Source organism: Allobosea sp. NPDC055332 (assembly GCF_053645455.1).
Genome location: NZ_JBSHMO010000003.1, coordinates 840,857 through 1,063,617, shown reverse-complemented (window position 1 = coordinate 1,063,617; position 222,761 = coordinate 840,857). Strand labels below are relative to the sequence as shown.

Sequence of the window (222,761 nt, the reverse complement as noted above, 5' to 3'; positions counted from 1 at the left end):
GCGGTGCTGTTCGACGAGTCGGCGCTGCGGGCGAGGGCGCTCTCGCTGCTGGTGCTCGATGTCGACCGCTTCAAGGTGGTCAACGACACGTGGGGCCACGATGCCGGCGACGAGGTGCTGCGCGAGTTCGCCGACCGGATCCGTGCCTGCACGCGCGGCATCGACCTGGTGGCGCGCATGGGCGGCGAGGAGATCGTCGTCGTGTTGCCCGATACCGCGCTCGACGCGGCGCGGGCAGTGGCCGAGCGCATCCGGGAACGGGTCGAGAGCGAGCCGTTCCAGATCCAGCGCGGCCAGCGCTCGATCCAGGTGACGGTGTCGATCGGCGTCGCCAGCCGGCGGGCGGGTGATGCCGGGCCGGTCGAGATGATGAAGCGGGCCGACGAGGCGGTGTACCGGGCCAAGGCCGCCGGCCGCAATCGCGTCATCGTCGCCAGCGCTGCCTAAAGGGCAGCGGCGCCCGTCCGGTAAGGTTTCCAAGTAGGGTTAAGTTTCGATGAAGATTGGTGAATCAATCAGATTCGATTGATTCGGAAGGGCTTCCACGTAGGGTGATTTCCAAGAGAACGGCTGCCGAGCAGCCGTCCGGAACGCCCCTCGGCAGCCCAGGTTCCGCCGCATCTCCTGGGTCACCGCTGGGCTCGGCCGGTCGATGACGGGATCCTGGCCTCCTCAGCCCCGCCGTCGGCCGGCCACCTTGTTTTCGGATGCCTTGCAGCCGCCGCGCCCGTCTTCAGCGCAGATGGCGCTCGATCAGTTCCGGCACCCAGTAGCCGAGCAGGCCGAACCCGGCGAGCAGCAGCAGGAGCAGCAGGGCGGCCCGCACGCGATGCGTCCAGCGGCGCGACTCGTCGACCTCGACGATCAGGCGCAAAAAGCCGCGCATCAGCCCGCCGGGGCGCGGATGCGGTTCGGGCGGATTCGGGTTGTTCAACAGGGACTCCGGCAGACGGGACGGCGGGCCAACGCCGCGCGGGCAGGGTAGAAGATCGAAGCATCCGGCGCCAGCGACGACATGCGGAACCGGAAGGCAGCAGCTGCGTTCAAGTCGTCAGGCGCAAATATCACCAATTACTGGTCAAGGATTGAGCGCCGGTGGTGATGTAAGGTCGCATTAACCATCGTCGTCTCATGCTAAACTGACGACGATTCGTATGCCCTGCTATTCGGCTGCGAAGCTGCTGGCCTGACATCCTCGCCAAGGAGCGACCCATGCGTCTCATCGCATCGGCGCTCTGCCTCGCGCTGTTGTCGTGGGGCGGAGGGCCTGTTCACGCGCATAGCTGGTACCCTTACGATTGTTGCAGTGACCGCGACTGCTGGCCTATGGGCCTGGACGCCGATGCGAGAGAGCCTGATCCGCGCATCGTTCCCGGCGGCTATCTCACCCATGACGGGCATTTCGTGGCGGAGCGTGACACCCGTGTCTCCAAGGACGGGCGCTTCCACATCTGCCGCAGCGGCGGGATGCTGACCGGGACCGTGATCGCGCCGTCGCAGCGGCCATTCTGCCTGTTCGTGCCGAAGCCGGCATTCTGAACAGGCCGGGGCCGGGCCTGATGGCGCTGCCTCCACCAGCGGAGACAGCGCCACACGTCTCAATTGCCGGAAGAACCAGTGGTGCCGCCCGAGGAGCCGTCGCCGCCAGCGCCTACACCGGCGCCAACTCCGACCCCGCCGACATTGGCGCCGAGACCCGCGCCCAAGCCGCCGCCGCCAAGGCCCGCACCGACGCCAGCGCCGACGCTCGCCCCACCGACATTCGCGCCCGCACCCAGGCCGGCTCCGATGCCGCCGCTATTGGCGGCCGCGCCGACGCCTGCGCCTGCGCTGACGCCGCCGGCATTCGCTCCCGCGCCAACGCCGGCTCCGACGCCACCGCTGCTCACGCCCGCGCCGGCACCGGCGCCGATACCAGCGCCACCGACGTTGGCGCCTGCGCCGGCTGCTGCTCCGACGCCGCCATTGCTGGTGCCTGCACCCACGCCAGCGCCGACATTGGCGCCGGCGGCATCGGCCGCGGCTCCAGCGCCAGCTCCGATGCCGCCATTGTTGGCACCTGCGGCGACGCCCGCTCCGAGGTTGGCGCCGGCAACATTGGCTCCGACTCCAACGCCGGCGCCGATTCCGTCACTATTGCCCGCTGCGCCGCTACCGCCGCTCTTGGAGTTGCCTCCGATATCTGCGCCCAGCCCGGCGGTCGCGGCGATGCCACCGCGGGTGGCGCTGGCGCCAACTCCAGCGCCCGCTCCGATTCCGCCTGCGCCGGCCCCGGCAGCGACCCCGATGCCGATTCCACCGGCGCTGGTTCCGGGACCAGGAGCGCTGCCACCGCCGACGCCAGGAGAACCTCCGCCGCCAGCCGCACCGCTGCCAATACCGCCACCGGTCGAGCCGTCCCCGGTATTACTACTCGGTCCGCCGCCGATGCCGGCCGCTCCCGACCCGCCACTGACGCTGTTGCCCGAACCCGCACTGATGGCGCTGTATTGCAGCTGCGAGCGGATGCGCGCAGCTATTCTCAAACAATCGGATTGTTCTTTGCCGCGCAGCCCGGCGCATACTTCGTCAGCAAGCGCAGCGGTGGGTGTCGTATTGCAGACTGCCAGCAAGATGCAGCCTGCAAGAGGACCTGTAATCTTGGCCTGCATGGTCAATCTCCCTGCAAACCCAGCCGGATTAGGTACGCCGGGAAGTCAGGGCGGGTTTCAGACCCGTTTTTGTTGCAGCTACGAAATGGCTACCGGGAAGCCTCGCAATTGAGCGATCATCGCTCCTCACGTGGCGTCGGACGAGCTGAGGCACAAACGAAAAGGCCGCCCCGAGGGCGGCCTTTCGTCAACGAAGATCGAAGCTCAGGCCAAAGCCCTCACTTGATCTTGGTCTCCTTGAACTCGACGTGCTTGCGCGCGACCGGGTCGTACTTCTTCTTCGACATCTTCTCGGTCATGGTGCGCGAGTTCTTCTTGGTCACGTAGAAGTACCCGGTGTCCGCGGTCGAGATGAGCTTGATCTTGATGGTCACGGCCTTGGCCATGGCGGAGCCCTCGAACAGATGGGGCCGCCGTCGGCCCGCGCAAAAAACAAAACGGCCGGGCGAGCCCGGCAATCCGATGGGCGGGGAATGCCGTATCGGCGTCGGCAAGTCAAGGAATATCGGGCGGAGTTAAGGATTTTCCGCCGCCCGACCGCGTCAGAGCAGTTCGCGTACGAAGCTGCCGCGCTTCTCCCAGTAGAACGGAACCGGCAGATACTGGGCGAATCCGGCCTTCAGGCGCTCCTCGACCTCGGCGATGATCACCTTGGTGATGGTCGGCAGGTCGAGCTCGCGTGCTTCGTCGAAGGTGACGGAGACGAGGTCGACGAGCTCCGAATCGGGGCCGATCACACCTTCGACCTTGCCAGCGACCGCACGGGCATCGACGGCGAAGAAGCGGGTGTCGAAGCGCTTGGGCCGGCGCGGCGGGGTGATGGCGCGGGCGACGAAGGTGACGGCGCCGAGATCGGGAAAGACGCCTTTGGCAGCGAACTCGGCCCAGACGCCTTCGGGCGGGCTCTCGGGCGCGCCATAGTCGGCGCTGCCGAAGAGCAGGCCGGTCTCCTCGAAGGTCTCGCGGATCGCGGCCAGCGCCAGCGCACGGCCGCGCTGGACACTCGGGCGCACGCAGCGGGCGAGCAGGCGCTGCTCGCAAGGGCCGGCGAGGGCGCCGGTCGCGGCCATGCGGCGGTCGCCGGCCTCGATGCGCCCGCCCGGGAAGACGTATTTGCCCGGCATGAACTTGTGGCCGGCATGGCGCTTGCCCATCAGCACCCTCGGCTTCTTCCCGGAATGATCGAGAATCAGCATGGTCGCGGCGTCGCGTGGGCGCAGGTTGAGGTTGGTGCGCGCCCGCTCGGCCTGGGTCAGGGTGATGGTGTGGTCGCTCATCGACCGCCCACGGCCTTCATCGCGGGCTGGCGCTCCGGCTTGGGCATGGCGCCACCGAAGCCGTGCATGCGCAGCGCCCATTGCAGGCCGATGACCGCGCCCTTGGCCGGCTGCATCAGCGCCAGGCTGAGAAACACCGTCAATGGCAGCCAGACCCAGAGATGCAGGGCGATCGACCAGTTGCTGTACTTCTCAGCCAGCAAGATACCGCCGACCACGACATGGCCGACGATGGTGATGACGATATAGGGCGGCAGATCGTCGGCACGCTGGTGGTGCAGGGTCTCGCCGCAGGCCTCGCAGGAATCGACCGGCTTCAGGAAGGCGCGGAAGAGCCTGCCTTCGCCGCAGTGCGGGCAGCGACCGAAGAGGCCGCGACGCATAGCCTGACGCCAGTCGCGAGCCTGGACCGGCTTGGGTTGGTGACAATGTATGGACATGGGATGTCTTCGTTAATGCGGGGCGTCAGCGCTTGCGGCCCGATCGTTTGGGCGGGGGGCGGCCCTGCTTTCGCCCCATAGGTAAAGCAGGCCGTGACCTTTTGCCAGAGCGGTCGGATGTCGCGGGCCTTCCCTCTGTGAGCAACTCGAATCTGAGCGCTCCTGCGACCGGCGCCGCCTCGACCAGTTTGACGTGAACGCGGTCACCCAGACGCCAGCTTTCGCCAGTGCGATCGCCGACCAAGGCATGGGCGCGCTCGTCATGGCGATAATAGTCGGCGCCCAGTGTCGAGGCCGGGATGAAGCCGTCGGCGCCGGTGCCGTCGAGCTTGACGAACAGGCCGGCGCGGTTGAGGCCGGCGATGCGCCCGTCGAAGCTCGAACCGATCTGGTCGGCGAGGAAATGGGCGATCAGCCGGTCGGTGGTCTCACGCTCGGCCGCCATGGCGCGGCGCTCGGCCGCCGAGATCCGCGTCGCGACCTCACGCAGTTCGGCGAGCGTCGTCGCTTTCGGCAGGCCGTCGTCGCCCAACCTGAGCGCGGAGACCAAGGCGCGATGGACGATCAGGTCGGCATAGCGGCGGATCGGCGAGGTGAAATGGGCGTAGCGGCGCAGATTGAGCCCGAAATGCCCGTAGTTCTCGGCGACATATTCGGCCTGCGCCTGCGTGCGCAGCACGACCTCGTTCATCAGGAGCTCGTTCTCCGAGCCCTTGATCATCGCGAGGATGCGGTTGAACAGCACCGGCCGCAGCGCCGCGTCCTTGGGCAGCTTGATGCCGATCGAGGCCAGCACCTCGCCGAGCGCCCGCATCTTCTCGAGCGAGGGCTCGTCATGGCAGCGGTAGATCAATGGGCTCTTCGCCTTCTCCAGCGTCTCGGCGGCGGCGACGTTGGCGAGGATCATGAACTCCTCGATCAGCCGGTGTGCGGCGAGCCGCTCCGGCACGATCACGCGCGTGACCTTGCCGTCGGCATCGAGGACGAGCTTGCGCTCGGGCAGGTCGAGATCGAGCGGCTGGCGGGCGTCGCGGGCGCGGGCGGCCGAGCCATAGGCGGCCCAGAGCGGCATCAGGATGCTGTCGCGGATCGGGCCGGTGAGATCGTCCGGCTTGCCGTCGATCGCCGCCTGGGCTTGCTGATATGAGAGCTTGGCCGCCGAGCGCATCATGATGCGGTGGAAGCTGTGACTCTTCTTGCTGCCATCGGCCTTGAGGATCAGGCGGACGGCAAGGGCAGGGCGATCCTCTCCGCCACGCAGCGAGCAGAGATCGTTCGAGATCCGCTCCGGCAGCATCGGCACGACGCGGTCGGGGAAATAGACCGAGTTGCCGCGCTCCAGCGCCTCGCGGTCGAGCGCCGAGCCGGGGCGGACGTAAGACGCGACGTCGGCGATGGCGACAGTGACGATATGGCCGCCGGGATTGTCGGGATCGTCGTCCGGCGCGGCATGGACCGCATCGTCATGGTCCTTGGCGTCGGCGGGGTCGATGGTGATCAGCGGCAGAGCGCGCCAATCCTCACGACCGGCGAGCGTCGCTGGTTTGGCAGCTTCCGACTCGGCGATCGTCGCCGGCTGGAATTCGTTCGGGATGCCATGGGCGTGGATCGCGATCAGCGAGACCGCGCGCTCGGACTTCAGCGAGCCGAGCCGTTCGCGCACCCTGGCCTGCGGCGGGCCGAAACGGCTTTCGCGGGCGAAGGAGACCGAAACGAGATCGCCGTCCTCGGCATTGCCGGTTTGTCCCTTCGGAACAATCGCCTCGCGGCCCTGCGCCTTCTTGTCGACGGGGACGAGCCGGCCGGAGCCGTCGGGCAGGGCGCGGAAGATGCCGAGCACCTGCGCCTTGGCCTTGCCCATCACCTTGAGGGTGCGGCCGGACCACTGATAGCCGTCGACGCCGCGCAGCTTCGTCAGCTTGAGCAGGACATGATCGCCGATGCCGGGGGCGGCAGCGGTCGGCGTCTTCGGCTTACGACGGAATTCGCGCTGGCGCTCAAGCAGGATCTTCGGCGCCTCGCCCTGGTCGTCCTCGTTCCACTCGAGCGGGGCGGCGATGAGATCGCCCTCGCGATCACGCGTCTTGATCTCGCAAAGCAGGACGGCGGGCAGAGCGGCATGAGGCTTGACCGGGCCCGAGCCGCCATTCTCCTCCAGCTCGAGATCGCGCAGCAGGCGCTTCAGCCAAATCTTGCCGCCGCCATCGAGCTGGAAGGCCTTGGCGATGTCGCGCCGGCCGGGCTCGCGGCCGGCGGCGCGCTCCTCCTCGATGAAGGCGAGGATGGCGTCACGGGAGAGGTCGGCGTCGGGACGGGACAAAGGCTCGGGCCTCGTCAACGGCGGCTGGGCGCAAAGGACATAGGAAGGTTCTGGCATGGCGCGGCCGGGCGCGCCAGAACGGCCTGTGCAGAACTGCCGCCCGAAACGGAGAAGGGCTGCCCTTGCGGGCAGCCCTTCCATTGCCGAACCGCAGCCCCGGTAACAGGGCTAAGCGTCACGGAAACTCACGCGCAACCGAACCCCTCATGGGACGAGTCCAGGCCATGCGCCCCCCGCGACAGCGGTTGATGACAATGAGACACTGGATCACCTCCTTTCAGTTGTTACCGACAAGGAGGAGGCTAAGGTGATTCCAAGCATTGCGTAAACGGCAAAGATTCAGCTGATCACAGGCCGCGCCGCTGCAATAAAATCAGGCACTAGCTCGGTGTCGAATGCGCTTGCCTAATTTGTGGGCGGTCGATCTGCCCATTGCCTGGTCACTTGCTGCTGCGGCGCATGATCCTTGCGTGAGATCGGCTCCTCCCGGCAGGAAATCGTTCTCGAAACCGCCCTGAACGCGCCTTGTTGCGGTGCCCCGATGGCCTGGAAGCCAGGTTGGCACGTCGTTTGCGAACTTCCCCGCCAGCTGGAACGGCAGCTGGCGCCTGCAAGGGCGCGGTCAACAGGGACCTCAGGGGATATCGCAGTGAAACTCACTCGTCGCACGGTCATCGGCGCCGCCTTTGCAGGCGCCACGGTTCTCTCCTCGCTGCTGCCGGCGGCGGCGCAAGAGACCATCAAGGTCGGCATCCTGCACTCGCTCTCCGGCACGATGGCGATCTCGGAGACGACGCTGAAGGACGTCATGCTCATGCTCATCGAGGAGCAGAACAAGAAGGGCGGCGTGCTCGGCAAGAAGCTCGAGGCGGTGGTGGTCGATCCGGCCTCGAACTGGCCGCTCTTCGCCGAGAAGGCGCGCGAGCTGATCGTCAAGGACAAGGTCGCGGCCGTGTTCGGCTGCTGGACCTCGGTCTCGCGCAAGTCGGTGCTCCCGGTGTTCAAGGAGCTGAACTCGATCCTGTTCTACCCGGTCCAGTACGAGGGCGAGGAGAGCGAGCGCAACGTGTTCTACACCGGCGCCGCGCCGAACCAGCAGGCGATCCCGGCCGTCGACTACCTCGCCAAGGAGGAGAAGGTCGAGCGCTGGGTCCTGGCCGGCACCGACTACGTCTACCCGCGCACGACCAACAAGATCCTGGAGGCCTATCTTCTCGCCAAGGGCGTGAAGAAGGAGGATATCCTGATCAACTACACGCCGTTCGGCCATTCCGACTGGCAGACCATCGTCTCCGACATCAAGAAGTTCGGCACCGCCGGCAAGAAGACCGCCGTGGTCTCGACCATCAACGGCGACGCCAACGTTCCCTTCTACAAGGAGCTCGGCAACCAGGGCATCAAGGCGACCGACATCCCGGTCGTGGCGTTCTCGGTGGGCGAGGAAGAGCTCGCCGGCATCGACACCAAGCCGCTGGTCGGCCATCTCGCCGCCTGGAACTACTTCCAGTCGGTCAAGACGCCGGAGAACGAGGCCTTCATCAAGCAGTGGAAGGCCTACAAGAAGAACGACAAGGCCGTCACCAACGATCCGATGGAAGCCCATGTCGTCGGCTTCAACATGTGGGTGAAGGCGGTCGAGAAGGCCAAGTCCACCGATCCGGACAAGGTGATCGACGCGCTGCCCGGTATCGAGGCGCCGAACCTGACCGGCGGCGTCTCGAAGATGCTGCCGAACCACCACATCACCAAGCCGGTGCTGATCGGCGAGATCAAGGGCGACGGCCAGTTCGACGTGGTCTCGAAGACCGGCCTAGTCGCCGGCGACGCCTGGTCGAAGGAGCTCGACGGCTCCAAGGACCTGGTCGGCGATTGGGTCGAGAAGAAGTGCGGCAACTTCAACGTCAAGACCGGCAAGTGCGGCGGCGCCTGAGTTAAGAGGGGGAAGGGCGGCACGGTCGGAAAGCCCGGCCGCCCTTCGAATTGCCTGGGCATGCCGCCGGATCGGCCGGCGGCATGCTGGACAGCCGACCAGCCAATCGAAGCGAGACATGCGGATTCTTCCCAGCCTCCTGCGCATGCTTGCGCTCGCGATGACGCTCGCCTTCGCGCCGGCCATCGCATTCGCACAGAGCGCCGACGATGCCTTCGCGCGCCTCGGCGCCGACAGCTTCTCGGACACGGTTCGCGCGATCGACATCCTCGTCCAGAGCGCGCATCCGAATGCGGCGGTGATCATCGAGGCGCTGGCCGATGGCCGGCTGCTCGCCGGCGGCGGCGTGGTCGCGGTGAAGACCAAGGACGGCGGTTTCCTCGACGCGAAGACCGGGCAGGCGCTGACAGCCGCGCCGGCGGGGCTCAATCCGGTCAGGCTCAACAACAATGTCAGGCGGGTGATCCAGGGCGCGCTCGGCGGGCTCGGCCTGCTCAATCCCGATCCGGCCAGGCGCGTCGCGGCGGCCGAGGCGGTGTTCCGGGCGCGCGATCTCTCTGTGCTCCCCGTCCTCGAAGCGGCCATCGCCAAGGAAACCAATGACCGGGCGCGCCGGGCCCTGCGCGAGGCGCAGGCGGCGATCCTGATCGTCAAGACCGATGCACCGCCCTTCGACCGGATCGCCGCCGTCGACGTGCTGCGCGAGCGCGGCGACCAGGATGCGCTGGCGACTCTGCGCGCTTTGCCGGGCGACGCCTCGCCGGGCCTGAAGGAAGCGCAGGGGCGCGCCATTTCCGACATCGAGGGCAAGCTCGCTCTGTGGCGGGCCGGACAGAACCTCTGGTACGGGCTTTCGCTCGGCTCGGTGCTGCTGCTCGCTGCGATCGGCCTCGCCATCACCTTCGGCGTGATGGGCGTGATCAACATGGCGCACGGCGAGATGGTCATGCTCGGCGCCTACACCACCTTCATCGTGCAGGAGGTGATCCGGGCGCGTTTCCCGGGGCTGTTCGACTGGTCGCTGGCGATCGCGATCCCGGCCGCCTTCACCGTCGCCGGCGCTGTCGGCATCGCGATCGAGCGCGGCGTCATCCGCTTTCTCTATGGAAGGCCGCTGGAGACGCTGCTGGCGACCTGGGGCATCAGCCTGATCCTGCAGCAGGCGGTGCGCACCGCCTTCGGCCCGACCAACCGCGAGGTCGGCGCTCCCTCCTTCATGTCCGGTGCTTTCGAGCTTGGCGGCTTGGCGATCACCTGGAACCGGCTCTGGATCATCGTCTTCGCCGCGCTCGTCTTCCTGGCGCTGCTGGCGATCCTCAAGCTGACGCCGATGGGCCTGCAGATGCGCGCGGTCACCCAGAACCGGCGCATGGCCTCGGCGATGGGCATCCGCACCGGCCGGATCGACGCGCTGACCTTCGGACTCGGCTCAGGGGTAGCAGGCCTTGCCGGCGTCGCGCTCTCGCAGATCGACAATGTCAGCCCCAATCTCGGCCAGAGCTACATCATCGACAGCTTCATGGTCGTGGTCTTCGGCGGCGTCGGCAATCTCTGGGGCACGCTGATCAGCGCCATGAGCCTCGGCGTCGCCAACAAGCTCCTTGAGCCCTATGCCGGCGCCGTGCTCGGCAAGATCGCGCTGCTCGTCTTCATCATCCTGTTCATCCAGAAGCGCCCGCGCGGCCTGTTCGCGCTCAAGGGCAGGGCGGTGGAAGCATGATCACCCGCTTCCTGCTCTCGAACATGGACAAGCGGGGCTATGCCTTCCTCGCCATCGTCGCGGCGATCGGCCTGCTGGTGCCGCTGGCGAACCTCTTGATGCCGGCCGGCTCGCCCTTGCACGTCTCCACCGCGACCATGTCGCTCTGGGGCAAATATCTCTGCTACGCGCTGCTGGCGATCTCGCTCGATCTGGTCTGGGGCTATTGCGGCATCCTCTCGCTCGGCCACGGTGCCTTCTTTGCGCTCGGCGGCTATGCGATGGGCATGTACCTGATGCGCCAGATCGGCTCGCGCGGCGTCTACGGCAATCCGGTGCTGCCCGACTTCATGGTCTTCCTGAACTGGAGGGAGTTGCCCTGGTACTGGTACGGCTTCTCCTCCTTCCCCTTCGCCATGCTGATGGTGCTGCTGGTCCCCGGCCTGCTCGCCTTCGTCTTCGGCTGGTTCGCCTTCCGCAGCCGCGTCACCGGCGTCTATCTCTCGATCATCACGCAGGCGCTGACCTATGCGCTGCTGCTCGCCTTCTTCCGCAACGATATGGGTTTCGGCGGCAATAACGGCCTGACCGACTTCAAGGACATCCTCGGCTTCAACGTGCAGGCGCAGGGCACGCGCGCGGCGCTGTTCGCGATGACCTGCACGATGCTGATCTCCGGCTTCCTGATCGCGCGCGGCATCGTCACCTCCAAGCTCGGCAAGGTGGTGATCGCGATCCGCGACGCGGAATCGCGCACGCGCTTCCTCGGCTACCGGGTCGATCGCTTCAAGCTCTTCGTCTTCACCGTCTCGGCCTGCATGGCCGGCGTCGCCGGAGCGCTCTACGTGCCGCAGGTCGGCATCATCAATCCCAGCGAATTCGCCCCGGCCAACTCGATCGAGACGGTGATCTGGGTCGCGGTCGGCGGGCGCGGCTCGCTGGTCGGCGCAGCGCTCGGGGCGGTCGTCGTCAACTGGGCCAAGACGATGTTCACCTCCGGCTTCATGGCGCCGTACTGGCTGTTCGCGCTGGGCGCGCTCTTCGTCTTCGTCACGCTGTTCATGCCCAAGGGTATTCTGGGCACCGCGCAGGGCTGGTGGGAGGGCCGCAAGCAGCCCGAGCCCGCGCCAGCAGCCGAACCGGCGCCGGCGGAGTAACTGATATGAACGCTCCCACACCCGGCGCGCTGACTTCCTCGCTGCTCTATCTCGACGGCGTCAGCGTCTCCTTCGACGGCTTCAAGGCGATCCGCGGCCTGTCGCTGACCATCGAACCCGGCGAGATGCGCGCCATTATCGGCCCGAACGGCGCCGGCAAGACGACGATGATGGACATCATCACCGGCAAGACCCGGCCGGACGAGGGCACGGTGATGTTCGGCGGCTCGGTCGACCTCACCAGGCTCGACGAGGCTGCGATCGCCAATCTCGGCATCGGCCGCAAATTTCAGAAGCCGACCGTGTTCGACTTCCACACCATCGAGGACAACATCCTGCTGGCGCTGAAATCGAAGCGCACGGTGCTGAAGACGCTGTTCTGGCAGACGGAAGGGCCGCAGCAGAAGCGGATCGACGAGATCCTCGGCATCATCAAGCTCGCCGACAAGCGCGATCGACTCGCCGGCTCGCTCTCGCATGGCCAGAAGCAGTGGCTCGAGATTGGCATGCTGCTGGCGCAGGATCCCAAGCTCCTCCTCGTCGACGAGCCGGCCGCCGGCATGACCGATGGCGAGACGGCGCAGACGGCGGTGCTACTCAAGGAGATCGCCAGGGATCACTCGGTCATCGTGGTCGAGCACGACATGGGCTTCATCCGCGAGCTCGGCGTGAAGGTGACGGTCCTGCATGAGGGCTCGGTGCTGGCCGAGGGGCCCCTCGATCAGGTTAGCGCCAATGAGCGCGTGGTCGAAGTCTATCTGGGGCGCTAGCATGATCAGGACAGGTAGAAGCCGGTTTTCCGATCAGGCCATGCAGCGGGGCAACTGCTCATGCTGACTGTGGATGCCATCGATCTCCACTACGGTGCCGCTCAGGCACTTCGGCGTGTCTCGGTCAGCGCCGAGATCGGCAAGGTCACCTGCGTCATGGGCCGCAACGGCGTCGGCAAGACCTCGCTGATGCGCGCCATCGTCGGCCACCAGCCGATCTCGGGCGGGCATATCCGCCTCGACGGCGAGGACATCTCGGCGCTGCGCAGCGAGGACAGGGCCCGCGCCGGCATCGCCTATGTGCCGCAGGGCCGCGAGGTCTTCCCGCTGCTGACGGTGAAGGAAAACCTCGAAACCGGTTTTGCGCCCTTGCCCCGCAAGGAGCGCTTCATCCCGAATGAACTGTTCGACCTATTCCCCGTGCTGAAGTCCATGCTGGGCCGGCGCGGCGGAGACCTCTCGGGTGGCCAGCAGCAGCAGCTCGCGATCGCGCGGGCGCTGGTCACCCGACCCAGGCTGCTGGTGCTGGACGAGCCGACCGAGGGCATCCAGCCCTCGATCATCAAGGATATCGGCCGCGCCATCGACTACCTCCGCCAGAAGGGCGGCATGGCGATCGTCCTGGTCGAGCAGTATTTCGACTTCGCCCGCGACCTCGCCGACACGATGTTCGTGATGGATCGCGGCGAGGTCGTGCTCGCTGGGCCGATGGCGGAGCTGGATGGCAACCAGGTGCAGAGGTTGATCCAAGTCTAGCGGCCAAGGCATTGAAGTGGAAACGCCTTCCGTCATGGTCGGGCTTGCCCCGACCATCCACGTCTTCCTTCATCAGATGCGGTGTTCAAGACGTGGATGCTCGCCACAAGGGCGAGCATGACGGAGACCTGACCCGCTGACTAGAGTCAGCGGGTCCGATGCAGCCTCGGTTCAAGCCGCTAGGTCACGCGCGGCGAAGACTTCCTTCGCCGCGAACAATCCGTTGAGCGCCGCCGGGAAGCCGGCATAGACCGCCATCTGGATCAGGATCTCGGTGATCTCCTGGCGCGACAATCCGACGTTCAGCCCGGCCTCGATATGGACCTTGAGCTGCGGCTGGGCGTTGCCCAGCGCGGCCAGCGCCGCGATCGTCGCGATCTCGCGGGAGCGCAGGTCGAGCCCCGGTCGCGAATAGATGTCCCCGAACGAGAATTCGAACACGTAGTCGGCGAAATCGGGTGCGATGTCGGCGAGCGCCGCGATCACCTTGTGGCCGGCCTCGCCGTCGATCTCAGCGAGAGCCCGCCTGCCGCGCTCCAGCCGGCTGGTTTCGGCGTGTGCGTTGATGTGCGTCATGGTCTTCGATCCTCTTCTCGATGTCGGCATAGCCGGCGATCTTGGTGTCGAGGACGAGAAGGCAGGCTTCGAGTTCGGCGACGCGAGCGCGAACCTGCTCGCGGTGCCGTTCCAGCAGCAGACGACGATCGGCTTCCGTACCGGCCCCCGTTTCGCGCAACGCCGCATAACGCAGCATTTCGCGGATCGGCATGCCGGTGGTCTTGAGCCGGCCGAGGAAATCGATCCAAGTCAGGATCGACGCGTCGTAGTCGCGCTGGCGCGACCGGTCCCTGTCGGCATAGGGCAGCAGCCCGATCCGCTCGTAATAGCGGATCGTATGGGCCGACAGTCCCGATCGCCTGGCAAGTTCACCGATCTTCATGGCCGCCTTCTCATCACGACGCCCGGGAAGCTACGAGTTCGAGCGCACTCTAAGTCAATGCGGTCGGTGAAAGTTTTTTCGAGAGGCCGCGCCATCTCAAAATTCCAGCGGTGCGTTGTCGATGACCTCCTTCATCACGAAGAAGGTGCGGGTCTGGCGCACGCCCGGCAGCGCCAGCAGCGTCCTGGCATGCAGCTTGTTGAAGTCGGCGAGGTCGCGCACGCGGATCTTGAGGAAATAGTCGAAATCGCCGGCGACGATGTGGCAGTCGAGCACGACGGGGAGCTGCTTCACCGCCTCCTCGAACAGGCCGAAGCTCTCCGGCGTCGAGCGATCGAGCACGACGCCGACGATGGCGAGCGTGCCTTTCTCGACCTTATGCGGATCGACCTGCGCGCGCACGCCGGTGACATAGCCTTCCGCGAACAGGCGCTGGATGCGGCGATGGCAGGTGGCGGCGCTGGTGTTCACCCGCTTGGCAATCTCGGCATTGCCCATACGCCCATCGGCCTGCAGCAGGCGCAGGATTCTGAGGTCGGTCCGGTCGAGTTCGGCCTCCATGGATGATTCTTCCGTTTTATCCGCCAATGATGTCGCTAGAGGCTAGCAGACTACAGTTTCGGCGAAAGCAAAGAGAAAATCGAAAGCCAAGTTCGGGAGCACCTTTCAGGGCCATTTTGCTAGCGTTTGCGGGTCATTTCAGGAGGGAACCCCGCCATGCTCGCCAAGTTCGAACGCTATCCGCTGACCTTCGGTCCGTCGCCGATCGAGAAGCTCTCGCGCCTCTCCGCCCATCTCGGCGGCGGGGTCGAACTCTATGCCAAGCGCGAGGATTGCAATTCCGGCCTCGCCTTCGGCGGCAACAAATTGCGCAAGCTCGAATACATCGTCCCGGATGCGATCGCGTCCGGTGCCGACACGCTGGTCTCGATCGGCGGTGTGCAGTCCAACCACACCCGCATGGTCGCCGCGACCGCCGCCAAGATCGGCATGAAATGCCGCCTCGTGCAGGAGAGCTGGGTGCCGCATGAGGACGCGGTCTATGACCGGGTCGGCAACATCCTGATGTCGCGGGTGATGGGCGCCCATGTCGAGCTGGTCGACGAGGGCTTCGACATCGGTATCCGGGCCAGCTGGGAAAAGGCGCTGGCGGATGTGAAGGCCAAGGGCGGCAAGCCCTATGCGATCCCGGCCGGTGCCTCCGTGCACAAGTTCGGCGGGCTCGGCTATGTCGGCTTCGCCGAGGAGGTGAGGGCGCAGGAGCAAGAGCTCGGCTTCAAGTTCGACTACATCGTGGTCTGCACCGTCACCGGCTCGACCCATGCCGGGATGGTCGTCGGCTTCGCCAAGGACGGCCGCCAGCGCAACGTCATCGGCATCGACGCCTCGTTCACGCCGGCGCAGACCAGAGCGCAGGTGCTCGATATCGCCCAGAAGACCTCCGAACTCGTCGGCGGCAAGCAGATCACGGCCGACGATATCGTGCTGAACGAGGACTACGCCTACCCGGTCTATGGCGTGCCCTCGCAGGAGACGATCGAAGCGATCCGCCTGTCGGCCCGGCTCGAGGGCATGATGACCGACCCCGTCTATGAGGGGAAATCGATGCAGGGCATGATCGATCTGGTGAAGAAGGGCTTTTTCCCGGCCGGCTCGAAGGTGCTCTATGCCCATCTTGGCGGCGTGCCGGCGATCAACGGCTACAGCTACACCTTCCGCAATGGTTGAGCGTCATGGAGGCACTCGTCCTCTGTGAGATCGCGCCGGGGCGCGAGGATCTGCGCGAGACCCTGCTCGCGCGGGTCGGCCGGCTCGGGCTGAACGGGCGGGCGAAGCTGAGCTTCGTCGCCCGCGACCGGAACGCGCCGGGCAAGACGCTCGTGGCGGTCGGCTTTCCAGACGCGGCCAGCGCCGAGCGCTTCGCTGCCGAGGCCGTTGGCGACGGGCTTGCTCCGGCCGAGGTCAGGCTGCTCGCGGTCGAGCCCACCTGGCAGGCCGAGCCGCTTCCGCTGATGTTCCCCTGACAGAGATCGGTGCCGGGCTATGGCCTGGCGCCGGCTGCGTCCGGCAGGTCGCCGATGACCGTGCCCGCGGCCTTCGGCCTGGTGAGCGGGGCCGGGGTCGGCTGGTTGCCATGGACCAGGTCCTGGCCAGCATAGATGTCGCTCGCGACCTGGAGGTCGAGCCGCTCGGCATCGCGACGGCGGACATCCTCGACGATCTCGGCGGCTTCCTCCTCCGGCACGCCCAGCGCGCGCAGGACTTCGCCGCCGAAGACCATGGCGGATTCGAAGGTCTCGCGGACCTGATAGTCGACGCCGGCGCGGATCAGGTCCATCGAATGGCCGCGGTCGAAGGCGCGCACGAACAGCTTGGCATGCGGAAACTCGGCCTGCGCGACGCGCACGATCGCGTTTGCCGTCTCGCGCTTCTCGACGCAGACCAGGATCGCCTCGGCCTGATGGGCGCCCGAGGCGTGCAGGATGTCGGCTCGGGTGCCGTCGCCATAATAGACCTTGAAGCCGAAGGTCGCGGCCGCCTGGATCATCTCGACGTCGGTCTCGATCAGCGAGATGCTGCAGCCGCGGGCGAGCAAAGCCTGGCTCGCGACCTGGCCGAAGCGGCCGAAGCCGACGACGAGGATGCGCCCTTTGAGGCCCTCGGCGTGTTCGACGCCATCCAGCGATTCAGGTTCAGGCGGCATGAAGCGGTCGATGGCGAGCACGACAAGGGGAGTGATCGCCATCGACAGGATCACGATCGCGCTGGCGATGGCGTTGATGCGTGCATCGAAGATGCCGGCAGCCGCAGCGGCGCTGTAGAGCACGAAGGCGAACTCGCCGCCCTGCGAGAACAGCGCGACGCGGGTGATCGCATTGCGCGTGCGGGTGCGGAACAGCTTGGCGACGATGAAGATGCCGGCTGCCTTGACCAGCATGAAGGCGGCGACGCCGAGCGCGACGGCCCGCCATTCCTGGCCGATCAGCTTGAGATCGAGCGACATGCCGACCGCCAGAAAGAACATGCCGAGCAGCAGGCCGCGGAACGGCTCGATATCGGCCTCGAGCTGGTGGCGGAAAGTGGATTCGGAGAGCAGCACGCCGGCGAGGAAGGCGCCCATCGCCATGGAGAGGCCGCCGAGCTGCATCGCCAGAGCCGAGCCGAGCACGACGAGCAGCGCCGCGCCGGTCATGACCTCGCGGGCCTGGGCATTGGCGAGCAGCCGGAACATCGGATTGAGCAGCCATTTGCCGGCGACGACGAGGCCGATGAGCGAGCCGGCGCCGATCAGCAGCGGCATCAGGCCACTGCTACTGGCTGCCTTCGCCGGCGCCAGAACAGCAACGACGGCGAGCAGCGGCACGATGGCGAGGTCTTCGAGCAGCAGGATCGAGACCGCCTGCTGGCCGTGCGGCGTCGAGGCCTCGCCGCGCTCGTTCAGCATCTGCATCACGACCGCGGTGGATGAGAGCACGAAGCCCATGCCGGCGATGAAGGCTGCGGCGGGGCCGAGGCCGGCCAGGATACCGACGCCGGTCAGCAGCGCGCCGCAGAGCCCGACCTGGGCGACGCCGAGGCCGAAAATCTCGCCGCGCAGGTTCCAGAGCCGCGAGGGCTGCATCTCCAGCCCGATGATGAACAGGAACATGACGACGCCGAACTCGGCGACGTGGAGCACGCTTTCCGGATTGGAGAACAGGCCGATGCCGGAAGGGCCGATGACGAGGCCGCCGGCGAAATAGCCGAGCACCGAGCCGAGCTTGAGCTTGCGGAAGATCGGCACCGCGATGACGCCAGCTCCCAGCAGCCCGACGGCCTGAACCAGATCCTGAGAGAAGCCTTCGGCCGCCATGACGCTCCCTTTGCCTGCCTTCGCTGTGGATATCCGTGCCTTCGAACCAGAAGGCGCCCAGGCGGTTTAGGCAAGCTTTCGCCCGGCCGCCAGAGCGCCCGGACAACACGATGCAGCTGGCGTGCCGGCCGGCCAACGCTTGCCGGCCGGCTTTCATCGGGGCATTTAGCATCGCCAAAGCCGGCTCTCTGCCGGCAGCAGGAGCGTTCGCGATGCAGCTTGGAGTGGTCGGCCTCGGCCGCATGGGAGCCAATATCGTCCGGCGGCTGCACCGCGCCGGGCATAATTGCGTGGTCTATGACCGCGATCCGAAGCCGGGCGAGGCGCTGGCGAAGGACGGTGCCGTCAATGTCGGCGATCTCAAGGAGATGGTGGCGAAGCTGCAGGCGCCGCGCGCGATCTGGATCATGCTGCCGGCCGGCGAGATCACCGAGAAGACGCTTGCCGATCTCGCGGCGATGATGAGCCCCGGCGACACGCTGATCGATGGTGGCAACGCCTTCTGGAAGGACGATGTCCGGCGCGGGCGCGAGCTCGAGGCCAAGGGCCTGCACTATCTCGATATCGGCACCTCCGGCGGCGTGCACGGACTCGATCGCGGCTACTGCCTGATGATTGGTGGCGACAAGGCGACCTTTGACCGGCTCGAGCCGATCTTCCAGGCGCTGGCGCCAGGCAAGGGTGGGATCGAGCCGACCAGGCATCGCGAGGGGCGCAATCCGACGGCCGAGCAGGGCTATCTGCATTGCGGCCCGGCCGGCGCCGGCCATTTCGTCAAGATGATCCATAACGGCATCGAATACGGGATGATGCAGGCCTTCGCCGAGGGCTTCGACCTCTTGCGCAACGCCTCGGCCAAGGACGGGCTGCCGGAGGAGTACGGCTTCGACTTCGACGTCGCCGAGATCGCCGAGGTCTGGCGCCGCGGCTCGGTCGTGACCTCCTGGCTGCTCGACCTGACCGCCGAGGCGCTGGCGGCCGACGAGGAGCTCGGCGCCTATTCCGGCCATGTCTCGGATTCGGGCGAGGGGCGCTGGACGGTGCAGGCGGCGATCGAGACCGCGACGCCGGCGGAGGTGCTGACCTCCTCGCTCTACACCCGCTTCCGCTCGCGCAAGGACCATACCTTCGCCGAGAAGATCCTCTCCGCCATGCGCGCCGGCTTCGGCGGCCATGTCGAGCCGAAAAAGCAGGGCTGACGCGGATGGTTTTCGCGCAAGACGCCGGCGCGCCGGCGGTGATCGTCGTGATGGGCGTGGCGAGCTCGGGCAAGACCTCGCTCGGCGAGCGACTGGCCGAGCGGCTCGGCTGGCCCTTCCGCGACGCCGACTCGTTCCACCCGCCTGCTAATGTCGCGAAGATGTCTTCAGGTATTCCGCTGACCGACGAGGACCGCAAGCCCTGGCTCGCGGCGATCGCGGCCTGGATCGACGAATTGCGGACCACAGGCGGCAACGGCATCGTCACCTGCTCGGCGCTGAAGAAGGCCTATCGCGACGTGATCGTGGGCGACCGGCCCGATGTCGCGCTGGTCTATCTCAGGGGCTCGCGCGAGCTGATCGGCCAGCGCATGGCGGCGCGCCAGCACCATTTCATGCCGCCGGCTCTGCTCGATAGCCAGTTCGCGACGCTGGAGGAGCCGGGCGCGGACGAGAATCCGCTCGTCGTCCAAGTCGAGGCGAGCAAGGAGGCGATCGTCGAGCAGGTGGTGCGCGAGCTGCGGCTGGGCTAGCCGCCCGGCGGCGCGCTGTCCCGCGAGGTCAGCGCCGCGATATCCTGGGCGGAATGGCGCGGCCTGAGCGAGGTGGCAAACAGCGCCAACCTGTGCCGGAGATAGGCCAGGATCAGCGGCAGCAGCGGCGCCTGCGAACGATCGGCTGTGTGCACGGAAGCCTCCGCCCACATCAGACGGGCATATCCCGTCCGACATGCAGCCTGCGCCCGTCCGGCACCGGCTGCAAGCCCGCTCCTAGTTTCAACCGATTGAAAAAAGGCCGCAATCAGAGCATTGCTTAGGGGAGGCGGGGGAGCCGCCGGTCCCAAGGTATCATCATGCTCGACAAAGCCGTTCCGCCGCGCACGCTGAAGCTCAATGCCGCCGACAATGTCGCGGTCGCCGTCGATCCGATCGATGTCGGTGTCAGCGCGGCCGGTGTCACCGCGCTGAAGCGCGTCCCGCGCGGCCACAAGATCGCTCTGACCCGGATCGCCAAGGACGAGCCGATCCGCAAGTTCGGCCAGATCATCGGCTTCGCGACGCTCGACATCCCGCCCGGCGAATGGGTGCATGAGCACAATACCGGCTTCCACGCCTTCGAGCGTGACTATGCCTATGCTGCCGAAGCGAAGACGGAGTTCGTGCTGCCGGTCGAGCAGCAGGCGACCTTCGAGGGCTTTCGCCGCAAGGCCGGCAACGCCGGCACCCGCAACTATGTCGGCATCCTGACTTCGGTGAACTGCTCGGCCTCGGCTGCGCGCTTCATGGCCGAGGAGGTCAAGCGCTCGGGCCTGCTCGCCGACTACCCCAATGTCGACGGCGTCATCGCCCTGACGCACGGTACCGGCTGCGGCATCGACTACAATGGCGAGAGCTTCGAGGTGCTGAAGCGCACGACCTGGGGCTATGCCTGCAACCCGAACATGGCGGCGGTGCTGGTCGTCGGCCTCGGCTGCGAGGGCTTCCAGATCAAGCGGATGAAGGAAGCCTATGGCGTCGAGGAGAGCGATGTCTTCCGGACGCTGACCATCCAGGAAACCGGCGGCACCAGGAAGGCGGTCGCGGCCGGGATCGAGGCGCTGAAGGTGATGCTGCCGATCGCCAACCAGGCCAAGCGCGAGACCGTGCCGGCGTCCGAGCTGATGCTCGCTTTGCAATGCGGCGGCTCGGACGGCTATTCCGGCATCACCGCCAACCCGGCGCTCGGCAAGGCGGTCGACCTCCTGGTCGAGCATGGCGGAACCGCGATCCTCTCCGAGACGCCGGAGATCTATGGCGCCGAACACCTGCTCACCCGTCGCGCTGCGACCCGCGAAGTCGGCGAGAAGCTCGTCGGCATCATCAAATGGTGGGAGGACTATACGGCCCGCGCCCGGATGGACATGAACAACAACCCGTCGCCCGGCAACAAGGCTGGCGGTTTGACGACCATCCTCGAGAAGTCACTCGGTGCCGCCGCCAAGGGCGGCACCAAGACGCTGGCCGCGGTCTACCACTATGCCGAGCCGGTCCGGAGCAAGGGCTTCGTCTACATGGACACGCCCGGCTACGATCCGGTTTCGGCGACGGGGCAGGTCGCCGGCGGCGCCAACATCCTCGCCTTCACCACCGGCCGCGGCTCGGCCTATGGCTGCAAGCCGACGCCCTCGGTCAAGCTCGCGACCAACACGCCGATGTATCTGAAGCAGACCGACGACATGGACCTCAATTGCGGCGACGTCCTCGACGGCGTGACGCTGGAGGAGAAGGGCAAGGAGATCTTCGATTACCTGCTGAAGATCGCCTCGGGCGAGAAGTCGAAGTCCGAAGAGATGGGCTATGGCGACGCCGAGTTCGTGCCCTGGCAGATCGGCGCGACGATGTGAGAGTGATCCTCGGCCGCGACTGAGACTTTCTCGTCATGGTCGGGCTTGTCCCGACCATCCATGTCTTCGGGGGTCGAACGTCGTGTTCAAGACGTGGATGCTCGCCACGAGGGCGAGCATGACGGTTCAGGCTTATTTGCTCACCAGCCTGAGCCGAGTTCCCCACGGGTCGGTGCTCTCGAAGCCGCGTGCCACGGCCGTCGGCGCATAGCCGGCTTTCGCCATGCGCCCGCGCTGCGTCGCCAGCAGAGCGGGATCGGCGACTTCCAGAGAGAACCAGTCGAGGCCGGTCTGGGCCCGGTCGCGCGGCCCGGCGCCGGTGCTGTTCCAGGTGTTGAGCGCGAGATGGTGATGATAGCGGCCGGATGAGAGGAAGCTCGCCGTGTCGCGGCGCGAGGTCGAATCGAGGCCGATCGCGTCGCGATAGAAGCTCTCGGACTGAGCGATGTCGCCGACGCGCAGATGCATATGGCCGATGCGTAATCCGGCCGGCGCCTCGCGATAGTCGCTGCGGCTGGTGTCCGTCAGAGCGAGGATGCCGTCGACATCGAGCCGGTGCGTGCCCATGACGACGCGCTCGCCCTCCCAGCGCCAGAGCCGCGGGTCGCGATCGGCATAGACCTCGATACCATTGCCCTCGGGATCGTCGAGATAGACCGCTTCGCTGACGCTGTGATCGGCGAAGCCGGTGAGCGGTGTCTGGTTGCCTGCGACATGGACGAGCCAGCGGGCAAGATCGTGCCGCGACGGCATCAGGAAAGCGGTATGGAACAGGCCGGCGGCATTGCGCGGCTCGAACTGCGCCTGCGGCCGCGGCTCCAGCCAGACCAGTGGGACGCCACCGGCGCCGAGCACGACACCGTCGGCGCTGGCCGAGATCACGCCGAGGCCGAGCACGGACTGGTAGTAGCGGCTCATCCTGTCGAGATCGCGTACGCGCAGGCCGATCGCTCCGCAGCGGATCGGCGTGCTGCCGGCAAAGCCGGGTCCGGAGCCCGTGCCTGCCGGTGCAGTTCCTTCCGCCCGTGCAGCCGCGGCGGCCGCCATGGCGAGCGAGGTGGTGCCGGCGAGCCGCAGCAGGGTCCGCCTCGTCAATGCGATCGTCATCGTCTCTTATTCCGGTCGCGGCGCATTGCCGCTGCGGCCGTGCAGAGCATTCTTCGCGGTGGCATGCATGTCACAAGCGCGCGAGGGCCCGCTCAAGGCGGTGCTAGGAGAAGCGATCCCAGGCCGCCTGGCGGGAAATCCCGAGCGCTTCTCCGATCGCGGCCCAGGCGATCTTGCGCTTGCGCAGGACATCAACCGTCCTGCCCAGCCCGATGGCGGTGTGCTCGTAGAGCGCAGCCTCGACCTTGAGCCAGTGCAGAAGGCGCTCGGTCGGGAGCGTCTCGAGCTGCTGAATGCTCCGGATCTCCGTATCCGGCCGTGGGGCATCGACCGGCAACGCCATGAACGCGTTACATTTGGCGACGCACTCATTGCAGATGAAGACCGCCGGACCGGCGACGAGCTTCTCGACGTCGTGCTGGTTCTTGCCGCAGAACGAACAGTGCAGGAGTGGTTTCAGCACCTTGCTCAGCCGCTTTTGCCGCTTGCTGGAGCCAGTCTCGCCTGGAGCCTGATCCGAAGTCGTCATTGCTGCCTCCTGTCAAGGTGAGCTTGACAGGAGACTCTCGCAGCCATCGTGTCTTGTCAAGTTCAGCTTGACGTCGCCGAGCCATGCCACGTCGATCCTTGCCCAGGCGCCACGACGGAAGGTCGCGCGGCAAAAGCGCCTCTGCCGGGGCCAAGCGGGCGCAGCTATCCAGCAGCTCCCTTCTGTCTCATCGAGTTCTCCCTTCAATGCGCAATATCCTGATGGTCATTCTCCCGCGCACCGTGCTCGGCCTGCTATTCATCGTCAGTGCGGTGGACGGTTTCTGGTGGCTCGCCACCGGCACTCATCTGATCCACCCGCCGACCTCAGAACGCGGACTCGCCTTCGAAGCGGCTTTGCAGAATTCGGGTTTCTTCTGGCCCTTCCTCAAGGCGGTGAACCTGGCTGGGGGACTGAGCCTGCTGCTCAATGTGGTGCCGGCTTTCGGGCTCGCTCTGATCGCGCCGGTGATGGCGGTGATCGTGCTGTTCCACGTCGCCATCAACCCGGCCGGCATTCCGGTCGCGATCATCCTGATCGTGACGGGCGTGCTCCTGGTCCATGCCTATCGCGAGCGCTATGCGGCGCTGCTGCGCTGAGGTTCCTGAGCCTCAGAGCTCGGAGGCAAAACCCCATTGCGGGACATGGGCGGCGAGCTTGTCGAGCAGCCGCCCGAATTGGGTTCGCTCCTCGCCGGAGAGGCAATCGAGCATCGCCGCCTCCCTGGCCTTGAGGGCCGGGATGTAGCGCTCGTAGAGGGCGCGGCCTTCCGCCGTCAGGAAGAGGAGCTGGCGGCGGCTGTCGGCCTTGTCGGGCTCACGGCGGATCAGCTTCTTCTTCTCGAGCAGGATCACGGCGCGGCTGACGCTGGCCTTGAGGTGGCCGGAGAACTCACAGAACTCGCTGGCGCTGGCGCCGTCGCGCACGGTCAGGAAGATCAGGATGACGATCTCCGGCCGGGTCAGCCCGAACTCCATCTCGATCGCCCGGAAGGACGGCTCGCGATAGAAGTTCAGGATGTAGCCGATCTTGTAGGCGGTCGGGATCGCGGTGCCGTCGAGAATGGCGCGCCGCTGCCCGGCGTCGAGTTCGCCGGCCTCGTCCTGCGGAATTGGTCTCACATTAGACTTTTTTGTTGCGCGCGCCATGAGCCGGTCCTAGCATCCCGGATAAGGAATGGCACGGTTTTGCCGTGCCGGGAGGAGGCGATGGACCAGGCTGGTGCCACAAGGTGGCAGGCGCTTTCGCGCGCGCCGGAGTGCTTCTATTCGGGCACGGACGCCCATCCGATCTATGTCGACCGGCTCGGGACGGCAGGGGCGGGCCGTCTGCCGATCGTTCTCGTCCATGGCGGCGGCCATACCGGCGCCTGCTTTCTCACGACACCTGACGGCCGGCCCGGTTGGGCGCCCTTCTTTGCTGCTTCGGGCCGCGAGGTCTTCGTGCCGGACTGGCCGGGCCATGGCCGCTCGCCGATGCGGCCGGATTTCGCGGCCCTGTCGAGCGTCGAGATCGCGACCAGCCTGCAGCGCCTGCTGGAGGAAATCGGGCCGGCGGTGCTGCTGGTGCATTCGGCGAGCGGGCCGATGGCCTGGTGGATCGCCGAGCAGAGCCCGCAGGCCGTCGCTGCCATCGTCGGCGTCGCGCCGGGCGGGCCGGCCAATCTCCTGCCGGTGCTGCCCGATGATGCCGAGGCAGTCGCGAAGCTCAAGGACGATGAGAGCCTGGGCTGCCCCGTCCGGGTCGAGGAAGACAGGCCGCTCTTCATCCCGCCCGAGTTCATGCGGGCCTACTGGGCCAATTCCGAGCGCTTTCCGAAAGAGGCCTTCGAGGCCTATCGCCGCTCGATCGTGCCCGAGAGCGCGCGCCTGATGAATGAGCGCTTCAACATCGGCGGCAAGGGCCTGCGCATCGCCGATCCGGCGAACTTTTCCAAGCTGCCGATCCTGATCGTCACCGGTGACAGTGATCCGCGCCATCCGCGCGCGGTCGACGAGGCGACGGCGCAATACCTCGGCGCGCAGTTCGTCTGGCTGCCGGAGCGGGGGGTCATCGGCAACGGCCATATGCCGATGTGCGAGGACAACAGCGACGAGATCGCGGCCCTGATCGTCGCCTGGCTGGAGGCAAAGGGTCTTTGAAGCTCGAACCGGCGGCACTGCCGGACGATCAGCTCGGGAGGAATGTTCATGCGGTCGCTTCTCGCAGGCGGCGCCCTGATGGCGCTCGCCAGCCTGCCGGCGCTGGCCCAGGTCAGCGACGATGTCGTCAAGATCGGCGTACTGACCGATATGGCCGGCGTCACCGCCGATATCGGCGGCAAGGGCTCGGTGATCGCTGCCGAGCTGGCGGTGAAGGAGTTCGGCCCGACCGTGCTCGGCAAGCCGATCCAGATCGTCGCCGCCGACCATCAGCACAAGGCCGATCTCGGCACCTCGATCGCCCGGCAATGGTTCGACATCGACAAGGTCGACGCCGTGGTCGACGTGCCGAATTCGGCGGTGGCGCTGGCGCTACAATCGCTCGCCCGCGAGAAGAAGCGGATCGTGATGTATTCCGGCGCCGGCACCACGGCGCTGACCAATGAGCAGTGCTCGCCCTATGGCTTCCACTGGACCTACGACACCTATGGTGTTGCCCGCGGCACCGCCTCGGCCGTGGTCAAGGCCGGCGGCACCTCCTGGTTCATGCTGGCCTCGGACTACGCCTTCGGCCACCAGCTGCAGAAGGACGCGACCGATGTGGTCGAGGCCAATGGCGGCAAGGTCGTCGGTGCCGTGCGCCATCCCCTCAACAATGCCGACTTCTCCTCTTTCCTGCTGCGGGCGCAATCCTCCGGCGCCAAGGTGATCGGCATCGCCAATGCCGGCAACGACACGGTCAACGCGATCAAGCAGGCCGGCGAGTTCGGATTGGCCGAGCAGGGGCAGAATCTGGCGGCGCTGATCTTCTTTCTGCAGGACGTGCACAGCCTCGGCCTCAAGGCGACGCAGGGCACTTATCTGACGACCGCCTCCTATTGGGACCTCGACGAGCCTTCGCGCGCCTGGTCGAAGCAGTTCCTGGAGAAGGCCGGGATGATGCCGTCCATGCTGCATGCCGGCGTCTACGGCTCGGTGCTGCACTATCTCAAGGCGGTCAAGCAGGCCGGCACCGACGATCCCGACAAGGTCGCCGCGGCGATGCGCGCCATGCCGATCAACGACGCCTTCACCAAAGATGCGAAGATCCGCGCCGATGGCAGGGTGCTGCGCGAGATGTATCTCGCCCGCGTCAAGAAGCCGGCGGATTCGAAGGAGCCGTGGGATTATTTCGAGATCGTGCGCAAGATCGCGCCCGAGGAGACGGTCTGGCCGCTGTCGGAGAGCAAATGCCCGGCGGCGAAGGGGTGACGCGTCAGAGCGAGAAACCCTTCAGCCGCTCGCCGAGCGCCGCGATGCGCTCGGCCGCGACATTGGCGATGGCGATGCGCAGATGCTGCTCCTGGCCGGGGCCGAAATAGGGGCCGGGCAGAGCGAGCACGCCGCGCTCCTGCACCAGTCGGCGGACGACCTCCGCGGCGGGCACGCCCTCGAACGGGTGGGCGACATAGGCGAAATAGGCGCCGGCGGCGAGCACGTTCCAGCCGTTCAGCGGCGCGATCGCCTGCCGGAAGAGCGCGGCGCGGGAGTTCATCTCGGCCCGGTTGGCCTGCCGCCAGGCGCGGATGCCGTCGATGCCCCAGGTGACGGCGCTCTGGCCGGCGCGGACCGGGCTGATCTGGACGCAGTCGAGCACCTTGCCGATCTGGGCGAGCGCCGGCTCGCCGGCGGTGATGGCGCCGAGGCGCCAGCCTGGCACCGCATAGGCCTTGGAGAAGCTGTAAAGGCCGATCAGCGAATCCTGCCAGTCGCTTGCGGCAAAGAGCTCATGCGGGCGGCCGGCGCCTTCCGGTAGGAAATCGCGATAGGTCTCGTCGAGCACCAGCCAGATTTTCCGCTTGCGGCAGAGTTCGGCGAAGGCGGCGATGGTGGCAGGCGGGTAGACGGCGCCGGTCGGGTTGTTCGGCGTCACCAGCACGATGGCGCGTGTGCGCTCGTCGATCAGCGCCTCGGCGGTTTCGGCATCCGGCACGAATCCGGCTTGCGGGTCGCAGGGCAGCGGGCGCGGCTCGACGCCGAGCATGTTCAGCGTCATCTCGTGGTTGAAGTACCAGGGCGTCGGCAGCAGCACATTGTCGCCGGCGCGGGCCAGCGCCATCATCACGGTGACGTAGGCCTGGTTACAGCCGGCGGTGATCGCAATCTCCTGCGGCCGGATCGTGCCGCCATAGAAGGCGCTGCTGTCGGCGGCATAAGCCTCGCGCAGGACATCGTCGCCGGCGATCGGGCCGTAGCGGGTGCTCTCGGGGTCCGCTGCCGCCGCCGCCAAGCGTTCGAGTAGGGCGGCCGGCGGCGGTGAGCCCGGCACGGCCTGCGACAGGTCGATCAGCGGGCCATGACCACCGGCATAGCCGCGGGCCCAGGCCTTGGCCTCTGGGATCGGCGGGGTCGCGGTGTCGATGAGATCGGGATTGAGCGGGGCGGGAGAGGGCGCGGGCATGGCTGAGCTTTGCGGCGCGTTTCTCGCGGCGTCAACGGCCTCGCCAGCAGGGCTGGAGCGCAGGGCCGACACATCCCATATTCGAACCGGTTCAATGCGAGGCTGATTGAATGGACGACGAGACACAGGACGCGATCGAGGAATTGCATGCGATGCTCGACCGCGCCCGGGTGATCGTGCCGTTCACCGGGGCGGGGATCTCGACCGAATCGGGTGTGCCGGATTTCCGCTCGCCGGGCTCGCCCTGGATGCGGAACAAGCCGATCCCGTTCGAGGCCTTCCTCGCCAGCCGCGAGGCGCGGATCGAGGCCTGGCGGCGCAAATTCGCGATGGACGATCATTATCGTGACGCCAGGCCCAATCGCGGTCACCGGGCGCTGGCGACATTGGTGGCGGAGAGGCGCTCGCCCGGCGTGATCACCCAGAACATCGACGGCTTGCACCAGGCCTCGGGCATTGCCGAGGATGGTGTAATCGAGCTGCACGGCAACGGCACCTACGCCACCTGCCTGACCTGCGGCTGGCGGCATGAGCTGGCAGCGATCCGCACCGAGTTCGAGGCGAGCGGCGAGCCGGCTTCCTGCATGATGTGCGCCGGCATCGTGAAGACGGCAACGATCTCCTTCGGCCAGCAGATGCCGCAGCAGCCGATGCTGCGGGCGCACGAACTGACGATGTCGGCCGATCTCTATCTCGTCGCTGGGTCCTCGCTGGTCGTCTTCCCGGCCGCGACCTTCCCGGTGATCGCCAAGCGCAACGGCGCCAAGCTCGTCATCCTCAATCGCGAGCCGACCGATCTCGATCCGATCGCCGATCTCGTGGTGCGCAGCGAGATCGGCCCGGCACTGGCGCGGTTGGCGAACTGATCAGTCGCGCGAGGCGAAGGCGAGGCGCAGCGCCAGCCCGCCGAAGACCACGCCGAGGATGCGCTGCGGCCAGAGTGCCAGATGGGGACGGCTGGCGATGGCGCGGCCGAGCCGGCTGGCCGTCATGATGACGATGCCGTTGGCGATCAGCCCCATGATGTTGAGGATCGAGGCCAGCACCACGACCTGGAGCAGGAGCGAGCCGGCCTCCGGCTTCAGGAACTGCGGCAGCAGCGCCAGCATGAACAGCGCCATCTTTGGATTGAGCAGATTGGTCAGCAGGCCCTGCAGGAAGATCTGGCGCAGCGGGAAGCGCGCCGCATCGGCCGTCGGGGCGAAGAGAGTTGCGGGCGAGCGCAGCGTCTTCCAGGCGAGCCAGGCGAGGTAGGCCGCGCCGGCCCAGCGCAGCGCGTCATAGGCAGAGGGCACGAGCAGGAAGAGCTGCGACAGGCCGTAGGCGGCGGCGAGCGCCTGGAGGTAGCTGCCGGTGGCGATGCCGGCATAGGTCATGAAGCCGGCGGCGCGGCCCTGGCTCATGCTGCGCGAGGCGATCAGCAGCATATCGGGCCCAGGCGTCGCGGTCAGCACGGCGCAGGCGGCGGTGAACAGAGCGAGCGTGGCGAAATCGGGCATGGACAGGGTCCTTCAGGACAGCGGCTTGGCGAAGCGGGCAAAGGCGTCCTTCGTCGGCGTCGTGCCAGTGCCAGGCTGTTCCGGTCTACGGAAACAACCATCGGCGACATTGGCCGGTTCCGCGAAGGCGTCCTTGATCCAGGGGATGTATTCGAGGACCGGCGTCGCCGGATGCCAGTAGGACAGGTGGACGTGCACCTGGCTCATCTCGCCGGCATGAGGCGCGACCGGCAGGCGATGGGCCAGTGCCAGCTCCGCCACCTGGATGTATTCGGTGATGCCGCCGAGGCGGGTGACGTCGGGCTGGACATAGTGGATCGCGCCGGCCTGGACGAAGGCGCGGAAGGCGTCGAGCGTATAGAGCTGCTCGCCGAGCGCGACCGGGATCGAAGTCGAGCGGGCGAGCTCGGCATGCGAACCGATGTCGTCGTACCAGAGCGGCTCCTCGAACCAGAAGATGTCGAGCCCCTCGGCGCGGGCGCAGAAGCGCTTGCAGGTCGGCAGGTCCCATTTGCCATTGCCGTCGATCGCCATGGTGACGTGGTCGCCGATGGCGCGGCGCACCGCCTCGAGCCGGCCGATATCGGTCATCGGGTCGGCATGGCCGACCTTGATCTTGATGCGGTGGAAGCCGTCGCGCTCGACCGCCATGCGCGCGCCCTCGACCAGCTCGTCCTTCGGGATCGAGAGCCAGCCGATATCGGTGTTGTAGGCTTCGAGCTTGGCCTTGCTGGCGCCGCCGAGCAGATGCCAGAGCGGCACGCCGGCCTTCTTCGCCTTGAGGTCCCAGAGTGCGACGTCGACAGCAGCGAGCGCCAGCTGGGTGATGCCGGCGCGGCCGACCCATTGCAAAGCGGGATGGCGGGCGAGCTTCAGCCAGAGCCGCGAATGTTCGGACGCGTCTTCGCCCGCCAGCAGCGGTGCGTAGCAGTCGCGGATGCACGAGGTGATCAGCCGGTCGGAGGCGAGATCGGCATGGGTGCCGGTGAAGCCGTAGCCGACGAGCCCGTCCTCGGTGACGATCGTGGTGCCGACCACGCCCCAATGGCTGATCCGGTGGGTCGAATCGGCGATCGAGCCGCCGGTGACCGGGATGTGGAGGATGAAGGGCTCGATACGGGCGATGCGCATGGCTGCTCTCCGACTCTGCAGCCGATCATCAGCCTGATGCGCGGGGGCGACAAGGCGCAGTTTTCATCGGCCTTAACGCGTTTTGTGCATGCTGATGATGTGGATGAGCCGGATGCGGCTGTTTCCCGACTCCACCGGGGTGCTATCGTCACGTCACGAATCACGTTTCGCGGCGGAGATGAGCGGGACATGTCCGACGAATACGGCGACGGAGGCAGGCCAGCGGTCGGCCCGCTGCAATCGCTCAACCGGATCGTGCGGCTGGACGGGCCTGAGGTTGCGGCCGAGCAGGTGGTCGAGATCACCGGCCACGTCAAATGGTTCGATGTGAGCAAGGGCTATGGCTTCGTGGTGCCACAGGATGGCGGCAGCGATGTCCTGGTCCATGTCACCACTCTGAAGCGCGACGGCTTCCATGCCATCGCCGAGGGCGCACGCATCGTGCTCGAGGCGGTTGCCAAGGCCCGCGGCCGCCAGGCCATCCGTGTGCTCTCGATCGACACCTCGGCGGCACGTCACCCGGCTGAAATGCCGATGCCACGCACCAATGCGACGGTGACGCCGACCAGCGGGCTCGAGCGCATGGTGGTGAAGTGGTTCAACCGCCTGCGCGGCTTCGGCTTCGTCTCGGCCGGCGAGGGCGCTCCCGACATCTTCGTCCACATGGAGACGCTGCGCCGCTACGGCATCGTCGAGCTCATCCCGGGACAGACCGTTCTGGTGCGCTACGGTCCGGGACCGAAGGGCTTGATGGCTGCCGAAGTCCGCTTCGAGGAGGGTGGACCTCCCAGCTCGCACTGAGAAGAACGTTCTCCGGAAAGGCGCCTTCGGGCGCCTTTTTTCGGTGTGACCCTGATATTTGCGTGCGGCGGCTGAGGTAATTCACATTGCATGGCGTGAATTTTGGATTTTGCCGTTGAATTGTGCGTAATGCCTATTATAGAGGCGGCCCGAGATAGATGTGGGGCATGTCTCGTTCGGCCGGACGGCCGGCGAGCTGCCCGGAGAGCCGGCCGTGAAGCTGTTCCATCCGATCCTCGCCGGCGCGACGCTGACCGAGCGTGCAGCCGCCTGTGCCGGCGTCTTCGCCGCGATCGCGCTCACCGCGGCGGCCGGATACGTGTTTCCGACGCATTCGCCATTGGTCGTGGCGCCGATCGGCGCTTCGGCGGTGCTGATCTTTGCCGTGCCGGCGAGCCCGTTGGCGCAGCCCTGGCCGGTGGTCGGCGGCAATGTGATCTCGGCCTTTGTCGGGCTTGCCGTCGGCTGGGTCGTGCCGGATCTGACGATCGCCGCGGCGCTGGCCGTCGCGCTTGCCATTGCGATCATGTCGCTGACGCGCTCGCTGCACCCGCCGGGCGGAGCCGTCGCGCTCACGGCGGTGCTCGGTGGCCCGGCGGTGATGAAATGGGGGCTGATGTTCCCGTTCGTGCCGATCGGGTTGTGCTCGCTGTCATTGGTCGCCCTCGGCGTGACGTTTCACGCGCTGACGCGACGCAGCTATCCGCATCGGCCGCCGCCGGCCGGCCAAGTCATTCCGCAGGCTGCGGTGCCGGCGATGTTCAGCGCGCCTGATATCGACGAAGCCTTGGCGCAGATGGGCGATTCCTTCGACATCGCCCGCGAGGATCTCGACCGGCTGCTGCAGTATGCCGAGGCGAGCGCGATGCGCCGGCAGGCGCGGAGTTCGTGACCTTCGCCGTTCTCTGAAGAGAAACGGCGAATTTGAGCGATTCGCTTTTATCTGACCTAAAGGGACCCGCGGCTAGGGTGTTCTCGTTATGAGGACATGCCGATTGCCGTGCTGCTGATCACTGACCGCCCGGAGCAGAGCGTGAAGCTCGAGCGGCTGCTGTCGCTGTGGGGGCCTTGCAATGTCGTCGACCTGCATCGCCCGGCACGGGGCGGGCCGGTGCCGACGCGGCTGCTCGTCAGTGACGTCGATCTGTCCAAACGCGCTTCGGTCGAAGCCGTCCGCGATCGGCTGAGCGAGCGCAGGCGCAAGGGCATGCCCTATCTCTGCCTGCTACGCGATCAATCTCCGCGCCTGAAGATCCAGGCCAACGCGATCGGCGCGAGCGCGATCCTGCCGGCGGATCTTCCAGCCAAAACTCTCCTCGACGAGATCGGCCGCATCCTCAATCCGGAGGGACAAGCTCCGGTGCAGCAGCATTTCGTCGCCGCATCCGCTGCGATGGCCGACCTGCTCTCGGCCGCCACCGAAGGGCAGCCTCTGCCCGTGGCGGCGATCGAAGGCAGTGTCGAAGCGATCAACCGTGCCGCCGACGATCGCGATCTCGGCGCCTGGCTCGACATGGTCTGGAATCACGACGACGCCACCTATCAGCACTGCCTGCTGGTCGCCGGCCTCGCCGCCGCCTTTGCTCGCGCGCTCGGTTTTCCGGAGAAGGCGCGCAAGCTCATCACCAGCGCCGCGGTGCTGCACGACATCGGCAAGGCGCGCGTGCCCCTCGCGATCCTGCACAAGCGCGGCAAGCTGACGGCGGAAGAGTTCGCGATCGTGCGGGAACATCCGCAGATCGGCTATGAGATGCTGCTGCGGCAAGGCGCTTTTGCCCGCGAGGTCGTCGAGGCGACGCGCAGCCATCACGAATATCTCGACGGGTCAGGCTATCCGCGCGGGCTGAAGGCGGACGACATCCCGGACATCGTGCGGATGATCACGATCTGCGACATCTATGCTGCGCTGATCGAGCGACGCTCCTACAAGGCGCCGATGGAACCCGAAGAGGCCTATGCCGTGCTGGTCGGCATGGGCGCCAAGCTCGATGCCGACCTGTTGCGGGCCTTCAGGCCGGTGGTGCTGTCCGATTGACGCCGCTTCAGAGCGCGAAGGACGTCCCGCAGCCACAGGAGCTGGTGGCGTTCGGATTGATGATCCTGAAGGACTGGCCGACGAGATCATCGACGAAGTCGATGGTCGAGCCGTCGAGCAGCTCGAGCGAGGTTTCGTCGATCAGCACCGTGGCGCCGTCGCGCTCCAGGACGAGGTCTCCGGGCGCTTTATCGCGGTCGATGTCGAAGACATACTGAAAACCCGAGCAGCCGCCGCCGGCGACGCTGACACGCAGCATCGAGCCGGGAGCCTCGTTCGCCATCACCGCAACAATTCGGCTCGCCGCCTTGTCGGTCAGCGAGATCGCGTGCGGATTGGCCTCGATCGCCATGGTCATGCGCAGAACATCCTTGCTCCTGCCTCGTTTGCAAAGGTAATGCCCACATGGCGGGCCTTCAAGCCGCGCCTCCCGATGGGGCTGCCATGCCGCACGCACACGATACCGCCCCTGCCATGGGCCGCGAGCCTGGCGATCGCTGGCGCGCTCCCTATGCCTGCCGGACCGCGACGAGCCGCGGCCGGCTGGTCGAGGAGCCCGGCTCGGCGACCCGCAATCCGTTTCAGCGCGATCGCGACCGCATCATCCATTCGACCGCTTTCCGCCGGCTGAAGCACAAGACCCAGGTCTTCGTCTCGCATGAGGGCGACCATTTCCGCACCCGCCTGACCCATACGATCGAGGTGGCGCAGATCGCCCGCGCGCTCGCCCGGGCACTGGGACTCGACGAGGATCTGGCCGAGGCGCTGGCGCTGGCGCATGATCTTGGCCACACGCCCTTCGGCCATACCGGCGAGGATGCGCTCGACGAGTGCATGGCCGGCTTCGGCGGATTCGACCACAACGCCCAGACGCTGCGGATCGTCACAAGGCTGGAGCGGCGCTATGCCGGCTTCGACGGGCTCAACCTGACCTGGGAGACGCTGGAGGGGCTGGTCAAGCACAACGGCCCGCTGCTGGACGCCGATGGGCAGCCGACCGAGCGCTACGCCAGGACCGGCATTCCCGTGGCGATCCTCGAATACCAGGAAAAGCAGGACCTCTGGCTGGACGGCCACGCCTCGGCCGAGGCGCAGGTCGCCGCGCTCGCCGACGACATCGCCTACAACGCCCATGACATCGACGACGGCCTGCGTGCCGGGTTGTTCGAGCTCTCCGAACTGCGGGTGGTGCCGTTCCTGGCCGGGTTGCTCGACGAGATCGACGCCCTGCATCCGGGACTGGAGCGCCCGCGCGCGACCAATGAGCTGGTGCGCCGGGTGATCACGCGCTTCGTCGAGGATGTGATCGCTGAGTCCGAGGCCCGAATCGCGGCACTGGCGCCGATGGATGCCGACGCGATCAGGCGCGCCGGCGCGCCGGTCGTCGCCTTCTCGCCGGCGATCGTCGCAGCCGACAAGGCGATCAAGGGCTTCCTCTATCCGAACATGTACCGCCATCCGCGCATCGGCGTGATCCGCAAGGAGGCGGCCGACATCGTCCGCGACCTGTTCGTGCGCTTCACCGCCCAGCCGCAGGCCATGTCGTCCGAATGGGCGGCCGGCTGCGAGGCGCTCGACGAGGCCCGTCTGGCGCGCCGGGTTTCCGACTACATCGCCGGCATGACCGATTCCTACGCGCTCGATGAGCACCGGCGCCTGTTTGACGCCACTCCCGCGCTGCGATAGGCGCTGGCCCGCTTTCCTTATGCATCTTTGGTCGTCATGAACATTTTCGAGACTTTCTCCGCACGCCTCGCCGCCATCCTGACCGGATTGGCAGAGGCCGGCCGCATCCCGGCCGGGCTGTCGCTGGCGCGCGTCGTGGTCGAGCCGACCAAGGACCCGGCCCATGGCGACCTCGCCATCAACGCTGCCATGGTGCTGGCGAAGGAAGCCAGCATGGCGCCGCGCGCGCTCGCCGAGCTGATCGTCGCCGAGCTGGCCAAGGATAGCGATGTCCTCAAGGCCGAGATCGCTGGGCCGGGCTTCATCAATATCACCTTGCAACCCGCTGTATTCACTCAGGTTCTGAAGGCGGCGGTGCTGGCCGGGACAGAGCATGGCCGTGGTGCCGCCAAGGGTGAGCCCAGGATCAATGTCGAATACGTCTCGGCCAATCCGACCGGGCCGATGCATGTCGGCCATGGCCGCGGCGCGGTGTTCGGCGATGCGCTGGCGAGCCTGCTCGCCTTCGCCGGGCACGACGTCACCCGTGAGTACTACATCAACGATGCCGGTGCGCAGGTCGACGTGCTCGCCCGCTCCGCCTTCCTGCGCTATCGCGAGGCGCTGGGGGAGGATATCGGCGCCATTCCGGAAGGGCTCTATCCCGGCGACTACCTGATCTCGGTCGGGCAGACGCTCGCGAAGGAGTATGGTCCGTCACTGCGCGACAAGCCCGAATGGGACTGGCTCCAGCTCGTGCGCCAGGCGGCGATCGACGGGATGATGGCGATGATCCGCGACGATCTCGCCGCGCTCGGCGTCGTCCACGACCTGTTCTTCTCGGAGCGCTCGCTGCAGGGCAGGGACGGCAATTCCAACGCCGTGCACCAGACGATCGAGGATCTGCGCTCCCGCGACCTGGTCTATGAGGGCCGGCTGCCGCCGCCCAAGGGCCAGAAGGACGAGGACTGGGAGGATCGCGAGCAGACCCTGTTCCGCGCCACCAAGTTCGGCGACGACGTCGACCGGCCGCTGCTGAAGTCGGATGGCAGCTACACCTATTTCGCCAATGACATCGCCTATCACCGCTCGAAGTTCACCCGTGGCTTCGCCGAGATGATCGACGTCTGGGGTGCCGACCATGGCGGCTACGTCAAGCGCATGCAGGCGGCAGTGAAGGCGGTGACGAACGGAGAGGGCGCGCTCGACGTCAAGCTCTGCCAGCTGGTCAGGCTGCTGCGCAACGGCGAGCAGGTCCGGATGTCGAAGCGCTCGGGCGATTTCGTCACACTGCGCGAGGTCATCGACGAGGTCGGCCGCGATGCGGTGCGCTTCATGATGATCTTCCGCAAGAACGATGCGACGCTGGATTTCGACCTTGCCAAGGTGGTGGAGCAGTCGAAGGACAATCCGGTCTTCTATGTCCAGTACGCGCATGCGCGCTGCGCTTCGATCTTCCGCCAGGCGGCCGAAGCCTTCCCGGATCTCGACCTGTCGCCGCAGGCATTGGCGCAGGCGGACCTCGGTCTGCTGACCGACGAAGCGGAGATCGGCATCGTCAAGATGATTGCCGCCTATCCGAGGATGATCGACGCCGCGGCTTCGTCACATGAGCCTCATCGTGTCGCCTTCTTCGTGCACGATCTGGCAAGCGCCTTTCATTCCCTCTGGAACAAGGGCAAAGACTCGCCGCAATTACGGTTCGTTAATCAAACTGATCGAAAGTCGACCTCGGCAAGATTGGCGTTCGTGCATGCGGTACGCAGCGTCCTTGCTTCCGGTCTGGCGGTCGTTGGGGTGACGGCGCCGGAGGAGATGCGCTGACGGGATCCATCCCGGCGCATCGGGTGCTTTGCGGATCAGAACGATCCGGCCAGCGTCCACCGGGTCCGATACGGAAGCGGCGTTGGCCGGGTGCCGAAAGGCAGGCCGGTTGGGCTTTCGTCAGATTGACCGCGCTGCGGCGTCGTCCTTTGATGGATGGTGGCGCGCGCTGGAATGGATCATGTCATGAGCGAGCCAGCTAGAAACCGTTTCGCCCTCGATCTCGACGATCTGGAGCGTCAGCTGCGCGGAGCGGCCCAGCCGCAGAAGCCGGGTGCGGCTTCCGATCCGCTGATGGAGCTGACCCGCCTCGTCGGGCAGGACGATCCGCTGAAGGAGCTCTTCGCCGGTCGCCCCGCCGAGCCGGCGCGCCCGGCTGCGCCGCAGCCCACCTCCTGGTCCGCCAACCGGACCGAGCCGAGCTTCCAGCCGACGCTCGTCACCGCGCCGCCGGTGCAGTCGGCTCCGCCGCCGGCCGATGTGCGCGGCGCACTCGACGAATTCGAGGCGCTGCTGCGCCGCACCGAACCGGTCCGGACGGCTCCGCCGCAGCCAGCTGCCAAGGCGCCCGCAGTTCCGGCCCATGATTACGACGAGCCTGAGCCGCTTCCGACCCCTTCGCCAGCGCAGCCCTATGCGATGCAAAGCGAGGGGGCGCACGCCTATGTCCCGGAACAGCCGCGCGATCTCGACGAGGCGGCGGGTCAGCAGCATGCCCCGGCCTATGAGCATTATTACCATGGCGCGCAGAACTACGATGCGCAGCAGCAGGTTGCCGAGGACGAGGCCCACGACTTCCAGCGGCCGCGTTCGCGCAAGGGGCTGCTGACGGCGGCAGCGCTGGCCGTGGTCGCGATCGGCGGTATCGGCGCGGCGACGATGTTCCGTGATACGCGTCCGGCCGGCGTCAACGGCCAGCCGCCGGTGATCGCAGCCGATACCGGCCCGTCCAAGGTCGCTCCGGTCAATCCGGGCGGCGCCGAGATTCCGAACCAGAACAAGCAGATCTACGAGCGCAGCGGCGATGCCAGCGCCGACAAGACCAAGGTGGTCAGCCGCGAGGAGCAGCCGGTCGACGTGCAGCAGGCAGCGCGCACGATGGCAGCGCAGCGCCCGACGCAGGCTTCGAACGGCGCCATCACGCCGACGGACACCGCCGCCGCCGGGCTGGCCCCGACCGAGCCGGGCCTGATCCCGATCCCGGCCGTGCCGGGTCTCGGCGAGCCCCGCAAGGTCCGGACCGTCGCGATCCGTCCCGACGGCACGCCGGCGCCGAGCAATGGCGCGGCCGCGAATGGAGCGGGCCAGGGCATAGTGACCGGCTCGGCTCCATCGACCCGCCCCGCCGCGACGACAGCGCCGGTCGCGCAGGCCCAGCCCGCGCCGCGTCCGCAGCAGCCGGGGGCAACGCCGGCCACGGCGCCGAAGACGCAGGAGCGCGCCGCCGCGCCTGCCACGCCGCCGGCTTCGCAGACACCGCCCGCGAACACCCGCACCGCCGCACTGGCGCCGCAGCAGGCCCAGCCGGCCGAGTCCTCGGCGGCCGCGCCGCGCACCGATCCGAATGGCGGCTTCGCCGTGCAGCTCGGCGCGCCGGGCAGCGAGGCCGAGGCGCGCGCCACCTTCGCGGCGCTGCAGCGCAAGTATCCGGGCCAGCTCGGTGGCCAGAGCCCGATCGTGCGCAAGACCGAGCTCGCCGGTGGCAAGACGGTCTATCGCCTCCGCGTCGGCCCGTATTCCCGCGAGGATGCGAGTTCGATGTGCACGGCGCTGCAGGCTGCCGGCGGACAGTGCTTCATCGCCAAGAACTGAGTCGGCGCCAGCCTTCTCCCAGGCCTTTCAAGCGCCGGCCGCGATCTTCGCGGCCGGCGCTTTCGTTCGGTGTGCGGGTGGTCGCCGCGGCGATCTCCGGAGCTTGTCCATCAGCGTGGCGGCGGGCAGTTTGAACGGACCTTCCTCCGGCTACCCGGTTTGCTCGACATGTCTCGCGATCCGAACTCCCACGCTCCCGCCACCTTTCTCGGCTCCAACCTCATCGCCTTCGATGCCGTGCCGCGCGGCGCGGTCGCGGTGATCGGCATTCCCGGTGCGACACCCTATCCGTCGGGCAGGCTTCACAGCGCCTCTGCGCCGGCAGCCATCCGCCAGGCGAGCGCGCGACAGGCTGCGCGCCGGGAGCACTATGATTTCGATCTCGGCAGGGCGCAGGCCTGGTCGGAGCAGAATCTGGTGGATTGCGGCGACATCGCCTTCGACTCCACCGACTTCGCCGGCAACCGGGCGCGGATCGAGACCGTCTACACGACCCTGCTGACTCGTGGCGCTGCGCCCTTACTGCTCGGCGGCGACGACAGCGTACAGCTTCCGGCTCTGAAGGCTTTTGCCGCGCATGGCGAGATCACCATCCTGCAGATCGACGCCCATATCGACTGGCGCGAGGAGGTCGAGGGGGAACGCTTCGGCTTGTCGAGCACGATGCGGCGTGCGTCCGAGCTCGCCGGCGTCAAGACGATCGTGCAGGTCGGCGCCCGCGGCATCGGCAGCGCGCGCGAAGTCGATGTGAACGCGGCGCGCGCGGCCGGAGCGCAGCTCGTCGACATGCGCACGCTCAGGGAGAGGGGGATCGGCCACGCGCTCCGATGCGTGCCTGAGGGCAGGCCGGTCGTGGTCTGCTTCGATGTCGACGGCCTCGACCCGTCGGTGGTGCCCGGCGTGCTCGGGCGGGCGCCGGGCGGCCTCGGCTATGGCGACGTCGTCGACCTCCTGAATGGCGTCGCGGCGCGCGCGCCGATCGTCGGCTTCAACATCGTCGAGTTCGTGCCGGAGGAGGATATCGGCGGCCTCGGCCTGCGCACCGTATGCCGCCTCGCAATGCTGGGGGCGGGCCTGCTCGCCAATAGCGCCGGGGCCGGGCGCTAGTCCTCGAACATAGTGGCGTTGCGCCCGCCGACGACGATGTCGAAGCGATAGCCGGCCGCGACCCCGTCATGGCCCGGCGCGTATTGCCGGCCGATGTTCCGCTCGAAGGCGTCGCCCATCAGGATCCGCATCGGGTCGCGGTCATTGTGCGGGTCGCCGGCGAAATACATCTGGGTGATCAGTCTGGCGCCGCCGCCGCGCAGCGAGAGATGGATGTGCCTGGGCCGCCAGCGGCCGATATCTGGCCGGGCCAGATAGGCCCCCGGCTCGATCGTCCAGAAGCGGTAATTGCCGTCGTCGTCGGTGAGCACCCGGCCGAGACCGAGAAAATAGGGATCGAGCTTCAGTCCGGAATGGTCCTCGACATGGGCGTAGCGGCCATGGGTGTTGGCGTTCCAGATCTCCAGCAGGACGCTGCGCAGTGGCCGTCCGTTCTCGTCGGTGACCGTGCCGGCGACCTCGATTGGCGTGCCTTCGGCGCGAGGCATGTCACGGCCGAGCCGCGTCATGTCGAGATCGTGCGGGCGAAGACCGGGCGGCACGCGCAGATAAGGGGCGAAGGATTCGCGGGCCACCTCCGGAATCGGCCGCAGCACCTCGCGCGGCGTGCGCTGATGCGAGGTGTTGTCCGTCGGCCCGATCGCCAGGCGCCTGCCGTCAGCGTCCATGCTGGCTGTCTCCGTTCGAGAGGTCGTCGAAGAAGGGTGTCTCGCGCTCGCCCGCCATGACGATGTCGATCGCATAGACCTCGGAGCCATCGCTGCGGCGCCCGTCATGGCGTGCGATCAGGCGCTCGCGCTGAGGCTGGGGTAGGGCGAGCAGCAGCGGATCCTCGTCATTGCCGGGCTCGTTGGCAAAGAAGATCTGGGTGACGATGCGGGAGATTCCGTCCGAGAACAGGGTCAGGGTGATGTTGGGCGCGCGCCTGATCCCGCCGGCGAGGCTTCGGCCCGGCATCACCGTGCGCAGCTCGAAGCGGCCGTCATTGGCGCGGCAGCGCGCATAGCCGTCGAACCAGGGATCGAGATCGGGATGGCCGGCATTGGCCGGCGTCCGGTAGAGGCCGGCGGCATTGGCCTGCCAGAACTCGACGAGGACGCCGTTAGCGAGATCGCCATAGAGGTCGAGGAAGCGCCCGCGCAGGACGATGGGCCGGCCGGCCGCCCGGTAGACCAGAGCGGGATGGGGCTGGACCAGATCCATGCGATCCTCGTCGCAGAACGGGATCGGGTAATAGGGGCCGCAGGTGTCCTCATTGGTCGCCGGAAGAGGCAGGTTCGGGCGCTCGGACACGATATCATCCTATGAACTAGATGATTGATTGAAGCGCGTCACGGACGGTTCTGCAAGCCCCCATCGAAGCTGGGCTGGATCACCTGCGCGAGCCCGACAAACTGGCCGCCAGCCCTGTCCCCGACGCATGCCGACCCGCCGGCGGCGCGGTTCTACCATCACGAGGGCGCGGATAGCTTCGGGCGATCTCGGCGGCTCTGCCCGCATGCAAGATGCCGAAGGCTCAAAACTTCTCAGAGGAAACACCATGGACCGCCGCAAGCTTCTCAAGACCTCGGCCGTCGGGGCCGCCGCCGCGACCATCGCCGCGCCGGCGATCGCGCAGACCAACCCGAAGATCAACTGGCGCCTGACCTCGAGCTATCCGAAGAGCCTCGACACGCTGTTCGGCATCTCGACCCAGGTCGCCAAGCGCGTCGCCGAGGCGACCGATGGCAATTTCCAGATCCAGACCTTCGCCGCCGGCGAGATCGTGCCGGCGCTGCAGGCGCTCGATGCGGTGCAGAACGGCACGGTCGAATGCAGCCACACGCTGTCGAGCTTCTATATCGGCAAGGACACCGCCTTCGCCTTCGAGACCTCGCTGCCCTTCGGCCTCAACACGCGCCAGCAGAACGCCTGGCTCTATCAGGGCGGCGGGCTCGAGCTCTGCCGCGACCTGATGAAGAAGTTCGGCGTCCACACGATTCCCTCCGGCAATACCGGCGCGCAGATGGGCGGCTGGTTCCGCAAGGAGATCAAGAGCGTCGCGGATCTTCAGGGCCTGAAGTTCCGCATCGCCGGCCTGGGCGGGCAGATCATGTCCAAGCTCGGCGTGGTGCCGCAGACGCTCGGCGGCGGCGACATCTATCCGGCGCTGGAGCGCGGCACGATCGACGCGGCCGAGTTCTCCGGCCCCTATGACGACGAGAAGCTCGGCTTCGTGAAGGTGGCGAAGTACTATTACTACCCCGGCTTCTGGGAAGGCTGCGCCAATGTCAGCTTCATCGCCAACAGCGAGAAGTGGGCCGGGCTGCCGGCGCATTATCGCGCCATCGTCGAGGCGGCCTGTGCCGAGGCGAACGCGCTCTGCATGGCGAAATACGACCATGGCAACCCGGATGCGCTGCTGCGCCTGATCGCTTCCGGCGCGGAGCTGCGCGCCTTCCCGCAGGATGTGATGCAGGCGGCCTTCAAGGAGGCCTTCGCGCTCTATGCCGACCAGGCGGCGAAGAACCCGAACTTCAAGACGCTGTGGGATTCCTTCCTGCCGTATTGGAAGAAGGAGCAGCTCTGGTTCCGCGTCGCCGAGCTGCCGTTCGATGCGTTCAACGCGCAGGCCTCGCAGTCGCTGCGGTGATCGCCGCGTAGCCGGTATCCACTGCCGGACGCTGATCCAGTTCGTCATGCTCGGCCTTGTGCCGAGCATCCACGTCCTGAACACCATGTTCGATCAGCGAAGTGAAGACGTGGATGGTCGGGACAAGCCCGACCATGACGGGGAGGGCGAGCCCGTGATGAACGGTAAGCAATGCCCATCACCCCCGAATCGGCGATAACGACGCCATGACCTCGCGCGCCTTCATCGCCGGCTGCCTCGGCACGAGCCTGACCCCCGACGAGCGGGCCTTCTTCCGCGACGCCCGGCCCTGGGGCTTCATCCTGTTCAAACGGAATACGCAGGATCCAGCGCAAGTGGCTGCATTGACGGCTCAGCTGCGCGATTGCGTCGGCTGGCAGGCGCCGATCCTGATCGACCAGGAGGGCGGACGGGTGCAGCGCATGGGACCGCCGCACTGGCCGCCCTATCCGCCGGCGCTGGCTTTCCTCGCCATCAATGATCCCGTGCAGCAGCGCGAGATCGTCCGGCTCTCGGCGCGATTGATGGCGCATGACCTCAAAAGCGTCGGCATCGATGTCGACTGCCTGCCGGTGCTCGACGTTCCCGCCGCCGGCAGCCATGACGTGATCGGCAACCGCGCCTATGCGCGCGACCCCGCCATGGTGGCGACGCTCGGCCGGGCGGCCGCCGAGGGGCTGCTGGCCGGCGGCGTGCTGCCGGTGATCAAGCACATGCCTGGGCATGGCCGGGCCAAGGCCGACAGCCATCACGACCTGCCGGTGGTCGAGGCGAGCCTGGACGAATTGCGCGCCCATGACTTCCGGCCGTTCCGGCACCTCGCAGACATGCCGCTGGCGATGACGGCTCATGTCGTCTTCACCGCGCTGGACAAGCGCCGGCCGGCGACGATCTCCCGGAAGATCGTCCGCGAGATCATGCGCGGCGAGCTTGGCTATGACGGGCTGATCATGACCGACGACATCTCGATGAAGGCGCTGTCGGGCTCGTTCGAGGACAAGGCGCGGGCGGCGATCCGGGCCGGCGTCGACGTCGTGCTGCATTGCCATGGCATCATGGAGGAAATGATCGCGATCGCCGGTACCGTTCCGGAGATGAGTGGCCAGCGGGCGCGGCGCGCCGCGATGGCGCTGGCGCGGATCAGGCACGAGCCCGAGCCGCTCGATGTGGACAGCACCCGGGCCCAGCTTGCCAGCGCCCTTGCTTTGAGCGGCGGTTAGGCTGATTCTCTCCCCGGGGTTGTGGCTCCGCCGACAGGGCGGGGCAGGACATGGGGAACAGGCCATCGATGGCCGCTGAGCTGCCATTCCAGGAGGACGGCACGCCGGAGCGCGCGACCGGCGAACCTTCGCTCGTGATCGACGTCGACGGCTATGAGGGGCCGCTCGACCTGCTACTCGACCTTGCCCGCCGCCAGAAGGTCGATCTCGCTCGCATCTCGATCCTGGCGCTGGCCGAGCAGTACCTCTCCTTCATCGAGACGGCGCGGGCGCTCAGGCTCGAGCTCGCCGCCGACTATCTCGTGATGGCCGCCTGGCTCGCCTATCTGAAGTCCCGCATGCTGCTGCCGGAGCCGCCCAAGGGCGAGGAGCCGAGCGCGGCTGATCTCGCCACCGCACTGGCGCTGCGCCTCAAGCGGCTGGAGACGATCCGCGCGGCGGCGCAAAGGCTCGCGACCCGCGAGCGGCTCGGCCGCGACGTCTTCGCCCGCGGCGCGCCGGAGGTGATCGCCTTCGAGGGACGGCCGATCTGGGAGGCGGAGCTCTACGACCTGCTGGCGGCCTATGCGCAGCAGCGCCAGAAGCGCATCCGCCAGCCGATGAGCGTCGGCCAGCGCCAGGTTCTCTCGCTGGTCGAGGCGCGCGAGGCGCTGGCGCGGCTGGTCGGCGAGGCCGGCGAGTGGACTGCGATCGACGGCTATCTCACCCGCTATATGAGCAGCCACGGCCTGCCGGTGGCGACGATGGCGGCGACGGTCAGGGCCTCGTCGCTCTCGGCCATGCTGGAGATGGTGCGCGAAGGCCTGCTCGACCTGCGCCAGGACGGCGCCTTCGCGCCGCTCTATGTCCGCCGCCGCTCGGCGCGACCACCGACGCTCGGCCTGTGAGGCGCCATGGCCGTGGCTGAAGCCGAGCGCGAGGACGAAGAGGACTGGGATGCCGACGAGGCGCTGGCGCACGCCTGCCGCATTGCCGAGGCGCTGCTGTTCGCCTCGGTGCAGCCACTTTCGGCCGAAGATCTGGCGAAATCGGTGCCGGCCAATGTGCCGATCGAGCGGGTGATCGCCGAATTGCAGCAGACCTACGCTCTGCGTGGTGTGACGCTGCACCGTGTCGCCGGCGGCTATGCCTTCCGCACCGCGCCGGATCTCGCCTACCTGCTCGCGCCCGAGGCCGAGCCGCCGCGCAAGCTCTCGCGCGCCGCGCTGGAGACGCTCGCCATCATCGCCTACCACCAGCCGGTGACGCGGGCCGAGATCGAGGAGATCCGCGGCGTCGCCACCGCCAAGGGCACGCTCGACATCCTGCTCGAAGCCGGCTGGGTGCGCCTGCGGGGTCGGCGGCGCTCGCCGGGGCGGCCGGTGACCTTCGGCACCACGCCTGCCTTCCTCGACCATTTCGGGCTCGACCGCATCGACGACCTGCCGGGGCTGGAGGAGCTGAAGGGGGCCGGCTTCATCGAAGGGCGCCTCGCCAAGGACCTCACAGTGCCGGTGCCCGACGACGATCCGTCCTTACGCGACGACGAGGACCCGCTCGGCGACCTGTTCACGCCGCTTGACGACGGCGACGCCAGCTAGCACAGCGCAGGCGATCGCGCCCGGCGGGCCGGCAGGAGAACGACTTGGCTCGGACCGAAAGCAAGATGCGCTGGCTGGGGTGGGGACGGCGCGGCACGGCCGGCGCCGCGATCCCGATGGCGCTCGGCTTCGACGGGGTAACCCAGCGATTCGGCGCGGTGACGGCGCTGGACAATGTCTCGCTCAGCGTCGCGCCCGGTGAGATCGTCGCGCTCCTCGGCCATTCCGGCTGCGGCAAGACGACGCTGCTGCGGCTCGCCGCCGGGGTGGAGCGTCCGAGTTCTGGCCGGGTCCTGCTCGAAGGGCGGGATGTGTCTTCGCCCGGCAGCTTCGTCGAGCCGGAGGCGAGGGGGGTCGGCCTGGTCTTCCAGGACTACGCGCTCTTCCCGCATCTCTCGGTGCGCGAGAATGTCCGCTTCGGCCTGCGCGGCTATGGCAATGCCGAGGCCGATGCGACGGCGCTGCGCGCCATAGCCCGTGTCGGTCTCGCCGATCTCGCCGAGGCCTATCCACACATGCTTTCGGGCGGCGAGCAGCAGCGCGTGGCGCTGGCGCGGGCGGTGGCGCCGCGGCCCGGCGTGCTCTTGATGGACGAGCCCTTCTCCAATCTCGACCGGCGCCTGCGCGATGTGGTGCGCGACGAGACCATGGCGCTGCTGCAGGAGATCGGCGCGACCTCGATCATCGTCACCCATGATCCCGAGGATGCGATGCGCGTCGCCGATCGGATCGTGCTGATGCAGCAGGGACGGATTGTCCAGACCGGCACGGCCGAAGAGCTCTATCGCCGGCCCGCCAGCCTCTTTGCCGCCCGATTTTTCTGCGATCTTACCGAAATCGAGGCCGTTGTTCGGAACGGGGCCGTGGATACGCCGCTCGGACGGTTCCCGGCGCCCGGTCTGGCGGATGGAGCGCAGGCCATCGTCGGCGTTCGCCCTCAGGCGATCCGGCTGGTGCCGAAAGGCTTCTGCCTGCCGGGGCGGCTGGTGACGCGGCGCTTCCTCGGCGAGGTCGATCATATCGAGCTGGCCGTCGATGGCCTCGACAAGCCCCTGATGGCACGCCTGCCGCTGCGCGGCTCCGTCGGCGAGGGCGAGGATGTCGGCATCGACATTGCGATGGACGAAGTCCTTGTGTTCCCTGTAGGGGACACCTAGTTTCCGGCACAAGCATCTGGCCCGTCGGGACAAGTCGGGCCGCGCGTTCAAATTCGGAGGAGTACCGCCATGGGTGGCGTCAGCATCTGGCACTGGATCGTCGTCGGCGTCATCGTCATGCTGCTGTTCGGCCGCGGCAAGGTGTCCGAACTGATGGGCGATGTCGCCAAGGGCATCAAGTCGTTCAAGAAGGGCATGGCCGAGGACGAGACCCCGCCGCCGGCCGCGCAGCAGCCGGCCGATCCCAAGGTGATCGATCAGACGGCCCAGACCGCGAGCCCGCAGCCGGCCAAGGCCGAGACCAAGGCCTGATCTCGCAGGAGCGGACTTGCCGATCAGGTGATACCTGATCGGATCCGTCTCCGGTGCCCCTTGGGCGCCGTACAGGATTTCCAGAGGATCGGCCGTCGATGTTCGACATCGCCTGGAGCGAAATGCTGCTGATCGGGGGCGTCGCGCTCGTCGTGATCGGCCCCAAGGAACTGCCCGGTGCGCTGCGCACGGCCGGGCAGGCGATTGGCAAGATCCGGCGCATGGCCGCCGAGTTCCAGGGCCAGTTCAACGACGCGATGCGTGAGGCCGAGCTTCACGACCTGAAGAAGCAGGTCGACGACATCGGCAATTCGATCCAGGCCTCGACCAATTTCGACCCGATCGAGCCGATGAAGGATTTCGGCGCCGCCGACGCCTCGAAGCCGGCGACGGCCGAGGACAAGGCGATGAAGGAGGCCGAGGCGACGCTCGCCGCGCTGCCGGCTCCCGACCTGCCGGCGCCCGTCAGCATCGAGCCGGCGCCCGTTGCCGAGCCCACGCCGGAAGAGAAGCCGAAGCGTCGCCGCAAGACGGTCGCGACCGAGGAGCCGGCCGTGCCGGTCGAGCTCGTGGCTGAAGAGCCGCCGGTCAAGCCTGCCCGCAAGCGCAAAGCCAAGGCCGCCGAGGCCGAGGGCGGAGAGACGGCATGAGCGTCGTCGAGACGAATCCTGAGACGAAGCGCGACGGCGAGGACGAGATCGAGGCCTCGCGCGCGCCGCTGATCGACCATCTGATCGAATTGCGCTCGCGGCTGATCAAGTCGCTGATCGCCTTCCTGATCATGTTCTTCATCTGCTTCGCCTTCTCGACGCAGATCTACAACACGCTCGTCCTGCCCTATGTCTGGGCGGCGGGGTCGAGCGCCAATGCGCAGCTGATCTATACCGGCCCGCTCGAGCTGCTCTTCACCCATATCAAGGTCGCAGCCTTCGGCGCCGGTTTCTTCGCCTTTCCGGTGATCGCGACGCAGATCTACAAATTCGTCGCGCCCGGCCTCTACAAGAACGAGCGTCAGGCTTTCGCGCCCTATCTGGCGGCGACGCCGATCTTCTTCCTGCTCGGCGCAATGCTGGTGTTCTTCTTCGCCATGCCGGTGCTGATGAAGTTCTCGATCGGCATGCAGCAGGCGGCGACCGAGGGGCAGGCCGGTATCGCGCTGCTGCCCAAGGTCAGCGAGTACCTGTCGCTGATCATGACGCTGATCTTCGCCTTCGGCATCTCGTTCCAGCTGCCGGTGATCCTGACGCTGCTCGGCCAGGCGGGAATCATCGATGCGCAGTTCCTGAGGGACAAGCGCCGCTACGCCATCGTCTTCGTCTTCGTCGTGGCGGCGGTGCTGACGCCGCCCGACGTGATCTCGCAGCTCATGCTCGCGATCCCGATGCTGCTGCTCTACGAGCTCTCGGTGTTCTCGGTACGCCGCGTCGAGAAGAAGCGCGATGAGACGAAGGCGGCCGAGGACGCAGACGCCTAGCGCAGCTCGGCTACCCACCCAGCTCATGCGATCACTCGTTCAATAGTGATGCGATCCGTCACAGGCCGTTGAAGCCGCTGGCGGATCGCGACGCTGCATGCGCCAGCCACCGCCGAACCAAAGCTCGCTCGTCACGTTGATGCACAGGGTTGTGATCCCTGGCCGCGGAGCCTTGCTCGCAACACAATGTTAATATGAACGGCAGATGAACGAATGTGCGGCCGCCTCACCGGCCGGACATGGCGATGCGGTGGTGACGTGAGCGGATTCTGGCGCCTGATGCTGTTCGGAAAGGGCCCGCGCGAAGCGGCCTCGCCCGGCCGCGACCTGCGCATCGACGTGATCCGCGGCCTCATCCTGCTGGTCATCTTCGTCAATCACATGCCGGGCAACATCGTCTCGTCGGTGATGCCGCATAATTACGGCTTCTCGGACGCGGCCGACGTCTTCGTGCTGCTGGCCGGCATCTCGGCCGCTTTCGCCTATGGCCGGCTGATCGACCAGCGCGGGCTCCTCGTCGGCTCGCTCAAGGTCGGCGCGCGCATCTGGACGCTCTATATCGCGCATCTGGCGCTGTTCGTGCTGGTCTGCGGCATCGTCGCGACGGCGGTGGTGCGCACGCAGAACGCGCTCTATGTCGAGGCGATCAACATCCAGCCCTTCTTCAGCGACACGCAGGCGGCGATCGTCAATGCGCTCGGTCTCGTCTACCAGCCGTTCTATCTCGACATCCTGCCGCTCTACATCGTGCTGCTGGCGGCTTTTCCGCTGATTTACGTCACGGCGAGAACGAGCCCGCTCGCCGCGCTCGCTGTCTCCTTCGCGATCTGGCAGGGCGTGACCCATGCCGGGTTCAACCTGCCGAACCATCCGGGCGAGGGCGGCTGGTTCTTCAATCCCTTCGCCTGGCAGATGCTGTTCACGCTCGGCGTGGTCATGGGGCGGCTCGGCCTCGTCGGCGCCGGCGTGCCGAAGCTGCGCCTGCTCGATGCCATGGCGGTCCTAGTCCTGCTCTTCGCCGCGGCGGTGAAGCTGTCTTCAGGCAATCCGTTCGGCATCTCGTTCCTGAACGACTGGATCGACAGTCTGCAGATCGGGACCGACAAGACCAATCTCGCCTGGCCGCGCGTCGCGCATCTGGCGGCGTTGACCTGGCTGGTGCTGCGCTTCGTGCGGCCTGATGCGCGCGTCCTGAGCGGGTTCGCCGGCCGGCGGCTTGCTGCGCTGGGGCGGCATTCGCTCGAAGTCTTCTGCACCGGGATCGTGCTGGCGATCGCCGGCCAGATCATCCTTGCGGAGAGCTCCTTCACCCTTTGGGTCCAGTTGCTCGTGACACTGGGCGGGATTACCATCCTGCTCGGGCTAGGAACCTTTCTCTCGTGGTACAAGACGCTCACGGCACGCGCCGCCAGCGCCCCTCGCGAGCAGGCCGCTACGGTCTGAGCGCTGCCCTTCTGATCCTGGCGTCGGCCTTGCCGGCGAGTGCAGGGCCCCGTTCGCTTGCGCCGATGAACGAGGGGCGCTGCCGGGTCAGCGCGGCCCAGCACCCGTTCAAGCCGGCACTGCCCGCAACGAAGCGTGCGCTGAACGAAACCAATCGCCTCACCATTATCGCGCTCGGCTCGTCCAGCACCGCCGGAACCGGCGCGAACGACGCCGATCGCAGCTACCCCGCCGTGCTGGAAGCCGAATTGCGTCGGCGCCTGCCGGGACGCGAGATCAAGGTCACGAATCTCGGCGTCGGGGGTCAGTCGGCGTATGAGATGTATCTGCGGCTCGACACCGAGGTAATCCCGGAGAAGCCTTCGCTGGTGATCTGGCAGACGGCGGTGAACGACGCCATCCGCGATATCGGCGAGGAGAAACTGGGCAAGATCCTGCGCAAGGGCGCCCACAAGCTGCAGGAAGCGGGAATCGACCTCGTGCTGATGGACATGCCCTGGCTGCCGCGCGAGGGGCGCTATCCGAAATATGACGACTACCGGGCGGTGCTGGCGAAGGCGGCGAGCGAGAGCGGCGTCGCGGTCTTCCCGCGCTATGGCATGATGAAGAGCTGGTCGGGCTCGAAGCAGTTCAGCGAGGAGGAGATCGTCGGCATGGACGGGCTCCAGGTGGTCGAGGCGGGCTATCGCTGCCTCGGCATTCGCCTCGCCGACGGCATCGTGGCCGAGCTCGGCGAGGCGCGCGAGCCGGGCAAGCCGACGAACTGAGCGGCGGTTGGCGTCTCAGCGCGCGATCACCTCGATATCGCGATCGCGCCCGGCCTCGACCTTGAAGTCGCGCGAGAAGACCTGGCCCTCCTGCCGGGCGATCAGGACATAGTCGCCCTCGGCCAGGATCACTTGCGGGAAGGCGCCGATCGCCTCGCGGATGACGTCACCGCCGGGGGTGAGCACGCTGAAGGCGGTGCCGGCGAAGGCCTCGCCGCCCGGACCGGCGACGAGCTTCAGCGTCACCTGGGCGGCGCGATGGTGCAGGGTGGCCTGGGTCACCTGTCCGGATTCGACCCTGACATCGGCGCGCTGGATGGCGTTCGAATCGCCATAGGTCGAGACGACATGATAGGTGCCTTCCGGCAGGCGGATCAGTTCGCCGGACTTGGCGTTGGAGACGACGAGGCGTCCCTCGGAATTGCCCTGCAGCGGCACGAACACCGAGAAGTTCAGCTGGGCCGGTGCGATCGGCGTCTCGCCGATCGAGCCGGCGAGCGAGAGCCCGCCGGCGCTGATGCTGAGTCGGTCGCTCAGGCCCTGCGCGCCGAGGGTGACGCGCTTGGTCGCGCTGGCGAAGCCATAGGCGGCGTGAAGCAGATAGACGCCAGGATCGAGCGGAAAGCTCGGCTCGGCCTCGTTCGAGCGGGCGACGATGCGCGGCGGCGAGCCGTCGAAGGATTCGGTCAGCACGCGCCAGACCAGGCCGGAACGGATCGGCTTGCGGTTGCCGGAGAACTGGGCGCCGAGCGTAAGCATGGCCTGGCCGGGGCGGGCAGCCGGTGCTGCAGCCGGCGGCGAGCCGGGCGTGGTGGAAGAGGGCGCCGCGCCGGGTGTCTGGGCGAGGGTTGGCACCACGACCGCCAGCGACAGGAACAGGGCCGCCACCGTTGCAAGCGTTGCCCGCACGGAAGGCATCGCCGACATCTGGAACTCTTCACGTTGAAACATGCGCTGCGCCGTCATCGTCCTTGCACCCGGGAAGGAGCAGGCTCGCTTGTCCTCATCATGGCGAAACCTTAACTGGGGAGCCATCGCCCGCCATTGCCGCGCCATCTTCCGGATCGTTCATGACCGACACGCTCTCCCTGCTCAAGCTCCGCCGCTCGGTACCACCGCAATTTCTCACCGCTCCCGGGCCGGACGATGCCCAGCTCCGCGACATTCTGACGGTGGCGGCGCGTGTGCCGGACCATGGCAAGCTCGCGCCCTGGCGCTTCATCGTCTTTTCCGGCGCCGCCAAGGAGAAGGCCGCGGAGATCGTCGCGGATGTGTTCAGGGAGCGCAATCCGCAGGCCGATGAGGACAAGGTGGCGTTCGAACGCAAGCGCCTGCTCCATGCCCCGGTCGTGATCGCCGTGGTCTCGCGGGCCCGCAAGCACGAGAAGATCCCGGAATGGGAGCAGGAGCTCTCGGCCGGGGCCGTCTGCATGAACATGCTGATCGCTGCCGAGGCGCTTGGCTTCAACGGCTCCTGGCTGACCAACTGGTTCGCCTTCGACCGCAAGGTGCTGGACGCATTCGGGCTCGAGCCCGACGAGCGCATCGCCGGCTTCGTCCATCTCGGCAAGGCGGATGGCCGCCCGGCCGACCGCGAGCGGCCGGACCTTACCGCCATCGTCAGCCGGTTCGGAGCCTGAGCGCCATGTACTACACCAATGAGGGGCGCGATCTCGATTTCAAGCACGATCCGTTCAAGGCGATCGTGGCGCCGCGCCCGATCGGCTGGATCAGCGCGGTCAATGCGAAGGGCGAGGTCAACCTCTCGCCCTACAGCTTCTTCAACGCGATCTCGTCGCGGCCGAACATCGTGATGTTCTCCTCCGAGAACAAGAAGGATGCCGTCGCCTTCATCGAGGAGACAGGCGAGTTCACCTGCAGCCTGGTCACGAAAGTGCTCGACCAGCAGATGAACCTGACGTCGGCGCCATTGCCGCGCGGCGAGAGCGAGTATCGCCATGCCGGGTTGGAGATGGCGCCATCGCGTCTGGTCAAGCCGCCGCGGGTGGCGGCGAGCCCGGCCGCGCTCGAATGCAAGCTGCTATCGATCCAGCAGCTCAGGGACATCGACGGCAATGACGTGCCGCGCTGGATGGTGCTCGGCCAGGTCGTCGCGGCCTATGTCGACGAGGCCTTCGTGAGTGATGGCCGCTTCGACACGGCCAAGGCCAATCCGATCGCGCGCTGCGGCTACGCCGACTATGCCGAGGTCAGCGAATTGTTCTCGATCACCCGCCCGGCCGGAGGCTGAGAGCCATGGTCCGGCGCCAGGACGAGGAGCCGGACGAGCAATGGCGCATGACCGTCAACCTGCTCGCGATCATCGCCGTGCTGGTGATGATCGGGGCCGGCTTCTGGCTGCTGCGCGAGCTCAACGCTGCCAAGAAGGCGCAGGAATGCCTCGCCACCGCGGCTCGGCATCAGTGCCGGCAGATCGGGACGCCGTGATCGGGACGTGAAACCCGAATCAGCCGAATCGCTTGTGCCGGGTCATTGACGCAATCTGTCAGCTCGCGCCTTGAGCCGGCGAGCCCGCATCAGATGCGGCCGATCGAGCATCTCGCCGTCGAGCCCGACCACGCCGAGACTGGGGTTCTCGTCGAAAAGCTTGATGATCGCCTCGGCCCGGGCGAGCGATTCGGGCGAGGGCGAGAAAACCTCGTTGATCACCGGCACCTGCGCCGGATGGATCGCCATCTTGCCGGTGAAGCCGTCGCGGCGTGCGGCGATGCATTCGGCGCGCAGCGCCGCCTCGTCGCGGAAGGCGGTGAAGACGGTGTCGATCGCGTCGACCTGCGCGGCCGAGGCGGCGAACAGCAGGAGCGAGCGGGCGATCCGGTAGGGATCGGTGTAGGTGCCGTTCGCGAGCCGGTTGGTCTCGGCGCCCAGATCGGCCGAAAGATCCTCAGCCCCCCAGGTCAGGCCGGAGAGGCGGTGGCTGGCGCCGGCATAGCTGCCGAGGCCGAAGATGCCCTTTCCGGTCTCGGTGGCGATGGCGATGATCTTGGTCCCGCCGTCGGGCAGATCATATTCGGCCTCGCGCACCGCGATATGGGCAGCCAGATGACTGAGGTCGGGGCCGCCTTCGGATTTCGGCAGCATGACCGCATCAGGGCTGCCCTCCATGACGACGTCGAGATCGGCCTCTGTCATGCCGGTGGTCAGCGCGTTGACCCGCACGATGAGGCGCGGGCGCTTGGCCCGGGCACTGACTTCCTTCAGGAAGTCGCGGGCGAGTTCGCGCGCCGCCGGCTTGGCGTCCAGCGCGACCGAATCCTCGAGGTCGAGAATCAGCGCGTCGGCGCCGCTCTCCAGGCCCTTCTGCAGCTTCTTCTGATTATCGGCGGGAACGAAGAGGAGCGAGCGCATCAGGCTTGTCCTTCGGTCGGGCGCTTCTTCATGAAGGCCTGGCGGCGGCACTGCGCCACCAAGGTGCCGTCCTGCTTGTAGGCGCGATGGTGGAAGTCGACGATGCCGGCGTCCGGCCGCGATTTCGATTCGCGCTTGGCGATGATCTCCGTCACGCAATTCACCGTGTCGCCCTCGAAGAGCGGGGCGGGGAAGGTGACGTCGGTCATGCCGAGATTGCCTATCGTCGTGCCGACGGTGGTGTCGTTGACCGAGATGCCGATCATCAGGCCGAGCGTGAACAGCGAGTTCATCAGCGGCTTGCCCCATTCGGTCTCGGTCGCGCAGAAATGCGCGTCGATGTGCAAGGGCTGCGGATTCAGCGTCATGTTGGAGAACAGCATGTTGTCCATCTGCGTGACCGTGCGGGTCAGCCGATGCTCGATCGAGGCGCCGATCTCGAAATCCTCGAAATAGAGGCCGCCCCGCTTATGCCGCGCCGCTTCCGCCATCATCTTGCTCCTGTGGCACTTTTTCCGTTCTGGGCCGGGTCTGGCAAACGGCCGTTTTAACGGTTCGCTTACCATAATCGGTCCAGTCTCTTTGGGTGCTCCGGTCCGTCTGGAACGGCAGCGGCCCGAGTGACCCAATGTTCCTTTTCAGCACGCCGAGCACCCGCGAGACAACGCCCGCCAACCCGGTCGTCAGCGCCATCAAGGAGGGCGCGGACAAGACCGGTGTCGGCTTCGACTATCTCCTGAAGACGGCGCAACGCGAATCATCGCTCGAACCGGATGCGAAGGCGCGCACCTCGAGCGCGACCGGGCTGTTCCAGTTCATCGAGCAGACCTGGCTCTCGATGATGCGCCAGGAGGGGCCGAAGCAGGGCATGGCCAACTATGCCGGCGCGATCAGCGAGGACGGCAGCGGCCGGCTGACCGTGTCGGATCCGGCGCTGCGTGAGAAGATACTGCAACTGCGCACCGATCCGCATGTGGCGACGGTGATGGCGGGGGCGCTGACGCAGAAGAATGCCGAGCAGCTTGGCCAGGCGCTCGGGCGCCAGCCGCAGGCCGGCGAGCTCTATATGGCGCATGTGCTGGGTGCGCGCGGCGCTTCCGACCTGATCCGCACGGCCGGTAGCGATCCGACCCGCGCCGCCGCTCGCGATTTCCCGGAAGCGGCCGCCGCGAACCGCTCGATCTTCTACGACAAGACCGGCCGGGCCCGCAGCGCCCAGGAGGTCTACGGCCTGCTCGCCGCCAGCCATGCCAACACCCAGGTCGCGGCGACGACCGGCGCCATGCTGGCGCAGGCGCGGCCCACGGGGGCGGCCACGACCGCCACGGCCTATGCCGCCGAGCCGCCGGTCGTGCCGATCGCCGCCGCGCTGGCGCCGGATCGGGCGAAGGGACTGATCGGCCTGTTCTCGACCGAAGGGCCGCGTACACCCGTCTCGAAGGCGGTCGCCAATCTCTGGACGACGCCGCGCAGTGGCGGCGCATCCCGAGCCGTCGACGACGATCCGTCGACCCGCTATTTCCCGCGCGTCGGTTCGGCGGCGAGCGAGGGCAATGCTTCGCCCGCGAGCAAGGCCGCCAAGGCCGAAAGCGCGGGCGGCACGACTGCGACGGCCACTGTCAACACACCACTGCCGCCGTCGCGGCCGCGCGACCTTGCGGTGGCCGATACGCAGACGGCTTCCAGCGAAACGGCTCCGACCCGCAAGCCGCGGCGCGGGCCGCTCGATCTCAGCCAGTTCATGACCCATGGGAGGCGCGGATGATCGTGCGCCGCTTCCTGCTCTGGGCCCGCACCGCTCCGGCCGAGGCGCGGGCGCAAGGCGCCGCCGCGCTGGCGGGAGCCTATCTGCGCTCGGCGATGTCTCCCGAGGACAGGCGCGAGGCCGAGACGGCGCTGATCGCGCTGGTCGACGATCCCTCGCCCATGGTGCGCCGCGCGCTCGCCGAGGAGCTCGCTGCCGCCCCGCAGGCGCCGCGCAATCTGGTGCTCGGCCTGATCGCCGAACAGAGCGACATTGCTGCACTGCTGCTGGCGCAGTCACCCGTGCTGACCGAGGCCGATCTGGTCGATGCCGCGGCGATCGGCGATGACCTCGCCCAGCGCGCGATCGCGCAGCGGCCCTGGCTGGCACCCGGCATCTGCGCCGCTTTGGCCGAGGTCGGCTGCGAGGAGGCGCTGCTCGCGCTGCTCGCCAATCCGACAGCGGAGCTTCGCGATTTCTCGCTGGAGCGCATCTTCGAGCGCGAGGGCACGACCGGCGCGGTGCGCGAGGCCATGCTGGCGCGCGACGATCTTCCGGCGGGTTTGCGCCAGGCTATCGCGGCCGAGGTTTCCGATACGCTCGCCGCCTTCGTCTCCGGCTGCGGCTGGCTCACCGAAGAACGCAGTGCCCGGCTCGCCCGCGAATCGACCGAGCGGGTCGCGGTCGCGCTCGCCGCCGGCGGCGAGGCGAGCGATGCCCCGGCGATCGTCGACTGCCTGCGCGAGAATGGCCGCCTGACGCCGGGCGTGATCCTGCGCTCGCTGCTGAGCGGCGAGCCGGCTCTGGCCGAAGCCGCGTTCGCGGCGCTGTCCGATCTGCCGCTGAAACGTGTGCGCGCGCTGCTCTGGGACCGGCGCGGCGCCGGCCTCAAGGCGCTCTATCGCAAGGCAGCGATGCCGGAAGCGCTGCTGCCGGCCTTTGCGGCTGCCGTCGAGGCGTTGAAGCAAGCCGGCCCTGGGCAGCACGGCGTGGGCGGCATCGACCGCCATCTGCTGGCACAGGTGTTGATCGCCTGCGAGGCGCTGGAGGGGCCAGGGGCCAATGCGCTGATGGCGCTGCTGCGCCGGCTTGATGCGGAAGCCGCCCGGGACGAGGCGCGGCTGCTGGCCGATTCGCTCGCCGACGATGCCGCGCTGGCGCTGTTGGTCGAGGCCGACCCGAGCTTCCTGGTCGAGCTTGAGCTGGACGAGCTGCGCGACGCCGCCTGAACGAGCCGCGCATCAGAGCCGGTCCGCTTGACCGGCCGCTGGCATGCTGATTGCCTGAGCGCCGCCGTATCGCCAGGGCTTCACCATCCCGGATCGACGCCCTGCTGCAGAGCCGGATCCGATCAGGTTGTTCCAACCTGATCGGTGAATCCGTCTCTTCCTTTTAGTTTGGAGACCGTTTGCCGATCGGCTTGCGGTGCAAGCTGATCGGAACGGGCTCCAGGGAGCCTGAAATGCCGACACGTCGCGCTTTCGTCGCAGGCACGGCTGCCGCCATTGCGGTCAGCAAACCCAATATCGGTCGCGGGGCCGACAAGAACGTCATCAAGTTCGTGCCGCAGGGCGACCTCGCCGTGGTCGATCCGATCTGGACGACGGCGACCGTCACCCGCAACCACGCCTTCCTCGCCTATGACACGCTGTTCGGGCAGGACGAGAGCTACAAGGCCCAGCCGCAAATGGCCGAAGGCGCGCTCGCCGAGGCCGATGGCAAGAGCTGGACGATCAAGCTGCGCGAGGGCCTCAAGTTCCACGATGGCACGCCGGTGCTGGCGAAGGACTGCGTCGCCAGCCTGAACCGCTGGGCCAAGCGCGACTCCTTCGGCCAGACGCTGATGGCGCAGACCGACGAGCTCGTCGCTGTCGACGACAAATCCCTGCGCTTCCGTCTGAAGAAGCCGTTCCCGCTGCTGCCCGATGCGCTCGCCAAGATGACGGCCGCGGTGCCGGTGATCATGCCGGAGCGGCTAGCGAAGACCGAGGCGACGACGCAGGTCACCGAGGTGATCGGCAGCGGCCCGTTCCGCTTCATCGCCAGTGAGCGCCAGGCCGGAAACCGGTCGGTCTACGAGAAATTCGCGGGCTATGTCCCGCGTAGTGACGGCAAGCCCGGCCGCACCGCCGGGCCGAAGATCGTCCATGTCGAGCGGATCGAATGGCACACTCTGCCGGATCCGGCGACGGCTGCTGCTGCCTTGCAGAGCGGCGAGATCGACTGGGTCGAGCAGCCCTTGCCCGATATCCTGCCGCTCCTGGCGAAAGATCCGAAGCTCGAGGTCGCGATCAAGGAGACGACCGGGTCGATCGCGATCATGCGGATGAACCATCTGCATCCACCGTTCGACAATCCGGCGATCCGCCGCGCCGTGCTGATGGCGATCGACCAGGCCGAGTTCATGGAGGCGGTCGGCGGCCCCGACAAGACGTTGTGGCGCACCGGCGTCGGCCTGTTCCCGCCGGGCACGCCGATGGCGAACGATGCCGGCATGGAGGTGCTGAACGGCCCCCGTGACATCGCCAAGGTGAAGCAGGCGCTGGCGGCGGCCGGCTACAAGGGCGAGAAGGTCGTCCTGCTCGGTGTGACCGATCTCGCCAATCTCAAGGCCGAATGCGAGGTCGGCGCCGAGATGTTGAAGCGCATCGGCATGAATGTCGACTACCAGGTGATGGACTGGGGTGCGGTGGTGACGCGCCGGGCCAACAAGGAGCCGCCCGGCAATGGCGGCTGGAACTGCTTCTTCACCGGCTGGAACGGCATCGACATCCTCGATCCGGTCGGCCACATCTCGCTGCGCGGCAATGGCATGGCCGCCTGGCCGGGCTGGCCGGTGGCGCCGAAGATCGAGGCGCTGCGCGAGGCCTGGATGGAGGCCGCGGACCTTCCGGCGAAGCAGACAATCGCAGCCGAGCTGCAGAAGCAGGCTTTCGAGGACGTGCCATACGCGCCGCTGGGCCAGTATTTCCAGCCGACGGCATTCAGCCGCAAGCTCACGGGTGTGCTGCCGAGCTTCCCGACCTTCTGGAACGTCAAGCGCGTCTAGCGAGAGCGGCCCTCGCGAGGAGGCCGCCGAGCAGCAGGCAACCTGCCCGCAGCCAGGCCGCAAGCGCCTGTCGGCCGAGTTCCGGTGTGATCTGGGCCGCCGGAGGCGGCAGGCCGAGCGAGCGCAGCAGCTGGTCGGCGAGAAGCGCGAGCATGAGGACCGCAATGAAGCCGGCGAGCACCGTCAGGATGCTGCGCAGCCAATAGATGGCCGGCAGTATGGCTATGGCTGGGGCGGCGGGCGGGCGCATCGTCTTGTCCTCGGCGGGTCTGCCTCGAGGACGGACGAGGAGCGGCGTTGCCGACAGCCCATCGAAAAATTTCTGAAACGCTGCGTCCGCAGGGCTGCTAGGCGCGTTTCAGCATGGACAAAGCCGGCAAATCGGCCAATGTCCCGTTATCGCCACGCTTTCCTGCGAAAAACCTCCCCATCATGACCATTCACGATCCCGCCGTCCCCGCGCTCTCCGTTTGGGTTGCGCTGGAGAGCCCCACCCATCACGTGCCCGGCGTCAACGGCATGATGGACCTCGTGGCGAAGGAGGTCGAAGGCCTGCCGATCGCCGTCGAGCGCATTCCCGGCCGCAACGGCCTCGGCGACAATCTGATCCTGCGCGCCGGTGTCCGGAACGGCGAGAAGGCCGTGGCGCTGATGTCGCATCTCGACACGGTCCATCCGGTTGGCACCAGCGCCAAGGACCTGCCGGTGCGCGTCGAGGGCGACCGGCTCTATGGTCCTGGCGTCTACGACATGAAGGGCGGCGCCTGGCTGGCGCTGCAGGCGTTCAAGGATGCTGCCAGGTCCGGCACCGTGCAGCGGCCGCTGGTCTTCCTGTTCACGCCGGACGAGGAGATCGGCTCGCCGACCTCCCGCGCGCTGATTGAGGATATCGGCCGCGAGGCGATGGCGGTGCTGGTGACCGAGCCGGCGCGCGAGGGCGGCAAGATCGTCACCGCGCGCAAGGGCGTCGGCCGCTTCGAGGTGAAGCTCGAAGGCCGGCCGGCGCATTCCGGCTCGCGTCATGCCGATGGCCGCAACGCCATCCGCGAGGCGGCGCACCAGATCCTCGCGATCGAGGGCATGACCGACTACGGCCGCGGTATCACCACGACGGTGGCGCTGGTCGGCGGCGGCACGGCGGCGAACGTCATTCCGCAGCATGCCTGGTTCAGCGTCGATTGCCGCGTCACCACCGTGGCCGATGGCAAAGTCATGGAAGAGCGCATCCTCGGGCTGAAAACCCATGATCCGGATGTGAAGCTGACGATCACCGGCGGCATGAACCGGCCGCCTTACGAGAAATCGGCGGAGGTCGCGGCGCTCTACGAGCAGGCGCGGGCGGTGGCGGCGAAAGTCGGCTTCGAGCTGCAGGACTGCCCGATGACCGGCGGCGGCTCGGATGGCAACTTCACCGCAGCGCTCGGGATCCCGACGCTGGACGGCCTCGGCATCGACGGCGACGGCGCCCACACCTTGCAGGAATACGCGCTGATCTCCTCGATCGCGCCGCGCCGGGCGCTGATCAAGGGGCTGCTGGAGGCGCTGTGAAAGCGTCCCCCTTCCGTTAGCCGGACAAATCCGCTCTGATCGCCTCCAAGGCCGCGCGACGGCCGGAGCGGAGGAGTGCGGCATGAAGAGCTGGATCGCGGGTGCGCTCGCTGTTGCAGGCATTATGGTGACGGGAATGGCTGACGCGCAGGAGCTTCTGGTCGAGAAGAAGGTCTTTGAGCTGCCGAGCTACACCACGCAAGGCGGGCGCACGCTGAAGAACGTCAAGGTCGGCTGGGAGAGCTATGGCACGCTCAACGCCGACAAATCCAATGCGATCCTGATCTGCCATTTCTTCTCGGCCAATTCGCACGCTGCCGGCAAATATGCGGCCGCCGACGCTGCTCCCGGCTATTGGGACGCGATCATCGGCCCGGGCAAGGCGATCGACACCAACAAATATTTCGTCCTGTCCTCCGACACGCTGGTGAACCTCAACACCGGCGACCCGAAGGTGACGACTACCGGCCCGGCCTCGATCGATCCGGACACAAACAAACCCTATGCACTCGATTTTCCGGTCGTGACCATCGGCGATTTCGTCAATGTCCAGAAGGCCTTGGTCGAGAGCCTTGGCATCAAGAAGCTCATCATGGTCGCCGGCCCCTCGATGGGCGCGCTGCAGACCTATGAATGGGCGGCGAGCTATCCCGACATGATCGGCAAGGCGATGGCGGTGATCGGCGCGGCCGAGGCCGACGCCCAGCTGATCTCCTGGCTCGACGTCTGGGCGGCGCCGATCCTGGTCGATCCGAACTGGAACAAGGGCGACTATTACGGCAAGACGCCGCCCAATGCCGGTCTCGCCAAGGCGCTGACCGTCGTCACCCTGCAGGCCAACCATGGTGACTGGACCAACGGCACCTTCGGCCGCCGCCCGGCCAAGGAAGGCGAGGACCCCGCCAAGGCGCTCGGCAACAAGTTCCAGGTCCAGAGCATTCTCGACAATGCCGGCGAGGCCCGCGCCAAGGTCTCGGACGCCAATCATTTCCTCTATCTGGTCAAGGCCAACCAGCTCTATGCCGCCGGCGGCAAGTCGCTCGCCGATGCGATGAGCCGGATCAAGGCGCCGTTGCTGATCATCAGCCAGCCCAAGGACCTGGTCTTCCCGGACGAGATGATCCAGCGCACCGTCGCCGAGGCGAAGAAGGCCGGGCGCGATGTCAGCCACGCCACCATCCAGGGCACGCGCGGCCATCTCGATGGCGTGATCTCGATGAAGCAGGCCGAGGCGACCGTGAAAGCGTTTCTGGAGAAGTGAGGAGCATCGCTTGACCACGCCGGTCGTCTCGCTGCGGGAGATCACGGCCGAGACCGTACGCACGATCTGCGAGCTCAAGCCGCATGAGGCGCAAAGCGGCTTCGTCGCGCCCAATGCGGTCTCGATCGCGCAGGCTCATTTCAATCCGGCTGCGGTGTTCCGGGCGATCTATGCCGGCGAGGAGCCGGTCGGCTTCATCATGTGGCGGCTAGAGGATGACGGCGCGAGCTGCTTCCTCTGGCGCTTCATGATCGATGGGCGTCACCAGGGCAAAGGCTATGGGCGTGAGGCGATCGGGCTCTGGCTGAAGGGCCTTCCGTCGCAGGGCTATGAGCTCGCAAGGCTGAGCTATGTGCCCGGCGATGGTGGGCCGCATGACTTCTATGTGGCGCAAGGGTTTCGGGACACGGGCGAGACCCGCGCCAATGGCGAACGGGTTATGGAACTGGCGCTGTAGAGGCGCCTAGGCCGGCAGAGGTTGCATCGGCGCGTCGGTGACGGCCTCGACCAAGCGCTCGAAGGGAACTGCGTGTTTCAGCGCGTAGTGCTCGATCATGTCGGCGAGGTAAGAGCGCCGGCTGAGTTGGGAGCGCAGTGCTATATAGGGGCTCGCTGCGTCGATTGAGCGGAGAGCAGGGCGCCCCAGTTTCTCGTCGATGACGGTGATCGCGTCGGCCGCCTTGAGCGAGTCGGCCAGCAGCGAATCCGTAACGATGCCGGTGCGGTGGTCATGGGCGGCGATCGCCTGCTGCGCCTCCGGCGGGATGCGATCGCCGAGCCATTCCACCGCCATCGGGCCGTGGCGGCTCCAGTCGCCCTGAATCGCGAAGAAATCGAGATCGTGGCAGAGGCCGACCACCTCCCAGAGCTCGGCCGGCTCCGAAAGCGCTTCCGCGAGCTTGCGCATGACATGGGCGACGACGCGCGAATGGTTGGCGCGCGGCGCATCGCCGAGATGCCGCGCGACCAGCTCGTCCGCCTCGGTGATGCTCAGCATGCGGCTTCCTGCGCAATTCCAACCTTGTGGACGCGGATCATAGCCTGAACCGGGCGCTATCCGGCAAAGCGCTCGCGATAGGCCTGCGGGCTGGCGCCGAGCCGGCGCAGGAAGGCGCGGCGCAAGGTCTCCTCGGAACCGAAGCCGCAGCGGCGGCCGGCCTGCGCGACCGAGAGACCCTGTTCGAGCAGGCGGCGCGCCGTCTCGATCCTGATCTCCTCGACGGCGCGGGCGGGCGTGCGGCCGGTCGCCTGGCGATAATGCCGGGCGAAGCTGCGCAGGCTCATCCTGGCCTGGCCGGCCAGCCGCTCCAGCGAGAGGTCGCCGCGCAGGTTCTCGACGATCCAGCCATGTAGCCGGTCGAAGCGCTCGTCCTTGTCCTGCAAGGTGAGCGCGGCGCTGAACTGCGATTGCCCGCCAGGGCGCTTGAGGAAGACGACGAGCTGGCGGGCAATGGCGAGCGCCGGCTCGCGGCCGAGATCGACCTCGACCAAAGCGAGGGCAAGATCGATCCCGGCGGTGACGCCGGCCGAAGTCCAGACCTCGCCGTCGCGGACATAGATCGGGTCGGGCTCGAGCCGGACAGAAGGGAACATCGCCCGGAACTCGGCGCAGCGGCCCCAATGCGTCACGGCGCGCCTGCCGTCGAGCAAGCCGGCCGCCGCGAGCAGGAAGGCGCCGCTGCAGACCGAGGCGACGCGCTCGGCAGTCCCGGCACGCTGCCGGACCCAGTCGACGAGTGCCGCATCGCGGCAGGCGGCATTGACACCATAGCCACCGGCGATGACCAGCGTGTGCAGCGGTGTGCCGGGTTCGGGCAGCGTGGCTGCGCCGAGTTCTAGCCTTGCGCTGGTGACGACGCGGCTCTCGGCCGCGACGACGGCGGTCTCATAGGGCAGGGGCCGGCCGGCAAGATGAGCGAGGTCGTTGGCGGTGGCGAAGACCTGCAAGGGCCCGGCGACGTCGAGCAACTGCCCGCCGGGAAAGGTCAGGATTTCGATGCGGCGCATGTTTGGCCTGAAGCGAGGGATGCTTGGCAGTTCGGCCAGAGCTTTGCGCGCTAGGCTTGGATCGTCAATCAGGAGATCGCCCTATGTCCCTCAGCTTCGGCATCCTCGTCTTCCCGCAGGTCCAGCAGCTCGATCTGACCGGTCCCTATGAGGTCTTCGCCTCGACGAAGGGTGCGCAGGTGCATCTGATCTGGAAGGACACGGCGCCGCTGAAAGCCGCGACCGGGCTGACGTTGACCCCGACCACGACCTTCGCCGACTGCCCGCCGCTCGACGTGCTCTGCGTGCCGGGTGGGAGCGGGGTCAATCCGCTGCTGAATGACGACGTCGTTCTGGCGTTCCTGCGCGAGCGGGCCGGGCAAGTGCGCTATCTCACCTCGGTCTGCACGGGATCGCTGGTGCTCGGCATGGCCGGGCTGCTGAAGGGCAAGCGGGCCACCAGCCACTGGAACGCACATGACCTGCTGGCGCGCTTCGGTGCGATCCCGACAGAAGGGCGCGTGGTGCGCGACGGCAATCTGATCACTGCCGGCGGTGTCACCTCCGGCATCGATTTCGGGCTGAGCGTGATCGCCGAACTGCTCGGCGAGGAGGAGGCGCAACTGATCCAGCTCTCGCTGGAATATGCGCCGCAGCCGCCGTTCAGGGCCGGCACGCCGCAGGAGGCGCCGGCCGCGATCCTGGCTGCGGCAAGGCAGCGTCTTGCCGGCTCGCGCGCGGCGCGCGAAAAGCTGCTGGCGGCGCTATAAAGTCGCGCCTGGTACGGAGCGAGCATGGCCGAGGACCGCAGCATTCTCCTGTTTTCCTATGGCACACTGCAGCAGGAGAACGTCCAGCTTTCCTCGTTCGGGCGCCTGCTCGACGGCCATGACGACGCCATGCCGGGCTTTGCCCAGACCATGCTCGAGATCACCGACCCCGAGGTGATCCGCACCAGCGGCAAGCGTTTCCATCCGGTGGTGGCGCCGAGCGACGATCCGGCCGACAGCGTACCCGGCAAGGTCTTCGCCATCACCGCCGAAGAGCTCGCCGCGGCCGATCGTTACGAGGTCGCCGACTACAAGCGCATCAGTGTCCGGCTGGCCTCAGGCAAGGAGGCCTGGGTTTACGTCAAGGCTTAGAGCTGCTGTTGCCACGCCGAGAGGCATTCGCTCTCTCAGGCTCATCGCAGGGAAGATCGTTCACGAAAGATCAGCAAGTTGAGCATGTTCCCGCGACGCGAAAATGGTAGCTGTTGCCGTCGAGCGTGCTCAACGGGATCTCAGACTTGATCGCAAGCAGATGCAGCCGGGCCAGGCCGTGGGTCGCGATCATCGCGGCCTATGTGCTCGTGCTGCAGGGGCTGTTCGGCGCGGCACTCTCCGGGCAGAGCCTCGCCCCGGCGCTGCTCGACCGCGCCGCGCATCTGACGCTGTGCGCGCCCGGTGCCGAGGGCGTGCCCTTGCCGGGCGAAGAGCCCGCGCCGCATCTGCCGGCCTGCTGCCTGCTCGGCTGCGCCTGGATCGGCGCCGCTTACGCGCCGCCCGACCGGCCAGCACTCCCCGAAAGCATCGAACCCGGCGTCACGATCGTCGGTTTCGACGATCTGACCGGGCGGCCGCTGCCGGGACAGGAGCGGCTTGCCGCCCGTCCAAGAGGGCCGCCCATCCGAACCTGACGCCGCGGCGGCCCTGTGGCCGCCTTCCGTCGCAATGACCGAATGCTCCGCCGGGCCAGCGCGCCAGCGGCATTTCGGCAGGTCCATTTCGGGAAATCCAGTCATGACCGCTCACGCGGATATCCGCACGCGCGCCGATACCGGCCGCAGCCTTGTCCTATCGTCCGAATTCAAGGCCTTCATCGCAAGGCTGCACTTCTATGCCGGGCTGTTCGTCGGCCCGTTCATCCTGATCGCGGCGCTGACCGGCACGCTCTATGTGCTGACGCCGCAGATCGAGAGTTTCATCTATCGCGAGCAATTGACTGCGACGACCGCGGGCGAACCCGCTTCGCTCGCCGCCCAGGCCGAAGCAGCGCGCAAGCACATCGGCGAGGGGCCGCGCTTTTTCGCCATCCGCCCCGCGCCAGCGGCAGGCCAGACGACCCGCGTGATGTTCGCGCAGCCCGGCCTCGGTGACTCCGAGAGCCGGGCGATCTTCGTCGACCCGGTCTCGCTGGCGATCAAGGGCGATCTCATCGTCTATGGCACTAGTGGCATCCTGCCGTTCCGGACGCAGCTCGATTATCTGCACCGCAACCTGCTGCTCGGCGAGTTCGGCCGCAATTACAGCGAGCTGGCGGCGTCCTGGCTCTGGGCGGTGGTTCTGGGCGGCGTCCTGATGTGGTTCTGGCGGCGCCATCCCAAGGCCGCCGAGCGGGCGCGAGTAAACCCGGCGCTGCGCGACCGGCGCTGGCATGGGCTGATCGGGCTGACGCTTTCGCTCGGCCTCGTCTTTCTGTCGATCACCGGCCTGACCTGGTCGAACTATGCCGGCGACCGGATCGACGCATTGCGGGCCAATCTCGGCTGGGTGACGCCTTCAGTCTCGCTCAAGCTCGGCGCTGCGCCCGCAGCTGACGAGCACGCCCATCATGGTGACCATGGTCCTGCCGTTGGCACGGCGGCTCCCGGCAGTGTCGGCCAGCTCGATGCCGTGTTCGCCGCCGCCAAGGCCGCCGGCATCGATTCCCCGCATGTCGAGATGCGGCCGCCGCGCGGCGAGGGCCAGGCCTGGCTGGTGCGGGAGTATGATCGGAGCTGGCCGACGCAGGTCGACACTGTTGCGCTTGATCCGCGCGACCTCGCGGTCGTCAGCCGGGCCGACTTCGAGACCTTCCCATTGATTGCCAAGCTGATCCGCTGGGGCATCGACGCCCATATGGGCATCCTGTTCGGCTGGCCGAACCAGTTGCTGATGGCGGGGCTCGGTATCGCCCTGATGCTGACGACGCTGCTCGGCTACCGGATCTGGTGGCGGCAGCGGCCGGCGCCCTGCTCGCTTCCGCGTACGCTGGTCCAGGCCTGGCTGCGGCTCGGCTGGCCGGGCAGGGCGATGGCGATCGCAAGTGCCGTGGGATTGGGCTGGGCGCTGCCGCTGGTCGGCTTCAGCCTCGCGGCGTTCCTGCTCGTCGATCTCGCCCGCTGGCGGCTTGCGCGATCTGCCTGAAGCGAAGCTCGGTCCGGGGCGGCTCAGCCGCTCCGGATCACGGCCCGGATGCCGTCGATGACGAACTGCACCGCCAGCGCAGCGAGGATGACGCCGAGCAGGCGGGTCAGCACGACATTGCCGGTGACGCCGAGCAGGCGCGCGATCGGTACCGCCAGGAAGAAGACGACGAGGCAGGAGAGGATCACCAGCCCGCAGATCACCGCAAGAGAGGACAGCATGGCGATGTCGCCATTGGCCCGGCCGGCGAGCAGCATCATCGCGGTCAAGGCGCCCGGGCCGGCCATCAGCGGGATCGCCAGTGGAAAGGCGGCGACGTTGCGGATGTGATCCTTGGTGATGGCGGTGTCGGCCGTCGCCTGCTTGCGATCGTTGCGGCGCTCGAACACCATCTCGAACGAGATCCAGAACAGCAGGAAGCCGCCGGCGATGCGGAAGGCCGGCAGCGAGACGCCGAGCGCCTTCAGCACGATGTCGCCGGCAAGGCCGAAGAAGGCCATGATGCAGAAGGCGATGATGCAGGCGCGGACCGCGACCTGCCGCCGCTCGCTCGCCGACATGCCGCGCGTCAGAGACAGGAAGATCGGCGCGAGGCCCGGCGGATCGAGCGTGACCAGCAAAGTGACGAGCGCGGAGGAGAGATATTCGGCGAACATGTCTCTCCTCGAGCTTATTGCTCTGCTCTTGCGGGCCTTCGCCATTTCAACGGAGCACCTGATTCCATCGTAGTGCCCAATACTCTTCGATGGAAACCCGGGTTTGCGCTGCTGGTTCGGTTTGTCCAGCCCGATTGCAGCGACGACCACGCCGAGGTTGCCCCTCTTGCGGTCGGTTGCGTTACCCGTCCGGATTGGCGAGCATCCGGCCTGCGCGGCCGTGAGCCGCCGGGGAGCATCGAGATGGACTATGCCTTGTCCCGCCGCCAGCTGGCCGCTGCCTTTGCTGCGGCTCCGCTGATCACCGTTGCCGGCCGGGGGCAGGCGCAGGCCTATCCCGGCAAGCCGATTCGCTTCATCGTGCCCTATGTCGCCGGTGGCACCACAGATCTCGTCGCCCGCCTCGTCGGCGAGAAGGTCGGCGCGCGCCTCGGCCAGCCGGTCGTGATCGAGAGCCGGCCCGGCGCCGGCGGCAATATCGGCATGGATGCGGTCGCGAAGGCGGCGCCGGACGGCTACACCATCGGTTTCGGCGCGATCTCGACCAACGCGCTCAATCCGCACATCTACAAGAGCGTCCCGTTCGACCCACGCAAGGATTTCACCGCGATCAGCCTGCTCGGCACCTCGACGATCGTGCTCGAGGTCGGGCCGAAACTGCCGGTTAAGACCGTCGCCGAATTCATTGCCCGGGCCAGGGCGGAGCCGGGACTGCAATACGGCACTGCCGGCAATGGCACCTCGATGCACCTCGCCGCAGTGCTGTTCGGGCAGATGACCGGCACGCAACTGACCCATGTCGCCTATCGCGGCAGCGCGCCCGGCATCAACGATCTCCTCGGCGGCCATCTCGGCGCGATGTTCGACAATCTTCCGGCCTCGCTGCCGCATATCCAGGCCGGCAAGCTCACCGCTCTGGCGGTCGCGAGCGCGACGCGCTCACCGGCGCTGCCGGACGTGCCGACAATCGCGGAGGCCGGATTGCCGGGCTATGCGGTCGAGCCCTGGTTCGGTGTCTATGGGCCAAGCGGCCTGCCGCCGGCGATCGTCGAGGCGCTCAATGCGGCCTTCGTCGAGGCGCTCGGTGCCCCAGAGGTCAAGGACAAGCTACTGCAGGCCGGCTTCAATCCGAAGGCATCGAGCGCAGCCGAGCTCGCGACGCTGACGGCATCCGAGTACGAGAAATTTGGCAGGATCGCGCGCGAGGCCAAGATCACGATCGAATAGACCGGCGGCTCGGCGGTGCTGCGGCTTGTGAAGCTGGGCGAGACTGCGGAGAGGACTCGGAAGGCGAGGCTGACCAGATGAGCGCCGTCGATGTGCAGGCTGGGAGTGAGGCGCCGAACCGCATCGAGTTTCGCGGCAATGAGAGTCGCTGGGAGGCGCTTTTCCACCTTGGCGTGGGTGGGTCGGCACTTGCCTACTCCATACCCATGGGTGGATTGGAAGCGATCGTTGGAGGATTTTTCGGCGCTCTGTTCCTGCTTTTCGCTTTTGGAAAAGCCTTCGGCGAGCTCGATCGCTCGATCCACCTAGTATTCGATGCGGAGGGTATCACAGCGCCCCATGTATTTGTACGAAAAGTGCCATGGGACGCGGTGCAGAGTTATTCCTTCGACCCCAATTGCGATATCAAGGCGGTCCTGGTTCATCTCCCGGAGCCTTCGCGCTTTGAGCCCAAGGTCACCGATCCCTTAGCGGGATGGCCAGTCACTCGGTATGGCTTTCGCCTCTCGCTCGATGAGGTGGCTTGCAGCTACGAAGAGATCGACGAAGCCTTTCGGCGCTTCGCTCCACAGATCCGGAAGATCTAGTTCGCAGGCCTCGGACGAGGGTTTCACCAATTTCAGCGCGCTGCCGCCAGCCAAACATGGCGAGAATGCGGAAGGGGCGCGAAAGCGAATCAAAAATGCCTCGTAACCTGCTGCAATAAAACGGTTTTATTTTCTCTGAATAGAATCGCGTTTCGCTGGCTTCATGCGCCGGAATCGGCTAGCCAGAACGTTGAAAAACCAGCGGTAAACGGGACTTTTTCCCTTGAGCGAAGACAACGACGACAAGCGCGACGACGGCCCGCAGTTCGGTGGCGACATCAAGCCGATCGCGATCACCGACGAGATGAAGAAGAGCTATCTCGATTACGCCATGAGCGTGATCGTGAGCCGCGCTCTCCCGGATGTCCGCGACGGCCTCAAGCCCGTGCACCGGCGCATCCTGTTCTCGATGCACGAGAACAAGAACCTGCCCGACCGGCCCTATACCAAGTGCGCCCGCATCGTCGGCGACACGATGGGTAAGTACCATCCGCACGGCAATCTGGCGGTCTATGACGCGCTGGTGCGCATGGCGCAGGATTTCTCGCTGCGCCTGCCGCTGATCGACGGCCAGGGCAATTTCGGCTCGATGGACGGCGACAGCCCGGCGGCCGATCGCTATACCGAGGCGCGCCTCGACAAGGCGGCGATGCCGCTGCTCGAGGATCTCGACCTCGACACCGTCAACTTCCAGCCGAACTATGACGGCAAGGAGCACGAGCCGACGGTCCTGCCGGCACGCTATCCAAACCTGCTCGTCAACGGCGCCGGCGGCATCGCCGTCGGCATGGCGACCAATATCCCGCCGCACAATCTCGGCGAGGTGATCGATGCCTGCATCGCCTTGATCGAGAACCCGGAGATCACGATCGACGAGTTGATCGAGATCGTGCCCGGCCCGGACTTCCCGACGGGCGCCCAGATCATGGGTCGCAGCGGCATCCACTCGGCCTATCACACCGGGCGCGGCTCGATCATGATGCGCTCGAAGACGCATATCGAGGAGTTGCGCAAGGAGCGCGAGGCGATCATCGTCACCGAGGTTCCCTACCAGGTGAACAAGGCGACGATGGTCGAGAAGATCGCCGATCTCGTCCGCGAGAAGCGGATCGAGGGCATCTCCGACCTGCGCGACGAATCGAACCGCGAGGGCGTGCGCGTCGTCATCGAGATCAAGCGCGATGCCGTCGCCGACGTGGTGCTGAACCAGCTCTACCGCTTCACGCCGCTGCAGACCTCGTTCGGCGCCAACATGGTGGCGCTGACCGGCGGCCGGCCCGAGATCCTGAATCTCAAGGACTTCATCTCCGCCTTCGTCGAGTTCCGCGAAGAGGTGGTTTCCCGACGCACGCGCTATCTGCTCAACAAGGCGCGCGAGCGGGCCCATGTCCTCTGCGGTCTCGCCACTGCCGTCGCCAATATCGACGAGGTCATCCGGCTGATCCGTACGGCGCCGACGCCGTCGGCCGCGCATGAAGCGCTGATGGCGCGCGACTGGCCGGCCGACGACATCGCGCCGCTGATCGCGCTGGTCGACGATCCGCGCCACCCGATGAATGCCGACGGCACCTACCGTCTGTCGGACGCGCAGGCCAAGGCGATCCTCGAACTGCGCCTGGCACGCCTGACCGCCCTCGGCCGCGACGAGATCGGCGACGAGCTGGAAAAACTCGCCAAGGAGATCGCCAACTATCTTGACATCCTGCGCTCGCGCGCCCGCATCCAGGAGATCATCAAGACCGAGCTCGCCGAGGTGAAGGCCGCCTTCGCCACGCCGCGCCGCACCGTGATCCAGGACTGGGGTTCCGATCTCGACGATGAGGACCTGATCGCCCGCGAGGACATGGTCGTCACGGTCTCGCATGCCGGCTACATCAAGCGCGTGCCGCTCTCGACCTATCGGGCGCAGAAGCGCGGCGGCAAGGGCCGCTCCGGCATGTCGACCCGCGAGGAGGATTTCGTCACCCGCCTCTTCGTCGCCGACACGCATACGCCGATCATCTTCTTCTCCTCGCTGGGCCAGGCCTACAAGGAGAAGGTCTGGCGGCTGCCGCTCTCGGCGCCGAATGCGCGCGGCAAGTTCCTCAACAACATGCTGCCGTTGGACAAGGACGAGCGCATCACCACCGTGATGCCACTGCCGGAGGACGAGGAGAGCTGGGAGCGGCTCGACGTGATGTTCGCGACCAGGACAGGCAATGTCCGGCGCAACAAGCTTTCCGACTTCGTCCAGGTCAATCGCAACGGCAAGATTGCGATGAAGCTCGACGAGGGCGATTCCATCGTCGACGTGCAGATCTGCTCCGAGCATGACGACGTGCTGCTGACCACGGCCGAGGGCCAGAGCATCCGCTTCGCCGTGCCGGAGGTGCGGGTCTTCAAGGGCCGCGACTCGACCGGCGTGCGCGGCATCAACCTCGCCAAGGGCGACGAGGTGATCTCGCTCGCGATCCTGCACCATCTCGATGCGACGCCGGATGAGCGCGCTGCTTATCTGAAGCTCGCCTCGGCGGCGCGCCGCGCCGTGACCGGTGACGGTGACGAGACGGCCGCGCCGGTTGCCGACGCGGAAGAGGCTGCCGGTGACATCGAACTCGGCCAGGACAAGTATGCCGAGATGGGCGCGTCCGAGCAGTTCATTCTGACGGTGTCGGAAAAGGGCTATGGCAAGCGCACCTCGTCGTTCGAGTACCGGGTTACCGGGCGCGGCGGCAAGGGCATCACCGCCATGGTCGTCAATGAACGCAACGGCAAGCTGATCGCCTCGTTCCCGGTGACCGACACCGACCAGATCATGCTGGTCACCGATGGCGGCCAGGTCATCCGGATTCCGGTGGAAGGGCCCAAGCCGATCCGCATCGCCGGGCGCTCGACCCAGGGCGTCACCATCTTCGACACGGCCGCGGGCGAGAAGGTCGTCTCGGTCGAGCGTATCGGCGAGGAGTCCGAGGAAGAGGGCGAGAGCGGCGAGGCCGAGAATGGCGCAGGTGAGGAGCCGACCGGGGAGGCGTGAGCCTTCCTTCGCTTCCTTGTCCAAACGCAAGTCGTCCCGGGCGAGCGCAGATCGACCCGGGACCCATACCTGAAGCTTTGCCGTAAAGGCCCCGGCATGGATCCCGGATCAGCGCCGCTTCGCGGCTTGTCCGGGATGACACGTCGTTTTGAGCGGGTCGCCTGCGCCTGAGATGCTCGGGATCAAAGCCCGAGCATGACGTTCTATCAGCGCAGCAGCGGGGTCGCCGGGCCGATCGACCGCAAGGCGGCATCGATCTCCGGCGTGAAGGCGGCGCCGAAGAACGGGCCGCGGACCTCAAAGGGCACGCGCGTCGAGGTCGTGGTCGAGCTCAGCGCTCCGTTGAGGTCGAGCCAGCGCCGGCCGAGATCGGCGGTGCCGTTGACGACGACATTGTAGCCGGAGCCGGCGAGCTGGGTCTCGGTGAGGTAGAGCACGCCGAGATTGGCGAGGGCGGAGAGCTGCAGGGTCTCGAAGGTGCTCTTGCCCTGGCGCCAGTCACGCGCCGAGGTCGGCGGCTTCTCGGCCTTGCGCAGCAGGTCGGGGAAGGCGATGCCACGGAACTCGCCCTGGCGGATCGTCAGATTGGCCCGGCCGGTCAACGAGTTCACGACCTGGTCCAGGTTGCTGCCGACGCCGTCGAAAGCAAGCTGTCCCGTCGCCGTGCCGCTGAGGCGAGCGAGTTCGGGCAGGTCATCGGCCGCCAGCGCCAGATTCACCTTTTCGAGGCCGAACTGGAGCTTGACGTCGGCGCCGGCCGCTACGGGCGTGGCGAGAATGCGGGCCCGCGTCGTGCCGCCATAGGCTGCGGCACGAAGCAAGGACGCCTCGAAGCGGCCCTTGCGGATCAGCAATTGCGCCGCGAGATCGCCGAAGCGCGTTGCACCGACCGAGGCGGAATCGAGCGAGAGGCGCAGATCGACGTCATTGGTCGTCCAGCCGTCGAATTCGAGCGGTGGGCTGGCGGATTCGTTGCCGGACTGGGCCGGCGGTTCGGCCTGGCGGAGCAGGCGGCCGAGATTGAACTCGGCGCCGGCCAGAGTGCCCGACAGCGCCCAGTTCGGCATCACACCGTCGAGCTTGAGCGCGCCCTCCAGCTGATCGCCGTCGACCTTGGCCACGACGCTGTCGAGCGAGATGCTGCCCTGTCCTAGCTTGGCCTGCGCCGTCAGCTCGACCTGGCGGACCAGGGAGGCGATCCGCGGCCGTGGCCCGATCCAGGCCAGGGCATCGGAGAGCGATTTCGTGCTGAACTCGACCTGGCCGCTGGTCAGGTTCTGGGTGGCGGAGCGCGTGCCGTTGAGGCGCAGGCTCATCAGCCGCGAGCCGAGGGAGAAGGCGGTGCGCGATCGCTCGCCCGCTACCGGCCAGAACAGGTCGATCTTCGTGGGCTCGCCGCGCCAGGTGATCGAACCGGCGAGGGCGATCGGCGCCTGGGCGTCGCGTTCCTCGATCACGACGTTGACGTCGCGCAATGTGGTCAGGACCGTGCTGCCGGAGCGCATCATGATGCTGCCGGAGGTCAGGACGAGCCGGGGCTGACTCTCCAGCCGGGCGAGATAGCCGAGGGCGCGGTCCAGCCAGTCGGCATAGCCACCGGCGGTATCGGCGGCCGCGATGTCGAGCTCCGGCACAACCAGGTCGATGCGGTCGAAGTCGAGCTGGCCACCGATCAGCGACAACAGCCTGGCGCGGGCGCGCAGACGCGCCGCCTTGCCGGAGAGAACGCCTTGCGGATCGACGAAGGTCACATCCGACAGGCTGATCCGGGGCAGGGGCAGGAAGGCGATCTCGGCGCGGCGCAGCGCCGTCACCTTGAGCCCGGTACGGGCCTCGATGCCGGCGACGACCGAGCGCTCGACCTGCGACAACGCCAGATTCCACGGCCGCAGCCCGAGCATGAGCAGCAGCGCGATGGCGGCGAGGCCGAGGATGAGGGTGCGTCGTGACATGGCCTGGCGTGTGGCCTTCATCGGCCCGACGGCGGAGGTCTCGTCGTCAGGCAAGCTGGTATCGCGGCAGAATCGGCCGGGGGTGGCCGATTTATGTCGCGCGGCAAGGGTTTATTCCTCCAACCGGGGAATGTCGAGTTCAGCGCTGGCTCTGGTGCTGCAAAGCCGGGGAAACATTTCAGTTTTCACGCGAAACTGACGGCTGTTCGCCGGCGCGGGCGAGCCTGAGCGCCGGATAGATGCCGATCGCGACGATCAGCAGCGCCGCCAGAGCGCCATCCTCGAAGACGCCGCGGGCGGCATGGCCGTAGACCAGCGTGGCGAGGGTGTCGAAGTTGAGCGGGCGCAGCAGCAGCGTCGCCGGCAGCTCCTTCATGCAGTCGACGAAGACGAGCAGGGCGGCCGCGGCAATGGCCGGGCGCATCAACGGCCAATGCAGCCGGCGCAACAGCTCGCGCCGGTCGGCGCCGAGCGAGCGCGCTGCATCGTCGATGCGCGGCGAGATGCGGGCATAGCCGCTCTCGATGCCGTTCACTGCGATGGTGAGGAAACGCACGAGATAGGCGATGACCAGCGCGGCGCCCGACCCGAGCAACAGCAGGCCCGGACTGGCGCCGAAGAGCGCGCGGCCGGCATCGGCGACGAGGTTGTCGAAGGCTGCGAGCGGCACGAGTAGTCCGAGCGCCAGCACCGTCCCGGGCAGCGCATAGCCGAGCGAGGCGATGCGGGCGAGCAGCGGCAGGGCACGCTCGCGTCCGAGCCGCAGTGCCGCGGCGATGCCAAGGCCGATCGCGACGATCAGCGCGGCCGAGAGCGCCGAGATCGCAACGGTATTGGCGAGCGCCCGCCAGAGCGTCGCATCGGCCTGGGCGATCAGGTCACGACGCCAGAACTCGCCGAGCAGATAGATGAGCGGCAGCACCGCGCCGAACAGCGCCGGCAGGAAACAGGCGATCGTCGCCGCCCAGGCGCGATTACCCGAGAGCTGGATACGACCGACAGGTCGTGGTCGCTTGACCGGCAAGGCGAAGCGCCGCGCTCCGCGCGTGCGCGCCTCGGCCGCCATCAGCCCGACCACGACGAGCAGCATGACGCAGGCGATCTGGGTGGCGCCGGCCAGCGAGCCGCGATTGATCCAGGTCGTATAGACCGAGATCGTTAGCGAGCGGACGCCGAGATATTCGCTGGCGCCGATATCGTTCAGGGTTTCGAGCAGGGCGAGCGTCAAACCGGCGGCGAGGGCGGGGCGGGCCATCGGCAGGCCGATGCGCCAGAACAGCGGCCAGCGCCTGGTGCCGAGCGTCCGGGCGGATTCGATCAGCGCGGCGCTTTGCATCGCGAAGAGCGCGCGCACGCTGAGATAGACGTAAGGGTAGAGCACGAGGCCGAGGATCAGGACAGCGCCCGGCAGGTTGCGGGGATCGGGAAACCAGTAGTCGCGCAGCGAGCGCCAGCCGGTGAGCGCCCGGAGCGCGCTCTGGAACGGCCCCTGGAAGCCGAGGATCTCAACATAGACATAAGCGGTGATGTAGGTCGGCAGCGCCAGCGGGAGCACCAGCAGCCATTCCAGGCTGCGACGGCCGGGGAAGTCGTATTGCGTCACCAGCCAGGCCGCGCCGGTACCGATGGCGCCGCAGAACAGGGCGACTCCGGCGAGCAGCAGCGCCGTGTTCCAGAGTGCGACCGGCAGGACGTTGGCAGCAAGATGCGGCCAGATTGTCAGCGCCTCGCCCGACAAGGCCGTGAAAGCGAGCGCCAGCACCGGCAGCGCGACGAGGCCTGCCGCAGCTGCAGTGACGTAGACCAGACGCGTCGACGGCCGCCAGCGGGATGCTGGCGGCCGTTCTGCATGTGTCGCGGATGCGTTCAGGCTCAATTGTCGAAGCCGACCTTGTCGACGAGCTCGGACGCGGCCTTGCGGTTCTTGGCGACGTCGCCGAGCGGGGTCGTGTCGGGCGTCAGCACGCCGAGCAGCTTGACCGCCTCGGCCTGCTTGACGTCAGCGTTGACCGGGTACTCGAAATTGCCGTCGGCATAGAGGTGCTGCGCCTTCTCGCCGAGCATGTACTCGATCAGCTTGACGGCGTTGTCCTTGTTCGGCGCGTTCTTGGCGATCGCCGCGGCCGAGACGTTCACATGGGTGCCGCCGCCGGTGAAGGTGGTCTTGATCGGCTTGATCGCGTCGTACCAGCCCTTCTGCTCGTTCGTCGCCTTGCTCATCAGCCCGATATAGTAGGTGTTGATGATGGCGATGTCGCACTGACCCGAGAGGATGTCGCGGGCGACGTCGCGGTCGCCGCCGCCGGGCTTGCGGGCAGTGTTGGCCTTGATCGCCTTGAGGAAGGCTTCCGTCTTCTCGGCGCCGTTGCGGGCGAGATAGGCGGCGAAGAAGGCATTGTTGTAGGGGTGCTGGCCGGCGCGGATGCAGAACTTGCCCTTCCACTTCGGGTCGGCGAGCTCGTCATAGCTGATCGTGTCCTGCTTCACCCGGTCCTTGGAGACGACGACGATCCGGGCGCGCTGGGTCAGCGAAACCCAGTTGTTGCCGGCGCCGCGCAGGGCGGCAAGAACGGTCTTGTCGACCAGTGCCGACTGCACCGGCTGGGTGATCCCCGCATCGGCGATGGCCTGGATCTCGCCGACATCGACGACGAGCATCACATCGGCCGGGCTGTTGGCGCCTTCGGCCTGGACGCGCTGCTGCAGCCCGTCCTTCAGGAAGACCGCATTGACCTTGATGCCGGTGTCCTTGGTGAAGGCTTCGATCACCGGATTGAGCAGGGCCGGCTCGCGCGTCGTGTAGAGGTTGACGCTCTGCGCAAAGGCAGGGGCGGCCAGCAGGCAAGAGGCCAGGGCTGTCGCGGCAAGCGCGGTCTTGATGGTCATGTCTCGCTCCTTCGGGCGGGGGCTCTGAAATCGGCCATATGGGACGGAGCGGTAGAGCGGCAGGAAAAGGCGGTCAAGGAATTTTCCCTTTGGTTTCAACGAGTTATATATATTCTAAACTAGATATTGATTACACAAATTCTAAACTGTGAATCTCGGGGAGCATTCCGTGATTGCGGTTACTGTCAGTTCGATGCTTCGAAAGTCGTAAGACTTCAAAGGGTTGGATCAGGCTCATTGCCACTCATGAGATGGGCTGACGTGGGCATTCAGCGTGTATCGGGCAAATCCGCTCATTCGCAATGCTCGGATCGTGTTTCGGCGGTGCCGGGATCGTGAACCGAAGATGCCGTGCTAGCACGCGCCAGGGTTGTGTGATGCAGGGGCATGTTTCGCGCTGCGACGGCTAAAGTTCGTGACATTTCTACAACATGGGCAGCTATTGCAGTGCCGTGCCGGTACGCTGCCGCAATTGCCGCGAAGCCGCCACAAAGCGGCCCCAGCTGCAAACTTCAGTAACTATCTGAGATACGGAAGAATTAAGCCCCTTGAGGCAGGATGCGGAGCATAAAGATGCCTCGCAGCTCGTTCGGGGGTGAATGATTGCACCGGCGGGCGGCGGCGTGGCACATCTGGCGCCCGCCAGGTGGGGTGGCGGGACAGAGTTGGAATGGACGCGCGCGTTTTCGATAAGTCGAAGCTGCCCAGTCGGCATGTGAGCGTCGGGCCGGCCCGTGCGCCGCATCGGTCCTATTATTACGCGATGGGCATGACCGCGAAACAGATCGCGCAGCCCTTCGTCGGCGTCGCCTCCTGCTGGAACGAGGCCGCTCCCTGCAACATCGCCCTGATGCGCCAGGCCCAGGCCGTGAAGAAGGGCGTCGCCTCGGCCAGCGGCACGCCGCGCGAGTTCTGCACGATCACCGTGACCGACGGCATCGCCATGGGCCACCAGGGCATGAAGTCGTCGCTGGCCTCGCGCGAGGTGATCGCGGATTCGGTCGAGCTCACCATGCGCGGCCATTGCTATGATGCGCTGGTCGGCCTCGCCGGCTGCGACAAGTCGCTGCCCGGCATGATGATGGCGATGGTGCGCCTCAACGTGCCGTCGATCTTCATCTATGGCGGCTCGATCCTGCCCGGCAATTTCAAGGGCCGGCCGGTCACCGTCCAGGACGTGTTCGAGGCCGTCGGCAAGCACTCGGTCGGCGCCATGTCGGACGAGGACCTGAAGGAGCTCGAGGAGGTCGCCTGTCCATCCTCCGGCTCCTGCGGCGCCCAGTTCACCGCCAACACCATGGCGACCGTCGCCGAGGCGATCGGCCTGGCGCTGCCCTATAGCTGCGGCGCGCCGGCGCCCTACGATGTGCGCGACACCTTCTGCTACACCGCCGGCGAGATGGTGATGGAGCTGATCGCCCGGAACATCCGCCCGCGCGACATCGTCACCCGCAAGGCGCTGGAGAATGCGGCGATGGTCGTCGCGGCCTCGGGCGGCTCGACCAATGCGGCGCTGCACCTGCCGGCGATCGCGCATGAATGCGGCATCGATTTCGATCTCTTCGCCGTCGCCGAGATCTTCAAGAAGACGCCTTACGTCGCCGACCTGAAGCCGGGTGGAAAATACGTCGCCAAGGACATGTTCGAGGTCGGTGGCATTCCGCTCCTGATGAAGACGCTGCTCGATCACGGCTATCTGCACGGCGACTGCATGACCGTGACCGGCCGCACCATCGCCGAGAACCTCGCTTCGGTGAAATGGAACGACCAGCAGGACGTGGTCTACCCGGCCAACAAGCCGATCACGCAGACCGGTGGCGTCGTCGGCCTCGAGGGCAATCTGGCGCCGGAAGGCGCGATCGTGAAGATCGCCGGCATGCCGGCCGAGAGCCTGGTCTTCACCGGCCCGGCGCGCTGCTTCGACTGCGAAGAGGACGCCTTCAAGGCCGTCTCCAATCGCGATTACCAGGTCGGCGACGTGCTGGTGATCCGCTATGAAGGGCCCAAGGGCGGCCCGGGCATGCGCGAGATGCTGTCGACCACGGCGGCGCTCTATGGCCAGGGCATGGGCGACAAGGTCGCGCTGATCACCGATGGCCGGTTCTCGGGCGCGACCCGCGGTTTCTGCGTCGGCCATGTCGGCCCCGAGGCTGCCGTCGGCGGGCCGATCGGCCTGCTCCGCGACGGCGACATCATCGAGCTCGACGCCATCACAGGAAAGCTCGCAGTCCGCCTTTCTGATGCCGAACTTCAGGAGCGTCGTAAGGCCTGGACGCCGCGCCAGACGGACTACCGGTCGGGCGCGCTTTGGAAATACGCGCAGACGGTCGGATCCGCCAAGGGCGGCGCCGTCACCCACCCGGGAGGCGCAGCCGAGACACAGTGCTATGCGGATATCTGAGGCCATCATTGCCGGAGCATTGCTTGCTCTGGGCTGCCAGTCGGCAGCCTGGGCGCAGGACGCGTCGGCCGAGCGCATGCCGGTGCCGCCGCGCCCGATTCCCGGCATCGCCCTGCCGGAGCCGGAGCTGGATAACCGCACGCCCGTTCCGCTCGCTCCCGGTCGCGCGATCGCGCCGGCGCCGAGCGGGCCTGCCGCCCACACTGCTCTGCCAATCGCCCCGTTCAGCAGCGCCCGCGACGCGCTGAAGGCCTGGATGCGCGATTCCACCGCCGGCGATCAGGCCGGCGCGGTCAAGGCGCTCGAATACGCCGCTGCCCAGGGCCATCTCGCCGCGCAGTTCAAGCTCGGCCGGGTCTATGCCAGCGGCGATGGCGTTCCGACCAACGATCTCAAGGCCTTCGAGTATTTCTCGAAGATCGCGGACGAGAATGCCGACGAGATTCCCGGTACCTCGGACGGGCGCATTGTCGCGGCTGCCTTCGTCGCGCTCGGCGGCTATTTCCTCGACGGGATCAAGGGCACCTATGTGAAGCCCAATCCCGACCGCGCCTTCGACATGTTCCATTACGCCGCTTCCTATTTCGGCGACCCGGATGGCCAGTACAACCTGGCCCGGCTCTATCTCAACGGCACCGGCGTCCCGCGCGATCCACGCCAGGCCGCACGCTGGATGAAGCTCGCGGCCGAGAAGGGGCACGCTCCGGCGCGCGCCGTCTTCGGCGACATGCTGCTGCGCGGCGGCGACGGCGTACCGCGCCACCCGATCATGGGGTTGATGTGGCTGGCGCTGGCGCGCGAGGGCGCCGACGCCACTCGCGAGACCTGGATCGTCGAGCGCTACGACGCCGCCTTCGCCAGCGCGAGCGCGAACGATCGGACGGCCGCATTGGCCCTGGTCGAGCGCCAGCACGGCCGCGCCGAGCGGCGCTGACTGCATCCAAGATCGGCAGGCTGACGTAGCCGAGGTATCGAACCTCGGAGGCCTTGCCATGCGCGATGCCGCATTCTTCAGTTTCATCGCAGCCTGCGCCGCACTCGCCTTTCACGGCGCCGGGGCGCAGGAGCGCTTCGAAGACTGGCCTCCGCTGACGAACCCGTTCCCGAGCACGGGCGGCGGCGGCATCATGATCCACGACTATGATCCGGTCGTCGCCGGCGGCAAATGCACGACACGCTTCCGGGCGGTCGAGCCGAACGGCACGACCTATCACAATCTGATCGAGTTCGAGGCGAGCGAGACGCAAGGCGGCGTGCTCTGCGCCAACGGCAAATGGCGTTCGGCCGATGGCAGCGCCAGCGGCACGACGCCGTTCCGCGTCTTCATCAAGGACGGCGTCAGGCGTGGCTCGCCTGAATAGCCGGGCAGGGCTCCTAGCCCTCGAACGCATCCATCAGCGTGACGATGCAGTCCTGCCGCTGATGCCGGTTGATCAGCGGCACCAGCCGGGTGAAGTGCTCGGTCCGGCAATGCGCGTCGAGTGCCGCGCGATCGGGCCATTGCTCGACGAAGACGAAATGTCCCGGATCCTTCTGATCGACGAAGAGGTCGTAGGACAGGCAGAGCGGCTCGGCCCGCGTCTTCTCGACCAGTTCCCGGTAGAGCGGCTTCACCAGTTCGATGCTCTCGAGCCTGATGAAATCCTGGGCGATGACCTTCAGCATGCTCAGTTCAGCTCGATCAGCACCGGGACATGGTCCGAGGCCTTGTCCCAGCCGCGAACATGCTTGGCGATCGAGACTGCGCCGAGCCTGTCGGCGGCCTGCGGCGATAGCAGCAGATGGTCGATGCGGATGCCGTTGTTCCTTTGCCAGGCGCCGGCCTGATAATCCCAGAAGGTGTAGAGGCCGGGCGCGTCGGTGGTGGCGCGCAGCGCCTCGGTGAAGCCCAGGCTCTGCAGCTTACGGAAGGCGGTGCGGGTCGGCGGCAGGAAGAGCGCATCGCCGGCCCAGGCGGCAGGATCGCGGGCGTCGCGCGGCTCGGGGATGACATTGTAGTCGCCGGCCAGCACCAGCGGCTCCTCATGGGCAAGAAGGCCCTTGGCATGCACCGCGAGCCGCTCCATCCAGGCGAGCTTGTAGGGGTATTTCTCGGTGTTCGGCGGATTGCCGTTGGGCAGGTAGATCGAGGCGAGGCGCACAACGCCTGAGCCCAGCGGCAGCACGCCTTCGAGATAGCGCGCCTGCTCGTCGCTCTCATCGCCCGGCAGACCACGCCGGACATCCTCGAGCTTGCTGCGCGAGATGATGGCGACGCCGTTGAAGCCCTTCTGACCGTGGATCGCAACCTGCCAGCCGGCCTCTTCGATCTCGGCGCGGGGGAAATCGGCGTCGACGCATTTCAGCTCCTGCAGGCAGAGCGCGTCGGGCTCGGCTTCCTTCAGGAAAGCGAGGACGTGGCCGAGCCGCTGGCGGATCGAATTGACGTTCCAGGTGGCGATGCGCACAGGCCGGCTCCGATTCAGACGTGCGGAAACTAAGAGCCGGCCAAGCCGTCAATGCAAGTCAGCAGCGGTCATAAAAAACCTCCCGGCCGAGGCCAGGAGGCTCTGATCGCTCAGTGTGGCGGCTGCGCCTTACGGGCAGGCGCGAACCACGCCGCCGGAGCCGATATAGGTGCCGGTCTGCGGGTCGTAGCTGCGGAAGCGGCGCGAGCAATAGGCGATCGCGTCGGCATCCGGCTCGACGTAGACAGGCCGGGGCGCAGCATAGACCGGCGGCGGCACTGGCTCGGCATAGACCGGGCCGGGGGCGAGCAGGGCGCCGGCAGCGAGAGCGCCGAGCGCTCCGGCGGCGATGCCGGCACCGACAGCCGCGCCGCGGTTGTAGCGATAGCCACGGCCGTAATAGCCGCCGCGATAACCGTAGCGCGGGCCGTAATAGCGGCGGTACTGCACCTGCTCGACGAGGTTGCTCGCGCCGGCGGTCGCGATGGCGGCGGAGGTCGGCGCGAGCGGCGCAGCCATCGCCGGCGTCGCAAGGGCGAAACCGCCAGCTAGGGCGGCGGCGATCATCGTCGTCCTGATCATCTCGAACTCCTTGTCCCTCCCGGATGGGAGGATTCGCGGGCGAGCCTACCGGCCTTGCCCAAACACTGTCACCTTACCGTAGGGAGTAGACGCAAAACGCGGCGAAATTTCAACGACTTCCGGCATTGGCGGGCAGTTTTCGGCTTGCGCGCCGCCGCATCAGGCCCCATCTGGCGGACGTTTCCGCAGCCATCTATCCATTTGGGAGCCCCATGTCGCAGCCCGCCGATCCCGCCGACCTTCCCACCCAAGGCCTGAGGCCGCTGCCGCTGGTGATCTTCGCCTCACGCTGGCTGCAGGTCCCGCTCTATCTCGGGCTGATCGTGGCGCAGTGCGTCTACGTCTTCCTGTTTCTGAAGGAGCTCTGGCACCTCGTCACCCACGCCTTCGATTTCAGCGAGCAGCAGATCATGCTGGTCGTGCTCGGCCTGATCGACGTGGTGATGATCTCGAACCTGCTGATCATGGTGATCGTCGGCGGCTATGAGACCTTCGTCTCGCGCCTGCGGCTGCAGAACCATCCGGACCAGCCGGAATGGCTCAGCCACGTCAACGCCTCGATCCTCAAGATCAAGCTCGCCATGGCGATCATCGGCATCTCGTCGATCCACCTGCTGCGGACCTTCATCGAGGCCGGCAATATCGGCGGACCGACGGCGACGAACTACACCGCGACCGGCGTGCTGCTGCAGACGCTGATCCACAGCATCTTCATCGTCTCGGCGCTCGGTATCGCCTGGGTCGACCGGATGACGCTCGGCGGCAGCGGCAAGGGGCACTGAGGCCTGGAGCCGGATCGTCATGCTCGGCCCTCGCCGAGCATGGCGATGGCCAAATCATTCCTCGCCGGGCTGGTCCATGCCGCCATTGGCCAGGAACTTCTCCAGCCAGTGGATGTTGTAGTCGCCGTTCAGCATGTCCTGATTGCGCACCAGGGTGCGGAACAGCGGCAACGTCGTGTCGACGCCGTCGACGACGAACTCGTCGAGCGAGCGGCGCAGGCGCATCAGGCATTCGGCCCGGTTGCGGCCGTGCACGATCAGCTTGCCGACCAGCGAGTCGTAGTGCGGCGGGATGACATAGCCCTGATAGGCGGCCGAATCGACGCGCACGCCGAGCCCACCCGGCGTGTGGAACGAGGCGATCTTGCCGGGCGATGGCCGGAAATTCGCGGGATGCTCGGCATTGACGCGGCACTCGATGGCATGGCCCTCGATGACGACGTCCTTCTGGCTGATCGAGAGCGGCGCGCCGGCGGCGATCCGGATCTGCTCGTTGACGAGGTCGATCCCGGTGATCATCTCGGTGACCGGATGCTCGACCTGGATGCGGGTGTTCATCTCGATGAAATAGAACTCGCCGTCCTCATAGAGGAACTCGATCGTGCCGGCGCCGAGATAGCCCATATCGGCCATCGCCTTGGCGCAGATCGCGCCGATCCTGTCGCGCTCGCCGGCATTGAGGGCGGGCGAGGGGCCTTCCTCCCAGACCTTCTGGTGGCGGCGCTGCAGCGAGCAGTCGCGCTCGCCGAGATGGATTGCCCGACCCTGGCCGTCGCCGAGCACCTGGATCTCGATATGGCGCGGCTTCTCGAGATATTTCTCGATGTAGACGGCATCGTCGCCAAAATTGGCCTTGGCTTCGCTGCGGGCGGTGGCGAGCATGACGGACACCTCGTCCTCGCTGCGAACCACCTTCATGCCCTTGCCGCCGCCGCCCGAAGCGGCCTTGATGATGACGGGCAGGCCGATCTCTCTGATGATGCGGATCGCCTCCTCGTCATCGGCGACGCCGCCCTCGGAGCCCGGCACGCAGGGAATGCCGAGGCGCTTGGCGGTGCGCTTGGCCTCGATCTTGTCGCCCATGCTGCGGATATGCTCGGCCTTGGGGCCGATGAAGGTGATGTTGTGCCGCTCCAGGATCTCGGCGAAGCGGGCGTTCTCGGAGAGGAAGCCGTAGCCAGGATGGACCGCGTCGGCGCCGGTGATCTCGCAGGCGGCGATCAAAGCGGGGATGTTGAGATAGCTCTCACGCGCCGGCGGCGGGCCGATGCAGACGCTCTCGTCGGCGAGGCGCACATGCATGGCGTTGGCGTCGGCGGTCGAATGCACGGCAACCGTCGCGATGCCGAGTTCCTTGGCGGCCCGCAGCACCCGCAGCGCGATCTCGCCACGATTGGCGATCAGGATCTTGTCGAACATCTTCAGTCCGCTCCCGCCCGGATGAAACCTCACTCGATCACCAGCAGGGGCTCGCCGTATTCGACCGGCTGGCCATCCTCGACCAGGATGGCGACGACCTTGCCGGCGCGGGGCGCGACGATGTCGTTGAAGGTCTTCATGGCTTCGACGAGCAGCACGCGCTCGCCCACCTTCACCTCCTGGCCGACCTCGATGAAGGGCTTGGCCTCCGGCGAGGGCCGGCGATAGGCGGTGCCGACCATCGGCGAATTGACCGTGCCGGGATGGGCGGCCGCGGCCTTGGCGTCGGTCGGAGCGGCAACAGCTGCCGCCACGGGCGGAGCAGCGAGGACTGGCGCGGCCGCGACGGGGGCCATCACGGTGGCGGTGATGGTGCGGGCCACGCGGATGCGCAGATCGCCCTTCTGCACCTCGATCTCGGTCAGATCGGTCTCGTTGATCAGCTGCGCCATCTCGCGCACGAGTTCGGGATCGATGGGGCTCTTGGTCGCCATGGCGGATTTCACCGTCTTCGTGAGCTCGATGGGCGGGACGGCAGGTCCCGAAGGAGGTGCGCATAAGCGAAGGCATGTCGCCAGATCAAGCCGGCGGCTTCGCAAGTGTCGCGCGTCTTTACCCGGAACAGCGGGTCAGGAAAAGGGCGAAGGCGCCCATGGGGCGCCTTGCCTATGCAAATCGCCGCCATTCCGGGAGTTGTTCCACAGGAACGACGTGGCGAAAGCCTGTTGCAGGAGGCCTGGGCAGCTGCCGAGCCATCCGTCGAGACGGCCCGGCTTCCGCTTACCTCAGCCGCTGCAGGTCGCCTTGCCGCATTTGCGGACGGCCTCGATCTTCTGCTTCAGTGCCGCCTGGCCGACCGCGCCGAACACGACCTCGTCGCCGACGATGAAGGCGGGCGTGCCGGTGAGGCCGAGCCGGTCGCCGAGCGCGACCGTCTGCTCGATCACGGCGCGCGTCGCCGGAGCGTCGATTTCCTTCTTAACGCGCTCGATGTCGGCGCCGGCCTCCTTGGCGATCTCCAGAGCCTTGGCGCCGTTGACCCGGCCCTTGGTGGCCATCAGCTTGAGATGGAAATCCCAGTACTTCTGGCCCTGGAGCTGGTTCTTCACGGCGATGGCGACGCGGCTCGCCTCGACGGAGTCAGGGCCGAGGATCGGGAAGTCCTTGATCACGACCTTGAGCTTGGGGTCGTCCTTGGCGAGGGCGCGGACGTCTTCCATCGCCCTTTTGCAGTAGCCGCAATTGTAATCCATGAACTCGACCAGGGTGACGTCGCCCTGCGGATTGCCGGCGATCACCGAGGTCGCGGGATCGGTCAGGTTGGCCTTCTCGGCGGTGAGCGCATTGCGCTGGGCCTCGACCTGCGCGACCTGATTGCGCTTCTCGAGCTCGACCAGCGCCTCCTGGATCAGCTCGGGATTCTTCAGCAGCGTCTCCCTGATCAGCTCGACCACGGCCGCACGTTGCTCGGCCGAAAGCGACTGGGCCTGTGCCGGCACGGTGGCGACGCCGAGCGCGCAGGCGGCGATGCCGGCGAGCGCCAGACGGCGCAGCGAAGAGAAGATCATGACGACGGTCCTTTCCAGAAGCGCGACTCAGGTGCGCTATCGTTGTTTGTCGGGAGGAACATACTCGACGATGTCGCGGGCGCGCAGCGCCGCAGGTGATCCCTGCGGCAATTTGGCCAGAGCCCGGCTCGCCTGCGTGTGGGCGACGGTCCAGTTGCCGGTGGCGAAGGCGTATTGCGCGGCCGAGAGCTCGGCCATCGCGATATTGCCCTTGGCGGCATAGGCGTTCGAGAGGTGCTGGTGCGCATCGGCCGAGTCCGGCTCGCGCGTCGCCGCGTTCGAGAGCTCGCGGATGGCCTCGTCGAGCAGCGCCTTGTCGCCGGTCTGCTGCAGTGCGTGGCCGAGCATCTGCCGGATCAAACCGGCCTGCGGTGCCAGCGACACCGCCTGGCGCAGCACCGGCACGGCCTCGCGCGCTCTGCCTGCCTCGAGCAGGGCCTGGCCCTTGAGCTCGATGAAATAGGCGTTCTTCGGCTGCTCGCCGATCAGTCGGTCGATGGCCGCAAGCGCCTGGGCCATCCGGCCGGAGCGATAGTCGCTGATGGCGCGCGCATAGCGGGCCGCCATCGACTGGTCGGCCATGCCATAGCGGCGGGCGACGCCGCCCTCGCGCTCGATGAAGCCCATCAGCTTGGCGCGCATCAGGTCGTGCCGCGCCTGCAACGCCGGCGGATCGGGCTTGTCGAAATTGGGGCTCTGCTTCGCGAGGGTCTCGAGCTGGGCGATGCGTTCGGCCGGCATCGGATGGCTGATCGTGTAGGGATCGATCGCCTGCGAGAGGAAGGCGCTGTTCTCGGCGAAACGCCGGAAGACGGTGAGCATGCCCTTGGCCGACAGGCCGGCAGCGGCGAGGAAGCGCACCGCCGCGCGGTCGGCAGCCTGCTCCTCCGAGCGCTGATAGGCCAGCAGCGAGCGTCGCACCAGCTCCTGCGGCCCCGCGATCGCCCCCGCTGCGCCGATACCGGCATTGCCGATCGCGGAACTGCCGCTGCGCGCGCCGGCGACCGCGCCGCCGACGCCGACCAGCAGGCCGGCGATCGAGAGGATCTGCGCATTCTGGATCTCCTGCCGCAGCCGCGCCAGATGTCGACCGGCGAGATGGCCGCTCTCATGGGCGAGCACGCCGATCACCTCGTTCGGCGTCGCCGCATCCATCAGCACGCCGATATTGACGAAGATCGACTTGCCATCGGCGACGAAGGCATTGAAGGCGCGGTTGTTGATCAGGACGATCCGCGTCGCGCCGGCATTGATCCCGGCGGCCTTGAAGACCGGCGCCGCATAGTCGCGGAGCAACTGCTCGATCTCGGCGTCGCGGATCAGCGAAACCGAACGCTTCTCCTGCGCCAGGGCCGGTGCCGCGACCGCGACCAGAGCCAGCCCGGCAGCGAGCGATCGCCGCAGGCAGGCAAAAGGCGGGCGTCGGAGGCGAAAGGACTGCATGAGCGGCGATTCTTGTCCTCCGGGAGCGCGGCAGCGTCAATTCACAGCTTTGCCAGCGGAGCGCTCAGGCGTTCCTGCAACAGGATCGTGATCCTGCCATGGCAGGGAGCGAAAAGGCTTGTCTCACCCGCAAGGGGCGGCAACAGATAGCTCTCAACCGCAAGAGGTCGTCATGTCGAAGCTGCTTCTCCCCGTCCTCGCTCTCGGCCTCTGCCTGCCTCTCTTGGCAACTGCCACGCCCGCGGCCGCCCAGAGCTGCGAGGACCTCTGGTATCAGCGCAACGAGATCTACAAGGCGCAGGGCTACTGCTTCCGCACGCAGCGCGGCATCAGCGCCTTCGGCAATGCCGGCTGCCAGTATGACAATGTCGAGGACGTGCCGCTCTCGGCGACGCAGCGCCGTGTCATCACCGACATCCAGCGCGCCGAGCGCACGCGCGCCTGCCCGCGCTGAGCGCCTTTCCATCGAGCGGCGCCCGATCGGCTGGGCGGTCATTGCGAGCGTAGCGAAGCAATCCAGTATCGAGCGCGCTATGGGCGCTGGATTGCTTCGTCGCTTCGCTCCTCGCAATGACGATCTCAGCTCGATCGGGAGCCCTTGAGAGTGGCGCTACCCCGCCGCCTGGAAGCGGACCTCGCCTTCGTTCAGGAAGCAGGCCTTGCTGAACAGCGACAGGTCGAGCGGGTTCGGCAGGCGGACATCGTCGAGATCGGGACAGGGCTTCGTTGCGGGATCGTAGGATCGGTCGATCTGCGAGATGAAGACCAGGATCAGCCCCTTTTCCCGTGCGAACGCCTTGAGATCGCGGATCTGGACCGTCAGCTCGGGATTGCCGCGCTTCTGGTCGAGCAGTTGCAGGTAGTCGACGATCGCGAGCGTGCCCGGCGCGGCATCGGCCAGCGCCTTCATGATGTGGGCGGCGCTGATCGCGTCCGAATCGTCGAAGGAAAACAGCGCCTCGAACTGCCCCGGCTCGACGCCGAGCGCCCGGAAGCGGCCGAGCACGTCCCTGGCCGTGTACTCCAGCGTGAAGAACACGGCCCTGCGGCCGGCTTTCATTGCTTCCAAGGCGAGCTCGAGGCTGAGCAGCGTCTTGCCGTGTCCCGGTCTCGCCCCGATGAGGAGAAGGTCTCCCGGGGCTAGCCGGGCGAGCAGCCCCTCGGCGGACAGGGCGTCCGCTGATCTGGCCGCGAGCAGGCTCCAGGCGCCGAAGCCTTCGCTGATGGCGACGCGATCGAGCGCGAGATGGAGCGGGATGGCTTCCTTGCGTGCCAGGACCCTGGCCTTGCGCTTCAGGCGATAGACAGGTGCGGAAAGTTTCATCGATGGACCTCCTGATGCGAGCCTTGTCCGCAACCCCTCCTTATGCGCAGCGCTCGAACAGTCGGTTCGATGATGAAGATACCCTGCACGGCAGCGTGCTTCCCGGCTGGAGGGAGGAGGCGTGGGTGACGCCTGGAATCAGATCATAGCCGATCCCGCTCGCGCCGTCGCCTTGAGCCCGTTCCAATCGAAACCGCGTAGATGCCCGACGAGGGCACGAAGCTTCGGCGCCATGGCGCGGCGGCTGGGATAATAGAGATAGAAGCCCGCGAAATAGGGACAGAATTCCTCCAGCAGCGGCACGAGTTCGCCACGCGCGATCGCAGGCCGAAAACTCTCCTCCATGCCGAAGGTGATGCCGGCGCCGGCGACCGAGAGCTTGATCATCAGTGCCATGTCGCTCGCCGTGATCTCCGGCGCGACGGCGACGCTGAACTCCTTGCCACTCTCGGCGAACTCCCAGCGATAGGGCGGCAGCCTCGGGGCCGGCCGCCAGCCGATGCAGCGATGCGCTGCCAGCTCGCGCGGATGCGAAGGGATGCCGAAGCGCTCGCGATAGGCCGGTGCACAGACGGCGAGCTGGCGCTCCTCGCCGCCGATCGAGACTGCGATCATGTCCTGCTCGATGACCTCGCCCAGCCTGACGCCGGCATCGTAGCCGGCGGCGACGATGTCAAACTCCTCGTCGGTCACGGTGATGTCGAGCTCGACCTCGGGACTGGCCGCGGCGAAGCTCGCCAGGAACGGCCCTGACAGGAAGCGCTCGGCAATCGACGAGACGGCAAGGCGCAGGCGTCCGCGCGGGCCGGCGCGCAAATCTCGCGTCGCCTCGACGGCGGCGCGCAGATCGGACAGCGCAGGGTCGAGATCGGCGAGGAGGCGTTCGCCCGCCTCGGTCAGGCTGACGCTGCGCGTCGTGCGCTGTACCAGCGCGATGCCGAGCCGCTCCTCCAGCTTGCGGATCGACTGGCTGACAGCCGAACGCGTCACGCCGATGCGATCGGCCGCGGCGCGAAAGCTCTTCTCCTCGGCGACGAGCGCGAACACGGCGAGGGCGTTGAGATCCATCTCCATTGGTTAGAAAAACTCTCCAGACTGGGAAGAAATCGGCGGCTTATCGCGACAATGGCTCGCTCCTAGCTTTCGGGCAACCGCAGCACAGCGGTTTCACGAAGCAAACCAGACGGAGCAGACATGGCCATCGACAAGGTCGTCCTTATCACTGGCGCCTCCAGCGGGATCGGCGCCGGCATCGCCCGCGAACTTGCAGTCGCCGGAGCCAGGCTGATGCTCGGCGCACGCCGCACCGACCGGCTCGACGCACTCGCCGAAGAGCTGACCGCAAAAGGCGGCGACGTCCGCACCCGGCGGCTCGATGTCACCGATCGCGCCGATGTCGCCGCCTTTACCGAGGCGGCGCGCGAGGCCTTCGGCCGCGTCGACGTCATCGTCAACAATGCCGGCGTCATGCCGCTCTCGCCGATGGCCTCGCTCAAGGTCGACGAGTGGGACTGGATGATCGACGTCAACATCAAGGGTGTGCTCTACGGCATCGCCGCCGTGCTACCGCAGATGCTGGCGCGGGGCTCCGGCCAGATCGTCAACATCGCCTCGATCGGCGCCCTCGCGGTGTCGCCGACGGCGGCCGTCTACTGCGCGACCAAGTACGCGGTGCGCGCCATCTCGGACGGCCTGCGCCAGGAGCACTCTGACCTGCGTGTCACCTGCATCCATCCCGGCGTGGTCGAGAGCGAGCTCGCCGGCACCATCACCGATCCGGCCGCGGCCGCGCTGATGAAGAGCTACCGCGCCATCGCGCTCCAGCCCGATGCGATCGGTCGCGCCGTGCGCTTTGCGATCGAGCAGCCCGATGATGTCGACGTCAACGAGATCATCGTGCGGCCCACCGCCACCCGCTGAGGAGAAAGCCATGACCCTATCCATGCCATCCCCGCTTCGCGCCGCCGCAGCTGCCTTCGCCATCGCGGCGATGCCCGCTCCCGCCGTCGCCGAGTCGAACGAGGAGCGCCGCAAGCGCGGCGAGGCCGTCATCCGCAGCCTGAACAAGGGCGAGCCGCAGCAGGCGCTGGAGCGGATGCGGCAGGAGTTCCCCTTCCTCGCCGAGGCGACCGAGGCCTATGCGCTCGGCGACGTCTGGTCGCGGACCGGCCTCGACAGCCGCACGCGCCAGCTCGCTGCGGTCGCTGCCTTCGCGGCCACCGGCCAGACCGCGTTCATGAAGGTCCATGCCGGCTACGCGCTCAACATCGGCGTGCCCGAGGGAGAGCTGAAGGAGATCGTCTACCTGATCACCGTGCCGGCCGGGATCTCGCGGGCGATCGCGGCATCGCAGGCTCTGTCGGAGCTCTTCGCCGAACGCCGCAGGCAGTGAGGGGAACAATCATGAACACCCTGCTCGTGAACGCCTCCCTGTTGCTGACCGCCGGCATCGGCCTCGCCACCACGACGATCAAGACCGGACCGGGAGGATCCACCCAGATGACGATCAGCCAAGTTGCCGCTACCGAAGCCCCGCAGAGCCACCCCTATGTCGGCATGTGGGTCACAGCCGACAACCATGTCCGCCACGAGCTCTTGCCGAATGGCCGCTATGACGAAGCGCGCGGCAATCGCGAAAGCGCCTATCGCGGCCGCTACAAGGTGAGCGGCGGCTATATCGAGTACTGGGACGACACTGGTTTCACCGCCGACGGCACCTTCGTCGACGCCGATACGCTGCATCATGGCGGCATGATTCTGCGGCGGCGCTGACCGGAGGTCTGTCCTGCGCCACGCAAAGCTGTGGAATGCAGGCCAGGCCTTGCCTTGACTGCCGGCGAGCGTGCTAGAAGCGCCGCCTTGCGTTTCCGCCACGGCAAGGAGCGGCCTGGATTCCCGGCATGAAGACTGGCATCGACATGGGGTCGACGCGCGGCGGCGAGCCCGCTGAGCTTAACCTCGCCGAATTGCTGGCGACGCGCCTGCTGGTCCAGGGCAATTCCGGCTCAGGCAAGTCGCATCTGCTGCGCCGCCTGCTGGAACAGAGCGCGCCCCTTGTCCAGCAGGCCATCATCGACCCAGAGGGCGATTTCGTCTCGCTCGCCGACCAGTTCGGCCATGTCGTGGTCGACGGCACGGCAAGTCCGGTCGAATTGCAGAAGATTGCGCTGCGCGTGCGCCAGCATCGCGTCTCGGTGGTGCTGAACCTCGAGGAGCTCGACGCCGACGAGCAATTGCGCGCCACCGCCGCCTTCCTCGGTGGGCTCTTCGATATCGACCGCGCCCATTGGTACCCGATGCTGGTCGTGGTCGACGAAGCCCAGCTCTTCGCTCCCGTCATGGCGGGCGAGGCTTCCGACGAGGCGCGCCGGCTGTCGCTCGGGGCGATGACCAACCTGATGTGCCGCGGCCGCAAGCGCGGCCTTGCCGGCGTGATCGCGACCCAGCGGCTCGCCAAGCTCGCCAAGAACGTCGCGGCGGAAGCCTCCAACTTCCTGATGGGCCGCACTTTCCTCGACATCGACATGCAGCGCGCCGCCGACCTGCTCGGCATGGACCGGCGCCAGGCCGAGATGTTCCGCGATCTCGAGCGCGGCCAGTTCGTCGCGCTCGGGCCTGCCCTTTCCAAGAAGCCGCTGCCGGTCAGGATCGGCCCGGTCGCCTCGGTCGATCGCGGCAGCGCCCCGAGCCTGATGCCGCTGCCCGAGCAGGCGCCGGAGGACGCCAGCAAGCTGATCTTCACCGCCGGCGAGGGCGAGGCCGCGCCCGCTCCCTGGCCGAAGCAGCCGCGGCCGCGGCCGGTGGTGGCGCCTGAGATCATCCGCCGGATCGAGACACACCAGCCGATGCCGCCGCCCGAACCCGAGATCGAGATGGATCCGGAGGAGCGCGCCGCCGCGCTGGTCGAGATCCTGAACGAATTGCTCGACGATCCCGAGGCGCGTGACCGGCCGGTCGCCGTGCTCTACCAGGACTTCACCGTTCGCTGCCGGATGCGCCGCGTCAGCGGCCCGGAGACCGGGCTGGAGGCCTTCCGCAAGCGCCTCGCAGTCGCCCGCGCCGGGGCGAGCGAGGAGGTGCTGTCCTCCGATGCCTGGGAAAAGGCGCTGACAGCGGCCGAGACCCTGCCGGAAGACCTGCACGGGCTCTTCCTGTTCATCGCCCGCAGCGCGATCGAAGGAGCGCCTTGCCCGTCGGACGCCGAACTGGCCGAGGCCTATGGCAGCCACTCGCCGAGCCGGGCGCGGCGCCTTCTCGGCTATATCGAGGAGCGCGGCCTCCTCGTCTGCCATGTCGATTTCCGCGGCCAGCGCACGCTGGCCTTGCCGACGCTCGGCGTCGAGACAGCGCCTGGCCTCGCCTCGCCGCTGGTCAAGGGATTGCCGCCGCGCCGGGCGCGGGGCTAGTCGTCATGCCTGTGCGGGTCGACAGGCGCCATTCGATGCTCGGGCCTCAGCCCGGACGGGAATGACGCTCGCCGTTGACACAGCCTGCCATCACGCGCTCCCATTCTGCCATGAAGGCCCGCTCCACACCCGCACGCGCGCCGGCGATCACGCCGGAGTTGCTGCTGCGCGCCTATGCGGCCGGCGTCTTCCCGATGGCCGAGAGTGCCGACGATCCCAGCCTGTTCTGGGTCGAGCCCGAGATTCGCGGCATCATCCCGCTCGACGCCTTTCATGTGCCGGGCAGGCTGGCGCGGACCGTCCGCTCGGACCGCTTCGAGATCCGGGTCGATCAGGATTTCGCCGCGGTGATCGCAGCCTGTGCCGAAAGCCGGCCGGACCGGGCCGAGACCTGGATCAATGGTCGCATCCGGGGGCTCTATGGCGAGCTCTTCCATCTCGGCTACGTCCACACCGTCGAGTGCTGGCGCGAGGGCAGGCTGGTCGGCGGGCTCTATGGCCTGTCGCTCGGAGGCGCCTTCTTCGGCGAGAGCATGTTCCACCGCGAGACCGATGCCTCGAAGGTGGCGCTGGTGCACCTGATCGCCCGATTGCGGCGCGGCGGCTACCGTCTGCTCGACACGCAGTTCCAGACCAGCCATCTCGCCCAGTTCGGCACGCGCGAAATCCCGCGCGAGGCCTATCGCGTGCTGCTCGACGCCGCGATCGCGGCCGAAGGCGACTGGTGGTCATGGCCGGCCGGAACGCCTGTCAGCGGTCGCGAGGTGCTGGCGGACATGCCTGGCTGAAGGCCGGTCAGGCCTCCGCCCCGCCGCTCGCCATCGGCGCTGGCTCCCAGAGCTCGATCGGATTGCCCTCGGGATCGTGGATGCGGCAGAAGCGGCCGACCTCGGAATCCCATTCCGGCCGGGTCTCGACCGCGATGCTCGCCGCACGGAGCGAGGCCATCATCGCGTCGAGATCGTCGACGCGGAAATTGACCATCCATTGCTGTTCCGGGCGGCCGAAATAGTCGGTGGTCGCGGCGAAGGGGCCGAAAATGGTCGGCCCGGCATCCTGGCTCCAGACTGCCTTGTTCAGGTCGGCGATGCCGAGATGGCGCTCGTACCAGGCGGCCAGGGCCTGCGGGTCGTGGCCGCGAAAGAACAGGCCGCCGATGCCGGTGACCCGCGCCATGGTCAGTTGCTGCCGGCGGGGTCACGCCCCTGTGCCGGATTGGTCGGGAAGAAGCGCTGCGACGGTGTCTGGCGCGGCTGCACCGGCACGCCCTGCGGCGGCGCGACATCGATGCGCTGATTGCCCGGAGGCGGCGTCTGCTGGGCCGGACGGGCCGGGCGGCGCTGGTCCGGGGTAAGCGGCGGCGGTGGGGCCTCCGGCTCCTTCGGATCGACCACCAATTCGGTGCCGCCTTTGCAGTCGGTCAGCCAGACATCGTAGATCGCGTGCTCGACGCCGTGCAGGCCTGGGCTCGACGCATACATCCAGCCGGTGAAGATGCGCCGATACTCGTTGTTGAAGGTGACCTCGTCGACCTCGGTGAAGGAGGTCGTCTGTGGCGCCTCGGTCGGCGGGCGCGTCCAGCAGACGCGCGGGGTGATCTGCAGAGCGCCGAACTGCACGGTCTCGTCGATCGCCACCTCGAAGGAGATGATCCGACCGGTGATCTTGTCGAGACCGGCGAAGACGGCGGTCGGGTTGCGGATGCGGTCGGCCTTGGCGGGAAAGGCCAACATGAGCGCTGCGCCGGAGACGGCGGCGACGGCGAGGGCTCTGCGGAAGGAGGACATGCTGGCTTGGCGAATCTCTTTCAGCGCGGCCGCGCGCGACGGGGCGCAGTAGCACGCCAATCGCAGCGGAAAAAGGGCGGATGACGAGGTTCGAGTCGCGGGCGCCATGACCAGATGCACGGGCCAAGCGTTGCATGGCCGTCATGCCTGCAGCGAACATTTATGCAGTTGCAATCCATTTGCAAATTCATATCCTGCGAATGCCTTGCAAGTGCAGAACCGAGGATCTCCATGGAAGCGCGCGTCGAAGGAAGCTCGGCCGGCTGGCGTACCGACCGGGGCGAGGCCTCGCTGGCGGATGTCCATCGCTCGATCGCGGTGCGCAGTTCCGGCCCTGGCTGGCGCCGCGCCGCCGCTTTCGTCGGGCCGGGCTATCTCGTCGCCGTCGGCTATATGGACCCGGGCAACTGGGCGACCTCGCTCGCCGGGGGCTCCAAGTTCGGCTACACGCTGCTCGTCGTCGCGCTGGTCTCCAACATCATGGCGATCGTGCTGCAGTCGCTCTGCGCGCGGCTCGCGATCGCCTCCGGGCGCGATCTCGCCCAGGCCTGCCGCGACGCTTTCCCCAAGCCCGTCGCCTACACGCTCTGGTTCCTCGCCGAGATCGCGATCATCGCGACCGACATCGCCGAGGTGATCGGCACCGCGATCGGCCTCAACCTGATCTTCGGCATCCCGCTCGAGCTCGGCGTCGTCATCACCGCGCTCGACGTCTTCCTGATCCTCTATCTGCAGCGGCTCGGCTTCCGCTGGGTCGAGGCGCTGATCATCACGCTGCTCGGCGTGATCGCGGTCTGCTTTGCGATCCAGATCGCGCTGGCCGATCCGGATTGGGGGCAGGTGATCCGCGGTTTTGCGCCGACCACCGAGATCGTCACCAATCCGGAGATGCTGTACCTCGCGCTCGGCATTCTCGGTGCGACCGTGATGCCGCATAATCTCTATCTGCATTCGGGCATCGTGCAGACACGCGCCTATGGCGAGACCCTGCCGGAGAAGCGCCAGGCGCTGACCTACGCCACGATCGATTCGACGGTCGCGCTGATGTTCGCGCTGCTGATCAACGCCTCGATCCTGATCCTGGCGGCGGCGACCTTCAACAAGACCGGCCAGACGGGAATCGCCGAGCTCGGCGAGGCCCACAAGCTGCTCGGGCCGTTGCTCGGGCTCGCCATCGCGCCGACGCTGTTCGGCATCGCGCTGCTCTGCTGCGGCATCAACTCGACGGTGACGGCGACACTCGCCGGCCAAATCGTGATGGAGGGCTTCCTCAAGATCAAACTGCCGCCCTGGCTGCGCCGGCTGATCACCCGCGGCATTGCCATCATACCGGCCGCGGCGGTGACGATCTGGTACGGCGATGCCGGCACGGCGCGGCTTCTGATCCTGACCCAGGTCGTGCTCTCGCTGCAGCTCTCCTTCGCCGTCTTCCCGCTGGTGATGTTCACCGCCGACAAGGCCAAGATGGGCGAGCTCGTCGCGCCGCGCTGGCTTTCCGCCTTCGCCTATCTGATCGCGGTCACGATCGCGGCGCTGAACGTCAAGCTGCTGGTCGATTTCATCAGCGGGGCGGGCTGACCTCCCGGAGACGGCATGAACAGCAAAAAGCGCGGCCTTTCCGGGCCGCGCTTTCGTTTGTCTTGATCTGTTCGATCGAAGCTCGTCAGCGACCCGGCGTCCAGGCCTGATAATCGCCGGTCGCTGCCGGGGTCTGCTTGTCGCCGAGGGTCGAGCCGGGCGGGCGATAAGCCAAAGCCGTGCCGGTGTAGTTCGGCTGGTGCGGCTTCTGCCACTCGCGCGGCGTGTATTTTTCCTCGGACGGGGCAACGTCGACGGTGTGGTGCAGCCAGCCATTCCAGCCGGGCGGGATCATCGAGGCCTCGACCGGGCCGTTATAGACGACCCAGCGGCGCTGGATGCCGAGCGCCTTGTCCTTCTTGCCGCCCTTGGTGCGGTAGTAGACGTTGCCGAACTCGTCCTCGCCGACCTTCTCGCCGAAACGCCAGGTGTGGAACCTCGTGCCGATGGTCTGGCCGTTCCACCAGGTGAGGAGCTGGAGCAGGGTCTTGGTCATCGCTTCGCGTCCGCGCAGGCCTTGGGCCGTCGCGCGACTTATGAAGATGCGGGCGCGCGATGTCCAGTGCGGCCGGGCGCTGCGGGCATCGATCGCTACGGCGCCGCGGCCACGATCTTGCGCAGCATCGCGATGAAGTCGCGGGTACGCTGGCCTTTCCCGTCGCTTCCGGATTCCGCGGTCTGGACCAGGACGAGGCGCTTGCCCGGGATGACTGCGACCTGCTGCCCGTCATAGCCGGAGGCGAGCGCCGCGCCCTTGCCGAAGCCGTCCTCAGGCAGGGTCCACCACATGTAGCCATAGCCGCGGCCGGGCCTGTCGCTCGCGGAATGGCGAGCCGTCGATTCGCCGACCCAGTCGGCCGGTACGAGCTGCCGGCCCTCCCAGCTGCCGCCATTGGCGAAGAGCACGCCGAAACGTGCGAGATCGCGCGCGCTCAGCCGGAACGGATAGGCCGGATGGATCGAGACCGGCGATAGCGCATAGCGGCCATCCCTGGCGGAGAAGTCCTCCATGCCGATCGGCGCGGCGATGCGGCTGGCGAAGCTCTCGAAGACGTCCTCGCCGGTGCGCTGGCGGTAGATCGTGCTCAGGGCGTTGAAGTCCCAGTTGTTGTAGAACCAGAACGTGCCCGGCGGATGGCTGCCGCGGAGAGGGCGCTTCTCCTTGATGTCGGGCGTCTCGTGTGCCGCCGGCAGGTAGATGCCGGAGCGGGCGGTCAGCAGGTCGCGGACGGTGGCGCCCTTTTCCTGCTCGGTCAGCCCCGGCGCCTTCTCGTCGATGCCGAGCTCGGCGAGTGTGGCGTCGAGCTTGATCCGGCCATCGGCGACGGCGTTGCCATAGAGCGAGCTCAGCAGGCTCTTGCGCACCGAGGCGACGCCGACCTTGCGCGCCGGCTCGCCGAAGGAGGCGATGACGGCGCCGTTCTGGACCAGCATCAGAGCGGTCGGCCTGCGCAGCTCGGCATAGTCGCGCAGCGGCTGCAGGCCGGCTGCGGCCCAGCCCGCTGTGGCCGGGTCGATGCTCTGCCAGTGCCGGCCGGGTTCGGCAGAAGCCGGCAACGCCCAGAGACAGAGCGCGATGATGGCGAGCAGGCGATTCATCGATCCGGCCTCCGGCACAAGGTCGACATCAGGCCGGGCAATCCCGGCGACTCTGCGGCACGAGGCCGAGGTTCTAGCGCAACAACGAGCGCGCGGTCGGAATGAGGCGGGCGATGTCCGGGGCGCGGCCGGCGCCGATCGGCACCGCGCGCAAGGCCGCTTCGAGCGCCGGTATCGCCTGGACTACCGCGGGCCGGACGAGCGTGACCGCGACGCATTCGCCCTCGCGCACGGGCAGGCGCTCGAATCCGTTCTCGCTGCGGTCGCTGATCAGGCTGGCGATCACTTCGCTGCCGGTGGAGCGTGCGGCATCGGCGATTGCTTTGGCTGCGGATGCGGCAGCAGCATCGACAGCATCCGGCGCGAGATGATGGATGGCGACCAGATAGGGGTGGCCATCTCCGAGATCGGCCGTTCCCGGCGGCAGCCGTTCGAGCCCGGCGGTATCGAAGCCGGAACCGGACGCCGCCGGCTTCAGCATCAGCACGTCGTGCCATTCCAGCATGGTCTCGTTCGCGGCCGGGCCGTGCTCAGCCCAGACCGGGCCGCCATAGAAGGCGGGGAGGGCGCGGGTGCGTGCCGCCTGATCGGGAAAGCCGCGGAACCAGACGAACTGGCCGGGCGCCGCGGGATCGCGGAACTGGCAGACCACGCTCATCCCGACCGCTTCCTGCGTCTCGACGAGATGCGTGTCGAAGACCTCGATCAGGGTGTCGCGCGCACCGGGCTTCAGGGTGTAGCGGCGCAGTTCGAAGACGGTGTCGGTCATGGCGTGCCTCCAGCTGACCGTGCTGCTAGGTGGCGGGACCGACCAATTGCGTCAGTAGCGTCATCTCGGCGCTCGCCACGATTCGGTCATGATTCGAGATGGCTCGAATCCGCTCTCCAAAACGCGCCAGCCGGCCAAGCATCGCGCGGATTCAAGCACTTGTGGCCTGCGCTGCAGAGAGCGCTTCCACTGGTAGGGTTCTCCGGATCCTGTTGACGCCTCGTTAACCAAGGTCCGGCGGATTTTAGTGGTTTCGCACCGGCAAGGATCGTTGCAAGCTCGCAACGGCGTCGCGATTCCGCATGTGATTCCTTGGGCTTAGCGGGTGCCTTGAAACTTATCCCCACGATCCACATCTTCCTACAAGATGTCGTATCCACACCTATCGACGCGCACTAATCCTTGACGCCGCGACCCAATCGGGACTAAATTTTGACGGTCGCGTGACGGCTGGCGGAGACGCCTTTTTCGACCCGCGAAACGAGTTCCCGGACGGGTCAAGGCGATCACCGCGGCGCGCCAGAGATGGCGTCGGCGAACGGCGACGTGCGTGCTCCGGCTGGTCGCATCAGGAAACCGATGGCGGGGTGACACCGTTGCGGGATCCAGGGGCATCAAACCGAGTTGGATTGACATCAGGAGCCGGTGATCAACCGGCCGCGCGGAGCGTCTGATACGCCCGCGGCAAGCATTGGGGACGAAGCTTATGCGCATTGAGCGCCGCCATACCACCGCCGGCCAGTCGCCCTATTCGGCGATCCCGTTCCGCTCGGCGGTAAGCGAGATCCGCAATCCCGATGGCTCGATCGTCTTCCGCCTGGAAGGCATTGAGGTGCCCGATTCCTGGTCTCAGGTCGCGAGCGACGTGCTCGCGCAGAAGTATTTCCGCAAGGCCGGCGTCCCTGCTGTCCTGAAGACCGTCGAGGAGAACGACGTTCCGTCCTTCCTCTGGCGTTCGGTCCCCGACGAGGCCGCGCTGGCCAAGCTGCCGGAAGGCGAGCGTTTCGGCTCCGAGATCTCGTCCAAGCAGGTCTTCGACCGGCTCGCCGGCTGCTGGACCTATTGGGGCTGGAAGGGCGGCTATTTCTCCTCGGAGGAGGATGCCCACGCTTTCCACGACGAATTGCGCTTCATGCTGGCCTCGCAGATGGTCGCGCCGAACTCGCCGCAATGGTTCAACACCGGCCTGCATTGGGCCTATGGCATCGACGGCCCGAGCCAGGGCCATTTCTACGTCGACTTCAAGACTGGCAAGCTGGTGAAGTCGAAGTCGAGCTATGAGCATCCGCAGCCGCATGCCTGCTTCATCCAGGGCGTCCAGGACGACCTCGTCAATGAGGGCGGCATCATGGACCTGTGGGTGCGCGAGGCGCGCCTGTTCAAGTATGGCTCCGGCACCGGCTCGAACTTCTCGATGCTGCGCGGCGAGGGCGAGAAGCTCGCCGGCGGCGGCCGCTCTTCCGGCCTGATGTCCTTCCTCAAGATCGGCGATCGCGCCGCCGGCGCGATCAAGTCGGGCGGCACCACCCGCCGCGCCGCCAAGATGGTCGTGGTCGATGCCGACCACCCGGACATCGAGGCCTATATCGACTGGAAGGTGAAGGAGGAGCAGAAGGTCGCGGCCCTGGTCGCCGGCTCCAAGACCGTCCAGAAGGCGATGAAGGCGGTGATGAAGGCCTGCGTGAACTGCGAGGCCGCCGACGATGCCTGCTTCGATCCCGAGAAGAACCCGGCGCTGAAGCGCGAGATCAAGCTCGCCCGCAAGGCGATGGTGCCTGACAACTACATCAAGCGCGTCATCCAGTTCGCCAAGCAGGGCTACACCGAGATCCAGTTCGACACCTATGACACCGACTGGGATTCGGAGGCCTATCTCACCGTCTCCGGCCAGAACTCGAACAACTCGGTCTCGCTGACCGACGACTTCCTGCGCGCGGTCGAGAATGACGGCGACTGGAACCTCGTCGGCCGCACCACCGGCAAGGTCACCAACACCCTGAAGGCGCGCGACCTCTGGGAGAAGATCGGCTACGCCGCCTGGGCCTCGGCCGATCCCGGCCTGCACTTCAACACCACGATGAACGACTGGCACACCAGCCCGGCCTCGGGACGCATCCGCGCCTCGAATCCGTGCTCGGAGTACATGTTCCTCGACGACACCGCCTGCAACCTGGCCTCGGCCAACCTGCTGCAGTTCTATGATCGCGAGGCCAAGGCCTTCGACGTCGCCGGTTACGAGCATCTCTGCCGGCTCTGGACGATCGTGCTCGAGATCTCGGTCGCGATGGCGCAGTTCCCGAGCCGCGAGATCGCCGAGCTCTCCTATGAGTACCGCACCCTCGGCCTCGGCTACGCCAATATCGGCGGCCTCTTGATGACCATGGGCCTCGGCTACGACTCGGACGAGGGCAGGGCGCTCGCCGGCGGCCTGACCGCGATCATGACCGGCGTCGCCTATGCGACTTCGGCGCAGATGGCGGGCGAGCTCGGCCCGTTCCCGGGCTACAAGAAGAACGCCCAGCACATGCTGCGCGTCATCCGCAACCACCGCGTCGCGGCTCATGGCCAGGCTTCCGGCTATGAAGGCCTGCAGGTCACGCCGGTGCCGCTCGACCATGCCACGCTGGAGCGCCTCGGCGGCTCCTCGCTGACGCTGTCGGAGCGGGCCAAGGCGAGCTGGGACGAGGCGCTGGCGCTCGGCGAGAAGCACGGCTACCGCAACGCCCAGGCGACCGTGATCGCGCCGACCGGCACGATCGGCCTGGTGATGGACTGCGACACCACCGGCATCGAGCCCGATTTTGCGCTGGTGAAGTTCAAGAAGCTCGCCGGCGGCGGCTACTTCAAGATCATCAACCGCGCCGTTCCCGACGCGCTGCGTGCGCTCGGCTATCGCGAGGCCGATATCGCCGAGATCGAGGCCTATGCCGTCGGCCATGGCTCGATGAAGCAGGCGCCGGCCATCAACCCCGGCTCGCTGCGGGCCAAGGGCTTCAGCGACGAGAAGATCGAGGCGGTCGAGAAGGGCCTTAAGAGCGCCTTCGACATCAAGTTCGTCTTCAACAAGTGGACGCTGGGCGAGGACTTCCTCACCGGCACGCTCAAGGTGCCGGCCGAGAAGCTGAACGACATGTCGTTCGAGCTGCTGCCCTTCCTCGGCTTCAGCAAGGCCGAGATCGAGGCCGCCAATGTCCATGTCTGCGGGGCGATGACGCTGGAAGGCGCGCCGCACCTGAAGAAGGAGCACTACAACGTCTTCGACTGCGCCAATCCCTGCGGGCGCATCGGCAAGCGCTATCTCTCGGTCGAGAGCCATATCCGCATGATGGCGGCGGCGCAGCCCTTCATCTCGGGCGCGATCTCCAAGACCATCAACATGCCGAACGACGCCACCGTCGAGGACTGCAAGAGCGCCTATCTGCTCTCCTGGAAGCTGGCGCTGAAGGCGAACGCGCTCTACCGCGACGGCTCGAAGCTGTCGCAGCCGCTGAACTCGGCCCTGATCGCCGACGAGGACGACGACGCCGACGACGCGACCGAGGCGCTCTACCAGCAGCCGCTGGCGGCGCGCGCCACGCAGATCGCCGAGAAGATCGTCGAGCGCGTCGTCGAACGCGTGGAACGTGTCCGTGAGCGTGAGAAGATGCCGGCGCGGCGCACCGGCTACATCCAGAAGGCGGTGGTCGGCGGCCACAAGGTCTATGTCCACACCGGCGAATATGCCGATGGCCGCCTCGGCGAGATCTTCATCGACATGCACAAGGAGGGCGCGGCCTTCCGGGCGATGATGAACAACTTCGCCATCGCGGTCTCGCTCGGTCTGCAATACGGCGTGCCGCTGGAGGAGTATGTCGAGGCCTTCACCTTCACCCGCTTCGAGCCCTCGGGCTTCGTGCAGGGCAACCAGTCGATCAAGAACGCGACTTCGATCCTCGACTATGTCTTCCGCGAGCTGGCGATCTCCTATCTTGGCCGGCACGACCTCGCCCATGTCGATCCCAGCGAGATCGGCCATGACGTGATGGGCAGCGGCGTCGACCAGGGCCGGGCGCCGGATGCAGCCGGGCCGATCACCTCGACCCCGCTGGCCTCCTCGGGCTTCCGCCGCGGCAAGCCGATCAACCTGCTCGCCATCCAGGGCGGGGCGGCCAACGACGCTGTCGCCCGCTCGGCGAGCACCGTCACCGGCCTTGCCACTGCCGGCGCGACCGCGCTGAAGGAGGAGCCGGAGGCCTATGGCGAGGCTGAGATGAGCAAGCTCGGCTTCGCCGCACCGGCCGCCCAGCCGACCGCGTCCGAGCGCCGGGCCGAGGCGATCATGAAGGGCTATGTCGGCGACAGCTGCGGCGAGTGCGGCAACTTCACGCTGGTGCGGAATGGCACCTGCCTGAAGTGCAACACCTGCGGCTCGACGACCGGGTGTTCGTAAGGGCTAGCCGTTCTCGATCTTATGGCGGCCGGGTTCATCCCGGCCGTTGTCGTTTTCGCCGAAAGCGTGTCTCACGAGTCTTGTTAAAGGGTGCGACGGCTCAAGCCAGTTGCGGGCGATGTATTCAACGAACTCGCGGGGCGTCCGTGGGCAGTTGTTTTGGCAAAGCAAGCCGGCCTCTGCATCAAGGAGGCGGATAAGCGCTGTGCTGTCATAGAAATAAAGCGCGCCGCTGTTGATGCAGCAATTTCGCGGGCTGAGTTCAATCGCCGCTATACCACGCTTGCGAGCGTCATCGATCAGCTCTTGAACCGACAGGTTCAAAATACTCCGGATAGTATTCAGGGGTAGATAGCCGATCGGCTTGGATGGACCAACTTGCGTGAGGCTCTCGAGGATGGCGACTCTCATCCTCTCATCAACTGCTCCAAATTTTCGTCGGGTACGCCTAGCGGGGCGAGCTGAGTTCTGTCGGACCACGGGCTCACCGGCCGCGGAATTCGTCGGAAAACAAGCAATGCTCGGCCGTCCAGGCATTCTGGGCGGTGATCGCTTCGCTGTTTTCCGCGAGCCAGCGCCGCGCGTCCTCCTTCGTCATCTGCTTGCGCAGAGCGTTTTCGGTGATCGCCGAGAGGTTGAGCCCGTGTGCGCACGCGACCTCAATCAGGTCGGGGTCGCGCAAGAGAGTGATCGACCGCTTTGGGATACGGTTCATGGCACTCAGTTTAGCGCGATGTACGTTATCGTCATCCGCATAAGGCGAGTAATCCGCGGGGAACCCCTCTCCCGGATGGGAGAGGGGCAGGGGTGAAGGCCCGCCGCTGACTACCGGAACGCAACGGCGGCGCTGCGGCCTTCTGCGGCAAAGGCAGGCCCTCATCCGGTGCTCCGCGCCACCTTCTCCCATCCGGGAGAAGGTTGGGGCGTCGAGGTCGGGGTGATCGCGGCGGTCGAGCGGGAGCGCTGACAAAAAGGCAGCTGGCGCAACATACTTGCTACGCCGCTCCCCTGATCAGGCAGCCAAAGTCGAGCCCGCTTTCTCCTGCGTCGTGACGAAGCGCATGAACGAGCTTCCTGCCGGCACCTGCGGCCCTGCCGGCTCTTGTCCCGCATCGCCATCCAGGTTCGCGATGTAGCGATTGGGGCCTCCCGGACCATGGAAAGGCGGCGTCTGCACAGGTCCGGGGTCGGGGACCTGCGAGGGATCGGGCAGGGGTGGATCGACCGGATCGGGCTGAGGCGTCTGGTCGATGGGCTCCCAGGGGAAGGCGAGGCTGAGGCCGACGCGAATGGCGACCGCCGCACCGAGCAGCACCAGCGGCGGCAGGCCATAGCGCAGCCACGGCTTGTCGACGCTGGAGGGGTTGCGCTCGGCGCCGTTCAAAGGCGCATTGAACATGTCGGTGACGCGGCTGTGCCAGACGATCGGGCCCATGCCGCGATTGGAGCGGTATTCGTCGATGTAGTCCTTCTGGGCGCCGCGGAAGACATACCAGTCGGCCGCGACCTTCAGGAGCTCGATGCTGCCGAGCACCGGCTGTCCGGCAGCAAACGCATTCACCGCGTGGATGCTGTCGGCAACCACGAACGGCACCATGCCATAGGCGTCGCCGGCGGAGGCGTATTGCGGCCAGCGCTGGATCAGCGAGGGCTTGTACATCGGCTTGTATTTCTGCGTCCCGTCCGCTGCGGGCGGTCCATCGGGAACCTGGCCGTCGTGAAGCACGGCCTTTGGATCGCCGGCGCCGGCAAAGAACCGGCGGACCGGGCCGATGATCCTGCCGCGGTCGGTCGAGGCATAGGTCGGGTGAGGCTTCTGCGTCTTGCCACCTGAACCGGCCTGGGCGGCCCCGCTTTGGGCAGGCGTCGCGGGCTGCGCCTGGGCGGATGTCGCCGGGAGATTGCTTGCGCTCGCCGCGTTGAGTTCCTCCGCCGCCTTCTTGGGCGCGTTGAAGTCGGCATCGCCGACGCCGCGCTTCGAAGCCGTGCCGACGACGCCGGGCAGGTTGCCGAACAGGAATGCCGCGCTCGCGGAATTGCTGGCGAGGTCGGCCGCGCCGCCAAAGGTGTCGAGCACGCCAAGATAGCGATAGGCGGCGGGATCGAGGAACGGGTTGGTCACCAGCCGCGTGGTGTTCGCGTTGCTGATGCCGAAGCTGGCATAGCGCGCGAACTCCAGAATGCGCCCGGTCGGCGTATTCGGTGAGATCAGCCGGCCCGGAGCCGTCTCCAGCACCTTCATCGCCTCCGCATCCAGGCGGTTCGCGCGCAGCGTCTCGAAGGCGAGGAGATAGTTCATCCGGTCGGCCCGGCTATGGCCCCAGACGGCGCCATGCCAGCCGGTGGTCCGCCGCACCAGGATGCCGAGATGCGCGTCGGCGATCGTCAGCCACGGGGCCGATTGTGTCGGGTCCGCATGCAGTTCGGCCGCCGCAGTCTCGATCTCGGACTTGTTCCCGACGCGATGAACGAAACCGCGCCTGCCCAGCAGAGGCTTTGTCGCGACATCGACGACCGCCTCGCGCACGACCTTCATCGTGTCGGGTTCAGGCGTGTTGCCCTTGGCGATCGCCTGCTGCGCCGTCTCGATCGCGTCGGCATAGCGTTCGCGATCCGGCTTGGCGATTCCGAGCCGCCGCCCGCGGCCACCGGTGACCTGGCGATTGAGCTGGTCGAGCACGGCCTCGCCGGGCTTGAACTTGTCATGCGCGACATCCGAGACCAAAGCGGCGCTGTCCTGCCGCTTCTGCAGCCGGATCTTGGCGCCCTGCCGGATGCCGGCGATGCTGCCACGGAACAGCCAAGCATAGACCGCCAGCGAGGACAGAAGGTCGCGCGCCCCGATATGGCTGCCGGTGCCGAGCCGCGCGGTCATATAGGCGCCGAAGGCAGCGCCGCCGACATAGCTGACATTGGTCAGGATGATGCGACGCTTGTCCTTGCCTTCGACTGGCCTGTCGGCCTTCACGAAGGTCTCGCCGGGTTTGGGCGCATAGGCGGCGTCACGGTTGACGACGCTGTAGGGATAGACGCTGCCGTCATCGAAGACGCGCAGCCCGCCCTCGACCAGCCTGGGGTCGATCACCCCTGAGGCGATCGCCTCGGTCAGCACATCCTTCGGGCCGACGAGCCGATAGACATAGCCGCCTGGCGCAGCCTGCTTGCGGCCTGTCTTCGCGGCCGTGGCAGGGCGCTGCTGCACCGCCTCGCGCGCGCCTTCGAAGGTCGAATGCAGGCTGAAATCCGACAGGTCGAGCGGCGGGTGGGTTCCTCCTGCGCCGATGATCTGCTGGGGCGGGACCGGGCCCTCGATGTAGCGGATCGCCGTGTAGTCGTGCGAGCCGAACAGATGCGGCACCTGCCGGGTCGCATAGTCCGTTACCTTCTTGTGGAAGGGACGGCTCTTGAGGCCATGGTCGTCCGGCGATTGGGCGATGGCCAGATAGGCGGTCTGCGCCTTCATCTGGTCGTCGGGCTCGGGCAGTTTCTGGTTTGCCTTCTTCTTGCGCCAATACGTGTTCGCGGGGTCGACGAAGGACTTCCTCAAGCCGCTTTCGGCCCCGGCATAGGCTGGCCGTGTCGTGATGTCGGGCGACTGCCGGGCTTCGGCGATCGGGTCGGTCGAGCCCTTGTTGGCGATGGCGCCCTGGCCGACATGCGGCTGGGGCGTGGGAGCGGCCGGTGTCGCCGCGACGACTGCTGACTGGCTCGCAGGTGTTCCCGCCACTGGCCGTAGCGCAATTGCCGGAAAGACATCACCGGTGCGGTAGACGAACTGGGCCCCGGGAAGCCAATCGGCTGGAATCTCGGCCAGCTTGCCGATGCCCGCGATATCCTTCGCACCGGCCTCGACCTTGTAGATGAAGCCGCCGCGCAGGCCACCTTTCGGCGCTGGCAAGTTGGCCACGGCCGCAGCCGCGTCGGCGTAGTTGTCGAAGAACTGGGTGTCGGCTGTGCGCAGGCCAGTGGCGCGCGTGCCGCCCGGCTGTCCATAGACATCGGCTGGCTGCTGCATGGTCAGGGCGAACCTGGTCTGCAGGCCCGGATCAGTGGAAGCCTGCGGAAACAACGCAACTGCTCGAGCGTCGTCCGGGGTCGATTTGAAAGCCTTGCTCGCCCTCAACTGGGCAGGCAGGTTCGGCATCAGCGAGACGCCATGCTGTCCGATCACCGAAACGGCGTCCGGGGAGAGCAATGCGTCCGAGCCCGCCGTCCGCACTGGCATCGCCGGACCGGTCGACGCGACGCTGGTGTTCGGCTGCGCAGCGGCCGGCTTCGGGGCCGCCGGCCGCAGCGATACGGTGAGCGGCCACTCCGCCGCGGGGTTCAGGGCGCGACTGAGAGCAAAGGATTCCGCGCGGCGCACGACGGCTTGCAGGCGCGGATCGAAGGTGCCCTGGCCGGGGTTTTCGATGTGATGGACGAGATGTCCGAGATCGACGATGGCGTGGCGATAGCCCGGGGCGGTCTCGGGCACGCCGGCGAGATAGTCGAGCACCAGGTTCAGTGAGCCGTCGACCTTCTGGTCGGGCGACTGGCCGACAAGCCCGCGGCCCTTGGCGATCAGCTGCTGATTTGGGCTGCCCGATGGTTGGGCTGCGGCGCTCAGATCGCGCGGCTGCGGCCGGTTCGCTTCCTCCTCAAGCCTGGCGCGGATGCGGGCAATGATGTCCTCAGGCGCGGCGCCGGTCCCGTCGGTGAGATGGCGGAGATATCCGGGCCCGGTCGCTGCATCGAGCGCGTGCGAGGAGCTCACCGACCAGAGGTGCGGCCCAAGCGCGTCCGGGGTGTCAGGCTGCGTCGGTGCCGCCCGGGATGATTGAGTGCCGGTGCGATCGGCCTCGCCGCCTGCGTGGAAAGCGTTCGGATCCTGCCGTGCGGCATCCCAGAGCGGCATCGGATCGCGCCGCGAGACCTCGACCGTAAAGCCATGGGTCTCGTACCAGGTCTTGAGCGGCAGCTCGAGGGCACCGGGACGAATCTCGATGATGCCGTCTTGCAGTGCTCCGGTTTTCGGCCTCGCTTGCCCGGTAATGAAATCACGGACGGATGAAGCCTGCTCGGGCGTCAGAATTGACTCGTCCTTGAGACCGGGCAGGGTCGTCTGCCTGAAATCGGCGATCGCCTGCTTCTGACTGGGCGTCGCGCCGGCCTCGAGCCGATCGAGCCACTTGCCGAGCGCTTCATTGCCACCGCGCGGCAGGACGGCGATCCGTCCGGTCTCGGCCTGGGTGCTGATCCGCTTCAGCCAGCGTGGTCCTTCGGTCGCCAGCACCAGGCCGTCCGCCTGGGGAAACTCCCAGCTCGTCGTCCGCTGGGCTGCGACGTCCGGGGCGGTGTCCGGCAGCTTGGTCCGGTAGAACACGCGGCCTTCGATGCTCGCGGACAGCGGCAATTGCAGCCAGCGTACGCCCGGGACACCGACGGGCAGGGCAGGCACCGACCAGGCGAGCGTGCGGTCGACCGTCAGCGCCACATTCTGCTTGTCGCCGAACAGCCCCCAGAAGATCGGCCCGTCGGACGGGACATAGTGGCTGAAGGTCGTTGGCGCCTTTGCCAGCAGAGGACGGTCGGGATTGATCAGCCCACGCGGTCCGAACTGCTCGTTGATGACCACCTCGAGTCGGCTCGAGCCCGGCGACCAGACGCGCCGCTCCTTGCCGGCGAGATCGACGATCGTCTCTTTCAAAGGCAATCCGGGAACCGCGGACTGGCGCAGGCCGCTGCCGGAACCGCGCACATAGGTCAGGCGCTGGTCCTGGTCGATCGCGCCCTTCGCGATCAGTTCCTGCAGCTTTTCGATCGATGGCGCCGCGGCCAGGGCGGCAGCGTCGTCGGAATTGTTGACGACGACTTGCGTGCGCAGCCGCAGCTTGCCCAGGATGGTCTGATTGAGATCGAGGAACTGCTGCGAGACCGTGAAGTCCTGATGGAACATGGCGTCCATCGCCACTTCGTACCGACGCTCGAGCGCGACACGCGGGATGAATTTCGAGACCGAGGTCGGCAGCTCGTTGACCCAGGCGGGGTGCAGGTAGAGCTTGTCCTCCAGCATCACCTTCTTGTACGGCACGCCCTCCTCGAAGCGCACGAAGCCGGCGCTGTTGCTCGCCGGTGCCCCGAAGACGTCGGTCTCTCCGGGCTTCAGGTTGACGGATTGCGAGCGCAGCGAGAGGCCGTAGACGATCTCGACGACGTGGCCCTGCGTGTTGGCGTCCGCCTTTTTGGACGCGGGAATGACGCGCCCGGTCTTCGGCAGCAGGTCGAACGCGGATGGCGATGCGGTGTCGCCATAGATCAGCTGTTCTCCGGCCGCGATCAGGTCGGCTCCCTTGAACTGGAAGGCAGTCTGGTGGGAGACCGGCAGGCCAAGTTGCGCGCCCGTGATGTTGCGATGCTCGTTCGGCCGGATCGAGAGGCCGGCCTCCGACTGCAGCGCATCGCGTACGGCGCCTGGGCCTTCGCCCATGGCGGCGCCGATCGCCCTGAAATTGCTGCGCACGCCGAGACCGGCCATGTATGAGCGCCAGGTCGGCGAGCCGACCGGGGTCGAATCGACCTGGGCACCGAGCATCGCCCTGACCGCATCGCCGGCCGGGCCCGGGTTGATCCGGACGCGGCCGAGCGCCGAGATCCGGATGTCGGGCGCGTTCTCCTGCCATTTCCACGGCTTGACCGTTTGCCAGCCGCTAGGTGGAACGTCGCCGCCGGCAGCTTCCATCTCGGCCCGTCGTTCCGGAGGAAGCGCCAGGCGATCCGGCGACTGCCGCGCCTGTTGCCACAGCGGCATGAATGCCTTGTCGCCGGCGTCTCCTGCCCGCGGACCGGCCCCGGTCCCGTCCTCGGCCGGCCGTCCGGGGCGCGTCTGCTGCTCCTGCGAACCGCTATCCTTGTCGCCGTGCGCCGCGCTGCCGGTGTTGGCCATCTGGCTGGCTGCCACCGCATCGGCGACCGTCGGCAGGGCGGATGCTGCAGCCGACACCACTTCGGGATCGAGAGGCGTCTTTTCGGTGTGCGGGTCAGGCGCTGTCCCGTCTTCCACCGTACGCCCCGGCCGCGCCTGCTGATCGGCAGCCCCATTGCCCGTGTCGCCATGGGCCGTGTTGCCGCTATTGATGATCTGGCTGGCGGTCGTCACCGCATCGACGACGGCCGGCAGGACTTCAGGTGCCGCCTTTGGCGCCGGCGCGCCGTCGCCGCCGGCCACGTGATCGACCTTGTTCGCATTGGGCTCGGCCGAATGATCGGTCGTGCCACCGTTCTTCCGCGATCCGCCGGAGCCCGCAGCCGGCTGCGCGGCTGTCGTGACATTCTGCGGAGCGCCGCCACGCGCTGTACCCGTCCCCCCAAGGCCGCTCGGCAAAGCGGCCGTCCCTGGCGCGTGATGCGTGAATGTCGTCGCGGTCGCTACATGCCTTGGCCTCTGCGTTGTGGTCTGCGGTGCGGCCCGCCCTTGCTCGATATGGGCGTGCAGGCCGGATGCGGTGCCGTAGACGCCAGAGGCGAAGCTCATCAGCTCGATCAACGGGTTCATGCCGGGATCGTCGCCATGAGCCATCATGTTGAAGGCGGAGACGGCAAGAAGCGGGGAACCGGCCGCGATCGAGGCGAGATCGAGCGTGCGGGCGAAGCCGATCGCTCCACCGCTGGCGCTGTGCATGATCGCGCCGGCGTCGCGGTAATAGGGGGTTCGGCTGTAGGTCGCGCCGATCGAGGTGCGCAGCGACGCGAACGTCGTCATGCCGGCATTTCTCAACCCGATCGCCCGCGATAGCGATGCGGTGGCGGGGAAGATCGTCGCTCCGGCCGAGAGCGTCTCCATGATCACGCGCCCGACCGAGACCTCCCGGCCGTAATAGATGTCCTCTCCGAACTCCTGCAGCTGCCTGCCGCCGACATAGGTGCCGGCGGCGATGGCGAGCGGAGCCGCGACGACGTTGACGCCGGGGATCAGCATCAGGAGGGGCGCGCCAGCGGCGACGCCGGTCGCGACGGGGTCGACGTACTTCTCCGCGAAGGTCTTGACGTGGGCCTGAAAGGCCTCGGTCTCGACCTTGTCGTTCCTGGCGGTGAAGGTGAGATTCTTCGGGACGACGATGGTGCCGCTATCGGCCAGGTCATTGTCGTTCTGGTAGGTCTCGATGAAGGCCTTGATGTTTTCCGGCTTGCGGCCTTCCAGGTCATAGTCGGAGCCGCGGCCGTCGACGATGTGATCCTGTCCATCGCCGTCGCGTACGATCGCGAACAGCATCTGCTGAGAGCCGACGCTGGCGTCGATATACTGGAACGGCACGAGGGTGACCCGAGCCTGGTCGCCGCCGATCTCCGCGATCTTGCCGGCCATCCTGCCGGCTTCTTCCTGACCCGCACCGGCCAGTTGCAAGGTCGATTTGAGGTTCCGGCCTCCCAGCACGTGCTCGGCTCCGAACAGAGCCTTGCCGTCCGGCAAGGTCTGCTGCGCCATCGCGCCGAAGGTGAGCTCGATCTGATGCGTCGCCTGCGTCTGCCGGCCGCGATAATACGCCGCCTGCAAGCTGCTTTGGTGCTCGCCCGAATCCTCGTTGAGCAGCTTGGTCGGCTGCGTGGCGGTGAAGACCGCGAAATCATGCCAGGCGACCGCGTGCTCGCGCTGGAGCCGCAGATTCTTGTCGAGATCGCGCGTGGCGTTGAGGGCGGACAGGATCAGCGCGACTTCCGGATGGACCCAGACATCCACGCCATTCATGGTCGACTTGACTGCGCCCGCGAAAGGCGCGGTTTCACCGGGCCCGCCGACAGGTACTGCCGGCCCGTGCGTGCCCAGCGCCGTGTCCAGCGCTTTCTCGAGCGTCGGGATGGTCTTGCCGGCGAGCTCGATGTTGACGTCGATCTGCGTGATCGTGCTCGAGGTATAGGCCTTTTCCGCCGCCTGCTTGCGTTGTTGCGCACTGAGCAGCCCATTGGGGCCGCATCCGGCGAGGTTGCTCCAGGCCATGTCGATATCGCGCTCATGGCCGCTGCGCCGGACATTCTTGGCGCCGGGTGTAAAGGTGAGCTGGATGACCAGCTCTTTGTGCTCGTATTTGAAGGTCGCGTAGAGCTGCCCGTCCTTGTCATCTACCGAGACGTGCTGCAAGGAGCCCGAGACCTTGTTGCCGGCATCGGTGAAACCGTCCGGCTGGAACAGGTGAGGGCTCTTGTTCTGCAAGTTGCGGAGAGCAGAATCCTCGATCGGCGCAGCCTGGAGCTGCACGCCGGCAAGGTCTCGTTCGGCGTCGGCGAGATCGCTGGCCTTGACCGCGACGTCGCGGTTGGCCTCTGCCACCCTGCGCTGGTTGCCGGCGGTTTCGACTGCCGTGTCGGCAGCCTTACGCTCCGGCGTGCCCGGTTGCGTCGTGTTGACGAGCTGCTTTGCCACCAGTTCGCTGATCTCGACGTCGAGCAGATCGGCCTCGGCCGAGAGCTGGCCGTACTCGGCGAGCCCGGCCCTGACCTCCTTGTCCTCGTAGTCGGTCCTGCGATCGGAGACCCTGCTGCTTTCGGTGCTGTCCGATGACCGGGCCTGCTGGGCGTTGGGGTCCCGCGGTCCGCGCACCTTGATCTTGTCCGCCAGCGCCTCGAGCAGGACGGATTCCGCCTGCTCACGCTTCTGGCGGCTCTGCGTCGCCTTTCCGGCGACCTCCTGCGCGTTCTTGAGGTCGCTTTGCGCCTGGGCGAGCGGTTTGGTCGGCTTGATGGTGATAGTGATGCCTTCCGGCGCCAGCGTCTTGCCCAGCGTGCGGTTAGCTCCGGCGACGGCCGAGCGGTATTCCGGGTCGGCGGCGTAGACGTCGACCTGCGCCGTCGCCTCGTCCGATTTGGCGCGGGCTTCGATGGCGCGGGCTTCGGCCGAGCTCTGCGCGGCGCGAGTGCGAGCGACTTCCGGGTGGACCCATTGGCCGTTCGACTGAATCCAGTCACCGCCGCCCGAGGGCATGAGCTGCGGCTTCGCAGCGCTCCCAGCGCCGTATTTCTGTTCGGCAGCGGCCGTCTCGACGCCGCGCTCATGGGCTTCCTGCCCGGCGACGGTGGACTCGTCGTTGAGGATGATCGCGTTGATCTGGGCGGTGAGGACCTGGTTTTCCTTGGCCTTCGCCGGATCGCTGTTGGCGAGCGAGTTCGCCAGCAATTGCGCAAGCAGGATCAGCACGCGCTCCTGCTTGGCGATGAGCGCCTGCCCCTGCGGTGTGTTGGCCTGGCCGGGCTTCAGGTTTCCGGCCCAGATGACCTTGGGATTGCGGCCCGCCGCATTGGTCATGGAGGCCGCGTAGTTTACCCGCGACAATACGGGTGCCAGCGCCTGGAGGACCTTGCGAACGGTGTCGACGAGACTCTTGAGCAGTGACCCGAACGGGCTGGTCGACTGCGAACCCGTGGCCTGGCTGACAAGACCACCGTCCGGCTTGTTCACTCGCATGTTCGGCCTCCCGAAGCTGACGCCGGCTGCGCTCCGGCTATCCCGCGCGCCAGGTCGATGGTGCGGGAAGCCGAAGCGCAGCCGGAGATGACGCGCGCCACCGTGCGGCGGCGAGCGGTGATGGCTTGGAGGGCGGTGGCCGTTTGGCCACGCCAGGGCGCCGCAAAGGCGCGATCAGGCGTTCGGACGCTGCTTGGCCGCGTCGAGGCTGACCTTCTTCTCGGTCGTCTTGGTGGTGATTTCGGCCGATTTCACGATGGCGCGGTTGAAGGCGGCTTCCATCTGCTGGATCGCATTCTCCGGCGTGGTGGTGTTCTGGACGGACGAGGTTCCGGACATCGCAGACTCCGTTTTTGACGTGCTCTGGGATCGGACCGGCGCGGGATCTTCAATGCCCCGGTTCCGGCGCCCGAACGACAGGGGTTGGTCGTTCAAGGCAAGCGGACGTTAATGTCGATAAAGGATTCGTCAAGCATTCAATTCACTATCTCTGATGTTATTTGAGATTATGAATGCATTCATTTCATCAATGGAAATTCCATCTGGAACTAAATTGCCAAATCGAAAGATTTGAATTTCGTACTAGCTTAGTAATGTGCAATGAATTCATTATTCATAACGCACTATCCCGAATAATGAAAGTTTTTACAGTGCAATAAGCGTTGACATCGTAAAAACAACGCTCCTACCGTAAGGCGCATTTACCGGCCGGCAGCGCGACCGTTTGCGCTCGGCGGATACCGAGGAGAGCAGCGATGAGCGTGCAACCGGTGAATACCGCCCTGCCAGGCGGTACGGTCGACAACAACGGCGCGGGCTTCGACGATGCGATCGCAGCAGCGCAGCAGCGCAATGCCGGTGCTGGCGCGGCCGATCAGCAGGACGAGATCAGCCAGGACGAGCTTGCCCGGATGGTCGGCCAATACGGATCGCAGGTCATGTCGATGCTGCTGATGCCGCGCATGACCGACATGCTCGGCGAAGTCATGGCCGACGAAGAGGGCTGACCGAGACCGGCGCTCGCAGATCCACCTTCGGAGACGCATATGACGATCGCAAACGGACTGCCCAACACCTTGTTGTCCGGCTCGACCCTGGTCATCCAGACCGGTTCGGAACAGCGGCCGGCCTTCGACCATGCGGCGGAGGCGGCGGCGCGCCAGCAGAGCTGGCCCGCCCGGGCCGGGGCTTTGGCCGATCCCGGTCAGCTCGCCTCCGAGCTGACGAGCCGGATGGATGGCTTCCTGCGCCGGGCCGGCGAGACCGCACGCGAGCAGGCTCCCTCGGCTGGAGCGCAAGGTTCGACCGAGCGCAGCGCTCTGGACGACCGCCAGCTCGACCGGGTCATCGAATCGATGAACCGCTCCTTCGAGTTCGCTGTGCAGACGCAGCTGGTCGTCCGTGGCGCGACGCAGACGACCGGCTCCGCCAATACCGTGCTCAAGGGCCAGTAAGCCGATCGGTGCCCGCCATGGCGAAGACCCGGCCCGCTCGCATTCTCGCTTCTCTCTGCCTTGCCCTGCTGCTGGCTGGCTGCAAGGTCGATCTCTACACCAATCTCGACGAGCCGCAGGCCAATGAGATGGTGGCGATCCTGCTGCAGAACGGCATCCCGGCCGGGCGCAGCGTCCAGAAGGGCGGTAAGCTGACCGTGACGGTCGAGGAGGGCCGCTTCGCCGACGCGGTGACGATCCTCGGCCGCAGTGGCCTGCCGCGGCAGGAGTTCCAGACCCTTGGGGACGTCTTCAAGAAGGACGGCCTCGTTTCCTCGCCGGTGCAGGACCGGGCGCGGATGATCTTCGCATTGAGCCAGGAACTCTCCCGCACCGTCGCAGCGATCGACGGGGTGCTGACCGCCCGCGTCCACCTCGTCCTGCCTGAGAACGATCCGCTGCGACAGAACCTGGTGCCTTCTTCCGCATCCGTCTTCATTCGCCATGACCCGAAGATCGCGATCGACGACAAGCTCGCCTCGATCAAGATGCTGATTGCCAACGGGGTCGCGGGACTGAACTATGACCGCGTCTCGGTCGTGGTCGTTCCGGCCGAGCGCAACGCGATGGCCCTTCAGGCTCAGCCACCTGTTCCGGCCTTGTCGCCGGCTGGCCTGCCATGGCCGGCGATCGTGGGAGCAGCCGGCGGCTGCGTGCTGATCGCTGGTGGCCTGCTCATCCTGCGTCGGCGCCGATTCTATTCCCTCGCCGAAGGCGCGGGCGAACGATGAGCGGTTCCCTGACGCACCCGGACGAGGCTGCCATCGCCTGGCGGCGCTTCGTCGCCAGCCCGGCAACCTATGTTACGCCGGAGCGGCTCGCGGCGGCCTTCGACCAGGCGGTCACGCCGGAGGCCTGCCGGCGCTTGCTTGCCCTTCCTCGCCTCGAGGCGCGCTTGTCCGACCTGCTCTGCTCGCAGAACCGCCTGTCGGCAACGCTCGGGCAGGACGCGGTTCCGGATTCTGACCGTGCCATCCTGCTGCTCGCCCCGGTGGCGCTGCGGAGCCTCCTGCGCCTTGCCGGTGCGATCCATTTCGCCGGTTCGCTGTCGCGCATCGTGCTCGCCAGCGAAGTGCGTGCGCTGGACAAGGCACTGGGGTCCGGCGTGCTCGCGCGCGCCCTGGCGAGGCGCGACCTTGCCGGGCCAGCCGAGGGGCTCACGGTGAGTACGGAGCTGATCGAGCAGATCGACCGAGCGGGCTGGAGCTGCCTGCTCGCCTGGGCGGCGAGCTTGCCTGCCGAGATCGGGGCGCGGCTGCGCCTGCAGATGCCCGATGAGATGTTGCCGCTCGCGACCGTTACGCCGGAGATCGGCCGGCCGATCATCGAGGCGGCGCATCGCGCCGGTTCGGCGTGACGGCGATGGCCGACCTGCCGCACCGGCCGCCGCGCGGGCTCGTTCCCGCCGAGATGGCAGCTGCCTGGAGCGACGGCTTCGCTTTCCTCGATGCCGCGCGAGAGACGGCACGCGCCATCGAGGCGGCCGCGAAGGACGAAGCCGAACGGGTGCTGGCACAGGCGCAAGCCGCCGGGCGCGAGCGTGGAGAGGCCGAAGCCGCGGAGCGAATCGGCCGGGCGATCGCGGATGTCGATGCCTATTTCGCTGGCCTCTCCGGCGAGCTGACGGATATCGCATTCGCTGTGGTGCGTGATGTCGTCGACCAGTTCGATCGCCGCGATATCGTGGCCATGGCGGCGCTGAAAGCCCTCTCGGCCTTCCGTCGCAGCCGGACGCTGACCGTCCGCGTCCACCCCGATCATGTCGCGGCGGTGAACGAGACCCTGCAGGAGGCCGTGCGAGCCGGCGGCATCGAGATCAGCCTCGAGGTCAGCGGTGATCCTGCTCTGGCGCGCGACAGCTGCGTGCTGACGAGCGACATCGCCACGGTCGATGCCGGCATCGACAGCCAGATCGAGGCGCTTCGCCGGGGGCTCTCGCGCCGGATGATGCCGGCATGACGATCGCCGATACGGCCGGGCGCGCACGTCTCGACGAGGCCCTGGCGGGGCTGCGCCACGGCCTCCAGCAGACGAGCCCACGACCGCCGCGCGGCAAGGTCCAGCGGGCGCTCGGCGTCACCATCCACGCGACGCTGCGCGACGTCCGGCTCGGCGAAATCTGCGAGCTGCACGATCCCGCCAGCGGAGTGATCGCATTGGCCGAGGTCGTCGGGCTGCAGGATGGTTGCGCGATCCTGACGCCGATCGGTGATCTCGATGGCCTTTCGACCGAGACCGAGGTCGTGCCGACGGGAGAGGTCCTGCTCGCTCCGGTCGGGCCCGGCCTGCTCGGACGCACCATCGGCGCGACCGGAGTGGCGCTGGACGGCGCCGGCTGGCCGGCCGGTGCGATCACCGGCCTGCGCCCGGTTCATGCGCCACCGCCGCCGCCATTGGCGCGCGACCTCATCGACGCTCCGCTCCAGCTCGGTTTGCGCGCCATCGACGGCCTGCTCAGCTGCGCGCGCGGCCAGCGCCTCGGCATTTTCGGCCCGCCCGGCGCCGGCAAATCCTCGCTGCTCACCGATATCGTCGCCGGGACAGAAGCTGATGTGATCGTGCTCGCGCTGGTCGGCGAGCGCGGCCGCGAGGTTCGCGAGACCCTCGAGCGACGCCTGTCGCCGGACGCGCGGGAACGGACCGTTGCCGTCGTCGCGACCTCGGATCGGCCGGCGCTCGAACGCGTCAAGGCGGCCCATGTCGCGACCACCATAGCCGAGTATTTTCGCGATACGGGCCGTCACGTCCTGTTGCTGATGGACAGCATCACCCGGTTTGCGCGAGCCCAGCGCGAGATCGGCCTGGCAGCGGGAGAGCCACCGACCCGGCGCGGCTTTCCGCCTTCGCTGTTCGCCGCGTTGCCGCGACTGCTCGAGCGCGCGGGGCCGGGGCAGGGCGGTTCGATCACCGGCATCTACACTGTGCTGACCGAAGGCGAGGCGGAGATCGATCCGGTCGCGGAAGAGGTTATGGCGCTGCTCGACGGCCATATCGTGCTGTCGAGCGAGCTTGCCCAGCAGAATCATTTCCCGGCGATCGACATCCTCAAAAGCCGTTCGCGCCTGATGGGCACAGTTGCACCGCCGGAGCATCTGGCGAATGCGCAGCGGATACGTGAGTTGCTGGCACGTCACGCTGAGATCGAGCTGCTGGTGCGGGTCGGCGAGTACGAACCCGGCTCGGATGCGCTGGCCGATGCGGCATTGGCCAGAATCGACCGCATCCGGGCCTTCCTCCGCCAAGGTTCAGGCGAGCCTGAATCGCTGGAGCGGACGCGCGAGTGGATGCGCGAGGTGCTGGCGTGACCGGCCTCGTCGACCTGCAGACGCTGCTCGCGCTCCGTCGCAGACGCGAACAGCGTGCCGGTGAGCGCGCGGCTCGGCAGCGGGCGGCGGCGGCAAGTGCCGGGGCTGCCGCGAACGAAGCTGCAGGAGCCATCGCCGCCCATGACGAGCAGTCGCTGTCGTCGCAGCGCGCCCGCCATCGCGGTCTGCTCGCTCAGCCATTTTCACTGACAGCGCTGGCACGTTTCCATGAGGAAGCCATGATTGCCGGTGCGGCACGCCATGACCTCGAGGCCGCGGCCGCCTCGGCCGCCGATACGCTTTCGGCGCGGCAACGCGACCTCGCCGCGTCCCAGGCTGTTCATCGCGAGCGTCGGCACGATCGGATACGGCTCGAACAGGCCTGCGATGAGCAGGCGAAACGGGAACGGAAAAGGCAGCAAGCGCGCCTCGATGCAGCACTGGATGAAGCTGCGAGCGGGAGGCCGGCCCGATGAAGGCCGACGTGCCCTTGGCGAACCGCCCGGCGCCCGAGCCCGGCGATGTGCGCCCGTTCTTCTACCCCTCTGTGCCGGCACGCGACCTCGCATCGATCAACCGCTTCCATGGCTCGGACTGGCGCATCGCTCTGCGGCTCGATGAGCGGGAGATCGCCCTGGCTCCGGCGGCGCGGGGGCTGTCGGCCGGCGATGCCGACTACCTGCCATTTGCGCTCGCCGTCGGCAGCGAGCACGTCGAATTACGCCTGCCATCTCGGCTGGTCGCGGCGTTGCTCGGCAGCTTCGGATCGGATGGCGCTACGACAGTGCTCGATCCGACCCGAAAGGCGCTCCTCATCGAAGCGGCCTTCGCTGAAGTCGTCGCTGAGCTGGAAACTCGCCTCGGCGAGACGGTCGAATTGCGTGAGCAGGCTGGTCAATTCGGCGCAAGCGAGCTGCAGTTCGCGATAGCCGTCCGGCTCGAGGCGGATCCGGTCGAGATTGCCGGGATCGCAGGTCCTTCCGGTGTTCTTGATCGGCTGTTTGCCTTCCTGCCTGCGGCGAGGGCTTTGCCTGGCTGGGGCGACCCGATCCCTGTTCCGCTCAGCCTTCGGCAAGCCGACGTCCAGATCACGCTGGGCGAGCTCAAGCGCGCCAGGCCGGGGGACGTCCTGTTGTTCGACCGCCATCTGCCGGCGGGGGAAGCCTGTCTTCTGGTTGGCCGGCATCTGGCTGCCCCGGTCCGGATCGACAGTGACACGGCGCGTCTTCAGGCGGCGCCGGCCCCGGTGCGATCATCACGATGGGAGTGGCTCATGGACGATCTCGACGAGGATAGCTCTGCAGAGGAGGGCGCAGCGGCCCTCGACGATCTGCCCGTTCGGGTCATCTTCGAGTTCGGACGCAGCGAGATGACGTTGAAGGAGCTCGCCGGCCTCGGTGCCGGAAGCATCGTCGCGCTCCCGACCTCCTCCAATGAGCCGCTCTCCCTCATCGCCAACGGGCGCCGTATCGGCCAGGGCGAGCCGGTGCGGATCGGCGAGGCGCTCGGCGTGCGCATCACCCGGCTGTTCGATGCCTGACCTCAGTCCTAACCTGGTCGGAATCATCGCCTTCGTCGCGCTGATCGGGCTGATCCCGCTCGGCGTCGTGACGATGACGGCCTTCCTGAAGATCTCGGTCGTCCTCTTCCTGATCCGCAACGCGCTTGGCATCCAGCAGTCGCCACCGAATCTGGTGCTGCATGCGATCGCGCTGGTGCTGACCGTCTATGTCACGGCGCCGCTGATGGCCGACCTTTACGGGCGGGTCTCGGCCCGCCAGCTCGATCTCAACTCCGTGCAGGGGCTCACCGAAGCCGCGGACACGGTGCGTCAGCCGCTGCGCGACCACCTTTCGCGCTTCACCCATGAGCGCGAGCGCGAATTCTTCCGGACGGCGGCCGTGAAGGTCTGGCCAGAGAATGCGGCGGCCGCGCTGAAGGCGGATGATCTCATCGTCCTGGTGCCGGCTTTCGTCAGTTCGGAGCTGACCCGCGCCTTCCAGATCGGCTTCCTGCTCTATCTGCCGTTCCTGGTCATCGATTTCATCGTCGCCAACGTGCTGATGGCGATGGGCATGATGATGGTCTCGCCGACGCTGATCTCTATCCCGCTGAAGCTGCTGCTCTTCGTCAGCATCGACGGCTGGACCAAGCTGATGCACGGCCTGATCCTGAGCTATGGCTGAGCCGCGATGGACCTTGCCCGCCATCCGGATGAACGCCCGTGACCAACGAGCTGATCCTCACCAAGATCAACGCGGCGCTGATGACCGTGCTGATCGTCTCGGGGCCGGCACTGCTGGCGGCCGTCCTGATCGGCTTTGGCGTCGGCCTGCTCCAGGCGCTCACCCAGATCCAGGACCAGTCGCTGCCCCAGGCGATCAAGCTGATCGTCGTGCTCCTGCTGCTGCTCCTGCTGATCGGCCCACTGCTCTCGCTGCAGATCTACGAACAGGCGCTCGCCCTGTTCGAGGATTTCCCGGCTCTCACACGCTGAGTGGGGACGATGTCGGGCGATCTCCTGCTTCAGCTCATCCTGCCCGTCATGGTCGCGACGGCGCTGGCGATGACGCGGATCACCGGTGCGATCCTGGTGACGCCGGCCTTCACCCGGCTCGGCCTCGCCGGGATCATCCGCGGCGGGGTCGCGCTGGCGTTGACCTTGCCGCTCACCCCCGTGCTCGCCGAGATGCTTCAGAACGGCCAGCCGCTGTCGCCGGCGCTCGTCACCGCGATCCTGCTCAAGGAACTGGTGCTCGGGATCACGATCGGCCTGCTGTTCGGCGTGCCGATCTGGGCAGCGGAACTCGCCGGCGATCTGCTCGATCTCCAGCGCGGCTCGACCGCTGCCGCTTTGCTCGACCCCTCGGCGATCGCCGAATCGAGCATCACCGCGACCTTCTTCGCCATCAGCCTGCTGATGCTGTTCTTCGCGGCCGGGGGCTTCGATCTGATGGTCAAGGGCCTCTATGCCAGCTACCGGATCTGGCCGGTGGCGAGCCTCGGGCCGGTCTTCGATCCCGGCGCAGGCGAATTGCTGCTGAAGCTGCTCGACGAGGTCATGCGCTTTGCATTGCGCCTCGCCGCTCCGATCGTGATCGCGCTGCTCTTCACCGATCTCGCGATGGCGCTGCTCGCCCGGACCGCGCCGCAGCTCAACATCTTCGAGCTCTCGCTTTCGGCCAAGAGCCTGGTCTTTTCGGTGCTGCTGCTGATCTACTCGGCCTTCATGATCGAGTATATGCGGCAGGACATCAGCCGGCTGTTCGATGCCGAACCGTTCCTGCATCAACTCGCCCCGCGACGGCCGTGATGCGCGTCAATCTAGAGCACGCCGGCCTTGACCAGCGCGTCGGCGACCGGTTGGAACAGGTCCTGCTTGACCGGGTCGCCCTGCGCGTGCCGCTTGTGCAGCGGCTGGGCCAGCTCGTCGAGCACGACCGGAATGCCCCGCTCGCGCGCTTCGAGCAGCAGGGCGGCGCCTGGCTCCCCCGCGGCCTTGCAGACGATGAGCGGCACGGGGGTTTCGCCGCGCTGATAGCGCAGGCCCACGACGTTGCCGTGGTACGCGATCAGCATGGTCGCGCGGGCGAGGCCGAGGCCGCCGGAGCGGCCGATCAGCCGATAATGTTGGCGCCTGGCGCTGCGGATCAGCGGATCGCCCTCGGTGTCCTTCGTCTCCCGCTTCATCTCGGAACGCGTCATGCGCATCTCGCGCAGGAAGATGAAGCGCTGCAGCAACAGGTCGGCGAGACCGACGACGAGATAGGCCAGCACGACGACGAGGAAGAGCGGCAGCAGCAGCACGGCGATGGCGCTGCCGGCACAGTGCTCGCCGCAGACCGGGGTTTCCAGAAGCGGCTGCAGCTGGTGGCCGAGGATCAGGACGAAGGCCGCCCCAAGCACGACGAGTTTGACCAGGCTCTTGAGGAACTCGCTGACGCTCTTCAGCGAAACCAGCCGCTTCAGGCCCTTGGCGGGATTCACATGCTCGAATTTCGGCTTGATGATCTCGAACGAGAACACCGGGCCGAAACTGCCGGCCATGGCGGTCAGGGCGGCGGTCGCGACCAGAGCGGCGACCAGCGGCGCGGTCAGGTACAGCAGCATTCCGCCGGCATGGCGCAACGCGCGTTCGAGGACGACCGGGAAGGCTTCATTGCCCCGGTTGATCACCAGTTCGACCAGTTCGTCGAGCTGCAGGAGCAGCCGGTCCTTGACCAGGACCAGGTAGACGAACGCCGCGATGAAGGTGAAGCCGATGATCAGGTCGCGGCTTTGCGGCACCTGTCCCTTGCGCCGAGCCTCGCGCAGCTTCTTCTCGCTCGCCGGAAGCGATTTTTCTTCGGAAGGCTCGTTCATCCAACGAGCCTTCCAGCGCCGATCCGCCCCCCGAGGTCACGGAGTGTCCGACCATGACGATCAGGCCAAGCCGCTTCGCGCCGCTGCTGCTTATCGCCTTGCTGCCGGCCTGTATGCTGACGCAGCAGCAGGAGGCGAGCGAGGCGGCCAAGCCCGAGGTGCAGCCGCGGGGAGCGCATGTCCTTGCTTCGACGCTGGAGGAGAGCGGCGAGATGGCGACAGCGCTCGCAGTCTACGAGAGCGCGGCGGCGACCGGCGATGCCGCAGCCGCCGTAAGGCTCGGTGAGGCTTATCTGCGAGCCGGCGACGGTGTCGTTGCCGAGCGCGCCTTCCGCCTGGCCCTCGAACGCGAACCGAACAACGGCGCGGCGCAGCTCGGGCTCGGCTCTGCCGCGCTGCGACGTGGCGAGATCGACGCCGCGCTTGCCTCTCTCAGCAAGGCTGCCCCCATCATCGACAGCGCAGCCGGCTACAATCGGCTCGGCATCGCCTTGACGCTCGCCGGCAAGGCGCCCGAGGCGGTCGCCGCTTTCGAGAAGTCGCACAGCCGCGCTGCGGACGACCTCGACATTGCGACCAATCTCGCTCTGGCCGAGGCGCTCGCCGGCCGCAAGGAACAGGCCGTCGACCGGATCAGGGGCGTGGCCCGCTCGGAGAGCGCCAAGCCGACGCATCGCCGCAATCTCGCACTGGTTCTCGCGCTCACCGGCGCCGGAGGCGAAGCGCAAAGCGTGGTCGAGGCCAATCTGCCGGCGGCAGAGCGACCAGCGTTCCTGCGCCGGCTGCGGACCCTGGAGAGTGCAAGCGACGCGCGCGCCAGGGCCAGGATCGTCGGCACGATCCTCGCTGGTTGAAGCAAGCTGCCTGGCAGCGCTCACTGCTGCTCCGTCGTCACCTTCGCCGGTGCACGATTGGTGTTGCGACGCCCGTCGCGGTCGAAGGCACCGCCGAGCGGATTTTCGTCGCCATCGAGATAGCGCCGTGCGGCGCGCGCGACCGGCGCCGCCGCAGCCGGGCCCGGCTTGCGTCCCTGGAACAGATCGGCCTTGCGCTCGACCATACGCTCCAGATTGTAGGCGTTGGCGCAACCTGGCGGCAGGTGCGGATCGATCTCGAAGGGGTAGCGGGTCGGATCCTGCTGCAGACAGGCTTCCGGCGCGACGATGGCCGTCGGCCGAGCGCCCGGCACTTCCGGGGGCAGATAGAGAACCTGGTAGTTCGCCGATATGTCGGGCGGCGGATTGGCGCAGCCGGCGGCAACTGCCGCCATTGCCAGGGCGAGGAATCGTCTTGTCGTCATGGTCGTCCCCCGCATCTCACTTGAAGACGAGGCCGGCGCCGGCCGGGGTCTTCGGGCCTTTCGCCACCGGCGCTGCCGTCGCCACCGGCTGCCTGCGCACGATCGGCACCGGCCGGTCCAGCGGCGTCGCCGACAGCCGGTCGCTCGAAGGCTTCACCAGATGGGCGGTGATCAGGATCACGAGCTCGGTCTCGTCGCGGCGATAGCGCGTCGAGGTGAAGAGGGCGCCGAGGATCGGCACGTCGCCGAGGAAGGGGAACTTGTCGACCTCCTGCGAGAGGTTGCGCTGGAAGAGGCCGGCGATCGCGAAGGTCTGGCCGCTGCCCAGCTCGACATTGGTGTCGGCGCGCCGAACGGTGAAGGCCGGCAGCTCGAAACCGTTGAGCCGGACGGCGCCCGCCATCGAGATGGCGCTGACCTCCGGCCGGACCCTGAGGCCGATCCGGTTGTTCTGCAGCAGCGTCGGCGTGAACGAGAGCGAGACGCCGAAGGGCTTGTAGTCGGCGGTGATGCGGTCGCGGTCCTGAGGCACCGGCACGGGCACCTCGCCGCCGGCGAGGAAGCTCGCCGTCTGGCCGGTGGTGGCGGTCAGGTTCGGCTCGGCGAGGATGGTCAGCAGTCCGTTCTGCTGCATCGCCTCGATGAGCGCATCGACATTTACGCGGTTGTTGCTGAAATTCAGGCCAAGACCCCGCCCACCGCTGGCGAGGTTGCCGCCGGAGCTGCCGACGCCGAAGGAGAAATTGCCGGTGTCGACCATCACCTTCCAGTTGATGCCGAAGGCGGTCAGGTCCTTGCGCGACATTTCGGCGAAGCGCACCCGGATGTTGACCTGGTGCGATGACGGGATCGTCGCATTGTTGAGCGGCGGCTGGTCCGGGGGCGAGTAGGTCCGGGCCACATTGGCGACGTCTATCGCCTCGTCGACCGAACGGGTCGCGCCCTTGATCACCAGCCGTTCGCCGAAGAACTGCAGATCGACGGTCGAGGTCGGCTGCAGGATGTTCTTCGCCTGGTTGGCCGAGCGCGCCGGCGTCAGCACCTCGAGCCGGATCGCGCCCTTCATCCGCTTCTGCTCGTCGAGCGCGATCAGATTGGTCGAGCCGCTCTTGAGCCCGTAGACATAGACCACGTCGGGCGCCACCACCTGCACATTGGCGACGGTGGGATCGGCCAGCATGACGGACTCGACCGGCTGATCGAAACGGATGATGCGGCCTTGTCCCGTCGGCAATTCGACCGGGCGCGAATTTGAGAGTGGCGAGACCTCGTTCGCGACAGCCTGGCCCGTTGCGATCGCGTTCGGCCAGGGCAGGGCCGCAAATGCGGACAGGCAGAGCAATGCGCCGACATGCGTCGCGAATTTGCCATTGCGGATCATGCGTCGTTGCACTCTGCCTGTCCTTGTCTGCGATGTCTGGTCAGGAAAAGGGGGATGCCGCCGGCGCGGCGAGGCGGGTCGCATCCGGGGAGGGCGGAGCCGCCGCCTGCCCGGGGCCGAGCGTGAGCGAAGCCAGGGGCTGGATGAAGAATTCCGGCGCCAGCTCGGGAAAAGACATCACCGGCAGGTCGATGTCGTGGCGCATCAGCAGCTCGCGCAGATGGCGGCGCAATTCGATCGCTGTGAAGACGACCGGGTTGACGTCCTCCAGCCCTGTCATGGCCTGGCGCAGCTGGCCGACGAGCGCGCTCGCCGTATCCTCGGACAGGTGCAGGATGCGGTTGCCCGCAATGTCGCGCAGTCCGGCGCGCAGTACGGCCTCGGTCTCCGGATCGAGCACATAGGCCGGGATCACGCGATTGGCGTCGGCATGGCGATGGCAGAGCTGGCGGCGCAGCGCGATCCGGGCATAGTCGGCGAGCTGGGCGGGGTCGGCTTCACGCCCGCCCCATTCGACCAGCGCCTCGAGGATCAGGCGCAGATTGGCGATGACCACGCCTTCCTCGACCAGGCGCCTCAGAATATCGGCGGTGCGCTGCAGGCTGACGCCGGCCCCGGCTTCGGCGACGAGGTCGGGATAGTCCGCCTCGGCCTGCTGAAGCAGATCGCGCGTCTCCTGAATGCCGACGAAGAAGTGGGCGTGACGCCGCAGCGCTGCGGCGATGCGGGCCGATAGAACTCCGGGCGCGTCGAGATAGCCGATCCCGGCCTGATTCAGAGCCCGGATATGAGCGGCATCCACCCAGGACGATGGTCCGCGGCCGAGTAATGGTGGACCCTCGCGGAAGGAGATGGCGAGCATCGAGAGATGTGCCCGCTCATCCTGCAGGAGCAGGCTGTTCGCAGGAATCTCGCCCAGCGCGATCGGAACTCCCTCGAAATCGAGACGGAACTGGTTGTCGGACAGCTTCCTGTCGCCGCGGCGCTCGAGCAGCGGGGCGATGACGCCAAGCTCGGCCTGCATCTCGCTGCGAATACGCTCGGCCTCGGCGCGGAACAGGTCGGCCGGGATCGTCCGTTCGAGCTCGGCCCCAAGCAGCACGGAGACCCGGTAGCGCGCCCGCGCTGGCGCGATCGCGGCCGGGGAGCCCTGCGCATCGTCCGCGACATCGAAACCCTGAACCCCCGATGGTGCCGTCTCGCGCGTCGGCGAGGATTGCCGCGAGCGCAGCACCGCTCCTGCTGCCAGACCGAGGGCCAGCACGAGGAAGACCGGCGTCGGGAAGCCGGGAACGAAGCCGAGGCTGGCGACGACTACCCCCGCGAGCGCGAGCGCACGAGGCTCGCGCCAGAGCTGCGAGCCGATTTCGGAGCCGATGTCGCGTTGCGTGTCGGAGGCGACCCGCGTCACCACCATGCCGGCCGCGACTGAGATCAGCAGCGCCGGGATCTGGGCGACGAGACCGTCGCCGACGGTCAGCACGGAATAGAGCGCGGCGGCGTCGCCGAACGACATGCCGCGCTGAACCGTTCCGATGACGAGACCGCCGATCAGGGCTACGAGGACGATGACGAGCCCGGCGATCGCATCGCCCTTCACGAACTTCATGGCGCCGTCCATCGCGCCGTAGAGCTGGCTCTCCCGCTCCAGGTCGCGCCGGCGCCGGCGTGCCTCATCCTGATCGATGTCGCCGTTACGCAGGTCGTTGTCGATCGCCATCTGCTTGCCTGGCAGCGCGTCGAGGCTGAACCGCGCCGCAACCTCGGCGACGCGCTCGGCGCCTTTGGTGATGACGACGAACTGCGAGATGGTGATCACCAGGAAGATCACCAGGCCGACCGCGACATTGCCGCCGATCACGAAGCTGCCGAAGGTCGCGACCACCTCGCCGGCATCGGCGTCGAGCAGGATGAGCCGTGTCGTGCTGATCGTCAGTGTCAGGCGGAACAGGGTCGCGAGCAGGACGATCGCCGGCAGTGCCGAGAGCTCGACCGGCCGCGTGACATAGAAGGCGACAAGGGTGATCAGCACGCTCGCCGCGATGTTCATCGCGATCAGCATGTCGATCGCCAGCGGCGGCAGCGGGATGATCATCATCAGCACCGCCACGATGACGATCAGCGCCAGGACGAGATCGCTCCGACGCGACAGTGCCAGCAGTACGCGCTGCAGTTCAGCCGGCATCGACATGAACCGCCCGTTCGTCAGCGAAGGCACGGAAGCATTCGCGCGCCTCGGCCTCCTTGCCAGCGAGCCACAGGGCCCGGCTGCGCAGCAAGGCGACCTTGCGGTCGCTGCCGCCGAGCGTGTCGAGATGGTCAAGGACGCGCAAGGCGCTCTGGCCGGCTCCGTCGCAGATGAAGGCGTAGGCCAATGTCTTGAGCACGCCCTCGTCGCGCGGAGCAAGACGGCCGGCGAGCAGCAGCAGCACGAGGGCTCGCTTCACCTGGCCATGCCGGCAATAGAGATAGCCGAGCGCGTGCAGCAGCTGGACCTTGGCCTCGGGCTTGCTCATTGGCGCTCGCGCTCCCGCAGCCGCCGCTGCAAGGTCCGGTGCCGGTCGAGCTCCTCGGTCAGCAGGAGCGTGACGAGCTCGCGCACTTCGACATCCTCCTCGATCACCGGCAGAACATCGGTCACGAGATCGTCGAGGATCGCCGTGTAGTTCGCACTCTGGAAGATCTCGGGATCGGCGATCTGGGGCATGACCAGCTCGGCCAGGTCCTCGGTCAACGTTGGGCCGCCAGCGCGCTGCTGGCGCCGCTGGCGAGCCTTCAGCAGCGCCTCGAATTCCTTGAGCTGGGCGCGGGTCGCGGCCTCCGGGCTCGCGCCGCGCAGGCTCGCGAGAACGTCGTCGAGCCGTTGCCACCCCGCTTTCCTGACGTCCATCGCCGCCTCCCGCTCCTAAAAGGTCAGCGTGAATTTGCGCTCGCCACGGACGAAGGTGACGCCGTCCCTGGTGATCGAGCGGACCGTCCAGCCATTGTCGAGGAAGGCACCCTGATGATGCCGTCCGCCGTCGGTCGTCAGGACATAGGGATGTTCGCCGAGCCAGACCGCCTGCAAGGCGATCTTCGGCCCTTCCTCCTGTTGCGCGACGCGGACCTCGGACCCCAGCTGAAGCCTTCCGCCATGCGCGGCGTCGAAAGCCTGCTGGGCAGCGGACCAGGCCTGCGCCTGACCGGGCTCGACCGTGCCCGTCGCCAGCACGCGCTCGCCCGAGGCCGTGACGGCGACACCGGAAAGTCCGGAGGTAACAAGCGTGCGACGCAGTTGCGCCGCAGCATCGGCGACCCGCTCGCCAGGCGCATGGTTGGTTACAGTCGGATCAGCGTTGCTTTTTGCCATGACCGGCGGAGCGGGGGAGGGCAGCGACGCCATCGCATAGGCGGCGACGATCCCGGCCAGAGCAACGAAGCCCGAGGCCATGATCGCTGCTCGCATGCCAATGCGCCTGGCTGCAGCGCGGCCGGTCAATTTCAGCCGTGCCCGCCCAATCCAGACAGTCGCGGGCAGGGTCGGCTTGACGCCACTGCCGGCCGGCAGTACGCGCCGGCGCTCAGGGTCGAGCGCAATGGCACCGCCAACGGCTTCCAGGCGGAGCTCGCCGTCGATGACGCGCAGGACCGCGTGCTGGCCGGCGACACCGTCATCGTGCAGGATGATGTCACAGTCCGAAGCCGATCCGACACGATAGCTGCCGGAATCGAGTTTCAGACGGGCGCCCTCGTGAAGCCCTTCTTCAATCGCCAATCCGATGTTCGAGGCTCCGGCTGGAGCCAGTTCACGCCCCTGCCGCAGCGCCAACGATGCCGTAGTCATGGTTTGCTCCCGAAGTCGCTACGCGGGGGATCGTCACGAGCTTTCGATTTTCGAGTCAGCGCTGTCGGAGCAATACAAGGATATTCCGACAATATATACAAGGCTGATTGGCGATTTCATGAGGCTATTGGAATGGCGAAAATTATTTCGATTGTCTCATCATTGAGATTTATTATGATGAATTCATAATTCAATATTCTGAGTCGCTTGGATATAGACCGATTCAGTCAAAAATCTTTGACTTGGTTGCTTGTCGGGCAATAAGGCTAGTCATCTATTGATGGGGCGGGAGCAGCTCGTGGCCGGGCAAGCACCTATCGTCTGCCGGAAGACAGTTTCCTGGGCGTCACGCGTGATCGGCTCAGGGCTGCTGTGCCTCTTGATCGGCGCGGTGCCGATCAGGGCGGCCGAGAGCGACTGGCAGCACAAGCCCTACAATTATGTCGCGATCGATCAGGACCTGCGCAGCGCCCTGGTCGAGTTCGGGCGCAATCTGCGGCTCCCCGTCAAACTGGGCGATGACGTGAAAGGGCGTCTGCGCGCCATGCCGGCCAGCGGCGACGCCAAAGGGTTTCTCGAGCGCCTGGGGCAGGCGCACGGCCTGATCTGGTACTTCGACGGCACGACCCTGCATGTCGACGCGCAGTCGGCGCTTCAGACAGAACTCGTCGCGCTCAATGGTGCCAGCCCTGCGCAGCTCGACCAGATGCTACGGCACCTCGGCGTCGCGGATTCACGTTTCCCATTGCGATCCGGCGGGGCTCGCGGTGTCATTGCGGTGTCCGGCCCCCCGGCCTATCGCCATCTCGTGCGAGAGGCACTGAGCCAGCTCAAGGGTGGCCACGACACAGCTGCATCCAGCCGTCCCGCGGCAACGCCGGCGGACGCGGCGGCGAAAGTCCGCGTCTTCCGCGGTGGCCCGCCGGACGGGTCCTGAAAACGCCCGCTCGGGATCAGGCCGCGCGACTGCGCGACTGCAGCGCGTCGATCGTCTGCAAGACGACATCGGCCTTGTGGCGCATGTGATCACGGGCGATATCCGCGAAGCGCCGCCCATCACGCCGGTGCAGGGCAGACATCATCTGCTCATGCTCCTCCACCGCTTCGCCCCACTGGCTCGGTGACTTCGGCGCGAAATAGCGCAGCGTCGAGAGCCGGCCATGCTCGCGCCGATAGACATCGGCAAGGCGCGGATTGCGGGCACCGTCGATAAAGGCTTCGTGGATCGTACGATTGAGCGTGATGTACGCCTCGTCCTCCTGGCGGCGATAATGCCCGACCATCACATCGTGCAGCTCCTGGATCCGGGCGATCTCACGATCTTCCAGTTCCTGGCAGGCCAGTTCGCCGGCAAGGGCCTCCAGGCCGCCGATGATCGGAAAAATCTGCATCGCCTCCTCCCGCGTGATCAAGGCGATGCGTGCGCCGCGGTTCGGCAGCAACTGGACGAGCCCCTCCGCAGCCAGGACCTTGAGTGCCTCGCGCAGCGGCGTGCGGGATACCTGGAAACGGTCGCAGAGCTCGGGCTCGAAGACCTTGTCGCCGGGAGTGAGCTCTGACGACAGGATCATCTGTCGTATTTCTGCGGACAACTCTTCGTGCAAAGTTTGGCGACGAATAAGGCTATTCACCAGCGACCTCCTAGGAGCCGTCAAACTCGGTAAATTTGAAACAAATACGCTATAATTTCCGTTCATCCCCCCGAAGATGATAGCACCAACCTGCGGAACCCTCGATCACCCTTTCGGCGACTCATAATTGCGTCCGGCACATCGTCAGCCCGACCGGTTGCAAAGGATCCCAGCCGGGCATCGTTCATTGCCGCCCCTGTCAGATCGTGTCAGGACAGGCTGATCTTAAGCTGCACGGCGCTCCCGAGCACTGGTGCCGCTATCCGGGTCGCGTTGTTCCCTGAAGCCTTGGTGACGTTCAGGCGGCGGCCATTCGACACGGCGATCTCGGTCGCATCGCCAAGGCACTCGAAAGCCGCGACACGCGCCTGCTCGCCTGGCCCGGCCAAGCCGCCGCTAGCTGCATCAGACCGCGGAGGTGATCGAGAACACGTTCGATCCGCAGATGGGAACCTGGCCGGTTCCGGGGCGCTCGTCGCCCGGATCGGGGCGTTGCCGCGCGGCGTCAGCCTCAACAAGGCAGCCGACACGCCGTGCCTGATCGGTGCCGAGATGGGATCGGGCACGCCGGTCCGCGGCGCGCTCTGCCTCTCACACCCCGAAGATCATCGTGCCGCGGCGCTTCATGACCAGGTAGAAGACCGTCGCGATCGTGCTCATCAGCAGCGACCAGAGCAGGCCGAGCGCAGCGACTTCGCTGAGCTCGCCATTGACGGCGCGATCGAAGATCGCGACCGCGATGGTCTTGGTGTCCGGGCCGGCGAGGATGATCGCCGTCGAGAGGTCGCGCGAAGCGTTGAGGAAGATGAAGACCCAGCCGGCCATGATCGCCGGCCAGAGCAGCGGCATCACGACCTTGACCAGGATCTTGCCGGGCGAGGCGCCGCAGACGCCGGCCGATTCCTCGAGCTCCTTGTGGATCTGCAGTACGCCGCCATAGGTGTAGCGCATGCCGAAGGGCAGGAAATGGACGACGAAGGCGATCACCACGATCGTTAGGGTCGAATAGAGCGGGATGGGCGCGCGCAGCGCGACATCCATCATCGCGACGCTGAGCACGATGCCGGGCAGAATCATCGGCAGGGTGATCAATTGGTCGGTGACGGCATGGAAGGCCTGGCGGCGCGCGACGAGCCAACCGCAGACCACCATCAGCGCCATCGTGATGCTGGCCGCCGCGGCCGCCGTGATCAGCGTGTTGACGATCAGCTCGAAATAGCCCTGGCTGCCGAGCACGACCCTGAAATTGTCGAGCGTCAGCGACTTGAAGGCCGCGACCCGGACCGGTCGGACGAAGGGCGTCAGCGCGATCCAGAGCAGGGTCAGGATCGGCAGCATCAGCACGACGATGCAATTGGCCCAGATCAGCGCGCCACCGAGCCAGCGCAGCCGCCCGAGCGGCAAGGGGCGCGGGCGAAAACCCTTGCCGGTCACCGTGGCGAAACGCGAGGCGTTGAGGGACAAGCGGCTGTAGAGATACATCAGGCCAGCGACGAGCACGGTCAGCACGACCGAATAGGCGCTGGCCTGGCCGACCTTGGGCGGCACCGCGGCGCGGATGTCGTCATAGATGTCGGTGGTCAGGAGCTTGATGCCGGCCGAGGTGCCGACGAGCTTCGGTACGTCGAAGGCCTGCAGCGTCTTGATGAAGATGAACAGGCCCGTCGCCAGCGCGGCCGGCGCCGCCAGCGGGATCGAGACGCGCAGCACCATGGTCAGGATGCCGGCGCCGCTCATGCGCGCGGCTTCCTCCAGTTCGGCATTGGCGGTGCGGAAGCTCGCGGCGAAGAGCAGGAACGACATCGGCAGCCACCCCAGCGTCTCGATCGCGACCATCCCGGCGATCGAGTTGACGGTGAACAGGTTGCCGCCATTGCCGGTGAGGTTGCGGTAGAGCTCGTTGAACGGACCGACCGGGCCGAGCAGGAAGAGCCAGGCCGGGACATAGATGATCAAGGGTATGCCGAGCGACACCACCGTCATCAGATAGGCAAGCGAGCGATGCGGCGCGTCGGTCCGCTCGACCACCCAGGCGAGCGAGGCGCCGAAGACGAGCGAGAACAGCGTCGACAGCGCCGCGAACCGGATCGAATTCCAGCCGCTGGCAAGGATGCCCTTCTCGCCGACCAGATGCGTGAAGTTGTCGAGGGTGAACGCACCGTGCGAGCCGTCCGGGTTCATCACGAACAGGCTGTTCTGGATGAGCGTGACGACAGGCGGCAGCACCAGGCTGGCGATGACGAGCAGCATCGCCAGCGCTAGCAGATTGGTCTGCGCCGGGCGTTTGGCCAGCCCGGCGCGGCGTTGCTGCGGCAGGGCCGCGGCAGCGTCGATGACTTCGGTCATTTGAACAGCTCGTCGTAGATCTTCAGCCAGCCCGCGAGCGGCTCGCTCTCCTGCGAGGAGATCTCCGGTGCGAGCAGGGTCGAGGTGAAGCCGCCGGTCACCGGGCCGATCGAGGGATCCTTCGGTGGCACATCGGGATTGCCCGGCGGATAGCCGGCTTCGGCGATGATCTTCTGGCCGTCATCGGAGAACATGAATTCCAGGAAAAGCTTGGCGGCGTTGGGGTGCGGCGCGCCCTTGGCCAACGCGATCACGCCGAGATTGGCCACGAGCGGCTCCATCTTGACCCAGGCGATCGGGGCCTCCTTGGCCCGGCTGATCACTGCGTGATGGTTATAGGTCATCAGACCGATCGCGTATTGGCCGGAGATCACCTTGTCGAGGATGACACGCTGGTTGCCGGGCTCGCGCACGATCTTCTGCTTCGAGAGCTCGCGCAGATAGGTCATGCCCTTGTCCTGACCCATCACGGAGAGGACATTGCCGATGAAGCCGGCCGGTCCGGAGATGGCGCGGGTATCGGTCCAGACCATCTTGCCGCGCCATTTCGGGTCGAGCAGGTCGTCATAGGTCTTGGGCGCTTCGGCCGCCTTGACCAGATCGGTATTGTAGGTCGTCGTCAGATAGAGCGCGTAGATGCCGGAATAGAGCTGGCTCTGCGGCTTGAAGGTCGGCGCATATTTGGCGAGCGCATTGGGCACGAAGGGCTCGATCAGCCCGGCCTTGCTCAACGGCGGGATCGAGGTTCCGGGCGAGTCGAACAGGTCGACCTCCATCTTGCCGGCCCGCGCCTGGCTGGTGATCTTCAGCACCGTGTCGGAATCGCCGGTCGTCGCGTAGCGGACCTCAATGCCGTATTTGGCCTGGAATTTCTCGGCGAGCGGGCGCACGACCTGGCTCACCACCATGCCGGTGTACCAGACGAGCTGGCGCTCGGCCTTGGCCTTGGCAATCAACTCGGCGGCGGGCTGGCTCTGGGCCAGGCCCGCGGTCGGCAATAGCGCGAGCGTGCTCGCCCCGGCGATGAAGCCGCGTCTGGTCTGCATGTCCTTCCTCCCAATCCTCACGCTGCGCCGATGCCGGCGCTCGAGCTCCTGGCGGTCTGACGCCGCCGTTCTGCTCCCTGAAGTCGAGAGGGGAGCACGCTAGGGAAACTGCCTGCCCGGCCTTGAGCGGTCAAACGAGTAAACGAGACAGGCGTATGAGGAATTCTCAATGGTCTGGGGCTTGACCACCCGCTGATCGGGCGCTCACGAAACCGGTTCGGGCGAGAAAGTCTCGGAGCGTCGAGGCGGTGAGTTCCGGCGTATCGGTCGCCATGACATGGCCGGTCTCGAGCACCAGGAAGTCGGCTCCCGTGATCTTGGCGGCAACGCTCGCGACATGCTTCGGCGGGCGCGCCGCATCGTGGCGCCCGGCGGCGACGAGGGTCGGGCAGCGTATCGCCGCCAGATCGGCGTCGAGATCGAGCCCGGCCAGCATCCGCCAGGTCGCGGCCAGCCCCGCCGGATCGGCAGCGAGGCGCAGTTCCTCATAGCGGGAGCGCGGCTTTTCCGCTTCGTCAGCGAAGGCCTGGCGGATGCCGAGGCGCTCGATCGCCGCGATCCGCTGCTCGGTCCGTGCCCGCTTGGTCTCGTCCAGCACGGTTGCCGGCGCGAGCAGCGCCAGTGCTGCGATCGCCTGCGGATGGCGCACCGCGAAGGTGGCGGCTACTGCGGAGCCGACGGCAGCACCGACCACGGCGACAGGTTCGGTGATGGCGAGCGCAGCGAGCAGGGCGGCGAGGTCATCGGCCGCCTGCGCGACGGTGTAGGGACCAGGTGGTTTTTCTGACAGTCCGGCACCGCGCTGATCATAGCGCAGCACACTGGCGATGGGGGTGAGCAGCGGCACGACCGCATCCCAGCTCTCCAGCATCCCGCCCATCTCGTGCAGCAGCACGATCGTCGCAGGCGGCCCCGGCTCCAACGCGTAGCGCAATTGGACGCCGTTGGCCTCGATCCAGCGGTTCGGCATGAAAGGCTCCTCCCGCTGCGAGCCTTGGCGTTGTCCCGAGCCGGCGTCAAACGACGGAAACTGAGCCGGGTTTGAGGAATGCTGCGGTATCGGCTCTTGTGAGCATTGCTCAATCGCTCTTTCGGTTAAGTCGTTTGACCCTTCGCCGGCGTTGCGAAAAACCTCCGAAGTCTCGCCGGCGATCCGGCCGAGGCTTTTGCGCAAGTCAGAATGAGGTTTCCGCATGACGGGTTCGTTGTCCGGGGTCGCTTCGGTGATCGGCATCGGCCAGAGCGATTGGATCGGCGACCACCAGCGGGTTCGCGCCGGCGAGCGCCCGCATGATTCCTATGGCTATGGCGCGCAGGCCTTCCTCTCGGCGCTGGCCGATTCCGGCATCGCGCGCGACGAGATCGACGGGCTGATCGTCGGGCCGACCACGGCCTATGAGCGCGTCGGCGAGCTGCTCGGCCTCAATGTCCGCTGGGGCGGGCAGGCCGATGCGATGACGGCGGTGATGGAAGCCTGCATGGCGATCCATGCCGGCCTCGCTTCGGTCGTTGCGCTGGTCTACGGCAACGACCAGCGCTCGGCGCAGGTCAATTATGGCGGCCCGGATGCGCAGGGGGGCGGCGCCTTCCTCGCCTATGTCTACCACGCGCCTTGGGGCTTCACCTCGCAGGGCGCGCTCTATGCGATGATGGCGCGCCGCTATATGCATGAGCGCGGCCTGACGGAAGCCGAGCTCGGCGAGGTCGCGGTGGCGCAGCGTCTCGCCGCCTCGCGCAATCCGCGCGCCCTGATGCGCAAGCCGATCTCAATCGAGGACTATCTCGCCTCGCCCTTCATCTGCGAGCCGCTGCATCTCTTCGACTATTGCCTGATCAACGATGGCGGCGTCGCGCTGATCATCGCCGAAGCCGGCAAGGCGCGCCGTGTCGGCCGGTCGCCGGTCGCGATCAAGGGCGTCGGCCGCTACGACCTCAACCGCGGCGCCACCAGCCTGGAGCCGCGCCTGCTCGATTATTATTTGCCGGCACAACAAGCGGTCGCCGCCCAGGTTTTCGAGATGGCCTCGCTCGGCCCAAAGGACATGGACGCGCTGCAGATCTATGACAGCTTCTCGCTGCATATCCCGCTCGCGCTCGAAGGCTATGGCTATTGCCCGGTCGGCGGGGCCGGCCAGTTCATGCGCGAGACCGGCATCTCGCTGGCCAAGGGCCTGCCGGTGAACACCAGCGGCGGGCATCTCTCCGAAAGCTACATGCAGGGCTGGAACCACCAGATCGAAGCGGTCCGGCAGGTCCGCGGCGAGGCTGGCGACCATCAGGTCGAGGGCTGCCGCCACGTCCACTACAGCTCCGACGTCGCCGGCAAGGCGATCTCGATCATCTACGGAGCCTGAGCCATGGCGAACAGCCAGCCCGTCGTCACGCTCTACGACGCCCCGATGTGGGAAAGCCTCTCCCGCGAGCGCATGCAGCTCCAGTCCTGTAGCCATTGCGGCACGCTGCGCTATCCGCCGGGGCCGATCTGTTCGGCCTGCACCAGCCTCGATTATCGCTGGACCGATTTGTCGGGTGGCGGCGAGATCCTGTCCTGGGTGCGCTTCCACCGCGCCTATTTCGACGACCATCCGCCGCCCTACAACGCCGTCGCCATCAGGCTCGACGAGGGGCCGATCGTCGTCTCCAACCTGATCGGCCCGGAGCCGGAGGGCGAGTGGATCGGCCGGCGCGTCAGGCTCGCCTATCGCCGTCATCTTGATCGCACGCAGCACGCCTTCATGCTGTCTGAGCAACCCTGACGGCGGGCCGTCGCGCGGAGAAGACCATGTTCGAGAAAGACGTTTCCATCGTTACCCGGCACGGCCGGATGCCGGCCTTCGCCGTCAGGCCGGACGGAGTGGGGCCCTATCCGGTCGTCATCCTCTATATGGACGCGCCTGGCATCCGCGAGGAGCTGCGCCATATGGCGCGCCGGATCGCGAGCGCCGGCTATTACTGCCTGCTGCCCGATCTCTATTACCGGATCGGCACCGTGCGCTTCGACCTGCCGCGGCGCGACGAGCGCATGTCGGCCGTGGTCGGCGCCTGCATGCGTTCGATCGACAATGAGCGCACCACCGACGACACCGCCGGTATGCTCGCCTTTCTCGACGGTGAGGCCGAGGCTAATGCCCAGAAGGTCTCCTGCCTCGGCTTCTGCATGAGCGGACGCTATGTCGTCGCAGCCGCTGCGAAATTCGGCGCGCGCATCGCCTCGGCCGCCTCGCTCTATGGCGTCGGCCTCGTCACCGAGGACGAGGGCTCGCCGCACAGACTGGTCGCGAAGGTGCCGGGCGAGCTCTATTTCGCCTTCGCCGAGACTGACGGCGCCGCCCCGCCGGCGACGATCGCCGCGCTGCAGGAAGCACTCGCCGCGACCAGTGTGACGCATGATGTCGACGTCTTCCCGGACAGCGAGCACGGCTACTGCTTCACCGCCGGCCGCTGCTACCAGCCGGAAGCGGCCGAGGCGACCTGGACCAAGCTCTTCGCGCTCTGGAAGCGGACGCTGGCATAAGCCCATGATCCCAGCAGCGCCCAGCATGCTCGATCGGACGCGGCCATGAAGGCGCGGCGCCCCTATGCCGGCCTGACCGTCGCCGAGGTGATCTCCGACGCGGCCGATGATGCGCTCGTGCTCGCCGCCGGCATGACGGGGCGCATTCTCGCCGATCTCGGTGCGGACGTGGTCCGCCGGCAGGGGCGCGACCGCGGCTTCGAAGCCAGCACCGAGCTGTTCCTGTCGCACGGCAAGACGCTGTCGAGCGAAGGCGAGGGCGAACTGCTGGACCGTGCCGATGTCGCGCTCGTCGATGGCGCGGTGCTGCGCGAGCGGGGGCGGGCGGGCCTGCCGCCTGTCACCGCGGTGCTCAGCCTGTTCGGCGGGCGCCTCGCCGAGAGTGACAGGCCGTCCAGCGCCTTCACCGCCGCGGCCTCGGCCGGGCTGCTGGCGATGGTCGGCGATCCCCAGCGCGAGCCCTTGCGCCTCGGCGGCCACCAGGAGGCCTTCGCCCTCGGCCTCTCCGCCTATGCCGGCCTGGCGGCGGCATTGGCCTCGTCCCGCTCGCAAGGCGTTCCCGTCACGATCCGGGCCAGCCTGCTCGAAACCCTCGTCTGGCTGAACTGGAAGGCTGTACCGCTGGAGGGCTACGACGTTCTGCCGGGCCGGACCGGCGCCGCCGCCGAATGGCAGGTGCTGCGCTGCGCCGACGGCTATGCCGTGTTGGTCTATCAGGAGCCTGACTGGCTGCGATTGAAGACGGCGTTGGCGGAACCTGCTCTGGATGAGCCGCGCTTTTCGACGCGCGCCAGCCGGCTCGCCTATCTGGGTGAGCTTGCGGCGATCATCGAGCGGCGCTTCCTGACGCTGACCCGCCGAGAGATTCATGCTCTGGCACGGCAGCACCGTCTGCCGATCGGGCCGATTTGGAGTCCGGTCGAGGCCTTTGACGAACCGCATAACCGGGCGCGTGGCCTGTTCGAGCCGCTTGGCGCCGATGCGGGCGTGCAGGCGCCGCGCCTGCCGCTCGTCTGGCTCGATCCGGCGGCGGCCCGCCGAGCCGAGATCGCGATGGGAGCGGCGTGATGAAGCTGCTGGAAGGCTGCCGTGTTCTCGATCTCGGCATCATCACCGCTGGTGCCGCGACAGCGGCGCTGCTCGCCGATTTCGGCGCCGAGGTGATCAAGGTGGAGTCGCCGACCTATCGCGATCCGTTCCGCGCCTGGGGCGCGCAGGACGAGCCGGGTTCGATGCCGCCGCTGTTTCGCGCCACCAACCGCAACAAGCGCGCGATCAGCATCGACCTCAAACGTCCGGAAGGACAGGCGATCCTGCTACGCCTGGTGCGCCGCGCCGATGTCGTGGTCGAGAACTTCCGCCGCGGCGTGATGGAAGGGCTTGGGCTGAGCTTCGCCCGGCTGCGCGAGGCCAATCCCGACATCATCCTTGCCTCGATCTCGAGCCAGGGCGAGACCGGCCCCGATGCCGGGCATGTCTCCTATGGCTCGACGCTGGAAGCGCTGAGCGGTCTCGCCTGGGTCACCGGCTATGACGGCGGCAAGCCCGAGGTCTCCGGTCGCGACGTCAACTATCCCGACCAGATCGTCGCGCTGTTCGCGGCCGGGGCGATCGCGACCGCGCTGCGCTCGGTGCGCAATGGCGAGGGCGGCAGCCATCTCGATCTGTCGCAGCGCGATCTCGCCGCCTTCATGATTGGCGATCGCTTTGCCGCTGCCTCGCAAGGCGAGGCCGTCACCCGCCAGGGCAATGCCCAGTCGCATTATCCGCTGCAGGATTGTTTCCTCGCCGCCGATGGCATCTGGGTCGCGCTCTCGGTGCCGACCTCCGCACTGCTACTGCTGTCGGATGGGCTCGCTGTTGGCGATTCCGATCGTCCGGACGCTCTTCGGAAGGTCGTCGCGGCACGATCCGCTGCGGAAGCGGTGAGTTTCTTCGTCGGGTTCGGTGTGCCCGCCGCCATCGTCAATGACGGCAACGGCATGATGGCCGATTGGGGCGAGGCCTGGCAGCACGCTTTGCAGCGCGACGAGCGCGGCCTGATCGTCAAGGGCTTCCCGCTCCAGGTCGACGAGGCGCCGCTCGCGATCGAGCGTCCGGCTCCGCAGGTTGGCGCCCAGACCTATGCCGTGCTTGCCGAGATCGCCGGCTATAGCCGCAGCGAGATCGCCGGCTTCGCCGCGGCGGGGATCGTCGAGACTGCGCGCTGAGGCGAAGGGTGCCAGCCGCTCAGGCCGGCACCAGGCTTTCGCCGCCGGGCAGCCGCATATGGCGCACTGTGGCCTCGTATTCGATCGATTGCCCGAGGATCCAGTCGCGGAATTCGGCCACGCCCGGCTTCTTCACCGCATGCTCGACATAGGTGAGGTAGTAGGCAATGCCGTTGTCGTGGATGAAGTCGAACGGTGCGACCAGCCGGCCGGCGTTGAGGTCCTCCAGCACCAGCGCCATCTGCCCGATCGCCATGCCGATGCCTTCCATCGCCGATTGATAGGCGAGGGTCGAGCTTTCGAAATAGAGGCCGCGGTCGCTCTCGATCTGCTCGCCGCCGGCGGCATCGAGCCATTCGCGCCAGTCAGTCGGGCGGACGGTGGAGTGCAGCAGGGTCTGCTCGATGAGGATGTCGACGCCGATCTTGGGGCCGAGCCGCTCCAGGAAGGCCGGGCTGCATACCGGGATCAGCGCGCTGCCGGCGAGGCGATGCGAGACCAGCCCAGGCCAGTCGCCGTCGCCCTGCTGGATCGCGATGTCGATATCGCCCATCGAGAGCTGGTTGATCGGCCGCGGCGAGAGCGAAGTCGCAAGCTGGATCTCCCGCTTCGGATAGAGGCGGTGGAACAGCGGCAGGCGCGGCACGAGCCAGCGCAAGGTGAAGGTCATCGGGCAGTGCACCCGCAGCGAGCTTTCGCCCTGCGCACCCATCAGCCGCTTGGTGGCGCGCTCCATCTGGTCGAAGGCGGTGCCGAGCGCCGCGACATAGTCGTTCGCCTCGGCGGAGATGCGCAGGTCCCGGCCGGTGCGCTCGAACAATTCGACCCCGAGCACGTCCTCCAGCAGCTTGATCTGCCGGCTGATCGCGCCCGGCGTCACCGAGAGCTCGTCGGCGGCCTTGGTGAAGCTGACATGCCGGCCGGCAGCCTCGAAGGCGCGCAGCGCGTTCAGCGGAGGCAGGCGACGCAGCATATCTCACACGCTTGATGATTTCTCACAAATGGCCTCCCTTTTAGTCGATTGACGATTTTCTGCTTTTCGCGTTGCTTGTGGGTCACTGGCGATGATGGATCAAATCGCTTGGATCATCAACAGGATGAAGCATGTTTTGCCTCGGTTTCGAGCCGATTTCGATGCAGATGCGGGTGCCGCGGCCGGATTTCGCGGCGATGCCGTCTCATGTGATTTTTCCTGAGCCTGGGCTGGCGAAATGATGAGGCTTTTCTGGTCGCCGCGCTCGCCTTTCGTCCGCAAGGTCCTGGTCGTCGTCCACGAGGTCGGCCTGAACGAAGCGATCGAGCGCGTGCCGATGGTCATCCTCTCGACCCAGCCGAACGACACGCTGCTCGCGCTCAATCCGCTCGGCCAGATTCCGACGCTGGTCACCGAGGGCGGCGAGGCGATCTACGATTCCGTGGCGATCTGCCATTATCTCGACGTCGTGCGGGGCGACGGCCGGTTGCACCCGGCAGCTCCCGAAGCGCGGACCGCCGCGCTTCGGCGTCAGGCCCTCGGCGACGGGCTCTCCTGGCTGCTGCTCAACTGGCTGGGCGAGCGCTCGCGCCGGCAGGGCGAGCAGTCGGCCATGCGCATCGCCGCCGTGCACAAGAAGCTGCCGCACATCTTCCGGGCGCTCGAGGCGGAGGCCGCGGCGGCTGACGCGATTTCCTTCGATATCGGCCATGCCGCGATCGTCGCGGCGCTCGGCTATCTCGACTTCCGCTTCGCGCCGGATTTCCTCTGGCATGAGCGCTATCCGCGCCTGGCGCAGTGGTGGCAGACGGCGCAGCAGCGTCCCTCCGTCGCCGCGACGGTGCACTACGACGAACTCGCGACGGCCGGCTCCGCCCTGCCGCGCCAGAAGGGCCGGGCATGAGCATCAACGGACAAGCTTATATCGTCGGCGCCTATGAGCATCCGCTGCGCAAGGCGCCGGACAAGTCGCTGGCGCAGCTCCATGCCGAGGTCGCGCTCGGCGCGCTCGCTGATGCCGGGCTGAGCAAGGACGATGTTGACGGCTATTTCTGCGGTGGCGACGTGCCGGGCACCGGCCCGTTCTCGATGGTCGACTATCTCAATCTCAAGGTCCGCCACGCCGATTCCACCAATATCGGCGGCGCCTCCTACATCCTGCACGTCAACCATGCAGCGCAGGCGATTGCCGCCGGGAAATGCGATGTGGCGCTGGTCACGCTTGCCGGCCGGCCGCGCAGCGAGGGCGTCCCCAAGGGCGGGCTGAAGCGGGCCGACAGCCCGGTCCAGCCGGACTATGCCTGGGAAACGCCCTTCGGCATGACGATCCTCAACGTCTACGCCATGTGCGCGATGCGCCATATGCACGAATTCGGCACGACCCCCGAGCAATTGGCCTGGGTCAAGGTCGCGGCCTCCCATCACGCGCAGCACAATCCCAACGCGATGCTGCGCGACCTCGTCACGGTCGACGACGTGCTGAACTCGACGCTGGTCGCCGACCCTCTGCACAAGCTCGATTGCTGCATCGTCTCGGATGGCGGCGGCGCCGTCATCGTGACCAAGCCGGAGATCGCCCGCCAACTGAAGCGCCCGCTGGTCAAGATCCGCGGCGCGGGCGAAGCGGTGAAGCATACTGCCGGCGGCGCGATCGACCTGACCTATTCAGCCGGCCGTTTCAGCGGCGCAGCCGCCTTCGCCGAGGCCAATTTGACGCCCGCCGATGTCAAATACGCCTCGGTCTATGACAGCTTCACCATCACCGTGATCGTGCAGCTCGAGGATCTCGGTTTCTGCGTCAAGGGCGAGGGCGGCCGCTTCGTCGCCGATGGCAACCTGATCGCTGGAGTCGGCCGCCTGCCGGTCAACACCGATGGCGGGGGCCTCTGCAACAACCACCCGTTCAATCGCGGCGGCATCACCAAGATCATCGAGGCCGTCCGGCAATTGCGCGGCGAGGCGCATCCGGCCGTTCAAGTCGCCAATTGCGACATCGCGCTGGCGCATGGCACCGGCGGCATGCTCGGCACCCGGCATGGCGGCGCCACCCTCATCATGGAGCGGGAGTAAAAGCCCATGTCGGTTCTGCGCGAGGCGCTGGATCACCAGCCCGAGACCAAGGCGTTCTGGAGCGAGCTTGCCGAGGGCCGCTTCAAGCTGCGCCATTGCCGTGCCTGCGAGCGGGCGCACTGGTATCCGCGGGCGATCTGCCCGCATTGCGCCAGCTCCGAGACGGAATGGCGGCCGGCGAGCGGGCAGGGCACGATCTATTCCTACAGCATCGCCCGCACGGCAGCGGAGCCCTTCGCCATCGCCTATGTCACCCTTGCGGAGGGGCCGACCATGATGACCAACATCGTCGGCAGCGACTTCGCTGACATCGCGATCGGCAAGCCCGTCGAGATCGCCTTCGGCCACCAGGTCGAGGACGGCATCACTTTGCCGGTGTTCAGGCTCGCCTGACGCGACCCCGCGCCTGACCCCATTTCGCGGGCGCGCTCGATCACGCTGCGCGCGACCACAACGACATCAGAGGAAACGACCATGCCGACAGCCCTGTCACGCTCACTCGCCGGCTTCGCCTCGGGCTTGCGCTATGAGCATTTGCCGGCCCGGGCGCTCGAAGCCGTCCGCATCGGCATGGCTGACACGGTCGGCGTCATGCTCTCCGGCATCGACATGCCGGTCTCCCGCCATGTCCTGGCCAGCCTCGGCACGCGAGGCGTCAAGAACGAAGCCCGCATCCAGCTCGGCGCCGAAAAGGCCTCGGTCGCGGATGCGACATTAGTCAACGCAGTGACGACGAGCAGCGTCGTCTTCGACGATGTCGCCTTCGCCGGCTGCCACACCAGCACCGTGCTGATGCCGGCCCTGCTCGCCGAGGGCGAGCGGATCGGCGCCAGCGGCAAGCAGATCATCCAGGCCTATGCGGCCGGCTATGAAGCCTGGGCCCGGCTCGCCGAGCGCGATCCCGACAGCTATTCGAGCAAGGGCTGGCACGCCACCGCCTGCTTCGGTCCAGCAGCCGTCGCGCTGGCGCTCGCCAATCTGCGCGGTTTCGACGAGGCGACGACGCTGCGCGCGCTCGGCATCGCCGCCTCGATGTCGGGCGGCATCACCGCGAGTTTCGACACCGATGTCGGCCCGTTCCAGATCGGACGCGGTGCCGCTGGCGGTGTCCTCGCGGCGCAGCTTGCCGAGGCCGGCATGTCGGCGCCGGCCGATGCGCTGGAACGCTCCGGGCGCGGCATGCTGGTCGCGCTCTCGCCCAAGGGCTCCGTCGATCTGGAGAGCCCGCTCGCGGATCTCGGCCGCGCCTGGCGCCTCGAAAGCATCGGCATCAACGTCAAGCAGTACCCGTTCGGCAATATCGCGCAGCGGGCCGTGGATGGCGCGCTCGATCTTGCGAACGCACATGACGTCAGGCCGCAGGAAATCACGCGGGTCGAATTGCTGATCAGCGACGCGCAGTATGCGGTGATCTCGAAATCGCCCTCGGTGCTGCATTTCGTGCCCTCGCACAGCGTGCCGCTGGCGGTCGTCGCGGCATTGTTCGAACGGCGCGTAACCTTCGACGCACTGGAAGAGGCCTTCCACGGCCGCCCCGAAGTCCAGGCGCTGATGAAGACGGTCGAGACCGTGGCCGACAGCCGCATCCCGGCCGACACCCAACCCAATCTCGGCTTCAGCGGCGGCGTCCGCCTGCATCTCGCCGATGGCCGGGTGCTCGAAAGCCCCAGCGTCGATTATGCCCGCGGCCACTGGACGCGGCCGATGAGCGAAGCCGAGCTCTGGCAGAAATTCTGGTCCTGCAGCGGCAAGCAGCTCGCCCAGCCGCAGGCGGAAAAGCTCTTCGCCAGCCTGATCAAGCTCGACGATGTCGCGAATGTCGGAACGCTCAACCATTGAGCGATCGCGATGGCGAGTGGCCGCAAAGAGCGGCCGCATCGGACTTTCGATTGAGGAAAGCTCATCGGCCCGCGCGGTTAACTCGTTTGACCGGATATGCCGTCGGTCCTACCTCGGTGGCAGTCAGTGCTTGATTTGGCGGAGAGACTGAATGGTCCCCGAAACCCCATCGCTCCAGTTCAGCCAGGACGGTCATGTCGCGACCATCGTGCTTGACCGGCAGCAGGCGCTGAACGCGATCGACCCAGAGACGGGCGCCGCGCTCGTCGCCTGTTTCGAGCGCATCGCGAGCGATGACAGCATCCGGGCGGTGGTTCTGACCGGTGCCGGCGAGCGGGCTTTCAGCGCTGGCGCCGACCTCAAGAAGACCACCGAGGTCACCGGCCCTTATGCGGCACAGGCCTTCGCCGGTGGTGGAGACCATAGCTTCGCCGCAGCGCTCGATTGCGAGAAGCCGCTGATCGCCGCGATCAATGGCCTGGCTCTCGGCGGTGGGCTGGAGCTCGCCCTGGCCTGCGACATCCGCCTTGCTGCGCCGCAGGCGCGCTTCGGCCTGCCGGAGGTCAAGGTCGGCACGATCCCTGGCGCCGGCGGCACGCAGCGCCTGCCGCGCAGCATTAGCCAGAGCGATGCGATGCTGATGCTGCTCTCGGGCGACATGATCGATGCGCCGGAGGCGTTGCGCCTCGGGCTGATCAGCCGGATCGTTCCGGCTGCGGATCTGCTGGCGGAAGCGCAGGCGCTTGCCGCCAGGATCGCGGCGAATGCGCCGCTTTCGGTCCGGGCGGTCAAGCGTCTCGTCCGCAGCGGCGGCGAACTGCCATTGCCCGAGGCGCTGCGATTGGAGCGGCTGGTCTGGGGCATGCTGCGCGATACGCAGGATAGGGCCGAGGGTCGACGTGCCTTCGCCGAGAAACGCCCGCCCGTTTTCACCGGGCGCTGAGACTGGAAGCGAGAGGCCTATGATCGACAAGCAGGTTCCCGACATGGCTGCGGCGCTGGGCGGTATAGGCGACGGCGCCTCCGTTCTGGTCGGCGGCTTCGGCGCGGTTGGCCAGCCCAATGCGCTGATCGACGCGTTGGCGCTGAGCGGCGTGCGCAATCTGACGGTGATCGCCAACAATGCCGGCTTCGAACCGCAGACCGGCCTCGGTAAGCTGATCGGCAGCGGCGCCGTCTCCAAGCTGATCTGCAGCTTCCCGCGCGGCTCCACCGCCTTCGATGCGCGCTATGAGAAGGGCGAGATCGAACTCGAAGTCGTGCCGCAGGGCACGCTGGCCGAGCGGATCAGGGCGGCCGGCGCCGGGATCGGCGCCTTCTACACGCCGACCGGCGCGGGCACGCGCCTCGCCGAGGGCAAGGAGACCCGCAATATCGGCGGGCGCGATCATGTTCTGGAATATGCGCTCGGCGCCGATGTCGCGCTGATCCAGGCCTATACCGCCGATCGCTGGGGCAACCTGACCTACAAGGGCAGCGGCCAGAACTTCAATCCGATCATGGCGATGGCGGGCAGGCTCACCATCGCGCAGGTCGCGAATGTCGTCCCGCTCGGCGAGCTCGATCCCGACATCATCGTCACCCCCGGCATCTTCGTGAACCGCGTGCTGACGGTCGCGGGCGGCGATCCGCCCTTGGCGACGACGACGGCAGCCAGCAAGGAGGGCGCCCGATGAGTGCTGCGCTGGATCACACCCCGTTCAGCCGCAAGGAGATGGCTGGCCTCGTCGCGAACGACATCGCAGAGGGCTGGTACGTCAATCTCGGCATCGGCCTGCCGACTTTGGTCGCCGACCATATTCCCGCCGGGCGCGAGGTGGTGCTGCATTCCGAGAACGGCATCCTCGGCATGGGCCCGGTGCCAGGCCCGAACGAGGCCGATCCCTGGCTGGTCAATGCCGGCAAGGAGAACGTCACCCTGGTGGCGGGCGCCGCGCTCTTCCATCATGCCGACAGCTTCGCGATGATCCGCGGCGGCCATATCGACCTGTGCGTCCTCGGCGCTTTCGAGATCGCCGAGACCGGCGACCTCGCCAACTGGTCGACTTCCGGCAGCGATCGCACGCCGGCGGTCGGCGGCGCCATGGACCTCGCCGCCGGCGCCCGCAATGTCTGGGTGATGACCACCCATGTCACCAAGGCGGGCGAGCCCAAGCTCGTGCGGCAATGCCGCTATCCGCTGACCGCGGCAAAGGCGGTGAACCGCATCTATTCGGATCTTGCGGTCATCGACGTGACCGAGGGCGGCTTCGTGGTGCGCGCGATGGCGCCGGGGATGACGCAAGCCAGATTGCAGGAATTGACCGGCGCGCCCCTCGCATTTTCGTTGAGGTGAACGCGTGTCGCGGGAGGAAAGACAATGACGGCGGACACCACCGCAGCGATCGAGGTCCGGGGCCTCGAGAAGATCTTCTTCAATACGCAGGACGGCCCGGCCGGCGGCGTCCGCGATGTCGCGTTCGCGCTGAAGCCCGGCACCTTCTTCACCCTGCTCGGGCCGAGCGGTTGCGGCAAGACCACGACCCTGCGCTGCATCGCCGGGCTGGAGCAGCCGGATCGCGGCCTGATCCGCGTCGGCACGCAGCCGCTCTTCGACGATGCCGCCGGCGTCAATGTGCCGCTCAACCGGCGCAATATCGGCATGGTCTTCCAGTCCTATGCGATCTGGCCGCATATGAGCGTGTTCGAGAACGTCGCCTTCCCCTTGCGCGTCTCGAAGGACCACGGCTTCGACCGCTCGCAGATCGAGCGGATGACCAATGACGCCTTGAAGCGGGTTGGTCTCGACGGCTATGGCAGCCGCTCAGCGACGCGCCTCTCCGGCGGGCAGCAGCAGCGCGTCGCGCTCGCCCGCGCCATCGTGCGCCAGCCCAAGCTGCTGCTGCTCGACGAGCCGCTCTCCAATCTTGATGCGACCCTGCGCGAGGAGATGCGCACCGAGCTGAAGCGGCTGCAGCAGGAGGTCGGCGTCACCACCATCTACGTCACGCACGACCAGGCCGAGGCGCTCGAAATGTCCGACCTTGTCGCGGTCATGGATCGCGGCCGGATCGTCCAGCTCGATCACCCGCGCGAGATCTATTTCCGGCCGGCCAATCGTTTCGTCGCCGGCTTCGTCGGCGCGACCAACCTGCTCGACGGCACGCTCGTCGCGCCGCCCGACAGCCGCGGCGTCGCCAGGGTCAGCCTGGGTGCGGCCGGCGAGGTCGGCTGCCTGCTGCAGGGCGGCGTCGCGGTGGGCGAGCCGGTCGCCGTCTCGATCCGGCCGGAAGCCTTCGTGCTGCGCTCGCCGCAGGAGCCGGTGTTGGAGGGGGCGAGCCGGCTCACCGGCACGGTCGAGGTCTCCGGCTTCCTCGGCAACATGATGCGCTATCGCGTGCGGGTCGCAGGGGGCGTGCTCCAGGTCAGCGCCGGCGCCGAAACGGTGTTCGACAACGGCACCGCGGTCTGCCTCGACGTGCGCGACGAGGCCGTGCTGGGCCTTGCTTCGGAGGCGAGGGCCGAGGCGGCCTGATCGGGGCAGGTATTGCGACCGCAGAGTTGCTTTTCAGATTTGAGTTTTGATCGCTTTTCGATGAGAAAATTGACATGGATGAAGAATAAATAATCTGCGTTGATTGCCTTCGTGATTGTCATAACAAGAAGAGGGTGGTCATGAATTCTGACAATAAAGCTGGCTCAGCGGAGGCCGCGCAAGATTACCTCCCGCCGCGCCGGAGGCTTCTGCAAGCCGGCGCTGCCCTTGGCCTGGCTGCGTTCGCATTCTCGCAGACGAGCAGCGCGAACGCTGCGCCGGCCGCCGATCAGGGTGTGAAGCCGGTGCCGCCGCCGGCGCCGATCAAGGCGACCGAAGGCCTGGTCGAGGTCGGGGACGGGCACAGTCTCTGGTATTTCGACACTGGCGGCGACGGCGTTCCGGTGATCTTCCTGCATGCGGGCACCGGCAGCGGGCTGGTCTGGCTCTACCAGACGCCGGTATTCGCCAAGGCCGGCTATCGCGTCATCGGCTATTCCCGGCGCGGCTACAACGGCTCGGTCGTCGGCGATCCCGCCAAGCCCGGCACCGGGGCCGGCGATCTGCTCAAGCTGGTCGACCATCTCAAGCTGACGAAGTTCCATCTCATCGGCTCGGCCGCCGGCGGCATGGTCGCGACCGATTTCGCCGTGTCGCATCCGCAGCGGCTGCGCAGCCTCGTGCTCTCCAACACGATCGTCGGCATCCGCGACGAGGATTATCGGGCGATCTACAAGCTGATCTGGCCGAAGGAGTTCGACGCCCTGCCGCATGACTTCAAGGAGCTCGGTCCGTCCTATCGCCATATCGATCAGGAGGGCCGCCGCCTCTGGAACGAACTGGAGCACAAGTCGAAGGCGGGCAAGATGGAGAGCCAGGGCTACGAGAACAACGTGACCTGGCAGTCGATCGCCGCCTGGCGCATGCCGGTTCTGGTGACGACCGGCGATGGCGATCTCTACACGCCGCCTTCGATGGCGCGCCTGGTCCATTCCCGCATCCAGGGTGCCGAGTTCAGCCTGATCCCGGATTGCGGCCACTCCGCCTATTGGGAGCGACCGGAGATCTGGAACGAGCTGGTGCTGGGTTTCATCGGCAAGCACAGCGCCTGAGCACCAAAAGGCCATCTCGGGAGCCGGGTGATCCTGGCTCCCGAGATTTGGTCGGTTTCGGATTGTTGGGTGGCGCTTCCTCTCTCGTGTCGCTGAGATGGCAATTTTTTGAATTTGATTTGGCTATAACAGCAATCTGAATTGACAGATTCAACGGAAAGCGCAAAATTAAAGGAATGGCGCCTGTGGCCCGCCGAGGCCTCGATAAGAATGCAGAGCGCCGCGAGGGAGGATCGCGATGTTCAAACGCTCGATGGCGGCGTTCGTCGGCAGTGTTCTGGCCTGTGCAGCGTTCACGACCCCGGCGACGGCAGGAAAAAGCGACGATACGCTGACCTGGGCGACGTCGACCGAGATCGACACCTTCGACATCTATTATCAGGGTCTGCGCGAAGTGGTCATCGCGACCATGTTCAATTGCGATTCCCTGTTCCATCGCGATCCCGCCAGCGGCGAATACAAGCCGCTCCTGGCCGCGTCCTATCGCTGGGTCGACGATGTCACGCTCGAGGTCGAGCTGCGTAAGGGCATCAAGTTCCATGATGGCAGCGATCTCGACGCCGAGGACGTGGTCTCGACCTTCCGCCATGTGATGCCGGCCGACAGCGGCATCAATGTCCGCCTCGCGATCGACTGGATCAAGGCCGTCGAGGCCGTCGATCCGCACAAGGTCCGTTTCATCGCCAAGGCGCCGACGCCGGCGGCGCTCGAATTCCTCTCGGGCAACACCGCGATCTATCCGTCAGGCCATTACGACAAGGCGCCGGTCGTCAGCGCCGCCGGCGGCAAGACCCGGCGCGACTGGGGTGCGGTCCGGCCGGTCTGCACCGGCCCCTATATCATGAAGGACTTCAAGGCCGGCCAGTCCGCCACCTTCGTGAAGAACCCCCATTACTTCAAGGAAAGCCCGAAAGGGCAGCCGAAGATCGGCAAGATCGTCTACCGCACGATTCCCGACAACGAGGCGCAGCTCGCCGAACTGCTCGCGGGCACGGTCGACTGGATCTGGGGCGTGCCGCCCGAGAACGTGCCGCAGCTCTCGTCAATGGGCGTGACCGTCAAGACCGCGCCGACGACGCGGATGTCCTTCCTGCTGTTCGATGCCGCCGGCCGCTCCGGCGATACCCCGCTTAGGGATGTCAGGGTCCGCCAGGCGATCTTCCATGCCATCGACCGGGAGGCGATCGCCAAGCTCGTCGGCAACTCGGCCGAGGTGCTGAAGTCGATGTGCTATCCGACGCAGGTCGGCTGCACCGCTGACGTCACCCAGCATGCCTATGACCCGGCCAAGGCCAAGGCGCTGCTGGCTGAGGCCGGCTATGCCAAGGGCCTCAAGCTTCCCTTCTACGCCTATCGCGACAAATCCTATTCGGAGGCGGTGCTCGCCTATCTGCGTGCCGTCGGTATCGAGCCCGATTTCCGCTTCATCCAGAACGTCGCGCTGCGGCCATTGATCATCGGCGGCAAGGCCGAGCTCGCCCACCTGACCTGGGGCTCGCAGGGCATGCAGGACGCCTCCGCCTCGGTCAGTCTCTATTTCAAGTTCGGCGCCGACGACTATGCCCGCGACGCCGAGGTCAGGGACTGGATCGAGAAGGCCGATAGCACGATGGATCCGGCGCAGCGCCGCGCGCTCTACGCCAAGGCCCTGGAGAAGATCAACGCCCAGGCCTATGGCGTGCCGCTCTTCGCCTATGGCCGGGCCTACGCCTACACCAAAGACCTCGACTATCCGGTGACCCCGGACGAGCTCGCCCATTTCTATCTGGCGCGCTGGAAGTAACTGGCATCGGGCTGGGCGACCGGCTCCGGCCGGCTGCCTCGCCGCACGGAGTGCGGAATGGGTTCCTTTGTCCTGAAGCGGTTGCTGGTCACCGTCCTCGTTCTGATCGTCGTCTCGATCATCTCCTTCTCGCTCGTCCATCTCTCCGGCGATCCGGCGGTGGCGATGGCGGGCGAGCGCGCCTCGCCCGAGCAGATCGCCGAGATCCGCAAGGCCTATGGCTATGACCGGCCGTTCCATGAGCAGTATCTGAACTGGGTCGGCCGCTTCGTCAGCGGCGATTTCGGCCGCTCGACCTATCTCAAAGAGGATGTCGGGCCGGTCCTGGCGCGGCATATCCCGATCACTGCGACGCTCGGCGTGCTGGCGCTCGCCTTCGCGCTGCTGGTCGCGGTGCCGCTCGGCGTCATCGCTGCGCTCTGGCCGAATACGATCATCGACCGGATCGCGCTGGTTCTGGCGGTGGCCGGGCAGGCGATGCCGTCCTTCCTGTCCTCGCTGGCACTGATCTACGGCTTCGGCGTGATGCTGCGCTGGCTGCCGGTCTCGGGCACGGCGACATGGCAGCACTACATCCTGCCGGCGGTGGCGCTCGGCTATTACGCGGCGCCGGCAATCATGCGCCTGACCCGCTCCGGCATGATGGACGTGCTGAAATCCGACCATGTCCGCACCGCCCGCGCCTATGGCCTCAGCCCCTGGCGCGTCGTGCTGCGCCATGGCCTGCGCCACGCGATCATCCCGGTGGTGGCGGTCGCGACCGTGCAGTTCGGCTACATGCTCGGCGGCTCGGTCGTGGTCGAGGCGGTGTTCTCGATGAACGGGCTCGGCAATCTCGCCTGGCTCTCGATCCGCCGCTACGACGTCGAGGTCATCCAGGCGATCCTGCTCGTGATCGCCGCGACCTATGCGGTGCTGACGCTCGCAGCCGATCTCCTGAACGCTGCCCTCGACCCCAGGATTCGGACGAGCTGATGGCCGATACCAGCCTCATCGATGGCGCATCGGCGCCAATAACTGCGGCGCCCGCGGCCAAGCCGATGCCGACGCCCGGCCAGATCGCGCTGCGGCGCATGGCCAGGCATCCCGGCTTCTGGTTCGGCGGGGTCGTTCTGGCCGTCTTCGTCCTCGCCGCGATCGCCGCGCCTTTGCTGACGCCCTATGATCCCGGCACACAGGATCTGGCCCGGCGCCTCGCCGCGCCGGTCTGGAACAGCACGGGCAGCTGGCAGCATCCGCTTGGTACCGACCACCTCGGCCGCGACTATCTCGCGCTGCTGCTCTACGGCGCCCGCATCTCGCTCTTCGTCGGTTTCGCCACCGTGCTGATCTCCGGGCTGATCGGGACGGTGCTCGGCGTCGCGGCTGGGTACTGGGGCGGGCGGGTCGATCTCTTCGTCAACTTCCTGCTCACCGTTCGCCTGACGCTGCCGGTCGTGCTCGTCGCGCTCGTCGCCGTCGCCGTGCTCGGCCAGTCGCTGCCGCTGCTGGTGCTGGTGATCGGCGGCCTGCTCTGGGACCGGCTGGTGATCGTGACGCGCACCGCGACGCAGCAGCTCGTCGGCCGCGAATTCGTCACCGCTGCGCGCGCCATCGGCAGCTCGACGCCGCGCATCCTCATGCGCGAGATCTTGCCGAACATCACCAGCGCGCTGATCGTCGTCGGCACGCTGGAGCTCGCCCGCGCCATCCTGATGGAGGCGACGCTGACCTTCCTCGGGCTCGGCATCCAGCCGCCGCTGACCTCCTGGGGCCTGATGATCTCGGAAGCGAAGAGCCAGTTCCTGTTCCGGCCCTGGCTGATCGCCATTCCCGGCACGGCGCTGATCCTGCTGATCCTGGCGATCAACATCCTCGGCGATGCGCTGCGTGATGTCCTCTCGCCCGAGGGGAGGGCCTGAGCCATGGCGCCCTTGCTCGAAATCCGCAATCTCAGCCTGGAAATCCCCGTCAATGACGGGCTGCTACGCCCGATCCGCAGCGTCGACCTCACCGTCGAGCGTGGCGAGACCGTCGCCATCGTCGGCGAATCCGGCTGCGGCAAGAGCCTGACCTCGCTCGCCGTGATGGGCCTGCAGCCGCAGAACGCGCGGCTTTCGGCCGAGCGGCTGGCTTTCCAGGGCGAATCCCTGCTCGGGCTCGACCGGCGGCGCTGGCAGGCGATCCGCGGCAAGCGCATCGCGATGATCTTCCAGGACCCGATGACGGCCTTCGATCCCTGCTATCGCATGGGCGACCAGATGGCCGAGATCCTGCGCCAGCATCGCCCGGTCTCGCGGGGCGAAGCGCGCGAGCGCATCGTCGCACTGCTCAAGAGGGTCGGCGTGCCCGCGCCGGAGGACCGGCTCGACCAGTTCCCGCACCAGCTCTCGGGCGGCCTGCGTCAGCGCATGATGATCGCGACGGCGCTGCTGTGCGAGCCCGAGTTGATCATCGCCGACGAGCCGACGACGGCGCTCGACGTCACCATCCAGGCGCAGATCCTGCGGCTGCTCGCCGATGTGCAGAAGGAGACCGGGGTCGGGCTGATCCTGGTCACGCACGACATCGGCGTCGTCGCCGGCCTCGCCGACCGCGTGGTGGTGATGTATGGCGGCGAAGTCGTCGAAAGCGGCACCACCGACGAGGTCCTCGGCAGCCCGCGCCATCCCTACACCGCCGGGCTGATGCGCTCGATCCCGGTGCCGGGGCGTACGCGGCGCGGCCAGCCGCTCGGTTATATCCCCGGTCTCGTCCCGCGCCCGATCGCGCCGCTGACCGCCTGCGGCTTCCTCGATCGCTGCGAGTTCCGCCACGAAGCCTGCGCGGCGTCGCCGGTCCCTCTTCGCAACGCCGCCGGTGGGCGCCAGCTGCGCTGCCTGCTGCCGATCGAGGCGCCGCGCCAGCCGGTCGCGCCGCTCGCCGCCGCGACGGCCATCGCATGAGGACAAGATGAGCCTGCTCGAAATCACCGGCGCAACGCGCAACTATCAGGTCAGCGCCGGCCTGCGCCGCGGGCGGGTGCTGCAGGCGGTGCGCGGCATCGACCTTGCGGTCGAGGAGGGCGAGATCCTCGCCATCGTCGGCGAGTCCGGCTGCGGCAAGAGCACGCTGGCTCGGCTGCTGCTCGGCATCGAGGAGCCGAGCTCGGGCAGCATCACGGTCGGCGGCAAGCCGATCGGCGCCTATGGCCGGGTCGAGCGCGCCAAGCTGATCCAGCCGATCTTCCAGGACCCGTATTCCTCGCTCAATCCGCGCATGACGGTGGCGGGCGCGATCGCGGCACCGCTCGAAGTACGCGGCGTCGGCAATGGCCGCTCGCGCCTCGCCGCCGTCCACGAGATCATGGATGCGGTCGGTCTGGCGCGTTATCTCGCTGGCGCTTATCCAAGCCAGCTCTCGGGCGGGCAGCGCCAGCGCGTCGCCATCGCCCGCGCTTTGATCGGCGAGCCCAAGATCCTGATCTGCGACGAGCCGACCTCGGCGCTCGACGTCTCCGTGCAGTCGCAGATCCTCAATCTGCTCGCCCGTTTGCACCGCAGCTTCCGGCTGACCATCGTGCTGATCAGCCACAACCTCGCCGTGGTCGGCCATCTCGCCGACCGGGTTGCGGTGATGTATCTCGGCAAGGTCGTCGAGGCCGGGCCGACCGAGGCGGTCTTCGCCGAGCCGCGCCATCCCTATACACGCGAGCTGATGCAGGCGATCCTGCCGCCGGAACCCGGCCGCGGCCTGCCCGAGCTTCACCTCAAGGGCGAGTTCCCGAGCCCGCTCGCGCCGCCGGCCGGCTGCGCCTTCCATCCGCGCTGCGTTCGCGCAAGCGCCGCCTGCCGCGAGGTTGTACCCGAGCTTGCGGGAAGCGAGCGCCTCGTCGCCTGCCACTATCCTTTGCGCGAGCCCGTCCACGCCTGACGGCGGAGCAAACCTTCGGCCGCTCCGCCGTTGGTTGCTGCGTCAGTCGCGCTTGGCCGCCGTGAGGTCGGCTTCGATCAGCCACTCCGACAGAGCGAGCCCGGCGACGACGACTGCGGTCGTGGCCGGCGGGTTGCCCTTGAAATAGCGGTTGCGGATATTGGCGTAGGTGATGATGTCGGCCGGCTTCAGGCAGTAGGCGGTGATCTTCACGACATCGGTGAAGTCCATGCCGGCCGAGACGAGGATCGCCTCGAAATTCGCCATCAACTGCTCGACCTGTTCCTCCAGCGTCGCCGGCAGCGTGCCGTCGCGACGCACGCCGACCTGGCCGGCGACATAGAGCTGGCGGCTATTCGTCGGGACCTCGACGCCATGGGCGTAGAGGTTCTGCGTTGGCGGCGCGACGGCGTCGGGGTTGTGACGAAGGTTGGCTGAGGTCATCGCTCGTCTCCTGTCGTTTCGCGAAAAGCCGATGCGTGCGCCGCTGCTCACGCGCAGCAGCGATTGATCACCCTGGCGGAGCATCGGATCCGCCGGGGCGTGGTTCAGTGATGTATCGGTCCGCTCAGCGCGGGATCAGCGCACGCGATCCCAGATCAGCGTCGAGATCGTCAGCCGGCCGTCCCAGGGGCTGTGCGAGGGGCCGGCGATGATGGTCAGGGTATCGCCTTCGAGTTTGTAGCGGCGGACCTGGTCGGTGCCGGACCAGGCCTCGTTCCAGGAGACCTCGACATGATGCGTCACGGTCTCGCCGGAGACCGAGTAGTGGCCGGCATAGGCGGTCAGGCCCCTGAACAGGGCGAGCGCTTCCTCGTCGGTCGGGCCGAGGCCCTTGGGCGGCGCCCGTTCTTCAGGCGCGTTGATGATCGAGAAGCGGCGGTCGGCGGTATAGGTCAGCAGCCCCTGTGGGTTGTCGCCTCGCGGATAGAGCACCTCGCCGGTCTCCGGCAGCTCCTGCCGGTGGGATTTCAGCCGCCAGGTCGAGATCAGGGCCTCAGGGATCATGTCGGTCTCCGCAACAGGATGAATGTGGGTCGCGGCCGGCTTCAGCCGGCGGCATGGGCTCGCGGGCGCAAGGTCGCGCCCTTCCAGAGCGAGGGGTCGGCGCCGCGATATTGCGGCGGATAGGAAAGTTCCGCGCCGAGGGCCTCGGCCGCATGCCAGACCCAGCGCGGATCATCGAGGAAGCCGCGCGCCAGCGCGACCATGTCGACCTGTCCTGACGCGACCGCGTCTTCCGCCATGCGTGGGTCGACGATCAGCCCGACCGCCTGGGTGACCATCCCTGTCGCGGCGCGCAAAGCCGCGGCGAGCGGCAGCAGGTAGCCCGGCCAGGAGACGATCTTCTGGTCGCCGGAGAGGCTGCCGCGCGACAGGCAGACATAGTCGAAGCCGATCGCCTTGAGCTCGCGCGCATAGGCGATCGTCTCGGAGAGGGAAGCTGCGTTGGTTGCATCCTCGGCATCGAGCCTGGCGCCCAGCGCCTTCCGGGCCGGCCAGGCCTCGCGCAGCCGCCGCGCCACCGCGAGCGGGAAGCGCATGCGGTTTTCGAGCGAGCCGCCATAGCCGTCCTGCCGCCGGTTGCTCTGCGCCGACAGGAAGGAGTGCAGGAGATAGCCATGGGCGCAGTGATATTCGACCGCATCGAAGCCGATGCGGTCGGCTCGCTTGGCCGCATCGACGAAGGCCGCGGCGATGCGCTCCATGCCGGCTTCGTCCAATTCTTCCGGCACGGCGCGCTTGCCGTCATAGGGCAGGGCGCTCGGGGCGACGATCGGCCAGCCGCCTTCCTCAGGCTTAAGGCCGTGCCCGCCATCCCAGGGCATGTGGCAGGAGCCTTTGCGACCGGCATGGCCGAGCTGGATGCCGAGCGGCATCTCGCCGCCGGCATAGCGCAGCATCGCGACCACCCGGGCGAGCGCCGCCTCCTGCGCGTCGGAATAGAGCGCAAGGCAGAGCGGCGAGATCCGCCCGGCCGGCTCGACCGCGGTCGCCTCCAGCAGGAGAAGACCGGCGCGGGACATGGCGAACTGCCCGAGATGGGCCATGTGCCAGTCTGAGGCCGCGCCCTCCGGCGCGCTGTACTGGCACATCGGCGAGATGACGACGCGGTTCGGGAAGGTGACCCCGGACAGCGCGATCGGCGAGAACAGCTTGCTCGTCATCAGGCGGTCCGCAGCCAGACCGACTTCACGTTCAGATAGTCGTTGAACTGCTGCACGCCGGATTCGCGGCCATAGCCGCTGCGCTTGTAGCCGCCGAATGGCATCGCCGGATCCATCATCTGGTAGCAGTTGATCCAGACCGAGCCGGCGCGGATCGCCTTGGCGAGATAGTGTGCCTTGCGCACGTCATTGGTCCAGACGCCGCTGCCGAGCCCGTACATGGTGTTGTTGGCGCGGCGCGCGACCTCCTCCAGATCGCTGAAGGGCAGACTCGACACCACCGGCCCGAAGATCTCCTCCTGCGCGATCCGCATCTCGTCGCGGACGCCGGCGAAGACGGTCGGCGGGATGAAATAGCCGCTGGCGAGCTCGTCCTCGGTCAGCCTGCGCCCGCCGGAGAGGAGCTTGGCGCCTTCCTGCTGGCCGATGTCGAGATAGCTGGAGACGCGGCTGAGCTGTTGCTCGGAGACCAGCGGTCCGATCTGTACCTCGGGGTCGAGGCTGTTGCCGACCTTCAGCGTCCGGCTGAAATCGGCGACGCGCTCCATGAACTCGTCATAGATCTTGTCCTCGACGAAGAGGCGCGTGCCGGCGCTGCAGACCTGGCCGGAATTGCCGAAGCAGCCCATCGCGGCGCCGGGCACGGCGAGGTCGAGATCGACATCGGCGAAGACGATGTCGGGCGACTTGCCGCCGAGCTCGAGCGTCACGCGCTTGAGATTGCCGACCGAGGCCTGGACGATCTTCTGCCCGGTCTCGAACGAGCCGGTGAAGGCGATCTTGTCGACATCGGGATGGCCTGCGAGCGCGGCGCCGGCGGTCTCGCCGAAGCCAGTGACGATATTGACGACGCCATCAGGCAGGCCGGCTTCGAGCAGGAGCTCGCCCATGCGCAGGGCCGAGAGCGGCGATTCCTCCGCCGGCTTCAGCACGGCGGTGCAGCCGGTGGCGAGGACCGGGCCGATCTTCCAGATCCAGGAGACCAGCGGTCCGTTCCAGGGCGTGATCGCCCCGACGACGCCGACCGGCTCCTTCAGCGTATAGGTGACGAACTCGCCGGGCATGGAGTTGTCGACTGTCTCGCCATGCAGCGCCGTCGCCATGCCGGCGTAATAGCGCAGCAGGCCGAGCAGGCGCCGGCGCGAGGCGCGCGTGCGGCTGATCGGTGCGCCCATGTCGAGCGTGTCGATCAGCGAGAGCTCGTCGAAATGCTTGTCGACGAGATCGGCGAGCTTGAGGATGACCTGCTGGCGGTCATAGGGCTTGAACTTGCGCCAGGGGCCGTCGAAGGCGCGCCGCGCCGCCGCGACCGCCGCATTGATGTCCTCGCGGTCGCCCTCGGCGACGCGGGCCAGTACCTGGCCGGTCGACGGGTCGATGGTCTCGAAGGTCTTGCCGGAGGCGGCATCGACCCAGCGCCCGTCGATCAGCAGCTTCTTCGGGCCTCCTTCGAGGAAGGCGAGGTGCATGTCGGGCTTTCTTGGCACGATCGTCATCGGATCTGTCCTTTCGCGGATGCGCGGTTTTGAAAGGCCCGTCGGCGCGTCTTGCGAGCGACGGGCGGCTCCAGGGAACGGTCAGCCCTTCACCGACCCGGCGGTGAGCCCCTGGACCATGTAGCGTTGGAAGACGAGGGCGAGGATCACGGCCGGAATGGCCGAGAGGAAGCCCGACGCGGCGATCACCGAGTAGTCGATATTGGCCTGGCCGAGCATGCCGGCGACCGTCGGCGGCAGCGTCGTGGTGCCCTGTTTCGAGTTCAGCACCTGCGCCACCAGGAACTCGTTCCAGCACAATACGAAGGTGAAGGCGCCGGCGGCGACGAGGCCGGGTCCGGAGATCGGCAGGATGACCTTCACGAAGGCCTGGAAGCGCGAGCAGCCATCGACCAGCGCGCTCTCCTCGAGCTCGCGCGGGATGGTCTCGAAATAGGATTTCAGGATCCAGATCGTGAAGGGGAAGGTGAAGGAGCAATAGGCCAGCACGAGCCCGCTCAGTGTGTTCTGCAAACCGAGCTGGCGCATGATCAGGAAGAGCGCTGGCATCAGCACGACGACCGGCAACATGCGGGTGAACAGGATGGCGTAGAGCGTGATCCGCATCACCGGATGCCGGAAGCGCGCATAGGCATAGCCGGCGCCGCTCCCGAGCACGATGTTGAGCGCGGTGACGATCAGCGTGACGACGACGCTGTTGCCGAGCGAGGGCAGGATCTGCGCCGACTGGTGCTGGGCGTGGAACTCGACCAGCCCGAAGATCTTGGCGTAGTTGGCAAAGCTCGGGTTCGGCGGGAAGAGCGGCATCGGCCGGGCAAGCAGGTCGCGCTGCTCGCTGATGCTGCTGATGAACAGCCACAGGAACGGCCCGATCAGCCAGAGTGCGACCAGCGCGACGAGGCCGTAGAGACCCAGCACCGGCCAGAGCTTGCTGTGGTTGCGCGCGATGACGGTCGGCATGGCGCTCCTCCTACTCGCTCTGGAACTTCGAGAGGATGAGGCGGTGGTAGATCACGGTCAGCCCGACGCAGATCAGCGTCAGCGTGAACAGAATCGCCGTGCCTGGCCCGAATTTGAAGAAGCTGAAGGCGGTGCGGTAGCCGAGCCAGGTCACCGTGGTGGTGTCGTTGCCGGGGCCGCCGGAGGTCATCACATAGATGAGGTCGAGCATCAGGAAGCCGTTGACGGTCGCGAGCACCAGCACGAGGAACATCATCGGCCGCAGCGAGGGCAGGGTGATGTGCCAGAGCTTGCGCCAGAAGCCGGCGCCGTCGACGGAGGCGGCGTGATAGAGGTCCTGCGGGATCGACTGCAGCCCGGCCAGGAACAGGATCGTCGCGAAGGGCGCCTGGTTCCAGACATAGACGACGATCAGCACGTTGAGCGCCGTGAAGCCGTCGCTGAAGAAGGAGAGGTAGTGGTCGATCAGGCCGAGCCGGTAGAGGATGCCGTTGATCGCGCCGAAATCGGCATCGAGCATGCCGAGCCAGAGGATGCCGACCGCGATGCGCGACATCGACCACGGCACCAGGAGCATCGCCCGCATCAGCCCGCGCCCGGCGAAATGGGCGTTGAGCACCAGCGCCATGGCAAGGCCGATCACCACTGCCTCGATGACGAAGAGCGCGACGAAATAGACGGTGCGCAGCAGCGCCTGCCAGTAGAGCGGGTCGGACAGGACCTTGCTGTAATTGGTGAACCCGGTGAAGCGGTAGAGCGGCAACCGCATGCCGAAGATCGTGATCGCCGTGCCGCCCGGCCGCAGCAGGTCGACCTCGGCGAAGCTCAGCCAGATCGAATAGACCAGCGGCAGGAAGACGATCAGCAGGACCACCAGCAGCGCCGGCGAGACGAGCATTGCCGCGAACCAGCCTTCGGACTGGACGGCCTGTCGGCTTTTCCCCGCGAACCAGCGAGGTCGGGCTGGGCCGGAGGCCGAAGCCTCCGGTTGGAGCGCGAGATCGGGGCGGCCGGGGTCGAGCGCCGTCATCCGCTCAGGCCAGAGACTTGTGCAGGGCGACGAGCGCCTTGATCGTCTCGGCGACCGACAGGTTCTTGCGGATCATGTCGTGCAGGATCGTCACCGAGCGGGCGTCGTATTCCGGGTACCACTGCTCCTTGAAGGCGCCGCTGACCTTGCCCTTGTCGTACTGGGCCCGCAGCGTCGGCAGGTCGACCCAGTTGGCATAGGAGGCGACGACGGCCGGCTCCTTGTAGAGATCGGGATAGACGTTATCGAGGCCCGAGCCGATCGCCCATTGTTGCTGCACATACCAATCCTTGTGCAGGTTGCCGCCGACGAACTGCATCAGCTTCCAGGCGCTCTCGATCGACTTGGTGTTGGCGTTGAGCACATAGGAATCGGTCCACATATACGTGCTGCCGACCTTGCCCGGATAAGGCGTCATCTTCGCCTTCTTGGGCGCGAGCAGCGATTCCTTGGTGTCGCTGGCGATCGTCTGCAGATAGTTCGAGATGTTGCTGTGATAGGCGTAGCGCCCGGTGAACATCATCCGGTGCACGTCGGTCGAGGAGGGCTTGGTGAAGATCTCGGGCGTGACGAGGCCGAGCGCGTAGACCTTCTTCCAGCGCTCCAGAACCTGCGCCACCGCCGGATCCTGATCGATGACCAGCTTGTTCCTGGCGTCGAAGACGGTGGCGCCCTCGGCGAAGCAGTCGGTCAAGAATTGCGGCGTCGTGCCGGTGATCGTCGGGTTCCAGTTCGGCAGGTAGGGGTACTCGGCGATCTTGTCCTTCTTCAGCTTCACGCATTGCTCGATCAGCTCGTCGAAGCTCGCCGCCGGCTTGTCGAAGCCGCCCTGCTGCAGCATCGGCTCGTTGTGCATCAGGATGTAGAGATTGACGAAATAGGGCAGCGCGATGAGCTTGCCCTCGCGGTTGAGCAGGCTTTCGAGATTGGCCGGCATCATAGCCTTCTTGAGCTCGTCAACGCCCGGCAGGTCGTCGAGCGTGCGGATCATGCCAGTCTGCGCCCAGCGCTCGCGGAAGGTGTGGAAGCAGTACATCACGTCGACGACGTCGCCGGCGAAGGCACGTTGCTCGAGCGTCTGATGATATTGCGGCCAGGGCAGCGTCGAGTAGCTGACCTTCTCGCTATAGGTCTTGTTGTAGAAGTCGACATAGCCCTGGACCATGTCCGGCCGGAAGGTCCAGCCGACGAAGTTGATCGGCGCTGCCGCCTGTGCGGCGCCGAAGCGGCCGGCCCCTGACAAGGTCGCAGCCGAAAGGGCGCCCGCTCCCGCCATGAGCTGCCGCCGGTTGATCGAACCCGTCCTGCTGAGCGTCTCCATATCGTCCTCCCCGGACCGGCGTTGATCGCCGTTACCGCGACATTAGCGATGCGATTGTGCTCATTCAACAGAAATATCGCTCTTATATTGCGCTTTATGCAAAATTGTGAAACCAGTTAGGCGTTTTCGGCGAGCAAGCCTCCGCGCCATGGCGGATTCGGTCAGTTCAGGCATGCGTCGGTCGCGCTGGCGCAGCCCGGGAGGGCCGGGCAGATTGCCGCCACGGGGAGTGAAGGCCTGCGATGTACGAGATCGATCCCTCGCGCCTGGATCTGGCGCATGAGTTCCGGCGCCGTCCGCTCGGCCATCACAGCCCCGAATTGCAGGCGGTGCTCGACCGCATGCGCAGCGCCCCGATCGAGGGCAAGCACTGCCTGATCGTCGAGACGCCCAAAGCGCGCTGGCTGCTGGCGCGGATGACCGGCAATCCCTTGCGGCCCGTCCCGGTACCTGGCGTCGTCTTCACCGATCTCGCCGAAGCCGAATGGACCGTCTTCAAACTGCGCTGGCACGCCATGACCGGCCACGACCTCGCGACGGTGCTGGGCGAGCTCGCCATTCCGGAGCTGCCGACGGACGGGCCGCCGGTCGTCGTGCCCGATCCGGCGAAGGCCATCCTCGCCTACGCCGATCGCATCAGCGCCGCGTCGGGCGACAGCATCGCCTTCAAGGTCAGCACGCCGGGGATCGCCGGCTATCGCGCCGATATCGTCCGCCTGCGCGCGCCGCAGACAGATCGGGGCGGGGAGGGCTATCGCGAGACGGAGATCGCCTCGCCCGCGAGCGGCGACTATCCGGGCGGCGAGCAGACGCTGCAGCTCGGCTCCTATATAGAGTTGCCCGCGCTGCCCGTGGCGCTTGAGAGCTTCAGCCTGCAGGTCCTGGCCTGGCCGACCTTGATCGGGACGCAGCCGCGGGCGCTGCTCGGTGCCTGGTCGCAGTGCTCGAAGCGCGGCTTCGGGCTCCATCTCGATGCCGACGGCGCACTGGCACTGCGGCTCGGCGACGGCACCGAGGTCGTCGATATCTCCACAGGGGTCGCCGTGGCGGAGCGGCGCTGGCATCTGTTCTCGGCGAGCTTCGATGCAGCCTCGCGCCGGGTCGAGCTGTCACAGCGGCCGCTGGAGGATCATAGCGTCCATACCGGCCGGGCAGTTTCAGTCATGCGCGACGTCGCGATCCAGCCGGCGGCGCCGGATGCGCCGCTGATGATCGCGGCCTGGTCTCATGCCAGCGCCGACGGCCTGGCGCCCGGCGCCCATTACAACGGCAAGCTGGAGGCGCCGCGCCTGTTTGTGAGAGCACTGCCGCGGGACCAGCTCGACCAGCCGGTCGCAGCGGAACTGGCTGACGGAGCACTGGTGGCCGCCTGGGACTTCTCGCGGGAGATCGGCTCCGACCGCATCATCGATCGCGGGCCGCGCCAATTGCATGGCCGAACGGTTAACCTGCCGACCCGCGCGGTGACCGGGCACAATTGGGATGCCGCCGAGATGGATTGGAAGCGGGCGCCGCAGCAATACGGCGCGATCCATTTCCATGACGACGACATCGACGATGCCCGCTGGCAGACGAGCTTCGTCTTCACCGTGCCCGAGGACTGCAAGAGCGGCGTCTATGCGGCGCGCCTGCGTGGCGAGGGCGCCGAGACCCATGTCCCGTTCTTCGTGCGCCCGCCGCGCGGACAGCGCACTGCCAAGGTCGCCTATCTCGCACCGACCGCGACCTACACGATCTACGCGAACAACAAGGCGCGCTTCCTCGCCTCAGGCACCGAGATGCTGCGCGGGCATCTGCTCGATTTCGACGTTACCGACATGCAGCTGCTGCACCATCCGATCGGCCTGTCGACCTATTGCGTGCACAATGACGGTAGCGGCGTCTGCTACGGCACGCGCCTGCGCCCGATGACGAATTTCCGGCCGAAGGGGCGGCTCTGGAACTTCTCCAGCGACCTCTTCGTCGTCGATTGGCTGGAGGCGATCGGCTGCGATTACGACGTCGTCACTGATGACGATCTGCACCGCGAAGGGGCGGGCCTGCTCGACGGCTACCAGGCCGTGCTGACCGGTTCGCATCCGGAATATGTCTCGCTGGAGATGATGAACGCACTGGAGGGCTATCTGAAGGGCGGCGGGCGCCTGATGTATCTTGGCGGCAACGGCTTCTACTGGCGCGTCGCCTACCACCCGCAGTCCGACGGGATCATCGAGGTGCGCCGGGCCGAGGACGGGACGCGCGCCTGGCATGCGGCGCCCGGCGAATACTATATGAGCTTCACCGGCGAATATGGCGGGCTCTGGAGCCGCCAGGGCCGCTCGCCGAACACGCTGGCCGGCGTCGGCTTCATCGCCCAGGGCTTCGACGCCTCGTCCTATTATCGCCGGCGCCCCGAGAGCCGCGTTCCCCGCGCCGCCTTCATTTTCGCCGGCGTCGAGGACGAGATCCTCGGCGATTTCGGCCATCTCGGGGGCGGCGCGGCCGGCGACGAGATCGATGCCTGCGATGTCAGCGCCGGCTCGCCGCCTCATACGCTGGTCCTGGCCTCCTCGGAGAACCACACCAATGCTTTCCACATGGCGAACGATGCGGTGCTCGTGCCGAACGGAGCGACCAATGCGCTGCAGAGCGCCCGCATCCGCGCCGACATGGTGTTTTTCGAATGCCCGTCCGGCGGCGCCGTCTTCTCGACCGGCTCGATCGCCTATGTCGGGAGCCTCGCGCACAATGGCTACGACAACAATATCTCGCGGCTGACCCGCAATGTGCTGGAGCGCTTTCTCGATCCGGCTCCCTTCGCCATGCCCGGCAAGGGCGGGTGAGGAGCTTGCGCGATCCGGCCTGAGCTGGGTGCGATCCCGGGGTTTCCGCGGTTTCCGGCAGTCAATTCGGCTCCTTTCGGCAGCGCAGCAATTGCGGCTCGCGCGGCCGCCTCCTATGGTTTTGCGATTCGAAGACGCAAATTGCAGGAGAAGCGGGTGGCGGCTCTGGACGAAATCGACGTCGGCATCATCAATCTCCTGCACAAGGATGCCCGCGCTCCCGCCAAGTCCATCGCCGAGGCGCTCGAAATCCCGGAGTCGACCATCCGCAACCGCATGGCGCGGCTGGTCGAGTCCGGCGTGATCGAGTTCGTCGCCCTCTCCAACCCGCTGCAACTCGGCCATTCGGTCTGGGTGATGATGGAGATCGAGGTCGAGACGCGCCGGATCCGGCAGGCGGCGCGCGAATTGTCGGCGATCCCGGAGATGTATTTCGTCTACATCACCACCGGCGGCTTCGACATCTTCGCGGGCGCGACCTTCTCCGACAACACCGAGCTCGTTGACTTCGTCACCAACCGGCTGTCGCAGGTTGAGGGCATTGTGCGCGTCAACACCCGCACCATCCTCGAGGTCCACAAGCGGGCCTTCAAGTTCATGCCGAAGCCCTCGGTAATGCGGCCGAGCAGGTCCCCCCGCGAGCAGGTCGCGAAGGCTGAACCGGCGCCGAAGAAGAGCGGCAAGGCGCGCTGATCAGCGCGATGCGTTTCTGACCAGCGCGGCTACCGCTTCGGCCGGGCTCGTATCGCTGGCGAGGACGCGCTCGATGCTACCAGCGAGAGCCTCCGCAGCTTGCCCGGCATTCTGCAGATAAGGCTCGATCAGCGCGGTGCTCAGCGTCCGCAGCATCTGCGCGCGGATGCGGCTGCGCCGGCGCTGCGCCAGTCGTCCGCTTTTGCCGCACCAGCCGAGGAAGGCGTCGATCGTCTCAGCGAGATCGGGAACGCCTTCGCCATTGCGGGCGCTGACCAGCTGGACGGGCGGGCGCCAGAGCGTGCCATCCTGGGCTGGGTCGCCATGGCGGCGCAGCACGGCGAGGCGGCCGGGCGAGGAGGCCGGATGCGCCGTCGTGACCGCCGGATTGGCCGGGTTGATGCCGGGCGTGCCGACATAGGCAACGCCGATCGCGCCATTGATCTCGGCGACGGTGGCCTTGGCGCCGGGCAGGTCGCCCTTGTTCACCGCATAGACGTCGCCGACCTCCATCAGCCCGGCCTTGGCCGCCTGGATATCGTCGCCGAGCCCTGGCACGAAGACGACGAGCGTGCAGTCGGCGGCATCGGCCACGGCGATATCGGCCTGGCCGGCGCCGACCGTCTCGATCACGACGCGGTCGAAGCGGGCCTCGTCGAGCAGCGCGACGATGTCGCAGACCGCCGCGCTGAGCCCGCCGCCTTCACCGCGCGCCGAGATGCTGCGCAGATAGACGCCGGGCAGATCGGAGCTGCGATCCATGCGGACGCGATCGCCGAGCACGGCGCCGCCGGAGAAGGGGCTGGACGGATCAACCGCGAGCACGGCGACACGCTCGCCGGCGCCGGCCCAATGGGCCGTCAGCGTGTCGACCAGTGTCGACTTGCCGGCGCCGGGCGGGCCGGTGACGCCGATGACCCTGGCTTTCGCGGTGGCCCGATAGGCGCCCGACAGGATCTCCTGGTAGCCATCGGCACGATCCTCGACTGTGCTGATCGCGCGCGACAGCCGGCGCACCGTCCGGCCGTCGAGCGCTCCTGCGCCGCTCATGCACCGACCTCGATCAGCAGGGCGTCGCCCTGGCCGTAGCCGCCGCAGATCGCGGCCGCACCGCGCCCGCCACCGCGGCGTGTCAGCCCGTTGACCAGCGTCATGGCGAGCCTGGCCCCGCTCGCACCGAGCGGATGGCCGAGCGCCACGGCGCCGCCATGCCGGTTGGTCCTGGCGCGGAGCTTGTCAGCTGCGGCGCCATCACCGTCGACGAGGCGCAGCGTGCTGACCAGAGGCGTCGCCGCGAAGGCCTCGTTGATCTCGATCAGGTCGAGATCGGTGACCGGACGCTCGGCCTTGGCCAGCAGGCGGGAGATGCTGATCGCCGGCGTATAGGAGCCCGAGGTCGGCCCATCAGCGACCTGGCCGTAATGCGTGATCTCGGCGAGGATCGGCAGCCCGCGCGCCTCGGCGAGCCGGCGCGAGACCAAGAGCAGGAAGGCGGCGCCGTCATTCAGGCCGGGGGCGTTGCCGGCAGTGATGGTTTCGCTGTCGTAGACCGTCCGCAACGTCGCGAGTTTTTCACGGGAGCTGTCGCGGCGCGGCGATTCATCCGAGGCGATGCGCTCATTGCCGCTCTTGCCGGGCAGGTCGAGCGGAACGCGCTCGGCCTCGAAATAGCCCGCCGCCTCAGCCGCGAAATAGCGCTCATGGCTGCCGGCCGCCCAATCGTCCTGCGCGGCGCGGTCGATGCCGTGGCTGAGCGCTTCGCGCGAGGTGTAGGCTGCGATCGCGGCGTCGACCGTCGGCGAACGCAGCAGCAGCGGGTCCTCGGCGGTGACGGCGCCGAGCGGCTTGTCGCGTCGCCGCGGCCAGAGCAGCGGCGTCTGGCTGAGATTGTCGACGCCGCCGCAGATCACCGCATCGGCGAAACCGAGGCGGATATCGCGCCAGCCGAGGCCGATCGCGCTCATGCCCGAACAGCAGGCGCGGTCGATGGCGAGCGACGGCGTCTCCTGGCGCAGCTGCGACAGCAGCACCGCCTGCCGTGCCGGGGTGAAGGCGGCCGAGGCGATCATGCCGACGCCCATATAGAGCGCTTCGACTGCCGCAGGCTCGAGCTCGGTCCGGTCGAGCACCGCATCGATGGCGATGGCGGCGAGACGGGGCGCGAAGACTTCGGCGAGGGCGCCGCCGAAGCGGCCGAACGGGGTGCGCGCGAAGGCGGTGACCACGACGTCGTTGCCATCAGACATGATCGGCCTCCCGCTCCGGCTCCGCGAGGCGCTGGCGCAGCAGCTTCTTGTCGACCTTGCCATTCGGGTTCTTCGGCAGGGTGTCCTCGATCAGGACGCGCTTGGGCGTCTTGAAGCCGAGGATGGCGCGGCAGCCGGCGCGGACTTCCTCCGCCGAAAGTGTGGCGCCCGGCACCGGTGCGACGAAGGCGATGGCGACCTCGCCCCAGTCGGGATCCGGCAGGCCGAGCACCGCGGCCTCGGCGACATCGGCGAGGCTGGTCAGTACCGCCTCGACCTCCTGCGGGTAGATGTTGAAGCCGCCGCTGATCAGCATGTCTTTGCTGCGCCCGGTCAGCGTGACCAGCCCGTCCGCGCTGATCCGGCAGAGATCGCCCGACCAGAGCCAGCCCTCGCGCAGCACCTTCGCGGTCTCTCCCGGCATGCCCCAATAGCCGCGCATGACGTGGTCGGCGCGCACCGTCAGCTCGCCGATCTCGCCGGCGGGAACCGGGTTGCCGTCGGGGGCGCGGGCGACGATCTCGACGAAGCTGTAGGGCCGGCCGATGCAACCGATCCGCGGCGCGCCATCCGCGTCGAAATGGTCTTCCGGCGGCAGGAAGACGCAGGTCATCATCGCTTCGGTCAACCCGTAATTCTGCGTCAGGATCGGGCCGAACCGGGCAAGCGCCTTCTCCAGCGTGTTGCGCGGGATCGGCTCGGCGCCATAGCCGATGAAGCGCAGCGAAGAGGTGTCGATCCGGCCGATGCGCGGATGGTTGACGATGCGCGTCAGCACCGTCGGCACGCAGGTGAAGGCGGTAACGCCCAGCGCCGGGATCGCATCGAGCAGGGCATCGACACCGGAGACGAGCACGCTGGTCGCGCCACGCAGGAACCAAGGCGCGAAATAGGTGCCGCTGGCATGGGTGAGCGGGCCGATATGGGCGACGACGTCGTCGCGGCGCATGTCGCGGTCGAGCAGCATGTTGCGGGTCACCGCCAGCCAGTGGCGGTGTTCCAGCATGACGCCCTTCGGCCGCCCCGAGCTGCCGGAGGTGTAGTTGATCGAGGCGAGGTCGTCCGGCGCCGGCAGACGATCCGCCGAGGCGGTCGCGGGCTGGAGCAGCTCGGCGAAGTCCGGGCCGTTTCTGGCCGGGCCGCCATCGACCGGGCAGAGCCAGAGGCATCCGCCGGCTGGCAGCAAGGCAGCGGTTTCCACGTCGTGGAAAACAGCCGCCGCGCCGCAATCGGTGAGGATCGCCGCGGCCTCGACACTGGTCAGCCGCGCATTGAGCGGCACGCGCACGAGCCCGGCGCGCTCGATCGCGCTCTGCAGCATCAGGTATTCCGGCCGGTTGGCCATGAAGAGCCCGACCCGCGACCCGGCCGGCAGACGCTGCGCGAGATTGCCGGCGAGGGTGGTGGCGATTGCGTCGAATTCGCGGAAGGACCAGCGCCGCTCGCCGGCGATCAGCGCGATGCGCTCGGCAAAGCGCTGCGCTGCCCGGCGCATCAGCTCGGGAAGGGTGGGCGGTTTGCACAGCTCAGTCATGGACGGTCTCGGCCATCAGATAGTCGACGATCTCGGCGATCGCGGTGCCCGACAGGAAGACGCGCGAGACGCCCGCCTTGCTGAGTTCGGGGATGTCTTCCTGCGGGATGATGCCGCCCGCCATGATGCGGATGTCCTCAGCCCCGTTCTCGTCGAGCAGGCGACGCAGGCGGGGCAGCAGGGTGAGATGCGCGCCGGATAGGATGCTGATCCCGATCCAGTCGACGTCTTCCTCGACGGCAGCGCGCGCGACCTGTTCGGGCGTGCGGCGCAGTCCGGTGTAGATCACCTCCATGCCGGCTTCGAGCAGGCCGCGGGCGACGACGCGGGCACCGACATCGTGGCCGTCCAGGCCGACCTTCGCCATCAGGACGCGGATCTTGCGGTTCGACAGCGTCATCGGCTCAGAATTCGGTCGAGGGAGAGAAATGGCCGAAGATGTCGCGCCAGATCTCGACGATCTCGCCGACCGTGGCATAGGCCCGCACCGCTTCGAGCACCGAAGGCGTGACATTGGCGCCGGACGCCGTCGCCTCGCGCACCGCCGCCAGGGCTGCGCTGACGCGGGCCTCGTCGCGTGCGGCGCGGACGCGCTGCAGGCGTGCCACCTGATCGACCGCGGCACCGGGATCGATGCGGAAGGCAGTGTTGGCGACATCGGGCTTCTGCGGCCGCTGGTTGACCGTGACCCAGGGCCGCTGGCCGCTGTCGATCGCCTTCTGCCGGCGCACAGCGCCCTCGGTCATCAGGCGCCGGCCGATGCCGTCGCGGATGACGGCGAGGGCGCCGCCCTTCTCCTCGATCATGCCGAGCGCATCGAGGATCTGCCGCTCGACGCCGTGTGTGAGGCTCTCGACATAATAGGAGCCGCCGAGCGGATCGACCGTGTCGGCGAAGCCGTGCTCGCTGGCGATTACTTGCTGGGTCCGCAGCGCGACCTTGAGTGACTGTTCGCCCGGGGTCGAGACCGCCTCGTCATAGGAGGCGATGTAGACGTAGGACGCGCCGCCCAGCACATAGGCGAGCGTGCCGAAGGCGATGCGCGAGATGTTGTTGAGCGGCTCCTGTAGTGACTCCTGGCCATGGCCGTAGACGGTCAGGCGCAGGGCCATCGCGGCAGGCAGCGTCGCGCCGTATCGCTCGCGCATGCGCCGCGCCCAGATTCGCCGCAGGGCGCGCAGATTGGCGACGCTGACGAAGAAGTCGTGCCGTTCGTCGGCGAACATGTGCAGCAGCGGCGCGACCTCGTCGATCGAATGGCCGCGGGCCAGCAGGTCGTCGAGATAGTAGTGGGCGTTGGCAAGGGCGATCGCGGTGCCGAGGCTCGAGCCGGCGCCGCCGGCGTTGATGTGATTGACGCAGACCGTCATCGGCGACCAGTTCGGCGCATTGTCGATACACCATTCGACCGCGTCGCAGGCGAGCTTGGCCGCCGGTTCCGCCGGCAGGATCTGGGTGCCGCGGGCGATGTATTCCTTGAGCGGGTCGTTCTGCAGGTTGACGACGTAGTTCGACCAGGGGATGCCCTGCTTCTCGCCGAGCGCGGCGAACAGCGCCAGGACGATCGGGCCGATCGAATTGCCGAGCGTGCCGACGCGCTTGATGCTGTCGAGCGGGATGCCGTCGAAGAGCCGCTCCATATCGGCGAGCGAGCTGACGGCGACGCCGACCTGGCCGACTTCGGCCGTCGCCATGGCATGGTCTGAATCGTAGCCGCACTGGGTCGGCAGGTCCAAGGCGACGAGGATCTGCTCGGCGCCCCAGTCGATCAGGGTACGGAAACGCTGGTTGCAGCGCTCAGCCTCGCCGAAGCCGGAATAGGCCGAGACGACGAAGGGCTCGCCCCGGTTCATCGCGCCGCGATCGCCGCGAGTGAAGGGGAATTCGCCGGGGAAGCCGAGATCGGCGGCATGGTCGAAGCCGATCGCGTCGAGATCCGCCGGGGTGTAGAGCGGCTTCACCTCGAGGCCGCAATCGGTGACGAAGTTCCGCTGCCGCTCGGCCCGGGCCGCATCCGGCGCGAAGGTCTCGCGCCGCCAGCGCGCTTCTTCGGCGACCAGCCCGGCTGAGGCAGCGCGCTGTCCGGCGGGCTCGTTCGGCACGTCCACGTCCAGGTCACGTCGGCGGCTGGCCAGCATTCTCGTCATGGCGTTCTCCCGCAAGGCGTCGTCGCCGGCGCTACCGCGCCGCGAGCGGACCTCCCCGGCTTCTCCCTGTGAAAGCTGCTCATTGCGCTAACAATAGCATTCACTATTGCTGTATCAGCGATTTTGATATCATAGTAAAGCAGAAAGCGCGACAAAGAGCGTGCGGGATTGTTGGAAGCGCAACGGCACGACCGGAGGATGGACGCCATGGGCATTTCGCGACGGCAGGTGCTGGCCGGCTCCGGCGCAATCGCAGCGAACGGGTGGGTGCAGGCGGCGGGCGCGGATTGGCAGCCGAGCCCGCGCTACCCTGATCCGGCAGTGCAGGCGCTCGATCCGAGCTTTGCCAAGTACATGGTGTTCTTCGCTGCGGTGGAGCGCATCGCGACCGGCGAGACCCGCTACACCGAAGGCCCGGTCTGGTTCGGCGATGGGCGCTTCCTGCTCTGGACCGACATCCCCAACAACCGCATCCTGAAATGGGAGGAGGAGACCGGCGCGGTCAGCATCTTCCGGCGGCCGGCCAACTACGCCAACGGCCTGACGCGCGACCGCCAGGGCAGGCTGATCGCCGCCGAGCACGGCCGGCGCGTCACCCGCACCGAGCATGACGGCAGCGTCACCGTGCTGATCGACAGCTATGACGGCAAGAAGCTGAACTCGCCCAACGACGTCGTCGTCGCCTCGGATGGCGCGATCTGGTTCACCGATCCGCCTTTCGGCATCTCAGGCCACTATTCCGGCGACAAGGCGACGCCGGAATTGCCCAACAACGTCTACCGGGTCGACCCCTCGGGCAAGGCGAGCGTCGTCGCCAGCGACGTCGCTGCGCCCAATGGCCTCTGCTTCTCGCCGGGCGAGAAGAAGCTCTACGTCGTCGATTCCGTCTCAAAGCCGGTCAGCATCCGCGTCTACGATGTCGTCGACGATGGCACGAAACTCGCCAACGGCTCGGTGTTCTTCAGCTGCGGGGAGGGCGAGGCGCCCGACGGCATTCGCTGCGATATCGATGGCAATCTCTGGTGCGCCTATGGCGCGGTCAAGGAAGGCGTGGACGGCGTGCTGGTGCTCTCGCCCGAGGGCAAGCGCATCGGCAGGGTCGCCTTGCCGGAGCGGGCGGCGAACCTCTGCTTCGGCGGCCCCAAGCGCAACCGGCTGTTCATGGTCACCGGCCGCGGCGTCTATTCGCTCTACGTCAACACGCAGGGCGTCGCCGGCGGCTGAAGGGAGGGGCGTCTGGTCGCGCTTCCGTTGCTGTGGAACTCGCTTCGGCGGTAGTCAGGCGAGCAGTGCGTGCGCGGCCTTCGCCCGCTGCTGGGCGGCGCCGAGCAGGAAATTCAAGTCGGCCCCGGTCGAGATGAAGCGGGCGCCCATGGCGGCATAGGTCTTCATCAAATCGGGCCGTGCCGCGAGCCCGCCGAGTCCGGCATGCCTGCCGGCGCGCCGGCAGGCCGCGATCACCGTCGAGATCGCCTCGTGCAGTCGCGGGTGGTCGAACTCGCCGGGGATGCCGAGATCGGCGGCGAGATCGACCGCGCCGATGAAGGCGACATCGACGCCCTCGACCGCGACGATTTCCTCGACCTGCGCGACGCCATCGCCGGACTCGATCATCACGATGACCATTGTCAGCGCGTTAATGAAGGCCATCGCCTCAGCGTTCGGATAACTGCGGAAGTGGGTCAGCGGCGACAGGCTGGCGACGCCGCGCGAGCCGAGCGGCGCGAACTTGGCGGCGTCGACGATCGCACGCGCCTCTTCGGCCGAGCGGACATGCGGAGCGATGATGCCCATCGCGCCGCCCTCGAAGGCGCGGGCGATGTGCTCCGGCCGGTTCGCGGGCAGCCGGACCAGCGGCGTGATGCCCATGTCGAGCGCTGCGAGGCAAATCTGCCCGGTCGTCTCGGCGCCGAACATCGCATGCTCGAGATCGACATAGATCGAGTCGAGCCCGGCGGTGGCGGCGATGCGGGCGATCTCGACGCCGCGCACCAGCCGCACCGCCATGGTTGCGGCGATCTCGTCGCGCGCCAGCCTTTCCTTGACGCGATTGCGCGGCAGGTCGCTATCCACGGGCTCACTCCTGGAAGGCTTCGGCGCGCTTCTTCCGCAGCGAGGGCAGCAGCACGAGGACGAGGAGGAGGGCGGCAATCGCCAGCATGGCCGCGCTGATCGGCCGCTGCAGGAAGACCATCGGATCGCTGCGCGAGAGCAGCAGGGCTCGCCGCAGGTACTCTTCCATCATCGGGCCGATGATGAAGCCGAGCAGCATCGGCGCCGGCTCCATGCCGAGCTTGGCGCAGAGATAGCCGAAGAAGCCGAAGCCGACCATCAGCAGGATGTCGAAGCTGCTGTTGCTCAGGCTGAACACGCCGATGGCGCAGAACACCAGGATGGTCGGGAAGAGGTAGTGGTAGGGCACCATGATCATGCGCGCCCACAGGCCGATCAGCGGCAGGTTGAGCAGGACCAGGAAGACGTTGCCGATCCACATCGAGGCGACGATGCCCCAGAACAGCGTCGGCTGCTCGGTCAGCACCGCCGGGCCCGGCTGGATGCCCTGGATCACCATGGCGCCGACCATCAGCGCCATCACCGGGTTCGAGGGGATGCCGAGCGTCAGCATCGGCACGAAGGAGGTCTGCGCGCCGGCATTATTGGCCGCTTCCGGCGCCGCCACACCCTCGATCGCGCCCTTGCCGAACTGCGCCCGGTTGGGCGAGACCTTCTTTTCCAGCGCATAGGCGGCGAAGGAGGCGAGCATGGCGCCGCCGCCCGGCAGGATGCCGAGCGCCGAGCCAAGGAAGGTGCCGCGCAGCACCGGCGCGACGATGCGCTTGAGGTCGGCCCGCGTCGGCATCAGCCCGCCGATCTTGCGCGAGATGATCGAGCGCGCCTCGCCCTGTTCGAGATTGTGGATGATCTCGCCGAGGCCGAAGACGCCCATCGCCACCACGACGAAGTTCACCCCGTCATAGAGCTGCGGCATGCCGAAGGTGAAGCGTGGGATGCCGGAATTGACGTCGAGGCCGATCAGCCCGAGCAGCAGGCCGAGCAGGATCATGCCGACCGCCTTCAGCACCGAGCCATTGGCCAGCACCACAGAGGCGACGAGGCCGAGCACCATCAGCGAGAAGTATTCGGCCGGCCCGAAGGTCAGTGCCACCACCGCGAGCGGTGGGGCGAACAGCGCCAAGAGCAGTGTCGCGGCGCAGCCGGCGAAGAAGGAGCCGAGCGCCGCCGTCGCCAGCGCCTTGCCGGCCTCGCCATTGCGGGCCATCGCATAGCCGTCGAGCGCCGTGACGATCGAAGAGGATTCGCCGGGCAGATTGACTAGGATCGCCGTGGTCGAGCCGCCATATTGCGCGCCGTAATAGATGCCGGACAGCATGATCAGCGAGGTCACCGGCGGCAGCGCGAAGGTCGCCGGCAGCAGCATCGCGATGGTCGCGAGCGGGCCGAGCCCCGGCAGCACGCCGACGGCGGTGCCGAGGATCGTACCGATCAGGCAATAGAACAGATTGGTCAGGGTGAAGGCGGTCGAGAAGCCGAGCGCGAGATTGTCGAAGAGTTCCATCGCGCCGCCTCAGAAGCCAAGCCAGGGGCCGAAAGCCGGGATCGGCAGCCCGAGCAGCGTGACGAAGGTGAGCACGCTGAAGACGGAGAGTCCGATCGCCAAGGCAAGGAAGGGCCAGAGCCGGAACTGCTCGCTGGCGAGACCCGAGATCATCACCAGCAGCACGGTCGAGGCCGCAAGGCCGAGCCCTTCGACGGTGACGCCGAACAGGCCGCTGGCGACGAGCACGAGCGCGGCCTTGCGCCAGGCCAGACCCGTTACCGCCTCGCCCGACGACAGGAATGCCTGCACGACCAGGACGAGCCCGATGAAGGCGAGCACGCCGCCGAGCGCGGTCGGGAAATAGCCCGGCCCCATCCGCCCGGCATGACCCATCGCATAGCCGCGGGCCAGCGCCATCGCCAGCAGGCCGAAGCCGATGAAGATCAGGCCGGACCAGAGATCCTTGCTGCCGGCAATGCGCCCGGGTGCTCTGCTGCTCATGTCATGGGTCTCGATGTCGACAATTCAGGCGTCGGAGGCCTACGCCTCACTCGGCACGGATGCCGTTCGCTTTCAGCCATGGCAGCCAGCGCGCGAAGTCGGCGTCGAGCCGCGCCTTGAAGGCGGCGGTGTCCTGCGGGTCGGTCAGCCCGTTATCGGCGAGCTTCGCCGCGATCTGCGGCTGCTTGACCACCTTGGCGATGGCGTCGGCGATCTTCTGCTTCTGCGCGGGCGCAGCGCCCTTCGGCATCAGCACGCCGTACCAGTTGGTCAGCATCAGGTCCGGCATGCCGGCCTCGACCGCGTTCGGGATCTCGGGCAGCAGCGCCGAGCGCTTGGTGTCGAAGATGACGAGGCCCTTGAGCCGGCCGTCCTTGACGTATTGGCGCAGGATCGGCACGTCGGCGTTGACGAAGTCGACCGAGCCGGCGATCAGGTCGGTCAGGGCGGGAGCCGCGCCACGATAGGCGATCTGCTCCATCGCGACCTTGGCCGATTTGGCGAGGAGCTCGGCGCCGAGATGCATGGTGCCGCCGCTGCCGGTCGAGCCGTAGTTGAGTTTCGTCCCCTTCGCCTTCTCGACCAGACCCTTGAGATCGTTGACGCCGAGCGACGGGCGCACCGCGATCATCGTCTGCACCTCGCCGAGCAGATAGACCGGCTCGACGTCCTTCTGCGCGTCATAGGGCACACTGGCCATCGTGCCGGCGCTCAGCACCAGCGCTGAGGTCGTCAGCAGGAGCGTCCGTCCGTCCGCCTTCTCGCGGGTCGCTGCGGCGGTGCCGATCGTGCCGCCGGCCCCGCCGCGGTTCTCGACGATCACCGTGCCGCCGAGCTCCTTGCCGAGATCGGGCGCGATGATCCGCGCGAACAGGTCGGTCGGCCCGCCGGCCGCAAACGGCACGAGCAGCTTGATGGTTTCGGCCGCCTTGGCCGGCGTCGCCAGGATCGCGGCGAGCGCGACGGCCTTGATGATCCGATGCATGGTTTGTCCTCCCGGGACTGTCGTTATTGCTGTGTCAGCCGGCGAAGCGCGGCTCGGGCAGGCCGCGCACGCCGACGTCGAGCGCCAGCAGGGCGCCGGCGAGCGGCTCGACCGCGAGCGTCTCCGGCGCCAGGCGCTGCGAGTGGCTGGTGATGTAGAGCGTGGCGAGGTCCTTGCCGCCGAAGACGGGGCAGGTCGGATTGGTCACCGGCAGCTGGATGATCCGGTCGACGCTGCCGTCCGGCGCCTGGCGCACGAGATGGCCGGTCGCGACCATGCAGGTCCAGAGATACCCTTCGACATCGACGGTCGCGCCGTCGGGCCGGCCGAGCTGATGCGTCCAGTCGGCGAAGACGCGCCGATTGCTGATCGTGCCTTCGTCCAGATCGTAGTCGAAGGCGAAGCTCGTCTGGTTGTGCGTGTCGGCGAAATACATCGTGCCACCGTCCGGACTCCAGGCGATCGAGTTCGGCAGCACGAAGCCGTCATGCATCGCCCGGCAGCCATGGTCGGCATCGAGCCGGTAGAGCACGCCGACCGGGACACGGTTGTGGTCATGCATGCTGCCGACCCAGAAGCGACCACGCGGATCGCAGCGCCCGTCATTGAGCCGCATGCCGGGGACGTCGCCGACCGGATCGGCGATCCGCCTGGGCGGCTCGCTCGTCGCGGGATCGTAGACATAGATGCCGCTATTGGTGCCCATGACGAAACCGCCGGCCTCGCGCGGCGCGATCGAGCCGATCATCAGGTCGGCCTGCAGCCGGCGGGCCTCGTGCTTGTCGGTGGCCGGGTCATAGGATTGCAGCGCCGGCCGGCGCACATCGACCCACCACAGCCGCTTCGTCAGCTCGCACCAGCGCGGCGTCTCGCCGAGGATATCGGCGCTCTGCACGACGCAGCGGATCTCAACGTCGTCTTCCACGTTCATGGTCGGCCTCATTTGTATTTGGTGGCGGCGAGCGTCTTCAGGTCGATGCCGGCGGCGATGTCGCTCTTCTGGCGGTTGTCGCCGGCGTCGATCTTCTCCGCCTCGCGCAGCACGGCTTCCGCCTCGGCGAAGGGTACGAAGACGATGCCGGCCTCGTCCGCGACCACGAGGTCGCCGGCATCGACCGAGACGCCGGCGATGCGGACCCGGCCATTGATCTCGACCGTCTCCAGCCGCCATTTGCCGGTGATCGGCGTGACGCCGCGCGACCAGATCGGGAAATTGCGCTCGCGCGAGGAATCGGGGTCGCGGAACGAGCCGTCTATGACGGCGCCGGTGCAGCCGGCGCGGTGGGCGACGGCGGCCGATTGGCCGCCCATGTTCGACAGCCCGGTCAGGCCCTCGATCACCACGACGTCGCCGGGCTCGGCCTGGTTGTAGGCCTCGTGCTCGCCCATCTTGCCGACCCGGCTCGCGGCAGCCGCCGTCGCGCTGTGCGGGCGCTCGACATTGCGCACGGTGACGGCCTGGCCGACGACGCGGCCGCTCGGCAGCGTCGGCGCCAGCGTCGAGGCCGGGATCGCGCCGAACAGGCCGAGATTGTCCATTGCGTCGGAGACCGCGCTGGTCAGGTCGGAGAGCGCGCCATAGCGCTGCAGCAGATCGGGCGGCAGGCGCGGTAATCCGGTCCGCCGGATGGCTTCGGGCGGTACGCGGCCAGTCAGGGGCTTGGTCATGGAGAGGCGCCTGCGGGAGCTGGAGGAAGCCCGGCCGGAACGATGATGTCGGCCGGCGAAAGCGGCTCGCCGCGCGCGAAGCGGGCGATGTTGTCGAGCACATTCCCGGCAATGTTGGGGATGTTGTCGAAGACGCTGCCGGCCGAATGGGGCGTCACCACTACCTGGTCGAGCGCGAGCAGCGGATGATCGGCCCCCACCGGTTCGGTCGTGAAAGTATCGAGCCCGGCGCCGGCAAGTCGCCCGCTCAGCAATGCCTCGTGCAGCGCGGCTTCGTCGACGAGGCTGCCGCGGGCGGTGTTGATCAGGACGGCGCCCTGGCGCATCCGCGCGAAGGCCGCGGAATTCATGATCCCGCGGCTCTCATCGGTCAGCGGCAGATGCAGGCTGAGGATGTCGCTGCGTTCGAGCAGCGTGTCGAAGGGCACATAGCGGGCGCCGAAACCGCGCTCGGTCACGGCGTCGGCGCGCCTGATGTCATGATAGAGGATCTCGACATCGAAGCCGCGCAGCCGGTGCGCCAGCAGGCGTGCGATATTGCCGAAGCCCAGCAAACCGACCGTCTTGCCGGTGATCTGCCGGCAAGCGACGCGCAATTGCTGGGGCTGCCAGATGCCGGCCCGCATTTGGCGATCGGCAAGCGGCAGGCGGCGATAGACCGCGAGCATCAGGGCGAGCGCATGCTCCGCCACCGGCCCGGCACTGGCGCCGGCGGTGATCGCGACCGGGATGCCGCGCGCCCTTGCGGCGTCTAGGTCGATCTTGTCGACGCCGATGCCCCATTTTTGGATCAGCCGGATCTTCTCAGCGCCGGCGATCAAGCCGGCATCGACCATCGAGCCGGCCGAGACGATCACCTCGGCGGTCCGCACCAATGCGAGCTGCTGCTGGCGCGCCTCGCTGTCCGCGAAACGCAGACGCTGGCCCGCTTGGGCGCAGGCGACGATGGCCGCGCGCACCTCAGGCATCACCGGCGTCAGAAAGGCGATCTCCACCCCGTCCATCCTTCTCGAATGGACGGGATGCTGTCCTACAATGAGAGCTTCGTCAATTATCCTGCAATGTGAGATTTGTTGAAGTATGTGTGAGCTTAGCTCATAAGGCTTTGGAAAGGCGCGGATTTTGTTTCTCTTGGCAAAGCGAAGGAGCTCTGTTAGCTCTCAAATGAGAGAATTGATCTCGTATTATGGGATTTGATGTGAAAGGGCAGGACGTGTCGAACGAGGCCTTCCTGGTCGAGACGATCGAGGATGTCGCCGAGCCTGGCGAGGGCGCTGCGAAGGAGGGCGAGTCGCTGCTGAGCAGCCTCGGCCGGGCCTTGAGCGTGCTCGACATGTTCTCGCTGGCGACGCCGCTGGTGGCGGTCGAGGAGATCATCGCCCAGCTCGGCTGCAGCCGCTCGACGGCTTATCGCTACCTCAAGGAACTCAGCGATGTCGGCCTGCTCAGCCCGGCCTCGAACGGCAGCTACGGCCTGGGCGCGCGTATCATCGAGCTCGAGCGCCTGGTCGCGCTCACCGATCCGCTCTACCGGGCCGGGCAGGAGGTGCTGCACGGACAGCCTTGCGACAACAGCGCGCTGCTGCTGCACTGCCTCTACGGCGACAAGGTGCTTTGCATCTTCAAGGAAGGGCCCGACGCACTGGAGCATGACGGCAAGCGCGTCATCATCCGCCGGGCCCGCGGCCTGCCGTTCCCGCTGTTCCAGGGCGCGGCCTCGCTGGCTTTGCTGCCTTATCTCTCGGCCCATCGCATCCGCGAGATCTATCTGCGCAGCCCCGGCGAGATCGCAGCGGCCGGCCTCGGCGACAGCTGGGACCAGTTCCGCCGCGCCATGGCGACGATCCGGCGCGCCGGCTACGCCACCAGCCATGGTCGCATCACGCCCTATCTCAGCGGCGTCGCGGTGCCGATCCTGCCGCCGGACGGCTCGCGCGTCGTCGGCAGCCTCGCCCGCACGATCCCGACCGCGGCGCTCTCGGCCGAGGTGGAGGCACGCGCGGCCGCCGAACTCGCCGAACTCGGGCAGCGCATCGCGGAGCGGTACCTCGCTCTGCTGCGCGCCTGAGGCCGTTTTCGCCGCAAGGCGCCGAGGGCAGGGCACTGACTGCCCGTACCGGTGCGCAGCGGACGCTTTTCCGATGTCGAGGCGCGACACACCATGCCCAGTTCAACACCCCAACTTCTTGAAATCGGCCCGCTGCCGCCAGGGTTGACCAAGGCCGCGCGCGAACGCTTCTCGATTCATCCGCTCTGGCAGGAGGCCGATCCGGCCGGCTTCCTCGCCGGCCATCACGGCGCGTTCGCCGGCGCGGTCACCATGGCGCGCCATGCCTGCTCTGCGGAGTTGTTCGCGGCGATCCCCGGCGGAGTGGTCGCCTCCTTTGGCGTCGGCACCGAGAAGCTCGATCTGGCGGCGGCCGCCCGCTTCGGCGTCCAGGTCGCGATCACGCCGGACGTTCTCAACGATTGCGTCGCCGATACGGCCTTCGGGCTGATCCTGGCGACGACCCGGCGGCTCGTGAACGCCGATCGTTTCGTGCGCGATGGCCGCTGGAAGGCCGGAGCCTTTCCGCTGGCGACACAGGCGACGGGCAAGCGCCTCGGCATCGTTGGCCTCGGCAAGATCGGCCGGGAGATCGCGCGCCGCGCCGCCGGCTTCCGCATGGATATCCGCTATTTCGGCCGGCGCCGGCAGCCCGATGTGCCCTATGGCTTCGTCCCGGACCTGATTGAGCTGGCGCGCTGGGCTGACATTCTGGTTCTGTCCTGCAGCGGCGGCCCGGCGACGCGCCATCTTGTCTCGGCCGCCGTGCTCGAGGCGCTCGGCCATGACGGCTTCCTCGTCAATGTCGCGCGGGGCAGCGTCGTCGACGAGGCGGCGCTGGTCGAGGCCTTGGCGGCAGGGCGCATCGCCGGTGCGGGCCTTGATGTCTATGCCGACGAGCCGAATGTGCCGGCCGAGCTCCGCGACAGCGACAGGGTGGTCCTGCTGCCGCACATCGCCGCGAGCACGCACGAGACGCGGCGCGGCATGGAAGCGCTGGTCATCGCCAATCTCGACGCCTTCTTTTCGACCGGCGCCGTTCTGACCCCACCCGAGCCATCAGCCTGAGCAGGATTGCCGCCGCCATGATCATCGAGCACCGGACCTATGTCGTCGAGCACGGGCGGACCGACGAATATCTCGAGCGTTACCGGCAGCACGGGCTGCCGGTGCAGCAGAAGTATCTTGGTCGCCTGCTCGGCGTCTTTGTCAGCGAGATCGGGCGGCTGAACGAGGTCCTCTACATCTGGGTCTACGACAGTCTCGCCGATCGCGAGGAGCGGCGGGCAAAGCTCGACGCCGACCCGGCCTGGCACGAATTCCGGCGCGGCAATCGCGGCACCTTCGTCCAGCAGGACGTCAAGATCATGCGTTATGCCTCGTTCAGCCCGCAGTGATCGCGGGCGTGTTTTCAGGACGATGTCGAGGGCTCTCTTCGAAGGCGGGCGCGACCCCTCAGATACCGTTGCGAGACACGGGTCGAGCGCGACGTCTCAAACAAGGAATGGTCAGTCCGCAAGCTCGCGGCTGGATCGTTCGTAAACCGCAGTCCCCGTCTGCGCATCGATGCCTTCGAGGCTGACCTCATAGCCCCAGAGCCTCTGGACATGGCGCAGCGTCGCATCGCAGCCGCCGCTTTCCAGCATGATGCCGTCGCGGACCTTGTGCTGCAGGCGCAGGTGCCGCTGGCCGAGCAGGTCGACATCCACGACCTGGATGTCCGAATGACTGGCGCCGATGTCGTATCTCTGGGCCAAAGCGGCGCGGATTTGCGCGTAACCGCGCTCGTTATGGATCGAGGCGACGCTATAGAACGACTCGTTCGCCACGTCGGAGAGCGTGAACAGCCGCCATTTCCGGATCAGGGCCGGGCTGAGGAACTGGCGGATGAAGGATTCGTCGCGGTGGTTGGCCCAGGCGTCGAGCAGGATCGCCCGCCAATCGCCTGTTCCGGCAATCTCGGGGAACCAGTCGCAATCCTCTGCGGTCGGCTCGGTCGCGATGCGCTGGATGTCCTGCATCATGTCGAGGCCGAGCGCATAGGGGTTGATGCCGGAGAAGCGGGGATCGTCGAAGCCCGGCTGGAAGATGACGTTCGAATGGTTGCGCAGGATCTCCAGCATGGCGCCTTCGCTGATCCGGCCACGGTCGAACAGCGCATTCATCACCGTGTAATGCACGAAGGTGGCGCAGCCCTCGTTCATCACCTGCGTCTGCCGCTGCGGATAGAAATACTGCGCGATGACCCGGACGATCCGCAGGATCTCGCGCTGCCAGGGCTCGAGGATCAGGCTGTTCTTCTCGAGGAAATAGAGCAGGTTCTCCTCGGGAAGATTGAGCGCCTTCTTCCATTCGGCGATCGCCTCCACCGGCACCTTGCCGCCGTCCGCCGGGCGCGGGACGGTGCGCCAGAGATCGTTGTAGGAGCGCTCTTCATATTCCAGCCGCTCGCGCAGGCCCTCGCGCTGCTTGTCGGAGGAGAGTCTCGGCGGGCGGCGATAGCGGAACACGCCCTGGTCCATCAGGGCGTGCGCAGCGTCGAGAATTGCCTCTACCGCGGAGACGCCGTGCCTTTCCTCGCAGCGGTTGATGTAGCCCTTGGCGAAATCGAGATAGCCCAGGATCGCGTCGGCATCGGTCCATTGCCGGAACAGGTAGTTGTTCTTGAAGAAATGGTTGTGCCCGAGGGCCGCATGCGCCGTCACCAGGGCCTGCAGGGCCATGGTGTTCTCTTCCATCAGATAGACGATGCACGGATCGGAATTGATGACGATCTCGTAGGCGAGGCCGCGGCCGCCCTTGCGGTAGAGCAATTCGTGATGGAGGAAGTGCTTGCCGAACGACCAGTGCCGATACATCAGCGGCATGCCGATCGAGGAATAGGCGTCGAGCATCTGCTCGGAGGAAATGATCTCCATCTGCACCGGGTAGATGTCGAGGTGCAGCTCCTCCTTCGCCACCGCCTCGATGACGTCGTAGGCATGCGACAAGGTCCCGAAATTCCAGTCGGAACCGGAGAACAGCAATTGGGCTCGGGACGCTTGCCTGTGCATCGGCGCTCCCCTCAATTGCGCGGCCGGGCCGGCTGCCGGGTGAAGAGCTGGCGGAAGACCGGATAGATGTCGGAGGCCTTGGCGATGCGGCTCATGTCGAAATTGGGCCAGCGCTCCTTGACCGTGAGATAGGCGCGCCAGAGCGAGGTGCCGTTGTCGGTGGAGCCGAAGATCTCGCTCTCGCGTTCGTCGATGATCTCGACATAGGCGAAATACTGGCAAAGGCGCATGATCTCATCGTCCAGCATGTGCAGGCAGCGCTCGGAATCCGTGGCGAGATTGTCGCCGTCGGAGGCCTGGGCGGCGTAGATGTTCCACTCCCTGCTGGGATAGCGCTTCGCGATGATGCCCTGCATCTCCTCCAGCGCGGTGGAGACGACGGTGCCACCGCTCTGCGGGCTGTAGAAGAAGGTCTCCTCGTCGACCTCCTGCGCCGTGTGGGTGTGGCGGATGAAGACGATGTCGGTGCGGTCGTAGCGCCGCTTCAGGAACAGGTGCAGCAGCACGAAGAAGCGCTTGGCCAGATCCTTCTCGCGCTCGCCCATCGAGCCGGAGACGTCCATCAGGCAGAACATCACCGCGTTCGCATTGGGCTGGGGCTGCGCGTCGAAGCGATTGAAGCGGATGTCGACGGGATCGACGAAGGCGATCACCCGGCGCCGACGCTCCAGCCGGTCGAGCTCGGCGCGCAACGCCGCGATGTCGGCGCTGGCCGCGCCCGGCCCATCGGCCTCGATCCTGGCCAACTCGGCGAGGATGGCCTCGACCTCGGCGCGCTTGGGCCGCTGGAGAGCGATGCGGCGGCCATGGCTGTTGCGCATGGTGCGGGCGACACTGATGTTGGTCGGCGACCCGCTCGTCGAGAATCCGGCCCGCCGCGGCTTGAAGGCGAGGATCTCCTTGAGGTTGAGCTTGACCATGTCGGGAAGCTCCAGATCCTCGAAGAACAGGTCGAGGACCTCTTCTCGGGTCAGCACGAAGCGGAAATCGTCCTCGGAATCCTGCAGGCCGGGTGACGATCCCGCACCGCTGCCCTGGCCGGGCTTCGGCATCTTGTCCCCGGGCGAGAACTGCTTGTTTCCGGGCAGGACATGCTGGCGCCGGCCGCTGTCACCAGCGGCGCGGAAGCTCGGTTCACTCGTCCCCTTCGCCGGGATCGAGACGGCATGCTCGCCATCCGCATCGGCGATCTTGCCGGAGCGGATCTGTTCCTGGACGCTGCGCTTCAGCTCCGCCCGGACCCGGTGCAGGAAGCGCTGGCGGTTGCCGAGGCTCTTGTCCTTCGGATTCAGGCGGCGATCGATGAAGATCGGCATGGTTCGCTCCAGCCGGGATTGTTAGCTTTGCATCGGCTTAGTCCGAAAACCGCACTCCACTTTTCGGGCCGATGCTCTAGCCCGCCTTGTTGACGCGCATGTACCAATCGACCAGACGCCGCACCTGGCGCTCGGTATAGCCGCGCTCGACCATGCGCTGCACGAAGCCGTGATGGCGCTTCTCGGTCACGCTGTCCTGCTTCGAGCCGAAGCTGATCACCGGCAGCAGGTCCTCGACCTGGCCGAACATCCGCTTCTCGATCACCTCGCGCAGCTTCTCATAGCTGGTCCAGGACGGGTTGCGGCCGTTGTTCCTGGCCCGCGCGCGCAAGGTGAACTTCACGACCTCGTTGCGGAAGTCCTTGGGGTTGGCGATGCCGGCCGGCTTCTCGATCTGCGACAACTCGTTGTCCAGGACCTGCCGGTTGAGGATCTGGCCGGTATCGGGGTCCTTGTAGTCCTGATCCTCGACCCAGGCGTCGGCATAGGCGATGTAGCGGTCGAACAGGTTCTGGCCGTATTCGCCGTAGGACTCCAGATAGGCCTTCTGGATCTCGTGCCCGATGAACTCGGCATAACGCGTCGCCAGCTCCGACTTGATGAAGTCGAGATAGGCCGCTTCGGTCTCCTTGGGGAACTGCTCGCGCTTGATCGCACCTTCGAGGATGTACATCAGGTGCACGGGGTCGGCGGCGAGTTCCTCGGTGTCGTAATTGAATGTCTGTGAGAGGATCTTGAAGGCGAAGCGCGTGCTGACGCCGGTCATGCCCTCGTCGACCCCGGCGGCGTCGCGATATTCCTGGATCGCCTTGGCCTTGGGCTCGACCTCCTTCAGGTTCTCGCCGTCATAGACGCGCATCTTGGTGTAGAGCGGCGAGTTCTCGAATTCGGCCAGCCGGGTCGAGACCGAGAAGCGGCTGAGCAGGTCGAGTACCTCCGGCGCGCAGGGGCTGCCGGCCAGCTCGCTATCTCGCAGCAGCTTCTCGTAGATCTGCCGCTCCTCGGTGATGCGCAGGCAATAGGGCACCTTGATCACCAGGATGCGGTCGAGGAAGGCCTCGTTGTTCCGGTTGTTCTTGAACTGGAGCCATTCGGACTCGTTGGAGTGCGCCAGGACGATGCCCTGATAGGGGAAGGCGCCGAAGTTCTCGGTGCCGTTGTAGCTGCCCTCCTGGGTCGCGGTCAGCAGCGGATGCAGCACCTTGATCGGCGCCTTGAACATCTCGACGAACTCGAGCAGGCCCTGCGTCGTCCGGTTCAGCCCGCCGCTGTAGGAATAGGCGTCCGGGTCCGATTGGCTGAAGTTTTCGAGCTGGCGGATATCGACCTTGCCGACCAGCGTCGAGACATCCTGATTGTTCTCGTCGCCCGGTTCGGTCTTGGCGATGCCGATCTGACGCAGGCGTGAAGGGGTCAGCTTGACGACGCTGAACTTGGAGATGTCGCCGGAGAGCTCGTCGAGCCGTTTCGCCGCCCAGGGCGAGATCAGGCCGGTCAGCCGCCGCCGCGCTATGCCATACTTGTCCTCGAAGAGGTCGCCCATGCGGTCCGGGCGGAACAGGCCGAGCGGCGATTCGAAGACCGGGCTGATCCGGCCGCCGATCTTGAGCGTGTAGAAGGGACGCTCCTCCATCAGCTTCTTGAGCTGCTCGGCCAGCGACGACTTGCCGCCGCCGACGGGGCCGAGCAGATAGAGGATCTGCTTGCGCTCCTCCAGGCCCTGCGATGCGTAGCGGAAATAGCCGGCGATCCGCTCGACCGTATCCTCCATGCCGAAGAAATCGGCGAAGGAGGGGTACATCTTGATCGTCCGGTTGGAAAAGATCCGGCCGAGGCGCTCGTCCTGGCTGGTATCGAACAATTTCGGTTTGCCGATCGCGTCGAGCATCCGCTCGGCGGCGGAGGCATACATCGACTTGTCTTCGCGGCAAGCCAGCAGGTATTCCTGCAAGCTCATCTCTTCCTGCGAATAACTACGGTAATCCTCAGAGAACAGGCGGAATATCTCGCTGGCTTTCTCGCTCATGGTAGCCATCCCGCGGCAGCCGGAGCCGTCGGCGACAGCCCCCACAATCAACCGACGACGGCCTCGCAAGTTCCTGCACAACGGCCGTCCTCGCCCGCGCATTATGCGACAATGGACGTGCTGTGGCGACCGGTAACCAAGCGCTACTCAGCCGGATGTAGCGCCATCCCGCCCTTTTTTTCGACAGACGAGCAGTCCGACCCTGATGACAGGCTTGCATTCCCTGGCGCCAGCGCTGCCGGCGCGGAGGCCGACCGCGCGACAATTTGACCGCCTGTTCCGTTTTGACAATTCCAGTCGTGCGCAATTGCACATAGCGCATCTCGCCCGCTTTCGCCTTACTCATGAGTAAGGTCATTAATACCAAGTAGACGAGCGACACCGCGGCGGAACGATCGCGGGCTCGAGGGGAACGTCATGGACCAGGCCGGGAGCCCGGTGCTGCTCACGATCGAGCAGGCCGTCGCCATCGTCACGCTCAACCGTCCGCGCGTGCTCAACGCGATCGACGCGCAGATGGCGCGAAGCCTTGCGGATGCCGTCGCACGGATCGAGCAAGACGGCACGGCGCGAGTTCTGCTGCTGCGCGGGGAGGGGCGGGCCTTCTGCGCCGGTGGCGATGTCGCCAGCTTCGCGGGGGAAGACCCGGCCGCCGCGGTCGAGGCGATCATCGACCCATTTCATGCTGCCTTGCGTGCGCTCGACGCGTTGAAGCTGCCGACGCTCACCGCCGTGCAGGGGCCGGTCGCTGGGGCGGGCTTCAGCCTCGCTTTGGCCTGCGACCTCTGCATCGCGGCTGACGACGCCGTCTTCACCATGGCCTATTCCCGCATCGGCGCTTCCCCAGATGGCTCGGCGACCTATCGGCTGCCGCGCTTGGTCGGTGAGCGCAAGGCGCTCGAGCTCGCCTTGCTGGCCGAGTCGGTTGACGTGGCCGAGGCGCAGGCGCTCGGACTGGTCAACCGGATCGTGCCTGCAGCCGATCTGGCGAGCGAGGCGCTGGCGCTGGCGCACCAGCTCGCGCAGGGCCCGACGGCGGCCTATGCCCGGATCAAGTATCTCGTCGGCCGCTCGCTCGGCAACGACCTTCCCGCCCAACTTGATCTCGAACGCGAGGCTTTCCTCGCCGGCACGCGCACGGCAGACTTCCGGGAGGGCGCGCAGGCCTTCCTGGCCAAGCGACCGCCGCTATTCGAGGGGCGCTGAAATGGCCGCTTCGCCCATTCTGGAGGTCTCGGGCGTCTCGCTCGCCTTCGGCGGGGTGCGTGCGCTCAGCGACGTTTCTTTCAAAGTGCCCGAGGGCGCCATCACCGCCGTGATCGGTCCGAACGGCGCCGGCAAGACCTCGCTCTTCAACACGATCTCGGGCTTCTACCGGCCGCAGGCCGGCAGCATCCGCTTCGCCGGCGAAAGCCTTGAAGGCGTGCGCGCGCCGCAGCGCGCCGCGCGCGGGCTTGCCCGCACCTTCCAGAACATCGCGCTGTTCCGCGGCATGACCGTGCTCGACAACATCAAGCTCGGCCGCCACGCCCATATGCGCACCGGCGTGCTCGACGCGCTGTTCTATTGGGGCCGGGCGCAGAAGGAGGAGCTGGAGCTGCGCGCCGAGATCGAGGAGCGCATCATCGACTTCCTCGAGATCCAGCACATCCGCAACGCCTCGGTCGGCACGCTCTCCTACGGTCTGCAGAAGCGCGTCGAGCTGGCGCGCGCGCTCGCCATGCGCCCGCGCATCCTGATGCTCGACGAGCCGGTCGCGGGCATGAACCGCGAGGAGACCGAGGACATGGCCCGCTTCATCCTCGACGTGAAAGAGGAATGGGGCGTCACCATCCTGATGGTCGAGCACGACATGGGCATGGTGATGGACATCTCCGACCATGTCGTCGTGCTGAATTTCGGCCAGGTCATCGCCAGCGGCACGCCGCGCGAGGTCCAGGGCAACGAGGCCGTGATCGCCGCCTATCTCGGCTCCGGCGATGTCGGCGCGATCGCGCGCCGGATCAAGGCGGAGGCGGCGTGATGGATACGCTCTTCCTCTTCGAAGTCACCCTGGCCGGCCTCGGCGCCGGCGCGCTCTATGCGCTGACCGGCGTCGCCTTCGTGCTGATCTACAAGGCCACCAGCGTGGTCAACCTCGCCATCGGCGAGATCCTGATGCTCGGCGGCTATGCCTTCCTCGGCTTCGCCGCCGGGCTCGGCCTGTCGCCCTGGCTCGCATTGCCGCTCGCGATCGCGGCGGGCGGCGTCTTGGGCTGGCTGGTCGAGCGCGCTCTGATCCGGCCGATGCTGGGCGAGAGCCCGATCTCGGTGTTCATGGTGACGATCGGCCTCGGCTCGATCCTGGCCGGCGTCGTGCAGCTCGGCTGGGGCGCCGATCCGCTGCGCCTGCCCGAATTCATGCCGTCGACGCCGGTCTTCATCGGCGAGGCCTATCTCGCACCCAAGGTCGCGATCGGCTTCGTCGCGGCAGCGGTGGTGATCGGGCTCTTCCTCGCGCTGTTCCGCTTCTCGCGCGGCGGCGTCGCGCTGAAGGCGACCGCAGCCGACCAGGGCGCGGCCTATTCGGTCGGGATCGACGTTCCCCGCGTCTTCTCCATCGCCTGGATCCTCGCCTGCGCCACCGCCGCCGGCGCCGGCGTGCTGGTCGGCGCGATCGGCGGGATCTCGCCGACCATGGGCGTGTTCGGCCTCTCGGTCCTCGTCGTCGTCATCATCGGCGGGCTCGACTCGATCGCCGGTGCGCTGGTCGGCGGCCTGCTGATCGGGCTGGTCGAGGCGCTCGCCGGCACTTTTCTCGGCGGCGAGTTCAAGCTCGTCGTCACCTTCGCACTGCTGCTCGTGCTGCTGATGGTCCGTCCCTACGGCCTGTTCGGCACCCACGAGATCGAGAGGCTCTAGCGCCATGCGGATCGGCACGCTCAAGACCAGCTATGCCGCTGACGAGGCGCTGTTCGACAGCTCCGTGCAGCGCGGACTGCTGATTCTGCTCGCGCTCGGGGCGATCGCTTTTCCCTTCGTCGCCAGTCCGTACTGGCTCTTCCTCGCCTGCCTCTGCGCAATCAATGTCGCGAGCGCGACGGGGCTCAATCTGCTCACCGGCTATACCGGCCTCGTGAGCCTCGGCCAGGCCGCCTTCATGAGCGTCGGCGCCTATACGGTGGCGGTGCTGGAGATCCGGCTCGGCACGCCCTTCCTGCTCAACCTGTTGATCGGCGCCGGTTTCGCGGCGGCGATCGGCGTCCTCGTCGGCATTCCCAGCCTCAAGGTGAAGGGGCTCTATCTCGCCATCGCGACGATCGCGGCCTCTGTCATCCTGCATTTCCTGTTCTCGCATTGGTCGCTGACCGGCGAGTCGCGCGGCCTGTCGATGCCGCCGGCGCGCCTGTTCGGCCTCAACCTCGACCAGCCCTTCCTGCTCTACTGGCTGATCATGCCGGTGACCTGCCTGATGGTGCTCGGCGCGGCGAACCTGCTGCGCACGCGGATCGGGCGCGCCTTCATCGCCATCCGCGACCGCGACATCTCGGCCGAAGTGCTCGGCATCCCGCTGCTGCGCTACAAGCTGACCAGCTTTGCGATCTCGTCCTTCTATGCCGGCCTTGCCGGCGGGCTCTGGGCCTATTTCTTCCGCGTCGTCACGCCCGAGAGCTTCCCGCTGGTCAATTCGATCTTCTACCTGGCGGCGATCATCGTCGGCGGCATGGGCACGATCCTCGGCGGTATCCTCGGCGCGGTCTTCATGACGCTGGTGCCGGAACTGCTCAAGTTCGTCGCGAACTGGGCGACGCCGATCTATCCGGACGCGCTCGCGGCACTGGCGCCGGTGCGCACCATCGTCTTCGGCGGGCTGATCGTCGGCTTCCTGATCTTCGAGCCGCGCGGCCTCGCCGAAATCTGGCGGCGGCTGCGGCGCTTCTTCCATCTCTGGCCGTTCAGGACCTGAGCATTTCGCCGAAACGGTTGCCGGCAAGAGCAGCCAAACCTTGGGGAGGATGACATGACGGACAAGCTCATCGACAGGCGCCAGCTCCTGGCCGGCACCGCGGCGCTCGCCGGCGGGTTGGCGCTCGGCGTCAGGCCGCTCGCGGCGCAGGAGGGCGGCGACATCGTGCTCGGCGGCTCGATCCCGCTGACCGGCGTCTTCGCCTTCGCCGGCGTCGGCATCCATGCCGGCATCCAGGATTATCTCAAGATCCTGAACGATGGCGGCGGCATCAAGGGCCGCAAGATCAAGTATGTTGCCGAGGACACCGCCTACAAGGTCGATGCCTCGGTCGCCGCCTTCAACAAGATCACCGGCCAGGAGAAGGTCTCGCTCTACTATGGCGACTCGACCGGCTTCTCGAAGACGATCAATCCCGAGCTCGAGCGCCGCGGCAGCATGCTCATGGCCGGCGCCTCCTTCGCCACCGAGCTCAACGATCCCAAGAAGTTCCCGCTGCAGTTCATGGCCGGGCCCGACTACACCGAGATGTTCGGCATCCTCTTGCGCTACATCGCCAAGGAGAAGCCGGGCGCGCGCGTCGCCTTCGTCTATTCCGACAGCGAGTTCGGGCGCGATCCGATCGCGCCGAGCGAGGCCGTCGCCAAGGATTTGAAGCTCACCGTCGTCGAGAAGATCGTGACCCCGCCCGGCAGCGTCGACGTCTCGACCGAGGTGCTGAAGCTGCGCCGCGCCAATCCCGACTTCACGATCTTCCACGGCTATGTGCTGGCGCCGATCCCGGAATTCGTCACCCAGGCGAAGCAGATGGGCATGAAGAGCCAGTTCATGGGCACGTTCTGGACCATGGACAACTCGACCGTGCAGCGCATGGGCGACGCCGCCGAGGGCTTCATGGGCGTGATGCCGTACCGCTACTATTACGACAAGGAAGGCACCGCGCCGATGCTGGAGAAGATCCGGCAGATGCGTCCGGAATATCAGTCGACCGGCTATCTGCAGGGCTTCGTCACCGCCATGCTGATGGCCGAGGCGGTCAAGCGCACGCTCGATGCCGGCAAGGAGCTGACCGGCGCCAATCTCAAGGCCGGGCTCAACAGCATCAAGGATTTCGACACGGGCGGCCTGTTCGGCGTGCCGATCTCGATCCCCGGCAATTCCGTGCCGGTCGGGCGCATCTACCGCTTCGACGCCAAGGCCAAGCAGATGCAGCCGGCCTCCGACTGGATCAAGCTGTAACGGCGGCGGCTAGGTGAGAGGCTAGAGGTCATGGCCGGTCCCGCGGTGCTCGACGTCAACAATGTCGAGGTGGTCTATAACCGGACCGTGCAGGTGCTGCGCGGGCTGTCGCTGCAAGTGCCGGAGGGCGAGATCGTCGCCCTTCTCGGCTCGAACGGCGCCGGCAAGTCGACGCTGCTCAAGGCGGTGTCGAACCTGCTCTCGCTCGAGGATGGCGACGTCACCGCCGGTGCCATCCGCTTCCGCGGCGACGATGTCGCCGCCTTGAGCCCGCACGGCCTCGTCCGGCGCGGCCTCTTCCATGTCATGGAGGGGCGGCGGATCTTCGAGGACCTCTCGGTCGAGGAGAACCTCACCGCCGCGACTTTCGCGCTGACCGGGCGCAAGTTGCCCGCCGCCGATTTCGACCTGGTCTACAGCTACTTTCCGCGGCTGCACGAGCGCCGGAAAGGGCTCGCCGGCTATCTCTCTGGCGGCGAGCAGCAGATGCTGGCGATCGGGCGGGCGCTGATCGCCCGGCCGTCTTTGATCCTGCTCGACGAGCCCTCGCTCGGCCTTGCGCCCAAGCTGGTCGAGGAGATCTTCGCGATCATCGCCCGTATCAATGCCGAGCAGAAGGTCTCGATGCTGCTGGTCGAGCAGAACGCCGCCGTCGCCTTCGCCGTGGCGAACTACGGCTACATCCTCGAAATGGGCAAGGTCGTGATCGACGGGCCGGTCGAGAAGCTGATGCGCGACCAGGACGTGCGCGAATTCTATCTCGGCCTCGGCGGGGCGGGGGGCGAGCGCAGCTATCGCGACATCAAGCACTACAAGCGCCGCAAGCGCTGGCTCTCGTAGGGATGGCGGCGATGCGCGAGCTTCCGAACCTCACTCTGCCGCAGATGCTGCGCGAGAATGCGCGGACCATGCCGGAGCGTATCGCGCTCAGGCAGAAGGATTTCGGCATCTGGCTGCCGATCAGCTGGGCGGATTACGATCGCCGCGCTCGGCATTTTGGCCTCGGCTTGCGCGCGCTCGGCCTCGCCGAAGGCGGCCATGTCGGTATCCTCTGCGAGAACCGGGCCGAGTGGGTCGTCGCCCAGCTTGGCGCCGGCATGGTCAGTGCTGTCGCGATCGGCGTCTACGCGACCAGCCCGGCCAACGAGGTTGCGTATGTACTGGGGCATGCCGAGGTCGAGATCGTGGTCTGCGAGGACCAGGAGCAGACCGACAAGGTGCTGGAGCGGCTGGAGGAACTGCCGCGGCTGAAACGGATCGTGGTGATCGACCCCAAGGGCCTGCGCAATTACGCCTCGGAGCTCGTCATCGCCTTCGCCGAGGTGCTGCGGCTCGGTGCCGAGCATGAGACCGCGCACCCCGGCCTGGTCGAGGCCTGCCTCGCCGCGCAGACCTCCGCCGATATCGGTCTGATGGTCTACACCTCCGGTTCGACCGGCAAGCCCAAGGGAGCGATGCTGAGCTATCGCAACATGCGAGCCCAGGCGGCCGGCGTGGTCGAGCGGCTCGGCTATGACGCGACCACGACCAACCTGTCCTATCTGCCGCTCTGCCATGTCGCGGAGCAGATGCTGAGCACGATGGCGCCGATCTATTCAGGCTCCTGCGTCTCCTTCGGCGAGTCGATCCGCACCGTGCAGGAAGATCTACGCGAGATTGCGCCGACGCTTTTCCTCGGCGTTCCCCGCATCTGGGAGAAATTGCACGCCGCGATCCACATCAAGCTGATGGAGGCCGGCGGCTGGCGCCGGGCCCTGTTCGAAGCCGGCCTTGCCGCCTGCGAGCCCTTCGCCACCAAGCCGAAAGCGGCGCGCAGCCTGCGCGAGAAGGCGATCGCGGGCTTCTACCACCTCGTCATCTTCCGGGCGCTGCAGAACTTCATCGGCCTGCGCAAGGCGAAGGTGGCGCTGACCGGCGCCGCCCCGATCCCGCCGCGCATCGTGCAGTTCTTCCGTACGCTCGGCGTGCCTCTCGTCGAGGTCTACGGCCTGACCGAGACCTCGGGCATGTCGGTTGGCCAGCGCCTTGAGCACCTGTTGCCTGCTTCAGTTGGCGAGGCCGTCGCCGGCACCGAGCTCAAGCTCGGCGACCATGGCGAGCTCCTGCTGCGCGGCGACATCGTCTTCGAGGGCTATTTCCGCAATCCGGAAGCGACGCAAGACGTGCTGCGTGAAGGCTGGCTCCACACCGGCGACGTCGCCGTGATCGAGGCTGGCCAGGTCCGGATCGTCGATCGTCTCAAGGACATCATGATCACCGCCGGCGGCAAGAACCTCAGCCCGTCCGAGATCGAGAACACGGTGAAGGGCAGCGCCTTTATCAAGGAGTGCATCGTCGTTGCCGACGGGCGCCGCTACCCCTCCGCCCTGATCCAGATCGACGCCGAGACCGTCGGCAAATGGGCTGAGGAGAACCGCATCGCCTTCACCCATTTCCGCAGCCTCGCCGAACATCAGCGCGTGCGCGAGCTGGTCGCAGCCGAGATCGAGCAGGCAAACAGCCAGCTCGCGCCGGTGGCCCAGCTCAAGCGCTTCCACCTGCTCGTCAAGGAACTCGACCATGACGATGACGAGGTCACCGCGACGATGAAGGTGCGGCGAGCCAGCATCGCGAAGAAATACGCCGCCGAGATCGAAGGGCTGTACAAGCCCGAGCGGCAGGCCGAACCCGTTTGAGGAGAACCATCATGAGCCGACATGTCGTCATCACCGCGGGCGTGCGCACTGCGATCGGAACCTTCGGCGGAGCGCTCTCCGGCCATGCCCCGACCGCGCTCGGCGCAGCTTGCGTCGCCGAGGCGCTGCGCCGGGCCGAGCTGCCGGCCTCAGAGGTCGAGCATGTCGTGTTCGGCAACGTCATCCTGACCGAATCCAAGGACGCCTATCTCGCCCGCATCGCCGCGATCGACGCCGGCATCCCGGTCGAGGTGCCGGCAATGACGCTGAACCGCCTCTGCGGCTCCGGCGTGCAGGCAATCGTCTCCGCGGCCCAGTCAATCATGCTGGGCGATTGCGACACTGCCGTTGCCGGCGGCGCGGAGACGATGAGCCGCGCGCCACATCTGCTCTCGACCGCCCGTTTCGGCCAGCGCATGGGCGACACCGTCGCCTCCGACCATCTGACCGGTATCCTGACCGACCCGTTCGGCAACGGCATCATGGGCATCACTGCCGAGAATGTCGCCGAGCGCTACGGTATCGATCGCGAGGCGCAGGACGCCTTCGCCGCCGAGAGCCAACGCCGCGCCGCCGAGGCGATCAATGCCGGTCGCTTCCACGAGCAGATCCTGCCGGTCGAGGTCCGCAAGGGCCGCGACACGATCAGCTTCGACACCGACGAGCATCCCAAGCCCGGCACGACGGTGGAGACGCTGAAGGGCCTGCGTCCGACCTTCAAGAAGGACGGCACGGTCACGCCGGGCAATGCCTCGGGCATCAATGACGGCGCCGCCGCCGTGGTGCTGATGGAGGAAGGCCGGGCCAGTCGCGAGGGTAAGCCGATCCTGGCGCGCATCGTCGGCTACGCCCATGCCGGCGTCGAGCCGGGGGTGATGGGCATCGGCCCGGTGCCGGCGGTGCAGGCGCTACTCAAGCGCACGGGGCTGTCATTGAAAGATTTCGACGTGATCGAGTCGAACGAGGCCTTCGCCGCTCAGGCCTGCGCGGTCGCCAAGGAGCTCGGCTTCGACCCGGCCAAGGTCAATCCGAATGGCGGCGCGATCGCGCTCGGCCATCCGGTCGGCGCGACCGGCGCGATCATCACCTTGAAGGCGGCCTATGAGCTGAAGCGCACCGGTGGCCGCTACGGGCTGGTGACGATGTGCATCGGCGGCGGCCAGGGCATCGCGCTCGCGATCGAGCGGGCCTGATCGGGCCATGGCGGCAGCCCTCTGGAAGACGCCGGCTGAGCGCGAGCACGAGCGTGCCCTGAAGCGTGAGGCCGTGCTGCGCGTCGCGGCGCAGGCCTTTGCCGAGCGAGGCTTCCACCGCACCTCGCTCGACGATGTCGCCGAGCGCCTGAACGTCACCAAGCCGACGATCTATCACTATGTCCGCAGCAAGGACGAGATTCTGTTCGAATGCGTGCGCATCGGACTGGAGCGGCTCGACGCCGCCGCTGCCTCGGCGCAGGCGAGGCGTAGCGGTGGCAGTGGGCTCGAGCGGTTGATCGTGCTTTGGACCGAATACGCCCATATTGTTACCGAGGATTTCGGGCGCTGTCTCATCCTCGTCGGCGAGGATCCTCTGCCGGCCGAGACGCGCAAGGAATTGCGCGCGCTCAAGGGCAAGATCGACAAGCGCTTCCGCGGGCTGATCGAAGCCGGCATCGCCGACGGCTCGATCCGCTCCTGCGATCCCAAGCTGCTCGCTTTCGCTGCTGCTGGCGCGCTGAGCTGGATCGCGCGCTGGCACGATCCGGCCGGGCCGCTCTCGGTCGAGCACATCGCCCGCGAGACGATCGGCCTCTTCGTCAACGGCATCGGGGCGAGCAGTCTCGGGCCGGAGTGCCGTTTCCACTCTGGCGGCTCCGACGCTGCCGAATGAGTGCCAGGCTCCTGCCTGCTTTCGGACGGTGTACCGACGCCGGCTAGTGGCGCATAGCGACTGCTCTATTGCGAAGGCAGCGACCGCCCGGTTCGCAAGGCATGGGCCCAATCGGTCCGGCCATTGGCTTCTGCGCGCCGGGCTGCACCATTCCAGTCATAGGCGACCGCGTGGTGCTCGATTTCGATTGCATCTGCCATCGTGACAACAGCGAAACGAGCGTAGGGAGAACCGCTTTCCGAGACATGATGGCTTGGCTGCGTGGCGTTATAGGCCGGATTGCCGACGCTGCCAGGATTGATGACGACAATGCCGTTGTCGAGCCGCAGCAGGCGCGGCTGATGGCTGTGCCCGCATAGGACCACGGCGGAGCCGGCCGTGCCGATCAGCGCCTCGACCGTCTCGGGGCGGGCGGCGACCAGGCGGCCGCCTTCGATCTCGTCGAGGAGATAGGTGTCGTCGTCCTTCGGGCTGGCATGAAAGCAGCGCGCCTTGCCGACCTCGAGCTCGAACGGAAGGGCTGCCAGCCAATCGCGGGCCTCGGCGTCGAGGTCTCGCCAGGCGAAGCTGTCGGAGGCGCCGAGTCCGTCCGGAGAGGCCGCGCCGAGCGCCCGGTCATGATTGCCGCGGACATGGCTCATCGTGCTGGCGCGCAGGAGCCGGACGGTCTCCGCCGGCCAGAGCGGACCCGAGGCGCAGTCGCCGAGATTGACGATCCGATCGATGGGCAGCCCGGCGAGTTTGGACAGCACGGCCTCGAGAGCCGGCAGGTTGCCGTGTACATCAGCGATGACGCCTAACCGCATGTCGGAAATCCCGAATCTGCAGCCGGTCTTGCGCCGGCCAATCTTGTGATGGCGCGTCCCGAGTTTCGCGCCAAGACCCGGGACGTCGTGCTTTTCGGGATCGACCCGGCCGAGAGGGTCACGCCGCCCAGGGCAGGGACCAGGTCTTGACGTTGGTGAAGGACTTCATCGCCTCGACGACGCCCTCCTTGTAGCCGAGGCCGGAGTCCTTGATGCCACCGAAGGGCGACATCTCGATCCGGTAGCCCGGGACCTCCCAGAGATTGACCGTACCGACCTCGAGCTCGGCGACGAAGCGCTGGATGTAGTCGAAGCGGTTGGTGCAGATGCCGGAAGACAGGCCATAGGCAGTCGAATTCGAGATCGCGATGACCTTGGCGATGTCGTCGGGCACCCTGATGATCGGGATGACCGGGCCGAAGGTCTCCTCATGCACGAGCTCGCAGGTGTAGGGGACCTTGTCGACCACAGTCGGATGGAACAGGGCTCCTTCCGCCCGCTTGCCGTAGAGAACTTCGGCGCCCTTCGTCACCGCATCGTCGACGCGAGCCTGGAAGAGCGCGGCCGAGCGGGCGTTGATGACGGTGCCGACATCGGTCGCCGGGTCCATCGGATCGCCGCATCTCAGCGCCTTCGCCTTATCGACCACCAGCCTGGAGAAGGCGTCGGCGACGCTCTCGACCACCAGGATGCGCTTCACCGCCGTGCAGCGCTGGCCCGAGTTCTTGGTCGCGCCGGCGACGGCAAGCTCGGCCGCCTTGTCGAGATCGGCGTCCTCCATGACGATCAGCGGGTCGTTGCCGCCGAGTTCGAGCACGATGCGCTTGTAGCCGGCGGTCGCGGCGATGTGCTTGCCGACCCGAACCGAGCCGGTGAAGGTCACCAGATCCGCATCGGGATCGGTGATCATCGCATCGCCCATGGTCGAGGGATTGCCGGTGACCACCGAGAGCATCTCCGGCGGCAACCCGGCCTCGTAGAGCACGTCGGCCAGCGCCAGCGCCGTCAGCGGGGTGAGTTCCGTCGGCTTCAGCACGAGGCGGTTATTGGTCGCGATCGCCGGCGCCAGCTTGTGGCTGACCATGTTGAGCGGGTGGTTGAACGGGGTGATCGCCGAGATCACCCCGAGCAGCGGCTGGCGCGTCGTGAAGATCTTGCGGGCCTTGCCGTTCGGCGAGATGTCACAGGAGAACATCTCGCCATCGTCCTTGATGGTGAGCTGGGCCGCAAAGGACCAGACGTCGTAGGCGCGGCTGGCCTCATAGAGCGAGTCCTTCCAGCACAGGCCGGCCTCGGCGGTGATCAGCCGGGCGAAGTCTTCCTTGCGTGCGAACAGGAGTTCGGCCGTCTTCTGCAGGATGCGCTGGCGCTCATAGCGGGAAAGCTTGGGCTTGAACGCCTTGGCCTTGGCGAAGGCCTCGCGGACATGCTCGGGACGGGCGGCCGGGATCAGCCCGACGACGCTGTCGTCATAGGGGTTCCTGACCTCGACCATGTCCTCGGTCGAGACGAGCTTGCCGGCGATGCGCATCGCCTCGCGCCGCACCGGCGGCTTCACGGTCGCGTTCATCGTCAGTGCACCAGGTTCAGGGCGACGTCGAAGACGTCGAAATTGCGCAAGGTTCGCCCCTCCGGGACGGTGATCGGCCGGTTGGCGATCATCGGCACGCGCTGCTCGGTGATGCCGCCATGCGAGCGCAGCGGCTCGGTCAGACCGGAGAGGTCGTGCCTGTCGGGTGAGGTGCCGATCACCTTCTGCCGGGTCGAGATCGCGACGACGTCGCCGATCCGGTCGGCCGGCAGCTCGAAGCGCTCGCAGGCCTCGGCCGCGGTCACCGCCAGGGCGATACCGTCGACGCCGGAGATGCGGGCGGCGACCTCTTCCTGGCTGACGCCCTCGGGCAGGTAGACCGTGGCGAAGGAGCCGAGCGCGCCGTGATGGACGACATAGGGGTCGGTGATCGGCAGGATCACCCGCATGGTGCCCTTGCCGTACCACTCGTCCATCAGGCTCTGCAGATAGATGACATCCGGCTCGCCATTGGCCAGGTGCTTGTCGTTCATGCCGTGGTCGGCGGTGATGACGAGCGTGCAGCCGAGCGCGTCGAGCTTGCCGACATACCCGTCGAACATGGCGTAGAAGCTGTCGGCCATCTCCGAGCCCGGCGCCGCCTTGTGCTGCACATAGTCGGTGGTCGAGAGATACATCAGGTCCGGCTTGAAGCTCTCGAGCAGCTTGACGCCGGCGGCGAAGACGAACTCGGAGAGATCGGCCGAATAGACCGACGGCACCGGCATGCCGACGAAATCCAGCACCTTCTCGATGCCGTTTTCCGCCTTGTTCGCCTTGTCGGCCTTTTCTGAGGAGAAGGCGATTGCCGAGCCGCTGCTGAAATCGAGCCCCTTGCCGAGCAGGGTGCGCAGCTTGTCCTTGGCGGTGACCATCGCGACCTTGAGGCCGGCCTTCTGAAACTCGGCGAGGATGGTCGGCGCGCGCAGGAAGCGGGCATCGTTCATCATCACCTCTTCCCTGGCCTCGCGGTCGTAGAAGAAGTTGCCGGCGATACCATGGATCGCCGGCGGGCGGCCGGTGATGATCGAGAGGTTGTTGGGGTTGGTGAAGCTCGGGATCACTGAATAGGCGTGAGTGCTCGCGCCCGTTCGCATGATCCTGTCGAGATGCGGGGTCAGCCCCTTGGCGCTCGCCGCCTCGATATAGGCCGGCTCCGAGCCGTCCATGCAGATCACCACCGTCGGGCGCTGCGGGCGGGCATAGCTGCGCCCATTGGCGACGACATCCGCGCCAAGCTTCGAATGCATGTTCATGACGAACTCCTTGGGTCGGCGCCGATCAGCGGATCAGGGCGCGGACGCGGGACGAGACCAGGTCGGCGATCAGGACCATGGCGAGGATCACGAGGATGCAGGTCGCGGTGTCCTGGTATTTGAAGAGCTTCATCGAGGAGACGAGTTCGAAGCCGATGCCGCCGGCCCCGACCATGCCGAGCACGGTCGACTGGCGGACATTGGTCTCGAGCCGGTAGAAGATCGTCCCGAGCCAGGCCGGCAGGACCTGCGGCAGCACGCCGAAGAAGAAGGTCTTGAACGGGCCGACTCCTGCCGAGCGGAAAGCCTCCAGCGGCCCCTCGTCGATATCCTCCATCGCCTCGGCGAAGAATTTGCCGAGCATGCCGGCGCCATGGATGGCGAGCGCCAGCACGCCGGCGAAGGGGCCGAGGCCGATGGCGGCGACGAAGATCAGCGCCAGGATGATCTCGTTGATGCCGCGCATGCAGTTGAGCAATTGCCGCGTCGCGTGGAAGACGACCGGGCTCGGGCTCAAATTGCGTGCCGCGAAGAAGCAGACCGGCAGGGCAATGACGACGCCGAGCAAGGTGCCCCAGACCGCGACCTGCAGGCTCTCCAGCGCCGGCCGCCAGAGCCGCTCGAGGAATTCCGGATTGGGCGGCACCATCCGGACGAGGAAGTCCCACATATAGGGGATGCCGTTCCAGAGGTTGTTGGCGTTGATCTGGGAGCCGACCGCCGCCCACCACAGGAAGACCATTGCGGCGAGCGTGACCAAGCCGACGCCCCACCAGCCGAAGCGTCCCTGCGGCGGGCGGATGACGAGTTGCAGCGTTCCGAACGACATGTGCTTGCTCCCCGTCAGGCGGTTGCGGTGGCGATCATCGGCGCCAGCGCGGGCTGGCTGGCCGGACGAGGCTTGAGGACGCGGCTGATGCCGGGATCTTCGAGGCCGGGATAGATCTGGTGGACGATCTCGGAGGTGAGCTGATCGGGCGTGTCGTCGAAGATCACTCGCCCGCCGCTCAGGCCCACGATGCGCTCGCCGAACTCAACGGCGTAGTCGACCTGGTGGAGATTGCAGATCACCGCGATCCCTTCCTCCTTGCAGATCGCCTTGAGATAGCCGAGCACGATGCGCGAGGTCTTGGGATCCAGGCTCGCCACCGGCTCGTCGCAGAGGATCACGGCCGGCTGCTGCGCCAGCGCGCGAGCGATGCCGACGCGCTGCTGCTCGCCGCCGGAGAGCTGGTCGCCGCGCGAATTCGCCTTCTGGGCGAGCTCGACCCGTGCCAGGCAGTCCATCGCGATCGCGACATCCTCTCTTGGGAAGAGCTGTAGCATCGAGAGGAAGGACGAGAGCCCGGCCATCCGGCCGACCAGCACGTTCTTCAGCACCGACAGGCGCTTCACCAGGTTGTGGTGCTGGAAGATCATCGCCACCGGCCGCTTGCCGGCGGCCCCGCGCTTCAGGTCGAGCACCTTGCCGTCGATGACAGTCCGCCCCGCATCGGGCTGGGCGAGCCCGTTGATGCAGCGCAGCAGCGTCGACTTGCCGGCGCCGCTGGGGCCGAGCACGACGAGGAACTCGCCGGCTTTGACGCTGAGGTCGATGCCTTGCAGGACCGGGCGGCCCGCATAGGACTTCTTCAGCCCTTCGATCTTGATCATGCCGCTTCCTCCGCCGGTCGCGTTTGCGCGACTACTTCATCTTGGTGAGATCGAGCTTCAGCACCTTCGCGGTCTCGCGAATGATGTCGTAGGCTTGGTCGTTGGTCTCGACGAAGCGGTTGAGCTTGCCCTGGTCGGCCCAGGTGATGTCGCGGATGTTCAGGAAGGCCGATTTGATGTTCGCCTTCAGATCATCCGGCAGGTTCTTGCGCCAGCAGGTCGGCGATTCCGGGATCGGGTCCGACTCCCAGACGACGTGGATGTCGGCGCGATCGACCAGCTTCTTCTGCACGGCAGCATCGAGGATGCGATCGGCGATCGTCGCGGCGTCGACACGCTTGTTGGCGACCGCGAGCGCATTGGCGTCGTGCGAGCCGGTGAAGAGGACGCGGCCGAAATCCTTCTCCGGGTCGAAGCCGAGCTTCATCAGCCCGGCCTTCGGGAAGAGGTGACCTGAGGTCGAGGAGGGGTCGACGAAGGCGAAGGTGCGGCCCTTCAGGTCCTTCCAGTCGCCGATGCCGCTGTCCTTCCGCGCGATGATCTGGCTGCGATAGTAGCTGCGGCTCGACTTGGCCGTCTCGGCTGTGGCGAAGGCCTCGATCGCCGCGACCGTGGTGCCGAGCACATAGGAGAACGGGCCGAGATAGGCGACGTCGACATGGTTCGAGCGCATCGCCTCGATCACGCCGTTATAGTCCGAGGCGACGAAGCCCTGAACTTGGATGCCGAGGTTCTTCTGGAGCGCGGCGAGGAGCTGGGCGCTCGATTCCAGCATCGCCCTGGAATCCTCGGACGGGATCAGCCCGACGCGGACCAGCTTGGTCTGGGCTCGGACCAGGGCCGGCGCTGCCAGCAGCGTTCCAGCGGCCAGTGAGCCTTTGAGTATCGCGCGACGTGTGGTGGTCATGTCATCCTCCCAAGATGATCCGGCGATCTTTTGATCTGCCGTGTGAACCGTTGCGGGCGTCGTTGCCCGTCTTGATCTCAGGCGGCCATGGCCGCCTGTCTGCCGATGAAGTTGCGGCCGCGCTCACCTTCGAGCGCCTTGCCGACGAGGCGGTTCCATTCGCCGGCCGAGACGCCATAGGCGGAAGGATCGGTCGCGACACCGAGATCCCTGAGGAAGGCGCCGAGCCGCTCGGCACCGGCTTCGAGGTCGGGGCCGAAGACCCGGCGCAGCGCCGCATCACATTGCGGCTGCGCGCCCATCGCCCAGCGCATCACCGTCGGCAGCGAGAAGGAGCAGGCGATGCCATGGATCGTGCCGCTCTTCAGGGTGATGTCGTAGGAGATGTTGTGGGCGAGCGCCGTCTTGGTGTTGGAGAAGGCGAGGCCCGCCAGCAGGCTGGCGCGCATCTGCCGGGTCCTGAGCTCGACATCGTCGAGGCGCTCCAGCAGGCGCGGCAGCGTCTCGATGATCTCCTTGGCCGCTTCGACGGCATAGTTCGCCGAGACCGGATTGCCGTTGACGTTCCAGATGCTCTCCAGCGCATGGGAGAGGGCATCGAGCCCGGTCGCCAGCGTCAGACCGCGCGGCGCGCCGACGGTGAGGGCAGGGTCGAGCACTGCGGTCTCAGGGTAGAGTCGGGGATGGGCGAGCGAGTACTTGCTGCCATTGGCCGAGTCCCAGACCGTCGCCCAGGAGGTGACTTCGGAGCCGGTGCCGGCCGTGGTCGGCACGGCGATGATCGGGATGATCGCCGCCTCGTCGAGCGGCGTCTTCTCGGTCAGGTGGCGGCGCACGGTCTCGAAATCGCCATCGCTGGCCGCCAGTACCTTTGCCGCATCGATCATCGAGCCGCCGCCGAGCGCGACGATGACCTCGGCCGGCTCGGCCGCACCGAACTGGCGGCAGGACTCGGCGAGATCGGCGCAATCGGGATTGGTCTCAATGTTGGTGATCGAGACGACCGGCGCGCCGGCGACCGCCGTCAGCCGGGCGGAAAACTCGCGGAAGAGCGGTTGGTCATAGGTGACGAGCGCCCAGCGCCGCTTGCCGATCAGACTCGCGACCTCGTCGAGCAGCCCGTTGCCGAACCGGATCTTCACGGGATTCCAGTAAGCCCAGTTCATGCGGTCCATCCCTCGCAATGCGCCTTGCCGGCTTCATTGCGAGGATGCTCACAGACCTCTGACCTCATAACAAATTGATTTTTTGATCCGAATGGATAGCAATTATCTATGCGTTATACCCAGCTCAGATCCTTCCACAATGTCGCCAATGCCGGCGGTTTCAACGCCGCGGCCGAAGCGTTCAACATCAGCCAGCCGACGCTGACGGCGCAGGTCGGCGCACTGGAGGAGGAGTTCGGCGTCGAGCTCTTCGTCAAGCGGGGGAGGCGGCGCGAACTGAGCGATACGGGGCGCGAGCTGCTCGCCATCACCACCCGGCTCTTCGCCGAGGAGGCCGAGGCGCTCGCCTTCCTGACGGAGTCACGCGAGCTCAGGACAGGCCGGCTCTCGATCGGCGCGGTCGGGCCCTTCCATGTCACGGAGATGCTCGCGGCCTTCAACCAGGCCTATCCGGGCATCGAGCTCGCGGTGAAGATCGGCAACTCGACCGAGGTGCTCGACGATCTCGCGAGCTATCGCTGCGACGTTGCGGTCCTCGCCTATATTGACGAGGATGACCGGCTCCTGACCATCCCCTATCGCCGCCATCCCGTGGCGGTCTTCGTGCGCCACGACCATCGCCTGGCCGGGCGCCGCAGCGTCCGGCTGGCGGAGCTGGAGGGCGAGCCGATGATCGTGCGCGAACGCGGATCGACGACGCGGCGGGCCTTCGAGGCGGCATTGGCCAGGACCGGAACCAAACCGCATCTCGTGATGGAAATCGGCAGCCGCGAGGCCGTCCGCGAAGCCGTGATCCGCGGGCTCGGCATCAGCTATGTCTCGGAGGCCGAGTTCGTTCCGGACAAGACCCTGAGCCTGATCCCGATCGAGGGGGCGGAGGTCTATACCTACGCGCATGTGGTCGTGCTGAAGCAGCGGCAGACCAGCCGCATCATCAAGGCCTTCCTCGATGTCGTGCATCGCACGCGCGGCGCTTTCGATGCTGGCGAGTTTTGATCTCGCCGCAAAACCAGCGACCAATGTTCAGTTCATGGGTTTGCTCTGAGGGCGCCGGAGTCAGGACCCGCCAGCCGGGCGCACCACGCGCTCGGCCCATGCCGAGACCGTCTCGGCCGTCGTCCTGAGATGGTCGGCCGACGAGAATCCGGAGATGCTCCTTCGTGGCTTCAGGTCGTGATCGCCATCCTCGAGCCATAGGAGTTCGATCTGCGGAGACAGCGTGTAGGTCGAGACCTCGTCCCGGGTGCCGAATTCGTCCCGTGTCCCCTGCGCAATGAGCGTCGGTGTCTTCAGACCAGCTAGGTGAGCCGTTCTCAGCTGCTCCGGCTTGCCGGGTGGATGAAAGGGGTAGCCGAGGCATAGAAGTCCCTGGATCCGCCCCGCCTCGAAGAGTTCGTCGGCGACCATGCTCGCCACGCGGCCGCCCATCGACTTGCCGCCGATGATGAGGGGCCCCTTTGCACCGAGCGCGTCGATTGCGGCGAGGTATTGCGGATTCAGCTTTTCGGCGCGCGGCGGCGGCGCGCGATGCCCGTTCGTTCGCCTGCCCGCCATATAGTCGAACTCGAACCGCCCGACGCGAAAGCCCGCTCCAGCCAGAGCCTTGGCGGCCGCCGTCATAGATGGCGAGTCCATCGGAGCCCCGGCTCCGTGAGCCAGCAGGATGGTCACTCCGGCTTCGTCGGGACCGTCGAAAAGAAACATCACGCCGTCCTGTGCTGCCAAGCCTCTCTGCATATCCAGGAAGCTTATCGCGCTTGCACGCATGCGCCATCCTGTCGCGAAGGCGCGCGCAATTGCGGCGGGAGCGATCGTCAGGCCGGAGCGAGTGCGGCCTCCACCCGGGCGCAGCGCACGAGCCGGCCTTCGCCGAGCGTCACTGCCGGCGGCAGCGCCGTCCGGCAGGCATCCTCCGCCTGCTTGCAGCGCGGCGCGAAGGAGCAGGAGGAAGGCGCCTCGTTCAACGGCGGCGGCGCGCCGGGAATGGCCTCCAGCCTTTCGCCCTTCTTCGCTCCGTGCAGGTTCGCCGCGAGGAGGCCGCGCGTATAGGGATGGCGCGGATCCCTGAGCAGCTCGCGTACCGTGCCGGTTTCGACGATCTGGCCGGCATACATCACGGCGAGCCGGTCGGAGACCTCAACCGCGACACCGATATCGTGTGTGACGAAGATCACGCCCATGCCGAGATCGCGCTGGAGCTGGCGCAACAGCAAGAGGATCTGGATCTGCACGGTGGCATCGAGCGCTGTCGTCGGCTCGTCCGCGAGCAGGAGCTTCGGTCGGGCGGCGAGCGCGAGCGCGATCATGGCGCGCTGGCGCATGCCGCCGGACATCTCGTGCGGATAGGCTTTCAGGCGTCGCTCGGGCGACGGGATGCGCACCAGCTCAAGCAGTTCGAGCGCGCGCGCCATCGCCTGCTTCGCCGAGAGCCTCTCATGGCGCATGATCGCCTCGGCGATCTGCTCGCCGACGGTGTAGACCGGGTCGAGCGCCAGCGCGGGGTCCTGGAAGATCATCGAGGTGACGGCGCCGCGATAGTCGGAGAGTTCCTGCGGGCTAAGCGCCAGCACGTCCTTGCCGTCGACCATGACCTTGCCGCCGATCTCGGTCCGGCTGTCCGGCAGCAGGCGCAGCAACGTCTTCAGCGTCACGCTCTTGCCAGAGCCGGATTCGCCGAGGATGCCGAGCACTTTGCCGGGCTCAAGCGTCAGCGAGACGCCGTTGACGGCATGGACCGTCTGCGCGCCCTTGAAGCGCACGGTGACGTTCTCCATCGCGACGAGCGGGGGACTCATGCGGCGTCCTCCAGCGCGGGAGCGCGGCTGTGGCCGGAGCCGGGGATCTCCATGTGGCAGGCGGCAAGCCGCGCGCCGCCGCCGACCGGGGTCAGCGCCGGCTTGGCCTTGGAACAGACCGTCTGTGCCTGCGGACAGCGCGGGTGGAAGCGGCAGCCTTCGGGCGGGTTGATCGGGTTCGGCGGATCGCCGGCGAGAGGCGCCTCCATCGTCCGGTTGTCCGGGTCCATCGAGGGCATCGCCGAGAGCAGCGCCCGCGTATAGGGATGGCGCGGATCGTCGTAGAGCTCCTCGACCGGGCCGATCTCCACGACCTCGCCGAGATACATCACCATGACGCGGTCGCTGATGAAGCGGACGACGTTGAGGTCGTGGCTGATGAAGATGTAGGTCAGCCCGAACTCCTCGCGCAGATCCATCAGCAGGTTGAGCACCTGCGCCTCGACCGATTTGTCGAGCGCCGAGACGGCTTCGTCGAGGATGACGAGGCGCGGCCCGAGCGCCAGCGCGCGGGCGATGTTGACACGCTGGCGCTGGCCGCCGGAGAGCTCGTGCGGATAGCGCGCCGCGAAGCGGGCGGGATCGAGCCCGACGCGGGCGAGCAGGTCGCGGGCCCGCAGGATCGCGCCGGATTTCGGGACGCCGTGCACGGTCGGCCCGAAGGCAATCGAATCCTCGATGGTCAGCCGCGGATTGAGCGAGGCGAACGAATCCTGGAAGACCATCTGCGCCTGGCGGCGATAGTCCTTGAGCGACAGTGCGGTGCTGCCCACGGCCTCACCGTCGAACAGCATTTCGCCCTCGTCCTGCGGGATCAGCTGCATGACCACGCGTGCCGTCGTCGACTTGCCGCAGCCGGATTCGCCGACAACGCCGAGCGTCTCGCCCTTCATCACCGTGAAGTCGACGCCGTCGACGGCGCGCACCATCGCGCCGCGCCCGAGTGGGAAATGCTTGGTCAGCGTCCGCGCCTCGAACAGCGGGGTACCGGCGCCGCCGCGGTCGAGTCCGTCTTCGGCATGGAGCGAGAGCGACATGGGTCAGCCTTTCACGTCCATGGCCGAGCGCAGCCCGTCCGACAGCAGGTTGAAGGAGATCGAGGTGATGAAGATCGCGACGCCCGGCAGCGCGGCGACCCAGGGTTGGACATAGATCGCAGTGCGCAGCGTGTTCAGCATCAGGCCCCATTCCGGCGTCGGCGGCTTGGTGCCGAGCCCGAGGAAGGAGAGGCCCGAGGCCAGGATCATCGAGACCGAGATCAGGCTGGTGGCATAGACGAAGATCGGCCCGAGCACGTTGCCGAGGACATGGACGCGGATGATCGTGCCGGAGCCGGCGCCGGAGGCGCGCGCCGCCTCGACATAGTCCATCGCCCGGACCTGCGTCGTCACGCTCTCGGCGATGCGGGCGATCGGCGGGATGAAGACGATGGTGAGCGAGAGCAGCGAGTTGAAGATACCGGCCCCCAATGCTCCCGACAGCGCGATCGCCAGCAGCACAGAGGGGAAGGCGTAGAAGATGTCGACCGTGCGCATCGCGATGGTGTTGAACTTGCCACCGAAGAAGCCGGCGGCGACCCCGATCAGCGAGCCGAAGCCGAAGGCGATGAAGACCGGCACCACGCCCATGAACAGCGACAGCCGGGCGCCGTGGATCAGGCGCGAGAGCATGTCACGGCCGAGCTCGTCGGCGCCGAGCGGATAGCCCGGCGTGCCGATCGGGCGCAGGCGCCGCAGCATCGAGGAGCGGGTCGGGTCGGCCGGGGCGATATAGTCGGCGAAGACCGCCATCAGGATGATCAGCAGCACGACGATGCCGGCGCCGACAGCGACCTTGTCCCTGCGGAAGCGCCTGAAGACGCCGGACCAGTAGCCGGAAGAGCGCGCTGGCTGGGGCAATGTCGCTGTCGGCACTGCGGCCGGGGAGGTCACTGCACTCATCAGCGTCTCCTCACGCGCGGGTCGAGCAGGCCCTGGACGATGTCGACGAGGACGTTGAGGCCGACGAAGAACATGGCGAGGACGAGGATCGTGCCCTGCAGCAGCGGCAGGTCGCGCTGGAAGATGGCGTTGCCGAGCAGGAAGCCAGTGCCCGGCCAGGAGAACACCGTCTCGATCAGGATCGATCCCCCTAGCAAGTAGCCGAGCTGGAGGCCCATTACCGCGAGCGCGGTCGGCGCAGCGTTCTTCACGACATGACGGAAGACGCCGAAATCCATCAGCCCCTTGGCGCGCAGCGCCGGCACGAATTCCTGGTTCAGGATGTCGGCGACGAGGGCGCGAACGGTCCGCGAGATGATGCCCATCGGGATCACCGACATGGTGACCGCGGGCAGGATCATGTGGCTGACATGCTCCCAGTCCCATTTCCAGGCGGCCGAGCCGCCGGGGCCGGCGCCGCCGGGCGGCAGCCAGCCGAGCTGCACCGAGAACACGATCACCAGCACCATGCCGAGCCAGTAATGCGGGACGCTGACGCCGAGCACGGCGAGCAGGGAGGCGAACTTGTCGAGGAGGGAGCCGCGGAAATAGCCGGCGACGAAGCCGAAGAAGCAGCCGAGGACGAAGCCGATCACGGTGGCGAGGCAGGCGATCATCAAGGTGTTGCCGACCGCGCGCCAGACTTCGGCGGCGACCGGGCGGCCGGTCGCGATCGAGGTGCCGAGATCGCCCTGCAGCGCCTTCCAGAGCCAGAGGCCGAACTGCACCGGCAGCGGCCGGTCGAAGCCGTAGAGCTTCCGGATCTCCTCCTGCATCTGCTGCGAGGCGTCCGGCGGCAGCACCGACGTCAGCGGGTCGCCGGGCGCGATATGGACGAGCAGGAAGCAGAACAGGCTGACGCCGAGCGCCACCGGCAGCACATAGAGGATGCGCTTGGCGAGATAGGTCAGCATGGCCGGCCCCGCGTCATTCGCCGCTCACTTGTCCATTGAGATCGGCGAAAAATCCTGGAACCAGTTCTGCGCCTGGACGAAGCCCTTGACCTTGGCCGACAGGGCGCGCGGGTTGACGTCGTGGGTCACCATCAGGAAGAGCGCGTCGTCGACGTATTTCTCATGCGTCTTCTGCAGGATCTTGGTCTGCTCGGCCGGATCGAAGGTGGTGCGGATCTGGTCGAAGAGCTTGTCCATCTCTGGGTCGCAATAGATGCCCCAATTGGTGCCCGCCGGCGGCTTCAGATCGCATTGCAGATGGCGGATGAAGCCGGTGAACGGGTCCTGGATAAAATAGGTGTAGTTCATCCCCGTCGCCTTGCGCGACGACTCATGGTTCGCGCCGGCGCGCCAGATGTTGATCAGCGTGTTCCACTCGACCACTTCGAAATCGACCTTGATGCCGATTTCGGCGAGGTTCTGCTGGACGAACTCGTTCATTGGCAGCGGCTGCATCTGGCCCGAGCCGGAGGGCGAGATCAGGATCCGGGTCTGGAGCGGCTTGGCCGTGGAGTAGCCGGCCTCGGCGAGCAGCTTCTTCGCCGCCGCGGGATCGTATTTCAGCTTGAAGCTCGGCTTGCCGAACCATTGATGGCCGGGCGGATAGAAGCCCTCGGCCGGGATCATCATGCCGCCGAGCAACTCCTTCAGCCCGTCGCGGTCGATGGCGAGATTGGCTGCCTTGCGCACGCGGATGTCGTTCCAGGGCGAGCCCTCGACGCGCGAGAGATGCCAGGTCCAGTTGTGCGGATAGGCATTGGTGACGATCTTGTAGCCGGCACCTTTCAGCGACTCGACGAGATCGGACGCCGGTGCCTCGATCCAGTCGACTTGGCCGGAGCGCAGCGCGGCGGCGCGTGCATTCGGCTCCGGCAGCGGCAGCAGCACGAGCTTGTCGAGCTTGGGCACCCGCGCCTTGTCCCAGTAGTCCTTGAACGGTGAGAGCTCAGCCCGCTCGCGCGGCTGGAAGGCAGTGAGCTGCCAGGGGCCGGTGCCGGACGGCGTCCTGGCGAAGGCTTCCCAGCTCTTGCCGAGCTTCTCCCACTGCGCCGGCGAGGACATCATCACCCAGGCGAGCTGGTAGGGCAGCGTCGCATCGGGCGACTTGGTGGTGATCTCGACCTTGTACTTGTCGATCACCTTGTAGGCAGCGACTGCCGGGATGCGCGAGCGGCCCTGCGCCGCCTGGCGCTGGTCGAATTGTGGGCTGTCGTTCTTGAGCAGCTTGTCGAGGTTCCAGACCACCGCCTCGGCGGTGAATTCGGAACCGTCATGGAACTTCACGCCCTCGCGCAGGGTGAAGCTCCATTTGGTCTTGTCGCTCGCATCGACCGCCCAGGCGGTGGCGAGGCCGGGCTTGAGGTCGGAGGGCTTGTCAGCGCTGGAGAGGTCCCAGTTGATCAGCGCGTCATAGACCGTATAGCCCATGAAGCGCATGCCTTCGCCGCCCTGGTCGGTCTGGCCGGTGGTCAGCGGAATGTCCGAAGCGGTCATGCCGATGCGCAGCGTGCCTTGCGCCAGGGCTGGCTGGGCAAGGAGCGCGCCGGCGGCGAGCGAGAGGGCCAGGGCTGAGCGGAGCATCGGGCACCTTTGATCTGGAAGGGTTCTGAACCGGCTCAGCAAGGGCCGTGCCATGCGCAGAAGCGGTGGAACCTCGCCGTCATGCTCGCCCTTTTGGCGAGCATCCACGTCTTGGACACCGCACTCGTCGAACGAAGACGTGGATGGTCGGGACGAGCCCGACCATGACGGAGAGCGGTCAGGCCTATCGCCCCGTCACTCCATCGACATTGGCGCGAGGTCGATGAACCAGCTCTTGGGCTGGACCACGCCCTTGACCTTGGCGCTCATCGCGCGCGGGCCGACATCGTGCGCCACCCAGACGAAGGGCGCCTCCTCGACGATGCGGGCGTGGAGCTTGGCGAGAGCCGCGTCGCGCGCCGTACCGTCGAAGGAGGTACGGGCGTCGGCGATCAGCTTGTCGAACTCGTCATTGCCGAAATAGCCCCAGTTGTTGGAGACCGGCGGGAAGGTCTTGGTCGAGACGAAGCGGACCATGGCGAAGAACGGGTCCATCGCCGCATAGGTGACGTTGGTGGCGTTGGCGCCGCGGGCATTGGCGTGCTTGGCGCCCTCGCGCCAGTTGGTGAAGACGGCGTTCCACTCGCCGACCTCGAGCGCGACGTCGAAATAGCAGTCCTTCAGTGCCTGCTGCATGAACTCGTTCATCGGCAGCGGCTGCATCTGGCCCGAGCCCGAGGCCGAGGTCAGCACCTTGACCTTCGCCGGCTTGGAAGCCGAGAAGCCGGCCTCGGTCATCAGCTTCTTGGCGGCGTCGAGATCGTATTTGATCTCGAATTTCGGATTGCCCCACCAGGGGTGGCCGGGCGGCACGGTGCCTTTCGGCACCTCCATCAGCCCGCCGAGCAGCGTCTTCAACTCCTCGCGGTTGACGCAGAGATTGGCGGCGTGGCGCACCTTCTTGTCGAGCCAGACCGAGCCCTCGGCGAAGGAGAGCTGCCAGGGCCAGACATGCGGCTGGGCATTGGTATAGAGCGAGAAGCCGCGCTGCTTGATCTGCGGCACCGCGTCCGGCGCCGGCGCCTCGATCCAGTCGACCTGGCCCGAGAGCAGGGCGGCGGTGCGCGCGTTCGCTTCCGGCAGCGGCAGCAGCACGACCCGGTCGACCTTCGGCATGCGCTTGGGATCCCAATAGGCCTTGTTGGCGACCATCTCGAAGCGCTCGCGCGGCACCAGCCGCACGCCCTTGAACGGCCCGGTGCCGGATGGGTCGGCCGAGAAGGCGGCCCAGGCCTGCTTGGAGCGCTCGGCGGCATCGGTCACCGAGGCCGGCACGGCGGCGAGCTTGGCGGCCCAGTGCGCGGGCGAGGCCATGTAGAGATTGGTCAGATTGATCGGCAGGAAGGCGTCCGGCTCGGAGGTGGTCAGCTCGACGGTGAGCGGATCGAGCGCCTTGGCCGACTTCAAGGTCGGCATGCGCGAGACGGTGACGCCTACTTGGTCGGCAGCAAAGTGAGCCGCCTCTTTGTTGAGCACTTTCTCGACATTCCAGACCACTGCGGCGGCATCGAAGGCCGAACCGTCCTGGAACTTTACATCGGGCCGGAGCTTGAACACCCATTTCGTCTTGTCGCTGGCATCGACCGCCCATTCCGTGGCGAGGCCGGGAATGACGACGCTGGCCTTGTCGGCAGAGGACAGATCCCAGTTGGTCAGCCCGTCATACATCGGGATTCCGGTGAAGCGATTGCCCTCGAAGCCCTGGTCGGGCTGGCCATGGGTGCGCGGGATATCGGCGGCGGTCATGCCGATGCGCAGCACCTTCTCCTGGCCCAGAGCGGCGCCCGCGAGCGCGGTGGAGAAGCCGAACGCCAGCATGACGGCGCGCGTGATGGATTTGGATGACATGATGGTGCTCCCCTCGAGGCCCGGCGTTGGTTCGCACGGATCGAGGTGGAGCTAGCAACGGTCATGCCACTGGATTCGATCGGCCGCTACAAGCGAAGCCTCGGGGCGCGGGTCTAAGAGGCAGGCTGTGCTTCCGGCATCTTCCACATGCCGTTCAGGAATACGGCGCGAGGACGGTAAAGTCGGAATGTGTAATTCCATCCCGGCGTGATCGGCAGGCAGTTCGCGATCTTGCCGTCGCAGCCGCCGAACTGGATGTCGATCGCGCCATCAGCGCTTGTCTTGCCGGTGATGCTGTTGACCGAATAGGCGTCGTAATCGTTCTTCTGGAAGAAGCCCTTGTCGTTATAGACGCTGATCGACCAGAACGCGTCGACGGGGACCTCCTTGAGCTTGAGCTTGTAGACCGTCTTGCCGTCGTTCCTGGCCGGGGTGAATGAGGGATAGGACGCGTCCTTGTCAGGGTTGCCGCCCCAGCCGGCGGCCGTGCCGAGCAAGTGCATCACCGGATCGACCTTTCCCTTTGGGCCGAACGCGTTGGTGAAGCTGCCCGATGATGCGGCGGAGAGCGCTTCGAGCGCATCACGGATCTTCTTCTGCTGAGCCAGGTCCCAGTTCGGAGCCTCGAACCTGCCGGCCGACTTCTGCTCCACCTTCAGCGCATCCTGCAGGGCGTGAACCTGCGCGAGGTCCTTGCTGTCGTTGGGATCGACGAGGATGCGGACCGCAACGAACACATAGCGGGTGCCGATCTTGTCCCGGGTGAGTGTCGTGCGGCCCGGCCTGTAGACCACCATCGGGGTGTAATGGTCTTCGCTGATGACCTGCATCGAGACGAAGCGCTTGCCGGCATCGGGAAGGGTGATGGTCACCGGACCGGCGTCGAGGTCGAAGAGCGCCTGGGAATAGAGCGTATCCCGGTTCATCCTGACCACGGGCTGGTTGTCGATCGGCGTCGGCGTCCTGCTATGGGCGAACTTGCCGAGGGCGCCGGCGTCCACCGTCTTGCGCATGTAGAAATCGCTCTCGGCCCGCTTGAAGTTGCCGAGATTGACTGGAACCGTTTGTGCAGATGCCACACATGGCGCGAGAACCAGGAAACCCAGGCTGTAGACCGACATCATTCGCATCGAACGGTACCCCATTGGTGTCTTTGATCCATTTTCTCGTCGTTACCGCGCAGACAACGCGGTAGCCTCAGCGGCACACTCGGAGGCCGAGAGCGGCCGCTTCGCCTTCGCGGCCTTCACTTCCGCTTTCGCGACCTTGAGGTCGGCGAGGAAAATCGGGTCGGTCTGCAGCCGCGCGACAGTCGCCGCGCCCATGATCCGGCCGGCATCGACGTCGCTCTGCCAATGCGCGTTGCAGATCACGCGGCTCTGCCCGAATTCGATGCCACGCTTGAGCAGTGCATCCGCACGCTCGGGATTGATCTGCGCGAAGATGAGGGCCCAGCCCCAGCCTGCCGCCGTGTGGCCGGAGGGGTAGGAGCCATCGCTCCGCAGAATCGCCTCCTGATCCGCCCGGCAGGTCGCTTCGTTGTGGACCACGAAGGGGCGAACCCGGTTGTACTTGTTCTTCACACCATAGGTGGAGAGACCGAAATCCGAGAGCATCTTCTGCGTCATCGCATAGAGGCGCGGCGTCCGCTTGCCGTCGATCCTGACGCCCATCGCGCAGGAGAAGTTGTCGGCCGCTTGCGGAAAGGTGAGATCGGCGTCGGTATAGGCGAGCTTCGAGCGCGCGGTGTCTCGCAAGGGAAGCGTCGCCTTGCGCGCTTCCTCGTCCCGGGCCAGCGCAGCAGAACCCGTCTCCGGCGGCGGGCCGAGCAGGGCCAGGCTGTCCGGCAGGTCGGACCGCTTCAGATAGCCCGGCGCGATCTTGAAATGCGGGTCGGTGACCTTGGGCTGCGCTTCGGCCGTCTGCGCCAGGGCCTGTCCGCAGAGCGCGAGCAGCGCCAGCGCGGAAACGCCTGCGGTTCGAAGCGCATTCGCAGTCATCGCCATTCCCATTTCTTTCAACATTGCCGAACTCATGAAGGCTCCCGTCAGAACCGGTACGTTGCTGCGACGGCGGGCCCGTGCTGGGTCACGTCGTACGAGAAACCACCATCGCGATAATCGACATGAAGCGCCCGGTAGCCGGCTTTCAAAGTCAGGCGCTCGCTCCAGGCGTAGTTGACGCTGCCGAGGCCCTGCCAGGTCAGGCGCGAGCCGGCGCCGAAACCGCCGACATCTCCTGCGAGTGTCAGGCTCCAAGGACCGCCGAGCGTCACACCAAGGCGGGCGCCGACGATCGGGTCGGCCCACATCTCGGAATCGCGGTGATCGATGCGAAGATTGGCGAGGCCTGGCAGGACCTCGAGCTTGTTGTTCAGGTTCCAGAACCGGAGGCCACCGCCGACATCGAGCGAAACGGTCGGGTCCTCATAGACGCGATAGAAGGCGGAGCCCTGCACGGTCGTGCTCTGCGAGCGTACCTTGAGCGCCGAAAAGAGCGGCCCGGGCAGATTGCCGCCGGTCGTCACCTGCGAGAACTGCCCGTCGACCAGGACGCTCCAGCGGTCGACGCGCATCTCGGCAGATGCCATCAGCGCGCCGTTGAGCTCCTTCAGCACGTCGCGGAAGCGCAGCTTGATATCCGCCGCCGGCAGCGGCGGCAGCGTCGCGCTCTTGCCGTCGATGGCGGTCGCCCAGACATAGCTGGTCACCGAAAAGCTCGGTCCGGAGGCGAGGGCGGGTGCCGGCGGCGCGGGGCGCTGCCGGAAATCAGATGCCCAGGCCGGCCCGCACAGGCAAGCTGCCATCGAGCCGATGGCGAGGTAGCGCGCCGTTGCGCCTGACATTGCTGCTCGTCCCCTGCCTTGCCCGGCCTATCGGCACCTGCGCGAGCGCTCCGGCTCGTTGCAGCATGCGATCGCGGCCCGACCGGCCGGCGAATGGCGTTGCGAGCATTTCGTGCATGGGCAGCCCGCCCGTCTTGCCATTTCGCGCCAATCGCGACCGGCTATTCTTCGGGCACGCCGGTCGCGAATCCCCCGAGATTCGGCCTTCTGAACAAGCGTCAACGCGGTGATCACGGCGAGGTCCGATGGCTGATATCCCCTTGACGCGCGGGCAGTTCCTGCTGCCCTTCGTCAGCATCCTCGACGATATCGGCGCCCCGACGGAGACGCTCCTGGAGCGGTCCCGACTGCCATCGTCCCTGGCCGAGAAGAGCGAGCTTTATTTGCCGCTCCTGCCGGCGCTGCGCTTCGTCGAGACCGCCCAGAGAACCCAGGGCATCGAGGATTTCGGCTTTCTCGCCGCCCAGCGCCTGCATTTCTCCCATATGCGGGAGGAGACACGGGCCCTGATCGCGCATTCACCGACACTGCTTGTCGCGCTCCGGCACGCCTGCCACGAGGCGTCACGGGAAGACACCATTCTGAGCATGTGGATCGAACATGACGCAGATCATGTTCGGGTCTGCAGCAGGCTCGCCGGGACAGGGCTCCTGCATCTGAAATACGCGCAATGGATCCAGAATATCTTCTCGGTCTACATCATCCGGCAATTTGCAGGGCCCGGCTGGATGCCCACGGCGATCGCCTTTGAATCGTCTTATGCGCCAAGCCCGGCGACGCGATCCTTCTGGCCGAATGTGCGGTTCCTGTCGGGCCAGCATGCCGCCTGGATCAGCCTGCCGATCGCGCTGCTCAGCCTTCCCAACCGTTCGAGCGTCTCGTTTGCGCCGACACGCAACCAGGAGGACGGCCCTTCCGCCTACGACATCGTCGACCTGCTCAAGCTGATGCTGCCGGCTTACCTCGACGAGGGAACGACGGCGCTGGCCGACGTCGCCGAGATCGCGGGCGTCAGCACGCGGACGCTCCAACGCAAGCTCGCCCATATCGGCCTGTCCTATTCGGACCTGCTCGACAGCGTCAGGTACGAGCATGCGAGCCGGCTTCTGCGCGACACCGATTGCCGGATCATCGATGTCGCCTTTTCCTCGGGCTATACGGACCCGGCGCATTTCAGCCGCGCCTTCCGCCGGATGACGGGTGTCACGCCGCGCCGGTTTCGCGAGCAGTCACGCCCTGACTATCGTGGAAGGTCGTGAGCGTCGTCAGCTCGATGGAGTGATCGCATAGGCCTGAAAGACGGCGCCATAGAAGCAGCCGGAAGCGACGAGCACGAAGGCGTGCCAGATGGCGTTCTGGAATGGAAGGGTCTGCCAGACGTGAAAGACCACGCCCAGCGTGTACAGAAGACCGCCCGTCACGATCAGCCACAAGGCGATGCTCGGAAGCTGCGCGATGCTCTCCCAGGCAAAGACGCCGCTCCAGCCGATCAGAAGATAAAGCGCGATCGAAAGCCGATCATATCGGCCGGGCAAGGCGACCTTGAGCAGGACGCCGACGGCCGATGCGATCCAGACGACGGCGAGAAGGACATGCGCCATGACGCTCTCGCCCATTCTCGCCAGGAAAGGCGTGTATGTTCCCGCGATCAGGACGTAGATCGCCGAATGGTCGAAGCGCCGGATCAGCCACTTCCTCGGGGAAACCGGCCACATATTGTAGACGGCGGAGATGACGAGGACGGCCATCAGCGCCGAGCTGTAGATCACGACCGGAATCAGGCCAGATATCGGGGCTGCTGCGACGACGCGCGCGATCAGATACGCGACCGCGCCGACCCCCAGCACAATTCCGAGCACATGGATCAGGCCATCCGCCCAAAGCTCGGCGCGATTGAAGTGGAAGCGCCCTTGTGTCGGTTGGTGCAATTGATGCCCTTTCACGCTCGCGCCATGTCGCCTGTAATCGTCACGGAATGGCGTCGATAGCAAAGCGCATCTGCGATGATGTGACGATAGCAAAAGAAGAAGCCTGGCAGCGACCGTATTGAGTGCTCCCTGCGGATCATGGCTGCCAATCTGGCTGGCGCGCCGTGCTGTCGATGACGGACAATGGCGAAGCGCGGCTTCCCATCGCCCGCCGGCATGTTCTAACTGTGACATGCCGCACGAGCCCGCCACGCAGACCACGGCCGAGACCGCCGAAGCCGACCTTGCCGCCGCGGGCCTGAAGCCTGATGACGGGCGCTATTCGGCTTTTGCGCCGCTGCGCCAGCCGATCTTCCGTGCGGTCTGGATCGCAAGCCTTGCCTCGAACTTCGGCGGCCTCGTCCAGATGGTCGGCGCTGCCTGGCTGATGACCTCGCTCTCCGATTCGTCGGACATGGTCGCACTCGTCCAGGCCTCGACCGCGCTGCCGGTGATGCTGTTCTCGCTTGCCGCCGGTGCGATTGCGGACAACTACGACCGCCGCCGCATCCTGCTGACGGCACAGGGCTTCATGCTCGCTGTTTCCACCATGCTGGCGGTCTTCGCCTGGTATGGGCTGCTCTCGCCCTGGCTGCTCCTGACCTTCACCTTCCTGCTCGGTTGCGGCAACGCGCTCAACAACCCGGCCTGGCAATCCTCGGTCGGCGACATGGTGCCGCGACCCGAGGTGCCGGCGGCAGTGACGTTGAACAGCGTCGCCTTCAACATCGCTCGCAGCGTCGGCCCGGCGATCGGCGGCGCCATCGTCGCCGCCTTCGGTGCGGTCGCGGCCTTCGTCGTCAATGCCTTCAGCTATATCGGCCTGCTCGTCGTGCTGGCCCGCTGGCGGCCGCCACGCGTCGAGCGCGTGCTGCCGCGCGAGACGTTCTTGATCGCGATGAGCGCCGGTCTCCGCTATGTCGCGATGTCGCCCAATATCCGCGCCGTCATCCTGCGCGCCTTCCTCTTCGGCTTCGGCGGTGTCGTCGGTCTCGCCTTGATGCCGCTGGTCGCGCGCGATCTCGTGCGCGGCGGCCCGCTGACATACGGTATCCTGCTGGGAGCCTTCGGCGCCGGCGCGGTCGCCGGGGCCTTCGTCAGCGCCCGGCTGCGCCGTCGTTTCAGCACCGAGACCCTCGTGCGCCTGACCTTCCTGGCCTATGCGGCCGCGGCCCTGGTGGTGGGACTGAGCCCGACCATGTGGCTCACCATGCCGGCGTTGGCCGTCGGCGGCGCCTGCTGGGTGCTGGCGCTCTCGACCTTCAATTCGACGGTGCAGCTGTCGGCGCCGCGCTGGGTGGTGGGGCGCGCGCTTGCGCTCTACCAGATGGCAGCTTTCGGCGGCATGGCTGCGGGCAGCTGGGCCTGGGGCTGGGTCACCCTCCATTCCGGCCCGGCCGGTGGCCTCATCGCGGCGGCAGTCGCGCTCGTCTTCGGCGCGGCCGCCGGGCTGCGGTATCGGCTACCCCCGCTCGAGGCGCTCAATCTCGATCCGCTCAGCCGCTGGCGAAAGCCTGACATCGCGGTCGATATCGAGCCGCGCAGCGGCCCGGTCTTCGTCACCATCGAATGGCGGATCCGGCAGGAGGACGTGGTCGAGTTCCTGAAGGCGATGGAGGAGCGCCGGCGCATCCGCCGCCGCGACGGTGCCCGCCACTGGTCGCTGCTGCGCGACCTGACCGATGCCGAGCTCTGGATCGAGCGCTATGACAGCCCGACCTGGGTCGAATATGTCCGCCAGGCCCAGCGCGCCACCCAGGCTGACGCCGAAATCGGCGACCGGGTCAGGGGCCTGCATATCGGGCCCGAGCCGCCGGTCGTGCATCGCATGGTCGAGCGTCAGACTGGCGCGCTGCCGCGCGAGGTGCTGCGCGCGACCCGGCAGGCGCAGGCGTCGCCCTGAGCAGCGGCGGCGAATCTGCCCAACCGCCGCGCGAAGGAGAACCCTTATGTGGCTGGTGTGCGCTCGGCGTGGACAGGTGCGGGACGTTTTGGAGCCGAGCCTGTCCCGAAGCGTCGCGACGATGTGAGCTCGCTAGGCGCGGCTGTCCGTCGCGGCAATCACGGCCTCGACATCTGTCACGACGCAGACGTTCTGCAGTGCGTAGTTGACTGAAGCAGTGTGCCATTCGGCGTTCATCGTCGAGCAGGCGTCCTCCGGCACCAGCATGAAATAGCCCTTGTCGGCGCCGGTGCGGGCGGTGTGCTCGATCGACATGTTGGTCCAGGCGCCGGTGACGATGACGATGTCGCGGCCGAGCGCCTTGAGCACCGTCTCCAGCCGCGTGCCCTCCCAGGCGCTCATGCGCTGCTTCTCGACGACATGGTCACCGCCCTGTGCCTCGAGACCCGGCACCGGAGCTGCGCCCCATGTGCCGCGCACCAGCGCCTTGGCGTCGGCGAGTCCTTCGAACAAAGGCGCATTCATGGTGACGCCGGGCGCGCCGGCTTCGACGATGAACCAGACATGGATCACCGGGATGCCGCGCGCCCGCGCCGCCTGCGCCAGGCGTGCGCCATTGGCGATCGCGTTCTGCTGGCGGCAATGCTCGGGCGAGCCCGAGCTGGCGAAGGCACCGCCCTCCATGACGACGTCGTTCTGCATGTCCTGGATGATCAGGGCGCAGCGCGACGGATCGAGTCGGTAGCCGGCGGCGGCCTTCTTGGCGCCGTTGGCGGAGATTGAGGCTGCAGGGCCAGCATCAGCCACCGGCCTCTCCGTCGTCGTGCTGCGGCCCGAGTGCGCGGCGGCAGCCGCCTTCATATAGGGCTCGATGCGCGGGCCGACCTTGGTCTCGACTGCATAGAGCGAATGGCTCGCGGTGAGGAAGAGCGTGCGCCAGTCCGGCCCACTCCAGGTCAAATTGCCGACCAGTTCGGGCACGCGCAGCTTGCCGATCAGCTCGCCCTTGATCGAATAGACCCAGACGCCGCCGGGGCCGGTGACCCAGATATTGCCCTGGGCGTCGCATTTCATCCCGTCGGGAACGCCTGGCTCGCTGCCGACTATGCCCGAGGCGAAGATGCGGCCGGAGCCGAGCCGGCCATCCGGCTTCACGTCGAAGACGCGGATGTTGTGCTGGACCGTGTCGTTGACGAAGAGCCGGTCCTCGCTCGGGCAGAAGCAGAGCCCGTTCGGCTGGTCGAAGAGATAGCGGTCGACGAGGAGCTGCGGCGCGCCACCCTCCGGGGGAATGCGATAGACGCCCTGAAAGCCGAGCTGGCGCGGGCGCTCGACGCCGAAGACCGGCATGCGGCCATACCAGGGGTCGGAGAAATAGATCGCCCCATCCGATTTTACGACGACGTCGTTGGGGCTGTTGAGCTCCATGCCCTCGAAATGCGACGCGATGACCTCGCGCTGCCCGTCCGGCCGCTCGCGCACCAGCGAGGAGGTCGCATGCTCGCAGACGATCAGGTCGAGCGCGGCATCATAGGTCATGCCGTTGCATTTGTTCGCCGGCCGCCTGACCTCGCGCACGCCATTCCCATCCCAGCGGCGCCGGACATCGCCCGGCATGTCCGAGAACAGCAGATGCTGCTCGGCGGGATGCCAGATCGGTCCCTCGCAGAACTCGAAGCCTGTGCCGAGCTGGCGCACTGGCGCCCAGAGGTCGATCAGGTCGGCGAAGCCGGGCTGGACGGCGACATGCGTGGTCATCGGCGACCCCCGTCAGGCCGCGAACCAGTTGCGCGCCGGCAGCGACTGCACGACCGGGCCCGGCACGGCCATGTCCATGCGGCCGACGACCTGGCCATGGGCGATCTTGGCCGGCTTGTCATGCACCGGCAGCAGGAACGCTCCGGCCGAGAGCAGCTTCTTGATCGCTGCCTTCTCCTCGCGCTTGGAGACACCATGATTGCCCGTGGTGCGCGGCTCGTTGGCATGCAGTTCGTGGAAAGGCGAGACGATCTGGTCGTTGAAGTCGTAGATCACGTCGCCGCAGATGATGGCTCGGCCCTCATTGGTGTCGACATGGACGTTCATCGAGCCTTCGGTATGGGCGCCGGCGGCTTCAAGATAGCAGCCGGGGAAGAGCTCGATCATCCCCGATAGTTCGAGGTCCTCGAAGCGCAGCGCGTCGCGCGTGTGCAGCCGGTCGATCAGGTGCTTGATGTCGGGCGCAGGGTATTGCGGGTGCATCAGCCCGGAGACGGAGTATTCGAGTTCACGCCGGTTGACAAGCACCGTGGTGTTCATCGGGAAAAGCTCGTCCTTGCCGGCATGGTCGATATGGAGATGGGTGTGCATGACATAGCGCACATCGCCCATCCGCACGCCGTGTTTGGCGAGCTGGTTCTCGATCATGTTCTCGTGGAACTGGAGGCCGCGCATGCCGAGGCTCTCCATGATCTGGTTATGGCGGTAGCCGGTGTCGACCACCACCGGCCAGGGACCGCCGAGGATCAGGAAGCCATAGGTCGGCACGCGGCGGGTGCGGCCGCAATCGCGGCCGAGCACGAGGAAGCTCGATTCCAGCTCGATATCGCCATAGTCGAGAATCTTGATTTCGAGGGCCATGAACGTCCTCCCCTGATTATTGGCCGAGGCGGTAGACCCGCCTCGCAGTCTCGTTGAACACGGCTTCCTGCGCCGCCTGCGGCACCGCGGCGCGATGCGCGGCGATCAGCTCGGCGTAGCTCGTCCAGAGCTTCTCGATCGGGAAATTGGAGCCGAACAGGCAGCGCTCGGGGCCGAACAGGGCAAGCGTCTCGCCGATGATGAAGGCGATCTGCTCCGGGTCGTTGCGGCGCTGGAAGGTGCCGAGGCCGGAGAGCTTGCTGACGATGTTGGGCTGGGCCGCCAGCAGCATCATGCCCTCGCGCCAGGCGGCGATGCCCTCAGGCGACAGATCTTCCAGCATGCCGGCGTGCTGGAGGACGAAGGTCACCTGCGGACAGGCGGCGGCGAGCTCGGCCGCGCCCGCCATCTGGCCGGCGAAGACCTGGAGGTCGAAGCTGAAGCCGTACTCGGCCAGCCGCCCGACATTGGTGATCAGCCTGGGATCGCGGGCGAGGTCAGGCCCGCTGGCGAAGCGGTAGAGCGTGTTCTCGTGCCAGTGCAATTGCATGCGC

213 protein-coding genes and 1 pseudogene (2 of these 214 running past the window's edge) are annotated in these 222,761 nt (G+C 66.8%); 111 read left to right on the top strand and 103 right to left on the bottom strand.

Translation table 11 applies throughout. The annotated features are described in order from the left end of the window. Positions 1-447: the 3' portion of a PleD family two-component system response regulator gene (locus ACWIGM_RS21325; protein WP_454027947.1), read on the top strand. The gene continues 930 nt to the left of window position 1, outside the view; 447 of the gene's 1,377 nt are visible here — the last part of the coding sequence; its start codon lies off the left edge, out of view; its stop codon occupies positions 445-447. A gap of 286 nt (positions 448-733) precedes the next feature. Here the strand turns inward: ACWIGM_RS21325 and ACWIGM_RS21320 are convergent, their stop codons facing one another. Then, positions 734-934: a hypothetical protein gene (locus tag ACWIGM_RS21320; RefSeq protein WP_454027946.1), complete on the bottom strand. Its 201-nt coding sequence runs from the start codon at positions 932-934 to the stop codon at positions 734-736. Positions 935-1,212: 278 nt separating this feature from the next. On the opposite strand from ACWIGM_RS21320, the gene ACWIGM_RS21315 reads away from it, so the two are divergent. Then, complete coding sequence (locus tag ACWIGM_RS21315; protein WP_454027945.1) at positions 1,213-1,539, top strand: hypothetical protein; 327 nt, start codon at positions 1,213-1,215, stop codon at positions 1,537-1,539. Positions 1,540-1,598: 59 nt separating this feature from the next. On the opposite strand, the gene ACWIGM_RS21310 is transcribed toward ACWIGM_RS21315, so the two are convergent. The 5 genes from ACWIGM_RS21310 to rnr form a co-directional block, all read right to left on the bottom strand. Beyond that, positions 1,599-2,525, bottom strand: a complete 927-nt coding sequence (locus tag ACWIGM_RS21310; protein ID WP_454027944.1) for a hypothetical protein — start codon at positions 2,523-2,525, stop codon at positions 1,599-1,601. A gap of 344 nt (positions 2,526-2,869) precedes the next feature. Beyond that, positions 2,870-3,037, bottom strand: coding sequence for a 50S ribosomal protein L33 (gene rpmG, locus ACWIGM_RS21305; protein WP_091828458.1), 168 nt, complete (start codon positions 3,035-3,037; stop codon positions 2,870-2,872). A gap of 156 nt (positions 3,038-3,193) precedes the next feature. Then, positions 3,194-3,928, bottom strand: a complete 735-nt coding sequence (locus ACWIGM_RS21300) for an NUDIX hydrolase (RefSeq protein ID WP_454027943.1) — start codon at positions 3,926-3,928, stop codon at positions 3,194-3,196. After that, positions 3,925-4,368: a DUF983 domain-containing protein gene (locus tag ACWIGM_RS21295; protein WP_454027942.1), complete on the bottom strand. Its 444-nt coding sequence runs from the start codon at positions 4,366-4,368 to the stop codon at positions 3,925-3,927. The genes ACWIGM_RS21300 and ACWIGM_RS21295 overlap by 4 nt, the downstream gene beginning before the upstream one ends. A gap of 25 nt (positions 4,369-4,393) precedes the next feature. Next, positions 4,394-6,745 (bottom strand): ribonuclease R, encoded by a 2,352-nt coding sequence (rnr, locus tag ACWIGM_RS21290; protein ID WP_454027941.1) that lies wholly within the window; start codon positions 6,743-6,745, stop codon positions 4,394-4,396. Positions 6,746-7,361: 616 nt separating this feature from the next. Here rnr and urtA point away from each other — a divergent pair. The 5 genes from urtA to urtE all read left to right on the top strand — a co-directional run bounded on the left by urtA (position 7,362) and on the right by urtE (position 13,000). Next, entirely contained in the window at positions 7,362-8,618 is a 1,257-nt protein-coding gene (urtA, locus tag ACWIGM_RS21285) for an urea ABC transporter substrate-binding protein (RefSeq protein ID WP_454028035.1), read from the top strand. A gap of 118 nt (positions 8,619-8,736) precedes the next feature. Then, on the top strand, positions 8,737-10,338 hold the full coding sequence (urtB, locus tag ACWIGM_RS21280; RefSeq protein ID WP_454027940.1) for an urea ABC transporter permease subunit UrtB: 1,602 nt from the start codon (positions 8,737-8,739) through the stop codon (positions 10,336-10,338). Beyond that, entirely contained in the window at positions 10,335-11,474 is a 1,140-nt protein-coding gene (urtC, locus tag ACWIGM_RS21275; RefSeq protein WP_454027939.1) for an urea ABC transporter permease subunit UrtC, read from the top strand. The genes urtB and urtC overlap by 4 nt, the downstream gene beginning before the upstream one ends. 5 nt (positions 11,475-11,479) lie before the next feature. Continuing rightward, on the top strand, positions 11,480-12,244 hold the full coding sequence (gene urtD / locus ACWIGM_RS21270) for an urea ABC transporter ATP-binding protein UrtD (RefSeq protein WP_454027938.1): 765 nt from the start codon (positions 11,480-11,482) through the stop codon (positions 12,242-12,244). A gap of 60 nt (positions 12,245-12,304) precedes the next feature. Continuing rightward, positions 12,305-13,000: an urea ABC transporter ATP-binding subunit UrtE gene (urtE, locus tag ACWIGM_RS21265; protein WP_454027937.1), complete on the top strand. Its 696-nt coding sequence runs from the start codon at positions 12,305-12,307 to the stop codon at positions 12,998-13,000. Positions 13,001-13,171: 171 nt separating this feature from the next. Here urtE and ACWIGM_RS21260 read toward each other — a convergent pair whose 3' ends face one another. The 3 genes from ACWIGM_RS21260 to ACWIGM_RS21250 all read right to left on the bottom strand — a co-directional run bounded on the left by ACWIGM_RS21260 (position 13,172) and on the right by ACWIGM_RS21250 (position 14,501). After that, the gene (locus tag ACWIGM_RS21260; RefSeq protein ID WP_454027936.1) at positions 13,172-13,576 is read right to left on the bottom strand and encodes a carboxymuconolactone decarboxylase family protein; all 405 of its coding nucleotides are present in this window, start codon (positions 13,574-13,576) and stop codon (positions 13,172-13,174) included. Continuing rightward, positions 13,512-13,940 (bottom strand): MerR family transcriptional regulator, encoded by a 429-nt coding sequence (locus ACWIGM_RS21255; RefSeq protein WP_454027935.1) that lies wholly within the window; start codon positions 13,938-13,940, stop codon positions 13,512-13,514. Before ACWIGM_RS21255 ends, ACWIGM_RS21260 begins: the two co-directional genes overlap by 65 nt. A gap of 96 nt (positions 13,941-14,036) precedes the next feature. After that, positions 14,037-14,501: an Lrp/AsnC family transcriptional regulator gene (locus tag ACWIGM_RS21250; protein ID WP_454027934.1), complete on the bottom strand. Its 465-nt coding sequence runs from the start codon at positions 14,499-14,501 to the stop codon at positions 14,037-14,039. Between the two features lie 156 nt (positions 14,502-14,657). Here ACWIGM_RS21250 and ACWIGM_RS21245 point away from each other — a divergent pair, with 156 nt between their 5' ends. Further along, positions 14,658-15,668 carry a 1-aminocyclopropane-1-carboxylate deaminase gene (locus tag ACWIGM_RS21245; protein WP_454027933.1) on the top strand — a complete coding sequence of 337 codons (1,011 nt, stop codon included), beginning with the start codon at positions 14,658-14,660 and terminating at the stop codon, positions 15,666-15,668. Between the two features lie 5 nt (positions 15,669-15,673). Beyond that, positions 15,674-15,964: a hypothetical protein gene (locus ACWIGM_RS21240; protein ID WP_454027932.1), complete on the top strand. Its 291-nt coding sequence runs from the start codon at positions 15,674-15,676 to the stop codon at positions 15,962-15,964. A gap of 17 nt (positions 15,965-15,981) precedes the next feature. Here the strand turns inward: ACWIGM_RS21240 and ACWIGM_RS21235 are convergent, their stop codons facing one another. Further along, on the bottom strand, positions 15,982-17,793 hold the full coding sequence (locus tag ACWIGM_RS21235) for a monovalent cation:proton antiporter-2 (CPA2) family protein (RefSeq protein ID WP_454027931.1): 1,812 nt from the start codon (positions 17,791-17,793) through the stop codon (positions 15,982-15,984). 212 nt (positions 17,794-18,005) lie between these two features. Between ACWIGM_RS21235 and gnd the strand changes: the two genes are divergently transcribed. Together gnd and ACWIGM_RS21225 are read left to right on the top strand one after the other, a co-directional pair. Beyond that, positions 18,006-18,992 carry a phosphogluconate dehydrogenase (NAD(+)-dependent, decarboxylating) gene (gene gnd, locus ACWIGM_RS21230; protein ID WP_454027930.1) on the top strand — a complete coding sequence of 329 codons (987 nt, stop codon included), beginning with the start codon at positions 18,006-18,008 and terminating at the stop codon, positions 18,990-18,992. A gap of 5 nt (positions 18,993-18,997) precedes the next feature. Then, positions 18,998-19,525: a gluconokinase gene (locus ACWIGM_RS21225; protein ID WP_454027929.1), complete on the top strand. Its 528-nt coding sequence runs from the start codon at positions 18,998-19,000 to the stop codon at positions 19,523-19,525. Here ACWIGM_RS21225 and ACWIGM_RS21220 read toward each other — a convergent pair. Then, a complete protein-coding gene (locus ACWIGM_RS21220) occupies positions 19,522-19,680 on the bottom strand; it encodes a hypothetical protein (RefSeq protein WP_454027928.1) in 159 nt (52 codons plus the stop codon). The genes ACWIGM_RS21225 and ACWIGM_RS21220 overlap by 4 nt on opposite strands. A 165-nt stretch (positions 19,681-19,845) precedes the next feature. Between ACWIGM_RS21220 and ACWIGM_RS21215 the strand changes: the two genes are divergently transcribed. After that, entirely contained in the window at positions 19,846-21,375 is a 1,530-nt protein-coding gene (locus ACWIGM_RS21215) for a UxaA family hydrolase (RefSeq protein ID WP_454027927.1), read from the top strand. A 132-nt stretch (positions 21,376-21,507) separates the two neighbouring features. Here the strand turns inward: ACWIGM_RS21215 and ACWIGM_RS21210 are convergent, their stop codons facing one another. Next, a complete protein-coding gene (locus ACWIGM_RS21210) occupies positions 21,508-22,482 on the bottom strand; it encodes a VOC family protein (RefSeq protein ID WP_454027926.1) in 975 nt (324 codons plus the stop codon). 352 nt (positions 22,483-22,834) lie between these two features. Further along, positions 22,835-22,954 (bottom strand): annotated as a pseudogene (locus tag ACWIGM_RS21205) (ClpX C4-type zinc finger protein); the annotation flags it as partial. 263 nt (positions 22,955-23,217) lie between these two features. Between ACWIGM_RS21205 and ACWIGM_RS21200 the strand changes: the two are divergent. Further along, the gene (locus ACWIGM_RS21200) at positions 23,218-23,610 is read left to right on the top strand and encodes a hypothetical protein (RefSeq protein ID WP_454027925.1); all 393 of its coding nucleotides are present in this window, start codon (positions 23,218-23,220) and stop codon (positions 23,608-23,610) included. A gap of 12 nt (positions 23,611-23,622) precedes the next feature. Here ACWIGM_RS21200 and ACWIGM_RS21195 read toward each other — a convergent pair whose 3' ends face one another. Beyond that, positions 23,623-24,132 carry a MarR family winged helix-turn-helix transcriptional regulator gene (locus ACWIGM_RS21195; protein WP_454027924.1) on the bottom strand — a complete coding sequence of 170 codons (510 nt, stop codon included), beginning with the start codon at positions 24,130-24,132 and terminating at the stop codon, positions 23,623-23,625. A gap of 87 nt (positions 24,133-24,219) precedes the next feature. Here ACWIGM_RS21195 and ACWIGM_RS21190 point away from each other — a divergent pair, with 87 nt between their 5' ends. Further along, positions 24,220-25,152, top strand: coding sequence for an alpha/beta fold hydrolase (locus ACWIGM_RS21190; protein ID WP_454027923.1), 933 nt, complete (start codon positions 24,220-24,222; stop codon positions 25,150-25,152). Positions 25,153-25,200: 48 nt separating this feature from the next. Continuing rightward, complete coding sequence (locus ACWIGM_RS21185; protein WP_454027922.1) at positions 25,201-26,403, top strand: ABC transporter substrate-binding protein; 1,203 nt, start codon at positions 25,201-25,203, stop codon at positions 26,401-26,403. A 4-nt stretch (positions 26,404-26,407) separates the two neighbouring features. Here ACWIGM_RS21185 and ACWIGM_RS21180 read toward each other — a convergent pair whose 3' ends face one another. Then, complete coding sequence (locus ACWIGM_RS21180) at positions 26,408-27,592, bottom strand: aminotransferase (RefSeq protein WP_454027921.1); 1,185 nt, start codon at positions 27,590-27,592, stop codon at positions 26,408-26,410. Between the two features lie 110 nt (positions 27,593-27,702). On the opposite strand from ACWIGM_RS21180, the gene ACWIGM_RS21175 reads away from it, so the two are divergent. Continuing rightward, entirely contained in the window at positions 27,703-28,458 is a 756-nt protein-coding gene (locus tag ACWIGM_RS21175) for an SIR2 family NAD-dependent protein deacylase (protein WP_454027920.1), read from the top strand. On the opposite strand, the gene ACWIGM_RS21170 is transcribed toward ACWIGM_RS21175, so the two are convergent. Both ACWIGM_RS21170 and ACWIGM_RS21165 read right to left on the bottom strand, forming a co-directional pair. Continuing rightward, positions 28,459-29,091 (bottom strand): LysE family translocator, encoded by a 633-nt coding sequence (locus ACWIGM_RS21170; protein WP_454027919.1) that lies wholly within the window; start codon positions 29,089-29,091, stop codon positions 28,459-28,461. A 12-nt stretch (positions 29,092-29,103) separates the two neighbouring features. Beyond that, positions 29,104-30,222 (bottom strand): mandelate racemase/muconate lactonizing enzyme family protein, encoded by a 1,119-nt coding sequence (locus ACWIGM_RS21165; protein WP_454027918.1) that lies wholly within the window; start codon positions 30,220-30,222, stop codon positions 29,104-29,106. Between the two features lie 189 nt (positions 30,223-30,411). On the opposite strand from ACWIGM_RS21165, the gene ACWIGM_RS21160 reads away from it, so the two are divergent. From ACWIGM_RS21160 to ACWIGM_RS21150, 3 genes are all read left to right on the top strand, one after another. Beyond that, positions 30,412-31,023: a cold-shock protein gene (locus tag ACWIGM_RS21160; RefSeq protein ID WP_454027917.1), complete on the top strand. Its 612-nt coding sequence runs from the start codon at positions 30,412-30,414 to the stop codon at positions 31,021-31,023. A gap of 214 nt (positions 31,024-31,237) precedes the next feature. After that, positions 31,238-31,915 (top strand): HPP family protein, encoded by a 678-nt coding sequence (locus ACWIGM_RS21155; protein WP_454027916.1) that lies wholly within the window; start codon positions 31,238-31,240, stop codon positions 31,913-31,915. Positions 31,916-32,011: 96 nt separating this feature from the next. Further along, a complete protein-coding gene (locus ACWIGM_RS21150; protein WP_454027915.1) occupies positions 32,012-33,058 on the top strand; it encodes an HD-GYP domain-containing protein in 1,047 nt (348 codons plus the stop codon). A 7-nt stretch (positions 33,059-33,065) separates the two neighbouring features. On the opposite strand, the gene ACWIGM_RS21145 is transcribed toward ACWIGM_RS21150, so the two are convergent. Beyond that, positions 33,066-33,416 carry a HesB/IscA family protein gene (locus ACWIGM_RS21145; RefSeq protein WP_454027914.1) on the bottom strand — a complete coding sequence of 117 codons (351 nt, stop codon included), beginning with the start codon at positions 33,414-33,416 and terminating at the stop codon, positions 33,066-33,068. Positions 33,417-33,502: 86 nt separating this feature from the next. On the opposite strand from ACWIGM_RS21145, the gene ACWIGM_RS21140 reads away from it, so the two are divergent. From ACWIGM_RS21140 to ACWIGM_RS21125, 4 genes are all read left to right on the top strand, one after another. After that, on the top strand, positions 33,503-34,744 hold the full coding sequence (locus ACWIGM_RS21140) for a deoxyguanosinetriphosphate triphosphohydrolase (protein WP_454027913.1): 1,242 nt from the start codon (positions 33,503-33,505) through the stop codon (positions 34,742-34,744). Positions 34,745-34,780: 36 nt separating this feature from the next. Then, complete coding sequence (gene argS, locus ACWIGM_RS21135; protein ID WP_454027912.1) at positions 34,781-36,547, top strand: arginine--tRNA ligase; 1,767 nt, start codon at positions 34,781-34,783, stop codon at positions 36,545-36,547. A 186-nt stretch (positions 36,548-36,733) separates the two neighbouring features. Further along, positions 36,734-38,359: an SPOR domain-containing protein gene (locus tag ACWIGM_RS21130; protein WP_454027911.1), complete on the top strand. Its 1,626-nt coding sequence runs from the start codon at positions 36,734-36,736 to the stop codon at positions 38,357-38,359. A 168-nt stretch (positions 38,360-38,527) separates the two neighbouring features. Next, the gene (locus ACWIGM_RS21125) at positions 38,528-39,466 is read left to right on the top strand and encodes an arginase family protein (RefSeq protein ID WP_454027910.1); all 939 of its coding nucleotides are present in this window, start codon (positions 38,528-38,530) and stop codon (positions 39,464-39,466) included. On the opposite strand, the gene ACWIGM_RS21120 is transcribed toward ACWIGM_RS21125, so the two are convergent. Both ACWIGM_RS21120 and ACWIGM_RS21115 read right to left on the bottom strand, forming a co-directional pair. Continuing rightward, positions 39,463-40,134, bottom strand: coding sequence for a dioxygenase family protein (locus ACWIGM_RS21120; protein WP_454027909.1), 672 nt, complete (start codon positions 40,132-40,134; stop codon positions 39,463-39,465). The two genes, ACWIGM_RS21125 and ACWIGM_RS21120, sit on opposite strands and share 4 nt — an antisense overlap. Then, positions 40,124-40,759: a dioxygenase family protein gene (locus ACWIGM_RS21115; protein WP_454027908.1), complete on the bottom strand. Its 636-nt coding sequence runs from the start codon at positions 40,757-40,759 to the stop codon at positions 40,124-40,126. Before ACWIGM_RS21115 ends, ACWIGM_RS21120 begins: the two co-directional genes overlap by 11 nt. Before the next feature lie 247 nt (positions 40,760-41,006). On the opposite strand from ACWIGM_RS21115, the gene ACWIGM_RS21110 reads away from it, so the two are divergent. The 10 genes from ACWIGM_RS21110 (at position 41,007) to ACWIGM_RS21065 (ending at position 50,051) form a co-directional block, all read left to right on the top strand. After that, positions 41,007-42,098 carry a TRAP transporter substrate-binding protein gene (locus tag ACWIGM_RS21110; protein ID WP_454027907.1) on the top strand — a complete coding sequence of 364 codons (1,092 nt, stop codon included), beginning with the start codon at positions 41,007-41,009 and terminating at the stop codon, positions 42,096-42,098. Positions 42,099-42,304: 206 nt separating this feature from the next. Next, on the top strand, positions 42,305-43,318 hold the full coding sequence (nagZ, locus tag ACWIGM_RS21105) for a beta-N-acetylhexosaminidase (RefSeq protein ID WP_454027906.1): 1,014 nt from the start codon (positions 42,305-42,307) through the stop codon (positions 43,316-43,318). 68 nt (positions 43,319-43,386) lie between these two features. Beyond that, positions 43,387-44,205, top strand: a complete 819-nt coding sequence (locus ACWIGM_RS21100) for a segregation and condensation protein A (protein WP_454027905.1) — start codon at positions 43,387-43,389, stop codon at positions 44,203-44,205. Positions 44,206-44,211: 6 nt separating this feature from the next. Next, the gene (scpB, locus tag ACWIGM_RS21095; RefSeq protein WP_454027904.1) at positions 44,212-44,898 is read left to right on the top strand and encodes an SMC-Scp complex subunit ScpB; all 687 of its coding nucleotides are present in this window, start codon (positions 44,212-44,214) and stop codon (positions 44,896-44,898) included. A 65-nt stretch (positions 44,899-44,963) separates the two neighbouring features. Continuing rightward, positions 44,964-46,055: an ABC transporter ATP-binding protein gene (locus tag ACWIGM_RS21090; protein ID WP_454028034.1), complete on the top strand. Its 1,092-nt coding sequence runs from the start codon at positions 44,964-44,966 to the stop codon at positions 46,053-46,055. A 69-nt stretch (positions 46,056-46,124) separates the two neighbouring features. Next, the gene (locus tag ACWIGM_RS21085) at positions 46,125-46,367 is read left to right on the top strand and encodes a twin-arginine translocase TatA/TatE family subunit (RefSeq protein ID WP_454027903.1); all 243 of its coding nucleotides are present in this window, start codon (positions 46,125-46,127) and stop codon (positions 46,365-46,367) included. A 98-nt stretch (positions 46,368-46,465) separates the two neighbouring features. Next, positions 46,466-47,017 (top strand): Sec-independent protein translocase protein TatB, encoded by a 552-nt coding sequence (gene tatB / locus ACWIGM_RS21080; protein WP_454027902.1) that lies wholly within the window; start codon positions 46,466-46,468, stop codon positions 47,015-47,017. Continuing rightward, positions 47,014-47,841: a twin-arginine translocase subunit TatC gene (gene tatC / locus ACWIGM_RS21075; RefSeq protein ID WP_454027901.1), complete on the top strand. Its 828-nt coding sequence runs from the start codon at positions 47,014-47,016 to the stop codon at positions 47,839-47,841. Before tatB ends, tatC begins: the two co-directional genes overlap by 4 nt. A gap of 258 nt (positions 47,842-48,099) precedes the next feature. Next, positions 48,100-49,284, top strand: coding sequence for an OpgC family protein (locus ACWIGM_RS21070; protein ID WP_454027900.1), 1,185 nt, complete (start codon positions 48,100-48,102; stop codon positions 49,282-49,284). A gap of 65 nt (positions 49,285-49,349) precedes the next feature. After that, a complete protein-coding gene (locus ACWIGM_RS21065) occupies positions 49,350-50,051 on the top strand; it encodes an SGNH/GDSL hydrolase family protein (RefSeq protein WP_454027899.1) in 702 nt (233 codons plus the stop codon). Positions 50,052-50,066: 15 nt separating this feature from the next. On the opposite strand, the gene ACWIGM_RS21060 is transcribed toward ACWIGM_RS21065, so the two are convergent. Next, on the bottom strand, positions 50,067-51,002 hold the full coding sequence (locus tag ACWIGM_RS21060) for a hypothetical protein (protein ID WP_454027898.1): 936 nt from the start codon (positions 51,000-51,002) through the stop codon (positions 50,067-50,069). Between the two features lie 119 nt (positions 51,003-51,121). Between ACWIGM_RS21060 and ACWIGM_RS21055 the strand changes: the two genes are divergently transcribed. From ACWIGM_RS21055 to ACWIGM_RS21045, 3 genes are read left to right on the top strand one after another with little or no spacing between them, the layout of a single operon-like run. After that, positions 51,122-51,691, top strand: a complete 570-nt coding sequence (locus ACWIGM_RS21055) for a nitroreductase family protein (protein ID WP_454027897.1) — start codon at positions 51,122-51,124, stop codon at positions 51,689-51,691. 5 nt (positions 51,692-51,696) lie between these two features. After that, positions 51,697-52,302: a flavin reductase family protein gene (locus ACWIGM_RS21050; RefSeq protein ID WP_454027896.1), complete on the top strand. Its 606-nt coding sequence runs from the start codon at positions 51,697-51,699 to the stop codon at positions 52,300-52,302. 5 nt (positions 52,303-52,307) lie between these two features. After that, positions 52,308-52,499 carry a hypothetical protein gene (locus ACWIGM_RS21045; protein WP_454027895.1) on the top strand — a complete coding sequence of 64 codons (192 nt, stop codon included), beginning with the start codon at positions 52,308-52,310 and terminating at the stop codon, positions 52,497-52,499. A 42-nt stretch (positions 52,500-52,541) separates the two neighbouring features. On the opposite strand, the gene ACWIGM_RS21040 is transcribed toward ACWIGM_RS21045, so the two are convergent. Then, a complete protein-coding gene (locus tag ACWIGM_RS21040) occupies positions 52,542-53,420 on the bottom strand; it encodes an HpcH/HpaI aldolase/citrate lyase family protein (protein WP_454027894.1) in 879 nt (292 codons plus the stop codon). Beyond that, positions 53,420-53,911 (bottom strand): MaoC family dehydratase, encoded by a 492-nt coding sequence (locus tag ACWIGM_RS21035; RefSeq protein ID WP_454027893.1) that lies wholly within the window; start codon positions 53,909-53,911, stop codon positions 53,420-53,422. The genes ACWIGM_RS21040 and ACWIGM_RS21035 overlap by 1 nt, the downstream gene beginning before the upstream one ends. Positions 53,912-54,048: 137 nt before the next feature. Between ACWIGM_RS21035 and ACWIGM_RS21030 the strand changes: the two genes are divergently transcribed. The 3 genes from ACWIGM_RS21030 to ACWIGM_RS21020 all read left to right on the top strand — a co-directional run bounded on the left by ACWIGM_RS21030 (position 54,049) and on the right by ACWIGM_RS21020 (position 58,213). Further along, a complete protein-coding gene (locus ACWIGM_RS21030) occupies positions 54,049-55,185 on the top strand; it encodes a transglycosylase SLT domain-containing protein (protein ID WP_454027892.1) in 1,137 nt (378 codons plus the stop codon). Continuing rightward, positions 55,182-56,393, top strand: a complete 1,212-nt coding sequence (locus tag ACWIGM_RS21025) for a DUF2336 domain-containing protein (RefSeq protein WP_454027891.1) — start codon at positions 55,182-55,184, stop codon at positions 56,391-56,393. Before ACWIGM_RS21030 ends, ACWIGM_RS21025 begins: the two co-directional genes overlap by 4 nt. A 233-nt stretch (positions 56,394-56,626) precedes the next feature. Beyond that, positions 56,627-58,213, top strand: a complete 1,587-nt coding sequence (locus tag ACWIGM_RS21020) for an ABC transporter substrate-binding protein (protein WP_454027890.1) — start codon at positions 56,627-56,629, stop codon at positions 58,211-58,213. Here the strand turns inward: ACWIGM_RS21020 and ACWIGM_RS21015 are convergent. Further along, entirely contained in the window at positions 58,200-58,463 is a 264-nt protein-coding gene (locus tag ACWIGM_RS21015; RefSeq protein ID WP_454027889.1) for a hypothetical protein, read from the bottom strand. The two genes, ACWIGM_RS21020 and ACWIGM_RS21015, sit on opposite strands and share 14 nt — an antisense overlap. A gap of 182 nt (positions 58,464-58,645) precedes the next feature. Here ACWIGM_RS21015 and ACWIGM_RS21010 point away from each other — a divergent pair, with 182 nt between their 5' ends. The 3 genes from ACWIGM_RS21010 to ACWIGM_RS21000 all read left to right on the top strand — a co-directional run bounded on the left by ACWIGM_RS21010 (position 58,646) and on the right by ACWIGM_RS21000 (position 61,479). After that, positions 58,646-59,761 carry a M20 family metallopeptidase gene (locus ACWIGM_RS21010; RefSeq protein ID WP_454027888.1) on the top strand — a complete coding sequence of 372 codons (1,116 nt, stop codon included), beginning with the start codon at positions 58,646-58,648 and terminating at the stop codon, positions 59,759-59,761. Between the two features lie 82 nt (positions 59,762-59,843). Next, positions 59,844-61,022: an E22 family MetX-like putative esterase gene (locus tag ACWIGM_RS21005; RefSeq protein ID WP_454027887.1), complete on the top strand. Its 1,179-nt coding sequence runs from the start codon at positions 59,844-59,846 to the stop codon at positions 61,020-61,022. A gap of 10 nt (positions 61,023-61,032) precedes the next feature. Further along, entirely contained in the window at positions 61,033-61,479 is a 447-nt protein-coding gene (locus ACWIGM_RS21000) for a GNAT family N-acetyltransferase (RefSeq protein ID WP_454027886.1), read from the top strand. A gap of 6 nt (positions 61,480-61,485) precedes the next feature. On the opposite strand, the gene ACWIGM_RS20995 is transcribed toward ACWIGM_RS21000, so the two are convergent. Then, entirely contained in the window at positions 61,486-62,019 is a 534-nt protein-coding gene (locus ACWIGM_RS20995; protein WP_454027885.1) for an HD domain-containing protein, read from the bottom strand. A gap of 56 nt (positions 62,020-62,075) precedes the next feature. Then, complete coding sequence (locus ACWIGM_RS20990) at positions 62,076-63,029, bottom strand: GlxA family transcriptional regulator (RefSeq protein WP_454027884.1); 954 nt, start codon at positions 63,027-63,029, stop codon at positions 62,076-62,078. Positions 63,030-63,112: 83 nt separating this feature from the next. On the opposite strand from ACWIGM_RS20990, the gene ACWIGM_RS20985 reads away from it, so the two are divergent. The 4 genes from ACWIGM_RS20985 (at position 63,113) to ACWIGM_RS20970 (ending at position 66,175) form a co-directional block, all read left to right on the top strand. Then, a complete protein-coding gene (locus tag ACWIGM_RS20985; protein ID WP_454027883.1) occupies positions 63,113-63,778 on the top strand; it encodes a DJ-1/PfpI family protein in 666 nt (221 codons plus the stop codon). A gap of 24 nt (positions 63,779-63,802) precedes the next feature. After that, a complete protein-coding gene (locus tag ACWIGM_RS20980) occupies positions 63,803-64,150 on the top strand; it encodes a gamma-glutamylcyclotransferase family protein (protein ID WP_454027882.1) in 348 nt (115 codons plus the stop codon). 146 nt (positions 64,151-64,296) lie between these two features. Further along, positions 64,297-64,686 carry a hypothetical protein gene (locus ACWIGM_RS20975; protein ID WP_454027881.1) on the top strand — a complete coding sequence of 130 codons (390 nt, stop codon included), beginning with the start codon at positions 64,297-64,299 and terminating at the stop codon, positions 64,684-64,686. A 103-nt stretch (positions 64,687-64,789) separates the two neighbouring features. Continuing rightward, a complete protein-coding gene (locus tag ACWIGM_RS20970; protein ID WP_454027880.1) occupies positions 64,790-66,175 on the top strand; it encodes a PepSY-associated TM helix domain-containing protein in 1,386 nt (461 codons plus the stop codon). 23 nt (positions 66,176-66,198) lie between these two features. Here ACWIGM_RS20970 and ACWIGM_RS20965 read toward each other — a convergent pair whose 3' ends face one another. Further along, a complete protein-coding gene (locus tag ACWIGM_RS20965) occupies positions 66,199-66,831 on the bottom strand; it encodes a MarC family protein (protein ID WP_454027879.1) in 633 nt (210 codons plus the stop codon). A gap of 243 nt (positions 66,832-67,074) precedes the next feature. Here ACWIGM_RS20965 and ACWIGM_RS20960 point away from each other — a divergent pair, with 243 nt between their 5' ends. The 3 genes from ACWIGM_RS20960 (at position 67,075) to gyrA (ending at position 71,658) form a co-directional block, all read left to right on the top strand. After that, the gene (locus ACWIGM_RS20960) at positions 67,075-68,058 is read left to right on the top strand and encodes a Bug family tripartite tricarboxylate transporter substrate binding protein (RefSeq protein ID WP_454027878.1); all 984 of its coding nucleotides are present in this window, start codon (positions 67,075-67,077) and stop codon (positions 68,056-68,058) included. Positions 68,059-68,135: 77 nt separating this feature from the next. Next, entirely contained in the window at positions 68,136-68,645 is a 510-nt protein-coding gene (locus ACWIGM_RS20955; protein WP_454027877.1) for a hypothetical protein, read from the top strand. 223 nt (positions 68,646-68,868) lie between these two features. Then, a complete protein-coding gene (gene gyrA, locus ACWIGM_RS20950; RefSeq protein WP_454027876.1) occupies positions 68,869-71,658 on the top strand; it encodes a DNA gyrase subunit A in 2,790 nt (929 codons plus the stop codon). A 206-nt stretch (positions 71,659-71,864) separates the two neighbouring features. Here the strand turns inward: gyrA and ACWIGM_RS20945 are convergent, their stop codons facing one another. The 3 genes from ACWIGM_RS20945 to ACWIGM_RS20935 all read right to left on the bottom strand — a co-directional run bounded on the left by ACWIGM_RS20945 (position 71,865) and on the right by ACWIGM_RS20935 (position 76,496). Beyond that, entirely contained in the window at positions 71,865-73,610 is a 1,746-nt protein-coding gene (locus tag ACWIGM_RS20945; RefSeq protein ID WP_454027875.1) for an AsmA family protein, read from the bottom strand. 178 nt (positions 73,611-73,788) lie between these two features. Then, complete coding sequence (locus ACWIGM_RS20940; RefSeq protein WP_454027874.1) at positions 73,789-75,486, bottom strand: ABC transporter permease; 1,698 nt, start codon at positions 75,484-75,486, stop codon at positions 73,789-73,791. Next, positions 75,483-76,496 (bottom strand): extracellular solute-binding protein, encoded by a 1,014-nt coding sequence (locus tag ACWIGM_RS20935; protein ID WP_454027873.1) that lies wholly within the window; start codon positions 76,494-76,496, stop codon positions 75,483-75,485. Before ACWIGM_RS20935 ends, ACWIGM_RS20940 begins: the two co-directional genes overlap by 4 nt. 670 nt (positions 76,497-77,166) lie before the next feature. Between ACWIGM_RS20935 and ilvD the strand changes: the two genes are divergently transcribed. From ilvD to ACWIGM_RS20920, 3 genes are read left to right on the top strand one after another with little or no spacing between them, the layout of a single operon-like run. Further along, positions 77,167-78,897: a dihydroxy-acid dehydratase gene (ilvD, locus tag ACWIGM_RS20930; RefSeq protein ID WP_454027872.1), complete on the top strand. Its 1,731-nt coding sequence runs from the start codon at positions 77,167-77,169 to the stop codon at positions 78,895-78,897. After that, complete coding sequence (locus ACWIGM_RS20925) at positions 78,884-79,831, top strand: tetratricopeptide repeat protein (protein ID WP_454027871.1); 948 nt, start codon at positions 78,884-78,886, stop codon at positions 79,829-79,831. Before ilvD ends, ACWIGM_RS20925 begins: the two co-directional genes overlap by 14 nt. Positions 79,832-79,889: 58 nt before the next feature. After that, positions 79,890-80,258, top strand: coding sequence for a hypothetical protein (locus ACWIGM_RS20920; RefSeq protein WP_454027870.1), 369 nt, complete (start codon positions 79,890-79,892; stop codon positions 80,256-80,258). A 13-nt stretch (positions 80,259-80,271) separates the two neighbouring features. On the opposite strand, the gene ACWIGM_RS20915 is transcribed toward ACWIGM_RS20920, so the two are convergent. The 3 genes from ACWIGM_RS20915 to ACWIGM_RS20905 form a co-directional block, all read right to left on the bottom strand. Further along, entirely contained in the window at positions 80,272-80,562 is a 291-nt protein-coding gene (locus tag ACWIGM_RS20915) for a putative quinol monooxygenase (protein WP_454027869.1), read from the bottom strand. A 2-nt stretch (positions 80,563-80,564) separates the two neighbouring features. After that, positions 80,565-81,344 (bottom strand): exodeoxyribonuclease III, encoded by a 780-nt coding sequence (xth, locus tag ACWIGM_RS20910; RefSeq protein ID WP_454027868.1) that lies wholly within the window; start codon positions 81,342-81,344, stop codon positions 80,565-80,567. Positions 81,345-81,473: 129 nt separating this feature from the next. After that, positions 81,474-81,926 carry a BA14K family protein gene (locus tag ACWIGM_RS20905; protein ID WP_454027867.1) on the bottom strand — a complete coding sequence of 151 codons (453 nt, stop codon included), beginning with the start codon at positions 81,924-81,926 and terminating at the stop codon, positions 81,474-81,476. 212 nt (positions 81,927-82,138) lie between these two features. Between ACWIGM_RS20905 and ACWIGM_RS20900 the strand changes: the two genes are divergently transcribed. Further along, on the top strand, positions 82,139-82,708 hold the full coding sequence (locus ACWIGM_RS20900; RefSeq protein WP_454027866.1) for a TIGR00645 family protein: 570 nt from the start codon (positions 82,139-82,141) through the stop codon (positions 82,706-82,708). A 54-nt stretch (positions 82,709-82,762) separates the two neighbouring features. Here ACWIGM_RS20900 and accC read toward each other — a convergent pair whose 3' ends face one another. From accC to ACWIGM_RS20880, 4 genes are all read right to left on the bottom strand, one after another. Continuing rightward, complete coding sequence (gene accC, locus ACWIGM_RS20895; RefSeq protein ID WP_454027865.1) at positions 82,763-84,127, bottom strand: acetyl-CoA carboxylase biotin carboxylase subunit; 1,365 nt, start codon at positions 84,125-84,127, stop codon at positions 82,763-82,765. Positions 84,128-84,156: 29 nt separating this feature from the next. Then, positions 84,157-84,621: an acetyl-CoA carboxylase biotin carboxyl carrier protein gene (gene accB / locus ACWIGM_RS20890; protein WP_454027864.1), complete on the bottom strand. Its 465-nt coding sequence runs from the start codon at positions 84,619-84,621 to the stop codon at positions 84,157-84,159. A 291-nt stretch (positions 84,622-84,912) separates the two neighbouring features. Beyond that, positions 84,913-85,695 carry a DsbA family protein gene (locus tag ACWIGM_RS20885; RefSeq protein ID WP_454027863.1) on the bottom strand — a complete coding sequence of 261 codons (783 nt, stop codon included), beginning with the start codon at positions 85,693-85,695 and terminating at the stop codon, positions 84,913-84,915. A gap of 36 nt (positions 85,696-85,731) precedes the next feature. After that, the gene (locus ACWIGM_RS20880) at positions 85,732-87,138 is read right to left on the bottom strand and encodes a M48 family metalloprotease (protein ID WP_454027862.1); all 1,407 of its coding nucleotides are present in this window, start codon (positions 87,136-87,138) and stop codon (positions 85,732-85,734) included. A 172-nt stretch (positions 87,139-87,310) separates the two neighbouring features. On the opposite strand from ACWIGM_RS20880, the gene ACWIGM_RS20875 reads away from it, so the two are divergent. Further along, on the top strand, positions 87,311-87,592 hold the full coding sequence (locus ACWIGM_RS20875) for a YARHG domain-containing protein (protein ID WP_454027861.1): 282 nt from the start codon (positions 87,311-87,313) through the stop codon (positions 87,590-87,592). A gap of 156 nt (positions 87,593-87,748) precedes the next feature. Here the strand turns inward: ACWIGM_RS20875 and ACWIGM_RS20870 are convergent, their stop codons facing one another. Next, entirely contained in the window at positions 87,749-88,462 is a 714-nt protein-coding gene (locus ACWIGM_RS20870; protein ID WP_454027860.1) for a DNA helicase, read from the bottom strand. 138 nt (positions 88,463-88,600) lie between these two features. Continuing rightward, the gene (locus tag ACWIGM_RS20865; RefSeq protein WP_454027859.1) at positions 88,601-89,536 is read right to left on the bottom strand and encodes a LysR substrate-binding domain-containing protein; all 936 of its coding nucleotides are present in this window, start codon (positions 89,534-89,536) and stop codon (positions 88,601-88,603) included. Between the two features lie 120 nt (positions 89,537-89,656). Between ACWIGM_RS20865 and ACWIGM_RS20860 the strand changes: the two genes are divergently transcribed. From ACWIGM_RS20860 to aat, 5 genes are all read left to right on the top strand, one after another. After that, positions 89,657-90,382 (top strand): SDR family oxidoreductase, encoded by a 726-nt coding sequence (locus ACWIGM_RS20860; RefSeq protein ID WP_454027858.1) that lies wholly within the window; start codon positions 89,657-89,659, stop codon positions 90,380-90,382. 10 nt (positions 90,383-90,392) lie between these two features. Next, on the top strand, positions 90,393-90,854 hold the full coding sequence (locus ACWIGM_RS20855) for a carboxymuconolactone decarboxylase family protein (protein WP_454027857.1): 462 nt from the start codon (positions 90,393-90,395) through the stop codon (positions 90,852-90,854). Positions 90,855-90,865: 11 nt separating this feature from the next. Then, on the top strand, positions 90,866-91,234 hold the full coding sequence (locus ACWIGM_RS20850) for an Atu4866 domain-containing protein (RefSeq protein ID WP_454027856.1): 369 nt from the start codon (positions 90,866-90,868) through the stop codon (positions 91,232-91,234). Between the two features lie 128 nt (positions 91,235-91,362). Further along, positions 91,363-92,868, top strand: a complete 1,506-nt coding sequence (locus tag ACWIGM_RS20845) for a helicase HerA domain-containing protein (RefSeq protein WP_454027855.1) — start codon at positions 91,363-91,365, stop codon at positions 92,866-92,868. 110 nt (positions 92,869-92,978) lie between these two features. After that, the gene (gene aat, locus ACWIGM_RS20840; RefSeq protein WP_454027854.1) at positions 92,979-93,656 is read left to right on the top strand and encodes a leucyl/phenylalanyl-tRNA--protein transferase; all 678 of its coding nucleotides are present in this window, start codon (positions 92,979-92,981) and stop codon (positions 93,654-93,656) included. 7 nt (positions 93,657-93,663) lie between these two features. Here aat and ACWIGM_RS20835 read toward each other — a convergent pair whose 3' ends face one another. Next, positions 93,664-94,044, bottom strand: a complete 381-nt coding sequence (locus ACWIGM_RS20835; protein WP_454027853.1) for a VOC family protein — start codon at positions 94,042-94,044, stop codon at positions 93,664-93,666. A gap of 2 nt (positions 94,045-94,046) precedes the next feature. Then, complete coding sequence (locus ACWIGM_RS20830) at positions 94,047-94,655, bottom strand: DUF2155 domain-containing protein (protein WP_454027852.1); 609 nt, start codon at positions 94,653-94,655, stop codon at positions 94,047-94,049. Positions 94,656-94,886: 231 nt separating this feature from the next. On the opposite strand from ACWIGM_RS20830, the gene ACWIGM_RS20825 reads away from it, so the two are divergent. Next, on the top strand, positions 94,887-96,233 hold the full coding sequence (locus tag ACWIGM_RS20825) for an Nramp family divalent metal transporter (RefSeq protein ID WP_454027851.1): 1,347 nt from the start codon (positions 94,887-94,889) through the stop codon (positions 96,231-96,233). 85 nt (positions 96,234-96,318) lie between these two features. Here ACWIGM_RS20825 and ACWIGM_RS20820 read toward each other — a convergent pair whose 3' ends face one another. The 3 genes from ACWIGM_RS20820 to ACWIGM_RS20810 form a co-directional block, all read right to left on the bottom strand. Further along, positions 96,319-96,729 (bottom strand): NADH:ubiquinone oxidoreductase subunit NDUFA12, encoded by a 411-nt coding sequence (locus ACWIGM_RS20820; protein WP_454027850.1) that lies wholly within the window; start codon positions 96,727-96,729, stop codon positions 96,319-96,321. A gap of 95 nt (positions 96,730-96,824) precedes the next feature. Continuing rightward, entirely contained in the window at positions 96,825-97,832 is a 1,008-nt protein-coding gene (locus tag ACWIGM_RS20815; RefSeq protein WP_454027849.1) for a serine hydrolase domain-containing protein, read from the bottom strand. Positions 97,833-97,905: 73 nt separating this feature from the next. Beyond that, positions 97,906-98,601, bottom strand: a complete 696-nt coding sequence (locus tag ACWIGM_RS20810; RefSeq protein ID WP_454027848.1) for an NIPSNAP family protein — start codon at positions 98,599-98,601, stop codon at positions 97,906-97,908. Positions 98,602-99,307: 706 nt separating this feature from the next. Between ACWIGM_RS20810 and ACWIGM_RS20805 the strand changes: the two genes are divergently transcribed. Further along, complete coding sequence (locus ACWIGM_RS20805; RefSeq protein ID WP_454027847.1) at positions 99,308-103,030, top strand: vitamin B12-dependent ribonucleotide reductase; 3,723 nt, start codon at positions 99,308-99,310, stop codon at positions 103,028-103,030. Positions 103,031-103,033: 3 nt separating this feature from the next. On the opposite strand, the gene ACWIGM_RS20800 is transcribed toward ACWIGM_RS20805, so the two are convergent. The 4 genes from ACWIGM_RS20800 to ACWIGM_RS20785 form a co-directional block, all read right to left on the bottom strand. Further along, complete coding sequence (locus tag ACWIGM_RS20800; protein ID WP_454027846.1) at positions 103,034-103,441, bottom strand: hypothetical protein; 408 nt, start codon at positions 103,439-103,441, stop codon at positions 103,034-103,036. 73 nt (positions 103,442-103,514) lie between these two features. Then, positions 103,515-103,745, bottom strand: coding sequence for a type II toxin-antitoxin system CcdA family antitoxin (locus ACWIGM_RS20795; protein ID WP_454027845.1), 231 nt, complete (start codon positions 103,743-103,745; stop codon positions 103,515-103,517). Positions 103,746-104,042: 297 nt separating this feature from the next. After that, on the bottom strand, positions 104,043-113,465 hold the full coding sequence (locus ACWIGM_RS20790; RefSeq protein ID WP_454027844.1) for a hypothetical protein: 9,423 nt from the start codon (positions 113,463-113,465) through the stop codon (positions 104,043-104,045). Between the two features lie 174 nt (positions 113,466-113,639). Then, complete coding sequence (locus ACWIGM_RS20785) at positions 113,640-113,804, bottom strand: hypothetical protein (protein ID WP_167561788.1); 165 nt, start codon at positions 113,802-113,804, stop codon at positions 113,640-113,642. A gap of 416 nt (positions 113,805-114,220) precedes the next feature. Here ACWIGM_RS20785 and ACWIGM_RS20780 point away from each other — a divergent pair, with 416 nt between their 5' ends. Genes ACWIGM_RS20780 through sctT form a run of 11 tightly spaced genes read left to right on the top strand, consistent with a single transcriptional unit; the run spans position 114,221 to position 121,576 of the window. Then, positions 114,221-114,472, top strand: a complete 252-nt coding sequence (locus tag ACWIGM_RS20780; protein WP_454027843.1) for a hypothetical protein — start codon at positions 114,221-114,223, stop codon at positions 114,470-114,472. Positions 114,473-114,511: 39 nt separating this feature from the next. After that, positions 114,512-114,919, top strand: a complete 408-nt coding sequence (locus tag ACWIGM_RS20775) for a hypothetical protein (protein ID WP_454027842.1) — start codon at positions 114,512-114,514, stop codon at positions 114,917-114,919. A gap of 17 nt (positions 114,920-114,936) precedes the next feature. Next, positions 114,937-115,689 (top strand): type III secretion system inner membrane ring lipoprotein SctJ, encoded by a 753-nt coding sequence (sctJ, locus tag ACWIGM_RS20770; protein ID WP_454027841.1) that lies wholly within the window; start codon positions 114,937-114,939, stop codon positions 115,687-115,689. Further along, positions 115,686-116,315, top strand: coding sequence for a SctK family type III secretion system sorting platform protein (locus ACWIGM_RS20765; RefSeq protein WP_454027840.1), 630 nt, complete (start codon positions 115,686-115,688; stop codon positions 116,313-116,315). The genes sctJ and ACWIGM_RS20765 overlap by 4 nt, the downstream gene beginning before the upstream one ends. A gap of 5 nt (positions 116,316-116,320) precedes the next feature. Next, positions 116,321-116,917, top strand: coding sequence for a type III secretion system stator protein SctL (gene sctL / locus ACWIGM_RS20760; RefSeq protein ID WP_454027839.1), 597 nt, complete (start codon positions 116,321-116,323; stop codon positions 116,915-116,917). After that, positions 116,914-118,263: a FliI/YscN family ATPase gene (locus tag ACWIGM_RS20755; RefSeq protein ID WP_454027838.1), complete on the top strand. Its 1,350-nt coding sequence runs from the start codon at positions 116,914-116,916 to the stop codon at positions 118,261-118,263. The genes sctL and ACWIGM_RS20755 overlap by 4 nt, the downstream gene beginning before the upstream one ends. Then, the gene (locus ACWIGM_RS20750; RefSeq protein WP_454027837.1) at positions 118,260-118,739 is read left to right on the top strand and encodes a hypothetical protein; all 480 of its coding nucleotides are present in this window, start codon (positions 118,260-118,262) and stop codon (positions 118,737-118,739) included. The genes ACWIGM_RS20755 and ACWIGM_RS20750 overlap by 4 nt, the downstream gene beginning before the upstream one ends. After that, positions 118,736-119,803: a type III secretion system cytoplasmic ring protein SctQ gene (gene sctQ, locus ACWIGM_RS20745; RefSeq protein ID WP_454027836.1), complete on the top strand. Its 1,068-nt coding sequence runs from the start codon at positions 118,736-118,738 to the stop codon at positions 119,801-119,803. The genes ACWIGM_RS20750 and sctQ overlap by 4 nt, the downstream gene beginning before the upstream one ends. Continuing rightward, on the top strand, positions 119,796-120,449 hold the full coding sequence (gene sctR / locus ACWIGM_RS20740) for a type III secretion system export apparatus subunit SctR (protein ID WP_454027835.1): 654 nt from the start codon (positions 119,796-119,798) through the stop codon (positions 120,447-120,449). Before sctQ ends, sctR begins: the two co-directional genes overlap by 8 nt. A 38-nt stretch (positions 120,450-120,487) precedes the next feature. Continuing rightward, positions 120,488-120,760 (top strand): EscS/YscS/HrcS family type III secretion system export apparatus protein, encoded by a 273-nt coding sequence (locus ACWIGM_RS20735; RefSeq protein ID WP_454027834.1) that lies wholly within the window; start codon positions 120,488-120,490, stop codon positions 120,758-120,760. Positions 120,761-120,769: 9 nt separating this feature from the next. Then, entirely contained in the window at positions 120,770-121,576 is an 807-nt protein-coding gene (gene sctT, locus ACWIGM_RS20730) for a type III secretion system export apparatus subunit SctT (protein ID WP_454027833.1), read from the top strand. Positions 121,577-121,587: 11 nt separating this feature from the next. On the opposite strand, the gene ACWIGM_RS20725 is transcribed toward sctT, so the two are convergent. Then, positions 121,588-122,625, bottom strand: a complete 1,038-nt coding sequence (locus tag ACWIGM_RS20725; protein ID WP_454027832.1) for an EscU/YscU/HrcU family type III secretion system export apparatus switch protein — start codon at positions 122,623-122,625, stop codon at positions 121,588-121,590. 53 nt (positions 122,626-122,678) lie between these two features. On the opposite strand from ACWIGM_RS20725, the gene ACWIGM_RS20720 reads away from it, so the two are divergent. After that, complete coding sequence (locus ACWIGM_RS20720) at positions 122,679-123,479, top strand: tetratricopeptide repeat protein (RefSeq protein WP_454027831.1); 801 nt, start codon at positions 122,679-122,681, stop codon at positions 123,477-123,479. A 20-nt stretch (positions 123,480-123,499) separates the two neighbouring features. Here ACWIGM_RS20720 and ACWIGM_RS20715 read toward each other — a convergent pair whose 3' ends face one another. From ACWIGM_RS20715 to ACWIGM_RS20690, 6 genes are read right to left on the bottom strand one after another with little or no spacing between them, the layout of a single operon-like run. After that, complete coding sequence (locus ACWIGM_RS20715; RefSeq protein WP_454027830.1) at positions 123,500-123,925, bottom strand: hypothetical protein; 426 nt, start codon at positions 123,923-123,925, stop codon at positions 123,500-123,502. Between the two features lie 16 nt (positions 123,926-123,941). Beyond that, complete coding sequence (locus tag ACWIGM_RS20710; protein WP_454027829.1) at positions 123,942-125,318, bottom strand: type II and III secretion system protein family protein; 1,377 nt, start codon at positions 125,316-125,318, stop codon at positions 123,942-123,944. Between the two features lie 28 nt (positions 125,319-125,346). Further along, positions 125,347-127,497 carry a type III secretion system export apparatus subunit SctV gene (gene sctV / locus ACWIGM_RS20705; RefSeq protein ID WP_454027828.1) on the bottom strand — a complete coding sequence of 717 codons (2,151 nt, stop codon included), beginning with the start codon at positions 127,495-127,497 and terminating at the stop codon, positions 125,347-125,349. Continuing rightward, positions 127,481-127,822 carry a type III secretion apparatus assembly chaperone SctY gene (gene sctY, locus ACWIGM_RS20700; protein ID WP_454027827.1) on the bottom strand — a complete coding sequence of 114 codons (342 nt, stop codon included), beginning with the start codon at positions 127,820-127,822 and terminating at the stop codon, positions 127,481-127,483. Before sctY ends, sctV begins: the two co-directional genes overlap by 17 nt. Further along, the gene (locus ACWIGM_RS20695; protein ID WP_454027826.1) at positions 127,819-128,196 is read right to left on the bottom strand and encodes a hypothetical protein; all 378 of its coding nucleotides are present in this window, start codon (positions 128,194-128,196) and stop codon (positions 127,819-127,821) included. Before ACWIGM_RS20695 ends, sctY begins: the two co-directional genes overlap by 4 nt. A 15-nt stretch (positions 128,197-128,211) precedes the next feature. Further along, positions 128,212-129,129 (bottom strand): SctD/MshK family protein, encoded by a 918-nt coding sequence (locus ACWIGM_RS20690; RefSeq protein WP_454027825.1) that lies wholly within the window; start codon positions 129,127-129,129, stop codon positions 128,212-128,214. A 298-nt stretch (positions 129,130-129,427) separates the two neighbouring features. Here ACWIGM_RS20690 and ACWIGM_RS20685 point away from each other — a divergent pair, with 298 nt between their 5' ends. Then, positions 129,428-130,066 (top strand): type III secretion protein, encoded by a 639-nt coding sequence (locus tag ACWIGM_RS20685; protein ID WP_454027824.1) that lies wholly within the window; start codon positions 129,428-129,430, stop codon positions 130,064-130,066. Positions 130,067-130,082: 16 nt separating this feature from the next. Here the strand turns inward: ACWIGM_RS20685 and ACWIGM_RS20680 are convergent, their stop codons facing one another. The 4 genes from ACWIGM_RS20680 to ACWIGM_RS20665 all read right to left on the bottom strand — a co-directional run bounded on the left by ACWIGM_RS20680 (position 130,083) and on the right by ACWIGM_RS20665 (position 135,122). Beyond that, positions 130,083-130,760 carry a GntR family transcriptional regulator gene (locus ACWIGM_RS20680; protein WP_454027823.1) on the bottom strand — a complete coding sequence of 226 codons (678 nt, stop codon included), beginning with the start codon at positions 130,758-130,760 and terminating at the stop codon, positions 130,083-130,085. A gap of 591 nt (positions 130,761-131,351) precedes the next feature. Next, positions 131,352-133,106 (bottom strand): ABC transporter permease, encoded by a 1,755-nt coding sequence (locus ACWIGM_RS20675; RefSeq protein WP_454027822.1) that lies wholly within the window; start codon positions 133,104-133,106, stop codon positions 131,352-131,354. Then, positions 133,103-134,152 (bottom strand): ABC transporter substrate-binding protein, encoded by a 1,050-nt coding sequence (locus ACWIGM_RS20670; protein WP_454027821.1) that lies wholly within the window; start codon positions 134,150-134,152, stop codon positions 133,103-133,105. Before ACWIGM_RS20670 ends, ACWIGM_RS20675 begins: the two co-directional genes overlap by 4 nt. Positions 134,153-134,318: 166 nt before the next feature. After that, positions 134,319-135,122: an alpha/beta fold hydrolase gene (locus tag ACWIGM_RS20665; protein WP_454027820.1), complete on the bottom strand. Its 804-nt coding sequence runs from the start codon at positions 135,120-135,122 to the stop codon at positions 134,319-134,321. A 223-nt stretch (positions 135,123-135,345) separates the two neighbouring features. Here ACWIGM_RS20665 and ACWIGM_RS20660 point away from each other — a divergent pair, with 223 nt between their 5' ends. The 5 genes from ACWIGM_RS20660 to ACWIGM_RS20640 are packed head-to-tail and all read left to right on the top strand — an operon-like array spanning position 135,346 to position 139,876. Next, entirely contained in the window at positions 135,346-136,506 is a 1,161-nt protein-coding gene (locus tag ACWIGM_RS20660; protein WP_454027819.1) for a thiolase family protein, read from the top strand. A gap of 3 nt (positions 136,507-136,509) precedes the next feature. Further along, complete coding sequence (locus ACWIGM_RS20655; protein ID WP_454027818.1) at positions 136,510-136,908, top strand: Zn-ribbon domain-containing OB-fold protein; 399 nt, start codon at positions 136,510-136,512, stop codon at positions 136,906-136,908. Between the two features lie 26 nt (positions 136,909-136,934). Then, complete coding sequence (locus ACWIGM_RS20650) at positions 136,935-137,666, top strand: dienelactone hydrolase family protein (RefSeq protein ID WP_454027817.1); 732 nt, start codon at positions 136,935-136,937, stop codon at positions 137,664-137,666. A 45-nt stretch (positions 137,667-137,711) separates the two neighbouring features. Further along, positions 137,712-138,734, top strand: a complete 1,023-nt coding sequence (locus ACWIGM_RS20645) for a CoA transferase (RefSeq protein WP_454027816.1) — start codon at positions 137,712-137,714, stop codon at positions 138,732-138,734. After that, a complete protein-coding gene (locus ACWIGM_RS20640; protein WP_454027815.1) occupies positions 138,734-139,876 on the top strand; it encodes a CaiB/BaiF CoA transferase family protein in 1,143 nt (380 codons plus the stop codon). Before ACWIGM_RS20645 ends, ACWIGM_RS20640 begins: the two co-directional genes overlap by 1 nt. Positions 139,877-139,895: 19 nt before the next feature. Here ACWIGM_RS20640 and gcvA read toward each other — a convergent pair whose 3' ends face one another. Continuing rightward, positions 139,896-140,849, bottom strand: a complete 954-nt coding sequence (gene gcvA / locus ACWIGM_RS20635) for a transcriptional regulator GcvA (protein ID WP_454027814.1) — start codon at positions 140,847-140,849, stop codon at positions 139,896-139,898. Between the two features lie 238 nt (positions 140,850-141,087). Between gcvA and ACWIGM_RS20630 the strand changes: the two genes are divergently transcribed. The 14 genes from ACWIGM_RS20630 (at position 141,088) to ACWIGM_RS20565 (ending at position 155,058) form a co-directional block, all read left to right on the top strand. After that, positions 141,088-141,753: a glutathione S-transferase N-terminal domain-containing protein gene (locus ACWIGM_RS20630; RefSeq protein WP_454027813.1), complete on the top strand. Its 666-nt coding sequence runs from the start codon at positions 141,088-141,090 to the stop codon at positions 141,751-141,753. Further along, positions 141,750-142,919, top strand: a complete 1,170-nt coding sequence (locus ACWIGM_RS20625) for a thiolase domain-containing protein (RefSeq protein ID WP_454027812.1) — start codon at positions 141,750-141,752, stop codon at positions 142,917-142,919. Before ACWIGM_RS20630 ends, ACWIGM_RS20625 begins: the two co-directional genes overlap by 4 nt. A 6-nt stretch (positions 142,920-142,925) precedes the next feature. Then, a complete protein-coding gene (locus ACWIGM_RS20620) occupies positions 142,926-143,312 on the top strand; it encodes a Zn-ribbon domain-containing OB-fold protein (protein WP_454027811.1) in 387 nt (128 codons plus the stop codon). A gap of 81 nt (positions 143,313-143,393) precedes the next feature. Then, positions 143,394-144,758: an MmgE/PrpD family protein gene (locus ACWIGM_RS20615; protein ID WP_454027810.1), complete on the top strand. Its 1,365-nt coding sequence runs from the start codon at positions 143,394-143,396 to the stop codon at positions 144,756-144,758. Positions 144,759-144,909: 151 nt separating this feature from the next. Continuing rightward, on the top strand, positions 144,910-145,701 hold the full coding sequence (locus ACWIGM_RS20610) for an enoyl-CoA hydratase/isomerase family protein (RefSeq protein ID WP_454027809.1): 792 nt from the start codon (positions 144,910-144,912) through the stop codon (positions 145,699-145,701). A 22-nt stretch (positions 145,702-145,723) separates the two neighbouring features. Continuing rightward, complete coding sequence (locus ACWIGM_RS20605; protein ID WP_454028033.1) at positions 145,724-146,434, top strand: 3-oxoacid CoA-transferase subunit A; 711 nt, start codon at positions 145,724-145,726, stop codon at positions 146,432-146,434. Then, positions 146,431-147,093, top strand: a complete 663-nt coding sequence (locus ACWIGM_RS20600; protein WP_454027808.1) for a 3-oxoacid CoA-transferase subunit B — start codon at positions 146,431-146,433, stop codon at positions 147,091-147,093. Before ACWIGM_RS20605 ends, ACWIGM_RS20600 begins: the two co-directional genes overlap by 4 nt. A 24-nt stretch (positions 147,094-147,117) precedes the next feature. Next, positions 147,118-148,272 (top strand): ABC transporter ATP-binding protein, encoded by a 1,155-nt coding sequence (locus tag ACWIGM_RS20595; protein WP_454027807.1) that lies wholly within the window; start codon positions 147,118-147,120, stop codon positions 148,270-148,272. Between the two features lie 296 nt (positions 148,273-148,568). After that, positions 148,569-149,384 carry an alpha/beta fold hydrolase gene (locus ACWIGM_RS20590; RefSeq protein WP_454027806.1) on the top strand — a complete coding sequence of 272 codons (816 nt, stop codon included), beginning with the start codon at positions 148,569-148,571 and terminating at the stop codon, positions 149,382-149,384. Positions 149,385-149,622: 238 nt separating this feature from the next. Next, positions 149,623-151,167 (top strand): ABC transporter substrate-binding protein, encoded by a 1,545-nt coding sequence (locus ACWIGM_RS20585; RefSeq protein ID WP_454027805.1) that lies wholly within the window; start codon positions 149,623-149,625, stop codon positions 151,165-151,167. A 57-nt stretch (positions 151,168-151,224) separates the two neighbouring features. Next, positions 151,225-152,142 (top strand): ABC transporter permease, encoded by a 918-nt coding sequence (locus tag ACWIGM_RS20580; RefSeq protein ID WP_152013297.1) that lies wholly within the window; start codon positions 151,225-151,227, stop codon positions 152,140-152,142. Next, positions 152,142-153,068, top strand: coding sequence for an ABC transporter permease (locus ACWIGM_RS20575; protein WP_454027804.1), 927 nt, complete (start codon positions 152,142-152,144; stop codon positions 153,066-153,068). Before ACWIGM_RS20580 ends, ACWIGM_RS20575 begins: the two co-directional genes overlap by 1 nt. Positions 153,069-153,071: 3 nt before the next feature. Next, positions 153,072-154,091 carry an ABC transporter ATP-binding protein gene (locus ACWIGM_RS20570; RefSeq protein ID WP_454027803.1) on the top strand — a complete coding sequence of 340 codons (1,020 nt, stop codon included), beginning with the start codon at positions 153,072-153,074 and terminating at the stop codon, positions 154,089-154,091. Positions 154,092-154,098: 7 nt separating this feature from the next. After that, on the top strand, positions 154,099-155,058 hold the full coding sequence (locus ACWIGM_RS20565; protein WP_454027802.1) for an ABC transporter ATP-binding protein: 960 nt from the start codon (positions 154,099-154,101) through the stop codon (positions 155,056-155,058). Positions 155,059-155,100: 42 nt separating this feature from the next. Here ACWIGM_RS20565 and ACWIGM_RS20560 read toward each other — a convergent pair whose 3' ends face one another. The 7 genes from ACWIGM_RS20560 to ACWIGM_RS20530 form a co-directional block, all read right to left on the bottom strand. Beyond that, the gene (locus tag ACWIGM_RS20560; RefSeq protein WP_454027801.1) at positions 155,101-155,502 is read right to left on the bottom strand and encodes a RidA family protein; all 402 of its coding nucleotides are present in this window, start codon (positions 155,500-155,502) and stop codon (positions 155,101-155,103) included. A gap of 135 nt (positions 155,503-155,637) precedes the next feature. Next, complete coding sequence (locus ACWIGM_RS20555; protein WP_454027800.1) at positions 155,638-156,066, bottom strand: lipocalin-like domain-containing protein; 429 nt, start codon at positions 156,064-156,066, stop codon at positions 155,638-155,640. Positions 156,067-156,107: 41 nt separating this feature from the next. Next, positions 156,108-157,226, bottom strand: a complete 1,119-nt coding sequence (locus ACWIGM_RS20550) for an NADH:flavin oxidoreductase/NADH oxidase (RefSeq protein ID WP_454027799.1) — start codon at positions 157,224-157,226, stop codon at positions 156,108-156,110. Beyond that, positions 157,226-158,722, bottom strand: a complete 1,497-nt coding sequence (locus tag ACWIGM_RS20545) for an aldehyde dehydrogenase family protein (RefSeq protein WP_454027798.1) — start codon at positions 158,720-158,722, stop codon at positions 157,226-157,228. The genes ACWIGM_RS20550 and ACWIGM_RS20545 overlap by 1 nt, the downstream gene beginning before the upstream one ends. Positions 158,723-158,803: 81 nt before the next feature. Continuing rightward, on the bottom strand, positions 158,804-159,682 hold the full coding sequence (locus tag ACWIGM_RS20540; RefSeq protein WP_454027797.1) for a carbohydrate ABC transporter permease: 879 nt from the start codon (positions 159,680-159,682) through the stop codon (positions 158,804-158,806). 10 nt (positions 159,683-159,692) lie between these two features. After that, entirely contained in the window at positions 159,693-160,712 is a 1,020-nt protein-coding gene (locus ACWIGM_RS20535; RefSeq protein ID WP_454027796.1) for a carbohydrate ABC transporter permease, read from the bottom strand. Between the two features lie 4 nt (positions 160,713-160,716). Beyond that, positions 160,717-162,033 (bottom strand): ABC transporter substrate-binding protein, encoded by a 1,317-nt coding sequence (locus tag ACWIGM_RS20530; RefSeq protein WP_454027795.1) that lies wholly within the window; start codon positions 162,031-162,033, stop codon positions 160,717-160,719. A gap of 242 nt (positions 162,034-162,275) precedes the next feature. Between ACWIGM_RS20530 and ACWIGM_RS20525 the strand changes: the two genes are divergently transcribed. Together ACWIGM_RS20525 and ACWIGM_RS20520 are read left to right on the top strand one after the other, a co-directional pair. After that, positions 162,276-164,855, top strand: coding sequence for a N,N-dimethylformamidase beta subunit family domain-containing protein (locus ACWIGM_RS20525; RefSeq protein WP_454027794.1), 2,580 nt, complete (start codon positions 162,276-162,278; stop codon positions 164,853-164,855). Between the two features lie 156 nt (positions 164,856-165,011). Then, entirely contained in the window at positions 165,012-165,548 is a 537-nt protein-coding gene (locus ACWIGM_RS20520; RefSeq protein ID WP_454027793.1) for an Lrp/AsnC family transcriptional regulator, read from the top strand. Here ACWIGM_RS20520 and meaB read toward each other — a convergent pair whose 3' ends face one another. The 5 genes from meaB to ACWIGM_RS20495 are packed head-to-tail and all read right to left on the bottom strand — an operon-like array spanning position 165,549 to position 171,475. Next, entirely contained in the window at positions 165,549-166,598 is a 1,050-nt protein-coding gene (meaB, locus tag ACWIGM_RS20515) for a methylmalonyl Co-A mutase-associated GTPase MeaB (RefSeq protein ID WP_454027792.1), read from the bottom strand. Then, a complete protein-coding gene (locus ACWIGM_RS20510) occupies positions 166,595-167,794 on the bottom strand; it encodes a thiolase family protein (protein ID WP_454027791.1) in 1,200 nt (399 codons plus the stop codon). The genes meaB and ACWIGM_RS20510 overlap by 4 nt, the downstream gene beginning before the upstream one ends. Beyond that, a complete protein-coding gene (locus ACWIGM_RS20505) occupies positions 167,787-169,328 on the bottom strand; it encodes a class I adenylate-forming enzyme family protein (protein WP_454027790.1) in 1,542 nt (513 codons plus the stop codon). Before ACWIGM_RS20505 ends, ACWIGM_RS20510 begins: the two co-directional genes overlap by 8 nt. Further along, positions 169,321-169,728 carry a cobalamin B12-binding domain-containing protein gene (locus ACWIGM_RS20500; protein ID WP_126112509.1) on the bottom strand — a complete coding sequence of 136 codons (408 nt, stop codon included), beginning with the start codon at positions 169,726-169,728 and terminating at the stop codon, positions 169,321-169,323. Before ACWIGM_RS20500 ends, ACWIGM_RS20505 begins: the two co-directional genes overlap by 8 nt. A gap of 4 nt (positions 169,729-169,732) precedes the next feature. Then, the gene (locus ACWIGM_RS20495) at positions 169,733-171,475 is read right to left on the bottom strand and encodes a methylmalonyl-CoA mutase family protein (protein WP_454027789.1); all 1,743 of its coding nucleotides are present in this window, start codon (positions 171,473-171,475) and stop codon (positions 169,733-169,735) included. Positions 171,476-171,682: 207 nt separating this feature from the next. On the opposite strand from ACWIGM_RS20495, the gene ACWIGM_RS20490 reads away from it, so the two are divergent. Further along, positions 171,683-172,699 carry an SMP-30/gluconolactonase/LRE family protein gene (locus ACWIGM_RS20490; protein ID WP_454027788.1) on the top strand — a complete coding sequence of 339 codons (1,017 nt, stop codon included), beginning with the start codon at positions 171,683-171,685 and terminating at the stop codon, positions 172,697-172,699. 54 nt (positions 172,700-172,753) lie between these two features. On the opposite strand, the gene ACWIGM_RS20485 is transcribed toward ACWIGM_RS20490, so the two are convergent. The 7 genes from ACWIGM_RS20485 to ACWIGM_RS20455 are packed head-to-tail and all read right to left on the bottom strand — an operon-like array spanning position 172,754 to position 179,183. Beyond that, on the bottom strand, positions 172,754-173,548 hold the full coding sequence (locus ACWIGM_RS20485) for an HpcH/HpaI aldolase family protein (protein WP_454027787.1): 795 nt from the start codon (positions 173,546-173,548) through the stop codon (positions 172,754-172,756). Positions 173,549-173,552: 4 nt separating this feature from the next. Beyond that, positions 173,553-175,052, bottom strand: a complete 1,500-nt coding sequence (locus ACWIGM_RS20480; protein WP_454027786.1) for a tripartite tricarboxylate transporter permease — start codon at positions 175,050-175,052, stop codon at positions 173,553-173,555. Between the two features lie 9 nt (positions 175,053-175,061). After that, positions 175,062-175,535: a tripartite tricarboxylate transporter TctB family protein gene (locus ACWIGM_RS20475; RefSeq protein ID WP_454027785.1), complete on the bottom strand. Its 474-nt coding sequence runs from the start codon at positions 175,533-175,535 to the stop codon at positions 175,062-175,064. 46 nt (positions 175,536-175,581) lie between these two features. Then, positions 175,582-176,520 carry a Bug family tripartite tricarboxylate transporter substrate binding protein gene (locus ACWIGM_RS20470; RefSeq protein ID WP_454027784.1) on the bottom strand — a complete coding sequence of 313 codons (939 nt, stop codon included), beginning with the start codon at positions 176,518-176,520 and terminating at the stop codon, positions 175,582-175,584. A 34-nt stretch (positions 176,521-176,554) separates the two neighbouring features. Further along, on the bottom strand, positions 176,555-177,451 hold the full coding sequence (locus ACWIGM_RS20465; protein WP_454027783.1) for an SMP-30/gluconolactonase/LRE family protein: 897 nt from the start codon (positions 177,449-177,451) through the stop codon (positions 176,555-176,557). An 8-nt stretch (positions 177,452-177,459) separates the two neighbouring features. Beyond that, positions 177,460-178,188, bottom strand: coding sequence for an RraA family protein (locus ACWIGM_RS20460; RefSeq protein ID WP_454027782.1), 729 nt, complete (start codon positions 178,186-178,188; stop codon positions 177,460-177,462). Then, complete coding sequence (locus ACWIGM_RS20455; RefSeq protein WP_454027781.1) at positions 178,185-179,183, bottom strand: 2-hydroxyacid dehydrogenase; 999 nt, start codon at positions 179,181-179,183, stop codon at positions 178,185-178,187. The genes ACWIGM_RS20460 and ACWIGM_RS20455 overlap by 4 nt, the downstream gene beginning before the upstream one ends. Positions 179,184-179,401: 218 nt before the next feature. On the opposite strand from ACWIGM_RS20455, the gene ACWIGM_RS20450 reads away from it, so the two are divergent. From ACWIGM_RS20450 to ACWIGM_RS20440, 3 genes are all read left to right on the top strand, one after another. Beyond that, the gene (locus tag ACWIGM_RS20450; protein ID WP_454027780.1) at positions 179,402-180,256 is read left to right on the top strand and encodes an IclR family transcriptional regulator; all 855 of its coding nucleotides are present in this window, start codon (positions 179,402-179,404) and stop codon (positions 180,254-180,256) included. 93 nt (positions 180,257-180,349) lie between these two features. Beyond that, on the top strand, positions 180,350-181,303 hold the full coding sequence (locus ACWIGM_RS20445; RefSeq protein ID WP_454027779.1) for a 2-hydroxyacid dehydrogenase: 954 nt from the start codon (positions 180,350-180,352) through the stop codon (positions 181,301-181,303). 17 nt (positions 181,304-181,320) lie between these two features. Then, complete coding sequence (locus ACWIGM_RS20440) at positions 181,321-181,632, top strand: NIPSNAP family protein (RefSeq protein WP_454027778.1); 312 nt, start codon at positions 181,321-181,323, stop codon at positions 181,630-181,632. Between the two features lie 111 nt (positions 181,633-181,743). Here the strand turns inward: ACWIGM_RS20440 and ACWIGM_RS20435 are convergent, their stop codons facing one another. From ACWIGM_RS20435 to ACWIGM_RS20425, 3 genes are all read right to left on the bottom strand, one after another. Continuing rightward, a complete protein-coding gene (locus tag ACWIGM_RS20435) occupies positions 181,744-183,288 on the bottom strand; it encodes a SpoVR family protein (protein WP_454027777.1) in 1,545 nt (514 codons plus the stop codon). A gap of 11 nt (positions 183,289-183,299) precedes the next feature. After that, positions 183,300-184,604 (bottom strand): YeaH/YhbH family protein, encoded by a 1,305-nt coding sequence (locus ACWIGM_RS20430; RefSeq protein WP_454027776.1) that lies wholly within the window; start codon positions 184,602-184,604, stop codon positions 183,300-183,302. A gap of 76 nt (positions 184,605-184,680) precedes the next feature. Further along, on the bottom strand, positions 184,681-186,630 hold the full coding sequence (locus ACWIGM_RS20425) for a PrkA family serine protein kinase (protein ID WP_454027775.1): 1,950 nt from the start codon (positions 186,628-186,630) through the stop codon (positions 184,681-184,683). A 417-nt stretch (positions 186,631-187,047) separates the two neighbouring features. Here ACWIGM_RS20425 and ACWIGM_RS20420 point away from each other — a divergent pair, with 417 nt between their 5' ends. Genes ACWIGM_RS20420 through ACWIGM_RS20380 form a run of 9 tightly spaced genes read left to right on the top strand, consistent with a single transcriptional unit; the run spans position 187,048 to position 196,359 of the window. Continuing rightward, a complete protein-coding gene (locus ACWIGM_RS20420) occupies positions 187,048-187,836 on the top strand; it encodes an enoyl-CoA hydratase/isomerase family protein (protein ID WP_454027774.1) in 789 nt (262 codons plus the stop codon). A gap of 1 nt (position 187,837) precedes the next feature. Next, the gene (locus ACWIGM_RS20415; RefSeq protein ID WP_454027773.1) at positions 187,838-188,653 is read left to right on the top strand and encodes an ABC transporter ATP-binding protein; all 816 of its coding nucleotides are present in this window, start codon (positions 187,838-187,840) and stop codon (positions 188,651-188,653) included. Beyond that, entirely contained in the window at positions 188,653-189,531 is an 879-nt protein-coding gene (locus tag ACWIGM_RS20410) for a branched-chain amino acid ABC transporter permease (protein ID WP_454027772.1), read from the top strand. Before ACWIGM_RS20415 ends, ACWIGM_RS20410 begins: the two co-directional genes overlap by 1 nt. A gap of 4 nt (positions 189,532-189,535) precedes the next feature. Next, on the top strand, positions 189,536-190,576 hold the full coding sequence (locus tag ACWIGM_RS20405) for a branched-chain amino acid ABC transporter permease (RefSeq protein WP_454027771.1): 1,041 nt from the start codon (positions 189,536-189,538) through the stop codon (positions 190,574-190,576). A gap of 54 nt (positions 190,577-190,630) precedes the next feature. Then, the gene (locus ACWIGM_RS20400) at positions 190,631-191,815 is read left to right on the top strand and encodes an ABC transporter substrate-binding protein (protein ID WP_454027770.1); all 1,185 of its coding nucleotides are present in this window, start codon (positions 190,631-190,633) and stop codon (positions 191,813-191,815) included. Positions 191,816-191,845: 30 nt separating this feature from the next. Next, entirely contained in the window at positions 191,846-192,655 is an 810-nt protein-coding gene (locus ACWIGM_RS20395) for an ABC transporter ATP-binding protein (protein ID WP_454027769.1), read from the top strand. 11 nt (positions 192,656-192,666) lie between these two features. Then, positions 192,667-194,490, top strand: coding sequence for an AMP-dependent synthetase/ligase (locus ACWIGM_RS20390; RefSeq protein ID WP_454027768.1), 1,824 nt, complete (start codon positions 192,667-192,669; stop codon positions 194,488-194,490). An 11-nt stretch (positions 194,491-194,501) separates the two neighbouring features. Then, positions 194,502-195,683: a beta-ketothiolase BktB gene (gene bktB / locus ACWIGM_RS20385; RefSeq protein ID WP_454027767.1), complete on the top strand. Its 1,182-nt coding sequence runs from the start codon at positions 194,502-194,504 to the stop codon at positions 195,681-195,683. Between the two features lie 7 nt (positions 195,684-195,690). Further along, on the top strand, positions 195,691-196,359 hold the full coding sequence (locus tag ACWIGM_RS20380; RefSeq protein ID WP_454027766.1) for a TetR/AcrR family transcriptional regulator: 669 nt from the start codon (positions 195,691-195,693) through the stop codon (positions 196,357-196,359). A 65-nt stretch (positions 196,360-196,424) separates the two neighbouring features. On the opposite strand, the gene ACWIGM_RS20375 is transcribed toward ACWIGM_RS20380, so the two are convergent. From ACWIGM_RS20375 to psrA, 7 genes are all read right to left on the bottom strand, one after another. Continuing rightward, entirely contained in the window at positions 196,425-197,165 is a 741-nt protein-coding gene (locus ACWIGM_RS20375; RefSeq protein WP_454027765.1) for a metallophosphoesterase family protein, read from the bottom strand. A 118-nt stretch (positions 197,166-197,283) separates the two neighbouring features. Next, entirely contained in the window at positions 197,284-198,735 is a 1,452-nt protein-coding gene (phnY, locus tag ACWIGM_RS20370; RefSeq protein ID WP_454027764.1) for a phosphonoacetaldehyde dehydrogenase, read from the bottom strand. A 2-nt stretch (positions 198,736-198,737) separates the two neighbouring features. Continuing rightward, positions 198,738-199,991, bottom strand: coding sequence for a phosphonoacetate hydrolase (gene phnA / locus ACWIGM_RS20365; protein WP_454027763.1), 1,254 nt, complete (start codon positions 199,989-199,991; stop codon positions 198,738-198,740). A gap of 25 nt (positions 199,992-200,016) precedes the next feature. Next, positions 200,017-200,820, bottom strand: a complete 804-nt coding sequence (gene phnE, locus ACWIGM_RS20360) for a phosphonate ABC transporter, permease protein PhnE (protein WP_454027762.1) — start codon at positions 200,818-200,820, stop codon at positions 200,017-200,019. Positions 200,821-200,834: 14 nt separating this feature from the next. Next, a complete protein-coding gene (gene phnC / locus ACWIGM_RS20355) occupies positions 200,835-201,644 on the bottom strand; it encodes a phosphonate ABC transporter ATP-binding protein (RefSeq protein WP_454027761.1) in 810 nt (269 codons plus the stop codon). A gap of 31 nt (positions 201,645-201,675) precedes the next feature. After that, positions 201,676-202,551 (bottom strand): phosphonate ABC transporter substrate-binding protein, encoded by an 876-nt coding sequence (phnD, locus tag ACWIGM_RS20350; protein ID WP_454027760.1) that lies wholly within the window; start codon positions 202,549-202,551, stop codon positions 201,676-201,678. A 77-nt stretch (positions 202,552-202,628) separates the two neighbouring features. Continuing rightward, the gene (gene psrA / locus ACWIGM_RS20345; protein WP_454027759.1) at positions 202,629-203,717 is read right to left on the bottom strand and encodes an iron-containing alcohol dehydrogenase PsrA; all 1,089 of its coding nucleotides are present in this window, start codon (positions 203,715-203,717) and stop codon (positions 202,629-202,631) included. A gap of 108 nt (positions 203,718-203,825) precedes the next feature. On the opposite strand from psrA, the gene ACWIGM_RS20340 reads away from it, so the two are divergent. Further along, a complete protein-coding gene (locus ACWIGM_RS20340) occupies positions 203,826-204,713 on the top strand; it encodes a LysR substrate-binding domain-containing protein (protein WP_454027758.1) in 888 nt (295 codons plus the stop codon). A 60-nt stretch (positions 204,714-204,773) separates the two neighbouring features. Here the strand turns inward: ACWIGM_RS20340 and ACWIGM_RS20335 are convergent, their stop codons facing one another. The 10 genes from ACWIGM_RS20335 to ACWIGM_RS20290 all read right to left on the bottom strand — a co-directional run bounded on the left by ACWIGM_RS20335 (position 204,774) and on the right by ACWIGM_RS20290 (position 215,718). Next, a complete protein-coding gene (locus ACWIGM_RS20335) occupies positions 204,774-205,421 on the bottom strand; it encodes an alpha/beta hydrolase family protein (protein WP_454028032.1) in 648 nt (215 codons plus the stop codon). A 110-nt stretch (positions 205,422-205,531) separates the two neighbouring features. Next, entirely contained in the window at positions 205,532-206,512 is a 981-nt protein-coding gene (locus ACWIGM_RS20330) for an ABC transporter ATP-binding protein (protein ID WP_454027757.1), read from the bottom strand. Further along, entirely contained in the window at positions 206,509-207,549 is a 1,041-nt protein-coding gene (locus tag ACWIGM_RS20325) for an ABC transporter ATP-binding protein (RefSeq protein WP_454027756.1), read from the bottom strand. The genes ACWIGM_RS20330 and ACWIGM_RS20325 overlap by 4 nt, the downstream gene beginning before the upstream one ends. Positions 207,550-207,552: 3 nt before the next feature. Then, the gene (locus tag ACWIGM_RS20320; RefSeq protein WP_454027755.1) at positions 207,553-208,452 is read right to left on the bottom strand and encodes an ABC transporter permease; all 900 of its coding nucleotides are present in this window, start codon (positions 208,450-208,452) and stop codon (positions 207,553-207,555) included. Continuing rightward, the gene (locus ACWIGM_RS20315; RefSeq protein WP_454027754.1) at positions 208,452-209,405 is read right to left on the bottom strand and encodes an ABC transporter permease; all 954 of its coding nucleotides are present in this window, start codon (positions 209,403-209,405) and stop codon (positions 208,452-208,454) included. Before ACWIGM_RS20315 ends, ACWIGM_RS20320 begins: the two co-directional genes overlap by 1 nt. Before the next feature lie 24 nt (positions 209,406-209,429). Next, positions 209,430-211,025: an ABC transporter substrate-binding protein gene (locus tag ACWIGM_RS20310; protein WP_454027753.1), complete on the bottom strand. Its 1,596-nt coding sequence runs from the start codon at positions 211,023-211,025 to the stop codon at positions 209,430-209,432. A 195-nt stretch (positions 211,026-211,220) separates the two neighbouring features. Further along, a complete protein-coding gene (locus ACWIGM_RS20305) occupies positions 211,221-212,873 on the bottom strand; it encodes an ABC transporter substrate-binding protein (RefSeq protein ID WP_454027752.1) in 1,653 nt (550 codons plus the stop codon). A gap of 113 nt (positions 212,874-212,986) precedes the next feature. Continuing rightward, a complete protein-coding gene (locus ACWIGM_RS20300) occupies positions 212,987-213,997 on the bottom strand; it encodes a DUF1254 domain-containing protein (protein ID WP_454028031.1) in 1,011 nt (336 codons plus the stop codon). Between the two features lie 48 nt (positions 213,998-214,045). Continuing rightward, the gene (locus ACWIGM_RS20295; protein WP_454027751.1) at positions 214,046-214,879 is read right to left on the bottom strand and encodes an acid phosphatase; all 834 of its coding nucleotides are present in this window, start codon (positions 214,877-214,879) and stop codon (positions 214,046-214,048) included. Positions 214,880-214,920: 41 nt separating this feature from the next. Next, positions 214,921-215,718 carry a hypothetical protein gene (locus ACWIGM_RS20290; RefSeq protein WP_454027750.1) on the bottom strand — a complete coding sequence of 266 codons (798 nt, stop codon included), beginning with the start codon at positions 215,716-215,718 and terminating at the stop codon, positions 214,921-214,923. 245 nt (positions 215,719-215,963) lie between these two features. On the opposite strand from ACWIGM_RS20290, the gene ACWIGM_RS20285 reads away from it, so the two are divergent. After that, positions 215,964-216,977, top strand: coding sequence for a helix-turn-helix transcriptional regulator (locus ACWIGM_RS20285; protein ID WP_454027749.1), 1,014 nt, complete (start codon positions 215,964-215,966; stop codon positions 216,975-216,977). A gap of 6 nt (positions 216,978-216,983) precedes the next feature. Here ACWIGM_RS20285 and trhA read toward each other — a convergent pair whose 3' ends face one another. Continuing rightward, the gene (trhA, locus tag ACWIGM_RS20280) at positions 216,984-217,907 is read right to left on the bottom strand and encodes a PAQR family membrane homeostasis protein TrhA (protein ID WP_454027748.1); all 924 of its coding nucleotides are present in this window, start codon (positions 217,905-217,907) and stop codon (positions 216,984-216,986) included. On the opposite strand from trhA, the gene ACWIGM_RS20275 reads away from it, so the two are divergent. Further along, a complete protein-coding gene (locus ACWIGM_RS20275; RefSeq protein WP_454027747.1) occupies positions 217,879-219,588 on the top strand; it encodes an MFS transporter in 1,710 nt (569 codons plus the stop codon). The genes trhA and ACWIGM_RS20275 overlap by 29 nt on opposite strands. 132 nt (positions 219,589-219,720) lie before the next feature. On the opposite strand, the gene ACWIGM_RS20270 is transcribed toward ACWIGM_RS20275, so the two are convergent. The 3 genes in view from ACWIGM_RS20270 to ACWIGM_RS20260 are tightly spaced (at most 16 nt apart) and all read right to left on the bottom strand, a layout consistent with a single transcriptional unit that may run on beyond the window. Beyond that, positions 219,721-221,346, bottom strand: coding sequence for an isochorismatase family protein (locus ACWIGM_RS20270; protein WP_454027746.1), 1,626 nt, complete (start codon positions 221,344-221,346; stop codon positions 219,721-219,723). Positions 221,347-221,358: 12 nt separating this feature from the next. Next, positions 221,359-222,207, bottom strand: coding sequence for an N-acyl homoserine lactonase family protein (locus tag ACWIGM_RS20265; protein ID WP_454027745.1), 849 nt, complete (start codon positions 222,205-222,207; stop codon positions 221,359-221,361). Between the two features lie 16 nt (positions 222,208-222,223). After that, a protein-coding gene (locus ACWIGM_RS20260; RefSeq protein ID WP_454027744.1) for an amidohydrolase family protein crosses the window boundary here: on the bottom strand, positions 222,224-222,761 show its 3' portion. 344 nt of this gene lie beyond the right edge of the window; 538 of the gene's 882 nt are visible here — the last part of the coding sequence; the start codon falls outside the window, past its right edge; it ends in the stop codon at positions 222,224-222,226.

Bases quoted from the DNA above. Each gene is read 5' to 3' on its own strand.
- ACWIGM_RS21315 (WP_454027945.1), top strand. From the start codon at position 1,213: ATGCGTCTCATCGCATCGGCGCTCTGCCTCGCGCTGTTGTCGTGGGGC.
- rpmG (WP_091828458.1), bottom strand. From the start codon at position 3,037: ATGGCCAAGGCCGTGACCATCAAGATCAAGCTCATCTCGACCGCGGAC.
- ACWIGM_RS21300 (WP_454027943.1), bottom strand. From the start codon at position 3,928: ATGAGCGACCACACCATCACCCTGACCCAGGCCGAGCGGGCGCGCACC.
- ACWIGM_RS21295 (WP_454027942.1), bottom strand. From the start codon at position 4,368: ATGTCCATACATTGTCACCAACCCAAGCCGGTCCAGGCTCGCGACTGG.
- rnr (WP_454027941.1), bottom strand. From the start codon at position 6,745: ATGCCAGAACCTTCCTATGTCCTTTGCGCCCAGCCGCCGTTGACGAGG.
- urtB (WP_454027940.1), top strand. From the start codon at position 8,737: ATGCGGATTCTTCCCAGCCTCCTGCGCATGCTTGCGCTCGCGATGACG.
- urtC (WP_454027939.1), top strand. From the start codon at position 10,335: ATGATCACCCGCTTCCTGCTCTCGAACATGGACAAGCGGGGCTATGCC.
- urtD (WP_454027938.1), top strand. From the start codon at position 11,480: ATGAACGCTCCCACACCCGGCGCGCTGACTTCCTCGCTGCTCTATCTC.
- urtE (WP_454027937.1), top strand. From the start codon at position 12,305: ATGCTGACTGTGGATGCCATCGATCTCCACTACGGTGCCGCTCAGGCA.
- ACWIGM_RS21260 (WP_454027936.1), bottom strand. From the start codon at position 13,576: ATGACGCACATCAACGCACACGCCGAAACCAGCCGGCTGGAGCGCGGC.
- ACWIGM_RS21255 (WP_454027935.1), bottom strand. From the start codon at position 13,940: ATGAAGATCGGTGAACTTGCCAGGCGATCGGGACTGTCGGCCCATACG.
- ACWIGM_RS21250 (WP_454027934.1), bottom strand. From the start codon at position 14,501: ATGGAGGCCGAACTCGACCGGACCGACCTCAGAATCCTGCGCCTGCTG.
- ACWIGM_RS21245 (WP_454027933.1), top strand. From the start codon at position 14,658: ATGCTCGCCAAGTTCGAACGCTATCCGCTGACCTTCGGTCCGTCGCCG.
- ACWIGM_RS21240 (WP_454027932.1), top strand. From the start codon at position 15,674: ATGGAGGCACTCGTCCTCTGTGAGATCGCGCCGGGGCGCGAGGATCTG.
- ACWIGM_RS21235 (WP_454027931.1), bottom strand. From the start codon at position 17,793: ATGGCGGCCGAAGGCTTCTCTCAGGATCTGGTTCAGGCCGTCGGGCTG.
- gnd (WP_454027930.1), top strand. From the start codon at position 18,006: ATGCAGCTTGGAGTGGTCGGCCTCGGCCGCATGGGAGCCAATATCGTC.
- ACWIGM_RS21225 (WP_454027929.1), top strand. From the start codon at position 18,998: ATGGTTTTCGCGCAAGACGCCGGCGCGCCGGCGGTGATCGTCGTGATG.
- ACWIGM_RS21215 (WP_454027927.1), top strand. From the start codon at position 19,846: ATGCTCGACAAAGCCGTTCCGCCGCGCACGCTGAAGCTCAATGCCGCC.
- ACWIGM_RS21210 (WP_454027926.1), bottom strand. From the start codon at position 22,482: ATGACGATCGCATTGACGAGGCGGACCCTGCTGCGGCTCGCCGGCACC.
- ACWIGM_RS21200 (WP_454027925.1), top strand. From the start codon at position 23,218: ATGCGCAATATCCTGATGGTCATTCTCCCGCGCACCGTGCTCGGCCTG.
- ACWIGM_RS21190 (WP_454027923.1), top strand. From the start codon at position 24,220: ATGGACCAGGCTGGTGCCACAAGGTGGCAGGCGCTTTCGCGCGCGCCG.
- ACWIGM_RS21185 (WP_454027922.1), top strand. From the start codon at position 25,201: ATGCGGTCGCTTCTCGCAGGCGGCGCCCTGATGGCGCTCGCCAGCCTG.
- ACWIGM_RS21180 (WP_454027921.1), bottom strand. From the start codon at position 27,592: ATGCCCGCGCCCTCTCCCGCCCCGCTCAATCCCGATCTCATCGACACC.
- ACWIGM_RS21175 (WP_454027920.1), top strand. From the start codon at position 27,703: ATGGACGACGAGACACAGGACGCGATCGAGGAATTGCATGCGATGCTC.
- ACWIGM_RS21170 (WP_454027919.1), bottom strand. From the start codon at position 29,091: ATGCCCGATTTCGCCACGCTCGCTCTGTTCACCGCCGCCTGCGCCGTG.
- ACWIGM_RS21165 (WP_454027918.1), bottom strand. From the start codon at position 30,222: ATGCGCATCGCCCGTATCGAGCCCTTCATCCTCCACATCCCGGTCACC.
- ACWIGM_RS21160 (WP_454027917.1), top strand. From the start codon at position 30,412: ATGTCCGACGAATACGGCGACGGAGGCAGGCCAGCGGTCGGCCCGCTG.
- ACWIGM_RS21150 (WP_454027915.1), top strand. From the start codon at position 32,012: ATGCCGATTGCCGTGCTGCTGATCACTGACCGCCCGGAGCAGAGCGTG.
- ACWIGM_RS21145 (WP_454027914.1), bottom strand. From the start codon at position 33,416: ATGACCATGGCGATCGAGGCCAATCCGCACGCGATCTCGCTGACCGAC.
- ACWIGM_RS21140 (WP_454027913.1), top strand. From the start codon at position 33,503: ATGCCGCACGCACACGATACCGCCCCTGCCATGGGCCGCGAGCCTGGC.
- argS (WP_454027912.1), top strand. From the start codon at position 34,781: ATGAACATTTTCGAGACTTTCTCCGCACGCCTCGCCGCCATCCTGACC.
- ACWIGM_RS21130 (WP_454027911.1), top strand. From the start codon at position 36,734: ATGAGCGAGCCAGCTAGAAACCGTTTCGCCCTCGATCTCGACGATCTG.
- ACWIGM_RS21125 (WP_454027910.1), top strand. From the start codon at position 38,528: ATGTCTCGCGATCCGAACTCCCACGCTCCCGCCACCTTTCTCGGCTCC.
- ACWIGM_RS21120 (WP_454027909.1), bottom strand. From the start codon at position 40,134: ATGGACGCTGACGGCAGGCGCCTGGCGATCGGGCCGACGGACAACACC.
- ACWIGM_RS21110 (WP_454027907.1), top strand. From the start codon at position 41,007: ATGGACCGCCGCAAGCTTCTCAAGACCTCGGCCGTCGGGGCCGCCGCC.
- nagZ (WP_454027906.1), top strand. From the start codon at position 42,305: ATGACCTCGCGCGCCTTCATCGCCGGCTGCCTCGGCACGAGCCTGACC.
- ACWIGM_RS21100 (WP_454027905.1), top strand. From the start codon at position 43,387: ATGGCCGCTGAGCTGCCATTCCAGGAGGACGGCACGCCGGAGCGCGCG.
- scpB (WP_454027904.1), top strand. From the start codon at position 44,212: ATGGCCGTGGCTGAAGCCGAGCGCGAGGACGAAGAGGACTGGGATGCC.
- ACWIGM_RS21090 (WP_454028034.1), top strand. From the start codon at position 44,964: ATGCGCTGGCTGGGGTGGGGACGGCGCGGCACGGCCGGCGCCGCGATC.
- ACWIGM_RS21085 (WP_454027903.1), top strand. From the start codon at position 46,125: ATGGGTGGCGTCAGCATCTGGCACTGGATCGTCGTCGGCGTCATCGTC.
- tatB (WP_454027902.1), top strand. From the start codon at position 46,466: ATGTTCGACATCGCCTGGAGCGAAATGCTGCTGATCGGGGGCGTCGCG.
- tatC (WP_454027901.1), top strand. From the start codon at position 47,014: ATGAGCGTCGTCGAGACGAATCCTGAGACGAAGCGCGACGGCGAGGAC.
- ACWIGM_RS21065 (WP_454027899.1), top strand. From the start codon at position 49,350: ATGAACGAGGGGCGCTGCCGGGTCAGCGCGGCCCAGCACCCGTTCAAG.
- ACWIGM_RS21060 (WP_454027898.1), bottom strand. From the start codon at position 51,002: ATGTTTCAACGTGAAGAGTTCCAGATGTCGGCGATGCCTTCCGTGCGG.
- ACWIGM_RS21055 (WP_454027897.1), top strand. From the start codon at position 51,122: ATGACCGACACGCTCTCCCTGCTCAAGCTCCGCCGCTCGGTACCACCG.
- ACWIGM_RS21050 (WP_454027896.1), top strand. From the start codon at position 51,697: ATGTACTACACCAATGAGGGGCGCGATCTCGATTTCAAGCACGATCCG.
- ACWIGM_RS21045 (WP_454027895.1), top strand. From the start codon at position 52,308: ATGGTCCGGCGCCAGGACGAGGAGCCGGACGAGCAATGGCGCATGACC.
- ACWIGM_RS21040 (WP_454027894.1), bottom strand. From the start codon at position 53,420: ATGCGCTCGCTCCTCTTCGTTCCCGCCGATAATCAGAAGAAGCTGCAG.
- ACWIGM_RS21035 (WP_454027893.1), bottom strand. From the start codon at position 53,911: ATGGCGGAAGCGGCGCGGCATAAGCGGGGCGGCCTCTATTTCGAGGAT.
- ACWIGM_RS21030 (WP_454027892.1), top strand. From the start codon at position 54,049: ATGTTCCTTTTCAGCACGCCGAGCACCCGCGAGACAACGCCCGCCAAC.
- ACWIGM_RS21025 (WP_454027891.1), top strand. From the start codon at position 55,182: ATGATCGTGCGCCGCTTCCTGCTCTGGGCCCGCACCGCTCCGGCCGAG.
- ACWIGM_RS21020 (WP_454027890.1), top strand. From the start codon at position 56,627: ATGCCGACACGTCGCGCTTTCGTCGCAGGCACGGCTGCCGCCATTGCG.
- ACWIGM_RS21015 (WP_454027889.1), bottom strand. From the start codon at position 58,463: ATGCGCCCGCCCGCCGCCCCAGCCATAGCCATACTGCCGGCCATCTAT.
- ACWIGM_RS21010 (WP_454027888.1), top strand. From the start codon at position 58,646: ATGACCATTCACGATCCCGCCGTCCCCGCGCTCTCCGTTTGGGTTGCG.
- ACWIGM_RS21005 (WP_454027887.1), top strand. From the start codon at position 59,844: ATGAAGAGCTGGATCGCGGGTGCGCTCGCTGTTGCAGGCATTATGGTG.
- ACWIGM_RS20995 (WP_454027885.1), bottom strand. From the start codon at position 62,019: ATGCTGAGCATCACCGAGGCGGACGAGCTGGTCGCGCGGCATCTCGGC.
- ACWIGM_RS20990 (WP_454027884.1), bottom strand. From the start codon at position 63,029: ATGCGCCGCATCGAAATCCTGACCTTTCCCGGCGGGCAGTTGCTCGAC.
- ACWIGM_RS20985 (WP_454027883.1), top strand. From the start codon at position 63,113: ATGTCCCTCAGCTTCGGCATCCTCGTCTTCCCGCAGGTCCAGCAGCTC.
- ACWIGM_RS20980 (WP_454027882.1), top strand. From the start codon at position 63,803: ATGGCCGAGGACCGCAGCATTCTCCTGTTTTCCTATGGCACACTGCAG.
- ACWIGM_RS20970 (WP_454027880.1), top strand. From the start codon at position 64,790: ATGACCGCTCACGCGGATATCCGCACGCGCGCCGATACCGGCCGCAGC.
- ACWIGM_RS20965 (WP_454027879.1), bottom strand. From the start codon at position 66,831: ATGTTCGCCGAATATCTCTCCTCCGCGCTCGTCACTTTGCTGGTCACG.
- ACWIGM_RS20960 (WP_454027878.1), top strand. From the start codon at position 67,075: ATGGACTATGCCTTGTCCCGCCGCCAGCTGGCCGCTGCCTTTGCTGCG.
- ACWIGM_RS20955 (WP_454027877.1), top strand. From the start codon at position 68,136: ATGAGCGCCGTCGATGTGCAGGCTGGGAGTGAGGCGCCGAACCGCATC.
- ACWIGM_RS20945 (WP_454027875.1), bottom strand. From the start codon at position 73,610: ATGTCACGACGCACCCTCATCCTCGGCCTCGCCGCCATCGCGCTGCTG.
- ACWIGM_RS20935 (WP_454027873.1), bottom strand. From the start codon at position 76,496: ATGACCATCAAGACCGCGCTTGCCGCGACAGCCCTGGCCTCTTGCCTG.
- ilvD (WP_454027872.1), top strand. From the start codon at position 77,167: ATGGACGCGCGCGTTTTCGATAAGTCGAAGCTGCCCAGTCGGCATGTG.
- ACWIGM_RS20925 (WP_454027871.1), top strand. From the start codon at position 78,884: ATGCGGATATCTGAGGCCATCATTGCCGGAGCATTGCTTGCTCTGGGC.
- ACWIGM_RS20920 (WP_454027870.1), top strand. From the start codon at position 79,890: ATGCGCGATGCCGCATTCTTCAGTTTCATCGCAGCCTGCGCCGCACTC.
- ACWIGM_RS20915 (WP_454027869.1), bottom strand. From the start codon at position 80,562: ATGCTGAAGGTCATCGCCCAGGATTTCATCAGGCTCGAGAGCATCGAA.
- ACWIGM_RS20905 (WP_454027867.1), bottom strand. From the start codon at position 81,926: ATGATCAGGACGACGATGATCGCCGCCGCCCTAGCTGGCGGTTTCGCC.
- ACWIGM_RS20900 (WP_454027866.1), top strand. From the start codon at position 82,139: ATGTCGCAGCCCGCCGATCCCGCCGACCTTCCCACCCAAGGCCTGAGG.
- accC (WP_454027865.1), bottom strand. From the start codon at position 84,127: ATGTTCGACAAGATCCTGATCGCCAATCGTGGCGAGATCGCGCTGCGG.
- accB (WP_454027864.1), bottom strand. From the start codon at position 84,621: ATGGCGACCAAGAGCCCCATCGATCCCGAACTCGTGCGCGAGATGGCG.
- ACWIGM_RS20885 (WP_454027863.1), bottom strand. From the start codon at position 85,695: ATGATCTTCTCTTCGCTGCGCCGTCTGGCGCTCGCCGGCATCGCCGCC.
- ACWIGM_RS20880 (WP_454027862.1), bottom strand. From the start codon at position 87,138: ATGCAGTCCTTTCGCCTCCGACGCCCGCCTTTTGCCTGCCTGCGGCGA.
- ACWIGM_RS20875 (WP_454027861.1), top strand. From the start codon at position 87,311: ATGTCGAAGCTGCTTCTCCCCGTCCTCGCTCTCGGCCTCTGCCTGCCT.
- ACWIGM_RS20870 (WP_454027860.1), bottom strand. From the start codon at position 88,462: ATGAAACTTTCCGCACCTGTCTATCGCCTGAAGCGCAAGGCCAGGGTC.
- ACWIGM_RS20865 (WP_454027859.1), bottom strand. From the start codon at position 89,536: ATGGAGATGGATCTCAACGCCCTCGCCGTGTTCGCGCTCGTCGCCGAG.
- ACWIGM_RS20860 (WP_454027858.1), top strand. From the start codon at position 89,657: ATGGCCATCGACAAGGTCGTCCTTATCACTGGCGCCTCCAGCGGGATC.
- ACWIGM_RS20855 (WP_454027857.1), top strand. From the start codon at position 90,393: ATGACCCTATCCATGCCATCCCCGCTTCGCGCCGCCGCAGCTGCCTTC.
- ACWIGM_RS20850 (WP_454027856.1), top strand. From the start codon at position 90,866: ATGAACACCCTGCTCGTGAACGCCTCCCTGTTGCTGACCGCCGGCATC.
- ACWIGM_RS20845 (WP_454027855.1), top strand. From the start codon at position 91,363: ATGAAGACTGGCATCGACATGGGGTCGACGCGCGGCGGCGAGCCCGCT.
- aat (WP_454027854.1), top strand. From the start codon at position 92,979: ATGAAGGCCCGCTCCACACCCGCACGCGCGCCGGCGATCACGCCGGAG.
- ACWIGM_RS20835 (WP_454027853.1), bottom strand. From the start codon at position 94,044: ATGGCGCGGGTCACCGGCATCGGCGGCCTGTTCTTTCGCGGCCACGAC.
- ACWIGM_RS20830 (WP_454027852.1), bottom strand. From the start codon at position 94,655: ATGTCCTCCTTCCGCAGAGCCCTCGCCGTCGCCGCCGTCTCCGGCGCA.
- ACWIGM_RS20825 (WP_454027851.1), top strand. From the start codon at position 94,887: ATGGAAGCGCGCGTCGAAGGAAGCTCGGCCGGCTGGCGTACCGACCGG.
- ACWIGM_RS20820 (WP_454027850.1), bottom strand. From the start codon at position 96,729: ATGACCAAGACCCTGCTCCAGCTCCTCACCTGGTGGAACGGCCAGACC.
- ACWIGM_RS20815 (WP_454027849.1), bottom strand. From the start codon at position 97,832: ATGAATCGCCTGCTCGCCATCATCGCGCTCTGTCTCTGGGCGTTGCCG.
- ACWIGM_RS20810 (WP_454027848.1), bottom strand. From the start codon at position 98,601: ATGACCGACACCGTCTTCGAACTGCGCCGCTACACCCTGAAGCCCGGT.
- ACWIGM_RS20805 (WP_454027847.1), top strand. From the start codon at position 99,308: ATGCGCATTGAGCGCCGCCATACCACCGCCGGCCAGTCGCCCTATTCG.
- ACWIGM_RS20800 (WP_454027846.1), bottom strand. From the start codon at position 103,441: ATGAGAGTCGCCATCCTCGAGAGCCTCACGCAAGTTGGTCCATCCAAG.
- ACWIGM_RS20795 (WP_454027845.1), bottom strand. From the start codon at position 103,745: ATGAACCGTATCCCAAAGCGGTCGATCACTCTCTTGCGCGACCCCGAC.
- ACWIGM_RS20790 (WP_454027844.1), bottom strand. From the start codon at position 113,465: ATGCGAGTGAACAAGCCGGACGGTGGTCTTGTCAGCCAGGCCACGGGT.
- ACWIGM_RS20785 (WP_167561788.1), bottom strand. From the start codon at position 113,804: ATGTCCGGAACCTCGTCCGTCCAGAACACCACCACGCCGGAGAATGCG.
- ACWIGM_RS20780 (WP_454027843.1), top strand. From the start codon at position 114,221: ATGAGCGTGCAACCGGTGAATACCGCCCTGCCAGGCGGTACGGTCGAC.
- ACWIGM_RS20775 (WP_454027842.1), top strand. From the start codon at position 114,512: ATGACGATCGCAAACGGACTGCCCAACACCTTGTTGTCCGGCTCGACC.
- sctJ (WP_454027841.1), top strand. From the start codon at position 114,937: ATGGCGAAGACCCGGCCCGCTCGCATTCTCGCTTCTCTCTGCCTTGCC.
- ACWIGM_RS20765 (WP_454027840.1), top strand. From the start codon at position 115,686: ATGAGCGGTTCCCTGACGCACCCGGACGAGGCTGCCATCGCCTGGCGG.
- sctL (WP_454027839.1), top strand. From the start codon at position 116,321: ATGGCCGACCTGCCGCACCGGCCGCCGCGCGGGCTCGTTCCCGCCGAG.
- ACWIGM_RS20755 (WP_454027838.1), top strand. From the start codon at position 116,914: ATGACGATCGCCGATACGGCCGGGCGCGCACGTCTCGACGAGGCCCTG.
- sctQ (WP_454027836.1), top strand. From the start codon at position 118,736: ATGAAGGCCGACGTGCCCTTGGCGAACCGCCCGGCGCCCGAGCCCGGC.
- sctR (WP_454027835.1), top strand. From the start codon at position 119,796: ATGCCTGACCTCAGTCCTAACCTGGTCGGAATCATCGCCTTCGTCGCG.
- sctT (WP_454027833.1), top strand. From the start codon at position 120,770: ATGTCGGGCGATCTCCTGCTTCAGCTCATCCTGCCCGTCATGGTCGCG.
- ACWIGM_RS20725 (WP_454027832.1), bottom strand. From the start codon at position 122,625: ATGAACGAGCCTTCCGAAGAAAAATCGCTTCCGGCGAGCGAGAAGAAG.
- ACWIGM_RS20720 (WP_454027831.1), top strand. From the start codon at position 122,679: ATGACGATCAGGCCAAGCCGCTTCGCGCCGCTGCTGCTTATCGCCTTG.
- ACWIGM_RS20715 (WP_454027830.1), bottom strand. From the start codon at position 123,925: ATGACGACAAGACGATTCCTCGCCCTGGCAATGGCGGCAGTTGCCGCC.
- sctV (WP_454027828.1), bottom strand. From the start codon at position 127,497: ATGTCGATGCCGGCTGAACTGCAGCGCGTACTGCTGGCACTGTCGCGT.
- sctY (WP_454027827.1), bottom strand. From the start codon at position 127,822: ATGAGCAAGCCCGAGGCCAAGGTCCAGCTGCTGCACGCGCTCGGCTAT.
- ACWIGM_RS20695 (WP_454027826.1), bottom strand. From the start codon at position 128,196: ATGGACGTCAGGAAAGCGGGGTGGCAACGGCTCGACGACGTTCTCGCG.
- ACWIGM_RS20690 (WP_454027825.1), bottom strand. From the start codon at position 129,129: ATGACTACGGCATCGTTGGCGCTGCGGCAGGGGCGTGAACTGGCTCCA.
- ACWIGM_RS20675 (WP_454027822.1), bottom strand. From the start codon at position 133,106: ATGACCGAAGTCATCGACGCTGCCGCGGCCCTGCCGCAGCAACGCCGC.
- ACWIGM_RS20670 (WP_454027821.1), bottom strand. From the start codon at position 134,152: ATGCAGACCAGACGCGGCTTCATCGCCGGGGCGAGCACGCTCGCGCTA.
- ACWIGM_RS20665 (WP_454027820.1), bottom strand. From the start codon at position 135,122: ATGCCGAACCGCTGGATCGAGGCCAACGGCGTCCAATTGCGCTACGCG.
- ACWIGM_RS20660 (WP_454027819.1), top strand. From the start codon at position 135,346: ATGACGGGTTCGTTGTCCGGGGTCGCTTCGGTGATCGGCATCGGCCAG.
- ACWIGM_RS20655 (WP_454027818.1), top strand. From the start codon at position 136,510: ATGGCGAACAGCCAGCCCGTCGTCACGCTCTACGACGCCCCGATGTGG.
- ACWIGM_RS20650 (WP_454027817.1), top strand. From the start codon at position 136,935: ATGTTCGAGAAAGACGTTTCCATCGTTACCCGGCACGGCCGGATGCCG.
- ACWIGM_RS20645 (WP_454027816.1), top strand. From the start codon at position 137,712: ATGAAGGCGCGGCGCCCCTATGCCGGCCTGACCGTCGCCGAGGTGATC.
- ACWIGM_RS20640 (WP_454027815.1), top strand. From the start codon at position 138,734: ATGAAGCTGCTGGAAGGCTGCCGTGTTCTCGATCTCGGCATCATCACC.
- gcvA (WP_454027814.1), bottom strand. From the start codon at position 140,849: ATGCTGCGTCGCCTGCCTCCGCTGAACGCGCTGCGCGCCTTCGAGGCT.
- ACWIGM_RS20630 (WP_454027813.1), top strand. From the start codon at position 141,088: ATGATGAGGCTTTTCTGGTCGCCGCGCTCGCCTTTCGTCCGCAAGGTC.
- ACWIGM_RS20625 (WP_454027812.1), top strand. From the start codon at position 141,750: ATGAGCATCAACGGACAAGCTTATATCGTCGGCGCCTATGAGCATCCG.
- ACWIGM_RS20620 (WP_454027811.1), top strand. From the start codon at position 142,926: ATGTCGGTTCTGCGCGAGGCGCTGGATCACCAGCCCGAGACCAAGGCG.
- ACWIGM_RS20615 (WP_454027810.1), top strand. From the start codon at position 143,394: ATGCCGACAGCCCTGTCACGCTCACTCGCCGGCTTCGCCTCGGGCTTG.
- ACWIGM_RS20610 (WP_454027809.1), top strand. From the start codon at position 144,910: ATGGTCCCCGAAACCCCATCGCTCCAGTTCAGCCAGGACGGTCATGTC.
- ACWIGM_RS20600 (WP_454027808.1), top strand. From the start codon at position 146,431: ATGAGTGCTGCGCTGGATCACACCCCGTTCAGCCGCAAGGAGATGGCT.
- ACWIGM_RS20595 (WP_454027807.1), top strand. From the start codon at position 147,118: ATGACGGCGGACACCACCGCAGCGATCGAGGTCCGGGGCCTCGAGAAG.
- ACWIGM_RS20585 (WP_454027805.1), top strand. From the start codon at position 149,623: ATGTTCAAACGCTCGATGGCGGCGTTCGTCGGCAGTGTTCTGGCCTGT.
- ACWIGM_RS20580 (WP_152013297.1), top strand. From the start codon at position 151,225: ATGGGTTCCTTTGTCCTGAAGCGGTTGCTGGTCACCGTCCTCGTTCTG.
- ACWIGM_RS20575 (WP_454027804.1), top strand. From the start codon at position 152,142: ATGGCCGATACCAGCCTCATCGATGGCGCATCGGCGCCAATAACTGCG.
- ACWIGM_RS20570 (WP_454027803.1), top strand. From the start codon at position 153,072: ATGGCGCCCTTGCTCGAAATCCGCAATCTCAGCCTGGAAATCCCCGTC.
- ACWIGM_RS20565 (WP_454027802.1), top strand. From the start codon at position 154,099: ATGAGCCTGCTCGAAATCACCGGCGCAACGCGCAACTATCAGGTCAGC.
- ACWIGM_RS20560 (WP_454027801.1), bottom strand. From the start codon at position 155,502: ATGACCTCAGCCAACCTTCGTCACAACCCCGACGCCGTCGCGCCGCCA.
- ACWIGM_RS20555 (WP_454027800.1), bottom strand. From the start codon at position 156,066: ATGATCCCTGAGGCCCTGATCTCGACCTGGCGGCTGAAATCCCACCGG.
- ACWIGM_RS20550 (WP_454027799.1), bottom strand. From the start codon at position 157,226: ATGACGAGCAAGCTGTTCTCGCCGATCGCGCTGTCCGGGGTCACCTTC.
- ACWIGM_RS20545 (WP_454027798.1), bottom strand. From the start codon at position 158,722: ATGACGATCGTGCCAAGAAAGCCCGACATGCACCTCGCCTTCCTCGAA.
- ACWIGM_RS20540 (WP_454027797.1), bottom strand. From the start codon at position 159,682: ATGCCGACCGTCATCGCGCGCAACCACAGCAAGCTCTGGCCGGTGCTG.
- ACWIGM_RS20535 (WP_454027796.1), bottom strand. From the start codon at position 160,712: ATGACGGCGCTCGACCCCGGCCGCCCCGATCTCGCGCTCCAACCGGAG.
- ACWIGM_RS20530 (WP_454027795.1), bottom strand. From the start codon at position 162,033: ATGGAGACGCTCAGCAGGACGGGTTCGATCAACCGGCGGCAGCTCATG.
- ACWIGM_RS20525 (WP_454027794.1), top strand. From the start codon at position 162,276: ATGTACGAGATCGATCCCTCGCGCCTGGATCTGGCGCATGAGTTCCGG.
- meaB (WP_454027792.1), bottom strand. From the start codon at position 166,598: ATGAGCGGCGCAGGAGCGCTCGACGGCCGGACGGTGCGCCGGCTGTCG.
- ACWIGM_RS20510 (WP_454027791.1), bottom strand. From the start codon at position 167,794: ATGTCTGATGGCAACGACGTCGTGGTCACCGCCTTCGCGCGCACCCCG.
- ACWIGM_RS20505 (WP_454027790.1), bottom strand. From the start codon at position 169,328: ATGACTGAGCTGTGCAAACCGCCCACCCTTCCCGAGCTGATGCGCCGG.
- ACWIGM_RS20500 (WP_126112509.1), bottom strand. From the start codon at position 169,728: ATGACGCTGTCGAACCGCAAGATCCGCGTCCTGATGGCGAAGGTCGGC.
- ACWIGM_RS20495 (WP_454027789.1), bottom strand. From the start codon at position 171,475: ATGACGAGAATGCTGGCCAGCCGCCGACGTGACCTGGACGTGGACGTG.
- ACWIGM_RS20490 (WP_454027788.1), top strand. From the start codon at position 171,683: ATGGGCATTTCGCGACGGCAGGTGCTGGCCGGCTCCGGCGCAATCGCA.
- ACWIGM_RS20480 (WP_454027786.1), bottom strand. From the start codon at position 175,052: ATGGAACTCTTCGACAATCTCGCGCTCGGCTTCTCGACCGCCTTCACC.
- ACWIGM_RS20475 (WP_454027785.1), bottom strand. From the start codon at position 175,535: ATGAGCAGCAGAGCACCCGGGCGCATTGCCGGCAGCAAGGATCTCTGG.
- ACWIGM_RS20470 (WP_454027784.1), bottom strand. From the start codon at position 176,520: ATGCATCGGATCATCAAGGCCGTCGCGCTCGCCGCGATCCTGGCGACG.
- ACWIGM_RS20465 (WP_454027783.1), bottom strand. From the start codon at position 177,451: ATGAACGTGGAAGACGACGTTGAGATCCGCTGCGTCGTGCAGAGCGCC.
- ACWIGM_RS20460 (WP_454027782.1), bottom strand. From the start codon at position 178,188: ATGACCAAGCCCCTGACTGGCCGCGTACCGCCCGAAGCCATCCGGCGG.
- ACWIGM_RS20445 (WP_454027779.1), top strand. From the start codon at position 180,350: ATGCCCAGTTCAACACCCCAACTTCTTGAAATCGGCCCGCTGCCGCCA.
- ACWIGM_RS20440 (WP_454027778.1), top strand. From the start codon at position 181,321: ATGATCATCGAGCACCGGACCTATGTCGTCGAGCACGGGCGGACCGAC.
- ACWIGM_RS20435 (WP_454027777.1), bottom strand. From the start codon at position 183,288: ATGCACAGGCAAGCGTCCCGAGCCCAATTGCTGTTCTCCGGTTCCGAC.
- ACWIGM_RS20430 (WP_454027776.1), bottom strand. From the start codon at position 184,604: ATGCCGATCTTCATCGATCGCCGCCTGAATCCGAAGGACAAGAGCCTC.
- ACWIGM_RS20425 (WP_454027775.1), bottom strand. From the start codon at position 186,630: ATGAGCGAGAAAGCCAGCGAGATATTCCGCCTGTTCTCTGAGGATTAC.
- ACWIGM_RS20420 (WP_454027774.1), top strand. From the start codon at position 187,048: ATGGACCAGGCCGGGAGCCCGGTGCTGCTCACGATCGAGCAGGCCGTC.
- ACWIGM_RS20415 (WP_454027773.1), top strand. From the start codon at position 187,838: ATGGCCGCTTCGCCCATTCTGGAGGTCTCGGGCGTCTCGCTCGCCTTC.
- ACWIGM_RS20410 (WP_454027772.1), top strand. From the start codon at position 188,653: ATGGATACGCTCTTCCTCTTCGAAGTCACCCTGGCCGGCCTCGGCGCC.
- ACWIGM_RS20405 (WP_454027771.1), top strand. From the start codon at position 189,536: ATGCGGATCGGCACGCTCAAGACCAGCTATGCCGCTGACGAGGCGCTG.
- ACWIGM_RS20400 (WP_454027770.1), top strand. From the start codon at position 190,631: ATGACGGACAAGCTCATCGACAGGCGCCAGCTCCTGGCCGGCACCGCG.
- ACWIGM_RS20395 (WP_454027769.1), top strand. From the start codon at position 191,846: ATGGCCGGTCCCGCGGTGCTCGACGTCAACAATGTCGAGGTGGTCTAT.
- ACWIGM_RS20390 (WP_454027768.1), top strand. From the start codon at position 192,667: ATGCGCGAGCTTCCGAACCTCACTCTGCCGCAGATGCTGCGCGAGAAT.
- bktB (WP_454027767.1), top strand. From the start codon at position 194,502: ATGAGCCGACATGTCGTCATCACCGCGGGCGTGCGCACTGCGATCGGA.
- ACWIGM_RS20380 (WP_454027766.1), top strand. From the start codon at position 195,691: ATGGCGGCAGCCCTCTGGAAGACGCCGGCTGAGCGCGAGCACGAGCGT.
- ACWIGM_RS20375 (WP_454027765.1), bottom strand. From the start codon at position 197,165: ATGCGGTTAGGCGTCATCGCTGATGTACACGGCAACCTGCCGGCTCTC.
- phnY (WP_454027764.1), bottom strand. From the start codon at position 198,735: ATGAACGCGACCGTGAAGCCGCCGGTGCGGCGCGAGGCGATGCGCATC.
- phnA (WP_454027763.1), bottom strand. From the start codon at position 199,991: ATGAACATGCATTCGAAGCTTGGCGCGGATGTCGTCGCCAATGGGCGC.
- phnE (WP_454027762.1), bottom strand. From the start codon at position 200,820: ATGTCGTTCGGAACGCTGCAACTCGTCATCCGCCCGCCGCAGGGACGC.
- phnC (WP_454027761.1), bottom strand. From the start codon at position 201,644: ATGATCAAGATCGAAGGGCTGAAGAAGTCCTATGCGGGCCGCCCGGTC.
- phnD (WP_454027760.1), bottom strand. From the start codon at position 202,551: ATGACCACCACACGTCGCGCGATACTCAAAGGCTCACTGGCCGCTGGA.
- psrA (WP_454027759.1), bottom strand. From the start codon at position 203,717: ATGAACTGGGCTTACTGGAATCCCGTGAAGATCCGGTTCGGCAACGGG.
- ACWIGM_RS20340 (WP_454027758.1), top strand. From the start codon at position 203,826: ATGCGTTATACCCAGCTCAGATCCTTCCACAATGTCGCCAATGCCGGC.
- ACWIGM_RS20335 (WP_454028032.1), bottom strand. From the start codon at position 205,421: ATGTTTCTTTTCGACGGTCCCGACGAAGCCGGAGTGACCATCCTGCTG.
- ACWIGM_RS20330 (WP_454027757.1), bottom strand. From the start codon at position 206,512: ATGAGTCCCCCGCTCGTCGCGATGGAGAACGTCACCGTGCGCTTCAAG.
- ACWIGM_RS20325 (WP_454027756.1), bottom strand. From the start codon at position 207,549: ATGTCGCTCTCGCTCCATGCCGAAGACGGACTCGACCGCGGCGGCGCC.
- ACWIGM_RS20320 (WP_454027755.1), bottom strand. From the start codon at position 208,452: ATGAGTGCAGTGACCTCCCCGGCCGCAGTGCCGACAGCGACATTGCCC.
- ACWIGM_RS20315 (WP_454027754.1), bottom strand. From the start codon at position 209,405: ATGCTGACCTATCTCGCCAAGCGCATCCTCTATGTGCTGCCGGTGGCG.
- ACWIGM_RS20310 (WP_454027753.1), bottom strand. From the start codon at position 211,025: ATGCTCCGCTCAGCCCTGGCCCTCTCGCTCGCCGCCGGCGCGCTCCTT.
- ACWIGM_RS20305 (WP_454027752.1), bottom strand. From the start codon at position 212,873: ATGTCATCCAAATCCATCACGCGCGCCGTCATGCTGGCGTTCGGCTTC.
- ACWIGM_RS20300 (WP_454028031.1), bottom strand. From the start codon at position 213,997: ATGATGTCGGTCTACAGCCTGGGTTTCCTGGTTCTCGCGCCATGTGTG.
- ACWIGM_RS20295 (WP_454027751.1), bottom strand. From the start codon at position 214,879: ATGGCGATGACTGCGAATGCGCTTCGAACCGCAGGCGTTTCCGCGCTG.
- ACWIGM_RS20290 (WP_454027750.1), bottom strand. From the start codon at position 215,718: ATGTCAGGCGCAACGGCGCGCTACCTCGCCATCGGCTCGATGGCAGCT.
- ACWIGM_RS20285 (WP_454027749.1), top strand. From the start codon at position 215,964: ATGGCTGATATCCCCTTGACGCGCGGGCAGTTCCTGCTGCCCTTCGTC.
- ACWIGM_RS20275 (WP_454027747.1), top strand. From the start codon at position 217,879: ATGCCGCACGAGCCCGCCACGCAGACCACGGCCGAGACCGCCGAAGCC.
- ACWIGM_RS20270 (WP_454027746.1), bottom strand. From the start codon at position 221,346: ATGACCACGCATGTCGCCGTCCAGCCCGGCTTCGCCGACCTGATCGAC.
- ACWIGM_RS20265 (WP_454027745.1), bottom strand. From the start codon at position 222,207: ATGGCCCTCGAAATCAAGATTCTCGACTATGGCGATATCGAGCTGGAA.